Consider the following 230,686-nt stretch of genomic DNA (forward strand, 5'->3'; position numbering starts at 1 on the left):
CGGAGGCCGTGTTCGACCGGTTCTGTCCGGATGAGACCATCCTGGTCGGCTCCTCCATGGGAGGCTGGCTTGCTTTGCTGCTGGCGTTGAGCCGCAGGGCGACCGGCAGGATAAAGGGACTTGTGCTGATCGCTCCGGCGGTGGACTTCACGGAGGAACTGATGTGGAGACAACGCTTCACGGACGACATCCGCCGGACGATCCTGTCCGAAGGGCGCTGGGCGCAGCCTTCGGCTTATGGCGATGAGCCTTATGTCATCACGCGCAAGCTGATCGAAGATGGCCGCCGGCACCTGTTGCTGGGCGATCTGCTGCACGTTGGTGCGCCGGTCACGATCCTGCAAGGGGCGCAGGACCCGGATGTGCCCGCGAGCCACGCCCGGCGTCTGGTTGAGGCCCTGCCGCTCGACGATGTCACGTTTACTCTCGTTCCGGATGGCGATCATCGCCTGTCGCGGCCGCAGGACATCGAGCTGCTTCTGCGGGCTGTGGCGGAGATGTCGGGGACCTAGACCGGCATCGTGTCCCGCCCCTGCTTCTGCACCCGGTACCAGGACCAGAAGAGGCGCGCGGCGACGGCCCGGTGCGGTGACCATGGGGCCGCGATCTCATCCAGGGTCGCCGGGGCCGGTTTTTCGTTCAACTGCAGGGCATCGCGGACGGCGATCTGCAGCGCGAGATCGCCGCTCGGAAAGACGTCGGGATGACCGGCGCAAAACAACAGGAAGATATCAGCCGTCCAGCGGCCAATGCCCTTGATGGCGCACAGGCGTGCATGGGCCTCTTCTGCCGGGGCTTCGGCCAGATGCGCCAGATCGAGGCCGTCGCGGCATGTGGTTGCGATTGCGCGCAAAGTCCGGATCTTGGGGCGGGAGAGACCCGCGCCGGCAAGATCGTCGTCGGTGAAGTCCTCAAGCCGGTCAGCGGTGAGAGGCGTTACCAGCATCTGCAGCCGCTGAAAAATGGCAGAGGCGCTGGCCACCGACACCTGCTGTCCGGTGACGATCTGGGCAAGTCCTTCAAAATCCGCAGTCCTGCGCCGCAAAGGGATGGGTCCGGCAATCCGGGCGACGGAAGCAAGACGCGGATCCGATCTGATCAATTCGGACAGTCCGGCGTGAATGTCAGCTTCCGTGTCAATCGGTTTCATGCGGAACGATCTCGTTGTTTGCACCCGGCATCGGGGATGTTAGGACTTGAATTCAGGCCCACCGTCCCGTCAACCCCGTTGCCCTGGTTTCGATGACCGAACCCGTCTTCCGTTTCGCGCCCTCTCCAAACGGGCATCTGCATCTCGGTCATGCGCTGTCGGCGCTGCTCAATGCCCGCGCGGCCGCGGCGCTTCGCGGCCGGCTTCTTGTGCGGGTGGAAGATATCGACCAGACCCGCTGCACGCCGGAACTGGAACGGGACATGTTCGAGGACCTGGCCTGGCTGGGGCTTCAATGGGAGAAGCCGGTCGTCCGTCAGTCGGACTGCTTTGCGTTCTACCGGGAAGCTCTGGAGAGGCTGCAGGATACGGGACTGGTTTATCCGGCCTATCTGACGCGGGCGGAAATCAAGGCTTTCGTCAACCGGCAGGAGGCGAGCGGTAAATCTTGGCCGCGCGATCCGGACGGGGCGCCGCTCTATCCCGGCGACGAAGCGGTGTTGTCCGAAGCGGAACTGCGTCAGCGCGCGGCCAGCGATGCTTCTTTTGCCCTGCGGCTCGACATGAAAGGGGCGCTTGAACGGATCGGCGCATCGCCAGGCTGGCAGGAGGCCGGAGCCGAGGGTGCGCGTCTGTTCGAGCCGGCGGTCACGGTCGCGGCCGATGCGGCGGCATGGGGAGACGTGGTGCTGGCGCGCAAGGACACGCCGACCAGCTATCACCTGTCGGTGGTGGTGGATGATGCGCGACAGGGCATCACCGATGTGCTGCGCGGACAGGATCTTTATCATGCCACCAGTGTTCATCGGGTGCTTCAGGAATTGCTCGGCTTGCCGCAGCCGGTTTACCGGCATCACCGGCTGGTCATGGGTGAAGACGGCCGAAAATTGTCGAAATCGAACAGCGACACCAGCCTCAGGGCCCTGCGCGATGCCGGCATGACCCATACGCAGTTGCGCAAGCGGATCGGTCTTTGAGGCTGGCGCCGCTTAGCGCAGAGCCGCTCCGAACCACATGTCCAGAAACCAGATCCACAGGCTTGTGGTGATGATGGCGCTCAAGGTCGTCACGGTGATCGCATTGGCGGACATGGCGTGGCCGGTGCCGTAGCGATTGGCGAAGATATAGGCGTTGGCTCCGGTCGGGCAACTGGCCGTCAGGGTCGCCACGGCGGTCCAGAGCGGCGGCAGCTGGAAGACGAAAGCCCCGGCGACAAAGACGACGACGGGCATGACCAGGATCTTCACCGTTGCGAGCAGCAAACCAGGCAGCACGTTGCCGCGCATTCCGTATTGCACCAGGCTCATGCCGAGCGACAGCAGCGCCAGGGGCAGGGCCGTCGCGGCGATGCGGTTCAAGACGTCCATGCCGATCTCGGGAATTTCGAGGCTGGTCTGGCGCCATATGAAGGCGATGACGATGGCAAGGATGAGCGGATTTTTGGCAAGGTTCCGGGCGACGCCCTTCAGAAGATCCGCAAGCGGGGGCGTGGCTTCGCCGCTGTCGAGCGCGGCGGCGCGTTCCATGGCCACCGCCATAAGGACTGTCATCACGGACAGATGGATGGAGATGATCAGGAGCAGAGGAATCAACCCCTCTTCGCCGTAGACGGCGGAGATCAACGGCAAGCCGACCATGATGCCGTTGGCGAAAGCCGCCGAGATGCCGCCGATGGCTCCGGCACGGGCATCGCGCGCGAATCCTTTCCGGATGATCAGGGCACCGAGCGCCCAGGCGACGCCTACCCCGAGGAAATAACTGGCCCACAGGGCAAGCGGCACACCGGAGCTGAGATCTGCGCCGATCAGCGTGCGGAAAAGTAGCACGGGAATGGCGACGACGAAGACGAATTGTCCGAGGGCATCACTGGCGTTCTGCTTGAGCACCCGAAACTTCGCCAGCGCATAGCCGATGCCGATCAGAATGAAGACCGGGGCAACAATGGAAAGGGTTTGTCCAAGCATTGGAAGCGACGGCCTCTGGCTGAATCTGATCCGGTGGATCGAATTTTACACTTGATACCCGCTTGCGGCCGGTTCGCATTCAAATGCCAAATTCAAAAAGACCTACTGGAAACAGATATTTATCGAGTGGATTTCAATATTTCAACATTTGCAACCAGGGCAGCGGCGCGGAGATGCACATGTTGAGATCGGACGACTGGCAGGTTCGGGACATGGGACTGGCGGTTCGGGCCACGGGAAAGCGTCCGGATGGACAGAGGCCAGTCATCAGGGTAAGCACGGTATTGGTTAACTTGGCTTTTTGGCATCCGTCTGGCAAGCCCCGTTGATGTCCATCCCACGCGAAGGAGCCTGGGCCGTATGGCAGGTCAGGATGACGACAGCATCAAGATTGCGCTGCTTGCTCACGACCTGAGGACGCCGCTGGCTGCGATGCGGCTGACCGCAGAACTCATCGGCAATCGTCCGCTTGACGATACGCAATCAGAGCACTTGTCCATTCTCATTCGCTCCATCGATGCGCTGACCCAGCTCACCGGCGATCTCATTCCTGCCACCGGTTCTGGAGCCGGCAGTGCGGCGATCCGGGTTGCCGATGTGGTTTCCGATGTCGCCGGCCTTTTCCGGATCGCCGCCGAGCAAAAAGGCCTGTCTTTCAAGGTTTCGCTCGAGGAACCGGTGCAACGGATCGTCACCCGTCATGGCGGCGCGCTGCGCCGGGTGTTGACGACGCTCCTCGACAATGCGGTCAAATATACGCCGGAGGGGGGTGTCGCGCTGACCGTGCGTTTGATCCCCGCCGAGGCGCCCACGGAGAACGAATTGGTGGCTCTGAGCGTTGACGACAGCGGTCCGGGCATCGATTCGGAGGAACAGGCGCGGCTTTTCCGGCCGTTTGTCCGCGGCCGTCATGGCCGCGAGACCGGACCGGGGACGGGTCTGGGGTTGTGGGGAACGCAGCAGTTGCTGCAGGACATGGGCGGCCAGTTGAAGCTGAGCCGCTCGGAGGCCGGCGGCAGCTGCTTCGAAGTGCGCATCCCCGCCGAAGGGGGAATGGGCGGAGACAGGGACGCGGGCGAATCCTCTCCCTCGGCAACTGTTCGCGAACAAGCTCCACCCGCGAGCGGACTTTCCGCACATGTGCTCATTGTCGACGACAACGATACGAATTGCCGCTTGCTGGAGGCCTTGCTGGAATCCTTCGGTATTTCCTCGGAAATCGCCAGGTCGGGCGAGCAGGCCATCGGCCTGGTTGGCAAGAGCACCTTCGATGCCGTGCTTCTGGACCTGCATATGCCGGGAATGAGCGGCGTGGAAACCGCCGAGGAGCTGAGACATCTGCGGCCGGAGTTCGAGCTGCCGCTGATCGCCGTGACCGCGGCGCTGGAATCGGCTGATGACGACCGGCTGCAGCAGGCGGGTTTTCAGGAAACGCTCACCAAGCCCCTGTCTCCCCTGGCACTGTATGAGGCCATGGTGCGTGCACTGCGCAGCAGGACCGGCTCACAGGCCAAGTGAACGGATTTCCACTTGTGCCATATGGCTTCCAAGGAGCTTCCATCTGCAGGCCGGACAACTTTTCTGCTTTCATATGGTTCCATATGAGGGCGGGGTGATCTAGATCATGTGCCCATGAAACATGTCGGTTCCAGCGAAAACAAAATGACGTCATTACCGCGCAAGGTGGCCGCGTGGTGCATTCAGCATCCGATGGTCGCCGTGAGCCTTTACGTAGCCGTGGTGTCGTTGTTCTTCCTGATTTTTCCAGGGGTCGATTTTCTGGCAAGCGGTCTGTTCTATTCCGCGAGTGCCGGGTTTTCCGCCCAGGATGTGCCGTTTCTGCGGGATGTGAGGCATCTGGGCCCGTTTCTCGTCCGTCTGATCGCAATCGTCTGCGTCGCGGTGCTCCTCATCAAGCTGCTGGCGCCCGGACGGCCGCCGCTGATGCCGCTGCGCATGCCGGTTTTTCTGCTCAGCACCCTCATTCTGGGTCCTGGCGTGCTGGTGAACCTGATCCTGAAGAACAACTGGGGGCGCCCGCGTCCGCGGTCGGTCGAGGAATTCGGAGGCGATCTGCCGTTTCAGCCGGTCTGGAAAATCACCGACAGCTGCGACAGCAACTGTTCCTTCGTTTCCGGCGAGGCCTCGGCGGGCATGTGGCTGGTCTCGATAGCCTTTCTTGTGCCGGCAACCTGGCGCAAGCCCGTGCTGGCGTTCATCCTGCCGCTCTGCCTGATCCTCTCAGTCAACAGGGTTGCGTTCGGAGGGCATTTTCTCTCCGACACGCTGATTTCCTGGGGCGTGACCCTGTTGCTCATCCTGGTCATCCACCACCTGCTTTATGTCAAACAGCCGCCGCTCGTAAGCGACATCCGGCTGGATGAATGGTTCACGGTGAACGGCCGCAGGCTGCAAAGAACAGGGCGGAGATCCCTGACGAAGGTCAGGAGAGCCGTGCGGAGCGCGCTCGGCAAATTTTCGGAAAACTGACCGGTCCTATTTCTTGCGCGGCCGGGTGCGCTTGAGTATGCGGGCAAAGGGCAAGGGGGACCTGTCCTCCACCCAGGTTATGGCGTGATTGAGCTGTGGCGCGGTGCGCCGGTGGCTGCGCAGCTGCCGTGCCGCGCTTCTGCTTGTGGCGATGATGACGATCAGGCCAAGGGCAAGCAGCGGCACTCCGGTCGGGATGGGCATCCACACGGTCGCCAGGCCGAGCAGAATGAGGACCGCAGCAATACACCACCACAGAAGTTTCATGATCGGACCCGGGACTGTCTCAGGGAGTAAAATCCATACAACGGCCCGCAAGACGTATTTATGAACCCTGATCGCCGAGGGCGTAGTAACAGGGGCAATCTCTCGCGTGCCGGCCCGATCCGGCTTCAGACGTATCAGGGCCGGTCAAACGTCTCCAGAAATCGCTCACAGCCTGAGCGCACGAGGCGGCAGACATGTTCGAACCCGTCCGGTCCGCCGAAATAGGGATCGGGAACGTCCTTGGGCGGATCGTCGAGCAGCAGGCGGATACGGGCCGTGCCGGCGTTTTTTCCGGATCCGAGCGCCGCGAGGTTGGCGGCATCCATTGCAACGATTGTATCGAACCGGGTGAAGTCTTCGGGGACGACCTGCCGGGCGCGCTGCGCGGACAGATCTATCCCGTATTTCGCAGCGACATCGATCGAGCGCGGATCCGGTGGATTGCCGATATGCCAGGCGCCGGTTCCGGCGGAATCGATTGTGAACAGGTCGCCGTCGCCTCTCTCTTCGACAAGGGAGCGGAAAACGCCTTCGGCGAGCGGGGACCGGCAGATGTTGCCAAGACAAACGAAGAGGACAGAACGAGGCACGGCAATCTCCGGAGTGGCGGCCATGATCACAAGGTCAGCCGGCGCGTCCGGCAGGGCAACGCAAACCTTTGTCGTCACGGGATACCGCATCGCCTTCACCTTGTCATCGGGTTAGGGTGGGGACCCAAAATCGGGAGTTTCCGATGCGAAGGAGGATCAAATGGCAGAGCGGCTGAAACCGGAAGACCGTGCGGCGGGGCTGAAAGCACTGACGGGCTGGCGCCTGTGCGACGGACGAGAAGCCATTTCGAAATCCTTCAAGTTCAAGGATTTCCGGCAGGCCTTCGGGTTCATGACGGAGGTGGCGCTGGTGGCGGAAAAGATGAACCATCATCCGGAATGGTTCAATGTCTACCGCAGCGTCGATATCACTCTGGCGACCCATGATGTCGGCGGATTGAGCGCGCTGGACCTGGACCTGGCTTCGGAAATCGACGGGATCGCGAACCGCTCCTGAGGCGGTGAAGCACGTCGTCCCGGATCAACCGAATGCGGATGCTTCACGCGCCCTTGGCGAGCAGGAAACTGTGTCCAGTCGCGGTTTTTTCCGCCGCCAGCAGGGTGTGACCGTCCTCCCGGCAAAGGTGCGGGATGTCGATTTCAGCCATCGGATCCGTGGTCAGAACCGTCAACCGGTCGCCGGAGGCAAGACGACGCAAGGCCTTGCGAGTCTTGAGAACCGGCAGCGGGCATTTCAGGCCTTTCAAGTCCAGTGTCGTTTCACTCAATGAATGCGGTTCCTGAAACTGCTCGATTTAACGATGGTTCGTCGCTTCGAGATATGGGGAGTTCTCACAAGTCTTTACGCAAGATTAGCAGTTCGAATTTAGGCTCAATATACGATCGCTGTGCTTCGGGAAACGTCAAGACATTCAGATAACGGAAAAAGCGTGAAAATCTCCCGGATTTTTGCGGTTCCTGCAAGATGGACCGGTCAGATGTATCATCAACGCTCTTCGGTACTAGGCCCTTGAAACCTGGATTGTGTATCTTCGCATGTGCCTTGATTTCAGCCTGCTTGTGGCACAACCCGCAGGTCGAGGCCGCGTCCGGGCAGATCCGCATCGTGACGCAGGACTTTGCGCCGCTGCAGTGGGATAATGACGGACAGCCGGACGGCTATGTCGCCGACTTCATGCTTGCCGTCATTGACCGGGTCCGCGACCGTCTGCCGGTCCCGGTCGGACCGTTTGAATTTCTGCCCTGGAAAAGGGCGATGCTGATGGCGCGGCTGGAACCAAATGTCCTGCTTTTTTCGCTTTCCCGAACGCCGGAACGCGAAGACTGGTTCGAGTGGCTGGGCGAAGTGTCCCCCTATGGGCAGTATTTCTATCAGCTCGATACCCGGCCGAAGATCGCCGTCGACCGGATTGAAGATCTCAAGACGCTCAAACTGCGGATCGGCGTTCAGGATGGCGGCAATCTTTACAGCTATCTGAAACAGCTCGGCTTTGATGAAACTGGTAACATGGTGCCGATCACCGATTACCATCAGGGTATCGAGATGCTCTATCTCGGCCGACTCGATCTCGTTCCGCTGACGGGATTTCTGGCCGAAGCCTCCGCCTGTCGGCAAGGTTTTGACGGCGCGCGACTGAAGCCGGTGGTTTTTGTGGAGGCGCTGGCACAGCCCCTGTGGGCTGTCTTCAGCAAGGGAAGCGACCCCCAGCTGGTCGAGGCCTTCCGGGAGGAAATGGCCCGGTTGAGGGAAAACGGCTTTTTCGAAGAGACCTACGCCGATCACATCGAAAGCTGGCAGAAACTTGCCTGCGGCCAATAGCTGTTTGCTATAATGGGCCGATGGATAGCCGCTTTGAGCGGCCGGTTTCAACGCAATCGTGAAAGACTATCAATGACCGATCAGCAGATCACATCGCTGGATGTGCTCGATTTCTGGTGGCAGGCCGGCGCCGGAAAATGGTTTGCAAGCGACGAGAAGTTCGACCGTGACTGCCGGGAGCGATTCCTGCCGGCGATCGAGGAAGCGTTTTCCGATGATCTGGATCCGTGGATGGAGACGGCGGACGGATCGCTCGCGCTTCTTCTGCTGCTGGACCAGATGCCCAGAAACGTGTTCCGGGGAACGGCCGATGCCTTCCAGGGAGATTCGAAGGCGCTGAGGGTGGCCGAGCATGCGCTTTCCCGCGGGTTCGATCGGGCCTTTCCAAAAGCAGCGCGTGGATTTTTCTATCTGCCTTTCGAGCATTCGGAGGATATGGCGGATCAGGAACGGTCGGTGGATCTGTTTCGGGCCCTCGGCGACACGGAGCTTTATCACTACGCGTTGATCCACATGGATGTCATCCGGCGGTTCGGCCGCTTTCCCCACCGCAACATTCTGTTCGGGCGGGACACGACGCCGAAAGAGCAGGCCTATCTGGATGACGGCGGGTTTTCCGCCTGAGACTGAACCTGCAGAATCAGTTGGTTTGATGGTTCGCACATTCGGCCTGCCGCTTTTTTATGCGGTAGGCCGAATTTGATTTTTATGCCTATTTTTTAAACTCGATCACTTTAGTTGATTACTTATTGTGCAAATATTCTGCCTTAAAAGTGGCCATTTGAATTTTCTCTCTTTCCTGTCTTCAATCCTTAACGCTCGTTAACGCGCGGGTTTCTGCGAAAAAATACCCATCATTCGCAAGTTGGCACGGTCCTTGATTAGCAATGGCCGACACCGTTCCGGAGCCACGCAACGTGGCGCAGCCAAAGACCTGAGACGATCCTTCCAGAGGGGGATGTGAAACAGGCGCGATTTCCGGACCGGTCGGCGGAGCTTCTTCGATGGGAAGGGGCGCTAAGCAAGGGGAATGGAACGAGCAATGAAAATAGTGATGGCCATCATCAAGCCGTTCAAGCTCGACGAAGTGCGTGATGCCCTGACGAGCATCGGCATCCAGGGGCTGACGGTGACTGAAGTCAAAGGCTATGGCCGCCAGAAAGGCCACACCGAAATTTACCGCGGCACCGAATACGCCGTCAGCTTTCTGCCGAAGCTGAAGATCGAGGTCGCTGTCGACAGTGCGTCTGTCGACAAGGTTGTCGAGGTGATTTCAGGCGCTGCGAAAACCGGTCAGATCGGCGACGGAAAAATCTTCGTCCACTCCATCGACCAGGTCGTCCGCATCCGTACCGGCGAAACCGACGCCGAAGCTCTTTGATTTTAGGTAAGGAAACGTATCATGAATAAACTTGTCGCTAAGGGCGCGACGTCGCTGGCCTTGCTGAGCCTCTCGGCAGTGCCGGCCCTCGCCCAGGACACCGCGGCTATTCCGGCCGTGTCCCCTGAGGTCGCCTACATCCTGAACACGCTGCTGTTTCTGATCGGTGGTTTCCTCGTGATGTGGATGGCTGCCGGCTTTGCGATGCTGGAAGCCGGCCTTGTCCGCTCCAAAAACGTCTCGATGCAGTGCCTGAAGAACATCACGCTCTACTCCATTGCGGGCCTGATGTACTGGATCACCGGTTACAACCTCATGTACACCGGTGTTGACGGCGGGTTCATGGGATCCTTCGGTCCGTACGCCTTCGATGCTGTCGGTGGCGATGCACTCGACACCGGTTATTCCACTGCGTCCGACTGGTTCTTCCAGATGGTGTTCTGCGCCACGACCGCGTCGATCGTCTCCGGCACCCTGGCCGAGCGCATCAAGCTGTGGCCGTTCCTGCTGTTCACCGTCGTTCTGACCGGTTTCATCTACCCGATCGCCGGTTCCTGGCAGTGGGGCGCGGGCTGGCTCTCTGAAATGGGCTTCTCCGACTTCGCCGGTTCGACACTGGTTCACTCCGTCGGTGGCTGGGCCGCTCTTGCCGGTGCGATCATCCTGGGTGCCCGTAAAGGCAAATACGGTGCGGACGGTTCGGTCCATCCGTTCCCGGGTTCCTCCATGCCGCTGGCAACCCTGGGTACCTTCATCCTGTGGCTCGGCTGGTTCGGCTTCAACGGCGCGTCGCAGCTCGCAATGGGCACCATCAGCGACGTCTCCGACGTCTCCCGCATCTTCGCCAACACCAACATGGCGGCTGCCGCCGGTGTCGTCATGGCGGTCATCCTCACCCAGATCCTCTACAAGAAGGTCGACGTGACGATGGCTCTGAACGGCGCTCTTGCCGGTCTCGTTTCCATCACCGCCGAGCCGCTGGCTCCGAGTGTCTGGCAGACCGTGTTCATCGGTGCTGTCGGTGGTGCGATCGTCGTATTCGCCGTGCCGATGCTCGACAAGCTGAAGATCGACGACGTGGTCGGCGCCATCCCGGTTCACCTGCTGGCAGGTATCTGGGGCACGCTGATTGTGCCGCTCTCCAACACCGATGCCTCCTGGGGCGTTCAGATCACCGGTATCGTTGCCTACGGCGTGTTCACGCTGGTCGCTTCGGCAATCGTCTGGTTCATCCTGAAAGCCACCATGGGCATCCGGGTCTCGGAAGAAGAAGAAGCGCTCGGGCTCGACAAGGTCGAAGTCGGCGTGGAAGCCTATCCGGAATTCGGAATGGGATCCCAGCGCCTCTAACAGGATGCGCTGACCAACATCTCCCAGGCGGTCTTTTGGCTCAGACCGCAAACTTGGAAGCCCGGAGTTCGCTCCGGGCTTTTTTTATTTGCCTGTACTGCAGGGGATGGCGCCGGAGCGTCTCGCGTCTGGTGGAATGCCCTGGATGTTCGGCGGGCCCCGAAAAGATCGCGTCCTCCATTGGATGTTGCTTGAAGGTCAGCAGGTTGATCCAAAAAATAGGCAAGTGATCATCAAATAAGCAGAATTCAAGGTCGCGAGTCGCTGTGTAAATCCGGATGTGCTCAATAGATCGGCTGAATTCTGCGTATTTTATAGACTTCTGCCCGATTGGCATGCGGATTGTATGGTTTGCGGTTCCAAAAGCATAAACAAACGGCAATTTGCCTAATCGGGGGTCGGAAATGAGTGCAACAGGGGTTGGGGGGGACGTCTTTTTCGTTCTGGTCGGGGCTATCCTCGTTTTTGCCATGCATGGAGGCTTCGCGTTTCTCGAAGTGGGAACCGTGCGGCAAAAGAACCAGGTCAATGCCCTGGTGAAAATTCTCGTCGACTTCGCGTTGTCGACCGTGACCTATTTCTTCGTCGGCTATGCCGTTGCCTATGGCACGACCTTCCTGGTGAATGCCGCGACCCTGTCCGGCGGCGGGGAGGGTTTCGAGCTGCAGGGCCTGACGCTGGTCAAGTTCTTCTTTCTCACCACTTTCGCCGCCGCCATTCCGGCGATCATCTCCGGCGGTATCGCCGAGCGGATGAAGTTCTGGCCGCAATGCCTTGCGACTGTCGCGCTTGTCGGCATTGTCTATCCTCTCTTCGAAGGCGTTGTCTGGAACGGCAATTTCGGCATCCAGGGCTGGATCGAAGCGTCCTTCGGCGCGCCCTTCCACGATTTCGCCGGATCCGTGGTGGTCCATGCCGTCGGTGGCTGGATCGCGTTGGCGGCCGTGCTGCTGCTTGGCCCGCGCATCGGCCGCTACGACCGCAACGGCCGCCCGGTCGGCATTCCGCCGTCCTCGCTTCCCTGGCTCGCCATGGGGTCCTGGATGCTGTGCGTGGGCTGGTTCGGCTTCAACGTGATGACGGCCGGGTCGCTGGAAGGGGCTTCCGGCCTTGTTGCGATCAACTCGCTGATGGCCATGGCAGGCGGCATCCTGGCCGCGCTCGTGGTCGGAAAGAACGACCCGGGGTTTGTCCATAACGGCGCGCTCGCCGGACTTGTCGCCGTCTGTGCCGGCTCCGACATAATGCATCCCGCGGGCTGTCTGGTTGTCGGCGCCATCGCGGGCGGGATCTTCGTGATCGGTTTCGAGATCTGCCAGAACAAGCTGAAAATCGACGATGTTCTCGGTGTCTGGCCGCTGCACGGCATCTGCGGCGCCTGGGGCGGCATTGCTGCCGGTTTCTTCGGACTGGAGGCGATGGGTGGTCTCGGCGGCGTGTCGCCGCTGGCTCAGATCGCGGGGACTCTCCTTGGCGCGGTGTATGCGCTTGGCGCAGGCCTTGTCGTCTACGGCATTCTGAAAGTTGCAATGGGGCTGCGCCTGACGGCGGAAGAGGAGCACCTTGGGGCCGATCTTTCCATCCACAAGATCAGCGCCAACCCGGAAAGCGATCTGGGCAGGTAAAGGTCCGAAAGCAGGCTCTGGCCTTGCGCCGGGATCTGTTTCCGTCTCTGAAGGTCCCGGCTCAAGGCCGGGACGGAGGGCTTGGGGAGGCAGCCGTGTACTTCAAGCCACTGGGCTGGTGTCCGACAGCATGGCTGCCAGGTCGTCATGACTGTCGACGACCCTGTGAGCCCCTGCGGCCGACAACTGTTCTGCATGGCCGTCATGGCTGTGACCGCCGCCGACAAATCCCCAGACGGTCATGCCCGCGGCCAGCCCGGCCTTGACCCCGTTGGCGCTGTCTTCGATGACAAGCGTCGACGCCGGCTGCACACCCAGCTTGCCGGCAGCGAAGAGAAAGAGATCCGGCGCCGGTTTGCCGTTCTCAACCTGTTCGCCTGAATAGATGTGCGGCTCGAAATAGGCGTGAAGGCCGGTGTGGCGCAGCTTGTGGTGCAGCCGCTGCAGGCGGGACGAGGACGCGACCGCCCGTGCTCCCCTGTGTGCCTCCAGCAGTTCCTTGATGCCGGCTATGTCGGTGAGTTCGGCGTCGATCCGCGCCAAAGTGGCTGCGTCAAGGTCCGGACCAAAGGTCTCCGGCAGGGGACCCTTGCCGAGTGCCTGATGATCACTTTGCAAAGCGGCACAGAAGTCCGCGCCACCGAGGCCCTGGAAGCGGTCCATATAGACATTCAGGTCGTAATGAAGACCGATCCTGGCCAGATGCTCGCGTTCCACTTCCACATAGATCTTTTCGGAATCGACCAGAACGCCGTCGCAATCGAAAAGGATCGCCTCAAATGCCATGTCATCCTCATTGTATGGGTCGGTACCTAGTGTGAGCCGTCGAACAGACCTTTAACAACCTGTCTTTGAAACAAGATGACAAGCAGTGCCGGCGGGAGCACCGCCAGAACCGCGAGCATCAATCCGTGCGGGCTGGCGCGGCCGAAGAACTGCATGCCCCGGACCAGCGTGTAGGCGCTCTCCTCGGATGTCACGATGACGGGCCAGAGATACTGGTTCCAGCCGGTGACGAACAACACCAGGAACAGCGCTCCGGCCGTCGGCAGCGAAATCGGCAGGAGAATGTCCCTGAAGAACCGGAAGGGGCCGGCGCCGTCGAGGCGTGCGGATTCCATCAGCGTGTCCGGCACCGTCAACAGAAACTGGCGAAAGAACAGCGTTCCAAGTCCGGAGGCGACAAGCGGGAAAATGAGCCCGGCACGCGTGTTCACCATGCCAAGCTCCGCAACGACCTCATAAGTGGGCAGAAAGCGGGATTCCAGCGGCAGCAAAAGCGTGAGTAGAAGAATGGCGAAGACGAGGCTTGCAAACCTGATGCGGAAGTAGATCAGCGCATAGGCGGTGATGAGCGAAAGGACCAGCTTCAGGGAGGCAAAACCCGCGCCGAGCAGGAGGGAATTCCACAGCATCGTGAGCGCAGTCACTTCTCCGGAAAAGCCATAGTCCGATGTCAGGAAACGGCCGTAATTTTCGAGCGCGTTTCCTCCCATGTCGAGTCTCGGCATCATGGGGACGCCAGCCCCGTGGGTTGTCGCCGCGAACAGGGTATAGATCGGGACCGCCATGAAGAGCGATCCGGCGATCAGAATGATGTGGTCGGCAAGCTGGGCGTGAAACCGCCGCCAGGAAGGCATTTTGGGATCATCCTGTTTCAAGAATTCGGTCTTGCGGGGCAGATGTGGTTTCCAATGAGGGTGTTCATTGGGAATCGCTCCTAGAGAACGACAATACCGGAATGTTTCGCCTTGTGTTCGGGCTCCACATGAATGGTGACCTTTGCGCCTGGAACGTCTGCCGCGATGGCGACCTCGATCCTGTCGCAGATATCGTGCGCAGCTTCAACCGACATTTCTCCCGGAACGACCAGATGAAAATCGACGAAGGTCGTCTTGCCGGCAATGCGGGAGCGAAGGTCATGTGCTTCGATGGCACCCTCGCCCTGTTCGGAAATCTGCAGGCGGATCTTGTCGAGAACGTCGGCGGAAGCAGCCTCGTCCATGAGGCCGCCGACGGATTCCTTTACCAACCTCCAGCCGGACCACAGCACGGCGAAGCCGACGAGAGCTGCGAGCGCGGGATCAAGAATCTTCCAACCCGTCATCAGCACAAGCACGACGCCGGTCAGCACACCGGCCGAGGTTATGACGTCCGCCATCAGGTGTCTGCCGTCGGCCAAGAGCGCCGGTGACCGTGTCTTGCTGCCGTAATGGATCAGGTAGCGCGCCCAGAGCGCGTTGATGATCGCGGCGCTCAGGTTCATGGCGATCCCCACCGGGGAATAATGCGGGCTGCGGCCGCTGGTGAAGCCGATCCAGGACGCATAGAAAATGGATATCGCCGCCAGGACGATCATCACTCCGACCAGAACGGCCGCGAAGTATTCAGCCTTGTCGTGACCGTAGGGATGATTGCTGTCGGCGGGTTTGGCTGCGAACCACACGGCCGCCAGAGCTGCGATCGAGGCCGCGATATTGACGGTCGTTTCCAGGGCGTCGGAAAACAGGGCGACAGACCCGGTCAGCCAATAGGCTGCGAATTTGAGACCGAGCACAAGGATGCCAATCAAGATGCTTGAAAAGGCAATCCGTAGCCTGCGCTTCAGGTCCATGTCATACCCCCGGATCAATCCGCCCGAACAAGATGCGTGAGAGCGGAAATGCCGGTTGAATTCCGGCTGCTCCAGCATGTCCTGCGTTCAATGCAACGCTGACAGATGCCCTAACACTTTACAACCAATCAACTTTCAGACCTGCTTCTGTTCCGACAAGAGGTCTGTCGATCTGATGAGCCGATCGAACCGGCGCAAGGGGTAGCAGCTTTTGCGCGGGTTACAAGGCACATGGCGCCATTATTCCCGCGAAATCAGCTGAATGCCTGGAATTTGCCCGGCGATCACAGGGCAGGGGATTGGCAACCTTAAGTGTGTGTGCTGGCGATCCCGAGGTGCAACAGGCTTCGAGATCAGCCTTTCCAGTCCAGAACCGTGGCGCCGATGATGGTTCCCGGGCCGTCCTGGTCTTCCACCTGGATCAAGATCGCGCAGCGGGCGTCGCCTTTCAGCATAAGCTTGGATTTCGGCATGCGGAAGGTCTCCGCGCCGCCGGACCACATACCGATGGGCTGGAGATTGCGGACGACATTCACATACCGGATCTTCCGTCCGGCATTTTCCCCGCGGCCGATATCAACCGCCGTCTCGTCTTCGATCCGGACGAAATAGACCGTCGCCATCGCCGCGTTGCCGGGCAGGGTTCCGTCCACCTTGGCCTGAACGACCATGTTGGAGATTTTCAGATCGACGGTGGCGGTGAAAGGATCTGTGCGGGCAAGGGCCGCGCGGACATCCCTTTCGCGGCTGCCGACGACGTGTTCATTGCCGTTGATGACCATCTGCGGGGTATAGACCGAGCGGTCACCCCGACGGGCCGCGTAAGCGCGCTGGCGCTGGGAATTGGCCGGGCTTGCGAGCGTGTCCTTCCAGCCGAGATAGTCCCAGTAATCCACCGGCATGACGAGCGTCAGCAGATCGCTTTCCTCTCCGACCAGCCGCTCCGCGAGCTGGTCGGCCGGCGGACAGGACGAGCAGCCCTGGCTTGTGAACAGTTCAACGACCTTTTGAGGCTCGGCCCCGGCGTGGCTCAAGGAAGCCGTCAGCGTGACTATTCCGGCCAGGACGATAAAAATCTTCCGGAAAGCATTCGCGGCTCTCCGGCGCTGTGCACCCACCATCTGGTTCAATTCCTCTTCTGGATGGCGTCAAAATATGCAATCGCGCTGTCAATCGCGAGTCACGAGGCAGTGACCATGGCGGGTTTTGCCGGATATCGCGCAAATGTGACGAAGGATGCCATACCCCGGTGGGTCAGCCGCCTTGCTGGATTTTCCGGAGTTCAGGCAGAAAAACGTCCCGGTAGGACTGGGGGCTGAGCGGACCGATGAATTTGTACCGGATCATGCCGCGGGTATCGACGATGAAGGTTTCCGGAACGCCGTAGACACCCCATTCGATGGCTGTACGGCCAGCGTCATCCGCGCCGATACGCGTGTAGGGGTTGCCGAGGCTTCCGAGGAAGCGGCGCGCGTTTTCCGGTTTGTCCTTGTAGTTGATGCCCAGAAGCTGGATGCCCTCCACCGTTGCCAGGTCCTCCAGCAGCGGATGTTCCTGACGGCAGGGCACGCACCAGGAGGCAAAGATGTTGACGACGGACACCTTGCCCAGAAGATCGTCACGCGAAAAGCCGGGTACGGGGTCGTCGTCCCTGAGGAGGTCGGGTACGGGTGCGAGCGTGAAGTCCGGAGCCGGTTTGTTGAGGAGCGCGGAGGGGATTTTCTGCGGATCGTTGCCAAGCGTAAGCTGGAACAGAAACAGGCCGGCGAGCGCGGCGAACAGCACCAGGGGCAGCAGGACAAGCACCGGGAAGCCGCGCTTCGGCGTTTTCGAGCCAGGGTCCTTGCCGGAGCCGGCATTTGTGTCTTGAGCACTCATTCGGGTTAGCGACCGCCTTCTTCAGGCCGCCGGCGGGAGACGCCCTGCTCCGCAAGCTCCTTCAGCGCCCTTTCCAGGTTTGCCTTGTCGATCCTTATCCATGCGATCAGAACGAGCACGGTGAGGAGACAAAGGCCGTAGGAGGCAAGGATAAAGCCGGCGTGGGAGCCAAGGTCCATGATCTTACTCCGCAGGCTGCGCGGTTGCGACCGCGGAACGGGGGTGGGCGGCGCTGGCGGCCCGCAGGCGCAGCGTGCGCACGCGGCGGCGCAGGATCTCGTTGCGCATCGCCATCAGGTGCAGCACGAAAAACAGCAGCGTGAAGGCAACCGCCATGACGAGCAGAGGCCAGAGGATATCCAGGTGAATGGTCGGACCGTCCATGCGCATGACGCTGGCCGGCTGATGCAGCGTGTTCCACCAGTCGACCGAAAACTTGATCACCGGCAGATTGAGAGCGCCGACGAGGGTCAGAACGGCAGCCGCCTTGCCGGCCTTGATCGGATCGTCCATCGTGCGCCACAGGGTCATCAGACCGAGATACATGATCAGCAGAACGAGTACGGATGTCAGCCTGGCGTCCCACACCCAGTAGGTGCCCCACATGGGTTTGCCCCAGAGCGACCCGGTGACCAGCGCCATGAAGGTGAAGGCCGCGCCGATCGGCGCGGCGGCCTTGGCGGACACGTCGGCGAGAGGGTGTTTCCAGACCAGTGTGCCAAGCGACGAGACGGCCATGATGGAATAGCACATCATCGACAGCCACGCGGCGGGCACGTGGATATACATGATGCGGACCGTCTGACCCTGCTGGTAGTCCTCCGGAGCGACGAAGAAACTCATGTAGAGCCCGGCCCCGAAGGCCAGCACGCACAGGCCGGTGAGCCAGGGGAGAACCACCTGGACCAGCTTCAGAAACCGCGTCGGATTTGCATAATCCCAAAATGCCATGCTTGCTTTTACTGCAGTCTTGCGATGCCATCAATGAACCGAACGTCGCAGAGGCGCATTGCGCTCGCTCAAGCCATCAAATGACTCAATATAATCGGAAAGTGATCTAGTCGGTTGCGAAGCGGAGGGCGGCGGCCGAGGCGATCGGGCCGATGACCGCGGCAATCAGCGAGAGGGCGCACAGGATCAGAAACGGCGTGAGAAACGGCACCGGATCGTGAATGGCGGCATCGGCGGAGCTGACGCCGAAAATCAGCACCGGTATCGCCAGCGGCACCACGAGAACGGCCAGCAGAAGTCCGCCCCGGCGCAGGGACACGGTCAGCGCCGCACCAATGGCTCCGATCAGAGTAAGGGCCGGAGTTCCGACCAGAAGCGTCAGGGTGACGGCGCCCATCGCCAGCGGATCGATATTCAGAAACACCGCCAGCAGGGGCGCGGCGGCGACGAGGGGCAGGCCGGTTGCCACCCAGTGAGCGAGACACTTGATCAGAACCACCAGTTCCAGCGGCCGACCGGCCATCAGCATCAGGTCGAGCGTGCCGTCGTCCCGATCCGCCTGGAACAGCCGGTCGAGCCCCAGCAGCGTAGCAAGCAGGGCACCGATCCAAAGGATCGCCGGCCCGATGCGCGACAGAAGGTTGAGATCCGGGCCGACGCCGAAGGGAATGACGGTGACGACGGCCAGGAAAAACAGCACTCCCACGAGCGCGCTTCCGCCCACCCGGACGGACAGGCGCAGGTCACGCTGGAAAAGAGCGATTGCCCAGGGGCTCATTGCATCGCTTCCTCGAGAGGCAGATCGGCCGTATCCCCGGTCTGCAGGTGCAGGATCAGCGTTTTTTCAAGCGCCAGATCGGCATGGGTCGCCGTCACGATCAGGCCTCCGGCCGCAAGATGGGTGTTCATCAGGTTCAGAAGCTGCGTTTCCGACACCCTGTCGAGCGCCGCGGTCGGTTCGTCCATCAGCCAGATCGGTCTTGGCGTCACCAGAAGCCGGCAAAGCGACAGTCTGCGTTTTTGTCCGGCCGAAAGGAAAGCCGCAGGCAGTTGGGCCGTGTGTCCGATGCCCAGGATATCGAGTGCTTCCAGAGGCTTCACCGGACCGTCGGAAAATCCGGAAACGTGAGCCGCAGCGGAAAAACTCTGCCAGAACCGCAGGTTCTCCAGTGCCGACAGGGCCGGCTTGACCGCATCCTGGTGGCCGAAATAATGGATGTGCTCTTCAGGGGGCGTGTCCGGGACACCGCCCTCCAGCCGGATCGATCCATGCGCAAGCGGGACCAGCCCCGCCAGCGTGCGCAGAAGCGACGACTTGCCGATGCCGTTGGCGCCGGTCACCACCAGGGCGCACCCGCCTTCCAGCGAGAACGACAGGTCCTCGAACACCCGGCGTCCGCCGCGGTCGATGGTCAGGTTTTCGGCGATGAGTTTCAGGGTCGACTCCGGCGCGGATTTATTGAGCCTCCTTTGTTAGAGGGCCGCAAGGGGCGGTGGCAAGTGCGCAAATACGCCCAGGGGTCGGGAGACAGGTTGCCAAACCCGGCCGGTGAACCCGGCAAGGAAGCAGCCGCGCCGGCCGGGTCCGCGGATGTGGCCACCGCAGACCCTCATCTTAGCCGGATGGTATCAGTCGAATACGGACGCGATCTGGTCGACGCTGATGCCTTCCTTGATCTCGCGCAGCCGGGCGTAGATCAGGGCCACCAGGATACTGATGTAGCCCACTCCGATGGCGGAAAGCGCCGAGAACAGGATGGTGGCAAGGATGGTGCCGCCGATGTACGCGACAAGTCCGATGATCAGGCCCACCACGAAGTTTATGACGATGATGAGGATCAGAGCCAGGACAAGCGCGCCGGCGATCGGCCAGCGGTATTGTTTGGTGAGCCGGGCACTGCGGCCGAGGCCGCCAAAACCGACGCGTTCGATGACGATTGCCGGGACCATTACCGAGAACACCGCATAGACCCAGAGTCCCGGAATGATAAACAGGAGAGTTGCGAAGCCGGCCAGTATGCCGGCGACCAGGCTCAGGATCGCAACGGGCAGCAAGGCGCTCAGCGCGGGCCCGATATACCGTCCCGGCTGCACCGGCCGCTTCAGTTTTGCGTCATAGGCAAGTTGCACCAGAAGAGCGGTCGTCAGGGAGTAGATCACCATTTCCACGATGAACGCCAAACCGAAAGCGGCGGTGCCGCCGGCATCGTTGAATGTGGGCTCTGCCACGCCGAGTGCGACATCGAAGCCAATCAGTCCGCCTGACAACACGAGACCCACCAGAACGGGCACGAAGGCGACGAGGATCACTTTGAGGAAATTTCCGAAAAGGATCGAAAAACTGTCGCCGATCAGGGCGCCGACGCCGAGTGGGACCTTGGGCTGATCGAGGGGGGTGTCAGTCATTCCGGAACTCCAATTTTTTCAAAGTAATTTTAAAACGGATCTATTGAATTACAAAACAGGCACATGTCTCCATGCTGCGAAGTCTCATGGCGATTTTTACAGTATGTCCAAATCTGACTGTCTTCAAGCCGTGAGGCGGTAGCACGGTAAAGCCCTCAGATGTCCTTGTCGGTTTGGGCATAATGCTTGTTATCGCGCCGGTCGCCGAACAGCCGGCGCTGTTCAAGGTGCTCGCGCTGGGCGTTGTAAAACGCCTGCAGGAAGCGGAGCCTGTCCTGCGGCGGCACCGGCGCGGCGTAACCGATTTTCTTGCGTATCTTTTCGACGATTGTCGCAATGGCTGCGTCTGTCTGCGGGTTGGCGGCGGTCGCCGCAGGTGTGTTGCGGGCGCGAAGCAGTGACTCGAGGGTCTGCAGTTCGAATGCGCCGTAGTGATCGAGCTGATGGGATAGAAAGACAAAGGACTTGCGGTCGGTTTCGACCTCCGGTTTTTCCACCGCCATGTCCTTCAGCAATATCGGCACCGGCAGATGGATCACGTGGGTTCCGGCCATCATGTCGCCGAGGCGGCGACGGTAGCGGTCGCACAAGGGTACCAGCAGTGCGATTGCGATCCAGACCAGCGAAGCCGTGGCCTCCAGGGGAGACGCCGTGCCCAGGGTCAGCAGAAGCATGCCCGGCAGAAAGATCTCCGCTTCCTTCATCAGATTGCGCAGCACGATTGAATGCGCGCTCAGCGACCCGCCGTCGTGGGCCACGACCTTGATCTTCATGATCCGCTTGCCCAGGGTCTGGCCGTTCCAGGCGAGCTCGGCCAGTACGTAATAGGGAACACCGATTGAGAAGAAGACCAGGACTGCGATGGCGGCCATCGATTGCGGGCTGGCCAGGTCAAGGGTGGAAAGCAGGATGAGCAGGCTGATCGCGGCGATGGAAGTCAGGACAATGTCGGTGAACTGCGCGGCGGTGCGCACGCCGACACCGGCAATCGGCAGTGTCAGGGGGACCCCTTCCGGTGGCATGAGGATATCGGGTGAAGGTCGTTTGTCCTTTCTGCCTTTGCGAAAGCGGTCGATCATCGAAGCCTCCTTCCGCCGAACGCAAACCAGGCCAACCAGAGAGCGCCGACGCCCCAGCCGATGACGAAGCGCGAGGTCATGTCCTGAACGAGCTGGCGGGCGAAACTTTCCAGCAGCGCAGCGGCGACAAGCATGAGCGCGGCAACGAGTGCCAGCTTCACCGCATCGCGGCCGGCATGGCGAAGGGCATCGGCGCGGGTTCTGTTGCCGGGAAACAGAACCGCCGAACCGAGTTTCAGCCCGCCGCCACAGGCGATACATACGGCTGACAGTTCGGTGACCCCGTGGACGGAGAGCCAGCCGGCGAGATCCACTCCCAGGCCACGGTCGACATGAAGCGCGAAAAAGGCTCCGAGTATGAGGCCGTTGTAGAATGTCAGCAGGATTGCCGGTGCGCAGGCGAAAACGCCGAGACCGAAGACAAAGATGGCGATCCGGGTGTTATGCGAAAACAGATAGGCCGCAAAGCTGCCAAGTCCCGACGTTCCGCTGTCATGACCGTAGATGGAGGCTCGCAGTGAATCGGTGGTGGCATTCGGGCTGCGGCCACTGGCCATCTCGGACGGCATGAAGACGTAGAACCAGTCGTTGTTCTCGAAATAGAGCAGATAGCCCGCGAGCGCGCCGAGCGTCATGAAGAGAAAGCCAAGAAGGATGAACTTCCAGGACCGGCGCATGGCTTCAGGTGCGCCGCGTTTCAGGAACCGGCCGAACAATCCGCCGAGCCGCTCCTGCGGTGCGTAAACGCACAGATAAGCTCGGGCTGTCAGGGCCTCCAGATATGTGAGCAGGGCCTTGTCGAGCGAGATCTCCCGGGCAATGGCAAGCGATGTCGTGGACTGCCGGTAGAGTTCGGCGAGATCGCGCGCATCGGCGAATGCCATACGCTGCAGCCCCTTGCTCTCCGCTGCCCGCACCAGCGTCTCAAGACGCTGCCAGTCGGCCTCGCGCTCCTTTCGGAACCGTGCGGAGCGGATGAGGTCCTGGCTGTCCATCAGATGAGCTCCCGTGCCTTGATCTCGAGATAGGTCGAAATCAACCGCGCGGTAATCGCTTCCGGTCTGGCGTCGACAATGGTCACGCCCAGGCGGGTGAGCCGTTCGAGGACCAGGCGGCGTTCCTGGATGGACTGGTTGGCCGCCACCAGCGCGGCGGCGCCGTTAAGGTCTTCAGGCGGGGTGTCGACAAGTGCCTCCAGCTCCGGGTCGCGGATGGTCACAAAGATCAGCAGGTGCCGTCTGGCGAGAATGGCGATGTTCTCGATCAGCAGTTCGGCCGAGGTGGTGTCGATGAAATCGGTGAAAACGACGATCAGGCTGCGTTTGGGCGTGCGGGCGTTCAGCTCGCTCAAGGCCAGGGTGTGGTTCGTTTCGCGGCTGACATAGGACAGTTCCGCCGTCCAGTGGCGTAGCCTTGCAAAGGCCGCGCGGCCCGGAGCCGGGGCTGCAAATGTGCGGGGTTTCACATCGTAGGAGTAATACCCGACGAGGTCCCCGCCGATCGCCGCGGCCCATGCGGTTGCAAGCGCCGCCGTGACGGCGTGGTCGATCTTCGGCAGGCCCCCGATCTCCTCGCGCATCAGGTAGCCGTTGTCGAGGGCGACGATCACATGGTGGTTGCGTTCGGCGCGCAGTTCCTTGGCGACAAGCGACCTGCGGCGGGCGGAGCGTTTCCAGTCGATGGTCTTGATGTCCATGCCGGGGACGAAGTCGCGCAGCTGCTGAAATTCCGATCCTTCACCGATGGCCCGGTTTTCCTTCGCGCCGAAGAGCGTGGACAGGACCGTGGTGGTTATCTGTCCGGACTGGACGAGCCGGATGTTCGGGACCACGCGGATTTCCACGCCCGCGTCCAGACGCGGCACGAATTCGAGCAGTTTCAGACGCGATGTCCAGCGGAGCCAGACATGTTCGAGGCGCCAGATACCCCGCCGTATCGCACGGCAGCGAACGTCACAGGTGGCGCGGCCGTCTGAGGCGGGAAGGAAAGTGACTTCGCCGCTTTCCTCCAGCCCGGCCGGCCAGTCGAACCTGGCCCGGAGACCCTTGGGTGCCTTGTCGATTGCAAGGTGCAATGTGGCGGTTTCGCCGACAAAGATCTCGGCCGGCGTTTCGAAGGTCAGCGCTTTCGGACGCCGGAAGGACAGCGCCAGATCGCAGGCCACCGCCACGGCCAGAAGAATCCATGGTGCTCCAGCAGCTTCGCGCACCGTGCCACCTGCCAGCACCGCGATCATCGAAAGGATGAGCGTTGCCAGGGCCAGGACAAGCAGTCTTTTGGAGGGACGGATCAGCGGGGAGCCTCGATCTGGCTGAGGATGTTTTCCAGAACCTGCGCGGGGCTGCGCCCCTCGATTTCCGCTGCGGGACCGAGGACGATCCGGTGACGCAGGGTGGGGACGAAGAGCCGTTTGACGTCGTCGGGGATGGCGTAATCGCGGCCGTTGATCGCCGCGGTGGCTCTGGCGGCGCTGGCAAGGGCGTCCGCCGCCCGGGTCGAGGCGCCATAGGCGATTTCGGAGCTCTCCCGCGTCGCGCGGATGAGACGGAGGATATAGGCGAGGATGTCGTCCTTGAGAATGATCGCATCGACCAGGGCCCGGGTTTCCGCCAGTGCCGCCGCGTCCAGTACCTTGGCCAGGCCCGCCGTTTCCAGCCCTGCTTCCAGGGGCTCGGCGGCATGCTGGCGCAGGATGGCCATTTCAATGTCCTCGGGCGGAAAGTCGATCACCAGCTTGAACAGGAAGCGGTCGAGTTGTGCCTCGGGAAGCGGGTAGGTGCCCTGTTGCTCGATGGGGTTCTGCGTGGCCATCACGATGAATTCCCGTCCGAGCGAATGATCGCTGCCGTCGATGCTGACGGTTCGCTCGCTCATCGCCTGCAGGAGCGCAGCCTGGGTTTTGGGAGGCGCGCGGTTGATCTCGTCGGCCAGCAGAACCTGGGAAAAGATCGGTCCCTTGGTGAGAACGAAAGCATTGGTGCGGAAATCGAAGATCGAGGTTCCCAGAACGTCGCCGGGCATCAGATCGGGCGTGAACTGAATGCGGCCGAAGTCAAGCGCCAGAACCGCGGCAAAGCTCCGCGCCAGCAGGGTCTTCGCCGTGCCGGGAGGGCCTTCGAGCAGCACATGGCCGCGCGCGAACAGCGCGACCAGCAGCAGATCGACAATATCCTCCTGACCGAGGACGGTGCGTCCGATTTCCGCCCTCAAGGCGTCCGTGTGTTGCCGCAGGGCGTCAAGCGTCATGGTGTATTTGCTCCAGAACCTGTTCGAATTCGTCGATGAGCCGGATGGCTTCACTGGTCGGCAGATGGGGGGGAAGCTGGCGGATGTCCGCCAGAACCGTGCGCAGGCGGGCGGCTTCGGCCGGATGCCGGTGCTGGGCCGATTGGAGGAAAGCCTCTTCGCCGCCATAGCGGCGTGCATGGGCGGACCCGAAAAGCGCTGCGGCCGTTGCCGACATCCGCGCCGCGGCGTATTCGCGGATCAGGGCGCCGTCCTGACCGGACAGCCGCATCAGCCGCGCCCTTGCGCGCACCGCAAGCAGCTTGCCGGCCCCCGGCGTCGCAGCTTCAGGACGGATCGGCCCGGTACGCAGCGCTCCGCGCCAGAAAAACAGCAGGAAGGCCAGCGCGGCGCCAATCCACAGTGTCAGGAAGGGAGGACCGAAAAAGCGGGCGAGATCCGCCCATGTCCGTTCGCGCTCGGGTTCGCTGAAGGGATCGCGCAGCCAGGAATTGCGGCTGTAATCGATCACGACATTGCGGCCGTCTGCCCATGATCCAATGAAGTCGCTGGCTATACGCGCATTGTCGCCCAGCCGCAGACCGTGATTGTTGAGCAGATCCGGATCCGAGAGCACAAGAAGACTGCCGCTCTGGTTATCAGCGGTTTCCCCGATGGGGCAGTCGGCCAGAAGCATTGCCTCTTCAGTACCGAGGATCGGAGTGCAGCCGCGCCCCTTGAACATCTGCGCGGCATAAATCCGGGCGGTCAGGTCTTTTCCATCCTCCGACCGGTACGGGAAATCCGTGAAGGGAGACTTCGCATCGATCAGTTCGGGATCGGTTTCGTCGATTATCTTGCCGAGTGTTGACGCCAGACGTTCGCGCTCGGTCTTCAGCACGGGATGGGCAAGCCCGGTCAGGCGCATTCCGCTGCGCCATTTCGGCAGGACAACAAGTGTCGGTACGGTTTGCGCCTTGAGCCCGATGACACTTGCGTCGAGGTCGTATTCGTCCTGCTGACGCAACAGTTCCTGCTGGGTCGTGGCGGGTGCGCGGTCGGCGTCGAGCGCCGTGTCATAGACCGGGACCACCAGAAGTCCGACCGATGTCTGATCGATCGGCCAGCCGCCGGTGAAACTCTGCGCGCTGACATCCTCTGAGGTCAGCCAGATCTGCAGTCCGTCCAAGCCGGCGGGAGAACTGCGCAGCGCCTGCTGTCGCTGCGAAAGAAGGTACCAGAGCCCGGCGATCCCTATGACGCACACAAGAACGATGACCACCATTTCGATACGCGGCGTGCCAGGCGTCCGGGCGGTCTCTGTTTCACTCATGAGATGCCCTGTCCCAGCAATTGCCTGCAGCCGGCGACATGCTGGCGAAATTCGTCTTCGCTCACATCGCGTCCGCCGAACTGCACGCGCTCACTGGCCATGACCAGAGCACGCAGCGCGTCGACCTGTGCCTGCCTGTCGGGGATATGGCGCAGCGCGTCGCGCGCGGTCCAGCTGCGCTGCATCAGGACCCCATTGGCCGCCACGGTTGCGGCGAGGGCCTTTCGTGCCAGCAGCACCAGCGCCCGCCGCCGGTCGTCGATGCGCAGGATCTCATCCAGCGTGCCAAGCTTTTCGGCCCATGCGGGAGCTTCCGGCTGGGCCTTGCAGCGTCCGCTGCCGGGATTGCGGGCTTCGCTCTTCAGGGAGACGGTCATGCGGCCCCCAACGCGCAGGACGAGGTAAAGGATCGCAGCAAGTACGATGCCGCTCACCAGCAGGGTGGGCCAGTTGATCTCACCGCTTGGCCGCTCTCCCGGCGACTGTGGCGATGTCTGTTTCGGTGACTTCGGCTGAAGCCCGGTCTTCAGTTCCGGTGGCGGCGCGGACGGATCGTAATAGGCAACGTCCGTGTCGATGCGGCGCAGCCGGATCGATCTGAGGTAGTCGCGTCCGGACTCGCCGATCTCGACAGTTTCACGAACCGCGTCCTGCGCCAGCGATTGGTTCAGGGGAAAAAAGACGGTCAAAAGAACAAAAGGAATAAAAACACGGCGCATGGCTGTTTTTAACGTGCTTGCCCGACCGGGCGCAATAGAGCGTTTTGCCCTGTCGGGTGCACGGCTCAACTGCCGCCGACGGTCATCTGTCCGTCGGCGGCAGTCGTCAATCGATGCGGCTGGCGGTGCTTAAAAATGCACCGATCTGGCAGCCGCCGGTTTTTGCAGCGGCGGAGCGAACTTGGTGAGATCGATCCCTTCCACGGCAGCCTTGTATTCCTCGATGCTCGGCGTTCTGCCAAGGACAGCGGACAGCACGACAACCGGCGTCGAGGCGAGCAGGGATTCGCCTTTCTTCTCCGAGGAGTCTTCAACGACACGGCCTTTGAACAGGCGCGTGGATGTTGCGAGCACCGTGTCGCCTTTTGCGGCTTTCTCCTGGTTCCCCATGCACAGGTTACAGCCTGGCCGCTCGAGGTAGAGGATATTTTCGTAGTCGGTCCGGGCGGTGCTCTTCGGCGCGGCGTCGTCGAACTCGAAGCCGGAGTACTTCTGGAGAATGCTCCAGTCACCTTCCTCTTTCAGTTCGTCGATGATGTTGTAGGTCGGGGCGGCGACCACAAGAGGCGCCTTGAACTCGACCTTGTCATTGGCTTTCTCGAGGTTCTTGAGCATCTGGGCAACAATCTTCATGTCGCCCTTGTGAACCATGCAGGAGCCGACAAATCCGAGATCTACCTTCTTCTCGCCCTTGTAGTAGGACACGGGCCGGATCGTGTCGTGGGTGTATCTCTTGGAGATATCCGCATTGTTCACATCCGGGTCCGCAATCATCGGTTCGTCGATGACATCGAGATCCACGACGACTTCAGCAAAATAGCTGGCGTTGTCGTCCGGAGTCAGTGCCGGCTTCTCACCGGACCTGATCTGGGCAATCCGCTTGTCGGCAATGTCGATCAGTCCCTGAAGAACGCCGTTGCTGTTGTCCATTCCCTTGTCGATCATGATCTGAATGCGGCTCTTGGCGATCTCGAGCGAGCCGATCAGGGTGTCGTCGTTGGAAATGCAGATGGACGCCTTGGCCTTCATTTCGGCTGTCCAGTCGGTGAAGGTGAACGCCTGGTCGGCGAGCAGCGTACCGATGTGGACCTCGATAATGCGTCCCTGGAAGACGTTGTCGCCGAATTGCTTCAGCATCTGGGCCTGCGTCGCATGGACCACGTCACGGAAATCCATGTAGTCCTTCATCTGGCCCTTGAAGGTCACTTTCACCGATTCGGGGATCGGCATCGTTGCCTCCCCAGTCGCCAGTGCCAGCGCCACGGTTCCCGAATCGGCTCCGAAGGCGACGCCCTTGGACATTCTGGTGTGGGAATCGCCGCCGATGATGATGGCCCAGTCGTCGACGGTGATGTCGTTCAGGACCTTGTGGATCACATCCGTCATCGGATGGTAGACGTCCTTGGGGTCCCGCGCCGTGATCAGACCGAACTGGTTCATGAATTTCATCAGCTTGGGGATGTTGGCCTGCGCCTTCAAATCCCAGACCGACGCGGTGTGGCAGCCGGACTGGTAGGCGCCGTCGACGGTGGGGGAAATCACCATCGCGGCCATGGATTCCAGCTCCTGGGCCGTCATCAGGCCGGTGGTGTCCTGCGAGCCGACGATATTCACCTTCACGCGGACATCCGATCCCGCGTGCAGAACCTTTCCTTCGGTCACACCGACGGCATTGGCGTTGAAGATCTTTTCCACGGCGGTCAGGCCCTGGCCCTCGTGAGACACTTCCTTCGACGGCGCGAACACCGGTGGCACATCGATGCCGAGGGTTTCGGCCGCGAGAGTCTGCAGTTTCTTTCCGAAGACGATCGCATAGGAGCCACCGGCCTTCATGAACTCGACCTTTTGGGGGTTCAGGGCCGAGGAGATATCGACAAGCTCTTCATCGCCGGCTTCGTTGTAGAGCTTCTTGGTCTTCGTGTTGATCTTGAGAACGGTGCCCGTCTCGACAGAGTATTTCTGCTCAAGAACCGGGTTGTCATCATTGTTCAGAATCGGGTTGCCGTCGTCATCGAGTTTCTTGACCCAGTTCTTCAGGTCGATACCGATGCCGCCGGTCACACCAACGGTCGTCAGGAAGATAGGGGAAATGCCGTTCGTGCCGGCGACAACCGGGGCAATGTTGACGAAGGGAACATAGGGGCTTGCCTGCTTGCCGGTCCACAGGGCGACGTTGTTGACGCCGGACATCCGGGAGGAGCCCACGCCCATGGTGCCTTTTTCGGCGATCAGCATCACACGCTTGTCCGGGTGCTGCAGCTTCAGCGCCTCGATTTCCTTTTGTGCGGCTTCAGAGATCATGCACTTGCCGTGCAGCTCCCTGTCGGAGCGGGAGTGCGCCTGGTTTCCGGGAGACAGCAGATCGGTGGAGATATCGCCTTCGCCGGCGACGTAGGTGACGACCTTTATCTCCTCGTCGATATCGGGGAGCTTGGTGAAGAACTCGGCCTGGGCATAGCTTTCGAGGATGTCCCTGGCGATCTCATTGCCTGCCTCGTAGGCAGCCTTCAGCCTGTCCGTATCCGCCTCATAGAGGAAGACCTGCGTCTTGAGGACTTCGGCGGCCTCCCTGGCGACGGACTTGTCATCCCCCAGGGCCAGATCGAGCAGAACCTCGACCGAGGGACCGCCCTTCATGTGAGACAGGAGCTCAAAGGCAAAGGATTTGCTGATTTCTTCAACGGCAACCGTGCCGAGAATGATCTCTTTCAGGAATCTCGCCTTTTCGCCGGCGGCGCTCGTCGTTCCGGGCAGGGTATTGTAGATGAAGAACTTGAGGGACTGCTCCCGGTGTTCATGCCGGGGATCCCTGATCTGGTCGACGATCTCTTTCAGGAGGGCGCCATCTTCAATGGGCTTGGGATGCAGGCCCTGGTCTTTGCGCGTGTCGATCTCACTCAGGTAGTCTGTGTACAAGCTCATGATAATCCCGGCGTCCTGATGGTTTGAATCCAACATTTGCATCTTTGTACTTCACTTCGATTGCAAATGTCTGAATCTCTGAATGAAGCTCGTCTACCGGGCCGCTGTCAGTCTGGCGAGCCGGGACAAGCTAGCTGAGCGCGGTCTTAGTTCAGTATACAATGGTATGCAATATGTTTATATATATCCGGAAGCGGGATGCGGCTCGATTGCCGTATCAGCGGCCGGTGTGACGCCGGAGGCCGGAACACCCCTTTTCAAACAGCCGCGGCAACCAATTTATGGGTAAGGTGCGGCGAGGTGATGTCTGGTGAAGGCAGCCAAAGATTGCTATACGGGCGGCGCATCGACATGCGGCGGCGAATGAGGGAGAGGCTCTCTATCGCATCCCCGCGGAACTGCTTCGGATGGCAGAGCGTTTTGGCTATGCGTCCGGAGCGATGAGAGACTACGCAAGGTGCCGGATCGGACGTGGCCCGGGCCTGCGGACACATTAGGAGATCGCGCGCAGTGACCCAGTCCATCGATAGCTTCAAGTGTAAGAAAACACTGACCGCCGGCGGCAAGACCTACACCTATTTCTCCATTCCGGAAGCAGAGAAGAACGGCCTGGAAGGCGTTTCCAGACTGCCGTTTTCGCTGAAAGTGGTTCTGGAAAACCTGCTGCGCTTCGAAGACGGGCGCACGGTCACCAGGGAAGACATTCTTGCCTGCGCCGAATGGCTGAAGACCCGCAAGTCCTCTCACGAGATCTCCTATCGCCCGGCCCGCGTCCTGATGCAGGACTTCACAGGGGTTCCGGCCGTTGTCGACCTTGCCGCCATGCGCGACGCGGCCGTGAAGCTCGGCGGTGATCCGGAAAAGGTCAATCCGCTGGTGCCGGTCGATCTCGTCATCGACCACTCGGTGATGATCGACTATTTCGGTACCCAGGACGCCTTCAGGAAGAACGTCGAACTTGAATACGAGCGCAACCAGGAACGCTACGAGTTCCTGCGCTGGGGCCAGTCCGCATTCAACAACTTCCGCGCCGTGCCGCCGGGAACCGGCATCTGCCACCAGGTGAATCTGGAATACCTCGCCCAGACCGTCTGGACGAAGGAAGAGGACGGCGAAACCGTCGCCTATCCGGACACGCTGGTCGGCACGGACAGTCACACCACCATGGTCAACGGCCTGGCGGTTCTTGGCTGGGGCGTCGGCGGCATCGAGGCGGAAGCGGCCATGCTCGGCCAACCGATCTCCATGCTGATTCCGGAAGTCGTCGGCTTCAGGCTGACGGGCAAGCTGAATGAAGGCATCACGGCCACCGACCTTGTGCTGCGCGTCGTCGAAATGCTGCGCAAGAAGGGCGTCGTCGGCAAGTTCGTCGAGTTCTACGGACCGGGCCTCGACAATCTCAGCCTGGAGGATTCCGCCACCATCGCCAACATGGCGCCGGAATACGGCGCGACCTGCGGCTTTTTCCCGGTCGATGCGGATACGCTGAAATATCTGGAAGCCACCGGCCGCGACAAGGATCGCGTCGCGCTGGTCGAGGAATATGCCAAGGTTCAGGGCATGTACCGTTCGGGCAGCGAGGAGCCGGTCTTCACAGACACGCTGGAACTCGACATCTCTACCGTCGTTCCGGCCATCTCCGGACCGAAGCGTCCGCAGGACCGCATCAACCTTGCCGACGCCGCGGCCGGCTTCGCAACAACGATGGCTGAAGAGTTCAAGAAAGCGGACGAGCTGTCCAAGCGCGTTGCCGTGGAAGGCAAGGACTTCGATCTCGGCCATGGCGATGTGGTCATCGCTGCGATCACGTCCTGCACCAACACGTCCAACCCGTCTGTGCTCATCGGTGCGGGCCTTGTCGCCCGCAATGCCTTGAGGAAGGGCCTCAAGGTCAAGCCGTGGGTGAAAACTTCGCTGGCGCCGGGCTCCCAGGTGGTAACAGACTATCTGGAAAAGGCAGGCGTCCAGGACGATCTCGACGGTCTCGGTTTCACGCTGGCCGGTTACGGCTGCACCACCTGTATCGGCAACTCCGGACCGCTGGATCCGGCGATTTCCAAGGCTATCAACGACAACGACCTGATCGCCTGCTCGGTGCTTTCCGGCAACCGCAACTTCGAAGGCCGGGTGAACCCGGATGTGCGCGCCAACTATCTGGCCTCACCGCCGCTCGTCGTCGCCTATGCCATCGCCGGGAACCTGAACATCGACATCACGCAGGATTCCCTCGGTGACGATCAGGACGGCAACCCGGTTTACCTGAAGGACATCTGGCCGACCACGGCGGAGATCACCGATCTGATCCGGTCCTCCATCAACGAGGAAATGTTCCGCGAGCGCTACGGCGACGTCTTCAAGGGCGACGAGCACTGGCAGGCCATCAAAGTGGAAGGCGGCATGACCTATGGCTGGCCGGCTGCCTCGACCTACGTGCAGAACCCGCCCTATTTCGAGGGCATGACCATGGAGCCGAAACCGCTTCAGGACATCAAGGGTGCGGCAATCATGGGCCTTTTCCTGGATTCGATCACCACCGACCACATTTCTCCGGCCGGCAACATCAAGGCGGACAGCCCCGCCGGTACTTATCTGGCGGAACACCAGGTCGCCCAGAAGGACTTCAACTCCTATGGCGCCCGCCGCGGCAACCACCAGGTGATGATGCGCGGCACCTTCGCCAACATCCGCATCAAGAACCAGATGGTTCCGGGTGTCGAAGGCGGCGTGACCATGAAGGACGGCGAGAAGAAGTGGATCTACGACGCCTGCATGGAATATCAGGAAGCCGGAATTCCGCTGGTCGTCTTCGCCGGCAAGGAATACGGCACAGGGTCTTCCCGGGACTGGGCCGCGAAAGGCACCACGCTGCTCGGCGTCAGGGCCGTGATCGCCCAGTCGTTCGAACGTATTCACCGTTCGAACCTGGTCGGCATGGGCGTCATCCCGCTCACCTTCAAGGAAGGCGAGAGCTGGCAGTCGCATAACATCACCGGCAAGGAACGCGTGACCATCCTGGGCATCGCCGACATCAAGCCGCGCCAGATGATGGATGTGGAAGTCACCTATGAGGACGGCACCACCAAGACCATCGAGTGCCTGTGCCGCGTCGATACGCTGGACGAGCTGGAATACATCAAGGCGGGCGGCATCCTGCACTACGTGCTGCGGAACCTCGTGACGAGCTGATTGGTTTGAAAACCAAATAGCGGAAGAATTGAGCGGGCCCTTCGGGGCCCGTTTTTGCTGATAAACCCTCAGCCTCGTCATTCCGGACAAGTGAGACGCAAGTCGAGCGCCGATCCGGAAACCAGACATATTTTGCGCCGAAGGCGCGCCTTAAATTAATATTTTCAGGCGCTTGTCTGGATTTGGTGCTCGCTCCCGCTTGCCCATATGCGCTGGGTTCCGGGTCTGCGCGCAGCTTTGCTGCACTTGCCCGGAATGACGAGGCTGAGGGTTTGTCAGCAAACTGGCAGGGCCTTCGAGACCCGTTTTTTGCTGAGGTATTTCCGTCTGCCAGCAAGCCTGTTTGATACGATGCCGACTCAAGGGTTTGAAGCCCAACGATCCGGTTTGGGCCTTCCCTGGACGAGATGACATCGGTGAGGGCTGGCATCAGCTTTGCGGGTTTTTCTGACCTTGTATTCACACCGATCAGCCGGAAATACCCGCAAGTATTGCCAGCGGCGCGGAAACATTGTTCCATATCTCCGGTCATTTTAAGTTTGTTATTTTTTGGAGATCTTCATGAAACCGATTTTTACGGCAATGCTTTTTCTGGGTGTTTGCGGACAGGCTGCGCTCGCGGACCCTTGTCAGGACAGGTTCACAGACCTTTACCTTCAACTCGACCAGGGCATGCCGACCAAAACGATCGCCACGACCGCTTTCAAGGGGTCGACGCCGTCGACCAACGAATTCCACTATGTCAGCCAGGACCATTACATGACCGTGCCGACCGAACCGGCCGGTCCCTGGGCGCTCGGTTATCAGAATGTGCTTTACCAGTCCGGGGACGAGGGCAAGACCTGGCAGAAGGTGCGCGAGATGGAAACGGCCCAGAACGCGGACAAGGCGCGGGCCGACAAGCTGGTCAATGCCGAAACGATCCGGAACCCTGCCTGCGGTGAAGAGACGATGAACGGCGAGACCGTGGAGGTCGTGGCGGCGGATATCACCGTGAGCCAGGGCATGGTCACGGAAAACCGCTACACCTACTGGGTCCGGCCTGGCGACGGGTTCATCGTCAAGGCGGTCTATGACACCAAGGCACCTGGGTTCGAAATGGTGACGACACAGGTTATCGAGAAGGCACCCGGACTGACCTTGCCCGCACCGCAGTGACCAGTGTGGGTCATTGGCTACGGAGCAAAGCCTGTGGTTAATTCATGGCTCCGGGCAATCCAGACGGGAGTGGGGACATGGTCAATCTTGTGGTGTGTTGCGATGGAACCTGGGCGACGCCGGACAATCTGGACGAAGGTATTCCGGCCCCGACCAATGTGGTGAAAATTCATGCCGCGATCAGCGCGGTCGATGTTTCCGGCGGCAAGCAGGAGAAGTACTATCACGCGGGCGTCGGGACAGAAGGCGGCTGGTGGAAAAGGCTACTCGGCGGCGGGATCGGTGACGGCCTGGATCGCAATATCAAGAGCGCGTACAGATGGCTCGCGGGGGTCTATCAGCCGGGAGACGCCGTCTTTCTGTTCGGATTCAGCAGGGGCGCCTACACCGTCAGAAGCCTGGCGGGGATGATTTCCGCCTGCGGACTGCTCGACCTGACCGAAGAGGGATTGCCGGATGAAATCGTCTGGGCGCGGGTGGATGAAGTCTTCGCCAACTACCGCAGGACGGAGCAGAACCGGAGAAGCCTGAGGCATCTGGCGTTTCACAACACCGGGCCGGGACTGGACGGCGCGGGGAAGACGCCGGTTCACTTTCTCGGCGTGTGGGATACGGTCGGGTCTCTCGGCATTCCAGACGAACTCGCGCTGCTGAACCTTTTCGACGATCCCGCGAAGCATTCCTTTCACGATGCGGAGCTGAGCGACACCGTTGCCTTTGCGCGGCACGCCATTGCCATGGACGAGCCCCGTTCGACATTTTCTCCGACCTTGTGGACGAAGACCGCGGCGCGGACGGATGTACGGCAGATCTGGTTTCCCGGTGCGCATTCCGATGTGGGAGGAGGTTACGCCCGCAAGGGGCTTCCCGATGGGGCTCTCAAGTGGATGATCGAGGAAGCGGCGGACTGCGGTCTTGTCTTCCGGCCGGAGGCCGTGGCCCAGATTGCCCCCGATCCGCGGGATGTGCTGCACGACTCTGTTACCGGATTCTACAAGAAGCTGAGGTCGCGGCCGCGAAGCGTGCCTTGTCTTGCCGATCCGGATTCGGGTCCGGCGTTTCATTCGTCCGCTCTGGAACGGCATGGAAATCCGCCTCTGACCCAATCCGTCTACTGGCCGACACAGCGGCTGGACGTGGGACAGAAACTCACGATGAATATCTTCGCTCGCGACAAATGGAATGCGACCGGGCTGTTTTTGAAGGCCGGCGAAGACTATCGCTTCTCGGCGTCGGGCCAGTGGGTTGATGCCACCATCAAGTGCGGTCCTGAAGGCACGAAGGACGGAGACTTTCAGGCGGGCGAGGTCATTCACCTGGCCGCTTCCGCCTGGGGGCAGGTGGAGAAGGTGTTCAAGGCCTTGTCCGGCAACCCGCAAACCGATTTCTGGCTGACCCGCCGGGAAGGAGACTTGCCCTGGTTTTCGCTCGTCGGTGTCGTTGCGAACGGGATCAGCACGGATGAAACGGGAAATGCCGTCCCGCATGAAAGCTTCCTGATCGGCAGGGGCGCGCAGATCTCTCCGAAGGGAGACGGATATCTTTATGCTTTTGCCAACGATGCCTGGCAGGCTTACGGCAACAACCGGGGCAGCGTAAAACTGACGGTCGAGCGGACCAGGTAGCCTCTATCCTCCTGCAGGCGGCCGGATTCCCGACCGCCCCTGGAGGTTGGTGTAACGGCTTTCCTACAGCTTCAAATTCAGGTCGATCACCGCCCGTTTGCCGATCCGGTTCGAGCCCCAGGAGGCGTCGATTTTCTTCTTCGGGTCGGCGGGGTCGGGTGCCTGGACCTTGATCACATACGGGCCGCCAACCGGCACGGAATAGCCGCCGCTTGGCGGAAAGCGGGATTTGTTCCGGAAAAACAGCGACTTCAAAGGGCTCATCTTGCCGTCTCCGGCTATCGTGCCGATGACCGCGGCCTCGCCCTCCTTGCCGAACAGCACATCCACGGGTCCTGCCGCGTTCTCGCGGGTCAGCGTAACCGATATCCAGGCCTCTTCCTCGTTCTTGGGACCCTTGATTTCCGCCGGCGGTTCGATGGGCCTGAAGCCGAGTGCCCTGAGGATACGGTTCACGCCGGCGCTGCCACCGGCAATGATCATCGCGGTCAGAATATAGCCGGGCGGTGTGTTTTGCTCGGGGTTTGCCGGCTGAGTGTAGATGTTGAAGAGGTTGGTCACGACGTCGAGATTGAACATCAGGACAAGGGTCAGCGAAAAGGCAAAGGCGATGACGGCATTGGCCGAAGACGTATCGAACTGGCGCAGGTAGGGCCGCCAACGGAAAATGAGCTGAAGACCGCTTTCCACCAGGACAGCGATAATGAACAGGACAAATACGGCCTTGAAGGACTCGTTGTAGATCTCGTCGCTGCCGAAAGCGCCGGGTCCGTCGCGCAGGTCGACCGTTACGGTGACGGTCTCATCCGGTTTGCCGGCGAGCTTGTAGGTGACGGTGTCGGTTGAGACTTCACCTTGCTTGGGTGGGAAGTATATCAGCGCATTTTCGTTGCCGTCCGCCTCTGCCACCACGTGAACGGTGCCATATCTGGCTTCGGGTGCGACGAACGTTTCCGTAGACCGGGTGATTTGCAGGGCTCCTTTCGGAGCAGCCTTGAGGACCTCCTGGGCGAGAGCATTGGCGCTTGTCAGCAACGGCAGCAAAAGCAGTGCCGTCAGGATCAGCAGGATCCCTTTGCCGACCCCGGCGGACTGAATAAGATTCCGATCCATGTCTCCCCCACTTTCTGAAATTCCGGCGCTTCGATTTACAGGCTCAAGAGCCAGTATTTCCGGCCACTGCAACTCAAAAAAATGTTTGCGCGGACAATACCGCTGAACGCGTTTGATAAAATTCCCGGAGTTTCAAATGTAGTGTTGCAATTTTGAGGCGAAAAATGAAGGCGGAATTTGTGCCGAGGTCATGACCGGCCGCGCGAAGAGGGTTTGTCGAGCGACGAGACCGACGTGGCGGCATGCGGATTTCAGATCAGCGTTGGCAATCGCGCGACATCACGATGGCAGAGCCGGGATTCGTCCATAGCCCGGGGCGTCACGCCCAGATCGCCATCCTCAGTCCGCGCTCGTCCCGGCGATAGTCTTTCGGAAACGGTTCCGCCTGCCCGAGGAAAATCCGCTCTGCGATCAGGCTGTTGGCGGCCGCGTCCAGGATGTCGTCGCGGCCGCAGCCGCGCGGCGGCTTCTGATCCAGGAGAGCCCGGTCAAGACCTTTCGAAACCAGAAGATCCCGCCTCTGATCGAGACCTTCCGGATTGGGGCGGCTCTTGATCTTTTTCGGCAGGCTCATTTCCCGCTTCTCGTTCAGCCGCCAGAAGGCCAGCTCCGGGTGAACCTCATGGACGCGGGCCTCAAGCTCCGGCGTCATCAGGATGTCGATCTCCCGGATCTTTGGAAAAAGATGAAAGCACTGTTTGGAGACTTTTTTCGGCGGTTGCGATGTTTTCTGTGCCGTTTCGCAGGCGGCCGGATAATCATCCTCGTAGACGGCGGGGCGCGACGGGACGGCGAAGACGGAGGACTGCCGCAGTCCCAGATGTTTTCGCGCCGCCTTCTCCGGACCGCGGCCCCCGGGGCCGATGTTGTCCGGCAGGCCGACGGGCATGTCGACCGCGATGATCCGGGCAAAAGGCTCGCAAGTGAGCAGATCGGCGAATGCGGGAAAAAGCCGGAGCTCAAGGTCTTTCGGATTGTTCAGATTGCGCAGAACGGCGACCCAGCCGGTCTTGCAGCCGTCGACGCCGGCGACCCACAGACCGGCGCTGTCAGGCACGGGCTCTGGATTCCAGAACCCGGCGCGAGGTTACCAGCGCCATAGCCCGGACGACCGATTGCTGTTCTTCTGCGAACAGCAGCTCGTCTGAGCCTTTTCTGACGCTTCTGGCCACCAGTTCGAAAACGGAAGCCGAAGCGTGCTTGAGGGCTTCCTCGTCGTCCTGTCCGGCGAGCAGATTGGCAAGAAACAGCCCGGCAATCAGATCGCCGGTGCCCTTGGGCGGATCGTTGATGACGGCATGTTCCGCGGCAACGGCGCCGCGCGGCCCGGCAAGCAGGTTGGCGATGGCGTTGCGGCGGAGCGCCGGGGACGAGGTGACCATGACGCGTTCGTTGCCGAGATGGCGGGCGGCGGCCAGGGCCTGCAGTTCGCTCTCGATCTCCCGTCCGGTCAGCCAGCCGAGCTCGAAACAATTGGGCGTGACGATATCCGCAAGCGGGATCAAGCGGTCCCGGATGGCCTCGGCAGTCTCCTCGGGCACATAAAGCCCGTTGCCCCCGGCTGGAGAATGATCGCCGATGATCGGATCGCAGAGATAGACTGCCTGCGGGTTGGCCTTTCGGACCGCCTTCACGATGCCTTCAATGGCCTCGGCCTGTTCGGCGTTGCCGAGATAACCGGAGATCACCGCACCGAGTTCGCCCAGTCCGGGCGCGCCGGCAAGATCCTGCGCAATCGCGGCAAAAGCTTCGGTGGGAGGGACGATCCGCGTGCCCTTGCCCTGGCCCGGATGCCAGGGCAGCAGAATGGTCTGCAGGAACCAGACGTCGTGGCCGACCCGCTCAAGCGCGAATGTCAGCCCGCGGCCACTGATGCCGCCGCGCACGACTTGCGAGGTGATGACAAGGATCGGCTTTTTCTGCGGCACGGGGGCGCCCGGCGGTTGAGTCATCGTCAACTACTTTCTGGAGGGTCAGGCGGCGTCGGAAGAGGATTTGCTGCCGGTGCCGTAGCGCTTTTCGATGTAGTCCAGCACCATCTTCTTGAACTCGCCGGCAATGCCCGGTCCGCGCAGCGTGGTGACCTTCTCTCCATCGACGAAAACCGGAGCTGACGGGGTCTCGCCGGTGCCGGGCAGGGAAATGCCGATATCGGCATGTTTGGATTCGCCCGGTCCGTTGACGATGCAGCCCATCACCGCGACATTGAGGCTTTCGACGCCGGGATAGTCTTCGCGCCATTTCGGCATGGACACGCGGATATGGTCCTCGATGTCGGACGCCAGTTCCTGGAACACCGTCGAGGTGGTGCGCCCGCAACCGGGGCAGGCGGCGACGACCGGCACAAAGGCGCGGAAACCCATCACCTGCAGCAGTTCCTGGGCAACCTGCACCTCGCGGGTGCGGTCGCCGCCCGGTTCCGGCGTCAGCGACACGCGGATCGTGTCTCCGATGCCCTGCTGCAGCAGAATGCCCATGGAGGCGGCGGAGGAGACGATGCCCTTGCTGCCCATTCCGGCTTCCGTCAGGCCGAGGTGAAGCGCGTAGTCGCAGCGGCGGGCAAGGTCGGCATAAACGGCGATCAGGTCCTGGACCTGGCTGACCTTGGCGGACAGGATGATCCTGTCGCGGCCCATGCCGAGAGCCTCGGCGCGTTCAGCAGAGAGAATGCCGGACTGGATGATCGCCTCGCGCATCACGGCCGCAGCCGAAACCGGGCTGGCGCTTTCCGCGTTCTCGTCCATCAGCTTCGTCAGCAGTTCCTGGTCGAGCGACCCCCAGTTTACGCCGATGCGCACCGGCTTGTCGTATTTCAGGGCAATCTCGATGATCTGGGAGAACTGCGTGTCGCGCTTGGCCTTGAAGCCGACATTGCCCGGGTTGATCCGGTATTTGGCCAGCGCACTGGCGCAGTCCGGATAGTCGGCCAGAAGCTTGTGGCCGATATAGTGGAAATCTCCGACCAGCGGCACATCGACACCGAGGCGGTCCAACCGCTCGCGGATGCGCGGCACCTGGGCCGCGGCTTCGGGCCGATCGACCGTAATGCGCACGATTTCAGAGCCGGCCCTGGCGAGCGCCGAAACCTGGGCAACGGTCGCGTCGGCGTCTGCCGTGTCGGTGTTGGTCATCGACTGCACGACAACGGGCGCGTCGCCGCCGACCATCACATTGCCGACCATCACGCCAACCGATTTGCGCCGGGGCAGGGGTTTTGCAAAATCATCAATCATCACGGGAACCACGGGGTCATTGGGATTGAGCTCATGCACACATACATGAGGGAACTCGGTCCGCTTTTCCAGCGCATGATTAGGCGGTGAGGCGAAAAAGGGCAATGGGGGCTGTTCCTGCCGGTCGAATGCGGTCGTTTTTCGCCCGGAGCGGCGGAGTGTCACGCCGGATGCTCATGGGCGGCGGTTGTCCGGCATCCTGCTGGCGCAGTCCGGCAAAACCGGTATCCTGCGGCAACCCAAGTCAAACTTCTGAGGGCAGCACATGTTCATCACGGTTCTGGAACGGTCCCTTTCCCTGGCGCAGCACAATATCGGCACGCTGCTCAGGACAGGGTGGGCCTATATCCTGCTGCTCGTCGCCCTCAACTTCGCCATCGGCGGGGGACTGATGCCGGAAAGCGGGTTCAAGACGGTGTCCTACATGACGGAACCGGTTGCCGCCGTTGACGAGGGCGCCCTGCGTCTGCTGGCGGCGGTCGCCAATCTGCTGGTCGGCTTTTCGATCGCCATTGCCTATATCCGCAAGATCCTGATCGACGCACGGGACTTTCCGGTCACGTTCGGCGGGCGCACCCTGCGGGTGATCCTCAACCAGATCGTTCTTGCCCTGATCGGTCTTCTGTCGCTCATACCCCTGGCGATTGTCGCGCTGCTGCTTGCCGCGGTGACGGCGGGCGCGGGCCTGCTGCTTTTCTTTCTGGCGCCGTTTATTGCATTGATGGTGGTACAGCGGTTTTCGGTTATCCTGCCGGCCGCGGCACTCGACGACCCGCTCACCTTGAAGGAAAGCTGGCGGGCGACGTCCGGGCTCGGCTGGGCCATGGCATTTTCCGCCCTGGTCATGAGCCTGCTCGCCGGCTTTCTGGTGTTTGCCTGGGCGTTGCTGCTCGGTATCAGCGACGGGCTCCTGCCGGCAAGCGTGCTTTGGCAGCAGATTCGCTCGGCAGTGTTTCCCATGGGCACGATGCTGATCCTTGTCTGGGCGTTCGCCAGCCTTCACGCCACATTTTACGGACTGATCCGGGAACGGTTCGCCGAACGGCTCGGCCTGAAGCCTGCCGACTACATCAGGGCGGACGAGAAGAGGGCCGCTGCGAGCGCCCGCGCCCGCAAGGCGCTCGAGCGGGTCCATCGTCTGCGCCGGCGGTAGAAAAAAGACCCTACCGGGACGCAACGGCCTGGAATGGCCTGGAACGTTTCGGCAATCACTTTTGTCATTGCAATGTTGCGGTGCAGTGCCAACTGGTAGAATGATGTATCGACAAAATTTCAGTTCTCGGGAGTTCCCTCATGCTTTCCAATAAAACCGCCGTTGTAACCGGATCCACATCGGGGATCGGCCTTGGCTGCGCCCGCGCTTTTGCGGAAAAAGGGGCCAATGTGGTCATCAACGGCCTTGGTGATGCGGATGAAATCGAGAAGACACGCGCTGCCATCGAGGCCGATTTCGGCGTCCGCTGCGTGTACTCCCCCGCCAACATGCTGAAGGGTGACGAGATCGCCGCCATGATTGCCGACGCGCAAAAGGAATTCGGGTCGGTCGATATTCTCGTCAACAATGCTGGCATTCAGTTTGTTTCGCCGGTAGACGAGTTTCCGGTCGACAAGTGGGACGCGATCATCGCGATCAACCTGACGTCGGCCTTTCACGGTATCCGGGCAGCGCTGCCGGGCATGAAAAAGGCGGGCTGGGGCCGGATCATCAACACCGCGTCCGCGCATGCTCTTGTCGCTTCGCCGTTCAAGTCCGCCTATGTTGCCGCCAAACACGGCATCGCCGGCCTGACGAAAACGGTTGCTCTGGAAGTGGCCCAGCAGGGCATTACCGTGAATGCCATCTGCCCCGGCTACGTCTGGACTCCGCTGGTGGAAGCGCAGATCCCCGACACGATGAAGGCGCGCAACATGACCGAGGAAGAGGTCAAGAAGGACGTGATGCTGGCTGCCCAGCCGACCAAACAGTTCGTGACCATCGAACAGGTTGCTGGATACGCGGTGTTCCTGTGCTCCGATACCGCCTCTTCGATCACCGGCTCCATCCTGCCGATGGATGGCGGATGGACGGCGCAATAAGGGGTCCTGGGGGTTCCAGGCCCTTGTGAAAAGGCCGAAGGAGGGCCGCTGTGGCTGCACCGAAAAAGATAAATCTCGCCCTGCAGGGCGGCGGTGCGCATGGCGCGTTTACCTGGGGTGTTCTGGACTGGTTTCTGGAAGACAACCGCTTTGTCATAGACGCGATAACCGGAACGTCCGCAGGCGCGATGAATGCGGTTGTTCTGGTCAGCGGCATGGAGGCGGGCGGCGAGGCAGGCGCGCGGGAAAGCCTGGAAAATTTCTGGCGCGAGGTCAGCAACCATGCTCACTTCAGCCCGATCCAGCGCTCTCCCCTGGATGTTCTCCTGGGCCAGTGGAGCCTCGATTTTTCGCCGAGCTATCTCTATTTCGACGTGATGTCGCGGTTTGCCTCTCCCTATGAACTCAATCCGTTCAACGTCAATCCTCTGCGCGACGTGGTGGCGAAGGTTGTCGACTTCGACAAGGTGCATGCCTGCGATGCGGTGAAGCTGTTCATTTCAGCGACCAACGTCTTCACCGGCAAGATCAGGATCTTCACCCACAAGGAAGTCACACTGGATGCGGTGATGGCGTCGGCCTGCCTGCCGCATCTCTATCAGGCGGTGGAGATTGACGGGGAACCGTACTGGGATGGCGGCTACATGGGCAATCCGCCGCTTTATCCGCTGTTTTACGAGACCAGAACGCCTGATGTGGTGCTCATCCAGATCAATCCCCTGGAGCGGCGCGAAGTGCCGAAGAGCGCGCGGGAAATTCTCAACCGCGTCAACGAGATCAGCTTCAATTCCACCCTGTTGCGCGAACTCAGGGCCATCGACTTTGTCTCCCGGCTGATCGAAGAGGGGAAACTGTCGCATGAGGACTACATGAAGGTGAATATGCACCGGATTACCGGTGAGGAGCTGAAACCGCTGCAGGCCTCGTCGAAACTGAATGCCGAATGGGCGTTTCTGACCGAATTGCGGGACATCGGCCGCAAGACCGCCCGGGACTGGCTTGACCGACATTACGACGATATCGGCAAACGCTCGACGATCGATCTGCGAAGCGAGTTCTCGTGATGCGGACCGGGCGTCGAGACGGTTCGGCGTTAACCTTCTGTTAGCCGTGTTCGCAAGTGGCATTGCAGATTGCAATGCAGCAGTGGTGAAGACTTCCTGAACGAAATCAGCATCTTGTGTTTTGCATCCCGGCCGCGGGCAGATCTGGGTATCTGGCCGGGAAAACAAATTGGCAAGGCTTTTGCGATTGAATAGGCACGCTGATTGTCAGGTAGTGCGTCGTCAGCGAAAAGTGGACGGAAGAAGCGGGCAAATGCGACCCCGCCTGCTTCTTCCTTCCCACCAGGATCCGGCAGGTGCCGTTCTCCGGCATTCAGCATGTTCCGCACCTTCTGCCGCAGAGCTCTTGTCTTTTTCATATAAATTCAATTTTCGGGATGGTAACTGTTCTTAAATTGCCGTCTTGGCGACCTATTTCTAGAGCAGTCTGTGTTCATTCGAATGCGGACAGGACGCTCTGACAGTTTAGGACCGGTCGATATTTTGCTTTCGGCGCCCGGCCGAGCGACGGCAGACCGATCTTTTTGGCTTACGGGAAAAGGGATTTGCGATGAGCGACAGGATGACCCGGTTTCTGACAGGTTGCCTCGGTGCGCTGACGGTGATGGCCGGTTCGGGAGGCGCTGTTGCGCTCGAGGCAATGGCGGCGAGCGACGTGGCACGGATTGCGGAGATCACCGATAACGGCGGTTGTCCGCGCTGCGACCTGGAACTGACCGAACTCCGGGCACTGACCGTGAAGAACGCAAATTTCTACGGAGCGAACTTGCGCGAGGTCGACCTGAAGGAGGCTGTGCTTCCGGATGCGGACTTCCGCGAAACGGATTTTCGCCGTACGGAAGCAGAGCGAGCCGATTTTTCCGGAGCCAATTTCTCCAGCGCCAGCATGCGGTCCGTCGATCTTGAAAAGGCCAATCTGACAAACGCCAATTTTCAGAATGTGGACCTGAGAGACGCGGACATGAATTCCAGCATTGCCAGCGGTGCGAATTTTGACGAAGCAGACCTCAGGAACGTCACACTGATCCGTTCCGTTGCGGATGGGGCGACATTCAGGGAAGCGAAAATGGACGGGGTCAATCTCGAGCGGGTGAAACTCACCGGTGCGAATTTTCATAACGCTCGTCTTCGTCATGCAAAACTCGACCGCATCAACGCACAGGGCGCGGATTTTTCCGGTGCGGATCTGTCCAATGTGCGGCTGGTCAGTTCCGATCTGAGCGGCGCCAATCTGACCAACGTGAATTTCGACGGTGCGCTGCTGCGCCGGACGCGCCTGCCGGGCGCCGATCTGACGGGCGCCACGAACCTGGACCCAAGCCGGATTCTGGGTGCCTGTGGTGATGCGGCCACCAAACTTCCAAGCGGCATAACACTGATTGATTGCACTTATTGACAGCTGCGGCACCGGGTCTGATTCAAGGCGCGGTTCCGCTGCCAGAAATGCAGTGCGGGGCTGGGCTCTGCCAAACGTTCCACTCGCCCTCGCTGAAGGGGCTGGAAGTCCGGGACGCCATTCAGGTTTGAGACGTTGTCACGCGTTTTCGCTGACCGGTTCCAATTGAAACCTTATCCGGCGGTTCTCAAGGCATTTGCTGAACAGCGCTGTTTTCCAGAAACATGTCGCGTTAAATTGAATTCAGAAATTCGCCCGAACGCATTTGCAATGCAAACGCTGCCTCGGGCGTCTTCCTTGAACCATCAATCCGCTTGACCGCGATATGCTCTAGAACAGGTCGAATGCGAAGCGGTAGCTGACACCGACGCCGACGCTGAACTGGTTCTCGCTCCCGCCTTCGGCAATCGGGCTGTCGGCGGCATCACCAATCAGACGGTCGTAGCCGCCCTGAAGGTGGAGACGGACATCGTCGTTCCAGTCGTAACTGGCACGGGCCGCAACACCAAGGCTCTTGAAGCCGGCGCTGGGGCTGTAGGCGGTCAGGCGTCCGCCGCTGTTGGCGGCTTCAGAGGCGGTGACCCCGAAATAGGTGTCCATGTATTCGCCGGAAGCAAAATCGGCACGCGGGCCGAAGCTGACTTCCCATTTTTCATGCGGATAGATGATCCCGTCGAGGCCGAGCTGCCCGACCTGGCCGGTATGACCGTTGATGCCCTGACGCAGTTCCGCGAAAGCACGGAAGTGTTCGGTGCGATATCCGCCGCCAAGCCCGAGCTCAAGCGCCCAGTCCACTGTTTTGGTTCCGCGAAGATCCGCGCTGTCGCTGGCCTTGCGTTCGCCGATGAAATTGAAGGCCGGATAGAGGAACGGTCCGGTCCTGCGCTTGCCGTCGTTTACCTGGCCGAAACCCGGAACATAGAAACGGCCGACTGAGATGATCGGAAAAGGATAGACCAGATAGCTGTCCGAAGCTTCGTAACGCGGTTTGACCATCGCGCCGATGCCGAGATCGATCACAAACTGCTTGTTTGCGTCCTCGGTGGAGAGCTGGCCACTTTCCGCCAAGGCGGCTCCAGACATGGCGCTCAAGGAAAGGGCCAGTGCGGCGCGCGACAACAGCTTCATCATTATGATCACATCCATTGGAATCCGTTGATCGGACAATAGCACGAGTAGGGGTTATAGAAAGCCTAAGGAATCAAGGTTGTGTAGAACTGTTGCATTTGCGCATCTGGACGCTTTTTCAGGGAGATCGGATGGCAAACAAACCGGCGTTAAAAGATGCCGCGCCTTGCAGCTTTTCCGTCTTGCGGCTACATGAGGATCAGGACAGATCCTGAACGGCAACGGAAGAGACCATGACAGCCCTTTTCAACGTCATTCTTATCGCACTTGAACTCTACACATACGTGATCATTGCCTCTGCGATCTTCTCGTGGCTCTTTGCCTTCAATATCGTCAATTCGAACAATCAGGTCATCAACGCGATCGGCCGAGTTCTCTACAATCTGACGGAGCCGGCTCTTCGGCCGATCCGCCGGTTTTTGCCGGATCTGGGAGGGGTCGATATCTCCCCGGTGATCCTGCTGCTGCTGATCATTTTCCTCCGCCAGATCATCATCATCAATCTGATGCCGCTGTTCGCCGGATATTGATCCCCTGAAAGTCAGTTAATGAACAAAGCCCGGGCCATCTGGTCCGGGCTTTACGTTTGTTTACAATTCTTTATTCGTCATGCCATGGCTCGACCATGGCATCCATGCTGCTGCGTTCTCCCGCATTCCAGCCTGGCTTGATCAGAGGTCGCGGCATGGATAGCAGGGTCAAGCCCTGCAACGACGGAGTGAATTCAGGGAATTTTCGACTTTGCAGTGAGCATGGGGCTCAGCAGAGCTGGTGACGACATGAGGCAGACCTTTGCCGGAAGGCTGGGCCCGAGGATTTCTTGTTGCTGGTCTAGTCTTCCAGCTTGCGGGCCTCGTCCGGCAGCATGATGGGGATGCCGTTGCGGATCGGGTAGGCAAGCCTCGCCGAGCGGGAAACCAGTTCCTGCTTCTGCGCGTCATATTCCAGTGTCGACTTAGTCAGCGGGCAGACGAGGAGTTCAAGAAGCTTCCTGTCTACAGGGCGTTCCGCGGGTTCGGTCATGGGATCGGTCTTTCTGTCGTACGTGCCTGCTTCACCCTGCCCGCCTGCGGGATCGCATCCCGGCAAAGCCGGGGGTGCTACTGCAATGTGGATCCGCCGTCGTTCTGGGATTTGGCGAGGTCCATCTCGGTAATGGCGATAAGGGTTTCGGCGCGGGTCTTCAGGTCGCGGGCTTCCAGAAGGGCCTGTTTTTCCTGGGGGCCATAAGGGCACATCATGCAAAGCGCGTTCACCAGGACTTCCGTTTCGGCTTCCGAAACGCTGCGCCAGTCGGCTTCCAGATTGTTGGCGTCGAGATAGTCGCGCAGGGTCTTCAACAGGCCATGCCGGTCGACGTCTTCCTCGCCTTCGCCGCATTTGAGATCATGGGCGAAGGGCGCGAAGTCGCATTCCACCTGACGGAAGCCGGAATATGAGCTCTTCTCCTTGCCGAGGGCGAAGCGGGTGACGCCCTGAAGGGTGATGAGATATCGCCCGTCGCCGGTCTCCTGAAAGCTGGTCAGGCGGCCGACGCAGCCGACGCTCGCCAGCACCGGGTTGTCTTGGTCGTCGGCATTGCTGTCCGGAGACGGCTGGACCACACCGATCAGCCTGTTTCCTCCCAGGGCTGCATCGACCATGTCGATATAGCGCTGTTCGAAGATGTTCAGCGGCAACTGGGTTCTGGGGAGAAGCAGGGCACCGGGCAAGGGAAATACGGGGAGGATCGGCGGCAGATCCGCGATCGTTTCGTAAATGGCATTTCCCGCCTGCATTTCCCTGCCTTTCCTGTCGTCTTCATGAGGATCCGGTGTCTGCGCACCTTCTGATGCGCCAGACTGTCCATGACCTAATGTGTGGCTTGATCGGTAATCGTCAAGAAAACAGCACCGCCGAGAGCTTGCGTCGGCCATAGGCGCTGGCCGGGTCCTTGAAGCCCCAGGCTTCAAAGAACTGCAGCAGCTGCGTGCGGGCACCGTCCTCTTTCCATTCCCGGTCGCGGCGGACAATCTCGATAAGCTGATCCACAGCGCCGTTCTTGTCGCCCTTGCCGTTCAGCCCGAGAGCCAGGTCGAACCGGGCCTGAAGATCGAGCGGATCTTTTTCGATCCGGTCCTGAAGGTCGGCCAGATCGCCAAGAGAAGCCGCCTGTTCGGCCAGATCGAGCGCCGTCTTCGCGGCGATATAGGCCTCTTCGGAACGCTTTTCCTCAGGCACAAGCTCGAGGGCCTGTTTGGCGCGCTCCGGTTCGCCGGCGGCCAGATAACACTGGGCGAGGCCCGCAATGGCCCTGGTGTTGTCCGGTTCCATCTGCATGACGGCCCCGAAGTGCTGGGCTGCCTGGGCGAAGTCTCCGGCGGCGAGCAGTTCTTCCGCCTGTTCAAGATGCAGCTCAGCCTGGTTCACGGGGGCCGGGCCGGCGACCTTCTCGATGAAGGCCTTGACCTGGCTTTCCTGCTGCGCGCCCATGAAACCGTCGACCGGCTGGCCGTCCTTGAAGGCGACAACCGCCGGAATCGACTGGATGCCCATCTGGCCGGGGACCTCGGGGTTTTCGTCGATATTCATCTTGGCAAGCTTGACCCTGCCGCCGGCGGCCTTCACCTCGGCTTCGATGATCGGTGTCAACTGCTTGCAGGGGCCGCACCAGGGCGCCCAGAAATCCACCAGCACGACCTGATGACGGGAGGCTTCCATGACGTCCGCCATGAAGGTCTCGGTGGTGACGTCGAAAACCAGATCGCCGCCCGCGGGAGCGCCGCCGCCTCCGGACGCGCCCTGTCCGCCCGTCGGTCCGCCGTAGCCGCCACCCATGCTGCCACCGAAACCGCCGCCGATCTGGCCGCCCATGGTGTAATTGCCGTTGCTCATCTGTCCGCCTCGTTTCTGTGGTCCGTGTCTGCCGCGCCCGGACCGAAAGTGGTAACCGTCAAAGGGTCGATTTGGCTCATAACATGGAGCCGATGCACCCGAATTACAAACGCCCGGTGCACGGCCTTCACAAGCCGGCCGCCACCGCCTCTTCGCTGACCGCGAGGACGCGGGCGGAATGACCGCAGGCACCGGCGAATTTCATCAGGTCGTCCGCCTGAATGGATGTGGTCGCATCATTCTTGAGCGGATGAAAGTTGAGAACATTGTGCTGCATCATTGCCGCGTCGAATACCGGGGTGACCCGCTGTGCGTCCCGGTCGTTGATCAGCGAGAAGGGTGTCACCGATCCCGGTTCCACACCCAGCACCTCCATGAGAAGATCCGCATTGCCGAAAGACACGCGCCCCTGGGCGCCAATGATCTGGTGGATCTTCTTCAGGTCTATCTGCGCATCGTGCAGGGCCACGATCAGGAACAGGCGGCCCTTCTTGTCCTTCACGAACAGGTTCTTGGTATGCCCGCCGGGAATGCGTTCATGCAGATCGCCGGATTCCGCCACGGTGAAGACAGGCTCGTGATCGACCGTGGTCACTTCGATATCGAGATCCCCGAAAAAGCTCATCAGGTCTTCGCGGCTTGCCGGCATGCTGTTTTCCCAGGTCCTGGTAAGGGCGGAAGCTTGCTCCGTTCGGCTCCCGGCCCCGGGCAAGCTCCAGTCCTTTAAAATCGAACAGGTTTTGCGTTTTTCATGGCATTGCATGAAAACAGCCTGATCTAGCGCGTTTCCGCATTGCGCCACAAGGGCGAATTGGCAGACTATAGTGCTGAATTCCGTGGTTTTTCCGAGGAGTGGAGCACAGGAAATCCACAAAAAGACAGGACTGAAAAATTCTGCAGATTCGGTGTTGCAATCCGTCCCGGCTTGGTTCATATACAGCGCCACCGACGCCGGGGCCTTACTTCCCAGGCGGTCAGGTCGCTGTGCGGGCGTAGCTCAGGGGTAGAGCACAACCTTGCCAAGGTTGGGGTCGTGGGTTCGAATCCCATCGCCCGCTCCAGATTTCAAAAGGGCCTGGGAGAAATCCCGGGTCCTTTTTTGTTGCCGCAAAACCTCTCCTCTTAACACTGCTTTTCACTGCATCCGACGGGCAAGGTGCTCAGAGTTCTGCTCTGGCAAGTGTGCCCTGCTGCCCAATCGTATCCCGGTACAAAAGTGCTTGGGTGCAAAAAGCAGTCCATGCAGCTCTTGTGATGCATCATTTGTGTTTTTATTAGCTTTAATGAAACAAATGTTGCAAGAAGCGGAAAAGGCGTTAGGATTTGATCCATGGAGACGCCGCCGCTTGCAGATGTGATAATCAATTCCTTTGACGGTTATTCCGCCGAAGTTAGAAAAGCCGCGCGGTTCGTGCTCGATAATCCGCGCGATGTGGCGCTTCTGTCCATGCGGGAGCAGGCCCGCCGGGCCGGGGTCCAGCCCTCCACCATGATGCGGCTGGCGAAGCAGCTCGGGTTTGAAGGTTTCGATCCGGTGCGGGACGCCTATGCGGACGCCATGCGAAATCCGGCAACCAGTTTCGAGGGCAAGGCGCGCGATCAGCAGCGTCTGCAGGATCTCGGCGGCGACCAGGCGCTCGCGGCGAAGATCGTCGCTTCGGTCACCCGACAACTTCAATCCTTGTCTGCTGCAGAGCAGCTTGTCCGCCTGAGCGACGCCGCGACGCTTCTTGCCGGTGCCCGGCGTGTTTATTGTCTTGGCCTGCGCGCCAGCCACCCGATCGCCTGGCAGCTCAACTACATCCTGTCGCTTGTCGGCGACAAGTCGGTCCTGCTGGACGACATCGCCAACACCGGGTCGGACCGGATCAGGTTCGCGGGCAAGGAGGACGTGCTCTTTGCCGTCACCGTCACGCCCTATACCCAGCTGACACTGGATATCGTCGATTACGCACACAAGCAGGGCGTGCCGGTCGTCGCCCTGACGGACAGTCCTGTCTCGCCGCTGGCCAAGCGGGCCACCATAACGATCGCCACGACAACGGAGAGCCCCTCCTTCTACCATTCGATGACACCTGCCTTTTTGCTTGCAGAAATCCTGGCCGTTCTGGTCGCCGGTCAGGGAGAAAAAGAGACACTGGAAGCACTCAGGCAGGTGGATTCCTATCATGCGAGCCTCGGCACGCATGCAACGACACGGCCCCATCCCACCGCGACCCCATCAAAAGAAATCCAATGACGCATCTCCTTCACCGATCCATCCAGTCCGACCTTCCGGTCGCCGCCCGCGGTAAGGGCGTTTACATCTATGACCGGGACGGGAACGCCTATCTCGATGCTTCGGGGGGCGCAGCGGTCTCCAGTCTCGGTCACGGTCACCCGGATGTCCTGAAGGCGCTTCACGCGCAACTGGACGCCATGGCCTATGCCCATACGGGTTTCTTCACGACGGAGGTGGCCGAGGCGCTGGCCGACCGGCTGATCGAGGAAGCCCCCGAGGGCCTGGAAAAGGCCTATCTGGTCAGCGGCGGGTCGGAGGCCATGGAGGCGGCCCTGAAGATGGCGCGCCAGTATTTCGTGGAAACCGGCCAGCCGGGGCGCCGGCATGTGATTGCCCGCCGCCAGAGCTATCACGGCAACACGCTGGGAGCGCTCGCGGCGGGCGGCAACGCCCTGCGGCGGACGCAGTTCAGCCCGCTGCTCATCGAAACCCACCACATTGCGCCCTGTTATGCCTACCGTCATCAGCATGAAGGCGAGAGCCCTGAGAATTATGGCGCCCGCGCGGCCGGGGAACTGGAAGACCAGATCCTGGAGCTGGGCGCAGACCAGGTGATGGCGTTCGTGGCCGAGCCGGTCGTCGGCGCCACCAGCGGCGCGGTGCCTCCGGCGCCGGGGTATTTCCGCAAGATCCGCGAGATCTGCGACCGCTACGGTGTCCTGCTGATCCTGGACGAGGTCATGTGCGGCATGGGCCGCACGGGCACGCTGCATGCCTGCGAGCAGGAAGGCGTCAGTCCGGATCTCCTGGTCATCGCCAAGGGCCTCGGCGGCGGCTATCAGCCGATCGGGGCGGTGCTGCTCAGCGGAAAGATCTTCCAGGCTTTCGAACAGGGCAGCGGGTTCTTTCAGCACGGGCACACCTATATGGGCCACCCGATGGCGGCGGCAGCCGGGCTTGCGGTGCAGGACATCATTCGGCGCGACAACCTCCTTGCGAATGTCAGGGCCATGGGAGCGCATCTGACGGATTGTCTGGGACAGCGTTTCGGGCGGGATCCACGCGTTGGAGACATTCGCGGCCGGGGGCTGTTCCAGGCGATCGAGCTTGTCGAGAACAAGGAAACAAAGGCGCCGTTTGATCCGGCGCTCAAGATCCACGCACGCATCAAGCGCGAGGCCATGCAGCGGGGTTTGATGGTCTATCCGATGGGAGGCACGATCGACGGCCGGAACGGGGATCACGTGCTGATCGCGCCGCCTTTCATCGCGACGAGGACAGATATCGAAACAATCGTTGACCGCCTCGGCGCTGCAGTCGATGCGGCGCTGCAGCCGATCTAGAGGGTGTCCTTGCGTAAATTTTCGCATAGAGTGGTTGCAGCAAAGTCTTTCACAGCCTGCGAGGGCTGTGCTCAGGGGGCGAGGAGGAACCGCGCCCGAAACCATAAGAACAGGGGAAACCTATGAAACTCATGTACTCCGTAATCGCCGGGGCTTTCGCTCTGGGTATGAGCGCGTCGGCAGCGACCGCGGAAGAATATATTTCCATCGGAACCGGCGGTGTCACCGGCGTCTACTATCCGACCGGCGGGGCAATCTGCCGCCTGGTGAACAAGGACCGCAAGGATCACGGCATCCGTTGCTCGGCGGAATCGACAGGCGGGTCGGTCTATAACATCAACACCGTGCGTGCCGGCGAACTTGAATTCGGCGTTGCCCAGTCCGACTGGCAGTATCATGCCTATCACGGCACCTCCAAGTTCGAGGACCAGGGGCCCTTCGAGAAGGAACGCTCGGTGTTCTCCGTTCATCCCGAGCCCTTCACCCTGATCGCCCGCAAAGGCTCCGGTATCACCGGCTTCGCGGACATCAAGGGCAAGAAAGTCAATGTCGGCAACGCCGGGTCCGGCCAGCGCGCCACGATGGAAGTCGTCATGGATGCCTTCGGCATGACCATGGATGACCTTGCCCTGGCGGCGGAGCTCAAAGGCTCCGAAATGGCCCAGGCGATCTGCGACGGCAAGATCGATGCGATGATCTACACCGTCGGGCATCCGGCAGCAGCCATCACGGAAGCTGCGACCACCTGCGATGTCGAGATCGTTTCGGTGTCGGGCGAGCCGATCGAGAAACTCGTCTCGGACAACCCCTACTACCGCGTGGCCACCATTCCGGGCGGCATGTACAGGGGCACCGACAATGATGTGACCACCTTCGGCGTCGGCGCCACCTTCATCTCCTCCTCCGATGTGTCCGACGAGGTCGTCTACACCGTCGTCAAGGCGGTCTTTGACAATTTCGATGCCTTCAAGAAGCTGCATCCGGCTTTCGCCAACCTGAAGGAAGAAGAAATGATCAAGGACGGCCTGTCCGCTCCGCTTCATCCGGGTGCCGTGAAATACTACACGGAACGCGGCTGGATGTGATCTTCCGCTCATACGCCGGGCAGGTTCCTCCTGCCCGGCTTTTGTCTTTTAAAACATAAGATTACGGTCTCTCGAGACCACTTCCGGCGGGGGCCGGATGCCGGGTGGGCTACCCGGCTTTGCGGGGAAGCGCGTTCCGGTCGCCGGAACGCAAGCGGAGGGACTTGGAATGTCAGCTGAAGACAATACCCGGCGCGATAAAGACGTCGATGTAGATATGATGGTCGCCGAGGTCGAGACCGGTGCCCGGTCAGCGGCTGGAGCGGCAGGCAAGTTCATACTGGCGCTGGCGTTCGTCTGGTCCACCTTCCAGATCTATATCGCCTCGAATGTTCCTTACGTCCTGACCGAGTTGACCGGGGTCAACGTCGTATTCAACAACCAGGAAGCGCGGCAGTTCCACCTGGCGTTCGCCCTTGCGCTGGCGATGCTGGCCTATCCGCTTTTCAAGTCGTCGCCGCGTGACCGTGTCCCTCTTTACGACTGGGTGCTGGCCATTCTCGGCGCCTCGTCCTGTATCTATCTTTTTGTCTTCAAGGAAGAAATCGCCAACCGCGCCGGCCTGCCGACCACTGCCGATCTCGTCTTTTCGATCATGGGCATGATCAGCCTCGGCATCGCCGTCTACCGCTCTCTCGGCCTGCCGCTGGTGATTGTCGCCTCCGTTTTCGTCTTCTACGTCTTCTTCGGCCATGCCTCGTTCATGCCGGATGCGATCCAGTGGAAAGGGGCTTCCCTGGGCAAGGCCATGTGGCACTACTGGATGCAGTCGGAGGGCGTCTTCGGTGTGGCCCTCGGTGTTTCCGCCTCGATGATCTTTCTGTTCGTGCTTTTCGGCTCGCTGTTGGAAAAAGCCGGCGCGGGCAACTATTTCATCAAGCTTGCCTTTTCCCTGCTCGGCCATCTGCGCGGCGGTCCGGCCAAGGCAGCCGTGGTTGCCTCGGCCCTGTCCGGTCTCTACTCCGGGTCTTCCATCGCCAATGTGGTGACCACCGGCACCTTCACCATTCCGCTGATGAAGCGCACCGGGTTTTCGCCCGAGAAGGCGGGCGCGGTCGAAGTCGCTTCTTCCACCAACGGCCAGCTTACTCCGCCGGTGATGGGTGCCGCGGCGTTCCTGATTTCCGAATTCACCGGAATTTCCTATCCCGAACTCATCAAGCATGCCTTCCTGCCGGCGGTGATTTCCTACATAGCGCTCGTCTATATCGTGCATCTGGAAGCCCTGAAGCTGGGCCTGGAAGGCATGAAGCGCCCGACGATTACCGCAACACTGGCGCGGCGGCTTTCCGGCGTTCTCTTCGGCTTCATCGCCATGTGCGTGCTTGCCGCCGTGGTCTATTACGGCCTCGGCTGGATCAAGGTGGTGTTCCCGAACCTGACATTCACCGCTGCAGCTCTCATCTGCCTTGCCGCCTATATCTTCCTGGCCGTGGTTGCTTCCCGGCATCCGGATCTGGAGATGGACGACCCGAATGCTCCGATCGAGGAATTGCCGAGGGCATGGGACGTGGCCGTCACCGGGTTCTACTTCCTGCTGCCCATCGTCATCCTGATCTGGTGCATCCTGATCGAGCGCCTGTCGCCGACCACATCCGCCTATTGGGCGACCATCGCCATGCTCACCATCGTGCTCACCCAGCGGCCGCTGAAAGCCGCCTTGCGGGCAAGCGGCGAAATGAGTGCTGCCTGGAAGCAGGGGTTCAGGGATTTCGTCGACGGGATGATCTCCGGTGCCCGCAGCATGATCGGCATCGGTGTGGCTACGGGTGCCGCCGGCATCATCGTCGGGACGGTCTCGCTGACCGGTGCACACCAGGTGGTCGGCGAATTCGTCGAGTTCCTCTCCGGCGGCAACCTGATGCTGATGCTCTTCCTCGTGGCGATCATGAGCCTGATCCTCGGGATGGGGCTGCCGACAACGGCGAACTACATCGTGGTCTCGTCGCTGATGGCGCCCGTGATCGTCACTGTCGGTGCGCAGAGCGGGCTGATCGTTCCTCTGGTCGCGGTGCATCTGTTCGTGTTCTATTTCGGCATCCTGGCCGACGACACGCCTCCGGTGGGTCTTGCGGCTTTTGCCGCGGCGGCCATATCCGGAGGCGATCCGATCCGCACCGGTATCCAGGGCTTCAGCTACGATATCCGTACGGCGCTTCTGCCGTTCCTCTTCATCTTCAACACGGAACTGCTGCTGATCGACGTCGGACCGGTGAAAGCGGTCTTCATCTTCGTCATCGGGGTGACGGCGATGATGCTCTTTGCGGCGGCGACGCAAGGATATTTCCTTGCCAGAAGCCGGATATGGGAGACCCTCGCCCTGCTTCTGGTCGCCTTCACGCTGTTCCGCCCGGGGTTCTGGCTCGACTATGTCCAGCCTCCTTACGTGGACCGGCCGGGTTCGGACCTGGTCCAGCTTGCCGGCCAGGTCGAGGACGGCGGCACGCTTCGAATGGTGGTCTCGGGACCGGATTTCGACGATGCCGACCAGATCGAGGACCTGACGCTGGTGCTCGAACTCGGGCCGAAAGCCGACGACGGCACCGACCGCCTCTTCAAGATTGGCCTGACGGTCATGGATGACGGGGACAAGACAATCCTCGAAGAGCCGCTGCCCGGCACACCGTATTTCACCCAATTGCAGGGATACGACTACTACGGCGACGAAAGCGTTGTGGTTTCCAAAGTGCAATTGCCCGCAGAACGGATGGCGAAGGAAGTCTTCTACATTCCTGCATTGCTGCTGCTGGGACTTGTCATCCTGATGCAGCGCCGCCGTCAGACCGTGCCGGCATTCTAGAATTGGGGGAAATTCAATGACTGGAAAAATTCTCGTATCGCTCGACCTTGGCGAAGCTGAAGACGCCAAGCAGCTTCTGAAGACGGCGGAGGAGCTTGCCGGTCTTCGCAAGGACGAGCTTCACATCGTCACCGTGGTGCCGACGTATTCCATGCCGATCGTGGGCTCTTATTTCGGTCCCGGAGAGGAAGAAAAGGTTCTTGAGCGGGCGCTCATGGCTCTCAAGAATTTCCTTTCCGAAAATTCCGCGTCTCCGGACAAGGTCAAAGGGCATATCGCCCATGGCTCTATCTATTCGGAGATCATGAGTGTCGCCGACAAGCTGAACTGCGACCTCATCGTGATCGGCGCCCACAGGCCCGGCCTCGGCGACTATCTGCTCGGCCCCAACGCGGCGCGCGTGGTGCGCCATGCCAACCAGTCCGTCTACGTCGTGAGGCATTAATTTGACGAGGCTTCAGAGCCCCTCCCGGCAGAATGACTGATCCTGCCGGGAAGGATGCTAAGTCGTGACGGTTTCAGTCTTGCGCCTGCGGAAGAGGCCCACCGCCTTCAGGACGGCGACATACAGGACGGGCACCAGCAGGATCCCAAGGATTGCCGAGAAGATGATCCCCCCGAGCATTCCCGTACCGATCGATTTCTGGGCCTGAGAGCCTGCTCCGGTCGCAAGCACCAGCGGCGTGATTCCCAGCCCGAAGGCGAAGGATGTCATGATGATCGGCCGCAAGCGCAGACGAGCCGCCGTGATGGTGGCCTCGTACAGTTCCGTGCCTTGCGCGCGCAGTGTTTGCGCAAACTCGACAATCAGAATGGCGTTTCGTGAGGCCAGTCCGATGATCGTCAGAAGCCCGACCTTGAAATAGACATCATTCGACTGGCCGAAATACCAGGTCGCCAGCATGGCGCCCAGAAGACCCACCGGGACACACAGCATGACCGAGAAGGGGACCGTCCAGCTTTCGTAGAGAGCGGCCAGGCAAAGGAACACGATCAGCGCGGACAGCGAAAAGAGGATTGTCTGCTGATCGCCGGCAAGGCGCTCCTGATAGGAAATTCCCGTCCACGCAAAGCCGTAGCCGCCCTCGAGCTTTCCGACCAGTTCTTCCATCGCGTCCATGGCCTGACCGGAACTTACCCCCGGTGCGGTGGCGCCCGAGATCTGCAGCGCCAGGCTGTCACCGTAGCGCTCAAGACCCGGGTAGGTTTCGGACCATTCCTTGGTCACGAAGGCAGAGAAGGGCACCATCTCGTTTTCGCTGTTGCGCGCCGACCAGGTATCGATATCCGTCGGCTGCATGCGCCATGGGGCGTCGCCCTGCACGATAACCTTGCGCTGATCGCTGCCGAGGCTGAAATCATTCACGTAGGCGCCTGCGAAGACCGTCGTCAGCATTGCGTTGATGTCCGCCAGGGCAAGCCCGTAGGATTCCGCCTTCTGCTGATCGATATTCAGTCGCAACGAGGTCTGTTTGGCGTTGTCGCTGCTGCGCACACCCAGGACACGGCTGTCCGTCTGGGCGGCGGCGACCAGCTTGTCGGCCGCTTCGCTCAAGGCTCCGATGCCGTTTCCGGCCTGGTCGGTCAGGTACATCGTGAAGCCGGAAGACGATCCCAGGCCCTGGATCGCCGGAGGCAGCAGGAAATAGACCTGGGCCATCCGGTTGCCGAGGAATGCCGCATTCGCGCGTGCGCTGATGGTGGCTGCGCTGACGCCGGGTCGTTCCTTGTATCCCTTGAGCTTGACGAACAGCAGCGCCTTGTTCTGGCTGACGCCGCTGAAACTGAACCCGAGCGCGGCGAACACCGAGGTCACCACATCGGCCTCCTTGTCGAGCAGATACTCCTCGACCGCTTTAACGGCCTGTTCGGTCTGTTCGGTCGTGGCCCCTTCGGGCAACTGCACCATCGCCATCATCACGCCCTGATCCTCGGTGGGAACGAAAGACGAGGGGAGGCGGTCGAAAATCCACATGGTGCCGTAGCCGATCGCGAAAACCAGGACGATCGCGCTGAACGGGCGGCGCGCCAGGCGGCCGACAATGCCGCAATATCCATCTGTCATCCGGTCGAAGCCGGTGTTGAACATCCGTATCGGCGCGGCCCGCGGTTTGCCGTGCCGCGGCTTCAACAGCTGCGCGCACATGGTTGGCGTCAGAACGAGAGCCACGAATAGGGACAGAACCATCGCCGTGATGATGGTGACCGAGAACTGGTAATAGATCACGCCGGTCGATCCGCCCATGAAGGCCATGGGAAGAAACACCGCAGACAGAACCAGGACAATTCCGACCAGAGCCCCGGATATGTCCTTCATGCTTTTTTCGGTGGCCTCGAGCGCGCTCAGGCCCTCTTCTTCCATGATCCGCTCGACGTTTTCGACGACGACGATCGCGTCGTCCACGAGAAGGCCGATGGCAAGAACCATGGCGAACATGGTCAAGGTGTTGATCGACATGCCGAGCATGGACAGCACGCCGAAGGTTCCTAGGAGCACGATCGGCACCGTGACCGCCGGGATCAGGGTTGCCCGCCAGCTTTGCAGAAACAAAAGGGTCACGAGCGACACAAGCACAATGGCTTCGCCCAGCGTCTCATAGACCTGATCTATGGATTCCTGAACAAAGGGCGAGATGTCGAAGGGATATTCGACAGTCACCCCTTCCGGCAGGGCGGAAGACAGTTCCCTGGTGGCGGCCCGGACACGTTTCGCCGTCTCCACCGCGTTCGCGCCGTCCGCAAGGCTGACGCCGAAGCCGGCCGCCGGTTTGCCGTTATAGCGGCTGGAGGTTCCGAAACTTTCGGCCGACAGTTCAACTCTGGCGACATCTGACAGGTAGACGCTTGAGCCGTCCTTGTTGGTCTTGAGAAGGATGCGCTCGAAATCCTGTACCGTTGAAAGCTGCGACTGCGCCGTGAGCGACATGGTGATCTGCTGGCCCCTGACGACCGGCTGGCTGCCAAGTGACCCGACCGTGACATTGGTGTTTTGCTCGGACACCGCGAGGCTCACGTCGGAGGGGCTGATCTGATAGCGGTAGAGCAGATACGGGTTGAGCCAGATCCGCATCGCGAACTGCGTGCCGAAGCTGTTGATGGATCCTACACCATCCACTCTCTGGACGGTGTTCTGGATCGTGGATGTCAGGATGTTGCCCAGCTGAACCGAGTTATAGGTGCCGTCTTCGGAGACGAGGGCACCCACAAGCAATATCGACGAGTTCGACCGGGAGACGGTGAGACCCGCGCTGATCACCTGCGCAGGCAGTCCCGCCTGGACCAGTTGCAGCTTGTTCTGCACCTGCACCTGTGCAAGTTCCGGATCGACACTGTCGTCGAAGGTCAGGGAGATGCTCGACGATCCTTCGGAGGAACTCGCGGTCATGTAGGTCATGCCGCTGAGCCCGGTCATGCCGTTCTGTATGACGGAGGTCACGGAGTTGTCGACAACTTCCGCGGATGCGCCCGCATAGTTTGCCGAGATCGTGACCGTTGTCGGCGCGATCTCGGGGTATTGCGAAATCGGCAAGGAATTCAAGCCGTAGAGGCCGAACAGCATGGTCACGATCGCAAGGACCCATGCAAAGACGGGCCGCCGGAGAAAAAAGGAAGCCATCGGACTATTTCTCCGTCTTGGTTTTCGAGGCGTCGTCCTGAACCAGTCCGTCGGCATTGATGGTCACGGGCACCGGGTTGACTTTCACGCCCGGCCTCATTGTCACGAGGCCGTCGACAATAACCTTGTCGCCCGGCTCAAATTCCGTTTCCACGACCCAGTTGTTCTCGTAGACACCCTTTTCGGTGAACTGGACTTGTTTCGAAGTGCCGTCCTTGTCGACGATAAATGCCGTCAGCAGCCCGGTGTTGCTGCGCTTGGCTGCTCTCTGGGGAACAAGAAAAGCGTCTACCGTACCGATCTGGATATCGCCGCGTAGGAACATGCCGGGCAGGATCTTGTTGCCGGGGTTCTCGAACCTGAACCTGAGGGACGAGGTTCCGGTCGTGGTGGTCACTGTCGTTCCCGCGGCCACGAAGCTCCCTTCGCTGGCAAAGGCTTCGCCGTTTTCCAGGGTCAGCTTCGCCTTCAGTCGCTCGGTGATCTTCAAGGTGCCGGCTTCCACTTCGGCGCGCAGCTTCAACATGACCGTGCTGGATTCCTGCATGACCACTTCGATGGGATCGAGCGTCGTGACGATGGTCATGGCATCGGACTGCGAGCCGACGACGAGATCGCCGACCGAAACACTCGCAACGTCGGCTCTGCCCTTGATGGGGCTCTTGACTGTCGTCCAGGAGAGCTGCGTGCGCGCGAAGTCAAGTGAGGCTTTCGCGGACTTGAGGGTGGCGGCGTCCGTGGCCATGGTCGCCTGGGCCTTCTCGACCTGAGCTTTGGAGGTCGCCGTCCCTTCCAGGGATTTCGATCTTTCATAAGACGCCTTGGAAGCCGTCGCGTTTGCCTGGGCCGTGGCGACTTGCGCTTCTGCCTCGGCGACCGAGGCCGCATAGCTGTCATCGTCCAGCTTGAACAGAGGGTCGCCGACGGCAATTTCCTTGGTCGGGTCGTAGAGGATTTTTTCGACCACCCCGCTGACACGCGGTCGGATGCTGACCTGCCGGTATGCAATTGCGCGACCGGGAAGGCTCAGGATGCGTGGCACCTCTTGCTTGGTCAGGGTCACGGTCCCGACGTCCATGGGAGGGGCGTCGGTCTGGGCGAAGACGGCGTCGTGGGCCATCAGTCCGAAGCTGACAACCGCGGCGACCCACAGTCTCACACAGCCGGTTTCCTTGCATACCGTTCCGAACATATCTGCACGACCCCTGTTTGCTGAATTACGAGACCTACGACCCTGGAAGGAATTGTGGTCCCCTTCCTAAGCAATTTTCGTGAAGGAATATTGAATCGATGGGATTTCGCGACAGCAATTCCTGGATATTTTTCTTTTCCCGGATGATCCGGCAAACAGGCATCTCTTTCTGCCTACCTTCGGAGTTGTTCCAAATCACCCGGTTATGTTTGAGCGTGAATTCAAATCCTTTCGGAAGACTTGATAGATCGATCCTGTACCGGAATTCCGGTCTCACTCGGGTTGTTGGAACGTCTAGCTAGAAATGCCAATAAAAAAGCCCGGCTACAGATGTTGGCAGCCGGGCTCGAAATCGAATTTTATTTTCAGTCCAGCGGATGTCCCGCCGTTACTTCATCAGGATGCTTTTGACGCCGCCGCGGAAGAAGAACGGGATTTCGTTGCGACCTCGTATTCCTTCTTGAAGAAACCGCGCATCTTCTCGGCGTCGAAAGTCAGAAGCGTGCCGCCGGACTCGAAATGCATCGTGAAGGTGCGCCCTACGGCATAGGTTGCAGCAGTGGCGAACAGCGGTGCACTTGCGATACCAAGAGCCGTACCAAGCACCGGAATGGCCTTCAGCAAGCTCGCCGCGGTGATGCCTGCTCCGACCGGAACGATCGTCGACAGGAGAGCGGTGATCGCTGCTTTGCCGGCATTGGAACTGAATTTGACATCGTAAACGTCGGAGATGTCCTTTACGAGCTTAAGTTGCAGCGCTGCGATGGCTGCAAGATCCAGGACAGGAACCGGAATGAACGCCGCACCGCCGGCAAAGGCAGCGTAACGTTTGGTCAATGCGAGTGCCTCGTCGGCACGATCAAGCTCTTCAGTTTCGGTGGCAGGCATATCTATATCTTCCTGTAGCGAACGCGTCGGCGGGTGACTGTGTCGTGTGCCGGTCGCACCGGCCATGTGGGAAGGCCAGCAATTCGGCTTCCGATACATGTGCTCCTTTAGAAAAGAGCAAAGCAGCGCAAACCTAGAAGAAAAACGTCCAAACGACAATAAAAATCCCGTTGAAATTGTAAAAAATGCCGATGAATTACACTCCGGAATGCAATTCCATTCCAACGCGTCTGCTTTATTTCCGGTCGCCATGCTGTTGTGAAAGCGGCTTCAGCGCCTCGAACACGCAGCTTGAAAATATCTGCAGATGCGAATGCAGAAAAAAGTGCCCGCCGTCAATGATTTGCAAGTGAAATGAACCGCTTGTCTCATTTTTCCAGGACTGCATGTCGCCCGGTCCGGCATAGGGATCGTGGCGTCCGGCTAAGGCGAGAATGGGAACATCCAACGGGGCGGAGGTTCGGGTCACGGCCTGCCGCGCAACGCTGAAATCGGCGCGCAAAGTCGGCTCCACCAGCGTTTTCAACTCATCATTGCAAAGCACTTCCTCGGGCGTACCTTCGTATCCCGCGATCAGATTCCAGAAGGTTTCCGAATCGAGCGTGTCTATCTGCGGGAGTCTGGAGGGCAGTGCCGGAGCTGCGTGGGCGGCGACGATGAGCTGAAGAGGAAGAGGCTGTCCTGCCGCGGCGAGCGCATGCACGAGTCCCAGGGAAATCCGGCTACCCATGGAATATCCCAAAATCGCATAGGGCCTGTCGAGATGGGGTGCAACCTCAGACTGCAGGATCTCGACAAGTTCGTCCAAACTTTCGACAGGTGGTTCAAACATGCGGTTCTCGCGGCCCGGCAGTTGAACCGGCTGAATGTCGAGCCACTCGGGTGCGGCCCGGCAAAACGCCTGGAACTGGGCAACGCCGCCTCCGGCAAAGGGCAGTACGAAGAGCCGCAACGGTGCCGCTCCCTGATTTTCGGCACGGGGAAGCCATGGGCTTTTCGTCGAGGCAATAGCGGTCACGGGCGGCAGCTTTCCGGGGCGGGTTAAGAAGTCATCTGAGAAGTCATGTTCGGCGTCAGAATATCTCCGGGCTTTCATAATCGTAAAGCCGCATCTCGAGGCGTTTGCCGAACGTTGCGACGTGAGCCATGCATCCGGTGGGGGCCGGGATGCGCGCGACGGAGATCCATCGGCCGGCAATTTTTCCGCTCACCGGCCTCGTGCCGGTGAGCGAGCCGAGCGATATCGAGCAAGGATCCGTCATGAAGCCGGCGCCAAGGAGTTTGAGCACAGCTTCTTTCGCGGTCCACAGGACAAGTAAGCCCTCCTCGGTTATTCCCGCGGCGCAAGCCTGTCGCCATTCGTCGGGCGCGGCGATCTGGCGATACAGGGTCGCCGGATCGTCCCGGGGTGAAGGTTCGAAGTCTATCCCGACCGGTCCAGCGGAGATGGCGAGCCAGATTTCCTCATTGGAATGGGTCACGTTGAAACCGATGGGGTCGCCCTGCAGTCCGGGTTTGCCGTGAGGACCGGCGGAGATGGCAAGGTCCGATGGGGAAACGCCAAGTGCGACTGAAATTTTCCGGCGTACCCAAGACCGGCCGGCGCGATAGCGCGCCGCATCTGTCCGTCGTACAAACCGCGATGCCCGTTCCATTTCCGCTTCGCTCAATGATCTGCAATCGTCGGGCAGGTCCTCAAATCGGGCTCTGAAGACCTCGACGTACCCGGTGCACCGGCGCAGATCTGATGATTGGATTTGCAAAGACCCGTTCCTCCAGCGTCGCTCCCGCATCCTGGAAAATACTGACCCTCAGAGGTAAAGCCGCGGCGCTGAAAGCAAACGCTCAATCCAGCCGGATCCCGGCTCATAATTCATGTCGGAGTTGTTGTGCAAGGGCTTGCCAAACCGCGGCGAGGTTCTCAATAATGCATTAGCGTGTGTATTTTTCTTTTTCCCTCCTTTTGCGGATCGCGAGCTTGTGACCATAATTTTACAACCATTGGTAGGTGTTTCGAAGTGTTCTCTGGATGGCCTTCAATCTTATATTGACACTTCTTACAATGTTTGCCTATTTCAGAGCAATAATGCAGTTTTAACTGGAATATTGTCTCTCATAGCTGCACGCTAGAAGCCTTTCCGCAACCCACGTCTTGATCGCCAGGGGCTCGAATTGCAGAAATCCGGACCAGTGCGGGTCTCTTATGACAAATCACCACAACCGGTGGGCGAGGCCAGTCAGCTCCAGTTCGCACCGGCGGACAAGGATTTACGTCATCTGCTGCTTCAGGCCAATCCGGATCGGGGCATTCACTACGGAATACAGGGCGACTCCTATCAGTCTTATGCCGAGCTTGGAGACGCAGCGGAACGGATCGCTCTTGGCCTGATGGCGGCGGGCGTTGCCGAGGGAGACGCCGTGATCGTGATGATCGGCGCACCGCGGCATTTCCTTGAATGTTTCTGGGGGTGCCTGCTCGCCGGAGCGCTGCCGGTCCCCCTGCAGTCAGGTGCCACCGATGAGGCGGCACTCAAGGTGTTGCGCGTGGCGGCGGTCCTCGGATCGCCATGGCTGATTTCGGACAAGGATATTTCGTCACAGTGCGGCAGTGTGTCGGCCGCACACGGCCTTGAAGATGTGCTGAGTGCGCTTGCCGCAAAGCAGTTGAGCCATGAAGTTCTGATCAACCCGCTGGAGGATGCGGTTCTGCGCATCCGTCTCAATGCGGTGGCCACAGGCCCCGACAGCACGGCCTTCATACAGTTTTCCTCCGGCTCGACGGGCGACCCGAAAGGCGTGGTTCTGACCCACCGCCGGATCCTCGCGCATCTTGCGGATCTCGGCGCCAGCTGCCAGGCATCCGCCGACGATGTCTTCCTGAGCTGGTTCCCGCTGACGCACGACATGGGGATGATGCTTATGCATCTCCTGCCGCTCGCGCTTGGGGCCGCACAGACGCAGATCGAGACGAAATCCTTCGTTCAGCGGCCCAGGCGCTGGCTGGCTCGTGCCGCGGAGCTGAAAGCGACCGTTCTTTGCACCAATAATTTCGGCCTCAAGCATTTCCTCAAGGTGACCGAGGGCGGCACTCCGGTTCGGGACGATCTCTCCGGCGTGCGGCTGATGTTCAACGCGGCGGAGCCTATCTCGGCCGAGCTATGGGAAACGTTCATGACCTTTGTGAGCGAGACCCGCCTTCCGCATTCGGCAATGTATCCCGGCTATGGTCTTGCCGAAGCGACGCTGGCCGTGTCGGTTCCGGTTCCCGGCGACGGACTGCGTACCCTCAGCGCAAGCCGCGCGGCGCTTGGTCCCGGAGATACGGTGCGCGCTCCAGACAAACCGCAGGACGAGGTTCTGCTGGTCGATGTCGGACGCGCGATCGAAAATACCAGGCTGCGCATTGCGGGAGAGGATGGTTCCGATCTCGGCGAAGGCCGTATAGGCGAGGTTCAGCTGCAAAGCCGCAGCTCTGCAGAGGGTTATCTCAATCTGCCCTACGACGCGCTTTACACGCCGGATGCCTGGCTTCGCACCGGCGATCTGGGTCTGTTGCGCGACGGGCGGCTGTTCATTACCGGCCGGATCAAGGAGATGATCACCCAGGGCGGCCAGAATTTCTATCCTCACGATATCGAACGGGTGGCCGAAACCGTTCCAGGGGTTGAACTCGGCAGGGTCGTCGCAACGTCGGTTTTCGACCCTGCCGAGCAGAGCGAGCAGCTCCTCGTCTTTCTGCATGCCCGACGGATCGACGCCGCGCTGGCCAGGCTGGCGCGCGACGTTCAAAGCGTGCTGGCCGCGCAGGGCGGATGGAATGTGGACCGGGTCGTTCCGATCACCGCGGTTCCAAAAACCTCAAGCGGAAAAATCCGCAGAAACTATCTGGGAAGTCAGTATCTTTCGGGAGCCTTAGACAGTGCGGCGGAGGAACTTGAGCGGCTGTCGCGGGTAAACGCGCGACGCCTCGCAGGCGACCAGCGGGTGCGCACGCGGCAGATCCTCGGCGTGCTCCAGGCAAGCGCGGCCCGGTTGCTCGCCCTGCCGGATATCGACATTCGCAGGCCGCTTGCCGATCAGGGGCTCAATTCGTCCCGGGCGATGGCTCTGCTGGTGGATGCCGGGCAGATACTGGGGCGGGACATCACCGTCGCGCAGCTCTATGACAATCCAACCTTGCTCTCGCTTGCCGAAGCCCTGAGCGCGGAGGCTGAGGTGCGAGATGACGAGGAAGCCGCTCCGCTTCAGCCGGGTGTCGCGATCACGGGTATCGGCTGCCGGTTTCCAGGGGGCGTTTCCTCGCCTGCAAGCCTGCTGGAGCTGCTCTCCGAAGGCCGGTCGGCGATCGGGCCGCTGCCGGATGATCGCGCGCCGCGAAACCTTCCCGCAAGCAAACGCCCGGTCGCAGGGTTTCTCGATGCCATCGACATGTTCGACCCTGCCGTTTTCGGCATTTCCTGGGCGGAAGCGTCGGCGATGGATCCGCAGCAACGGCTGCTTCTCGAAGTCTGCTGGGAAGCTCTGGAGCGTGCCGGGTTGAGCGGTGCTGAACGCAGCAGGCAGACCGTGGGCGTCTTTGTCGGCATCGGTCCGGGCGAATACGGCTTCGGGAGAACGACAAAGCCCGACCAGTTTTCCTATACGGGTACCGCGTCTGCAATCGCCGCGGGCCGTCTTGCTTTTTCTCTGGGCCTCAGGGGGCCGGCGATGGTGGTCGACACGGCCTGCTCGTCTGCGCTTGCTGCCGTGCATCTGGCGGTGCAAAGCCTGATCGCCGGCGAATGCGAGACTGCGATCGCCGCGGGCGTCAACCTGATCGTCGGGCCGGACGGTCACGCCAAGCTTGAGGCCGTTTCGGCGCTCTCGCCCACCGGCCAATGCCGGGCCTTCGACGATCGCGCGGACGGATACGTCCGGGGGGAAGGTTGCGGTGCCATCGTGCTGCGTCTGGCCGATCAGGTGGCGGAGGGCGATCCGGTCGTTGCACTCATTTCCGGCACCGCGCTCAATCAGGACGGGCGCAGCAGCGGCCTGACCGTCCCGAGCGGTCCCGCGCAATCGGCGCTTGTCAAACGGGCTCTGGCACGGGCCGGATTGCAGCCCGACGCGATCGATTATGTGGAAACGCACGGAACGGGCACACCGCTGGGCGATCCGATCGAGGCCGAAGCGCTGACCCGGGTTTTCGGAGATGGCCGATCGCCGGACAGGCCTCTGTTCATCGGATCGGCCAAGACCAATCTGGGGCATCTGGAATCCGCCGCCGGAATCCTGGGCCTGATCAAGACCGCATTGTGTGTCCGCGCCGGCATGATGCCGGCAAGCCTTAATTTCGAAACACCGAACCACAGGATCGCCTGGGGCTCGGGGGCGCTGCAGGTGGTGAGTGAAACGCGCAAGTGGCCGTCTGGTGAGGCGAAGCGCCGTGCCGGTGTTTCGGCCTTCGGCCTTTCGGGGACGAATGCCCATGTGATCGTCGAACAGGCCGCGGACCGTGCGTCTCCCGATGTTGTGGAAGCGGTGGAAGGCGGTCCGTTGCCCATTCTGACCTTTTCGGCCGCTACTGCGGAGGCCCTGCGCGCGCTGGCGGCAGAGCTCTGCGACTATCTTGACGCGCGGCCGCAGACCGATTTGCGCATGTTTTGCGCGGCGACCGCCGCGAGCCGTTCGGATTTCGGCTACATCGCCGCCGGAGCGGTGGAGGATATGGTTTCGGCGAAGGCGGCCCTCAAGGCTCTGGCGGAGGGCAGGGCCGGCCGTCTGCGGACCGGACGCAGGCGCAGTGACGTGTTGCATCAGCTGGCTTTCGTCTTTACCGGGCAGGGCAGCCAGTGGGCGGGCATGGGCGCCGATCTTCTCGACCGTTCAAAGGCCTTCGCCGCTGAAATCGACAGCATAGACGCCCTGCTCGTTCCCCATACGGGTTGGACCGTTCGGGAAACACTTAGCGATACAAAGGCGGAAGACCTGCTGCGCCGCACCGACCGGGCGCAGGCCGCAATTTTCGCCGTGCAGGTCGCGCTTGTGCGGCTGCTCGAAGGGCTGGGCCTGTCGCCTGACGCGGTGATCGGCCACAGTGTGGGCGAGATCGCAGCGCATCACGTGGCGGGAATCCTGTCTCTGGAGGATGCCGTGCGGCTGGTTGCACTGCGTGGCTCGCTCATGCAGGCGGCGACGCGGGGACGCATGCTCGCCGTGGCATTGAGCGCGGAAGACGTTGTTCCGCACCTTGACGCCGTAGAAGGGCTTGATCTCGCCGTTGTCAACGGGCCGGAACAGGTGGTGTTGTCCGGAAACGCAGAGGCTGTTGCTGCGATGGCCGCGCGGCTGGACGGGTCGGGTATCCGCACGACCGATCTCGGCGTGGACTATGCTTTCCACGGTCGTCATGTTGCGGCCGAGGCCGCCCTTCTGACCGAGAAGCTGGATGCGCTTGCGGCGGCTCCCGGCCTGGTTCCGCTCTATTCAACGGTCACCGGCGGCCTGCTTCAGCCTGGAGAGGCCACTCCGGATTATTGGGGCCGCAATGTTGGCGGCACGGTGCGGTTTGCGGACGCCATGGCTGCACTCCTTGCGGACGGATGCACGGATCTTGTCGAGATCGGCCCGCATCCGTCGCTTCTGCCCGTCATTGCCGCCTGCGCGGAAGCTGCCGGAACCGGGGTGAGTGCGGACGCCTGTATCGGAACCTTGAGAAAAGGCGAACCGGGCGCCGCGAGCCTTGCCGACGTGTTGGCGGAACTGACCTGCCGGGGACTTGCTCCGGATCGAACGCAACTTCTGCCCGTCGGTGCCATTTTGCCCGACCTGCCCACCTATCCCTGGCAGCGCGAGCGGTTCTGGCTGGAGGATTACAGGCCGTGGGACGTTCTGGCGGCGGAAGGCGCAACGCAGGTGGCGGGGATGTTCCTAACGGCGACCCGTCCCGTGACCATGCCCTTGACCGCGAAGGACTTGCCAGCACTCACAATCACCTACGGTGCTGACGACACAAGGGGACTGCAGGCTGCTGAAGACCTCAGGCAGCTTGTCGAAGTCGAGCGAACTTGCCGGATTGTGCCGGTCTCCGACGAAATGAGACTTGAGCAGGGAGACGGCGACTGGATCGTTCACATTGCCGGAACCTCCTCGCCGGAGCGGATGTCCAAGGCATTATGCGATGTCACCGCCGTGGTTCAGACAGCGCTCGCTCGCGAGGGTTCAAGGTTCTGGCTGGTCACCTTCGATGCGGCGGATGAGAACCCGGGACCGGATCCGCTGGAAGCGCTGTTCCGTGTCGTGGCGCGAGAACATCCCGAGCTTGCCGGTGCCCGCGTGCGGCTGGCACGGGATGCCGATCTGTCCGGATTTGCTGCCCTGTTGCGCAGCGATGTGTCGGAATTCCGCGAAGACGAATTGCGTCTCGACGGCCCCGACTTCCTCACGGAGCGTGTAATCCCGATCAATGAGGGGGCTACGGTCCGCTCCTGGCAGCTGCGCAGCGACGCGAGCTATCTCGTCACGGGCGGCACCGGCGGTCTCGGTCTGGCGCTCGCCGAGTGGCTGATCGCCCGGGGCGCCGGCCGAGTGGTCGTTAGCGGCCGCTCGAAACCGGGTCCGAAGGTTCAGGCTGCTATGGAGCGGCTGAACACGGATACGCTGCGGCTTGAGGCGGTGGCCGTGGATGCGACCGACCGGACCGAAATGGCTGCACTGATAGACCGCCTGTCAGGTGGAGACCTGCCCTTGCGTGGCGTCGTCCATGCAGCCGGTGTGCTCAGGGACAGCATCGTTCATTTGCTGACGCCGGAGCTGATCAGGGAGGTTGCAGATCCCAAGATTTCCGGCGGATGGATACTGCACGAGCTGACCCGTGACCTGCCGCTGGACCTTTTCGTGTGCGTTTCCTCCATCGCGGCCCTGCTGGGGCCGCCGGGGCAGGGAGCCTATGCTGCGGGCAATGGAGGGCTCGATGCGCTGGTGCGGATGCGCGCCGCGCAAGGTCTGCCCTCTCTCAGTCTCCAGGCAGGTATCATGGCCAATGTCGGGATGACGTCCAAGGGGGCCGTGGCGGAGCGTGACCTGCCTGCCCTCGGGATTGTTCCCTTGTCCCCGGAAGCGCTGTTCGATGGGCTTGAACGGGCGTGGATGACTGGCGAGCCGGTGGTCGCCCTTGCCGAATTCGACGCCGAAAAATGGACGAACTATCTGCCGGACTTCGCAAACCGCGCGCGGCTTTCAGAACTGATGATCGAGAGCGAACCGCAAGCCCTTCAGGATCTCCGCGGTCCGCCGCCTGAAGCTGTGGGGAAAACTCACACGGTGCTGCAGCGTATCGCAGCGCTTCCGGCGTCGGAGCGGACAGACGCGCTCATGTCCGAACTCGCGGAAATTATCGAGGCGGAGAACAAGACGCCGGCGGATCGGCTCGATCCCGACCTGAGCCTGCGGGAACTCGGGGTCAGTTCCCTTACGATCGTCGAATTGCGCAAGGCTGTCGAGGCCCGTTTCGATCATCCGATTTCAATCACGCGGTTTTTTGAGTTTCCCACGATCCGCAGTTTTGCCGCTCATCTTGCGGGAACACTCGATTTCGGTGAAGCGGTGACCGGTACGCCGCCACCGGAAAGGCAAAGCTCCACCCCGGAGACGGGAAAACGTCAGGCTGACAGTCGCTCTGCAGTCCGCGAGGCGTTGCGCCGCAAGCTGGAGAAGTATCAATGAGCTCCGGCGTCATTTCTTCCGATCATGATCGCGAGCTGGAAGAGCAGGCGCTTGACGTTATCACCCTGCTTGAAGAAAGGCTGGAAAAGGCACTTTCCGGCCAAAGCGAGCCTATCGCGATCATCGGCATGGGCTGCCGGTTTCCCGGTGGTGCCAACAATCCGGATGCATTGTGGGAGGTGCTCAACCGCGGAAGCGACACTTCCGGGGACGTCCCGGCAGACCGGTGGGAGCAGGGAGAAGAGGGAGATTCGATTTTAGCCTCCGCGCGCGGTCATTTTCTCGACGCACGCCCCGATGGGTTTGACGCCGGCCTTTTCGGTCTTGCGCCCGCGGAACTTACCGCAATGGACCCGCAGCAGCGGTTGCTGTTGGAAGTGGCATGGGAAGCCTTTGAGGACGCGGGCTTGCCAATCGATGCGGTGGCCGGTAGCCAGACGGCGGTTTTCATCGGGCTGGAAAAATCGGATTACACCCGCGCCAGCCTGTTTTCCGACGATCTGAGCCGGATCACACCGCACACCGGGACGGGTGTTGCGCATTCCTGCGCGGCCGGGCGTCTCGCCTACACGTTTGATCTGCGGGGGCCGGCAGGTGTTGTGGATGCCGCCTGCGCATCGTCCCTGCTGGCGCTCGATCAGGCTTGCCAGAAGCTCTGGCGCGGATCAGCGGATCTGGCGCTTGCCGGCGGAGTGAGCCTGATGTTCGGGCCCGAAGTCTTCGCGGCGTTGTCGAAGCTCGGCGCTTTGGCGCCGGACGGGCGATGCAAAACCTTCGATGCGTCAGGCAACGGCTATGGCCGGGGCGAAGGCTGCGGCGTGGTGGTGCTCAAGCGCCTTTCAGACGCACAGCGGGACGGTGACCGGATACAGGCGCTTGTCCACGGCGTGGCTGTCGGCCACGGCGGTCGCAGCAACGGCCTGACAGCGCCCAACGTCCGCTCGCAGGTGCAGGTGATCCGTGCGGCGCTGGTCGGTGCGGGAAAGCAACCGGCGGAAGTCGACTACGTCGAAGCGCATGGAACAGGCACGCCGATGGGTGATCCCATCGAAATTGCAGCGCTCGCGGAAGTCTTTAGTCCGGATCGGCCGGACGGCCGGCCATTGCTGGTCGGTTCTGCCAAATCGAATATCGGTCATCTGGAAGCAGCGGCCGGGATGGCCGGCATCCTCAAACTGGTGCTTGCGCATCAGCACGGTGCTATTCCGCCGAATTGCAATTTCGATACCCCAAATCCTTTCATCGACTGGGAGGCCGCGCCGATCGAAGTCGTCAGCCGGCTGCGGCCGTGGAACGGTCCGGTCGCGCAGGACGGGGCACCCGTGTCACGACTGGCGGGTATCAGCGCATTCGGTTTCAGTGGGACGGTTGCCCATGCCCTGATCGGTTCTCCACCTGAGGCGGCGCCTGTCCTGAAATCAACCTGCCGCCGGCCCACGCAGATCCTTACGCTTTCAGCCCGTTCGAGCGAAGCGCTTGAGGCTCAAGCCCGGCAAATGGCTCACTTGCTGGACGCGCCCGACATTGATTTTCAGACCGTCTGCGCCAACGCCAATACGACACGCAAGCATCACGAGTTTCGGGCTGCCGTGATCGGCGACTCGCCACGAGAGATGACGGATATCCTGAAAAGGCCGCTGGAGCCGGTTGCCGGGCGCGTCCTGATGGGGAGCGCGAACCCGAACAACGCGGTGCGAACGGCCTTCGTCTTCTCCGGCCAGGGAGGACTGCAGGGCGGCGTCGGCACGGACCTCTACGGAACCGTGCCGGCGTTCACGGAAACAATCGATTGCTGCGCGCTTACACTCGACCCGGTTCTCGGCCAATCGCTGCCCGGGCTTCTGTTCGACGCGAAGACCCCCGGCTCAGCGTTTGACGATCCCCGGATCGCGCAGCCGGCGCTTTTCGCGCTGCAGGCGGCTCTGGTTGCCATGTGGCGTGACTGGGGTGTTACGCCTTCCGCCGTATTCGGTCACAGTTTCGGGCATTTCGCGGCCGCGCATGCGGCCGGTGTGCTGTCGCTGGACGACGCGTTGGATCTGGTGATCGCCCGCGGAGAGCTTGCGCACAGTGACGGCGGGGATGGCCGTATGGCGGCCTGTTTCGCCTCGGCCGAGCAGATCCTGGAAACGGCGCGCAGCCAAGGTATCGACGTCACGATTGCCGCATTCAACGCACCTGAAAACACCACCGTTTCGGCGACGCCGGACGCGATGGAGAAACTGATCCATGCGCTTGCCGCGCTCGGCATCACGGTGAAACCCCTGCCGATCCACCGCGCCTTCCACAGCCGGTTGATGCAATCCGCCGCAGAGAAGTTTTGCGCCCGTGTCGCCAAGATCGAGCTGCATGCAGCGAAGATTCCCCTGATTCTGGATCTGACAGGGGACCAGGCGAGTGCCGAAGAGATTACCGACCCGGCAGTCTGGGCGCGGCAATTGCTCGAGCCGGTTCAATGCATGAAGGCATTGGAAACGCTCCGTGGCCGAAAATATACGGCGGCTCTGGAAATCGGTGCTTCCTCGGTGCTCTCGGGTCTCGGTCAGGAAAACGCCGGTGACGAAGACGCAATGGCCTGGCTGCCGAGCCTGCGCCGCTCAACCACGGGCTGGCAGCAAGTGCTGGCGACACTGGGCGAATTGCATGTGCGCGGCGTCAAGGTGGACTGGCGCGGCTTTCATTCGGACGACGGGGCAAGCCGGATCAAGCTGCCGACTTATCCCTTTCAGCGTAAAACCTACGCCATGCCGCTCACGCTGCCCGAACAGATGCGCACAGGCGGCTCTTCCGATCCCCGCTGGTCCGGGGTCAAGAATTGGCTGACGGCGGAAGGGCCCTTGGCGCAAAGCATAACCACCGGTCTTGAGGCCACTGCCCGTATCGGCCGGCGGCGTCTGGTCTCTTTTGCCCAGAGGATAGGCCTGTTCGATCTGGTCCGCTCGCAAACGAGTGCGCAGGTCCTGCTCGCGACCCTCAAGATTTCACCCAGCCACGAACGTCTGATGCGGTGGTATCTCGACATTCTTGTTGATGACGACTGGCTGGAGCGTAAGGGCGACGCCTTTCAGGCCGCGGATCGTGCAGCGCAGATGGATTTTGCCGAATGGGCGGCCGGGACCGAAACTGAAGAATCGCACCTGCGCGAAAGCCATCCGGATCTGAGGGCGGCATTCGATCTGCTGGCTGGCTGCTTCGAGGCCCTGCCGGACATTCTGCGTGGCATGCGCGATCCGATGGAAGTGCTCATGCCCGGCGGGTCAACCGCACTGCTCGACGGTCTTTACGGCGACGGACAACTGTCGCGGGCCTTCAATACCGTCATGGCGCAGGCCGTTCCTGCGGCGCTGACCGGCTTGGAGGCGCCCAGGGTGCTGGAAATCGGCGGCGGCACCGGAGGTGTCACGCGCGGTATTCTGGACAGTCTGGCAAGCGATCCGCGTCGGGTTCATTACACCTTCACCGATGTGAGCGACGGCTTTGTCATGCCGGCGCGGGCGCGCTTGACCGGCAACCGGCCTTCGATGGCGTTCGCCACTTTCGATGTGACAGAGCCGCCATCCGAACAGGGCTTCGAGCCGGGCAGTCAGGATGTGCTCGTTGCGTCCAACGTTCTGCATGCGACCCGCAACATCGTCGAGACGCTTCGGAACGCGGCGCAGCTGTTACGGCCGGGCGGGCGGCTGATCGTCAACGAAGTCACACGGCTGCATGATGTCGTCGGCATGATTTTCGGGCTGACACCGGGCTGGTGGCATTACGAGGATGAGTCTGCCCGTATCGCGCATTCGCCAGTCCTGAGCGTCCCCGGCTGGAAAAGTGCTCTGGCCGAAGCCGGATTCATGATTGAAGAGGTTTTCACCCTGGCCGGAGACGACAAGAAAACTCCCGTTCAGGCCGCTATCGTGGCGCGCCTTACCGGTGAATCTGCGATCAAGGCAATACCGGTCGCACCGGCCGTGCAAACCGAGGATCGGGGACCAGTGACAGCCTCCCGTGCGGAGCCATCCGCGCGGGCGGACTATCTGCAGGATGTGAGCGGCCTCATCCGCACGATCAGCGGCATCGAAGTCGCGGACCACGACCTGGACAGCAATCTCTTCGCGCTGGGCATGGATTCCCTGCTTCTCATGCAATTGCGCAATGCCGTGCAGAAACGTTTCGGCGTCGAGCTGAAGATGAGCCGCTTCCACGAAGAACTGTCCTCGGTGCGGCGGATCGCCGAATATCTTGCCGAGGTGGTTCCACCCGCACCTGTTGCCGCGTCCTCTCCGCAGCCGCAGCCGCAGCCGACGGTTTCGCAGGCTCATCCCGGTGCGGAGATGCTTTTGCCGGCCGTTCCCCTGCCGACGGCAGCCGCGGGCACGTCGCTCGAAGCGATCGTGCAGCAGCAGCTCAAGTTGATGTCCGACCAGATCGCGCTTCTGTCTGGGCAACGTGTGGATGCCGGCCCGCGGCCAGTGGCCGTTGTGCCACCGGTCTCCGCGATTAACCCGGCGAGGGAAGCATCCCGTCAGGCCCCGATGCCGGCCGCTGGCGCACCCCTGGCGGCAGCCGGAAGCGATCTGACGGACCGTCAGCGCGCTTTCGTCAGGGATCTGATCGCCCGCTACACGGAACGGACTGCCGCCTCCAAGGCCTACGCCGGCAAGGCGCGTCCGAAGCTTGCCGACTGGATCGCCACCATCGGTTACAATCCGGACCTGAAGGAACTGATCTATCCGATCGTCTCGGCCGGGTCGGAAGGCAGCCGCATTCGGGATATCGACGGCAACAGTTATGTCGATCTCTCCTGCGGCTTCGGGGTCGATCTGCTCGGTCATCAACCCGCCTTTGTCACCGAAGCCATCCGCAAGCAGCTTAGCGAAGGCATGGAACTTGCCACGCAAAGCGACCTGGCCGAGGAAACGGCGAGCCTGCTGTGCGATCTGACGGGCTGCGAGCGCGTTGCGTTCAGCAACACCGGGACCGAGGCGGTGATGACCGCGTATCGTCTGGCGCGTGCCGTGACCGGCAAATCCAGGATCGCGATTTTCCGGGGTTCCTTCCACGGGTCCTATGATGGAGCGATGGCCTTCGGCAGTCCTCTCGGGACCATGTCCGCCTCGCTCGGCATTCTGCAAAACCAGATCGAGGACGTGATCGTGCTCGATTACGGGTCGGAAGCTGCGCTGGAGACAATCGCGGCGGAGGCCGATCATCTGGCGGGCGTGCTGGTGGAGCCGGTCCAGAGCCGCAATCCGGAGCTGCAGCCACGGGACTTCCTCCATGCCCTGCGCAAGCTGACCGCCGAGCGGGACATCACGCTGATCTTTGATGAGCTGATCACCGGATTTCGCTGCCATCCCGGTGGCGCGCAGGCGTATTTCGGCGTCAAGGCGGATATCGTCACCTACGGCAAGGTCCTGGGCGGTGGCTTGCCGATCAGCGCAATTGCCGGCAAGGCGCGCTTCATCGATCCGATGGATGGCGGTGCGTGGACGTATGGCGACGACAGCGGGCCGACAACGACGCAGATCTTTTTCGGCGGGACATTCTGCCGTCACCCGCTGGCCCTGGCGAGCGCACGCGCCACGCTCGATCACCTGAAGCAGCAGGGACCGGGGCTTCAGCGTGACCTCAGCGCCCGCGCCCGAGACATGTGCGGGAGGCTGAACGACATGTTCGCCCGCCTCGGCATTCCGTTCCGCATCGCCTTCTTTGCATCGCAGTTCCAGTTGCGACAGGTGACGGCTCAGGGTGAGGTCTATCAGACCCTTGAGCTGTCACTCTTCTTCTTCTCGCTGGTGTTGCAGGGCGTCTACACCTGGGAACGGCGGACATGTTTCCTGTCCACCGCCCATAGCGATGCCGACATCGCGGCCATCGAAAAGGCAATGGAAACCGCCGCGCGCGACCTGCTGAACGGTGGCTTCTTCGGCGGTGGCAACGATGGTTCCGGCAAGAAGAAAACGTCGGAAAATGAAGCTCCGCCCGGGTCACTCGTGCTGACAGGCACCCAGCGGGAAATGCAGCTTCTGGCATTGAAGCACCGTGACGGCGAGCGGGCGGAAACCCTGGTTCTCGAGATCGCGGGACGGATCGATGCGGACCGGCTCAGCGACGCTCTTCACGCCGTGGTTTCGCGTCACGATATCCTGCGTACAAGCTGCGTTCGCGATGGCTTTCTGGTTGCTGGCGGGGACCTGCCCGGCGTCAATGCGTCGGTTCTCTCGCAGCTTCCGGCCGATCAGCGCGATAGGGATGGCTCGCGATGGGTGGCGGATCTGGCTGCGAGCCGGATGCACGCCTCGCGGGGCCCCCTGCTGGCCTGCGACCTGCTGGATCTTGAAAACGGAAACACGCTTGTTGCACTGCGCGCGCATCCACTTATCTGCGATGGGTGGTCCATGGGCGTGGTCATTTCGGAACTGGCAGCGTTCTATGAAGGCAAGGCGGGTGCGTCGTTGCTGCCGGCAACATCCTTTGCCGACTTCGTTCGCTGGTCCGAAAAGCCCGACCCGGCTGCAGTGGCGGCTGCGCGTGCCTATTGGGAAGAGCAGCTGGACGCCGGGAGTGAGTCGGTTCTGCTGCCGACCGACCGTCTTGCGCTACGGGGAGGTTCGCGGACGGGACGACGTCTGCGGCATGTGATCGACACCAAGGCAGTTGAAGCTATGGAGGCCTTCGGCGAAGCGCGAAATGTTTCGCTTTTCGCCGTGTTGCTCACAGCCTATGCAACACTTGTTGCAAGGCTTTCAGGCGCCACGCGTCCGGCGATCGGAATTCCCGTGCCGGGTCAGGCCGCCATGGACGCGCAAGGACTGGTCGGCCAGTGCGCAATGACCGTGCCGCTGATGCTCGAAGTTGACGGCGGCGAACCGGGCGAAGCACTTCTGGAGCGGGTCAAATGCGAGATCATGGGGCTGCTCGACCACCAGAGCGTCCGCCCGCAGGATGCTCTTCCGGACGCGGCAATGCCTGCTCTCACCGTCGGCTTCAATCTGGATCGCGACCCCGGACTGGACGAATTCGGTGGACATCCGGTGCGCGTCCGTCCCGTTCCTGTCGGTGATCCGAAATATGCGCTCTCGCTGAATGCGATTGTCCAAGACGGGGAGATTCTGCTGGACTTCGATTTCGACTTGGGCAGCTACGACCCGGCCACGATTTCGGCCTGGGCGGCGGAATACACTTCCATCCTGAGCGATCTCTGCAGGAAACCGGCGCAGGCAATCGGGAACCTCGGACGGCGGCAACCGGAGGACGTTGAACGGATCGAGGATCTGGCTGAAGCCGTGACGAAGGCTTTGGACGCTGACCCGGAACGTCTCCTGGCGATAGATGCGCGCGGACAGGAAGTTGCCGCTGCACACCTGGCCGGTGCTTCCGACCTCTCCGAAGCCGTAACGGCGCTGGCAGAACGCCTGGAATTGCCTGTTCCCGAAATCCTTCCGCTTTCTGCGCGCAGCATTGCCGCGTGGCGGAGCGCCTGCGGTCTGGAAGACGGTGCGGTGGTAACCCTGCCTGCCGGAAGCCTGTCGCCGGAGGCGCTTGCCGCGGCACTTCTGGGATCGCTGCGGCTGCGCATCGGCGAGGCTCCCGAGCCGGGTCAGGCGATTGTGCTTCCGCAGCCGATGGTGCGGAACTGGGCCGCCGGACGAGGGACGCGCAATCCGGTTCGCCTGATCGTTGATTGCTCCGGTTCGCCCCTTGACAATTATGCGCAGTCGATCGCTGCGACACTGGCGGAAGGCAGCAGCGTGCGGCTGGTCCTTCGGCCTCAGTCTTGCGGATTGGCTTTGGGCAGTCGTTGCCTTTCCGGCCCTGTCGAGGGCAGGCTTGCAAGGTTCGAGCCTCTGACGGGCCTCGACGTTTCGATTGTAGATACGGCCGGGCAGAAAACACCCGCAGGCTGCCCTGGAGAATTGCAGGTTGATGGCAAGGCGACCGGTCTGACGGCGGTACTGGCCGCAGACGACGGGCTCACCGTGGTTCAGCACCCAGTGGAGAGTGCGGTTGCACGTGCCTTGCTGCTGTCGAACCCGGAAGTGGCCCATGTCGAGGGGTCGCTCGATGACCTGATCATCACGCCCAGGAACGGTTCCCACGTCAAGCCGGCAGATCTGGCGGCCGATCTGGGGCGCGTGCTGCACGGTCCGGCGATGCCCCGCCGCATAAGTCTGCATGCGGAAGGCCAGTCGGAAGAATACTGGAACGTCCGGACGTCGGATCGGTCACTGCTTCGAGGTGAGCATCTCGATACCGTTCTGGAAGTGTTTCGCAGTTTTCTCGGTGAACCGAACGTATCGGCGCAGGACAGTTTCTTCGACCTGGGTGGCACGAGCCTGACAGCCTTGCGCATTGCGGCTGAAGTTGAGCGGCGGACAGGACGGCACCTGGAAGCGGCAGCTTTTTTCCGCGAACCGACGCCGGAGGGTATCGCCGCGCATCTGGCGCAGGACGAGAGGGCGGCGTCGGCCCCCATCCCGTCCACGGGGCTCACGCGTGCGCCTGCATCTCCCGCGCAACGTCGCATCTGGACGCTTTCGCAACTCGAAGGTCAGGAAGCGTTCTACGTTCTGTCGGGAGCCTTCGTCTTTGACGGGTTGCTGGATACGAAGGCGCTGCGGACCGCTCTCGACGGTCTCCTGCAGCGCCACAGCATCCTGCGGACCGGTTATGAACTGAGCGATGGTGTGCTGTGGCAGATTGTTCGCCAGAGTGTGCCTTGCGACCTTGCCGAAGAGACGGTGAAGGGTACGGGTACACCGGAGGACCTGCTGGCCGGGCCTGTCCGCCAGCTTGGTTCTGCTTCCTACGATCTGCAGGCCGGTCGGGTGTTCCGGGCGTCACTTGTGCGCCTTGAAACCGGAGAGTGCACCCGTCACGCCATGGTTTACGCGATGCATCACATCGCCTTCGACGGTTGGTCCGAAGAGGCGTTGATGGCGGATCTGACCGAGCTCTACGATGCCGCCCTTGAGGCGCGCGCCGCAGAATTGCCCGACCTGACAATACAGCATATCGATGCCTGTCTCTGGCAGGATGGAAGGCTGCACGAGACGGAAGGCCGTGAGGCCCTGGAGTGCTGGGCGGCACGCCTTGAGGACATGCCGCCACAGTCCGAGCTGCCAAAGGATCGTGCGCGGGGGAGGATACAGAGTTTCACCGCGGCGCGGCACGACATCCGGTTGTCTCGCGCAACAACATCCGCCCTGCAGGACCTTGCACGCCAGACCGGCACCACGCCCTATCTGGCGACAATCGCCGGGCTCAAGGCACTGGTGCACCGTTATACCGGGGCGACCGATATAACTTTCGGGTCCGCCATCACCCGGCGCGGGCATCCCGATCTTCTCGGTCAGATCGGCAATTTCGTGAATTCGCTGGCGTTGCGGGACCGCGTCAGCGGAACGGACAGTTTCACCACTCTTCTTGGGCGGGTGGCCGAGACAGCCACCGAGGCCTTTGCCGACGGCGATACGCCGTTCGATGCGATCCTGTCACGTCTCGGCAGGCCCCGGGACGTGGCGCGGGCCGCTCTTTTCGACATTCTGGTCAGCGCTGCAGACATCGCGCGTTCGCAGTTGACGCTGGGCGGCGTGACGGGGAAAGCCGTTGCCGATCTGACGCCGCCTGCATCGGGTTTCGATCTTTATTTCGAAATCGCTGCGGACGAGAGCGAAGCCCTTCTGCGTGTCACCTATAATTCCGATCTGTTCGACGCGGAGCGGATCGTGCGGATGGGCCGGCATCTGGAGACACTGCTGACGGCCTGCACAGCGCAACCTGCCATGCCGCTTGCGCTGCTGCCCATCGCAAGTGCCGCCGAGATGGAAGAGATCAGGGCAGATGCAGGTTCATCGAAGCCGGCGCGATTTGTGCTGGATGACCGGCTCGGCCTCTGCCCGCCGGGTATCGAAGGCGTTGTCTTCGAGAGCTGTCCAGTTGATACGCCGGACGCGATCCCCGGCGGGGAAATGCAGGAGGGTTGGCTCCGCGACACGGGATTGAGGGCGCAGTTCAAACCGGGCGAAGGTCTGGTTTTTGCGGTGGAGCAGGCTGCGGCCGAAGAAACTGCCTCCCGGCCAGTGCCCGGTGGCGATCTCACTGATCGGCTGCTGGAGATATGGCGCGCATTTCTGCCTGCAGGTGTCATGCCCGGCCCTGCGGACAGTTTTTTCGCCCTTGGTGGCAACTCCCTGGGGGCGGTTCAGATTGTCGCCCAGTTGAGAGACACATTCGGCGTGGATCTTGGCGTGCGGGACCTGTTCGAACGCCCGAGTGTTGCGGAGATGCAAGGCTTGCTCGGTGCTGCAGACGAGACACAGGTGGCCCAATCTTCGCCGGCGATCCGCACTGGCCCTGCACAGCTTTCCCCGGCCCAGGAACGGATGTGGCTTCTGGACAGAGTGGCGGCGGACCGCTCGGCCTATTGTATCTGCGGGGCTTTCTGGGTCGATCGGCCTTTGGATGAGGCCCGGTTGCGTGCGGCGCTTGGCGCTGTGGCGCAAAGGCATGAGGCGCTCCGCTGCGCCTTCGAGGATACGGGGTCGGACACTCCTCGATTGAACATTGCCGAACGGATCGAGCCGGTGCTGACGAGCCGGGCCGCGTCGAGCGAAGCCGAGGCGCTTGCGCACGCTTCGGATCTGGCCGCACAGGGTTTCGACCTGGCGAAAGCGCCGCTCTGGCGCGTGCACATCGAAAAGACCGGCGAACGCAGCCTGCTGGTCATCTGCCTGCATCATGCCATTGCCGACGGCTGGTCCGTCGCGGTGCTGATGCGGGATCTGTCCCGAGCCTATGAAGGCGGGGCACTGGCTGCTCCCACCGGTACCTACAGCGAGCATGCGTCCCAGAGGCGCCATTTGCTCGAAAGTCCGGCCGGATTGGAAAGCCGCTCCTATTGGGAAGACATGCTGGCGGATGCTCCGCGTCAGATCGAACTCTTAGCGGACCGCCCCAGACCGGCGGTCAAGAGCTATCGGGGCGGCACGGTCCACAGCAGGCTGGAGCCGGACGTGTCAACTGCGTTGCGTGCGCTGGCAGAGCGGCATCGTGGCACGCTCTACCATGTTCTGATGGCCCTCAGCGCGGCCCTTCTGCACCGGTACTCCGGGCAAAGTGACCTGGTCATCGGCAGCGTTGCGGCGGGACGGCGCAGCAAGGAGGAATTCGATCAGGTCGGCTGCTTCATCGAGAATTTCGTCCTGCGCCTGCAACTCGACCCGGAAACGACTTTCGCGGCGTTGCTCGATCAGACAAGGGAAAGGCTGAGCGAAGCGCAGGAGCACAGCCATTATCCGGTAGAACAGCTGGGCCAGGCGCGTGGCGGGACAGGCCGGGGCGGCCGGCTGGGGCTCTATAACGTCATCGTCACGGTGGAGGAATTCGCCGGAGAGAGCCTGTCCTTCGACAACCGGCCGGCGACGGCGGCGGAGCTGCCGAGTGCCGTTTCCCGTGCCGATCTGATTTTCTACCTTCGTCCCTCCTCCGGGGGCATCGATCTTGAACTCGAATTTGACGCCGACCTGTTCGATCCTGGAACTGTGCAGAGAATGGCGGATCATCTCGGTGAGCTTGCGGCGGCGGCCGTGTCGACACCGGAAAGCCTTCTGCCTGCGCTGCAATTCATTGGTGAGGAGGAACGGGACACGGTGGTCCGCCGCTTCAACCAGACCGATACCGCTTATCCGCGAGAGGCCAGTGTCGTCGACCTGTTCCGGCAGGTTGCCGGCAAAACGCCGGAAGCAACCGCGCTGCGGCACGACGCGAAAGGTGTCAGCTATGGCGAGCTCGACAGGTGGTCCGACCGAATTGCGGCGGGCCTTGTCGCAGGCCATGGCGTCATGCCGGGGGATCTGGTCGGTCTGATCGCGCACCGCAGGCCGGCGCTGATTGCGGCGATGCTCGGGGTTCTGAAAGCCGGGGCCACCTATGTGCCGATCGATCCGGACTATCCGGGGGACCGGATCGCCACCCTGCTTGATATTGCCAGGCCCAAACTGACGCTGAGCGACACGGATGTCGGGCAGGCGAAATTCGCGGTGACGCTGAAGTCGGTGGAGGCAGATCCGGAAGGCGTTGTGCTGCCGGAACTCGGCGCCGAGATGCCCGCCTATGTCATGTTTACCTCCGGCTCCACGGGTACTCCGAAGGGCGTGGTGGTGCCTCACCGGGCCATCGTCCGGCTGGTGCGTGACAGCGACGTTGTTCCGCTGGGACCGGACGACAGGTTGCTTCTCACCGGTGCGCTGTCCTTCGATGCGACAACTTACGAAATCTGGGGGCCGCTTCTGAATGGCGGGTGCCTGGTGCTCGCCGACCGGGAAGCCCTGCTCGACCCCTGGGCCGTTGCGGATATCGCCGCACGGGAAGGGGTTACCGTGATGTGGCTCACGGCAACTCTGTTCAACACATTTGCCGATCTCAATCCCGGTGTCTTTGCATCGCTGACCACTGTGCTGACAGGTGGCGAGCGGATCTCAGCAAGTCATGTCGCGGCCGCCATGACCGCAAATCCTTCGCTCACCGTGGTCAACGGGTACGGTCCGACCGAGAACACTACCTTCTCCGCGACCTACAGGATTGAAACGCCCCCCGAACCGGGCGCGGACATGCCCATCGGACGGCCGATCGCAAACAGCACGATCTTCATCCTGGATCCGGCCGGTGCGCCGGTGCCCATCGGCTTGCCGGGTGAAATCTGGGTTGGCGGCGACGGTCTCGCGATCGGCTATCTGGGACGGGAGGACCTGACGGAGGAGCGGTTTGTCTGCCACGCTGAATTCGGCCGGCTTTACCGGACCGGCGACCTGGGGCTGTGGCGGCCGGACGGCACCGTGCGGTATCTGGGGCGCAGTGACGATCAGCTCAAGATCCGCGGCCACCGGATCGAACCCGGTGAAATCGCAGCGGTTCTGGAAGCGCAGGAGGGCGTGCGCCAGGCGGCGGTGATTGCCCGGCCCGGACCGGCTGGACCGGAACTGGCGGCCTATATCGTGGTGGAGGGCGCCGTCGATCTGACAGTTCTCCGTACCAGGCTCGTGCAGCAGCTGCCGGCTCCGCTGGTGCCGGCGCATCTGATTTCTCTGGACAGCCTCCCGATAGACGGCAACGGCAAACTGGACCGGCGCGCGCTCCCTGAGCCTGCATCCGAACCGTCCACCGCCGCTGACGCAGCAGCCAGACCGGTCCGGGGTCCGGCCAACCGGATTGAAACCGAGATCTCGGAAGACTGGGCGGTGCTGCTCGGTGCGCCGGTCCGGGACATGGACGCGGATTTTTACATGCTTGGCGGGCACAGCCTGCTTGCTGTACGGCTCATCAACCGGATTCAGGGCCGTTACGGCCCGGTCGTGAGCCTGCGCGATCTCTTTGAGGAGCCGACCGTCGCGGGGCTGGCCGCACGGGTGATTGACGGATTGGCGGGCGGAGCTCCGCGAGTGACATCTCCGCTTTCCGCATTGCCCGCCGCCGAGAATTATCCTGCATCGGCGCAGCAACAGCGCCTGTGTTTCCTGCAGCAGCTCGACGGGCCGCGGCCGGACTACACAGTCATGGGCGGATACTGGATCGACGGCCCGCTCGACGTGGCAGCCCTGCAATCAGCCCTTCAGACCGTGGCACACCGGCACGAGGCTCTGCGGACACGATTTTTCACCCTGCGTGGAGAAGTGCGCCAGCGCATCGAGGCCGAAGGTCGTCTGACCCTGGAGCACCGCGATTTCAGAAAAGAGGATGATCCGGCGCTTGCCGTGGTTCAGGCGGCGCAGGTCCTGGCCGCCGAGGGATGGAACCTTCAACGCGGGCCGCTGGCGCGTGCCTGTCTGTTCCGGACGGGTGCGCAGCGCTCGCTCTTCCTGTTGTCGCTCCATCATGCGATCTGCGACGGATGGTCCATGGAGATCCTGACCCGGGAAATCACGGCAGCCTACAGCGCCGCTTGCACCGGACAATCCGCGGACTTGCCGGGCTTGCCCTGTCAGCCGAAGGAAATTGCCGCCTGGCAGTCCGACCGCCGGGATGGCCCAGATGGCCGCGCCGATCTCGCCTATTGGACGACCAGGCTGGACGGCCACCCCGCTCAACTCGATCTGTACCCGGGGGTATCGGAGGATCTGGATCCGGAGGCACTCTTCGCCCATCGCAGCATTGTCGCTCTCGACGGCCTTACAGAAAAACTGCAGACGCTGGGCGCTCGGCACGGCGCCAGTCTTTTCAGCACCCTTGCGGCCCTCACCGCAGCGACGCTGCACCGGCTGAGCGGTCAGACCGATTTGTGGATCGGAACTCCGGTTGCCGCCCGGAACCTGCCGGAATTCGAAGGTCAGGTGGGTTATCTGTCCGACATGGTGGTTCTGCGGGCGAATGTCGATCCGCAGGTGAGTATGTCCTCGCTGATCGAACAGACCGGCCTTCTGGTGACCGAAGCACTCAGTCATCAGGATGTGCCGTTCGACGAGATTGTCCGCGAACTCGGCCTGAAACGCGATCAACCACCTTTCGACACGATTGTCGCGCTGGAGGATATTCCCGCGCTGCCGGATCTGCCGGGACTGACCCTCAGTCCCTTCGATGCGGGCCCGGTCGGCCCGAAAACCGGGTTGAGTTTCACCTATCTTCGCGGCCCGGACAGGGTTCTGAGACTTCAGCTTGACGCGCATCCGGCACGGTTCACGGCTGAGCGGACCAGTCAGATCGCGTCGGCAGTTGAACATCTGATCCGCTCTGCCGCAGCAGCGCAGGCGGTCGCACGGCTCGGTGCGCTGCCGCTGCAGCATGCGGCGGAGCGAACACGGCTTGTGCAGGATTTTGGATGTGCCCCGTCGCCAGCCGTCAAGCCGACCGCAACCGTGCTGGAGCGTTTTGCAGAGCAGGTTGTGGGCAGGGGGGAGGCTTCGGCGGTCTCTGGATGCGACGGCACGTACAGCTACCGCGAGCTGGACCAGGCATCCAACGCAATCGCTCATAGTCTGCAGGATCGCCTTGGCGTCAAGACCGGCTCACTGGTGGGGCTGGCCCTGCCGCGAGACAGCCGGTTGATCGCGGCGATGCTCGGAATCCTCAAGGCAGGGGCTGCTTACGTTCCGGTCGACCCGACCGCGCCTGCGGAGCGTGTTGCGACAATTCTGACGGATGCAGACTGCGCCGCAGTCATTTGCGACAGGAGTGCACCGGACGATTGCTGGGGCTTTGCGGAAAGGATGCTTTCGACAGACGATCTTTGCGACCGGTCGGAAACGGCACCGGATGTCCAGGTTCGACCGGACGATCTTGCCTATGTGATCTTCACTTCAGGCTCAACCGGGCGGCCGAAAGGCGTGATGATCGAGCACGGCTCGGTGTCGGCCCTTGTCGAGGCGCTTGAGCGGGAAGTCTATGCCGGGCTGAAAGGCGTGCAGACCGTGGCGCTTGTTGCTCCGCCCATTTTCGACGCTTCGGTGCAGCAGATCTTTGCCGCCCTTTGCGGCGGGCATCGGCTCGTCGTCGTGGATGCGGAGACGCACCGCGACGGCCGTGACCTGATAGAGCTTTTTGCGAGCGAAGGGGTCAGCGTATCGGACGCAACCCCGAGCCTCCTGTCGCTGCTGCTGAACCTGGGTTTTGCCCAGAGTGAAGATCTGGCTCTCCGTCATATTCTCGTTGGCGGGGAGGCGCTGCCCGCCCGACTGGCGCAGGCGGTGCTGAATGCGCCTTCCTGTCCGCAGCTCAAGCTTACAAATGTCTATGGCCCGACCGAGTGCACCGTCGACTGCAGTGCCCATACGCTCACGTCTGCAGACATGAAGGAGGCCGGACTTGTCAGCATCGGGCGCCCTCTTGGCGCAGCGCGGCTGCTGGTGCTGGATTCTGCCGGAGAGCCCGCGCCCATCGGGTCGCCTGGTGAAATCCATGTGGGCGGTCCCGGTCTTGCCAGGGGCTATCTCGACCCTTCACTGACAGAAGAACGGTTTATCCGGCATGCCGAATTCGGGCGTCTTTACCGGACCGGAGATATGGGGGCCTGGGACTCGGACGGATCCCTGCATTTCCTCGGGCGGCATGACGATCAGATCAAGCTGCGGGGCTATCGCATCGAGCTGGCGGAGATCGATGCCGGTCTGAACCGGATACCGGGTGTCCGGCGGGCCGCTTCCATCTTGAGCGGGCAGGGAGAGACGGCGAAGATCATCGGTTTCGTCGAAAGCGTGCAAGAGGCCGGTTCGGATCTGCGCGCGGCCGCCGCCGGTATCCTGCCCGACTACATGGTCCCTTCTGAAATCGTCCGCATCGATAGCCTGCCTTCGACACCGAGCGGCAAGGTCGACCGGCGCGCGCTTGCGGCGCTTCATGTTCCCACACGGCGGACGGGGTCTGCGGTCAGGCATCCGAATACCCCGCGCGAACGCAGCATTCTTGAAATCTGGTCGCATGTGCTCGACAGGCCGGCCGACGACATGACTGCTGATTTTTTTGCATGCGGGGGCCACAGTCTTGCCGCAGCGAGGCTGATCGGCCTGGTGGAGGAGACCTTCGGCGTCACGGTATCGCTGAGGGCGTTTTTCGATCAACCGACCCCGGAAGGATTGTGCGCGCTGATCGACGTCGCACCCGACGCTGACGTCAATTCGGCAGATCCCCCTCCTGAACCTGAAAGCGGGGCCTTCAACCTGTCGCCGGCGCAATACCGCCTCTGGGCCATCGATCAGATGCATGAGGAAAGCCCGGGTTATGCCATGCCGGCCGCATGGCGGGTTTGCGGGCGGTTCGATCCCGAAGCGTTAAGACGCGCTGTCGAGACGGTTGCCGCGCGGCACGAAGCGCTGCGCACACGGTTTGAAATGCAGGAAGGTCAGCCGGTCCAGGTCATCGACGCGGTTGCGAACGTCGATTTCACCGCCGAAGCCGTCCTGTCTGACGGCGACCCGATGGACGAAGCGCTCGCGCGCTGCGCTCTGGAAGTCGCGCGGCCTTTCGACCTGGAGAATGGCCCGCTGCTGCGCGTCAGGCTCTGGACCATCGGCGAGAATGAGCACGTTCTCTTCGTGAACCTGCATCACATCATCGCGGACGGCCATTCGCTGGATATACTGGCTTCGGAACTTTGGCCGGTTTATGCCGCGATGGCGGACGGCCGCGTTCCGGACCCGGTGCCGCCTGCCCCGCAATATCGCGCCCATATGGCCAGAACGCAGGTACGGGCGAGCTCTCCGAAGGCGCAGTCGGACCTGCGGTATTGGCAGGAGGTCCTGACGCCTCTGCCGGAACCGCTCGACCTGCCTGCCGATCGTGCACGGCCAGCGGTGCGCAACCAGAGCGGCGCGTCTCTCGATCTGACCGCAGGGGAGAGCATGCGGAAAGCTCTCGCTGCCGCTGCCTACCTGCATGGCACGACACCGTTTTCAATCCTGACGGCACTCAGCGCATATGCCTTGCATGCCCTTTCGGGACAGAACGATCTGATCCTCGGAATACCCGTCGAGGGGCGTCCCGACCGCGGCGGCCGGATGGTAATCGGTCTGTGCGCGGAGACGGTTCCCCTGCGTGTCACGCTCGATCCCGAGGCGACTTTCGCTGCGCTTGTCAAACAGGTGCGGTCCGGTCTGGCAAATGCGCTCGACCGGCTGGACTGTCCCCTCGACCGGATCGTCGATGCCTTGAAACCGCCGAGCAGACCTGACCGCTCCATGCTTTTTGACGCGATGGTGAGTTACCGTGTGAGCGAGGCAATGGTCGTGCCCGGGGGGCTGGAGCTCGAGCCGCTGCCGCTGCCTGTACAGGGAAGTCAGCTCGACCTGGCTCTGTTGTTTGCCGAAACGTCCGGGTCCCTGACGCTTTCCCTGCAATATGACGATGCGCTGTTCGACACCGCAAGGGTGGAGGGGGTCGGGCAATATGTCCTGTCTTTGCTGGAAACCTGTACCGGTCTGACGGATCTGCCGCTTCAGGCGCTGCCAAAGCCCGATCCGCACCTACTTTCCCGCGCCGGTGAAAATACTCCGGGACAGGTGGGTACGCCGGCTGGGGAACCGGCGGGCGGATCGGACCGGATGCTCGATCTGTGGCGTGAGGTACTTGGTCATCCTGCGCTTGGACCCGACGATGATTTCTTTGCTGCCGGTGGTCACAGCCTCACGGCCGCAAGGCTTGTTCAAAGGGTTTATGGCGACTTCGGTGCCAAGCTGCGGCTGAACGATGTCATGCGCAATCCGACGGCTGCGGCCCTGGCCGGATATGTAGCCAACCAGGCACCGGAGACGACCGGCCGCGTCAAACGTTTGCCGAAAGCTGCGGACTACGCCCTGTCGCCCGCGCAACGTCGATTCTGGGTGCTTGAGCAACTTGAAGGGCAGCAGGGGTACGGTCTGCTGTCGGGCATGGCCGAGCTGGAAGGTCCGCTGGATGAAGCGGCATTCGCCATGGCTGTCAGGGCGCTCTGCAAACGCCATGAGGCGCTGCGTACGGTGATCACGACGGACCCGCAAGGTGAGCCGCGCCAGAAGATACTGGATACGGGCTCCCCTCTCGCCACGATGGACTTCAGCGGCAGCAAGTCTCCGGAGGCGGATGCCGAGGTCTGGTTCGCGCCGCTTCTGGCGCGGCCGTTCGATCTGGAAACTGAACCTCTTTTCCGCATCGGGCTTGCCCGGACCGGCCCTGAAAGCCACGTGCTCGGCTTCTGCCTGCATCATATCGTTGCCGACGGCTGGTCGATGGACGTGCTGATCCGGGATCTGTCGGCACTCTATGCGGCAGCAAAGAAGACCGGCCCGAGGCCGGCCACACTGCAACGGCAATTCCGCGATTGCGCGGCCCATCAGGCCGAGCGCGCGGACGCGCCAGAGGATCTGGACTACTGGCGCGACAAGCTTGCCGGTCCGCCGCCACGGCTGGACCTGCCAACTGACCGGCCGCGCCCGAAGCGCCAGGACATCCGAGGGGCAATGGCGTCGTTCAAACTGGATGCGGTTCGCACAGCAGGTTTGCAATCGCTGGCGGCGGACCGGCACCTCACGCTGTTTGCCGTGCTGACGGCGGTCTTCCAGACACTGCTTTACCGCTACAGCGGTCAGGAAGATCTTACGATAGGTACGCCGGTCGCCGGGCGGGAGCACCCCGACTACGGCGATCAGGTGGGATTGTTCCTGAACCAGCTTGCGCTGCGCGTGACGGTCGATCCGCAGGCCGGATTCGACGATCTTCTGCAGACGACCGGCGCCACGATCAGCGAAGCGCTCGACCACCAGAATACGCCTTTCGACAGGATTATGGAGGCGCTCGATCTGCCCCGTGACATCTCCCGCAGCATTCTTTTCGATGCGATGATCGTCATGCAGGATCCGGATCACTCCCGGTTGAGCCTTGGAGATGTGAGCGTGATCCGCCGGACGCAGGCAGCGGCTGTTGCCAAGACGGATCTGACGCTGATCATCGAACCTGAAGACGATGCAATCGCGGTGCACTTCGAATATGCCACTGCGCTGTTCGATCGCGACAGCATCGAAAGGATGATCGCAGCTTTCGGTCAGGTGATCGACGCCGTAACCGCCGATCCGGCCGGGCCGCTCGGTGCGCTGGAGATAACTTGTGAAGAGGAGCGGCAGACGCTTCTGGACTGGGGCGGGCTTCCCTCGAACCTGCATCCTGCAAAGGGCACGATCCTCGACGCGGTCGCGGAATGCGTCGATCGGACACCTGAGGCTCCGGCAACAAGCGACAGGATACGAACCCTCAGCTATGAAACCCTTGCCGGTCTGTCCGACCATCTGGCGGGTCAGCTCATTCAGCTTGGTATCGAACCCGGCGCGCGGGTCGGTGTGGAACTGCCGCGGGATGCGCGCCTGCCTGTCGCGCTGCTGGGTGTGCTGAAGGCCGGCGCTGCCTTCGTTCCGCTGGATCCGGCACTGCCGGAAGAACGGCGCGAGGTGCTGATCGAGGACGCCGGTTGCGCACTTGTTCTGACGGATGTTTCGCGGGGCAAGCTGCGTCAGAAGCTGACGGCATTGCTGGATGCACCGCGAAGCGACGTTACCCTGCCGAAGATCGACGCGCAGATGCTCGCCTATGTCCTGTTTACCTCCGGGTCGACAGGCAACCCGAAGGGGGTGATGATCGAGCACGGCGCTCTGGCGGAATTCTGCCGGTCGCTGCCTGACGTATTCGGTCTTGGCTCCGAGGACCGCGTCGCGGCGCTGACCAATATCAGTTTCGATATCTCGATCCTGGAACTGCTGGGCACTCTGACCTTCGGGGCTTGCGTGCTTGCGATCAACGCGGAAGATGCGCGCGAGCCGGACTGCACGTTGCAAGCGCTGGCCGAGCATAAAGTGACGGTGCTGCAGGCCACTCCGACCCGCCTTGCGCTCTTGCTGGATATGGACGCTTCCTGCGGAACACAGGTGTTTGCACCGGGTGCCGCGCTGCACACGGTACTCACCGGAGGGGAAGCGCTGCCGGCGCCTCTCCGCGAGCGGTTGGGAGCACTTGACCACCTGACCGTTTACGAGGTTTACGGCCCGACGGAAACGACGATCTGGAGTTGCGCGCGGCGCATCACCGAAACGTCGCGGGCCGATCTCGGCCGACCGCTTCCCGGCGAAGGGGTTGCCGTGCTTTCGCAGGAAGGGGCGCTGCAACCGATTGGTGCTCCGGGCGAGATTGTTCTTTTCGGTGCGGGGCTGGCACGCGGTTATCTCGATGATCGGGAGCGGACCGCTCAAGCCTTTCCGGAACGTCTCCGTCCGGTCGCAGGCAGGCTCTATCGTACCGGTGACCAGGCGCGTTGGCGCGCCGACGGGCGGCTGGAGTTCCTGGGCCGGACCGACGGTCAGATCAAGCTCCGGGGCAACCGGATCGAAATCGGCGAAGTGGAGGCCGCCTTGTCGGCGCAGCCGGGCATCCGCCACGCGGTGGTCGAATTGCGGGGCGTGGACGCTGAAGCGATGCTGGTCGCGCATGTCACCGGCGACACGGTGGAGCCGCAAGTGATCCTCTCGGCGCTGCGGACGAAACTGCCGGCCGCGGCGGTGCCGGGGCAGATTGTCGCCCATGAACAATTGCCGCTGCTGCCGTCCGGCAAGATCGACAGGCGCGCGCTGTCGCTGATCTGCCTGCCCGGGATCGCTGATACCGGTACAGCCTCCGCCGAGGTGTCCTTCAATCAGTTAGAAGCCGAGATCGCCGCTGTATTTGCCACTCTCCTGAAAACACCGGTGGTGGACCCCGACGCGAGCTTTTTCGATATGGGTGGCCAGAGCCTTCTGGCTGCTCGGGCGGTGCGGCAATTGCGTGACAGGCTGGGCTGCAAGGTAGATCTCGGTGATCTGTTTGCTCTGCCGTCGGTACGCGCGCTTGGTGAAGCCCTGCGCTTACGCGGGCTGGCTGACAGGCCTCCGCTCGTTGCATCCCCGAGCCCGGATGCCTGCCTTCTGACACATGCGCAGCGGAGGATCTGGACGGCGCAGCAGCTTTCGAAAGAGTCGGCGGCCTACGTCATTCACGCTGCGCTGCGTTTCAACGGGACCGTGCGGATCAGAGCACTCAAAAAGGCGTTTTCCGCCGTGGTTGCCCGGCACGGGGCTCTCAGAACGGCATTTCTGACCGGGATCGAAGGTCCGCGGCAGGTCATTCATGATGACGTCCCGTTCACGCTCGTCCGCAGCCGGGCGGACGATGAGGATATGCTGGCGAAACTGCTGAATGAAGACGCAGCGCAGCCTTTCGATCTGACGCAGGCGCCGCTGTTCCGTGCACGGCTGATCGATGTGAAGAAAAGCAGATCGGTGCTGTCGGTTTCGCTGCATCATGCTGTCGCCGACGGCCGCTCGCTCGAACTGTTGATGAGCGATCTGGAGGCTGCCTACAGCGCGGCAATCGACGGACGGGACTGCACTCTTCCGGTGCAGGACATCCAGTTCACGGATTACGCGCGCTGGGAGCGTCAGCTTCTGGAAGCGCCATCCATCGAGGCGGACCGCGATTATTGGCGCAAAACACTGTCGTCTCTATCTGCCCCGTTCGACCTGCCCTTCGCTTCCGTCCGGCCTCCGCGCCAGACCACCAGGGGCGAGACGTACCGGAAGGATTTCGATGCGGTGCAGGCAAAGGCGCTTCGCGAACTCGCGGCAAGACAGTCCGCCACCGTATTTGCGGTATTCCTTGCGGCGGTAAGCGCGTTGTTGCAGCGGCTGACCGGCCGCGAGGACATGGTGCTCGGAACGGTGTCGGAAAATCGTGAGCATGTGGCGCTCGAGGAGATGATCGGCTGTTTCGTCAATGTGCTGCCACTTCGGATGAAGCCCGCGGCCGACTTGCCGGTCAGTGCGTTGATCTCGCAGGCCAGAGAAGTGATCACCGGAAGCCTGCGGCACGGTCATGTTCCCTTCGAGGAGATCGTTCACGACATGCAGGCAGCCGTAACGCCCGGCCGTTCGCCGCTGTTTGACATCGCAGTTACCTGGAATGAACTCGACCACACGGGTCGGACCGAATTCGCAGGCATTCCCATTACCGATCTGAGCCCCGCATCGCCGTTTGCGAAATATGACCTGCTGTTCGTTTTTTCCCCGTCAGAGTCGGGTGGCATCGCCTGCGCCATCGAATATCGAAGTGACCTCTACAGCCAATCCGACATAGAATATCTTGCCAGTTTGCTGGATCGACTTCTGGAAGAGATGGCCGCCGCTCCGGAAAGCCCGATCATGGATCTGGGCATCGGTATCGAGGGAAATACGGTTGCCCATGGCGAAGCCGCTGACATCGTAAGCATACTGGATATCTGAGAATTTCATGACCTTGTCCCAAACCCGCACAACCGATGTCGCCGAAGCCGGTCAGTACACGGCCCGCAGCTATCAGGGACATCGCAGCTTCTGGCAGGGCTGCGCCGAAGAGGTTGAGACACCTTTCCATCTGTCCGGCCTCCAGGGTTTTGCGTCCCTTGGTGCTGGTGGCGGGTCTTACGAGGTTGGTCTGGGCCTGGAGGCGGGCGCCGTGCTTGCGCGGATCTCCAAGGGTGCTCCGCTTCCGGAGTTCGTCGTCATCACGGCTGCCTTGAGCCTCGCCCTTTGCACGCATCTGGAAGACGACCATATCGTTTTGTGGACGCCGGCGCTTGCATCGGCTGAGGCCCTTCCGGCCGGTCACGAAACCGTGCCTCTGGTGCTGCCTTCCCTGCGGACCGGCACGGTGCGTGAATTTCTGGGTTCGGTGAATACCCGTATTACCGAGGCCTATCGCCATCAGGACTGGCCAATCGAAACGTTTCTGCCCAATTTTGCGGGTCTGTCGAGCGACGTGCTTCTGGTTGACACCGTCAATCATGTGCCGCTGTTGAGGCGCAGCAAGGCAGCGCTTCTGGCCGAGATCGTCAGGGATGACGGGATAAGGCTGCGCCTGTCCAGTCCGGCCGGGACACTTCCCGATTTCTATCTGCGGGCGTTGGCAGATCTGACCGTGCATCTGCTTTGCCAGTTCGCGGATACTGGGGCTTCCCTTGCCTCTCTTGATCTTGTCTCGGATCATGAGAAGGCCAGAGCCATCGCTGACGGTCCAGAATCGGCCGGGTCGCCGATGGACACCATTGTGAGCCTGTTTACCGACGCTGTTGCCACGCACGGCCGGAACGCTGCTTTGATCACGGCTGGGGAAAGCGTCAGCTACGATGCCCTGGCGGCGCGCGCCGGCGGTGTCCGGGCACGTCTGCATGAACTTGGCGTACAGCCCGGTGATGTGGTTGGCCTGTTTGTCGATCGCACTCCGGACTGGATTGCGGGACTGATCGGCATCATGGCGCATGGAGCCGTCTATCTGCCGCTCGATCCGGAGCAACCGGAGACACGAACAGCCGCCATACTGGACCAGGCGCGGCCCATGCAGCTGTTGGCGGCAGGGACTGTACCGGAGGCGTTTTCCGACCGGGTGCTGCAGATAAGCGCTATCCCACCGGTGGTTTGTGATCTCAACGCAGATGGACCGGGGCCGGACGACTTAGCCTATCTGCTGTTCACTTCCGGCTCGACGGGCACACCCAAGGGCGTCAAGGTCGCCCATCACGGGTTTACCGTCATGATCCGGGACCAGATCCGGCGCCTCGAAAACAGTCCGGCGGATACGGTCGCACAGATCGCGGCGGCGACTTTCGATGCGTCGCTCTCCGAGATTTTCATGGCGCTGCTTGCCGGTGCGAAGCTCGCCCTGTTTCCGGCTGAGACATTGCGGATGCCCGACCGGTTGCGGGAGATCTTTGCGCGGCATGAGGTGACAGTGGCCACCTTCACGCCCCGCCTTCTGGAAACGCTGAACGGTGCCCCGCTGCCGACCCTGCGCGCCCTCTTGACGGCGGGAGATGCGGCTCCGCCCGCGCTGATCGGACGCTATGCCAGGGATTGCACGGTGTTCAATGCCTACGGTCCCACGGAGTGCTCGGTCTGCGCGACGATGTACAAGGTGCAGTCCGGAGATGAGGCGGGCGGTGTCCTTCCCATCGGACACCCCATTGCCGGAAACAAGGTGGAAGTGCGTGACGCGGCCGGGCGTCCCCTGCCTGCCGGACTGCCGGGCGAGATCGTGATGTCGGGTCCGGGTGTCGCCCGCGGGTATCTTGGCCGCGATACTGGTGAGCCACCCTTCGGACGGAATGAGGAGACGGGTGAACGGGCCTATGCCACCGGAGATTACGGTATCCATGATGCCGGTGGCGCTCTTGTCTATCTGGGCCGACGCGACGGGCAGATCAAATTGCGGGGCTATCGCGTCGAGCGGGGAGAAATCGAAGCGGCACTTTCGGCGCATCCTTCCGTAGCTCAGGCCCATGTGCCGGTTCCGAAAGAAGGCCAGCCGCTTCTGGCTTATGCCGTCCGTCGCGACCCGGTGGAGGTCTGGCCTTCCATTGCTGAATTCTTTGTCTATGACACCCTCGCCTATGGCGCCATGGCGGGCGATACGCGGCGCAACCTCAGTTATCGCGCCGCGATGGCACGTCAGGTCGCGGGCAAGGTCGTTCTGGAAATCGGTCCGGGTGCGGAAGCGGTTCTGACGCGCATGTGCGTGGAGGCCGGGGCACGCAAGGTCTATTCGGTCGAGATCGATCCTGTCACGGCGGACAAGGCGCGGGCGCGTATCCAGGCAGCGGGAATGCAGGACCGGGTCGAGATCATCACCGGTGACATCATGTCGGTGGCGCTGCCCGAGCTTGCCGATATCCTTGTGGCGGAGATCGTCGGCAGTATCGGCGGATCGGAGGCCGCAGCCTATCTGGTCAACCACGCCCATGGCCTGATGCGGACGCCGCAATGCCAGATCCCGTCACGCAGCGTGACACGGCTTGCTGGCGTCGATCTCTCCGGATTGATCGAGGGACCGGGATTTGCGCCGGCCGCTGCCGCGTATGTCGAGCGCATTTTCGAGCAGGTCGGACGCCCGTTCGACTTGCGTCTCTGCCTTAAAAACCTGCCGCATGACCGGCTTCTGACAAGCCATGACGTTCTGGAAGATCTCAACTTCCGCAGGCCCATGGATCTGGAAAACGAGCATCGGATACGGCTTGAGGTAAATGCTCCAGGGCGCATCGACGGCTTGCTCGCCTGGCTTCATCTGATCGTGGATGCGGACCATCCCGACGAGGCCGTGGACATTCTGGAAAACCCTTCCAGCTGGCTCCCTGTGATCCTGCCTCTCGACACTCCTCTGGAAGACCTTAAAGCCGGAGAGGTGCTTGAAGGGACAGTCACGCGCACCGTTTCGGCGAACGGCAGAAATCCGGATTTTGTGATTGAGGGGATCTGCCGTCGTATCGACGGGACGAGCGAGCATTTCAGCTGCGCCGCGCCGCATGCCGCTGACGGTTTCCGTCAGACGCCTTTGCACCGGAAGGTCTTCGGGTCCGGATCGGCGGTGCCTACCGCGCCGGCCTCGGGCCCGACCGAGTTGCGCGACTGGCTTGCCGCCTGTCTGCCGGACTACATGCTTCCGGCGGAAGTCATCCCGCTCGACCGTCTCCCGCTGACTCCCAGCGGCAAGGTCGATACGGTTGCCCTGCCGCGTCCCGCCGTTCAGGCATATGTCGCTCCCCGCAACGCGCTGGAAACCGCGATCCTTTCGGTTTGGCAGAGTGTACTTGGAGCCACGGAGATCGGCGTGACCTCCGATTTCTTCTCCGCCGGTGGCGACTCGATATCAGCCATCCAGATCGCATCGCGCCTGGGGAGTGAAGGCATCGTCACGACTGCCGCCGATATTCTGAGCGAAAGCACCGTCGAACGTCTGGCGCAGATCGTCACGCGCAGCAACGATGCCTCCGGGGTGGATCAGGGTCGCGTAACCGGCCGGATGCCCGCATTGCCTGCCCAGAAATGGTTCTTCTCGTCTTTCAAAGATCATCGCGGTCATTTCAATCAGGCAATGCGCCTGCGCCTGCAGGGGCGCGCGGACTGGGCGGCGGTCGAGGCCGCGCTGGCGGCGCTGGCCGAACATCACGACGCGCTGAGAAGCCGCTTCGATCCTGCCGAACCTTTGCCGCAGATCGAACTCGCCGATGTTGTAGGGCCCGTGCCGCTCGCGGAAATCACGCCGGATGATGCCGATGCCGAGACGGCACTGGCCGACTTGCAGGAAAGTCTGAACCCCGGAGCAGGGCAGGTAATGGCTGCCCTGCTGCTGCGCGGATCGACAGCGGACGACCTTGTCATCTGTGTGCATCACGTGGTCGTGGATTGGGTCTCCTGGGGAATCCTCATCGCGGATTTCGAACGCGCCTATCGTGCGGCGAACTCCGGCAATCCTATCGGATTCGATGCCAAAACCGAGCCGGTCAGCGCATGGGCGAACGATGTCGAAGAGGCAGTTCCCGGGCTTGCGAAGGAAACCGGCGCTTTCTGGCGCGACATGGTGGTGCGCCCGGCACGCGCGCTCTCTCCGGGCGAGCCCGGTCTTTATCGCGACAGCGAGAGCCTTGCATTCGCGTTGCCCGCCGATCTTGCGCTCGCCGTCACCGGTCCGGCGAACGAGGCCTATTCGACCCGCCCGCAGGAACTGGTCCTGACCGGGCTTGTCCAGGCTCTCGACCGGGTGTGGTCACCAGGCGGGACGATGTTGCTTCTGGAGGGCCATGGCCGCGAACCGGCACTCAGCCCGCGCAATGTTTCGCGCACGGTCGGGTGGTTCACGATGCTTTACCCGGTGGTTCTCCCCGAGGCTGAAGGAGAAGCCGATCAACGGATCAAGGCGGTCAAGGAAACCCTGCGCTCTGTGCCGGACAATGGCGCCAGCTATCTGCCGGTTGCGCTCGCAAGCGATGCGGATCCTGTGTTTTCCAGTCTCGCGCCACAGGTGAGTTTCAATTTCCTCGGCGGCGGATCAGGGGCGAACGAGGGAGCCTGGTCGGTCGTGGACGCACCCATCGGTCCGGTTGTGGCGGGGGAACATCGCCGTGTCTGTCCCATCGATATCGCCGTGGTTGCCCATGGCCCGGAAGTCGTGCTGACCCTGACGTGGAACGGCAAGGCAATCGAAGAGGCGAAGATCAGACGCCTCGCCGAAGAAATCGAGGCCGACCTTCGCCGCCTCTGCGACCACTGCCAGGCGCTGGGCCGGACCGAGCTCACGGCATCGGACGTTGCCATGTCGGGCCTGTCGCAGGACGAGCTCGAGGCGTTGCTGGACGAATGAGACCAGAGCCCAAACTGCTTTTTGCTTCTGCTTTCCGGGAGGAGGGCGCAGCATGATCCGCAAGGACCGCATACAGGATATCTACCCGCTTTCTCCCATGCAGGAGGCCATGGTGGTGACGGGCCTGCGGGCTCCGGAATCTACCGCCTATACTCAGCAGATCCGGATCGCGCTGAAAGGCCCGCTGGACAGAGCCGCCTTCGATGCGGCCTGGCAGCAACTGATTGACCGCCACACGATACTCAGAACCGCCTTCATCCTGCGCAATACGCCGCGGTTTCTCCAGGTTGTCCTGAAACAGGCGTCTGCAGATGTAACCGCGCATGATCTGAGCGCCCTGGATCCGCCGGACCGGGACGTGCGGATCGAGCGGCTTTGCCTGGCGGAACGGGTGCGCGGTTTCGATCTTGAGGCAGGACCGCCCTCGCGCATTCAGCTGGTGCGGCGATCACCGCAGGAACACCTGATGATCTGGACGCATCATCACGTGTTGCTCGATGGCTGGTGCCTCGGGCTTCTGGCCGAGGAATTCTTCTCGCTTTATGCCTCCAGGTGCACTGGTCAGCCCTCCGGCCTCCCACCGGCCCGCGCCTACTGCAATTTCATCAAATGGGTGCAGGACCGGCCGGTTGAAAAGTCACTGCCTTACTGGAAAACCTATCTGGACGGCCACGAGCCGATGCCTGCGCTTCCCGCGGGCGACGCGCCGCATTCAGATGCGGGAAAAGCAGATGTGGAGCATACCTTCGGCCCTGAGGTTTTGCGCGCGGTCGAAGAGCTCGCCGGCCGGCTGCGGTTGACGCCCGGTGCGCTGATCCACGCGGCTTGGGGTGTGTTCCTCGGCAGATATACTGACACAAGCGATGCGCTGTTCACCTCCGTGATCGCCAACCGTCCTCCTGACCTGCCGGGTGCGGACAGGATGATGGGTCTCCTGATCAACGCGGTGCCGGTTAGAGTGCGTTTTCGCGAGGCCGAGAGTTTTGCGGACATCGCCCGGCAGGTTCATGCTGATATGCTGGCGCGTGCAGACCATGAACATGTACCGCTTGCCGGTATTCAGGGCGCCGCCCCGCAGGCTTCCCGGGTCTTCGACACGCTGCTGATTGTCGAGAACTATCCTCTGGGCGGCGCGTCCGGTGTGGAGGCCGCGACCGGGCTGCATGCGATCCCGGAAGCGCTGACTGAAGAAACGCATGCGCCGATGACACTGCAGGTTTCCCTGGCAGGGTCGCTTCATCTGCATTTTTCCGCAAATCCTGAATGCCACGACCGGAAGATACTGGCGCAGTTCGCCCGCCATTTCGCGGACCTGTTCGAAAGACTGGTTGCACAGGCCGAGCGGCCGCTAGGCGAGCATTCCCTGTTGGGCCGGCAGGAGGCGCGCGTGCTCAGCCAACTCCCGGGAGACCTTCCATCTCCCGGCAGCATGGCTGGGCTGCTTGCAGCCCGGTCGGCAGAGATACCGGATGCCCCTGCCTTGAGAGCCGGCGGAGAATCCCTGACCTACGCGGAGCTATCCGGCAGGGCCGATCGGCTCGCGGCGCATCTTGGTTCCACGCTCGGCGTGCGCCTTGGGGACCGGGTCGGCCTGATGCTTCCGCGCAATTCGTGGCTGGTGACGGCCATGCTGGCGCTCATCCGCATCGGCGCCGCCTATGTGCCCCTGGGACCGCGCGATCCGGCGGCGCGCACCGGTTTCATCCTGGACGATGCAGGCGTGAGCGCGCTCATCGCCGCGAAGGAGACCTCTCTCCCGACTGGGTATGAAGGCCCCGTTCTTCGGCTCGATGCGGAAACGGTTCTGCCAGAGGCTGGCTTCGAAGGTCCTGCTCCCTCGCCGGACGATCTGATTTACGTGGCCTATACATCGGGTTCCACCGGGCAGCCCAAGGGTGTCGAGATCGCCCATCGCAGCGTTTCGGCTTTTACCGCAAGCCTGCCCGCCACGCTGGGGTTCAAATCCGGTCAACGTATCCTCGGGCTGACGACGCACACGTTCGATATTTCGGTTCTTGAACTGATTTCCAGTCTTGCACTCGGGCTGGAAATGGTTCTTGCCGACGACGATACCGCAGCCGATCCCCTGGCAATCTGTGATCTCATCCGGAAGTCCTCTATCGACGTGCTGCAGGTCACGCCCTCCCGCCTGCGCACACTGGTAGATGCCGGTGGCTGGGAAAGCCTCCGGGATGTGGAGACCGTTCTGGTCGGCGGGGAGGCATTGCCCACCGACCTCTTCAACGGCCTTCGCGCCCTGCAGAAAACGCGCGCGATCAACGTCTACGGACCGACGGAAACAACCATCTGGTCGACGGCGCAGGATCTCGGCGACGGACTTTTGTGTGTCGGCCGTCCCTTTCCCGGCGAAGGGGCATTCATCCGGGGGCGTAACGGGCAGATCATGCCTGTGGGCGCAATTGGGGAATTGTGCCTGACAGGCGCCGGGCTGGGCGTGGGCTATCACGACAGGCCGGACCTCACGGCGGAGCGCTATCCCGCGCACCCTTTTTCTGCATCCACAAGATACTACCGCACCGGAGATCTGGGGCGCCGGCGCGCCGATGGCCGGTTCGAAGTGCTGGGGCGTCTGGACGATCAGGTGAAACTGCGCGGTCACAGGATCGAACTGGGCGAGATCGAAACTGTCCTGCGGCAGCTTTCGAGCGTGGAGGAAGCGGTCGTTCTTGCTAATCCGGACCCGTCCGGCGCTGTCCGCTCTCTCACCGCATACGCTGTCCTTTGCAGTGGAGTTGCATCCGAAACGGTGCTCGAGCAGTTGGCAGGCAGACTGCCCGTCTACATGATACCCGCGGCGCTGGTACCCTTGCCGAAGCTGCCCCTCATGGCCAGCGGGAAAATCGATCGCTCCGCGCTGAGACTGATGCAGGGAACGGTACCGGCGGCAATAACCGAGAATGATCCGCCCCAGGACGAGACGGAATCCGGCATTGCCCGTATCTTCGCGGAGGTTCTGGAAAGGCCGGCGTTCGGGCGAACGGAGGATTTCTTTGCCGCAGGCGGCCACAGCCTGCTGACTGCCAGGGTGATCGGACGTATCCGGCGCGACTTCGGATGCTCCGTGTCGATCCGGGAGTTTTTCGACGAGCCGACCGTCGCCAGTCTTGCACGGCATGTGCGCGCGCGCGGCGGAGCACAGGGGACAAGGATCGAGCCCGCGCCGCAGGCTGCCGACGATCCGCTGACACCCGCGCAGCAGCAGCTCTTCGTGCTTGACCGGATCAGGCCGGGCCGGGCCGATTATGTCGTGTCCACCGCCTTCACGCTTCAAGGTTGCCTTGACGTTTCCGCCCTGCGCCGGGCGCTCGATGGGGTAATGCAGCGTCACGAAAGTCTGCGCACGGCTTTCGTGATCAAGGACGATGCGCCGCGGCAGGTTGTCCAGCCGCCAAGGGCTCACACCTTCGAGCAGGCAGATGCGCCGGATCTTGCCACCGCGGAGGACATCATTGCCGCTTTCATGGCATGCGGCTTCGATCTTTCGGAAGGCTACCTTTCGCGTGCGTTGCTCGTTCGGATAAACGGGAACGAACACGTTCTTGCGTTTGCGCTCCATCATATTGTGGGCGATGCCATTTCGCTGGGCGTGATCGCCCGGGATCTTTCGCGGCTTTACAATGCTGAAAAGGCGACGCGCTCCGACGCCTTGAAGCCGCTGGCACTGCAGCAGCGGGATATCGCCTGCTGGATCAGTGCCCGGTCGGACGGTCCGGAAATGAGCGAAGCGGCAGCCTATTGGGCGGAGACGATGAAGGGGCCTGTTCCCCGGCTCGACCTTCCGCTTGACCATCCCCGCCCTGCGAACCTTTCCGATGCGGGAGAAATCGTCAGCAACGGCATCGATCCGGACCTGTCTCTGGCGCTGCAGCAACGGGCCCAGGCAGCGGGTATCAGCCTGTTCACCCTTGTCGCCGCCATCACCGCCCTCACCCTGACGCGCTGGTCGGGGCAGGATGAGGTTGTTGTCGGCACCGCCGTCGCCGGACGCGATCTGGTTGAACTGGAGAGCCAGGTCGGCCTTTATGTCAACATGGTGCCGCTCCGTTTCAGCGTGGCGGACCAGGAAAACACGGATGCGTTTCTGGCTGCAGCGCACGCCGTCGTGCTGGGTGCGCTTGACCATCAGCACTATCCCTATGACCGGTTGATCGACAGCCTGCAGATCCAGCACGATCCGGCCCGTACGCCGCTTGTCGAGGTCATGATCGGACTGCAGCGCCTGACGCAAAGCCGGGCTGAATTCGACGGGCTAACCGTCAACGCACTGCCGCATGCCGGCCGATCGGTGCGTTTCGACCTCTCCTTCGATGTGGTGGAGCGTGACGAAGGCTGTTTCAGCCTTGAACTCAGCTATCGGAAGAGCGTTTTTCCCGCCGCGCGTGCCGAACGTCTGGCCCGGAGCTGGTGCCATGTCGCCCGACAGATGGTCGAGATGGCAGCGATGCCACTCAATCACCTGGCTATCCTGCCGCAAGTCTCGGCTGAAGAGCCTGAAGCAATCGCGCCTGATACGCTCACCGACATGTTTGCCAGGCAGGTGGCCCGAACCCCAAAAGAAACAGCGTTGGTTGAGGCGGGCAGGAGCCTGACCTATCGCAGCCTCGCCGACAAGGTTCAGACCCTGGCGCGGGCGCTGGTTTCAAGTCACGGTGCCGCACCGGGAGACCGGGTCGGCCTGTTTCTGTCCCGGTCGGCCGACGCGGTAATCGCCCTTCTTGCGATACAGCACGCGGGTGCGGCTTATGTGCCGCTTGATCCGAAGTTGCCGGATGCGCGGCTCCGGCAGATCGCGGAACAGGCCGGTATCGCTCTCGTGGTGACCGGTGACGAGGGGCTGAACCGCGCCAAAACGCTTTTCCCGGTTCGAGTGGCAACGGTTGCGGACAAGACGCACGAGACAGCCGCTCTGCCTTCTGTCGGACCGAATGACCTGGCCTATGTCCTTTTCACGTCCGGCACTACGGGCGTGCCCAAGGGGGTCATGATCGAACATGGCAGCGTGACAAATCTGGTCCGCTGGATGAACGGCACAATTCATGGTGGCAGAGACGCGGTTCCGGGCCATCACGCCGCCCTCGCGTCACTCGGTTTCGACGTTTCGGTACATGAGATTTATGCCGCGCTTCTGCTCGGCCATGCGCTGCATATCATCCCGGATGAGATCAAGACCGATCCGCGTCGCCTCTGCGCGCAAATTGCCAGAGAGGGGATTACCTCGCTCAGCCTGACCCCAAGCCTTCTTTCGATTCTCCTGGATGCCGGTCAGATCGATTCGGCCTGGCCGGTCCGTACGCTGCTGCTTGGTGCGGAGGAGCTGCCGATTCCGATGGTCGAAGCGGTTAGAAAGGCCGCACAGCAGCCGGATTTGCGCATTTTCAATCTTTACGGTCCCAGCGAGGTCTGCGTCGAGGCGACGTGGCACGAGTTCGAAGCCGATCTGTCGCAGCTTACCGCGGCACCGATCGGGGTGCCGATCGATGGGGCCGAGGTGCTGATTTGCGATGCGAATTTGCGTCCACTGCCGCCCGGGGTCGCCGGCCAGATCTGTATCGGCGGACTGGGATTGGCACGGGGCTATCTGAACGCGCCCGAACTCACGGACGCCGTTTTTGTGCCGCATCCGCAGCGGCCCGGCGCCCGGCTCTACCTGACGGGAGATTTCGGCTACCGCCGCGAGGATGGGGTTCTGATGTTTTGCGGCCGGCGGGACCATCAGATAAAAATCCGCGGCCACCGGATCGAGCTGCTGGAAATCGAACGGCAGCTCACCGCCCTTCCAGGCATTCGTTCGGCTGTCGTGACAGCTCCCGAAGGACCGGCAGGGCGCGATCTGGTCGCCTATGTGGCCGCCGCAACGCTGGACGCCGAGGCCGTGCGCCAGTCGCTGGCTGCTGTCCTTCCCGCATATATGGTGCCGGAACGCTACGTCCGGCTCGACAAGATCCCGCTGAACGCGTCGGGCAAACTGGACCGCAGCCTGCTTCCGGCACCCGGTGACCCGGTTGCCGCCGGGACGCCGCCCTGTCCTGGCCGGGAGACGGAAATCGCCGTCCTGTGGGCGCGCATTCTCGGTTTGGAAAAGGTCACCCGGGAGGACGATTTCTTCCGCTGCGGCGGGCACAGTCTGGCCGCGATCCGGCTGCTGACAGCGCTGGAACGCGAGACAGGTGTCACCGTGCCTCTGGCGGATTTCATGAGGTGGCCGACAGTGGCGGGACTTGCCGCGCTCAGCCAGGGAGCGGGCGCTGCAGATGAAATCCGGCCCGCGCCGCCGTCCGCCAATTATCCGTTGTCTCCGGCACAGCGCAGGCTCTGGGTTCTCAACGAGATCGACCCGAGGGCCTATCTCCTCAATGTTGCCGTCAGGATCGACGGACCGCTCGGTACCGACCGCCTTGCCGCTGCCTGCGCGCAGATCGGGGCGCGGCATTCGGCGCTCGGCACCCGGTTCGTTACAGCCGGCGGTGGACCAAGGCAGTTCCCGGCCGCCTGCCAAGTGGAGCTGATCCAACATGATGCGCGCGGCTGGAGCGAGAGCCGGATTCAGGATGCGCTGCAGCAGGCGGCGCAGATGCCGTTCGATCTGGAGGCCGGACCTCCCCTGAGGCTGCAGCTCTGGCGCAGTTCGGACGAGCGGGCGCTGTTTCTGCTCAGCCTGCATCACATCGTCGGCGACGCCGGGTCGCTGGATCTGGTGCTGAACGAGATCTGCGCCGTCTATGACGCCCTCGGGAAGGGCGAGACCTCGCCCCTTCAAGCTCTCGCACTCCAGGCGCACGACTTCGCGGTGCATGAGAACGAACTGCTTGCACGGCTCGAAGCTGGTGAGGAGAGCCCGCTCAAAGCGGCACGCGATTATTGGCATCAGCAGCTTGCGGGGGGACCGACCCGTCTCGATCTGCCTTCCGACCGTCCACGGCCCAAGGTCAAGACGAGCACCGGGCGAACGATCCCTTTCATGGTCGATCCGACCCTCGCCAAGGCCTTGACGGATCGGGCGGTGTTTGCGCATGGCGGCCTCTTTGCGCTTCTCACGGCTCTCGTGAAAACCCTGTTTCACCGCTACACCGGCGAGGAAGATATCTGGCTGGGGACTGCCATCACGGCGCGCCAAAGGGCAGAGCTGGAGGCGCAGGTCGGGTTCCATGTGCAGACCGTCGTGCTCAGGGACCAGGTGTCGGGGGATATGCCGTTCGACTCGCTTGTCGATGCTGTCGCGGAGACCATCGTGCAGGCCACGGCACACGCCGCCTATCCGCTCGACAGTCTCGTTGCCGACCTCAACGTGCCGCGCGACACGAGCCGGGCCGGCCTGTTCGACGCGATGATCGTCTATCACGTGACCGAAGCCCAGCCGGACGGGATGAAGGACCTGTCCTTTACGCCCGTGCCGCTTGCCGATGACATTGCCCGCTTCGATCTGACGATGCATTTCTCGCGGGATGGCGACGGCCTTTCCGGTGCGGTTGAATACAACACCGATCTGTTCGACGCAGACAGGATCACACGACTGATCGAGCATCTGCTGCAACTCGCCCGGAGCGTGGTGGAAGCAGGCGACCGTACGGTTTCTTCCCTCGATATGATCGCGCCATCGGAGAGGGCGCTGCTTTCGGCCTTTTCCACCGGACCTGCCGCTCCCATGCCGACGGGTACGATCCACGATGCGGTCTGGGCACAGGTGGCGCGGACGCCGGACCGGCTGGCCGTCGCCGGTTCCGAGCATCTTACCTATGCCCGGCTCAGGTCCGACGCGCAGGACCTTGCCGCCTGGCTGGCCGACACCGGCAAGCTGGTGGGAGGGGAGGCTGTCGGCGTGTGCATGGAACGTGGGTCCGACCTCGTCACCACCATTCTGGCGATAATGGAGGCGGGCGGTGTCTATCTGCCGCTCGATCCGGCCCATCCGGTAACGCGGATGGACAAGGCGCTTTCGGAAGCGGGATGCCGGCTCGTTCTTCACGACGCGGCCGGTCAGGGCGTGACTTCGGTGGCGCCGTCCATTGCCCGCTACAAGAACCTGACACTGGGCGGCCGCGCGGTGGGAACACCCGGTCTCCACCCTGACAGCGCCTATCTGATCTTTACGTCGGGCTCTACCGGTCTGCCCAAGGGCGTCAGGGTCGGACATGCGGCGTTCCTCAACATGGTCGCCGCGCAGGTCGAAACCTTCGGGATCGGGGCCGAGGACCGGGTCCTGCTTTTTGCCTCGCCTGCCTTCGATGCGTCCCTGGCGGAGATGTTCACCAGCCTGACCAGCGGAGCCGCACTTGTACCGGCAACGGCTGAACGCATCCGCGACGGCGCGGAATTTGCCGGCTGGATGACGGATGAGCGGATCAGTGTCGCAACCCTGCCTCCGGCCTTTCTGGCGGCTCTCGACCAGCCGGAACTACCATATTTGCGCGTCTTGATTACTGCAGGCGAAGCGCCGCTGATCAGGGATGTTGCGCACTATGCCAGGCGGCTTGCCTATTTCAATGCCTACGGCCCGACGGAAAACGCCGTCTGTTCGACGATCCAACGTGTGGAAACCGCCGTTCCCCCCATACCCATCGGCCGACCGATCGCCAATACCCAGGCTCATATTCTCGGCGCCGATCTGCACCCCGTCCCCATCGGTATTCCGGGGGAAATCTGCGTTGCCGGGGCCGGACTTGCGCAGGGCTATCTGGATCCCGTGCAAACGGCGGCGCGCTTCGTCACCGGGCCGGACGGCACCCGTCTTTATTTCACGGGTGATCGCGGGAGTTGGAGTACGGACGGCACGATCCTTTATGCGGGTCGTGACGATGCGCAGGTGAAGATCCGCGGGCAGCGCATCGAACCGGGCGAAGTCACGGCCATTCTGGAACAGCATCCGCAAGTGCAGCAGGCGCTCGTCCTGCTGCGCGGCGAAGCCCTGATTGCCTATGTCGTCGGCACCGTGCAGGAGCGTGAATTGCGCCGCCATGCCGCCGGAGAACTGCCGTCGGCGATGGTTCCCGCACGCATTGTCGTTCTGGATGCCTGGCCGTTGACGTCCAATGGAAAGATCGACAGGGCAGGACTGCCGGAACCTGCCTCTCAGAGCCCGCAGGAAGAGGCCGCTCCGCAGCCGGGTCTTGAGCGCGAGATCGCCGAGATCTGGATGCGGGTGCTCGGCACCGGCGAGATTGGCCGTCAGGACGATATTTTCGATGCGGGGGCGGACTCGCTGAAGATCGTTCTCCTGGTCAACGCGCTGAAGAAGCGAGGCTTCACCGTCGGCGTCGCGGATCTTTACCTTCATCGGACTGTCGAAATGCTGGCGCAGCATCTGCGGGCGCCGGCTCCTGTGATTGCGGGCCCGCGCGCAGCTCATGACGGGCCGGCGCCGGTGACGGCAATCCAAAGCTGGTTCTTTTCCCGGTTTGACGGCAACCTTAATCACTTCAACCAGTCGGTCACGCTCAGGCTGGACCGCGACCATACCTGCGACGAAATCCGCGAAGCACTTGTCCGCCTCGCCGAAAAGCACCCGGCGTTGCGGACCCGTTTTCAAAGAACCGCCGGGATCTGGATCCAGGAGTTTGGAGGCGACGCAAGCGATGCCGTCGGGCCGGTCGCACAGCATCGCGTGACGAGCGACGCCGAAGCAGACGATATTGCCGAAGATATCCAGCGTGCGCTGGACATCGACAAGGGCCGTCTGATCGGTGCCGCGCGTATCAGCCATGAAACCGAAGGCGAATTGCTGATTCTCGTGATCCATCATCTGGCAGTAGACGGCTACAGCTGGCGGCTGATCCTGCGGGATCTGACCGATCTGCTGGCGGGCCGGAAAACGGCTCCGCACGATGGCTGGACGATGGGCGACCTCGCCCGGGTCGAGCAGGATCTGCGCACGATGCCTTCGCTCCTGCGCGAGCGTGCCCAGTGGACGCAATTGCTCGGTTCGGTCCGCCCACCGCCCTGGGCTACCGTGTCGCCCTGCCGGTCGGACGAGATGTGTGAAGTTACCTCGACCCTGTCTGCCGGGACGTCAAAGCGCATGTTGCAGAGTGCGGGGCCCGGCGGAATGGAAAGCGTTCTTCTTGGAGCGCTGGCGGCAGTGCTGCGGACGCATCTGTCCGTTAGCGACCTTCTGTTCCTGCTTGAAGGCCATGGCCGCACACCTCTGATGCGCGCCGCCGATCTCTCCGATACGGTCGGCTGGTGCACGAGCATGTTTCCCCTGGCTCTTCCCGCGGGCACACTGGATACGCCTGTTGCGGTGGCTGCGGCGATCTTCGCTCTGCCTGCCGGTGGAGCCGGGTTCCTGAGGCTGTTGAGGGAGGATCCTGCGCTTGCGGAGCCGATACGCGGAGCAATCGTCTTCAACTACCTTGGAGAGTTTGACGGGCAAATTCCGGAAACCGGCCGGCAGGGGCCGGCGGTTATCGGCTCGCATGGGACCATGAGCGATCCCGAGGCGTCGTCCCTGGCTCCCGTGGATTGTCTTGCTGTGGTGCAGAGCGGGTGTCTTTCGGTCACGCTGCGCGCCAATCCGGAGGTGATCGCACCGCATCTGCTGCAAACGATCCTGGACGATATGTTGCAGAAGGCGGCGTCACAGGAACTGCAAACCGGCGGAAACGCTGTGCCGCCAAAACCGATGCGGCCCTATGATGTCCCGCCCGCCGATGCGCCGGTCCTGTTGAATGGGGCATCAGGCCCGGATCTTTTCGCCATGCCGCCGCTGCTCGGCTACGGTTCCGCATTCACGCAGTTGGCCGCAGCGCTCGGGCATACCCGGCTGCACGCCTTCGACTTCATCGAGGCGCCGGACAGGCTTGAGCGGTACGCAGACTCGATCACCGCCATCTCCGGTGACAAGCCGATCCGGCTCATCGGGCTTTCCGGAGGCGCATTGCTGGCCTTTGAAGTGGCGAAACATCTGGAGGCTGCCGGACACCGGGTCGCGGATCTGGTCATTCTGGATACACCGGCCAATCTCGAGCCGATCGTGCGCTCCAGGGAGGACGTCGAGGCGAAAATTTCCAACGACCTGGCTTATTTCCGCGATCGGATGGTCTCAGAAGACGGGAGCTATGGCCGGGCGATCCGGAACGCAGAGGCCTATGAGGCATTGGTCGCCAAAATGCGCGGCTTCATCTGCTACCTGGATCCCCTGGTCACTGCGGGCAGGATCGCGGCCGATATTCATCAGATCCGATCCGAACAGACCTGGCAGACGGATGCGGCGTTCGAGCGTTGGAGAGACCTTACGAGCGGCAGCTACAGGATCTGCCAGGGGGTCGGGAACCATGCGGACATGCTTGACCCGACCACTGGTCCGGCGAATGCTGAAATCGTCGAGAGAATTCTTGGCGGAGGCAAGGGAGGTGTCGCAGTTCTGGACACCACATTGTCAGCGGTTTCCCGGAAACCGGACTGATGCGGAACGCATTTGCACTGCAAACGCTGCCTCGGGCGTCGTCCTGGTCCCTTGTTCACCTGAATCCGCTTAAACGCGACATGCTCTAGTTCGCAGGAAGCACCTCGATGACCTCAAGGCGGGGAGGAAAGTCCGCCGGCTCTGTCGGCACCGCGGCGCAGCGCCGTTCCAGCAGATATTGGGCAACACCGGGATGAAAGTCCATGACTTGCCCGAAGTCGAACATTTTTTCCTCTCCGGGATTGGCAAGCTCGAGGTGCTGCAACAGGACGAGTTGAGGGTGCTCGAACAAGGCCTTTGCGATATGGCAGGTTACATAGTTCGGCAATTCTTCGTGGAACAGCAGAGCAACTTCTATATCGAGAAGGACTGAAGGTTCCTGGTCGACCTCCAGGATATCCGAGGTGTCACTGAATTCGGAATCGAGGGGTTCGAGGCCGGGATCGTCTGTTTCAGTGTCGACATCGAAGCTGACGACGCGTGCCCCGCATCGTGACCCTGTCTGGATCAAGGCCGGTGAAACGAGACCTACCAGGCTCAGGAAAACATCGATCTCGCCTTCGCAAAGCGCCCGCAGATCGTCGTCCGCAGTCGCGGTGATGACCTCTTGCATGTCGTCGGGAGACAGACCGTTGGCGTCCAGGAGCGCGTGCCACAGACGACGCGTTTCCGATCCTTCAATCCCCAGATTGATCCTCTTTCCCGGCAGGTCCGCGATGGAGTTGATGCCGGAGTTTCGCGCCACGATCATCACACCGGGATGACTGATCAGGGAGAGACCGTAGCGGGTGCGCGGCATCGGCGCCAATTCATGCATCAGCTCGAGATCCAGGCCCGCTTCCACCAGAATGGATTGTGCCTTGCCGCTGTTCATCAGGTGGACATTGTCGTCCGACCCTTCGGAGCGGAGCGGTGCGCAATGGATGCGGTGCTGCGGAAATGTCGCCCTCATGACCTCGCATATGCCGGCGGCGACGTAATAGTTGTTGCTGAGTGTCGAGCCGGAATAAATGCCGATGAACCACTCCGGCAGCCGCCGCGCATCGGACAGCCGATCTGCATATTGCGCACCGTTCTCGGTGATCACGGGAACGGTGTTGGGATTGTAGGGAGCGTTCAGGAGCCACTGTGTGTTCTGCGAACTGGCGGGCTGCGAAACAAGCAGGGGCGAACAGATGATCGCGCAGAGCAGGGCAAATCGGATCATGATGGTTTTCCCGGCATACTTGTCTCAACCTTTCAAATACATACCATCGCGTTGCGATAACAAGGCTGTTCGTGCCCCGTCATCTTACCTTCGACATGCGCCCGTCGGCCATGGCGTAAAGTGAATCGGCGACATCAAAATATTGTTCGTCATGCGAGATGCAGATGACAATCCGTCCTTCCGCCGCGAGAGACGGCAGGATGTCGCGATAGAACACCTTGCGGAAGTGTGGGTCCTGATCCGCCGCCCATTCGTCCAGCATGAGGATCGGCGGATCCTGCAGGAGCGCAACGATCAGCGCGAGGCGCTTGCGCTGACCGGACGACAGGTCGGTGGTCGTGAAGGCCCCTTCGGACAGTTCCACCTTGCCGGTCAGTTCGAACCGCGCGAGCAGCTCGGAGACGCGGGCAGGGTCAATGTCGTCAAGACCGAGCAGCGACCGGAACAGATAGTAATCCGAGAACACGACACCTATTCGGTCGCGGTAAGCCCCAAATCCATCGGGTGGGACCGGTTCCCCATCAAGCAGGATCCGGCCTTCTTGCGGGTGAACGAGACCCGTCATCAAGCGAAACAGGGTCGACTTTCCCGAACCGTTGCCGCCTGTGATGAATGCGATCTTGCCACGGTGAAAGGTGGCATCGACCGGTTCCAACGTGAAGGTCGGGTTGCCTTGACTGTCCCGGAAACTGTAACCGACTGCATCCAGTGTCAGCGTCTGCGGGTGTCTTTCCGCAGGCAGCGTCTCTTCATCGTCGGGCGCCTGCTCGCAGGAACGCAAGCGGTCGTTCAGAGCGTGGATGTTTCCAAGGGCACGTGCGGTGTCGTTCACGGCGGGGATTCCCTGGGCCACGTTCGACAGGGAACCGATCATGAATAGCGCCGCCATGGTCGCCTGGATGACCACGTCGTGATAGGTCTCGGTGAACATCGGCACGACAAAAACCATCACGCCCAAGAGGATGTAGAACAGCGTTTGCGTCAGCACGTACTGTTTTGCCCAGTGGCGCCGGATCCTGGAGGTGTTGGCTCGGGTTCTGCGCGACTGTGTCTGAATATGGGTGACGACGTCCTGTCCGCGCGCTTCGTTGAAGGCAATTTCCTTGCGTCCGGCAAGCATGCCGCTGAATGCCTCGAACAGTCTGTTCTGTGTGCGTTTCAAGGCTTCGGTTCGCTTCCTGAGACCGGTCAGCCCGGTTATGTGGAACCAGACCGCGAATATCCCGAAGAGACCGATCACTACGAAGGCAACGCCCGACAGGTACGCAATGTAGAACGACATGAAGATCAGGAGCACGCTTTGCTGCGCCCCCACGACGATCATCGGCAGCGTGTTGGAGATCGTCTGCGTTTCCTGCGTCACGGCCTTGTATATGGGGGCGCGGCCAATGCGCTGCAGCGAGATGTAGTCGGCTGCGCGGGTCGCCGCGAGAATACTGCGGCGCTGCTCCGCGATCATGCGCTCGGCGCCTCTGGCGACTTCCATCATCACGAAGCGCTGGGCGCTGCTGTAGAGGAAGATGCTCAGCAGGAAATAGACCGCGAACATGAATTCGCCTTCGCCGGCGTCGCGTCTGAGCGCCATGTTGACGACAGCGATCGTCATGGTGGTTCCAAGGGCCGAAAGGACAAGCATCAAAAGGAACTTGCCCTTGTCCATGTCCAGATCGCGCAGCAGCTGTCGCAGCATCTCCATGGCGGTCAGGCCTCCGCTGCCGGCGCGGGGCCGGTTTCGATCTGCATGCCCTCACTCAAATGAACCCGCCGGTCCGCGGCATCAAAATAGGCGTCATCGTGAGTCACGGCGATGATTGTCTTACCCTCCGCCTTCAGCCTCGGAAGCAGCTCGCGGTAAAATTTCTTGCGGAATTGAGGGTCCTGATCGGCTGCCCATTCGTCGAGTACCAGGATCGGGCGATCCTCGAGGAGAGCAACAGCGAGGGCAAGACGTTTTTTCTGCCCGGTGGACAGATCGAGGGTGACAAAACGGTTGTTCTCCATACCGACGACATCGTCGAGTTCGAAGTAGCGAAGCTGTTCCATGACAGCGTCCTTCGACACGTCCTGCAGGCCGAAGAGTTCCGGAAACAGATGATAGTTCGACAGAACCGACGCAATCAGTGCCCGGTAGTCGCGCCTGTTGAGGGGGCCGACGGTTCGCCCATCCACCGAGAGCTGTCCGGCGGAAGGGGCATAAAGACCTGTCAGGATACGGATCAACGTCGACTTGCCGGAGCCGTTGCCTCCGGAGATGAACAAGATCTCTCCCCGGTTCACATGAAGGGCGACAGGACCGAGATGGAAGGGGTCAACGCCCGATTCGGCAGGGTATTCGTACTCGGCAGCTTCCAGGGATATCCTGCTGAAACCGGCAAAAGCTTCGGGATTGACCGGTTTACGGCTGTCCATACCGGAAGCAAATTCCTCCAGGCGGTTTTCCAGGGTCAGGATACGCGCCGCCGATGCCTCTGCCGATCCAAGGACCGCAACCGCCTGAATGATGATCCCGATAGGGCCGATGATGAACAGCACCGCGGTGGCGGTCTTGGCGAGGTTGCCGGCGTTGATATCCGTATAGCTGGGGACCACGAAAACCACGACACCGAGCAGAATGAACAAGGCGAGCTGACCGAAAATATAGAGATCGAAACTTGCGTTCTGGACGGTGATCCTGCCTTCGGCGGCCTGATCCACGGACGTATTGAATGCGTCGGCCAACTCGATGCGGCGCGGCCGCAGCATGCGGACCTCCTTCCAGCCGTCAAGCTGATCGGTGATCCGGTCGAACATTCTCTTGTCGTCCTGAGCAACGCTCATATGGGACTGCAAGACCCGCTGTCCGCGGCGCATGTAGACGAAACCGGCGATCCCGATAGCGAACGTCAGCATGAAGAACGTCGTTTTCGACGTTACAAATATATAGGCAAGGATGGCGACGACCAGGATGGCTGACCGGAACGCAATGGCAATGTACTGGCTGCTCTGCGAAATCGTGTCGGACGCCTGTGTAACGACATCGTAAAGCTCCGCATCGCCGACCCGGTCGCGGTCGGCCAGGTTCAGATCGCGCAGAAGCTGTACGATATCGCACCTTGCCGCATGGATCGCGTCTTCGACCAGTACCGCAAACCGTGAGAGCAGGCGCAATTCGAAAATCAGATACAACGCAATGGCAGCGCAGAACAGGCCCGCCATGAGCCAGTTGACGTTATCGACCCCGTCCGCCGCAATATCCTGGGCCGCCCGGTTCACCAGTATCATGATGCCGACATTGAACAGGCTGGAACCGGCCGCGATGATGATCAGCGCCTTGAGGGGGAGTGCAGCTGTACGCGTGAGGAGTGCAAATAGCTGCATTGGCCCTATCGCGTGTCTGGTGGAATGACTGTCGAAGGCGTGCTGAATGCGCTGGAGCTGTCCGGCCGAGACTGGGGTTCCTCAATGTCCGGAGCCATCGCCGGCTCCTGGGCGATGGGCGCCGTTTCCGGTGCGACTGTGCTGCGTCCGGTGTCGATCTGCGTGGTGGACTGGCCGGGAGTGACAGGATTTGCGCTGTCGGTCGCCGGGACCGGGGCCACAACGGTGGGGGAAGGCTGGAAACGGAATGAATCCGGCTGAATCGCGTTGGTCGATTGCACTTCCGTCTTGGAGGCATTCGGCACGAGGGGGGAGGAAATCCGTTCCAGGGTCTCCTCGTCGTCATTCTGGTCAGCTCCGGCGTTGAATTCACCGGTATTCAGGATAACCGGAAGCCCGTCGGACCCGCCCATGACGATGATCTTGGAATTGTTGGAAGAGGCGATGGCCAATGTCGCGTCAATTCCCCGCAAGCGAAGATATTCGTCGGTGATTGTGCCGGAAACGATTTCCTGAAACTCGCGTATCCCGCGCGCCTCGATATTCTTACGCTGACGCTCCAGTTCTTCCCGCTCTATCCGGAAATCATATTCGAGCATCACATGATATTGCTGGGCCTTGCGCTCGATCGCTTCAACGACCGATGCGGGGAGCGTGACGGAACGGATCAGGGCATCTTCGATATAGACCAGCTGTCCGGAGGGGCTCTGCGAGATCAGCGAGGACCCCAGCTGCGTGACCATCCGCTCAAGTATCTGCGCCTGTATGAAAGACCGTGCGTCCGAATAAAGCTGTTCCGGCGTGTAGCGCGAAATCACTTCCCGGGCATTGGAGCCGATTTCAGGAATGAGCAGCACTTCGGGATAGTTCGGCCCGATCTGCTTGTGCAGCGCGCCAACCGACTCCCTGTTGATGCGATAGCGGGTGGCGATCTCGACCTTCATCGTCAGGCCGTTGGAGGAGATCGTGTCATAGTTGCGCACGATTGTCCGCAAACGGGCATCATAGATAAACGCCCTGTTCCACGGGAAGATCAGGTGAATGCCTTCGCCGAAGTGAAAATCGGTGACGGTTCCGCCCATGAACCGTTTCCACAGAACGCCGACGTGGCCGGCAGGAACATTCACGACGGTCAGCGGCACCGTAACGGCGATAATGAAAAGAAGGGTCAGTATCGTCAGACCCAGGGAAAAGGTATGCCGCCTTCGCCAGGACCTGAACCGGTTGCCAAACGTATTTTCGCCGGGCGCCGGGCCGATCACGCCACCGGCGTTCGAAGCGCCACTGCTCACAGCCATCTGTTTCGCCCTTGTCCCGTTGAAACGATCATAAAGTCTGACGATGGCTCTGGCGCAATTCTTCCTCCAGCCTTGCTTTCTCAAGCCTCAGCCGCTCGCGCTTGTTGGGGCGCAGCAGGAAGAGAAAAATCAGGGCAAGGAGCGGACTGACGATGATCGAAAGAAGGAACATCCCGATGAAGCCGGCAGCTGTATTCCGACCGATCAGACCGACGATGGCAGCCGCGAAAAGATAAAGCACCATGGCAAAATACATGAGCGGTTCCCCGGGCGATGCTAGTGAGAATACAAGCAGAAGACGTGATGATATCCCGAAAACAGCTCTTAGCAAAATCCAAGAACCGTTGCAAACGACTCGCTGTTCCTCCGGCCGCTGTTTCGCCCGGAAAAAGGCGCCGGATCCGGGGGTGATTTTGTTTCTTTTCGAGGTGAAACCCTGGTGTTTGCCCAGACGCGGCGGGATAAAACCCGGTTAGCCTAAAAATTGAGGCAAACCTGTACCCTGGGTTGAACGAAGTGTCAGGAGGAGCGGGGTAGACTCCGGAAGCATTCACGGAAGGGTCCCGAGTGATGGTCCCGCCCGTGGTTGCATTGCCTCAAGTACCACTTCTGCAGCGGGGTCCCAGAGCTCCGCTGCAGCTTCTATCGGCAACCGCACCCCGGCCGGTACGCAGTCATTCACCGATCTTGAGAAACAGACTTCCTTCCGCGTGCGACCGTTCGGCGGCATCCAGAGCTTTTTGGAGGTCCGCGCCGTGGTCGAAGCCTGGCTCTGCAGGCGTATCTTCCCGGATCGCCGATATGAAGCGGTCATAGACCGTGGGAACCGGTTCGGCGGTCACCTCGTACCAGTCGGCGGTTTCAAGGTCGGGGTTGCGGCAAATCCAAAGGCTTCCTATCCGTTTTTCGAACCGGACTTCCAGACCGCCGCCTTCACCGTATAGCCTGAGGCGCAGGTCGTTCAGGTGGCCGGAGGCGAAGCGGGTCGCGCTGATGGTGCCGAGCGCACCGTTCTCCAGTTCCGCCTGAAGCGTGAAACTGTCATTGGCGTCCAGAACATGGTCGCCGATCCTGCCGCCCTCCGCCTTGTCGAAGGTTTTCAGGCGGCAGGACAGTGCGTCGACGCGGCTGCCGGCGGCAAAAGTGGTGAAATCCAGAATGTGGATGCCGACGTCGCCGAGGACGCCCTTGGATCCGTGACGTGTCGAGAGCCGCCAGAGCCACTGGTCCTGCGTGCGCCAGTCTCCCCATGCGGGCTGGGTCAGCCAACTTTGCAGATAGGAGGCTTCGAAGTGGCGCAACGTGCCGATGGTGCCTTCCGCCACAAGAGACGCCGCCTTCTGCAGCACGGCGACATCGCGGTAGCTGAGATTGACCATGCCGATCAGCTTCTTCTGCCGCGCAAGATCCGCCATTTCCAGGGCGTCCCGCTCATTGGTCGCGAGCGGTTTTTCGCACAGGACGTGTTTTCCCGCATTCAGGAATGTCAGGGTCGTCGCGTGATGCGCAGCGTCGGGTGTGACGTTGGACACCGCATCAAATTCCCCCCAGGCGATGGCCTCTTCCAGGGTGGCGAACCTGTGCGGGATCGCGAAGCGGTCGCAAAAGTCCGAAAGGACCTCAGGCCGCCGGTCGACGCCGGCCACGACTTCAATCCCCGGGATTTTCTGATAGGCCGTGACATGATTGACGGCCATGTTTCCGGTGCCGAGGATCAATATCCGGACCGGGGTGGCAGCAGAGATCATAGGTGTTCTCCATCGCAACAGGAGCATGGGCCGGAGGTCGACTGCGTCCGGCGGGGGAACGAGAGATCAGCGAAAGCCTTCCTCGCCTTCCGCATGAAGCTTGGGTCCGCGCTCCTCGATTTTTTCCGGCGCGGCCTCCACAGGCACGTTCGGGGCCTCGGTCGGATCCTTCACGCGCGCCATCTGATTGAAGGCCCATTTGACGCCGTTCTTCAGAACGGTTTGCACGTTTGCGTCATGATAGGTCGGGTAGGTTTCGTGACCCGGCCGGAAATAGAAAACGTTTCCCGCACCGCGCTTGTAAGTCAGCCCCGAGCGGAAGACCTCGCCGCCCTGGAACCAGCTGATGAAGACCGTTTCCAGCGGCTCCGGCACGCCGAAGGGCTCGCCGTACATTTCTTCCATTTCCAGCTCGAAACTGTCCGGCAGGCCCTGGGTTATGGGATGGTTACGGCTGGTGACCCAGAGCCGCTCGCGTTCCCCGGCCTCGCGCCATGTCAGGTTGCAGGGGCTGCCCATCAGGCGCTTGAAGGGTTTGGAAAAATGTGCCGAATGCAGAAACATCATGCCCATGCCGGACCAGACGGCATTGCACACCCGTTCCACCACGTCGTCGGCGACATCGCCATGGGCGGCATGGCCCCACCAGACCAGAACGTCCGTCTCGGCAAGACGCTCCTGCGTCAAGCCGTGCTCTGGATCCTGGAGCGTCGCCGTCGTCGCGCTGATATCCGGGTCGGCGTTCAGAGCATCGGCGATGCATTGGTGCATGCCGTCCGGATAGAGGCCGGCGACAATCCTGTTGTGCTGTTCATGGACGTTTTCGCCCCAGACCACGGTTCTGATGGCCATGACGGTTCCTCCCGGTTGGCGGAAACTCTGATGAGATCTTGTGCTGCAATGAATGGTTCAAAGCGCTTTGGATAGCGCTAGCACCGGTCTCCGGGACTGTCAATCGAAGGGACCGGAAGTTGGCGGATCGCAGTCGGATGGCGACCGCTGCGAGGCGCGGGCAAATTCAATAGCCTGCGGTCAGGGCTCCGACGCGGCGCGGGTCCGAGGCCCCGGCAAGGAAGCCGTCGGCCTTCATGATCGACTGGGTCGACCCCATTGCATTGCGGACCTCAACCGTGTGACCCCGCTTCTGCAGAAGCTTTATCGTGTCCGGTGAGATACCTTCCTCGATGCGGATTTCGTCCGGGAGCCACTGGTGGTGAATGCGCGGCGCGGCCGTCGCCTCGGCGATGTTCATCTTGTGATCGATGACATTGAGGATGATCTGCAGCGTGGTGGTGATGATGCGGCTGCCGCCCGGAGAGCCGGTGGCAAGGAAGAACTCACCGTCCCTGAAGACCAGCGTCGGGCTCATGGAGGACAGCGGACGCTTGCCGGCCTCGATGGCGTTTGCCGTGCCGCCGATCAGCCCGTAAGCGTTGGGAACACCCGGTTTGGCGGAAAAATCATCCAGTTCGTTGTTGAGCAGAACCCCTGTTCCCTCCGCCATCATGCCGACGCCATAGGAGAAATTCAGCGTGTAGGTGTTCGACACCGCGTTGCCGTCCTTGTCCACAACGGAAAAATGCGTGGTCTCGTTGCTCTCGTAGGGAAGCGGATTGTCGGGACCGATCTCTTCGGATGGTGTCGCCGTCTCCATGCCGATAGTCTTCACCAGTTCCGCCGCATAGTCCGGCGAAGTCAGGCCGGTGACCGGCACGCTGACATAATCCGGGTCGCCGAGATATTTCGACCGGTCCGCATAGGCACGGCGCATGGCTTCGGCCATGACGTGAATGCTGTCCGCGGAATTCAGTCCGTATTCCGCGACCGGGAAACCTTGCAGCATGTTGAGGATCTGGACGATGTGAACGCCGCCCGAAGATGGCGGCGGCATGGAGGCGATTTCAAATCCGCGATAGGAGCCGGTGACGGGCTCACGCCAAACCGGCAGGTAAGATGCCAGATCCGCGGCCGTCATACCGCCGCCGGCTTCCTGAACCCTGGAAGCGATCCTCTCGGCAACATCGCCCTTATAAAACCCGTCGGCTCCCTTGTCCGCAATCACGCGCAGGGTTGAAGCGAGATCTTGCTGCTTCAGAATCTCGCCCGGAAGCGGCGGGATCAGGCCCATCTTGTAGAAGACGGCCGCGGTGGCAGGATCCTTGGTCAGGCGCGGCATGGCCGCCGTCAGGGCGGCCGACAGACCGGGCGTGACCACTATGCCGTTTTCCGCCAGTTCGATTGCCGGAGCAATCAGCTCCGCCCAGGACAGATTTCCGCTGCCGTGCCGTTGATGGGCTTCGGCGAAGCCTGCGACGGTTCCCGGAACGCCGACGGCCAGACCTGAGAAACGGGACTTGGTGTTGTCCGGTTCACCGTCGTCTCCCAGAAACATGTCCCTGAAGGCGGCGGCCGGCGCCTTTTCGCGGTAGTCGAGGGCTTCGGTTTGGCCGCTTTCGGACATATGAATGAGCATGAAGCCGCCGCCGCCGAGGTTGCCGGCGCGCGGCAGGGTGACCGCAAGGGCGAACCCGGTGGCGATGGCAGCGTCCACGGCGTTGCCACCCTTTTCAAGAATTTCCACGCCGACTTCGGTCGCGACGGCTTCCTGGCTCGCCACCATGCCGTTTTGCGCGACAACCGGCTGAAACCTGTCCTTGAGCGAATAAATAGGGGCTTCCTGAGCCGTGAGGGGCGCGGTCTGCCCGAAGGCGAGTGCGGCGGCCAGGGCGAGCGAGCAGACAACGGATTCAAGGCGGCGGCGCATGGTTCCCTCCGGTATTTGGGCTACACAGCAACTGTGCAGAAGGCTGTGACGCGAGGCAACAGGTTCATGGCGGCGGTCGTTGGCATGACGCAAACGTGAAGCTGCTTACCTGCCCGCGGTACGATTGATTCACCGCAAGGCACATCAGCCGGGGACGGGTAGAGTGTCCATGCTGACGCCGCATCGGCTGTAAAAACTCACGGATGCGGCGCGCCGTAAGGAGGCTTCATGGGACGCATGATTTTACGCAAGGCTTCTGCCGTTCTGCTGTGGGCGATATTTGTCGCAAGCGGTGCGGCGGTGTTCGGTTTGGCCCCTTCCGGCGGAGTAACCTCCGCGCAGGCGGCCGATGAGTTGGCCGGAAAAGCGCTGGCGCTACGCTGGTGTGCCGCCTGTCATCTGGTCGCCGAGGATCAGCCGAGTGTTTCCAGCACGTCGCTGCCGAGCTTTTACGACATCGCCGCGGACCCGGAGTGGACCGAAGACCGTCTGGCGACCTTCCTGGTGGATCCGCATCCGGCGATGCCCGACATGAACCTGGGAAATATCGAGATCGCCAATCTCGCTGCTTATATCACCTCTCTCAAGCAGTAATCGCGGACCTCACATGTTGAACTCCGCGCGCATTGCGGCGTGGAAAGAGCCTGCGATCTCCGGGTCGTCGGCATCGAAGATTTCATCGGGCAGATCATCGTTGAAGACCCGGACATCAATGGTCCTGTGGGTCATTGATGCGCTTGCAAGGATATGATCAAGCGCCTGGCCCTTGCCCTTGTGCAGGATGGTCCGGCGCCGGTCGAGTGGTAGCGAGGCATCAAGCTGGAAAAGCCGGCGCGGCGCGAGGTCCGGCGAGGAGGTGTCATCCGGGTCGGCGCGCAGCAGGCGCAAGGTTCCGGTCTCGCCGGTGGCGTTGAAGTCTCCGGCAAGGATCACCTGCGCTTCCTCATCCACATCGAGCAGCGCTTCGACTGCCAGGCGCAGCTCCAGGGCCTGCGCGATCTGTTTCAGAACAGAGAGCTGATAGCCTTCCGCCCAGGCCGAAATGCTTTTCCATGTCCGGCTGTCTGTCTTGCCTCCCCGGATATTTGCCGCAATCGGAGCGCGCAGGTGAACCGCGAAAAGATGCAGCGGTTTGCCGGTGCCGATATCGATTTCGGTTTTCAGGATAGGCCGGTCGAATTCGATCGCCTGCGGCGCATCATATACCGGGTCGGCTGTTCCCGGCTGCCACAGGAGCGGATGGGCATGAGTCTGAAAGAGGCTCTGGGCAGATATGATCGGGAAGCGCGACAGAACCACCAAATTGTGCCTGTCGCCGGGGCCCTTGCCGGGTGCCCGTTCGCTGGCGGCAAGGTGATAGCCTTCGTAAGGCGTGTCTGACAGAAGCAGGTCGAGGGCTGGAAACCGGCGCCTGGATGCCCCTTTCACCTTTTGCGCATTCACTTCCTGAAGGCAGAGGATATCGGCATCCAGTTCCACAATTCTCGGCCGCAGGGCGTGCAGTCGCGGCTGCAGAGCCTCTGCGTCAAAACGATCGGCGCCGAAGGATTCGATGTTGAAGGTTGCAAGTTTCATTGCGCCGGGCCAGACCGTATGGAACGTGGACCGACACCTTAGCGGTGGGACGGTTCTATGAACCAGTGGTAGAGAACAAAAAGTTTGATTTCAGGAGACCTGCATGGCCGATGACCTTTGTCCGTGTGGTGGCGGCGAACCGTTCGATCGCTGCTGCGGGCGTTTTCTCGGCGGCGAAGCGCCTCCCGAAACCGCGGAAGCGCTGATGCGCTCGCGATACACTGCCTATGTCCGGCAGAATATTGCCTACCTGAAGGAAACACTCTGGCCGAAACACCAGGATGGCTTTGACGAACTGGAAACCGCCAGATGGGCGGCTCAAAACCACTGGACCGGCTTGCGCATCCTGGCAACGGAAAAAGGTGGAAAAGGCGACCGCGAAGGCACGGTTCTTTTCGAAGCAAGATACCTTTCCGGTGGCACATTGCACACGCACCGGGAACTCAGCCGTTTCCGCAAAAAGGCCGGTCTCTGGTACTATGCGGAGGCCGTGCCGGAATAACAGAGCTGCGAGCGGCCCGGGCATTATTTCGGAGAAAAATGTCCGGCTCCTGCGGAAGGCGGCGGGGGCAGGAGCCGGACCAAACTGCGGATAGAAGGGGAGGCAACCCTCGACATCCGCAATGCTGGTGCATTTTTCAAACAGACAGGGCCGACAATGTGCAGAGGTCAGGTCGTTTGAATCAATGTTCACTATTTGTTCCATATTCCACTAAGGACGTCAAGCTGCGATTTCCGAGCGCATCTCGTGTGGTTGGGTCATGAACAGCGGGCGTCCTGTTCGCCGGCCCGGTACGTTCACGTTTCTGTGAATCGATACGGATGCCGGAATTTCAATCGCCATTGAATATTAAGGCCTTCATGTCACAAATACGGACAAGATTTCAAAAAGGATCCGTGTTTGCGATTTTCGGCTTTCTTGGCAAAACCTTTTCAAAGCGCCGTCTTGTCCCAGGCTCTGGGCAAGGCAACGAAGGCTGCCGGGGTGCTGCGGGGCGGTGGGACGGACCAGGGTACCGCGGGCCGCATGGCGGTTTCGACGTTCGCGATCCGTGTTGGCGGCGCGGCTCTTGCCTATCTTTCACAGATCGTTCTGGCGCGACTTCTGGGGGCGCATGATTACGGTATTTACTCCGTTGCGTGGACCTTTCTGATTGTCATCGGCGCGATGACCTGTGGCGGATTTTCAACGTCCGCCAGCCGGTTCATCCCGCAATATCTGCAGACCGGCGACATGGACGGCCTGCGCGGCTTTCTGCGTGTCAGCCGGCAAACGGCCTTCTTTGTCGGATCGTTGGCCGGCGTGCTCGGGATCGGCCTTGTTTTCATTTTCCGCACGGCAATCGACCCCGATTATGTTCTGCCGCTGATGACCGTGCTGTTCGCCTTGCCGTTCTTCACCTTCGCTCAGGTACAGGACGGTATCGCGCGCAGCTATGACTGGCCGGCGCTGGCGATGGTGCCCCCCTATATCTGGCGGCCTCTGACCATTCTGCTGCTGCTTGTCCTTGCCGCGCTCGTCGGGCTGCAAACCGATGCCCTCACCGCCACGGTCGCGGTCGTGTCGGCCACCGTTATGATCGCCCTTTATCAATATGCTCATCTGAAGCGACGGCTGGCGCCGAAGGTTCCGGCCGGGCCCCGCAGGGTCGACCTGAAATTCTGGCTGGCGGTCTCCGCGCCAATGCTTCTGGTGGACGGTTTCCTGCAGCTGATCACCAGCGCCGACGTCATCATGATCAGTTTCTTTGAAGACCCGGACGAGGTGGCGGTCTATTTCGCCGCTTCCAAGACGCTTGCCCTCGTCCATTTCGTCTATTTCGCAGTGAGATCGGCTTCCGCGCACCGGTTTTCCGGCTATCTCCACAATGACGACCAGGCGGGTCTTGCCGATTATGTCCGCCAGGCGACGCACTGGACCTTCTGGCCGTCTCTTGCCGCAGGTGCGGGGCTGTTGCTGATAGCGCCGCTGCTGCTGCGCTTGTTCGGCAGTGGATTTGAGAGCGGCTATCCGCTGATCGCGCTGCTGATGATCGGTGTGCTTGCCCGAGCGTCGGTCGGTCCGGCGGATGCGTTGTTGACCATGACCGGACACCAGAAGTCCTGTGCCGTGATCTATGCGGCAACCTTCCTGATGAACGTCGTCTTCAACCTCGCCCTGATCCCGCTGCTGGGTCTTGCAGGGGCGGCAATCGCCACGAGTTGCGCCATCTTCTTCGAGGCCGCAGCGCTTGCGCTGACGGCAAGACGCAAGCTCCGGATCACGACATTCATCGTGCCCCTTCTCTTTGCATCCAGGGAGCGGCCGGTTGACCAGTGATCCGACTGCCATCCCGGAACCGGAGTTCTGTTTCTTCGATCCTTTGAAGGAAGATCTGCCGTCCGAAGCCTGGCAGCAATTGTGCGATGACGCGCTGGATCCGAACCCGTTTTTCAGCCCGGCCTTTCTGTGCCCCTATCTGAGGCACATGGAACATCGGCCTGTCCGGCTTGCCGTTGTCCGTGACGGCAGAACAGGTGTGTGGCTGGTGGCTGCTCCCGTGGGCAGGCGCCGTCTCGGGCTCGCACTTCCGACGGCGACGGTCTGGGCAACGGATTATTCTCCGCTCGGGACGCCCCTCATGCACCCGCAGGCAGGGCCGGATGCCGTTGACGCCTTTCTCAAGGGCGCTGCCGGGTCCGGAGCGTTGCTGGCCATTCCCTATCTGCCGCTCGCCTCGCGAACAGCGTCTCGTCTGAGCGCGTCCGGCGCGGTGCGGATCACGGTCACAGCGCGGGAAAAGCGTTCGGCTCACGATGCGGGCCCAAAAGGTGAAGAGCAACTGCAGGCCGCCTTCAGCGGCAAGCGGCGCAAGGAAATGCGCCGGCTGCTGCGCCGTCTCGGAGATGAACATGAAACAAGCTTTGAAAGCGTGACCGGCGCGGGCGTGCCGGCTGCCTTCGACGCTTTTCTCCGCCTGGAAGCCTCCGGATGGAAGGGCCGGTCGGGAACGGCTCTCTCAAGCCGATCGCAGACAGAGGCCTTCGCAAAGTCCGCAATCGCCAACCTTGCGGGTGGGAACTGCGTCCGCATCGATCAGCTGAAGGTGGGTGAAGCGCTGGTGGCAGCTCTTGTGCTCATTCAAAACCGGGGGCATGTGTTTTCCTGGAAGATCGCCTTCGACGAAAGCCGGGCGCGTTTTTCTCCAGGCGCGCAGATCGCGCTGCATGCGCTGCGGGAAAATCTCGCGATGCCGGGGTTCAAGGGCGCCGATTCCCTGGCGGTTCCCGGCCATTCGATGATCGAGCCGCTCTGGAGGGGACGCGTGGAAACCGCAACGTTGCTGGGCTCGCAGGGCTTTGGAGGACGTTTGATGACATTCCTCGGTGAAGCGGACCTGACGGCAAAGCGCGGATTGCGGCGGGGCCTCCGCGCGGTCAAGAAACGGCTTGGAAGGACCTGAGTGTCCGACGGGTCTAAAGCTCCAGCCTCGCCTGCTCGCGGAGCTCCCGGCGGATGATCTTGCCGGTGGTGGTCATCGGCAAGGCCTCCACGAATGCGATCTCACGCGGATATTCATGGGCGGACAGATGCTCGCGGACGAATGCGCGGATGCTGTCTTCCAGCGTCTTGCCACCGGTTTCTCCCGGTTTGAGGACGACATAGGCCTTCACGATTTCCGTGCGCAGCGGGTCGGGTTTGCCGATGGCCGCGGCCAGCGCCACGGACGGGTGCTTGATCAGGCAATCCTCGATTTCACCCGGTCCGATCCGGTAACTTGCGGAGGTGATGATGTCGTCGTCGCGGCCAATGAAATGCACATAGCCATCCTCGTCGATCACGCCCTGATCTCCGGTGATCATCCAGTCGCCGATGAACTTTTCGGCGGTTGCCTCCGGCTTGTTCCAGTATTTCAGGAACATCACCGGATCGGGCCGCCTGACGGCAATCTGGCCTGGGGTTTCCGGCGGTAGGGGTGTTCCGGCGTCATCGACAATCGCCACCTGGTGACCGGGTGTCGCCTTGCCGATGGCCCCGGACCGGCTGACGCCGATCTCCGCCGCCGATCCAAGAACGGCGTTGCATTCGGTCTGGCCGTAAAATTCATTGACCGGAAAGCCGAATTCCTCGGCGAACCAGTCATAGGTTTCCCGGCCGAGAGTCTCGCCGGCCGAGCCGACGCTGCGCCAGTCGAGCTTGAACCGCTTGCGCGGGGTGGCGACACTGCGCAGCATCTTCAAGGCGGTTGGCGGAATGAACGCATTGCGGATGGCCTGTTGTTCGAGAAGACGAAAGGCGAACTCCGGATCGAATTTTCGCGAGGCATGGCAAACCACGGGCACGCCGAGCGCCAGGGCAGGGAAAAGGGCGTTCAAGAGACCGCCGGCCCAGGCCCAGTCGGCTGGGGTCCACAGGATGTCGCCGCTCCGGCCGAGAAAATTCTGGGACAGTTCGATGCCCGGCATGTGGCCGGCCAGCACGCGGTGACCATGCAGGACGCCCTTGGGCTGACCTGTCGTGCCCGAGGTATAGATCATCAATGCCGGATCGTCCGGCGTGGTCTGCAAGGTCTCGAAGCTGTCGGATGCGGCGGCCAGAAGCTCTTCGAAGGCGTGAACCCCGGAGTCCGGCCCATCCACCGAAACCACCAGTTCAAGGCTGGGAAGGTCGTCTTGGATTTCCACCAGCTTGGCCAGGCCCGCGCTGTCGGTCACCAGCGCCCGTGCGCCGGAGTCCGACAGGCGGTAACGCAGGGCCTCGTGCCCGAAAAGGGACGCCAGCGGTACGGCGATCGCCCCGAGCTTATAGGCGGCAAGATGGCCAATCGCGGTTTGCGGGATCTGCGGCAGCAGTAACGCCACCCTGTCGCCGCGCCCGATGCCCTGCGCCTGAAGCGCATTGGCAAATCGGTTTGCCGCCCGGTTCAAAGTCTGATGGCTCCAGTCCTGCAGCGAACCGTCCGAAAGCACGTGGCGGATGGCAAGACGCTGGGGATCGCTTGCCGCCCAGCGGTCGTTCACGGCGCCGGCCATGTTGTAGGTAGTCGGCAAGGCCCAGCGAAAACGGGCTTTCAGCGTGTCATAGTCGCCGGCGGGCTGCAGCATAGATCGGATTCCAGTGCTAAAAAATTAGGCAGCGGAGTTTAGTTCGGAGAATGCTGCAGCGCAATAGATCACCGGCTGTCACCTTTTGGCCAGCGGATGCGCGCTTTCCACGAGCTCCCGCAGGCGCTCATCAAGGACATGGGTGTAGATCTGCGTGGTGGAAATATCCGCATGTCCGAGAAGCTGTTGCACCACGCGCAGGTCCGCCCCGTTCTGCAGAAGATGCGAGGCGAAGGCGTGGCGCAGGACGTGGGGGGAGACCTTTGTCGTGTCGAGCCCGGCAGAGGCTGCAAGATCCTTCAGGTCGCGGGCAAAATGTTGCCGGGTCAGATGTCCGCTGCCGCCGTGTGACGGGAACAGCCAGGGGCTTTTTTCATGAGCGCCTTCGGCGGCGCGCAATCCGACATAATCCTTCATGGCCGCCTGGGCCGCCCGGGACAGTGGCAACAGTCGTTCCTTGCCGCCCTTGCCCCGGACCTCGATCAGGCGTGCGTCCCGCAAGGCGGCCGATACCGGCAGGGCAACCAGTTCGGACACTCTGAGGCCTGTTGCGTAGAGGGTTTCGATCAGCGTGTACATGCGCTGGACCCGCAAGCGGGCGGCAGCGCTTTTCTGGGGCCTTACCGTCTCGGCCCGGGCTGTCTCGATCAAGGTGTCGACCTCGTCCATCGAAAGCACCTTCGGCAGACTGCCGCGTTTCTTGGGCGCGGACAGGGTGCGGGTCGGGTCGTCCTCCCGGCTGCCTTCCGCATAAAGAAACTTGTAGAACTGTTTCAGGGCCGAAAGCCGGCGCGCCTGGGAGGTTTCGGCAAAGCCGCGCCGTACGAGGTCCCCCAGATAGGCGGAAATATCCTCGGAGCGGGCGGCCGCCAGGGTTCTGCCTCCGAGAAAGCCCGAGAAATCCTCCAGGTCCCGGCGGTATCCATCAAGGGTGTTCTCGGCCGCGCCGCGTTCGGCGGCCAGCATTTCAAGGAAGTTTTCCAGATCGAAGCCAGTAGCCATCAGCGGCCAAAACCGTCTTTCTTGACACGAACCGTGATTTCCCGTTCGCGCGGGTCGACAAAATTCGCCAGCGAGTAAATCGCCCCGTAACCGAGCGCGCCCAGCAGAAGCAGTGCAAACAGCAATCGTGTCAGGGTCGGCACGTCGGGTCTCCCGGATCGTAACATTCGGCGAATCGGATGCCGAATTGTTTCAGCAAGCGAGCGGCGGGCGCAAGGGATCAGATAACGACAACTTCCCGCGTTCCCCCCGTGTCTTTTCCGCGGAATATGTTACAACGCCGCAATGAAAGAAAACGACAGGATGCGGAGCCATGAAGAAGGCGACGCGGGAATGACAGCGCAATCCGTCGACCTCGCCCGGCTCGTTCAGACCATCGGGCGGCGGTCTATCGTTCTCGTCGGCATCATGGGCTGTGGAAAATCAACGGTCGGCAAGCGCCTCGCGCACCGGCTCGGACTGGAATTCGTCGATGCGGACAGCGAAATCGAACGCGCTGCCAACATGACGGTTGCCGAGATTTTCGCCGAGCACGGCGAAGATTATTTCCGCAGCGGCGAAGAGCGGGTGATCGCCCGGCTTTTGCGGGAAGGTCCCCAGGTTCTGGCGACCGGCGGCGGCGCCTTCATGAGCGAGGCGACACGTACGGCGATCAGGGAACAGGGCCTTTCCGTCTGGCTCAAGGTGGATCTGGCGACCGCTATGGCCAGGGTGCGCCGGCGGGCAACCCGGCCGTTGCTGCGCAATCCGGATCCGGAAGGAACGATGCGCAAGCTGCTGGCCGAGCGGGAGCCGGTCTATGCGCAGGCGGCGATGACCGTCCGGTCCAGGGACGTTCCGCACGAGGCGGTGGTCGACCAGATCGTCCTGACCCTCGCCGATCACCTGTTGCAGGGTGCGGGCAGTTCCCTTTCGAAGACTTCCATTTCCTGAATTTCAAAGCGTGACACCATGGCAGATACGGCACTAGCAGATGCAGAAAACGGTTCCGGGCAAGACGTGAATGTCGTGCGCGTCGATCTTGGCGAGCGCAGCTACGACATCAAGATCGGGCGCGGCATCCTGGCAACGGCGGGAGCGGATATCGCTTCGGTTCTTCCCGGTGCGCGTCTGGCGGTCGTTGCGGATGAAACCGTCGCTAGGCTTCACCTCAAGGATTTCACCAAAAGTCTGAATGCCGCTGGCCTGGAGCATTCGGTGATCACCGTTCCTCCCGGCGAGAGCACCAAGTGCTTTCGTGAGTTCGAGCGGTTGTGTGACGAACTTCTGGCCGCGAAGCTGGAGCGCGGCGATGCGGTTGTCGCGCTGGGCGGCGGTGTGGTCGGCGACCTGACCGGGTTCGCCGCTGCGGCCGTGCGGCGGGGCATGGCCTTCATTCAGGTGCCGACGACGCTTCTGTCCCAGGTTGACAGCTCCGTCGGCGGCAAGACCGGCATCAATTCCCGGCACGGCAAGAACCTGATCGGCGCCTTCCACCAGCCTGCGCTGGTGCTGGCCGACACGGCCATTCTCGACACGCTGTCCCCCCGCGAATTCCGGGCAGGATATGCGGAAGTGGCAAAATACGGCCTGCTTGGCGATGCGGATTTCTTTGCCTGGCTGGAAGCCAACTGGCAGGCGGTCTTCGCGGGAGGTCCCGAGCGGGAAGAGGCGGTTGCCCGCTCCTGTCAGGCCAAGGCCGACGTCGTTGCCGCCGACGAGCTGGAATCCGGCCGCCGGGCGCTGCTCAATCTGGGTCATACCTTCGGCCATGCGCTGGAATCGGCGGTTTCCTACGAATCCGTGCGGCTGGTTCATGGCGAGGGGGTTTCCATCGGCATGATGCTGGCGCATGAATTTTCCGAGCGGCTCGGGCTGCTCGATGAAGAGACGACCTTGCGGGTGCGCAAACACCTGACGGATGTCGGCCTGCCGGTGCGGACAGGCCAGATTCCGGGGCAATTGCCACCTGCGGAAACCCTCATGGATATCATTGCGCAGGACAAGAAGGTGAGCCGCGGCGCTTTGACCTTCGTTCTGACCCGCGGCATCGGCGAGGCCTTTGTCGAAAAGGGTGTGGACCCGGCGCAGGTTCTGGACTTTCTCAAGGAGAAACTCGCGGGATGATGGAAACGACTCTCTGGCTGGCGATTGCCGCCATTTTTGTGCTTCTTGGTCTTTCCGGTTTCTTTTCCGGCTCGGAAACGGCGCTGACTGCCGCGTCCCGTGCCCGGCTGCATCAGATTGAAAAGACCGGCGACTGGCGGGCTGGCGTTGCGAACCGGCTGATGGCGTCCCGGGAACGTCTGATCGGTGCGCTGCTTCTGGGAAACAACCTCGTCAACATTCTGGCTTCTGCCCTGGCGACAAGTGTGTTCCTGAGCCTGTTCGGCGAAGCGGGGGTGGCGCTTGCGACCCTGGTCATGACCGTTCTGGTGCTGGTTTTCTCGGAGGTTCTGCCAAAAACCTGGGCGATTTCCAACCCGGAACGCTTCGCCCTAGCTGTCTCTCCGATCGTGCGCCTGGTTGTCGCGGTCTTCGGGCCGGTGGTTATCGGCGTGGAGTGGATCGTTCGCCATCTCCTGAAGCTTCTCGGGGTCAATGTCGACGATGACAGGTCCATTCTCTCCGCGCTTGACGAGCTGCGCGGTGCTGTCGATCTGCAGCATATCGAAGGCGCGATCGAGAAGGGGGAACGCGACCGTCTCGGCGGCCTTCTTGACCTTGCCGAACTGGAAGTGTCCGACGTGATGGTGCACCGGACAAACATGGTGGCGCTCAACGCGGACGATGATGCCGCCAATCTGGTCAATGCCACGCTGGCGTCACCGCACACGCGCATTCCGTTATGGCAGGGCAAGAGCGACAATTTTGTCGGTGTCCTGCATGCCAAGGACCTGTTGCGGGCCCTGCACGCTGTCGGCGGAGATGCCGCGAAGATCGATTTCCTCGATATCGCGGCTCCCGCATGGTTCGTGCCGGACACGACCAGCCTGAAAGACCAGCTCAATGCCTTCCTGCGCAACAAGTCGCATTTCGCGCTCGTCGTGGACGAATATGGTGAGGTGATGGGTCTGGTGACGCTGGAAGATATCCTGGAGGAGATCGTCGGAGAGATCGCGGACGAACACGATGTCGAGCTGGAAGGCTTGCGTCCGCAGGCGGACGGTTCGGTGATTGTCGACGGGTCCGTTCCTATCCGGGATCTCAACCGCGCCGCGGACTGGAACCTGCCGGACGACGAGGCGACGACGATCGCCGGTCTCGTCATTCATGAAGCGCGGATGATACCGGAGGAACGACAGATCTTCACCTTCCACGGTTTCCGCTTCACGGTTCTCAGACGGGAAAAGAACCGGATCACCCGGCTGAGGATCATGCCGCTCGGGCAATCTCCGGTCATGAAGACGCCCATTGTCGGAACGGTGTCCCCGGCGACGGTGGCAAGTGCTCCGGCAGCAAAACCGGGAGGGTAGACGTGACCCGGAGCGTTCACGGCCTGCTTCTGCTGTGCACGCTCCTGTTTGCATCTGTCAGCCATGGCTGGGCAAAACCTTTGCCCGCATACATTCCCGGCGTTTATGTGTACGATCCGGAAGGTGTCATGCCGGAGGACCGGCGCCGCGCTCTTTCCGATGAACTGGCGGCGTATCGCGCGGCAGAAAAAACCACGGTCTTCGTGTTTCTGATCGAGCGTCCGGAAGCCTATGACGGTATCGACTCGATTCTGCCGCTTTACACGATAGCCTCGGAGATCTTTGCCAGCTGGGACCTCGTACATGGATACGAGGATATGAGTTTGTGGGACGTGGTGTTTTCCCCGGATTACAAAGGCAGGACAATTCTTGCAATCATCCAGACGGCCCAGCCGGTGGTGGGGCTCTGGTCGGATCGGATGTCCTACTCAAGCGACCTCGACGGTCTGTTGCTGCGGATCGAGTACCAGGGTTTCCGGCCGGCGCTCGAGAGAGGGGATGCTCCTGCCGCTGCGGAGAAGGGCACAGCGTTTCTGATCAAGTCGTTTTCGGAAAACTGGTTGGTGCGCTACTGGAAACAGACTCTGTTCGAGGGCTATTATTTCGCGATAGTGATCGCTCTCGTCATCGGGCTGCTTGCGGTTCTCATTGCGTTGTATCTATTTTCCAGCCGGATCTGGGGTCTTGTGACCGGAAAACGACCGGAGGATGATTGAAATCAGACGTCGGCGACACGCGTGGCACGGGGGTCCGGTTCGTTGTCGGCGCGAATCTCCAGTGCAAGGGCGTGGACACCGTTCGCGAGTTCCTCCGCCAGAACGTCGTTGACGGCCCGGTGGCGGGCCAGGCGGTTCAGGCCTTCAAATGCGGAAGCGGCGATCTGGACGCGAAAATGGGTCTCTCCACCCTCTTTCCAGCCGCCATGGCCGCGGTGCTTTTCGGATTCGTCAATGACGTTCAGGTAGGATGGCGAGAAGGCCGAGGTCAGCTTGCCTACAATAATCTCTTTTGTGCTCATGTTTTTAACGTGGAGCCCCTGTTTTGAAAGTTCAAGTCTTTGCTGGCCCAACTACGACTGATATTGTAGCGGGCTTTCCGACGTCCGGGAGTCGCGGCGCCATATTGGCTCCGGCTTCCGGTTCAACGTAATCGCCTGCGGCGTGTCCGCAGCCTGATGGATCTCAAGATCTTAGCGCATGAAACTGGAATCCAAACTCTTCGATAGCATTCGGGTCAAACCGGACAAGGAACGGGCAAAGCAGGACGGTCATCCGGCCTGCGAACATCCGGGATGCAAGAGGCCCGGAACGCACAAGGCACCGAAAGGGCGCGACCGGGAAGGCCAGTATTTCAATTTCTGCGTCGATCACGTTCGCGAGTACAACAAGTCCTACAATTATTTCAACGGAATGGGCGACGACGATGTGCGGTCCTATCACAAGGACAGCCTGACCGGCCATCGCCCGACGTGGAAGATGGGCGTCAACCGGGAGGCGGCCGAGGGCCCCGACGGGCATGACACCCGCGCCGACACACGCACAAATGCGCAGCGCAGGGCCGCGCAGGCGCACCGTCCGCGCCAACGAAAGCTGCTTGCGCTTGAAAAACGCTCGCTGGATGTGCTCAATCTGGCTTACACAGCCCGTGGCACCGAGATAAAAGCGCGTTATAAAGAGCTTGTGAAATTGAACCATCCGGACGCCAATGGCGGTGACAGGTCTTCCGAAGACCGCCTGCGGGAGATCATTCAGGCCTATAATGTCCTGAAAAAAGCCGGTTTCCTTTGAGCTTGCAGGATCCTGCAGGCTTTCTCCAATTGACCCTTCCCGAGAATTACGGGACTGCGGAGGACTGATGACAGAGACGACGACTGCGGCCATCGCCATGCCGGATACTGAAGTTTCCGTGGAAGAGGTTTTCGGTTTCAACTCCGGCCTCAAGGTACCGGCATTTTCCGCGCCGTCCGAGCATGTACCTGAGCGAGATGAAGATTACCTGTTCGACCGGCCGACAACATTGGCGATTCTCGCCGGCTTTGCGCACAATCGCCGCGTCATGGTGACCGGGTACCACGGCACGGGCAAATCGACGCATATCGAGCAGGTCGCCGCGCGTCTCAACTGGCCCTGTATCCGCGTCAACCTGGACAGCCACATCTCGCGAATCGATCTTGTCGGCAAGGATGCGATCGTCCTGAAGGACGGCCAGCAGGTGACGGAATTCAAGGACGGGATCCTGCCCTGGGCCTACCAGCACAATGTCGCGCTGGTCTTCGACGAATATGACGCCGGCCGTCCGGATGTGATGTTCGTGATCCAGCGTATCCTGGAATCCTCCGGCCGCCTGACGCTGCTCGACCAGAGCCGTGTCATCCGCCCGCACCCTGCGTTCCGACTTTTCGCCACCGCCAACACGGTGGGCCTGGGCGATACCTCCGGCCTTTACCACGGCACGCAGCAGATCAACCAGGCGCAGATGGACCGCTGGTCGATCGTCACCACGCTGAATTACCTGCCGCACGACAACGAGGTCGACATTGTTCTGGCCAAGGCCAAGCACTTCCGCACGGATGAAGGCCGCCAGACCGTTTCCAAGATGGTTCGTCTCGCCGACATGACCCGGAATGCTTTCGTCAACGGCGACCTTTCCACGGTCATGAGCCCGCGGACGGTGATCACCTGGGCGGAAAATGCCGAGATCTTCGGCGATATCGGCTTTTCCTTCCGCCTGACCTTCCTCAACAAATGCGATGACATGGAGCAGTCCCTCGTCGCCGAGTTCTATCAGCGCTGCTTCGGCGAAGAGCTGCCGGAATCGTCCGTCAACGTGGTGATGAGCTGAGAGGCCCAATGGCACCCAGTGCAAATGAGGGCTTAGGAAGTGCGTGATACACGGGCCAGGCCGGGCAACAATTCCCTTCCGGGCAACAAGCCCGCACCGTCCACCGAGCCGTTCAAGCAGTCGGTGACCGGGACCATGCGCGCGATTTCGGGCGAAGGGGAGCTGGAGGTGATTTTCTCCGGCGACCGTCCCGGCCTCAGTGGCCTGTCCGCCCGGTTGCCGGAGCCGTCGCGCAAGCTGAGCGCGCACGAAATCGCCGTGACGCGGGGTCTTTCCGATTCCATGGCGCTGCGCATCGCCTGTCACGACAAGGCGCTGCACGCCAAGAACATGCCGCAGGGCGCGGAAGGACGGGCGATCTTCGAAGCCCTCGAGCAGGCGCGCTGCGAGGCCGTCGGCGCACGGCGGATGCAGGGTGTTGCCGACAATCTGGCGGTGATGCTGGACGACAGGTTCCGCAAATCCGGCGCGCCGGACATTGCCAGCCGCGAGGATGCACCGCTTCAGGACGCGCTGTCGCTGATGGTGCGCGAGCGGCTTACCGGGGCCACGCCGCCGGAAAGCGCACGAAAGCTCGTCGATATGTGGCGCGGCTGGATCGAGGAAAAGGCCGGCGACGATCTCGACAGGCTCGAAGCGGAAGTGGAAGATCAGGACCTCTTTGCGGACCGCCTGCGCGATGTGCTCAGGTCCCTCGACATGGCCGACGAGATCGGCGACCGGGACGAGGACACGGATCCCGATCAGAACGAGGACCAGGGCGACAACGACGAGGCCGAAAGCGGCGACGACGGCGAAGAGGACAGCGGCGAACAGGAAGCCTCTCCCCAGGAAATGGAACTTTCCGGCGAGGAGCAGGACAGCGGCGACACCGAAGCCGCCGAAGCCGATATGGATGACTTCGCCGACCAGGACATGACTGAAGAGGCCGAGGAGCCGGGCGAAAGCGACCGGCCCAATTCGCCTTTCAGCAACCGGCCGGAAACCGATTACCGGGTTTTCACCCACCAGTTTGACGAGACCGTCACCGCGGAAGAGCTGTGCGACATGGCGGAGCTCGACCGGCTGCGCGGTTTTCTGGACAAGCAACTGACGCCGCTGCAGGGCGCCGTCGCCCGGCTTGCCAACCGGCTTCAGCGCAAGCTGATGGCACAGCAGAACCGGGCCTGGGATTTCGATCTGGAAGAAGGCTTGCTGGATACGGCGCGGCTGACGCGCGCGGTGACCGATCCCATGGCGCCTCTGGCGTTCAAGCAGGAGCGGGACACGAATTTCCGCGACACGGTCGTGACGCTGCTGCTCGACAATTCCGGCTCCATGCGCGGCCGTCCGATTACCGTCGCCGCGACCTGCGCCGATATTCTGGCGCGGACGCTGGAGCGCTGTGGCGTGAAGGTGGAGATCCTCGGCTTCACCACCAAGGCGTGGAAAGGCGGACAGTCGCGGGAAAGCTGGATCGGCGCCGGCAAACCGCCGACACCCGGACGGCTGAACGATCTGCGGCATATCATCTACAAATCCGCGGATGCTCCGTGGCGGCGGGCCAGGCGCAATCTCGGCCTGATGATGCGGGAAGGGCTGCTGAAGGAGAATATCGACGGCGAGGCGCTGATGTGGGCGCACGACCGGCTGATGGCGCGTCCCGAACAGCGCCGCATCCTGATGATGATCTCCGACGGGGCGCCGGTGGACGACACGACGCTGTCGGTGAACCCGGGTAACTACCTGGAGCGCCATCTGCGCTATGTGATCGAAGAAATCGAGACCAGGTCTCCGGTCGAACTGATCGCCATCGGCATCGGCCACGACGTCACGCGCTACTATCAGCGTGCGGTGACCATCGTCGATGCGGAGGAACTGGCCGGAGCGATGACCGACCAGTTGGCCAATCTGTTCGACGACAACGTCCAGCAGGACTTCCAGTCACGCGGGCGCCGCCGCGCCGGCCGCCGTTAATCGGCACGGCGCGACGCATGACGGGAAGACGATTCCGGCATTTTCAGAAATCCGCAGCTGTCCTGGCCGTTATGGCCGCCGTCCTTGCGTCACCGGTCGCCGGGTTTGCCGACGAACCGTTGAGCCAGGGAAAGCCCGTCAATGTCCGGACCAAGGCAATCGACATCTTCCAGATCGGCCGTGAAGAGCGGACTTTCGGCAAGCTGACATTTCTCGGCGGGTTGGAGCTGCTGGCGTCCGATCGGGAGATCGGGGGACTTTCCGGACTTATCAGTCTTGAAGGCGGGAACGCCTTCCTCGCGGTGACGGACCACGGTCATTGGGTGAGCGGCCGGATCGTGCAGACAGCGGAAGGGACGCCGCTGGATGTTTCCGGTGTCCGCATGGCGCCGCTGCTCGGCGCGGACGGCAAAGCCCTCAAGGCCCGTTGGGGCCATGACACGGAAGCCCTGGCGCTGGATGGCTCCGATCTTTACGTGACCGCCGAAACCCGAAACGCGATCTACCGTTACCCCTGGCCGCTGACAACGGGCAAGGAGCGCATGCTCGGCGAAGTGAAGCTTGCCGAGGATATCCGCGCGCTTCCCCGTAACACTGGGCTGGAAGCGCTGGCCGTCGCGCCCGGTGGCAGTTCCGTCGCGGGCAGTCTGATTGCTGTCGCCGAATCCCCGGCAGGCGAGGGGAGCGATCTCGAGGGCTACATCATCGGGCCGGACGGGACGGACAGGTTCGGGATCCGACGGCATGACGGGTTCGACGCCACGGACGCGGCTTTTCTGCCCGATGGCGACATGTTGCTTCTGGAGCGCCGGTTCACGTTGCTCGACCTGATCGGCCTGCGGCTGCGCCGCTTCCCGGGCGAGTCTATTCGGCCGGATGCCCTTCTGGAGGGCGAATTGCTGCTTGAGGCGGATTTCGGCTACCAGATCGACAATATGGAAGCGCTGGCGGTCCACCGGAACGAGGCCGGCGAAACAATCCTGACCCTGCTGTCCGACGACAACAGATCGTTTCTCCAACGAACGATCCTGCTGAGGTTCCGTCTGGACGATTAGGCGATAGGCAGCTTTATCAGCTGCCGTCAGGCGCGAGAGATGTTGCCGCGGTGTGCGGTGCCCGAAACAAGCGCCTGTGGGCGATTTTCAGGCCGATGACAAATCTGCTTCGTCTTTCCGGACAAGTGCAGCGTCGCTGCACGCTGATCCGGAAACCAGCACGTCAGCGCGAGCGCAAGCGAGCACTCAACCAGTCAAGTCTCTGAAATCATGGAACAAGACGCGCCTATGGCGCGAAATATGTCTGGATCCCGGATCTGGCCATGCAGCTATCGCTGCAGACCGTCCGGGATGACCGCCGAGGGTAGTATTTAGTCTCTCGGTTCACTCAACAGAGTTGATGACCGCAAGGGTTCGTCAGCACTCTGAAGCGCCCGGTGGGCGCTTTTTTCATGTGCTTGAAGTCGCGGGAAGCTTCAGGCCGCTGATCCGTTCGGGGCGGGCTGGAAGATGCCGAGGAGAACCCGATAGGGCGCCAGCAACGCGACCGCGACCAGCATCTTCACCAGGAAATCGCCGGCTGCGAGGGAAACCCACAACAGCGCCTGGGGCTCTTCGGAGATGCCGAGGAACGGGACAGGAAAGGCGAGTGAGCCGTCTTCCATGCCGAAGAAGAGATCGATGAAGGCGAAGCTTGCCGAGAAGGCAATGCCGAAGAACAGGATCGTATCGACCACCGAACCGATCAGGGAAGAAACGACCGGCGCCTTCCACCATGTCGAGCGGCGCAGGCGGTTGAAGATGGTGACGTCGAGGAGCTGGGCGACCAGGAACGCGGAGCCGGAGGCGATCGCAATGCGCGGGGTTGCCAGCCAGACGGACAGAACCACCGCGATCAGGAAGCCGGCGATCACCACCTTGCGGGCGGCGGCCGGTCCGAAGCGGCGGTTGGTCAGATCCGTAACCAGAAATGCGACGGGATAGGTGAAGGCACCCCACGTCAGCGTATCGGCCAGATTGACGCCGCCGACAATGTGCTCGACGGGGAACTGGACAAGATAGTTGGAGGCCACAACGACAATCGCCATCGCGAGGATCGCGATGGCGTGATGGCCCGCGGAAAAATTCCGGGTATCCGTCATGATTTTTACCCCAAGGGGTTGGAATTTAGGCGGCAGCGGAAGCTGCGGCTTCAGCCTGCTTGCGCTTGATGCTGACCTTGATCTTGCGGGCAGCGTCGGAGAGCTGCGCGTCGGAAGCCTTGCTCAGGTAAGCGTCGAGGCCGCCACGGTGCTCAACGGAGCGCAGGGCATGAGCCGAGACTTTCAGCTTGAAGGTTTCGCCAAGCGTGTCGCTCATGAGAGACACGTTGCACAGGTTCGGCAGGAACCGGCGGCGGGATCTGTTGTTCGCATGCGAGACGTTGTTGCCCGTCATCACATCTTTACCGGAAAGTTCGCAACGGCGTGCCATGATATCACCTTTTGTTTTCGTGGCCGGGCCGTTACATGGAACCCGGCAAGTCCAAACCGGAACCGGCGCGGACCTTAGGTCCGGCGACATCGTCTCCGGCAATTCTCGGAAAAAAGTTGCCCCGCTATACTGGCAGCGCGCGCCAGCGTCAAGACATCTCCGGCGATTTGGCAAGATTCTGTGATTTTTCTCCGCAGGAAGGTCCTCCGGGAGGCTCGGGAATGAATATTCATTGCGGCTATAGCGATTTTCAACAGTTCTCGACACCGGACGTTAACCAGTCAGTTACCATAATTTAGAATGATTGGTTGCGTTCATCGGGCGGAATTCGTGATATCCTTGCCGTTACGGAACACTTTTGGCGCGCGGGGGCGCAATTCGCTGCCGGATCTGGCAGTGCGGAGGTTTTGAGGTGTTTGGTTTTAGGTTTTCATCGGGTCTGATCCCGGAACGGCTGATTGCTCTGCCGATGCTTGCGGGCGCGTTGTTGATTTCACCGGCTCATGCGGAAAAGAGCAGTGTCGGCGGCCTTTATTCCATCTCCATCGCCGGTTTCAAGGTCGGCCGGGGATCGCTCTCGCTTGTCATGCAGGGCAACGCCTATTCCGCCAAGGTCAGCCTGGAGCCGGCTGGCATCGGAACGCTGTTTTCCACCGGCAAGGGCGGGGCGGAAGCTTCCGGCTGGCTGGTGGGCTCGCGGGTCGTGCCGTCCAAGTACCGTATGGCCTCCCATGCGGCGAACATCGATTTTCACGTCAAGCTGAGCCAGGGCTCCGGCAGCATCCGATCCATGGATGTGGCGCCGCAGTTCAAGCCGAATGCGGAACGCATCAAGGTCACCAACCGTCATACCAGCAATGCTATCGATCCGCTGAGCGCGGCGCTGATGCCGGTCGGCCGTGCCAAGGACAGCCTGGGTCCGAAGGCCTGCTCGCGCAAATTGCCGATTTTCGACGGCTGGACCCGGTTCGACATCAAGCTGAGCTATGAGGGAACCAAGGAGGTTTCCGGGCGCGGGTATGACGGACCGGTGGTCGTGTGCAAGGCGCGCTGGGTTCCGGTTGCCGGTCACCGCCCGTCCAAGGAGTCCGTCAAGCATATGGCCAAGGCCAACATGGAGGTCTGGGTTGCGCCGATGGGCCGCGAAAACGTCCTGATCCCCTACCGGATTTCGATCGACACGCAGACCGGCCGTCTGGTCGTTGAAGCCTCCAAGCTGAACATCGAGGGCGCAGGTAGCGATCAGGCCTCCCGCTGAAGTCGTCCGTTGAAGAGGAAAGCGCCCCGGCGCGTGGCCGGGTCGTCCCTTGTCGACCCGAGTTTGGAGGTAGGAGGGCAAAGCGAAGGCTTGCGCCTCCTTGCGTCTCTTGTTACAGCCCACCACATCATGCTGTCCGGGCCAAGAATGCCCATGTAACTGTTTTCCGGAGTGGCCGCTTTCTTGAGGCGGTGCCGGCTTGTCTCAGGTAACCGAGTAAATGCGCAGCTATTTGGAATTCGAAAAGCCCGTTGCAGACATAGAAGGCAAGATCCAGGAGTTGCGGGCGCTGGCCGCCGGTGGCGAAACGGTCAATGTCGAGGACGAAATCGCCCGGCTGAAGGCAAAATCCTCGCAAACGCTGAAGGAACTCTATTCCAAGCTGACGCCCTGGCAGAAAACGCTTGTCGCCCGTCATCCGGACAGGCCGCATGCCGTCGATTACATCGCCGGGCTGATCGAGGATTTCACTCCGCTCGCCGGTGACCGCAAATTTGCCGAAGATCACGCGATGATCGCCGGGATCGGCCGGTTCCGCGGCCAGTCCGTGGCGGTTCTGGCCCAGGAAAAGGGTCACAACACCGAGACGCGGCTGAAGCATAATTTCGGCATGGTCCGGCCGGAAGGCTATCGCAAGGCGGTCCGGATCATGGAAATGGCCGAGCGCTTCGGCCTGTCGCTGATCACCTTCGTCGACACGTCCGGCGCCTATCCGGGCCGTGGCGCGGAAGAACGCGGGCAGTCGGAGGCGATTGCACGCTCGACCGATGCCGGTCTCGGCCTTGCCACACCATCCGTATCCGTGGTGATCGGTGAAGGCGGTTCGGGCGGAGCCATTGCGATTGCGACCGCCAACAAGGTGCTGATGATGGAGCATGCCATCTATTCGGTGATCTCGCCGGAAGGCGCGGCTTCCATCCTGTGGCGGGACAGCACCAAGGCGCAGGACGCGGCGACCGCGTTGAAAATCACCGCTCAGGACCTCAAGCAACTGGGTGTGATCGACGGAATCATCGAGGAACCGGTCGGCGGCGCGCACCGTGCCCGCGAGATCGTGATCGACTCCGCGGGGAAGTCCATCGAGGCTGCGCTGAAAACACTGTCGGGTCTGAGCGCGGACGAACTGCGCAAGCAGCGGCGCGAGAAATTCATCTCCATAGGCCGCACACTCGGCTGAGAGCTGTAAGGGCTTTTGTTTGGCTGTTGAGGCGCCGGTTACGCCAATTTACTGAAATTTCAGCAGAATATTCGCAATTCCCGGCACAAAGCTGCCGGGTTTGCCATTGTCTGGCCAGAATTTTCCCGCACTCAGGTCACCATGGACAAGGGCTGAAACCGGTCTTTCTGCGAAAATGGTTGTCATCACCGGAATTTGGTTCGCAGGTGAGAACAAGATTCAGTAACTTATCGTCAACCATCGTACCCTAGCCTCGCGCAGGGGCGAAATGACTGGAAATACGAGCGGATCGTCTTGGCACACGGCTGAAGGCCGCCAGCGGTTTCCGGCAAGTTCGGGCGAGTTTGGGATAGTATCATGGTGTTTCGGCGCTTCATGAAGATGCGGGACGGCATCCGGCAAGGTCTGGAAAGTCTGCGCGGCAACTCGACCAGGCTAGCCTGTGCGCTGCTTGCCGCCGGTTTTCTTGCCTCCTGCCAGGCCGATGAATTCGGATACGGTCCCAAGGCGCAGCGTCCGGTCAGTGCGTCGATCAAGCGCAAGATGAGCGATCTCAACATGAGCGCCACTTCGCCGATCATGATCCGCATCTTCAAGGAAGAATCCGCGCTCGAGGTCTGGAAACAGACGCGCAGCGGAAAATACAAGCTTCTGGAAGAATTCGAGATCTGCAAGTGGTCCGGCGACCTTGGTCCGAAGTTCAAGGAAGGCGACCGTCAGGCGCCGGAAGGCTTCTACGAGATCACCCCGGCGCTGATGAACCCCAACTCCAGCTATCACCTGGCCTTCAATCTCGGCTACCCGAACGCCTATGACCGCTCGCACGGCCGTACAGGGTCGCACCTCATGGTGCATGGTGCCTGCTCGTCGCGCGGCTGTTACGCCATGACAGACGAACAGGTTCAGGATATCTACGCGCTGGCCCGTGACAGCTTCAAGGGCGGGCAGCGGTCCTTCCAGGTGCAGGCCTATCCCTTCCGCATGACCCCGGAAAACATGGCGCGCCACCGCAACAGCGAGCATCTGGAATTCTGGCAGATGCTGAAGACCGGTTACGACCATTTCGAAGTCACGCAGCAGCCGCCGGAGATCGCGGTCTGCGAACGGAAATACGTGTTCGACGCCACAACGCTGGTTCAGGGCGTGCCGTTCCGCGCCAGCGCGAAATGTCCGGACCTGAAGATCAGTCCGCGGATCGCCTCCGCCGTTTCGGCGAAGCAGCGCAAGGACAATGAGAAGTTCCAGATGCTTGCCGCGCGCTTCGATGCGCGCGAGGAACGCCAGAAACGCTGGGAAGAACGCTCCAACCGCATCGCCGAAGTTCTCGGCGGCGGGCAGGAGGACCAGGCAGCCGAAACCGCAGTTGCCGGGACCGATGCCGAAACGGGTGCGCAGCCTGTTGCCACCGATCAGCCGGTAGAGACCGCAGCTACGGAAGCCGTAAGTGCTCCGGAAGCGCAGAAGCGGCCGGGCGCCGCGGTTGAAACGGCCTTCGTGGCTGAGGAAAAACCGCGCGGCGGGTCTGTCGGCGGTTTCTTCAAGCGCTGGGTGCCGTTCGGTCCGAAGACCGCGGACGAAGGCGACGGCGTCGGGCCGATCGCCACGGAAGTGGTGCCTGCCGCGAAGCCTTAGAGCCCCTTTCTGACCGATCAGCTTTCGGACGTTCTTTGATCTGAATTGAACGTCCGCTGATCCGGATCGCGAAGGCTATTTCGGCATCAAGGCCCAATAATCGAAATCGAGAATGACGTTGTCCGCGTAGGCGCCATCCGGGTTCCTGCCGGGAAAGTCGTGGCACGGCCGGTTGCGGGTGGCGATCAGGCTCAGGCGCAGCGCGCCGACATCCGTGCGCCCGTCGATATCGGCCTTGTCGAGAACTTCGGACCAGGCATAGACGGTGTCGCCGGCTGCCAGCGGGGCGACGTGACGGCCGCCGTTGATGGCGGCGATGTGGAAGGCGTTCGCCAGTCCGTTGAAGGACAGCGCCCGGGCGATGGAAATGACGTGACCGCCATAGATCAGCCGGTGGCCGAAGCGGCTTGTCGCCTCCGTGTGCTGGTTGAAATGAACCTTGGCCGTGTTCTGGTACAGCCGGGTGGCCATCTGGTGCTCGGCTTCCTCCACGGTCATGCCGTCGACATGATCGATCTTCTCGCCGATTTCATAATCATCGAAGCGGTACTGCGAGCCGGACAGGTCGTTGTCCCACCTGGCGCTGTCCAGCAGGGGCACGGCCATGCCGAGGGACTGCGGGTCGAGGGCGGCCGGAAGGTCCGGCACCACCGGTTCGGGCGCGGGGTTGGACGCAACGCGCTTGTTGACCATCACCCAGCGCACGTAATCCAGCACCTCCGTGCCCTTGTCCGTGTAGCCGGTGGAGCGCACGTAGACGACGCCGGTCCTGCCGTTGGAATTTTCCTTCTTGCCGATCACTTCCGAGACGGTGGAGAGCGTGTCTCCGGGAAACACCGGCGCAAGGAAACGCCCGCCCGCATAACCGAGATTGGCGACCGCGTTCAGGGAGATATCCGGAACGGTCTTGCCGAAGACGATATGGAAGGTCAGCAGGTCGTCGATGGGGGCATGGGCATAGCCGAGCCCCTTGGCAAAGGCATCGGAGGACTGCACGGCGAAGCGGGAGCCGTAGAGCGCCGTATAAAGCGCCTGGTCGCCGCTGGTGACTGTGCGCGGCGTCGCGTGCCGGATCACCTGCCCGATCTTGAAATCCTCGAAAAAATTGCCCTGATCGGTCTTGCTCAACGCCACCTCCTGCCTGTGATCCCACCGGCGCGCATTAAGCCTGCTGCGGCGCACAAGGGCAAGTTGAACGTTTTGCTGATAGAGGTGATTAGTATAAGCTATTTATACTTCTGATTGCGGGGGTATCAGAGATATTTCGATGCAAAATGGATTTTTAGGATTTTTTGATTGTGCAAGTATTGGTTGGCATTGGGGCCATGGTGTCTGCACAGGCGTCGCCAATTTACCATTGCACGAACAAGTAGCATGGGTAGCAGGCCCTCCGCTTGTGTTGTTGGGCGGCATTTTTACAGTTTTAAAGCTTTTTCCAAAGTTAGTAGGAAGAGATCAGGAGGGGACACCCTCTCCCACGGTTGTCAACGTTAATGTGCCTGAGAAATCGTCACCGCTCTCCACTGACGGGCAGGTGCTCGACCATATGAAGGACTTGTCCTCAGAGGATTTCCGCCGGCTGTTCGCGGCGGCGCAGACGCTGCGCGGAGAAAGCGGTGATCAACAGGAAAAAGCGGCTGAGCGTGTGGAAGACGCAGTGGAGGCACTGGAGGAGGTCTCACCCGAGGATGCCACCGCGCAGACGATCACGGATGCAATAGCTGCCCTGAAACAGGGACAACCGGCGCTTGCCGAAGGCATCTTCCGCCAGATCCAGGATGACCGTGCGCAAGAAGGCAAACAGGCTTTTTTTGAAGCTTCGGAAGCCGCCCGGCACCGGGCTGCCTTATTGTATCTGAATGACAAGGCCAAGGCCCTTGAAGCCCTTCAGGACGCCGTTCGCCTCTGGCCCGAAAACGAGGCTGCCCAGATCGACCTCGGAGACGTCGCAGTGAGCGCGGGAAATCTGGTTATCGCCGGGGAGGCCTTTTCCCGTGCACATGATCTGGCGTCTGGCCGGCAGGATCACCGGGCGAAGATGGTTGCGGACAATTGTCTGGGCGATGTTCTAATTGCGCAAGGCAAGCTTGGAGAGGCGCTGACCCGTTTCGAGGCCGGTCTTGAGGTTGCCGAGCGACTTGCCGGGTCGGACGGCTCGAACAGCGAATGGCAGCGTGATCTATCTGTCAGCTATGACAGGATCGGCGATGTTCTGGTCGCGCAAGGCAAGCTTGGGGAGGCACTGATACGTTTCGAGGCCGGTCTTGAGGTTGCCGAGCGACTTGCCGGGTCGGACGGCTCGAACAGTGAATGGCAGCGGGACTTGGTTGTCTCCTACGTGAAGATTTCAGAAGCTGTGCCCGAAAAGGCGCGAGAGATGCTGACCAAAGCCTTAGCCATCGCGAAAGACCTCCAGGTGACGGACCGGCTCGCACCGCGCGATGCGTGGATGATCGAGGAGTTGAATTCCCGGCTGGCGGCGTTGGAGAACGGTTGAACCGGGTCTTTTGTGGAACGGGTTTTTTGAAGCAATGCCCCTCGTGCGTCATCCCGGCAAGCGAAGCACAAGCCGGGACCGGTGAGCCAAAGGATTTGGCTTGGGGAGAAGAATCAGACGAAAGTCTGTGGCTCACCGGTCCCGGATCTTCGCTGCGCTGCGTCCGGGACGACGAAAGAGAGGCGCTCTCATCTGGGGCCTGAGATTTTCTCGATGCCGGGGACTTTTTTCCTCTACTTCCCTGCCCCGTCCGGCAAGGCGCCGCAGAAGCCGCCGCTTGGTGCCGTGCCGGAGCCTAGAGCAAGGAGCGGCGGGGCCTTGTAGGGGTTGGGCGGGGTGGCGGAAGCGTCGAGGGCGATCAGGACGGCAATCCCCAGAACCGCGATGGTGGCGGTGACCAGACGGGTCATGGTTTCGGCTCCAGCTTGAGGAGCGGCCGCAGACGGACACCGTAGATCGATCCGGCGAAGGCGGCTGCGAACCAGACCCAGCCGTGCAGGCTTCCTGTCGAAATGCCGGAAAAGAACGCGCCGACATTGCAGCCGAAGGCAAGACGCGAGGAATAGCCGAGCAGGAAGCCGGCGACGATGGCGGCAATCCAGGCCAGGACCGGAAGCCTCGGGAGCTTCTGCGACAGGCCGCCGACGCGCCAGCTGGCAACGAGAAAGGCGCCGAGCACGATGCCGATATTCGTCAGTGAGGTGTAGTCCGTCAGGATGCTGTTTTTCAGGCGGTCGAGCGAGCCCGGCGCGCTCCAGAAGGCGGACCCGGAGAGATCCGCGCCGGCGGCGGAAGCCGCCTTGGCGGCCCAGAGGCCCAGCCCGTAGACGACGCCCCAGGGCTGTCCGGCGACGAGAAGATTGAGGATGGCGAACGCTGCGAGCAGAACGGCGGCGATGATCAGCCGTCGCGGCAGACGGCGGTGTTCGGGCGGGGCGAGCTTCCACAGGAGGCCGGCGATGGCCGCAAGACCGAGCAGCGTGAGGGCGACGCCCTGCCAGCCGGAAAACTTGATGATCGGCAGCGCGCCGAGATCCGTCCACCAGATCAGGTGATAGGCGCCGGCGAAGCTGCCGATGGCGAAGAAGGGCAGGGCGATCAGGGCAACCGCGTTGCCGGAGCCCGCGTTGACCAGGGTGCCGGAGCCACAGCCGAGCACCACCTGCATGGCGGCCCCGAAAATGAACGCCCCGGCGATCATGGCGAACCCGACGGGCGCTTCCGCGCCGACCAATTCACCGGAACCGGCGGAGATCATCGGCAGCGCCACCAGCGTGACCAGACCGATTGCCAGCAGCTGGGCCCAGATCCCGGCCGGATCGCGGCGCAGGATCATGGCGCGCCAGGGGCCGGCGAAACCGAAGCGCAGACCCTCCAGCACGATGCCGAAACCCAGCCCGATGGCGAGCATCAGGCCGAAGCGGCCACCGGCCAGAAGCGCCGCCGCGAAGACGACGGCGAAGCCGGCCAGAACGAGGACGCCACGGCGCAGGATTGGCGTCGTGGCGTTCAAGGAGCTGTCGGTCAGTGTGGTCACGTCAGTTGATAATCTGCTTTATTTGGATCAACAGGTTTTCGAAAAGGCCGGGCGTGTTGGCCATTTCAAATCCGGCGTTGGAATATTCTACCATCGAACCGGGGTAAAGCTTGGCGTTTTTCACGCCGGCCAGTTCCGAAACAGCAAACCAGTGGGTCGCGGCCCAGTGGCCGGTGTTGCAGAAGGAGACCGTGTCCTTACCGTCCTGAACGCCGAGGGTCGCCTTGAGGGCGGCCGGGTCGATGGCTGTCGACATGGCGGGAGAGCCCTTGTCGAAGAAGGTGGTATAGGCATGGTTGGTCGCGGTCGGAAGGGTGCCGGGGCGTTTCGCGGCGTCATGGGCCTTCTGACCATTGTAGAAATCGGCCGGACGGGCATCGACCAGAAGCGCGTCTTTCTCGCCGGCGGCGACAGCGGCGACGTCTGCGGTCGTTGCCAGCCAGGTGTCGTCGAAGGTCAGCTCAAGCTCGCTCGGCATGGCAGATTCAACCGTCTTGTTCACCGGCAGACCGGCTGCCTGCCAGGAGACGAGACCACCGTTGAGGATCGACAGGTCGGTGAAGCTGGTGGACTTCAAGGTCCAGTAAACCCGGGCCGCGGCGCCGAAATCGGTGTCGGTCTTGCCTTCGGAAAGGATCACGATCGGGGCGTCCTGCTCCAGGCCGAGCTCTTCGAGTTCGGCTTCGAGCTTTTCGACGTCGACGAGACCACCGGGGTTTTCCGCCGGTCCGCGGAACATGCGATAGGGCGCGAACAGGGCGCCGTCCGCATGACCTTCCTCATATCCGGCGTTGCGGATGTCGAGAAGGACCGGCTGGGCTGTCTCCAGCGAAGCGGACAGTTCGGCCGCTTCCACCAGCGGGCCGAATGTGGCGGCATGGGCAGAGGTTGCAAGGCCTGTGGCCATCGCCAATGCGAGCGCGAAGTGTTTCATGAAATCAGCTTTCCTGGTCAGCGGCCGTCCGGCTTTCGGCAGACCGCGTCTGTTTGATTGTCGCTGAATCTAGGGGATCTGTCGCAGGGGAAACAGGGATGGCATTTCAAATTTGTCCGGCCGGTTGATAATTTGAACCAAGGTGGGCGGTTTTGCGGGCAAAGCTTTGCGGAGGAGGTGAGACGGGTTCTGCGGTTGGCACCCGGTTTTGCCTTACAGGAGAGTGCGGTCGCAGTTTAGCGGGAGGTTGCGGCAAATACCTCTATCGAGGATGTGACCCTCCGAGTGTCGCCCCGGACAAGCGAAGCGCAGATCCGGGGTCTACTCGCCGTGCAACTTGTTGAAAAAGGGGACTTTCAGGGAGCAATGCTTGTGCAGTTCACGTGCTCCCTGGAAATGAGTAGGCCCCGGGTCTCGCTTCGCTCGCACGGGGTGACGCAGGAACTTGGCGAAACCTCCCGTTCAAATACCCCGGCCGTGTCCCACAACGGGAGACCTTAACAAGCGAAGGTCCCGGACATCATCCGGGACCTTCAATGCACGCGTGACGTGGCCCCGGCGCGAGGCCGGGGCAGAGGGTGTGTCGGGTTCGGCAGTCGCCTTACGCGGAGGCCTTGTTGGCTGAGCGCTCGGCGCGTTTGCGCTCATGCGGGTCGAGCATTGCCTTGCGCAGGCGGATCGACACCGGGGTGACCTCTACCAGCTCGTCGTCGGAGATGTAGGAGAGCGCCGCTTCCAGGGTCAGTTTCTTCGGCGTGGTCAGCTTGACCGCGTCGTCCTTGCCGGCGGAGCGGATGTTGGTGAGCTGCTTGCCCTTCAGGACGTTGACTTCCAGGTCGTTGCCACGGGTATGCTCGCCAATGATCATGCCCGGATAGACCTTGGTGCCCGGGTCGATCATCATCGGGCCGCGGTCTTCCAGGTTGAACAGGGCGTAAGCTACCGCCTCGCCCGTGCCGTTGGACAGGAGCACGCCGGTATGACGGCCCTGGATCTGGCCCTTGAAGGGCTCGTAGCCGTGGAACAGGCGGTTGAAGATGGCCGTGCCGCGGGTGTCGGACATGAGCTCGGCCTGGTAGCCGATCAGGCCCCGGGTCGGGGCGTGGAAGACGAGACGCGTGCGTCCGCCGCCGGAAGGCTTCATCTCCAGGAGATCGGCCTTGCGTTCCTGCAGCTTCTGCACGACGGCACCGGAGTGCTCCTCGTCGACGTCGATGATGACTTCCTCGATCGGCTCCAGCCGGTTTCCGGCATCGTCATACTGAAAGACGACGCGCGGACGGCCGACGCCGAGCTCGAAGCCTTCGCGGCGCATGTTCTCGATCAGGATCGCCAGCAGCAGTTCGCCGCGGCCGGAGACGACAAAGGCGTCCGGCTCGTCGGTTTCTTCCACCTTCAGGGCGACGTTGCCTTCGGCTTCCTTCATAAGGCGCTCGCGGATGACACGCGACTGCACCTTGGCGCCTTCGGTGCCGGCCAGCGGGCTGTCGTTGACGCGGAAGGTCATGGACAGGGTCGGCGGATCGATCGGCTGGGCCTGCAGCGGCTCGCTGATGGAGGGGGAGCAGAGCGTGTCGGCGACGGTGGCCTTGGTCAGGCCGGCAATGGAGACGATGTCCCCTGCTTCGCCCTGATCGATCGGCTGACGCTCCAGGCCGCGGAAGGCGAGAACCTTGGAGATGCGGCCGGTCTCGACGACGCTGCCGTCCCGTGCCAGGGCCTTGACGGCCATGTTCGGCACGGCGGTGCCCGAAACAATACGGCCGGTCAGGATGCGGCCGAGGAAAGGATCGGACTGGATGGTCGTCGCCAGCATACGGAATTCGCCCGGCTCGGCTTCCGGCTCGGCGATCCGGTCGAGAACCATGTCGAACAGCGGGTCCATGTTGTCCTGCGGTCCGTCCGGCTCGAGCGCCATCCATTCCTGCTTGGCGGAGCCGTAGAGAACCGGGAAATCGAGCTGGTCTTCATTGGCGTCGAGCGCGGCGAACAGGTCGAAGACCTCGTCGAGGACTTCCTCGGCGCGCTGCTCGGGCTTGTCGATCTTGTTGATCGCGACGATCGGCTTGAGGCCGAGCTTCAGCGCCTTGCCGAGCACGAATTTCGTCTGCGGCATCGGGCCTTCGGCGGCATCCACCAGCAGGATCACGCCGTCGACCATGTGCAGGATACGCTCGACCTCACCGCCGAAATCGGCGTGGCCGGGTGTGTCGACGATGTTGATGCGGGTGTCTTTCCAGACCAGCGACGTCACCTTCGCAAGGATGGTAATCCCGCGTTCGCGCTCTATGTCGTTGGAGTCCATCATTCGTTCTTCCGTGCGCTGGTTGTCGCGGAACGCGCCGGATTGCTTGAGAAGAACGTCGATCAGTGTTGTTTTGCCATGGTCAACGTGTGCGATGATGGCAATATTGCGCAAGTTCATGAGTGGCTCCAAAAGACAGAGCGGGCCCTTTGAGGACCCGCAGCATGTCTGGATGTGAGATATCTACAGATCGGCTGCTTCGCCGAATTTGGCGCCTTTATACGTGGCCGGGAAGGATTGTGCAATGCAATGTCACAAGTGCGCATTGACAGTATGTGGTGGAAGGCGTAATTCGTAAGGTAACCTTACTAAATTGGAGTGGCGATGTCTGTTCCTCCTCCGAGCGTTGGCGTCACCATGCTGGTCGTCGATCTGGCACGATTGATCCGCAGACGCTTTGAAACAGCCCTTATGGATGTCGACACGGGGCTGACGGTCGGCGAAGCGAGAACCCTGTTTTATGTCTGGCGCAGTCCCGGACAGCGGCAGGCTGTTCTGGCCGAGAACATGTATGTCGAGCCGATGACCCTGGTCGGATATCTGGATTCCCTGGAAGCGGCCGGTCTGATCAAGCGTTGCGCCGATCCGACGGACAAACGGGCGAAGCTCATCAAGCTGACGCCGCAGTCCGATCCGCTCCTTGAACGCATCGGCACGGCTCTTCAGTCGGTGCGCTCGCAGGCGCTGGAAGAGATTGCGCCGGACAAACAGCACGTTCTGGAAGATCTGTTGCAGACGATGAAGGACAGCATGCTGCAAGAGGTTTCCAGAGGGAAACAGAAATGATTTCCGACACCCCGATCATGAGCGCAAGGCGCACTGCGCTTCTCGGCGCTGGCCTTGTCGCCATCGGTCCCATCTCGATGGCGCTGTATACGCCGGCCATGCCCGCGCTTGTTGAGGCGTTCGGTACCAGCGATTCAGCGGTCAAGCTTACCCTGACAGCCTATTTTGCCGGCTTCGCCCTTGCCCAGCTGGTCTGCGGCCCGGTCACCGATGCCTTCGGACGCAAGCCCGTCACGCTGGCTTTCCTTACTCTTTATCTGATCTCCAGTGTGCTGGCGACGCTTGCGCCGACGGTGGAATTCATGGTCGCTGCGCGGGCGCTGCAAGGTGTCGGCGCGGCCATCGGCATTGCCGTCTCCCGTGCGATCGTCCGGGACCAGTTTTCCGGTCAGGCTTCGTCCAGGATCATGAACACCATCGCCATGATGCTGGCGCTCGGTCCGGCCATCTCACCGACAATCGGCGGCTTCGTGCTGGAGCTGTTCGGCTGGCAGGAAGTGTTCTGGTGCATGGTGATCTACGGAGCCATGCTGATGATTGCGGTTGTCCTCTTTCAGGTGGAGACCAATCCAAACCCCGGCAAACATCACCTGAAGCCGCGCCGGCTGTTTTCCAATTACATGACCCTGCTCAAGGATCCGCGTTTTCTGGGGCCCAGCCTTCTGATCGGCTTCGGTCTCGGCACACTCTATGCGCTGGCAACCGTCCTGCCCTTCGTGCTGATCTATGAGGTCGGCCTGAAGCCGTCCGAGTTCGGCCTGTCGATGATCATCCAATCCGGGGCCTTCATTTCGGGCACGATCCTGACCGGCCGCCTGCTCAGGGTCGTGGAGGCGCGCAAACTGGTGCCCTACGGCCTGGCGATCTGGGTTGTCGCGTCCGTGCTGATGTGCTGGCTGAACCTGACACAGCAACCGACAGTCACGACCGTCATGGGGCCTGTCGCCCTGTTCGCATTCGGCCTGGCTCTGGTCCTGCCGGCCAGCTTCACGGAGTCCATGGCACCGTTTCCGAATATCGCCGGCGCTGCCTCGTCCCTCGTCGGATTTCTGCAGTTCGGCGGCGGTATCGTGGCGAGCCTGATTGTCGCTGCCCTGCATGATCCGGTCCTTGGATTGGCCGTGATCCTGCCGGCGATGCCGATTGTCGGTATCGCCTGCAGCATGTATTTCAAAAGTCAGGTGCCGCAACAAGCCGCTGCGGAGTAAGGCGCATCCGGTGCGAAGCCGGAATAACAGGGGCGCGCGCGTGCGATGGCGCTTGACCCGTTCCGACGGAGCAGGCATCAGGAGCCGGATTAATCCTGGGTGCTGGCCCTGAGGAGCCGCGACATGGCGAAAGCCGCTGCATACCGTCTGCCGACAGACCGCCCGCATGTGATGGGCATCCTGAATGTGACACCCGACTCCTTCTCGGACGGCGGACAGCATGCCGTGCCCGGTGCGGCGCTGGCCCATGCAAGGGCGATGATCGACGAGGGTGCCGATATTCTCGATATCGGAGCGGAGAGCACGCGGCCGAATTCGGTGCCGGTCGCGCAGGAAGAGGAATGGGCACGGCTCGCGCCCGTCCTGGAAGATGTCGTCAGTCTCGGAACGCCGGTCTCCATCGATACATACAAGGCTGAAATCGCCCGGCGCGCCTGCGCGGCGGGAGCGGTCATCGTCAATGACGTCTGGGGCCTGCAGAAGGATCCGGCCATGGCGGATGCTGTGGCCGAGGCCGGGGCGCATGTGGTGATGATGCACAATCGTTCGGGTGCCGACGGCGATCTCGATATTCTCGGCGACATCGACAGGTTCTTCGAAACCTCGATGGAACTTGCAAGCCGGGCCGGTATCGCCCGGGAAAAGCAGATTCTCGATCCGGGCTTCGGATTCGGCAAGACCATCGACCAGAATTTTCTTGTTCTCAACCGCTTCGAGACCCTGAAGAAACACGGGCTGCCGCTTCTTGCCGGAGCATCGCGCAAGAGGATGATCGGCGCCGTGCTCGGTGCGGATATCGAAGACCGCCTTTATGGCTCACTCGCCGTCCACATGACCGCCCTTTTGAAAGGGGCGGCGATCGTGCGGGCGCATGATGTGGGTCCACATGCGGATTGCGTGCGTATGCTTGAGGCAACCTCGCTTGAACGGAACCCCAACTGAGATGACAACTTCCAAATGGACGCCGGGCACCGATGAAACCGGCGAGACTCCGATCCGCCGCGCCCCGACACGCTGCGCCCTGGGCCTCGGGTCCAACGTCGGCGATACGAAGGCCATCCTGGATAAGGCGATAGGAAAGCTGGAGCAGACGGAGGGCATCACGCTGGTGCTGCGGTCTTCCGACTACCGCACGCCGCCCTGGGGGCCTGTGCCGCAGGACGACTACCGCAATTGCTGTGTGGTCATCGACACGCTTCTCAGCCCGGTCGAGCTGTTGAAGCGCTGTCTTGAGGTGGAGGCCGAACTCGGGCGGGTGCGCGATGTCCGCTGGGGGCCGAGGTCGATCGATATCGATGTGTTGATCTATGGCCTTGAAAAGGTGGTGGAAAGCGACCTCGAAATACCGCATCCGCGTATGGGTGACCGGGCCTTCGTTCTGATCCCGCTGGCCGAAATCTGGCCCGATGCGCCGCTTGGCGACGGGCGCACGGCGGCGGACGCGCTGGAAATCTGCCCGGACCGGGACGGTGTCGTGAAGCTGCTCGACTGAAGACAGTCTCTAAACGGCGAAACTCTTCATGTGAAAACCGGCCGTCCCGGAGGCTTGCCGGTGCGGGGCTCCGAAAGGACAGGCGCGCCGGGCCAGACAGCCGGACCAGCAGTCGCTCGCCGGATTACCCGCCAGATACTCCCGGCATGCGGGCACGTCGTAACCGTTTTCAAGCGATATGGCGTCCACCGGGCAGGCGGAGAGGCAGGGTTTGTCCGCGCAGGTCGGGCAGGGACCGTCTTCAGCCACAGCCAAGGCCTCGGGAAGCTTCGCGGAGCTCAGAAACGCGGCCCTGAAGCCCGCCCAAAGCCCGAAGGCGCCATGCGCGAGCACGCCCAGGGGGCTCGGCGAGAAGCCGCCGCATTTCAACGCCCATTGCTGAAAGGGATGATACGGCGGGCCCTCGAAGGGAAACAGCGCCTTGAAGCCGTGCCTTGCGGCGCATTCGCCCAGGACACGTTTCGTATAGCGGTCGAGCGGGTCGGGCCGGCCGTCGGTATATTCCGGGCTGTTCTCGAAGACCGGCCACAAAGCCGGGCCGGTGCTGCCGATCAGCAGGAGGCTTTCTGCCTTCCGGCCACCGGAAAGCGCGGGTAGGGGATGGTCCGGGGCGGGATGAAACCCGCCCAGACGCAGGAACCCGGCGGCGGTGAGGTCATTCGTCAACTCTGCCGCCGGCCCCGTCATCGCTAGGGTCTCAGCCGAGCCTGTTGCGCTTGGCCAGAGTGCGCAGGCGCAGGGCGTTCAGCTTGATGAAGCCGGCGGCGTCCTTCTGGTCATAGGCGCCCTGGTCGTCCTCGAAGGTGACCAGTTCTTCGGAATAGAGCGAATAGGGCGAAGACCGGCCTGTGAGGATGACGTTGCCCTTGTAGAGCTTCAGCGTGACCGACCCGGTCACATGCTCCTGGCTCTTGTCGATCAGGGCCTGCAGCATGTCGCGCTCGGGCGAGAACCAGAAGCCGTTGTAGATCAGCTCCGCGTAGCGCGGCATCAACTCGTCCTTCAGATGCGCAGCGCCGCGATCCAGGGTGATGGATTCCATTCCCCGGTGCGCGGTCAGCAGGATCGTGCCGCCCGGCGTTTCATAGATGCCGCGGCTTTTCATGCCGACGAAGCGGTTCTCGACCAGGTCGAGTCGGCCGATGCCGTTGTCGCGGCCATAGTCGTTGAGTTTGGCAAAGAGGGTCGCCGGAGACAGCTTTTCACCGTTGAGCGAAACCGCGTCGCCCTTTTCGAAACCGATCTCGATCTCGGTGACGACATCGGGGGCTTCGGTCGGGTCAACCGTGCGCTGGTAGACATAGGCGGGCGCTTCCTCGGCCGGGTCTTCCAGCACTTTTCCTTCGGAGGAAGAGTGCAGCATGTTGGCATCGACGGAGAAAGGGGCTTCGCCGAGCTTGTCTTTCGGAACCGGGATCTGATGCTTTTCGGCGAAGTCGATCAAGTCTGTCCGGGACTTGAAGGTCCAGTCGCGCCAGGGGGCGATCACCTTGATGTCCGGATTGAGCGCATAGGCGGCGAGTTCGAAGCGGACCTGGTCGTTGCCCTTGCCGGTGGCGCCATGTGCGATGGCGTCGGCGCCGGTTTCCTCGGCAATTTCGATCAGCCGCTTGGAGATCAGCGGCCGGGCGATGGAGGTTCCGAGCAGGTAGACACCTTCATAAACGGCATTGGCGCGGAACATCGGGAAGACGAAATCGCGGATGAATTCCTCGCGCAGGTCGTCGACGTAGATTTCCTTGATGCCGAGCATCTCGGCCTTCCTGCGCGCCGGTTCCAGTTCCTCACCCTGGCCGAGGTCGGCGGTGAAAGTCACCACTTCGCAACCCAGTTCGGTCTGCAGCCATTTCAGGATGATGGACGTGTCCAGGCCACCGGAATAGGCCAGAACGACTTTCTTGATGTCACCATACGCCATTTAGGGAAGGTCCAGTTTTGCTGTTCCGGGGGCCGCCGGAGATCTGGAGTTGCCCCGAAACCGGGTCAAATTCCATATCCTGAGCAGTTCCCGGGCGGTTTGACCGCACGTTGAAAATTTGCGGCAATTTAGCCGGTTCTCTTCCCGGCGCAAGCCCTTGCGGTTCCACCTGCGTTCATTTGTCGACGGAGTGGCCGGTTACCCGAAACGCCGGCGTTCATGTTGCCGCCGAAAAAGGACGCAAGCCGCGCCGGGCACCGCGTCTTGCAATTGGGTGCGGGAGGGTTGATGCTTTTGACAATAATACAAATCGACAATCTGCTGACTAAATCGGCCGGAGGCAGAATGAATCTCATCGACTTTGAACTGGACACCTACGATTATCTGACTTTCCTGATCCTTGTGCTGATTGTCGTTGCATTCTTTTTTGCGATGATCACGTTGGGCGGGTTGCCAGGCAAGCTCGCGGAGAAGCGGAACCATCCGCATGCCGAGTCCGTGAAACTCGGCGGCTGGATCGGGCTTTTCACCGTGTTTCCGTGGATCCACGCACTCATCTGGGCTTATCACGACTCGCTCACGGTCGACATCCGCAAGCACCCCAGGAACGCGGAACCATTGCTGGAAGGTGACGATCCGCAGGCAGAGGACAGTGGGCCGGGTCCGGCTGTCGCGGTAAAGGCCGCTCCCGCACAGGTACTCTCTGGCGAGGCGCCGAAAGCTCCATCAGAGGATGGAGCCGGGGCATGACTATCGCCATTCTCATTCTGGTCGCCTACGCCATCTTCATGTGGCTGGTGTTCTACAAGTTCCGCTGGCTGAAGTTCAATATTGCCTGGGGTGTCGTCACCTTCTGGGTAGGCGTCCATGTCCTGTTCCTGCTGGTGGTTTTCCTGAGGTTCTACACTCCCTTTTCAATCGACGGCCATGTCATCCGGCAGACGATCCAGATCACCCCGCGCCTGCCTCATCCGACGCTTCTGGAGGAGGTGTATGTGGGGCAGAACGAAAGGGTGAAAAAAGGCGACAAGCTCTATCAGTTCGACACGACGCTTTACGTCGCGCAGCTTCAGGAGGCGATGGCGAGCCTGGTCAGCAATCAGCAGAATGCGCTGAGCCTGCAGGAAGATGTCGACCTGGCCCAGGATTCGCGCGACGAGGCGGTTGCCAGGCAGCAGTACACTGCGGAACAGGTCACGCGCTATGCGGATCTGGTTCCCAGGGGTGGGGCCAAACAGGAAACGCTGGACAGGTGGAATTCCGAGCTGGCTACGGCAACGGCGCAGGTCGCGCAGTCGGAAGCGAACCTGAACAAGGCGCAACTGGCGGTGGGGGCCCAGATCGACGGGGTGAACGCCCAGGTAGTCTCGGCCCAGGCGCAGGTCGATCAGGCGCAGTATTATCTCGATCAGACCACGATTTATGCACCGGAAGACGGGACAATCATCTCGCAGCAGGCCCGGCCGGGGCTTGTGGTGGGCGGTGTACGCATCGCCGCCGTCGCTGCTTTCATTGCCGACGCCGATCCTTATTTCCTGGCTACCTTCTACCAGGAACATCTGAAATTCGTGAAATCCGGTCAGCCGGTCGAAGTGGCCCTGGACATATATCCGGGACGTATCTTCAAGGGCAGGGTGAAGAACATCTGGGAAGGGACGGGTCAGGGACAGATCCTGCCAAGCGGATTTGTGCCGGAATTCCTATTCATGAAGCCGCAGGGCCGTTTCGCCGTGGAAATCGATCTGGACGACGATCCGGCCCTCGTTCGCTATCCGGCCGGCGCGCATGGCGCGGTGGCGATCTATACCGGCGGGGGCGGTGGATGGGTGGCCGACTTGCGGCGAATAAACCTGCGCCTCTACAGTTGGATGAATTTCATTATTCCGTTTGATTTGTAAGTAGGGGCGGCATGGGGCATTCAAGGCAAATCCGTCACGGTCTGGTTTTGAGCGGCATGTTGATGCTCGGCGGCTGCATGGTCGGACCGGATTTCGAACGGCCAGATGCGCCCGTACTCGACAGCTGGGGTGCCGGGGCAAACCTTCCGATAGACAGCCGCACCGGCTTTACCAGCCGCAGCGCAAATTCTGTGCCCTGGTGGCATGTTTTCAGGGACGATACGCTGAACAGCCTCATCGCAGAGGCCTATCGCCAGAATGTCGGCCTGCAGGCTGCGGGGGTGCGGGTTTATCAGGCGCGCGCTCAGCTCGGCATCGCCGGCGGAAACCTGTTCCCGCAGGTACAGCAGGCGAATGTGAGCTCCAGAACCACCCGCTTCAGCACCAAGGATCCCTTTATCAGCGACCTTGAACGCGTCGGGCTGGTCGACAATCAATTCACCGATGTCTCTGCCGGTTTCGATGCCGGCTGGGAGATCGATCTGTGGGGCAAGATCCGGCGGAATATCCAGTCGGCGGATGCCGATCTGAAAGCCAAGCTTGCTTCCTATGACGATGCGCTCGTTACGCTGACAGGCGATATTGCGGCCGTCTACATCACCATCCGGGAACTGCAGCAGCTGATCGCCACCGTGCGCAGAAATGCCGTGCTGCAGAAGGCGTCGCTGGATCTCACAAAATTGCGTCTCGAGAACGGAACAGCCACGAGGCTGGCCGTCAGCGAGGCGACGGTTCTCTACAATAACACTCTGGCAAGCATCCCGAATTACGAGGCGAAACTGGCGCGGGCCTATAATGCCCTGAGCCTTCTCCTGAGCGAGCCGCCGGGAGGGGTCAAGTCCCGCCTCGGGTCAAGGTCGCGATTTCCGCGCGTTCCGGCAGAAGTGGCCATCGGGGTTCCCGCCGACATGCTGCGCCGACGCCCGGATATCCGCAGCGCGGAATACAGGGCGGCGGCCCGCTCGGCGCAGATCGGCGTGGCCAGAGCCGACCTCTTCCCGGCATTCTCGATCTCCGGGGCGATCGGTGTCAGGGCGGACGATTTCGCCAATCTCTTCGGCAACGGTACGGCAGCGGGTTTCATCAATCCGGGATTTTCGTGGAATTTCCTCAACTACGGCCGGATTCAGAACAATGTCCGCGTTCAGGACGCCAAATTCCAGGAAGCCCTGCTGGACTACGAGCGAACCGTGCTGGCCGCCTATGCGGAAGTGGAAAACGGCCTGACGGGGTTCTTGAGGTCGAAACAGGAAGCGGTCTATCTGCGCCGCGCCGTCGCGGCCGCGCGCAGTGCGGTGAGCGAAGTCGATGCCCAGTTCGAGGACGGCACTGCGCCCTATAACCGGGTCGTTCAGTCACAACGGCACCAGCTTGTTACGGAAGAGCGGCTGATCGCGGCCCAGGCCAATGTGCTGACCAACCTTATTGCGGTCTACAAGGGTCTCGGCGGCGGCTGGATGCCGGAAAATGTCGATGGACTGATTTCAGAGAAGACCCGCCAGCGGATGACGGAGCGGACCGGCTGGGGACTGCTCCTGGAAAACCCGGTGGAAGGCCAGGGGAAAAGCTGACCTTGCCTTCGGTTCGATCAATGCCTGACGCTCACGTCTGTCGAGGCCGGCTCGCGTCCTTGCCGTATTTCGCCATGAACATATCCACGCTCTCGGCGATGATCTTGTCGATTTCCGCCCGGTCCGGGACACGGGCGGCGTAGAGGTTCGGGAAAAAGCCGCGTGACTTGATAAGACCGAGAAACTGCTTTGCCGCGACCGCCGGGTCGTCGACGGACAGCCGGCCTTCTTCGCTGGCGCGCCGCAGAACGGCTTCGAAATCGGACTGGAGGGTCATGCGTGCTTCCATGTCCGCTGCCAGCGCCGGGTCGCGGATCGTCTCGCTCATCACCATGCGGGCAAGGTTCATGAAGCACGGATTGATCAGCAGCGCGCCTTCCGCCCAGCCGAGCTCCATCAGCATTTCGCGGATCGGTTTCGTATTGTCGTAGGGAATTTCAAGCGCAGAATTCACTTGGTCGACGAGAAACTGGTTGATCTCGTGGAAGAGCACTTCCTTGCTTTCGAAGTGATTGTAGACCGTTCGCTTGGATACCTGAGCCCGCTCGGAAATCCGGTCCATGCTGGTGCCGGCATAGCCTTTTTCCTGAAATTCCGCGATCGCGGCTTCAATGATCTGCTTTTTCTTCCGGTCTGATACGGACATGCTTGATCCGAGTTCTCCCACGGCTGATTTTTTTCGCGCGTTGTCTCCTGATCCCTTACATCCCAAAAATTCCGCTCTATGTAAACTACGGCGTTTACAGACGCGCAGACAATCATTAAACTGCACAGTGTAGTTTACTTCCTTTAGCCAGATCAGGCCAGCCAAAGGAGATGTCTCCAGATGTCAGTGACATTGAAAATCAACGGGGAAACGCGCACGCTCGATGCCGATCCCGACAGCCCGCTCTTGTGGGCACTGCGCGACGAACTCAAATTGACCGGCACCAAATTTGGTTGCGGCATCGCGTCGTGCGGCGCCTGCACCGTCCATCTGGACGGCATGCCGATCAGATCCTGCCAGACCATGGTGGGAGACGTGGAAGACGCTGAAATCACCACAATCGAAGGGATCGACGGCAAGGCCGCCGAAGCCGTGCAGGCCGCCTGGCAGGAGCTGGACGTACCCCAATGCGGCTATTGTCAGTCCGGCCAGATCATGGCTGCGACCGCACTCCTGAGCGAGACGCGCAAGCCGACCGACGAAGACATAGACTTCGCCATGGACGGCAACGTCTGCCGCTGCGCCACCTACGCCCGTATCCGCAAGGCAATCCACCTTGCATCCGACAAGATGGAGGGCTGAGCCATGTTGCATCTCCTGCAAAAACCTCTTGAGGCTGCTCAACCGAGCCGCCGCACCTTTCTGAAAGTGTCCGCGGGCACCATTGGCGGTCTCGTTCTGGCAATGAACCTGCCGCGATCGGCAGCGTCGGCGGCCGAAGGCGATTTCCTCCAGCCTTTCGTGCATATCCGGCCGGACAACACGGTTGTGGTGCTGTCGAAGCATCTGGACAAGGGCCAGGGAACGGCGTCCGGTCTCGCGACGCTCGTTGCCGACGAACTTGATGCGGCGCACGATCAGGTCAGGGTCGAGTTCGCGCCATCGAATCCGCAGCTCTACGCCAACACGCTGTTCGGCGTTCAGGGTACGGGCGGCTCCACGGCCATGGCCAACTCCTTCATGCAGTACCGCCAGGCGGGCGCTGCGGCCAAGGCGATGATTGTCGCCGCAGCCGCGAAGGACTGGGGCGTGCCTGCTTCGGAAATCACCGTATCCGACGGTGTCGTCTCGCACGGGTCCGGCAAGTCCGCGACGCTGGGCGACCTGGCCGGCCTTGCCGCCGGTGAAGAGGTTCCGGCCGAGCCGGTGCTGAAGACACCGGACCAGTGGGTCTATATCGGCAAGTCCTTTCCGCGCCTCGACGTGAAGAACAAGACGGTCGGTGCGCCGAACACCTACACCATGGATTTCCAGCGGGACGGCCTTCTGGTGGCGACCGTCGCCAGGGCGCCGCGCTTTGGCGGCAAGGTGAAGTCGTTCGACGCGAGCGAAGCCAGGAAAGTGCCCGGCGTCGTCAATGTGCTGGAGCTTCCGAACGGCGTCGCCGTGGTCGCCGAAAGCACATGGCCGGCGATCAAGGGCCGGTCGCTGCTGGAAATCGAATGGGATGACAGCGGGGCGGAGACCCGGTCGAGCGACGCCATGATCGCCGAGCTCAAGGAGATGACGGCACAGCCGGGCGTAAAGGTGCGCGAAGACGGTGACGTCGATGCGGTCCTTGAAGCCTCGGCGAAGGTGATCGAGGCCGACTATGATTTCCCTTTCCTGGCACATGGAGCCATGGAGCCGCTCGACATCGCTATGATGTTCGACGGTGAGACCGCGGAACTCTGGTTCGGATCCCAGATCCAGACCATCGATCATAACGTTGCGGCCACGGTGCTTGGCATCCCGTTCCAGAACGTCAGGATCAACACGCTCTGGGCAGGCGGTTCCTTCGGCCGGCGGGCCCAGGCCGATGCCCATCCCGTCGTCGAGATCGCGATGCTGGCCAAGGCGATGCAGGCAGACGGAATGGAGCCCGCACCGGTGAAGATCGTCTGGACCCGAGAGGACGACATGGCGGGCGGCTATTACCGGCCAATGTCGGCTCACAGGATCAGGGTTGGCCTCGACGCCGACAACAACGTCACGGCGTTCAAGTACAACATCGCGGCGAAATCGATCGTCAAGGGCACCGCGTTCGAGGCGATGCTCATGAAGGATGGCGTCGACCACAACATGACCGAGGGTGCGCATGACACGTCCTATGCCCTTGGGCTGATGAACATGGACCAGACGTTTCAGGAAACGCAGGTCCCGGTTCTGTGGTGGCGGTCGGTCGGGCATACCCACACGGCCTACGTCATGGAAACCATGATCGACCGGCTGGCGAAGGAAGCCGGCAAGGATCCGGTCGCCTACCGGCTGGAGATGATCCGGGACGATCCGCGGAAGGCGAATGTCCTGAAGCTGGCTGCGGATAAGGCGGGCTGGGATCAGCCGCCGGGCGACGGCCGTTACCGGGGCGTCGCCGTGCACAAGTCCTTCGGCTCCTACGTGGCGGAAGTGGCGGAAATCTCGTTCCGCGACGACGGTACGGTGAAGGTCGAGAAGGTGACCGCCGCGGTGGATTGCGGCACGCCGATCAATCCGGACAACATCGTTGCCCAGGTGGAAGGTGGTATCGGCTACGGCCTCGGTGCGATCCTGCGCAATCAGGTCACGCTGGTGGACGGAGTGGTGGAGGAAACCAACTTCGATACCTACGAGCCGCTGCGGATGTCCGACATGCCGGAAGTCGAGGTGCATATCGTCGCCTCGAACGAGCCGCCGACCGGCATTGGCGAACCCGGAACGCCTCCAATCGGCCCGGCCGTCGCGAATGCCATCGCTGCGGCGAAAGGCGACTGGATCACGAGCTTGCCGTTGTCGAAGGCAGGACTTGTGTAAGTTGAAACGCGTTTGAAACGAAAAAAGCCGCCTTCGGGCGGCTTTTTTGCATGTTTGGCACCTGAAACATCGCGGTTCATGAAACGCGGCTGGAAAAAGCGATGCGGTTCGCCCGAAGGGAAACTCTGGCTCGACTGCCTACGCCTGGGCCGCCAGTGCGTCCCGGTCTTTCTTGCGCATGCGTTCGGATGCCGACTTGAGCTGGCCGCAAGCGGCGAAGATGTCGCGGCCGCGCGGGGTGCGGATGGGGGAGGCATAGCCGGCGCGGTTGACGATGTCGGCGAATTCCTCGATGCGATCCCAGTCGGAACATTCGTATTCGGAGCCCGGCCAAGGGTTGAACGGAATCAGGTTGATCTTGGCCGGAATGCCCTTCAGCAGTCGGACCAGATCCAGTGCGTCCTTGTTGCTGTCGTTGATGCCCTTCAGCATCACGTATTCGAAGGTGATGCGCTTGGCGTTGGACAGGCCCGGGTAGTTGCGGCAGGCGTCCAGCAGGGCTGCGATGTTCCATTTCTTGTTGATCGGCACCAGAACGTCACGCAGCTCGTCGCGGACCGCATGCAGGGAGATCGCCAGCATGCAGCCGATTTCGTCGCCCGTGCGGAAAATTTCCGGAACGACGCCGGAGGTCGACAGGGTAATGCGCCGCTTGGAGAGAGACAGGCCGTCGCCGTCGGAGGCGATCAGAAGCGCCTTTTTCACGTTCTCGAAATTGTAGAGCGGCTCGCCCATGCCCATCATCACGACATTGGTGACCAGCCGGCCCTCGGACGGAACAATCGCCCCCTGCGGCGTGTGGGCTTCCGGAAAATCGCCGAGGCGGTCGCGCGCCAGAAGGATCTGCGAGAGGACTTCCTCCGCGGTCAGATTACGGACCAGCTTCTGGGTGCCGGTGTGACAGAAGGTACAGGTCAGTGTGCAACCGACCTGGGAGGAAACACACAGCGTTCCCCGGCCTTCTTCGGGAATATAGACGGTTTCGACCTCGACCGGGCGGCCGGCGCCGCGCGGGGGAAAGCGGAACAGCCATTTGCGCGTGCCGTCGACGGAAATCTGCTCGGAAACGATCTCCGGACGGGCGATCGAGAAATTCTCGGCAAGCTTCTGGCGCAGGTCCTTGGCGATGTTGGTCATCTGCGCGAAATCGGAGACGCCACGCACATACAGCCAATGCCAGAGCTGGGAGGCTCGCATCCGCCATTGTTTCTGCGGTACGCCGATGGTGCCGAGCGCTTCGCCCAGTTCTTCGCGGCTGAGGCCGACAAGCACCGGCTTTTCCTCGCCCGGCAGCAGGGATGCTGCGGCTGGAACGGTCGGCGCGTTCGGATTGTCCCGCGCGATATCGAGCGTAATCGCCATGTCGTGATCCGTTTTCCTGTCCGGCGCTTTTCGTGGCGTATCCAGTTCGGTGGATGCGGCAGCCGGTCACCTGATCGTCAGACTTCCGACCAGCAGGAAACGGAAGTCAGAAAGTCGATCGATTTATAAAATGTCGGAGCATCCTGTCTGCGCTCAATCGAACGCGGCATGCTCAAGCCGTTTCCAAAACCACAAACGCCGGTAAAAATCAAGTTTTCCGGCTGCATTGGTGCCATGCGGCCAGCGGACCCATGCATGCCGAAAAGCCCGGCGAAGGCGCCAGAAGCGTCCTGCCGGGTCAATGTCGTGAACGTGGGATAGGCCTTGCCGGTTACTGGCAGGCCTGGCTGGCGGTATTGATCGCTGCCGTAACACCGGAAAGCGAGAACTTGTAGGTCGTCCGGGTGCCGCGACTGGATTCCCCATTCACGCTCATTTCCCGGCCTGCCTTCATGGCGGCGACAAGCTGAGCCTCTGTCGCGGCATTTTCCACCCAGGCACCGTCATTGTTGGTGAACAGCGTGAAGTTCGTGCCGTCGATATCGACCGACACCGAGGACTTGTCCTTGAAGGGGTAACCGACAAGCAGGCTCGGCTCCGAGCTGACACCTTCTGCCGGGCGGCTCGTCACGAAGAAAAAGACATCCCCGTGATTGCGATCCCCGGGAAGCAAGGTGGTCGGCTTGGTCAACGCGTAGCAGACCTTGCCGCTGCCGCTTGTCAGCGCATAGGCCGCCCAGTCGTTGTGCTGCTTCAGAAGCGTCGGGGTTTGCGCGAAAGCCACTGCACTCGAAACGGCCAGACCTGCAAGGGCTAGAACCAGCGATTTTGCTTTCATCATCTCCACACCGTTTGGCTTTGAGTTTCCGTCGAATTCAATTCAATTGCCGTCTGACATATAAACCTTGCTTTAATGATAACTTAAAGCGGGTTACGAAAGGGTTGAAGCCGTGGCAATTGGTTTTTTGAATTTTTCGTCGCTCTTTTTCTCATGTCAGGGCGCGGGCCGTCGGAACGGGTCCGGTTCCCGGATCGTCCCACAGCCTGTTGCGGTTAATCACGGCAACAGTGTGGCGGTGTGCCTCAACCCCCTTTCGAAAACCGGCGAACGTGTTAAAGATCGATCAGGACCGTTGGCTCGGCAGGGAGTTTGATAACCGTTGGCGAATGCGCAGTATTTTTCCGATCTCATCGTCAAGGTCGCGGCGGAGCGGGACAAGGCTGCCTTCGTTGAACTGTTCGATCATTTCGCTCCGCGCCTGAAGGGCTACCTGATGAAACAGGGCGCGGACAATGCCGTTGCAGAGGAAGTTGCGCAGGACGTGATGGTCACGCTCTGGCGCAAGGCGGATCTTTTCGATCCGGGTAAATCCTCCGCCAGCACCTGGCTTTTCCGTATTGCCCGAAACCGCCGTATTGACCGACTACGGCGGCAAAAGACTGCGGAACTCAATCCGGACGAACCAGCGCTTCAACCGGCGCCGTTGCCGGATGTCGCCGACGAAATGGATGCACGCCTGCGGGAAACCCGCGTCCGGGCCGCGCTGGAACAACTGCCCGAGGACCAGCGGCAGGTGGTCCGGCTGGCCTTTTTCATCGGGCAGTCGCACAGCGAAATCGCCGATCAGACAGGACTGCCGCTCGGAACGGTCAAATCCCGAATCCGCCTTGCCTTCGGCAGGTTGCGCCAGCTGCTGGAAACCGATGCGGCCGTCGATGTGGATTAGGCGGTTTGTCGTAGCCGGTCTGATTTTCTGCGCAGGGATCTCCAACGCAGCCTCGGATGCGTTGCCGCGCGGGTTCGTTTATCTGCGCGATGCCGTTCCCGATATCAGCCAGGACATGCGTTACGCGAGCCGTGACAATTTCATGCGCAAGCGCCTGCCCGGCTACGGGGCCCGGGAATGCGTTTTGACGCAAGACGCGGCAAAGGCGCTCGGCAAGGTTCAGAACGCCGCCGTGAGCGCGGGTTACTCGCTCGTCGTCTTCGATTGCTACCGGCCGCAACAGGCCGTTGACGCCATGGTGGCCTGGGTCAATTCCGGCAAGGGGACAGACCCCGCGTATTACCCGAACGTGTCGCGCGCGCACCTGATCCGGCAGGGTTATATCGGCGCGAAAAGCAGTCACGCCGGAGGGTCCACCGTCGATGTTTCCCTGGAACTGCTTTCCGGCTCGGGCCCAAAGCCCGATACCCCGTCTGCCTGTGCCCGCAAGGACAGGGAGACCGCAGATTTCGGCACTCCCTTCGACTGCTTCGACCCAGCCAGCCGGACGGGATCAAAGGCCGTGGCGGTCTCTGCCCAGAACATGCGCCGGACACTCGTCGCCCTGATGCAACGCGGCGGTTTCCGGAATTATCCGGGAGAGTGGTGGCATTTCACCCTTCAAGGGGAACCGTTTCCCGGCAAGGCTTTCGATTTCACGATCGAACGCAGGTAGCGGCGATCGTATCGTGGTTTCTGTCGTCGACAGTCAGCATCACTCGTCAAACAGAGGGATCACCTCGGAGATGGCCGTATCCTTGTATCTGGATCCGGGGAAAACCGTCCCGATTTCGAATTCCAGCCACGCGGCCTCCACGGGCGTGTCGAAGACATAACGCTCGGCGCCCATCGTGTCGCTCAGGCGGAGGATCCGTGTCGTGCCGTCGGAAAGTGTGACGTTGGCGGTTCTGACGCGGGCGTTCTTTTGAAAGATGTCCCGGTTCTTGGCGTAACCGTTGACGATTTCGAAGCCCTGGAGCCATCTCGGCCGGTCGAAGGCCACCAGAACCTTTTCTCCTGCCCCTTCCCCGGAAACGCCTTCGACCCAGGCGGTGGATGTCTTGCCGTCGAACAAATTGCCCGGGCCGTATCGGTTGCCGTATTGCGGGTCGAGAACGGAACTGGCGCAGACCTGCAAGGCACCGCCGCCGGAGCGCGCCGGGCTGCATCTTTTCGCGGCGTAATCCGGCAGGGGGTTGTGACGGGCCGCTGTAAAGCTCTCGGTCCCTTTCTCCGATCCCGCGTTCCCGGAAGTGGGCGCCGGTGTGTATACGGCAACAGACGGCTTGCCGCCCTCCGACTTTCCGCCGAAATAGAATTCACCGATGAGGGCCTCGTTCAGCCAGGGGAGCTGACGTTCGCCTGTCGATGTGTAGACGCTTTCGCGGACGCGGCCCATCAGATGGCGGACCTCCAGATCGGGTGTGCCGATCAGTCGGGCCAGCGCTTCGGTGAAGGGACTGTTGGAGCCGGCCCCGTCCAGCGCGACGTCGCCGGGGGCGGTGGCGAAGGCGATCATCATGCCTGCCGCGTTGGCTTCCAGCCGGGCGAGGCCGTTTGTGGTTCCCCGGGACAGGGACCGCGGCAGGGGATTGTTGCGGCAAGCATCCAGGAAGACCAGCTTCAACCGTGCCCCGGAAGCGTCCATGATCTCCAGAAGGTCGTCGGCCTTGACCGCCTGGCCCGGAAGGTCCGTCGAGGCCAGGATCTCTGCATCCACCGGTAACAGCCAGTTGCGACCGTTCACCTGAACGCCGTGTCCGGCGTAAAACACCAGTGCGACGTCCGCTCCCTGCGCCCTGCGTCCGAACCGGGTGAGGCCATCGCGGAACGCCCGCCGGTCACCGTCGATGATGCGGACAACGTCGAAACCGAGCCCGGTGAGTTTCGAGGCCATCAGCTCGGCGTCATTGGAGGGGTTCGGCAGCGCGGGCATCCTCTGATAGGCGCCATTGCCGATAACCAGCGCGACCTTGCCGGCCGCATGCGTGGTCGAAGGCAAGGAAAACAGCAATGCCGTCAACCAGCAGCCGGTCACAATTCGGAAAAGGAAATTCATTCGGGGTCTCCAGCAATGCGCCAAGAAAACCTTCTGGCGCCGGTTAAGGCAAGAGACATCTGCTTTGTGGTGGTCTCCAGGACTGAAATCATTCCGGAGATTTGGTCCAATTGAAGCCGGTTTCCGGCTGCTTTGATGCCAGTAAAGATTGCGTAGGACAGGAAACGCAAGTAAACTTCAGGGATTGCTGATTAAGACCTCCATTTCATTTCTTCTGGGAGGGAAAAATGACCGATTTTCATACTCCGACTTCGACACCGGCGACCCCTTCGGTTGACCATGCCGCTCATTCCAAGCTGATCTCCGAAAGGCAGATGATGGCGGGCGTCTTGGTCGGGCTTTTTCTCGTGGTACTCGGCACCGCGATCCTATTCATGGGCCGCAATCAGGTTGCCTCGTCCCTGACAATCTGTGTGGGCTTCGGCATCGTTCTGGCGATGTTCGGAACGCAGGTTTCCGGACGCTGGGCGGGCTGGTCGGCCACGGGAGCAGGCGCAACGGCAGTCCTGCTCTTTCTGGTTCTCCAGCAATTCTCCGACGCTCCGGTTCGCAACGATTTCATCAAGGGAAGCCTGGAAGGGGATTTCTCCAAGGTCGCGGACATTCGGATCATCGACGAGCATCCCATGTATGTCTACAGAGACCGCTCGACCTCCACGATCCGGTTCCTCAATCTCGGCAGGGATCTCAAGAGTCGTCAGGTCAGGATGCAGGTCGATACGATCGAAAACGATCCCGGAGCGGAATTTTTCCAGCTCTATGCGAATTCGGACCTGTTCGAAGAGCGCATGCTCAGTCACACTTCCTCCGGTGAAGAGTTCATGCAGCTGGCATTTGATTATACAAACCGTGTGGTTCTGGATGGAGACGTCGTGCTGTTCGAGGAACGGGAGTCGATTTTAGGAGAAACCGCTCCCGAGACACTGTTTGCGCGGGAAGGGTTGGATCTCTTCGGTATGTCCGCGCGGGCCGAATCGGGACCGGCAAACTCTGGCAAATCCGATTTGAGTTCCGCGGAAATCGCGACGCTGATAGAAGACTTGAAGAGTGAAGAGATTTACCGGCGGCGCAACGCGCGCGACCTGCTGGTCAACGTGGGTCCACCCGCGGTCAATCAGCTGGCCGATGCCTTCGCATCGGCGAACACCGGGAGCGCGGACGACTACCGCATTCGCGTCGGCACGACGTATATTCTCTCCGAGATGCTGCGGAGCGACGAGACGCTGAGAACGGATATCTCGGCGCAACTGACAGAGGACGAATTTCCCTATTTTGTCGAAGCAGCCGCCGACGAGGACAAGACCATACGTTATCAGGCCGCCGAGTTCCTGTATCTGCTGGAAGACCCCCGCTCGGTCTCCTCAAGCCTTGATGCCGTCAAGGATGACAGAAACGCCTCCGTCGAAAATCAGGTGTTGATCCTGAAAGAATCCGCCAGGGCGTTTGATGTCGAGGCGAAAGACGAGATCATTTCGGAGCTCAGCAAAAGCGGTCGCTATAATGAGCTCCAGTCTCCCAAACTCACTTTGAAGAACATCTTCAACTGGTGATGTGCCTTTTCACGTCCCGGGAACTTTCCTGCCCGAGCGCATGACCGGGCCGCCGGAGACATGCCTGGGGCGTTCGATCTTCGGCGCGCCGGCGGTCAGCGGGCGCTCCGCGTAGCGGCCGAGGGCCCTGTGGCGGTCATACATGACGATTGCGCCTGCCATGGCGACGTTGATGCAGAATTTGGTCGGGATTTTCACCACGTGAGCGCAACGCTCCAGCATCTGCGGCGACAGCGAGCCACGCTCGGGGCCAAGCACATAGGCCGCCTGCAGCGGATGGCCGAAGCTCGGCAGATCGATGGACTCCTCGGTGAGCTCGATACCGACGAGCTGGCAGCCGGCGGGCAGATCCATCGTCTCGACGCTGTCCCATGTGAACACCGGCAGATGACCGGGGCTCTTGGAGGTGTCGGACGGCGGGGCCTTGCGGAGTTTGCGGTCGGCATCCACGGTGAAAAAGAAGTTCGCACCGAAGGCGTGCGCGGAGCGCATCAGCGTGCCGAGGTTCATCCGTTTGGAGAGGCCTTCCGCCCCGACCGCAAAATATCCGCGCATTCTGTCTTTCCAATGTTTCTGCTTCTCTAGGGTACGGACCCATAGCGGAAAGTCGGCTGAGCTGAAAGGTTTACCGCCAAAACACTGGCCCGTGCGTGCCCTGCAGATTATCCGGAAAGCCTATATCTGCGGCGGATGTCCATTGCTAACCTGCCGTTTCCATTTGTGCTTCAAGAGGTCACCGTGAAAGCCTGTCTTTGCAAAACTCCGGGTCCGGCTTCGGATCTCGTCGTCGAGGAAATTCCGGCACCAACGGCCGGGCCGGGCGAAGCCGTCGTTCAGGTGAAGGCCTGCGCGCTGAATTTCTTCGATACGCTGATCATTCAGGGAAAGTACCAATACAAGCCGGAGCTGCCGTTTTCGCCGAGCGCGGAGTTCGCCGGGGTCGTTGAAGCCGTCGGCGACGGTGTGACGGAGCTGTCCTGCGGCGACCGGGTGATGGGCTACATGCGCTGGGGCGCGGCACGGGAAAAGGTCGCCGTGCGTGCGCAGGACCTCGTGCGGATGCCCGACGACGTTTCCTTCGAGACGGCTGCCGGTCTCACGGTGACCTACGGCACGACATTGCATGCCTACCGCGACAGGGGCGGACTTCGCGCCGGGGAGACCGTAGCAGTGCTCGGGGCATCGGGCGGTGTCGGCCAGGCGGCGGTCGAGATCGCCGCGATCATGGGGGCGAACGTGATCGCCTGTGCATCGTCGGAGGAAAAACTGGCCTTCGCGAAGTCGCTGGGGGCTCACCAGACGGTCGATTATTCCAGGCAGAATCTGAAAGAGACGTTGAAGGAGCTGACCGGCGGCAAGGGGGTCGATGTGGTCTACGATCCCGTCGGCGGCGACCTGTCGGAGCAGGCGCTGAGGGCAACGGCCTGGGAAGGCCGTTTCCTGGTGATCGGATTCGCGTCCGGCGACATCCCGAAAATTCCCCTGAACCTGCTGCTTCTCAAAGGCTGTGACATGCGCGGGATCTTCTGGGGCGAAGCGCTGAACCGGGATCCGGACGGCCACCGCAAAAACATGGCACAATTGCTGGATTGGGTGCGGGAGGGCAAGCTGAAGCCCCATATCCATGCGGTCTATCCGCTGGAGCAGGTTCCTGCAGCCCTTGAGGAAATCGCGGCCCGCCGGGTGCGCGGCAAGGTGATTGTCACACCCTGAGGCCGCTATGGGATGGTTGCAGGGTGGCGGGGTGCCTCAGATCGAGAATTCCGCGATCACCGGAGCGTGGTCCGACGGTTTTTCCCAGCCGCGGGCGTCGCGCAGGACGGTCGTGCTCCTGATATGCGGTGCCAGAGGCGGCGAGACCCAGACGTGGTCGAGACGTCGGCCCTTGTCGGCCAACGACCAGTCCTTCGCCCGGTAGCTCCACCAAGTGTAGAGCTTTTCGTCCAGCGGCGTGAACTGGCGCATGGCGTCCAGCCAGTCACCGGCCTTGCGGATTTCTTCCAGCAGCTCGGTCTCGACCGGCGTATGGGAGACCACTTTCAGAAGCTTTTTGTGAGACCAGACGTCGTGCTCGAAGGGGGCGACGTTGAGGTCGCCGACGAGAACGGCGGGCTTTTCCGTTTCCGCTCCGGTGAGCCAGCCCTGCATTTCTGCCATGAAATCGAGCTTGTGGCCGAATTTCGGATTGATCGTGCGGTCCGGTTCGTCACCGCCAGCGGGCACGTAGAAATTATGCACGCGCATGCTGGCACCGTTGAAGGGAACATCCACCGCGACATGGCGGCTGTCGCCCATGTCGCAGAAGCCGCGTTTTTCCACGTTGCTCAGCGGCAGCTTTGAAAGGGTTGCGACGCCGTGGTAGCCCTTCTGGCCGTTGATGGCCATATGCTCGAAGCCGGCTTTGCGGAAAGCGTTTTCCGGGAAATTGGCGTCCGGGCACTTGGTTTCCTGAAGGCAGATCACGTCCGGCGCGATTTCCTCGATCAGCTGTTCCACAATCGGCATGCGCAGACGCACGGAGTTGATGTTCCAGGTGACGAGCTTGAGACGGTCGGTCATGAGGTCCTTGCCGGAGAGAATTTAAGGTCCTCCAAGTCATAAGGATTCGGTCCGGGAGTGCAACGGATTTCAGTCTTCGGGTGTGTCGTCGGGAGCGCTGCCGCTTGTGCCCGCAAGAGGCGATGCCGGCCGGGAGAACGGTCAGGGCGAGCCCCAAGACCAGTTCCCCGGTTATGTCCTTCATCTGCCGCAATCAGGCCTTAATCAGTGCTCCTGGCACAAATGGGCGGATGCCTTTGCCGGAAAAACGCGATTTTGTCCACGCTCCGTTAGGAAATCACGGGCATTTTGAGCCGTTAAAACAAGTTTTTCTTAACCTTGTCGAGGACGCTGTGCTGCCCCTGATTAAGACCTTTTGTTCCATCGTCGGATTCATATTTCTAGGATCCTGTTCCGCTTACGACTTTCCAGATCCGACTCCGGAGGACTTTGCGGTCCACGGCATCGACATCTCGCGCTGGCAGGGGGACATCGACTGGGCGAGGGCGAAACAGTCGGGTGTTGCCTTCGCCTGGATCAAGGCGACGGAAGGTGGCGACCATGTGGATCCGCGCTTTGTCGAGAACTGGGTCGGTGCCCGCCAGGCCGGTGTACCGCGCGGCGCGTATCACTTCTATTATTTCTGCCGGCCGGTGGAGGAGCAGATTTCCTGGGTCAAGGAAATCGTTCCCCGCGACCCGGAAGCGCTTCCGCTGGTTCTGGACATGGAATGGAACGCCCATTCCAAGACATGCACGACGCGGCCCGGTCGGTCGCAGATCTTGCGCGACATGAAGATATTCCTGGACGAGATGGAAAAGTATTACGGCAAGCGGCCGGTGATCTACTCCTCGGTCGACTTCCATCGGGACAGGCTTGTCGGCGCGCTCAAGGGCGAGCAATTCTGGTTGCGCTCGGTCGCCACCTACCCGAACAACATCTACGAGCAGCGTGAGGACTGGGTGTTCTGGCAGTATACGGCGGAAGGGTCCGTGCCCGGTATTCGCGGCGATGTGGACCGGAATGCCTTCTTCGGCACAAAGTCCCAGTTTCGCGACTGGCTGAACGGCAAGCTGAAACGCTAGAGCGTTTCCGGCCTGAAGCAACGAAAAAGACGTGTGAGAAAACCCTCACACGTCCTGAATTGTTTGTCGTGTCGTCGAAATGGCGCTTGGCGGCCGGCAACAAGCGCGCGAGTTCTTCCGAAGCCACCGGTTCGGCCGAAAACTATTGTTTTGTCAGATCCTGCGCCAGCATGAGCGCATTACCGTCCGGATCGTAGAATGTGGCGGTGCTGACCATGCCCTCTATGGTTTCTGTCTCGCCGTCGAATTTCACGTCCTCCTTTTCAAGGGCCGCCCGGGCCGACGCAATATCCGCAACACCAAAAACCGGCACCATGTTGCCCGGAGACGGTTCCGTCTGCTCGCCCAGTCCAAGGGTGACGCCTTCCGTCTTGGTCTGCATTTCGCTCCAGCCGGCCTCATCGATATGCATGAGCAGCTGGAAGCCCAGGTTCTTTTCATACCACTCCGCACTGGCATGGCGGTCACGCACAGACAGGGCGAGGGTGATGGTGTTTTCCAGAGAAACAACTGGCATGACACTTTCCTATGTAGTAAAAATATAGTAGCTATAATTCATGGATATGCCGCTGCTTGTCAAGCTGACATCGAAAGCCTGGTCCTTGAAAATTCTGGGGTTGCTGCATTCCGGCGTTCCGGGCCGCCAGGCACCGTTGATCGCAGCGACCTCGGCGTCGCGCAGTGCCTTTGCCGCCAGCCTGGAGCACCTGGCCCAGCTGGGACTGTTGGAGAGGAACCCGGGCCATGGCCACCCGCTCCGGCCGGAGTTCCGGCTGACGGAGCAAGGCAAGGTGGTCGCCGCCATGGCCCACCGCATCCTGGAAGCAGCGCCGGGCGAGGATGGGTTTGATATTTTGAAACGAAGCTGGCCCGTGCCCATCCTGGCGCTGACGGAAGCTCCCAGCCGGTTTTCCACCATCAGGTCCGGTTTGGGTGCGATTACCGATCGCGCACTTTCCAAGTCACTGGGAATGCTTGAAGAACGGGAGTGGCTTCGGCGTGAGATCGATGTGTCACAGCGCACGCCATTTCCGACCTATCAGGCGGTGAATGCGGGGCAGACAATCAACCGGGCCATAGGACTGAGCCACTCTAATCTGTGAAACTTGAATGTCCACAGACTTTGGAGACGTCGACCCAGCTTAACGGATCGTGATCTGGTGAGCAATGTCCCTGCCATTGCTGACCGTGACCTGCGTGAAGCCGATCAGCTTGCAGAAGTCGAGGAAATTCAGTTCCTGCGGCTGGGTGGAGCGTGCGAAGATCTCCGTTGACCGGGCCATGGATGTCAGCGAAGCCAGCAGGGCGCGCAGCCGGTACAGCGTGTCGTACTGGCCATCGCCGGTTGCCACGATAATCAGCTTCTCAAGGTCGGCTCCCTTGGCGAAGAGATGGTAGCCGACGAGGGAGTTGCGCTCTTCATTCTTGCTTGCCAGGCCGATGACGAACGCGGCGCGCGATTTCTTGCTGGCGTCCGGCGCGGGTGCGAGTTCGGAAACATAGGCCTCCCGGGTTTGAGGCACCGGGTAATAATATCCCGCATGGGCATCAAGGGCGGCTGCCGGGAAGGTGAGGGCGGCCAGGCCCAGCACCGAAGTGGCAAGAATGGCCGCGATCATTCGAATTCTTTGCATGGTGATGTGCCCCGTAACTTTCCCCGTTTCAATTGAATGACAAGCGCTTCCTGCGTGGAAAACGCTTCGCATCCGGTCCCATCAAGCCGCGAACGCAAGCCGGACGCAAGCCAGGTGAGCAATCATCCGGGGGAAGACAGATAGGAGAAACGATGCAGCGCTATATTTTCGCCACGTTGTATACTCAATTGCTTGATGGTGTCGGGGCTTATACCAACCGCAGTTGATAGGGACCCATTTGATGGCGTTGTTGCGCTTCGCCGACGAGGCGCGCTGCGCGGAACGGTCTGGTTGACCGATCAAGCAGCGCAACGCTGCTCGGCGAGCCGGAACAAGCCACCGAAGGCCGCGTTTGGAGGTTGTTCTGCCGCGTCGCGCGTCTTGGCCGATGATCCACATCGCCCTGCGACGTGCTCCTTGCCGAACAACCTCCCAACGCGGTCAAATGGGTTCCTATCAACTGCGGTTGGTATTAGATTTTCGGAGTTTTGATATGTTGATCCGCTTGTCGCTGACGTTGATCGCGGTGGTCCTGACGGCGCTGCCGGCCGCCGCCCAATCCCGTCCGGCGATTGCCTATACGACCGCCAATCTCAACATGCGCGCCGGTCCGGGCACCAACTACCCGGTCATCACCACCGTACCGCGTGGCGGCGGTGTGACGATTTTCGGCTGTACCCCCGATTACAAATGGTGCGATGCCGCCTTCACCAATGCGAAGGGCTGGGTGTCGGGCAAATACCTCAACTATGGCGGTGACGGTGCCTACTACGGCCGGCCGATCCCGAATGCCGGGGTCTATATCGGCGTGCCGCGCTATCAACGCAACTACCCGGACTACCGCCCGCCGGTCGTGGTGCAGCCGGAGCGACCGGCTCCCTACAGGCCACGTTATCCGGGCTATCCGCCGCGCTATTTCGAACATCAGGTCTATTAGAGACTGTCGCGGTAAACTGAATTCACGGAAGCGCTTGAACGCGACACGCTGCGGAAAGGCCTGGTGGTCGACTTACTGTGCCGGTTTGGGCGCTGCCATCACCAGTGACCAGAACACCTTGTGCTTGGCATTGGGCGCATAGGCGGTCGCGATGCCCAGCCGCGTTGCGTCCTTCATCAGCAGCACTTCGTTGTGCTTGGGAGATTCCCGCCAACCGGAGAAAGCTTCCGCGAATGTGCGGTAGCCGCCGCTGACATTTTCGGAGGCCGCCGTTTTCGGCTCGCCGATGGAGATCATGCGCGTCGCCAGTTGCTGGCCGGAGGCGAGCGAGGCATTCACGTTGCCCGCGGCCGCCATGGCGTCGGCCTGTGTCGCGGCGATCGCGGAAAGCTGCGGATCGGGTGTCACCGGGCCGAGACCGCTGTTGATCCGGTATTGGGAAATCATCTGCGCGGCAGTGGCGGCATCCACCTGGCCGTCGACCCGCGCCAGATCCTGGTAAAAGGGCGGTGTCTGAATGCGGTCGCTCGTGCAGGCGGCTACCAAAAGTGCGAGCGCGCCGGCGGCCGCAAGGGTCAGGGATCGGTGCCCGATAGGATTTTCTGCCAAGATTTTGAATTTCCCGCGTTTGTCAGGGACATGATTCGCCCCGCCGGCAAGGTGATGGGACGACAAGTGAGCAGAATTGCGGCGATCCCGTGAAAGCGGTGAACAAGCCCCCGTGTATCGTCCCTGGAAAGACTTCCGGCGTTTCCTGATCGGTCAAACAGTCCCATATCCGGTGGATGTCTTCTGACATGTTGCCGGGGAGGCATTCTCGCGGCGCAGGTGTAAAAGATTCAAGCGGGAAGAAGCAGGAGATCCTCCATGACATCATTTTCGGACCCCGTCGCAGTGTCGGGATATGGGCAAAGGACAGCGCGGCTCGTGCCGGGCCTCGCGGACCTGCATCGCATGGGGGCGCTTTTGCTGGCCGAACGGTCTCCTGAGGCGGGGCGCATCCTGGTTCTAGGCGCCGGCGGCGGGCTTGAACTGAAAGCGTTCGCAGGAATGTACCCGGATTGGCGCTTCTGTGGTGTGGATCCTTCAGCGGAAATGCTGGATCAGGCGCGGGCCGAACTCGGGGCTCATGCGGAGCGGGTGCAGTTTTTGGAAGGATATATCGAAAACGCGCCGGAAGACCTTTTCGACGGTGCGGCCTGCCTTCTCACGCTTCATTTTCTCGAAGCGGAGGACCGTTTGAGGACCCTGCGCGAGATAAAACGCCGCCTCAAGCCCGGTGCGGCCTTCATTGCCGCGCATCACAGTTTCCCCAACGATACCAGGAGCAAGGACAGGTGGCTTGCCCGCTATGCCGCTTTCGCGGCGGCATCAGGCATGCCCGACGCACAGACCGAAAACGGCATCGCGGCCATGAAGGAGCGGTTGCCGGTTCTTCCGCCTGAAGAAGACGCCGCGCTGCTGCGGGAGGCGGGCTTTTGCGACGTCGAGTTGTTCTATTCTGCTTTCACGTTCAAGGGCTGGGTTGGCTACGCGAAGTAGCTGCAGATACCCTGCGTCACCGGTTCAGGAACGCCGGGGTTGAACCCTTCAAACAAATGGCCAGCCCGCCGGAGCGGGCTGGCCGGCTGCTGGACAGCCTTTCGGGAGCTTTTGAATACCCGGTATCCGAACGAGGGCGACCCCCCGTTCCGAAATCAGCGGTTGGAGGCCTCCAGAACATCCTCATAGGTGCGCAGTCCGGTGGTCGGGGCGCAGACGAGGACGGACATGTTGCCAGGGGCATGTTCGTTCTTCCACATCTTGGTGTGCGCCTTGGGGATCTGGTCCCAGGGGAAGACTTCCGACATATAGGGATCGATGCGTCGCTCGATCATCAGTTTGTTGGCGGCCGAAGCCTGCTTCAGGTGGGCGAAATGGGAGCCCTGCAGACGCTTCTGGTGCATCCACATGTAGCGGACGTCGAAGGTGCAGTTGAAGCCGGATGTGCCCGCGCAGATCACGACCATGCCACCCTTTTTGCAGATGAAGGTCGAGACCGGGAAGGTTGCCTCACCCGGGTGCTCGAAGACGATGTCGACATTGTTGCCTTTGCCGGTGATATCCCAGATCGCCTTGCCGAACTTGCGGACTTCCTTGAACCAGTCGGCATATTCGGCCGAATTGACCTTCGGTAGCTGGCCCCAGCAGTTGAAGTCCCTGCGGTTGATCACGCCCTTGGCGCCAAGGTCGAGGACGAACTGGCGTTTGTCCTCGTCGGAAATCACGCCGATGGCATTGGCGCCGGCTGCAGTGATGAGCTGGATGGCGTAGGAGCCGAGCCCGCCGGAAGCGCCCCAGACAAGGACGTTCTGGCCCGGCTTCAGCTCATGCGGGTGATGGCCGAACAGCATGCGGTAGGCAGTGGCGAGCGTCAGCGTGTAGCAGGCGCTTTCCTCCCAGGTCAGGTGCTTTGGCCGCGGCATGAGCTGCTGGGCCTGCACGCGGGTGAACTGCGAGAAGGAGCCGTCCGGCGTCTCGTAACCCCAGATGCGCTGCGAGGTGGAGAACATCGGGTCGCCGCCGTTGCATTCCTCGTCGTCGCCGTCATCCTGATTGCAATGTACGACGACCTCGTCGCCGACCTTCCAGCGCTTGACCCTGTCGCCAACCGCCCAGACGATCCCGGACGCGTCCGAGCCGGCGATATGATAGGGCGCGCCATGGCCATCGAACGGACTGATCGGTTCCCCGAGACCGGCCCAGATGCCGTTGTAATTGACACCGGCCGCCATCACCAGAACCAGAACCTCGTGGCTGTCCAGTTCCCAGGTCGGTACGACCTCAAGCTGCATGGCCTCTTCCGGTGGGCCGTGACGCTCGCGCCGGATGGCCCAGGCATACATGTTCTTGGGAACGTGGCCGAGAGGCGGGATCTCACCGATTTCATAAAGGTCTTTCACCGGAGCGTCCTCACGTGTTCGGTTGTCATTGGCTTCGGCTGCTGCTGTCATTCTGCTCCCCTCCCAGGGCTGTTGTCTGCGGCACCCCTTCGCAAGTGCACAAGGATTTACAGGGCCTGAACCCGATTTTGCGCAACTATTGTTCAAAAAGTCGCTGCACACTATACGACTATTGCTTAACTTGCGTTTTGACTCCAAGCATATTTTGCATTGCACATTAGGGGTTTCGCAGCTGTGCAAACTCCGGCACACTTTCGCCTTGGGATTGCAAACCGGGCCAAAGGGTGTGCTGAAATACAAAAAAACAGGCGGTAGAAGGCCTTAGGAGGATAAGCGGCATGAGTTCAGAAGGTGGCAGCGGCGCGGGACGCGACCGTCCCTGGATATTCAGGACCTATGCGGGTCATTCGACCGCCGCTGAATCGAACAAGCTCTACCGTGGTAATCTTGCCAAGGGTCAGACAGGCCTGTCGGTTGCCTTCGACCTGCCGACGCAGACCGGTTACGATCCGGACGACCTTCTGGCGCGCGGTGAAGTGGGCAAGGTCGGCGTACCGGTCGCCCATCTGGGCGACATGCGCGCCCTGTTTCACGAGATCCCCCTGGAGCGCATGAACACGTCCATGACGATCAATGCCACCGCACCCTGGCTGCTGTCGTTGTACATCGCTGCGGCGGACGAACAGGGCGCGGACCGCAAACTGTTGTCCGGGACCACCCAGAACGACATCATCAAGGAATACCTTTCCCGCGGCACCTATGTGTTCCCGCCGGCGCCGTCCCTGCGGCTGACGACGGACGTGATCGCCTGGACCTATTCCAACATGCCGAAATGGAACCCGATGAACGTCTGCTCCTATCATTTGCAGGAAGCAGGCGCGACACCGGTGCAGGAGCTGTCCTTCGCGCTGGCGACAGCCGTCGCCATCCTGGATTCCATGAAGGCGAGCGGGGCTATCCCGGAAGAGGAATTCCCGAAGGCGGTGGGGCGGATCTCGTTCTTCGTCAATGCGGGCATGCGCTTCATCACCGAACTGTGCAAGATGCGCGCCTTCACCGAATTATGGGACGAGATCTGCCTTGAGCGCTACGGCGTGGAGGACGAACGCTACCGTCGCTTCCGCTACGGGGTTCAGGTGAATTCGCTGGGGCTGACCGAACAGCAGCCGGAAAACAACGTCTACCGTATCCTGATCGAAATGCTTGCCGTGGTGCTTTCCAAGAACGCCCGCGCCCGCGCCGTGCAACTGCCGGCCTGGAACGAGGCGCTGGGCCTGCCCCGGCCGTTCGATCAGCAATGGTCTTTGCGCATGCAGCAGATCGTCGCTTTCGAGACCGACCTCCTTGAGTACGGCGATATTTTCGAAGGCTCTTCGGAGATCACCAGAAAGGTGGAAGCGCTCAAGGCGGAGGCGCGCGAGGAGCTTGCCCGTATCGACGCCATGGGCGGGGCCGTTGCCGCCGTCGATTCCAGCTACATGAAGCGTCAACTGGTGGAAGCCAATTCGGCGCGGCTGGCGGCAATCGAGGCCGGAGAACAGGTCGTTGTCGGCGTCAACAAGTGGACCGACAGCGAGCCGTCTCCCCTTGCCGGCGGAGAGGACGGGGGCATCCTGACCGTGGCCGAGCACGTGGAAGAAGAGGCTGTCGGCAAGGTGAAAGCCTGGCGGGACGCGCGCGATGCCGCAGCAGTCGCGTCGGCACTGACCGAACTGGAAAGCGCCGCGCGGGAAGGCCGCAACATCATGGAGCCGTCCATCGCGGCGGCGAAAGCCGGTGTCACCACCGGTGAATGGGGCCGCGTCCTGCGCGAGGTCTTCGGAGAATACCGGGCGCCCACGGGGGTCGGGCAGGCAGTGCGCAACGATGCCGGCGATCTGGCGGCGGTCCGCAGCGCGGTCGAAGCCGTAAGCGGCAGGCTGGGCCGCCGGCTGAAATTCCTGGTCGGGAAACCCGGTCTCGACGGGCATTCCAACGGCGCGGAGCAGATTGCCGTCAGGGCGCGCGATTGCGGCATGGAAGTCGTCTATGAAGGCATCCGCCTGACGCCTGCGCAGATCGTCAACGCAGCGGTGGAGGAGGACGTGCATGTCATCGGGCTCTCGATTCTGTCCGGCTCGCATCTGGCGCTTGTGGGCGACGTGATGGACCGCCTGCGGGCAGCCGATGCGGTGGATATCCCGGTCGTCGTCGGCGGTATCATTCCCGATGAGGACGCCAGCCGGCTGAAGGCCATGGGTGTTGCGGCGGTCTATACGCCGAAGGACTTCCAGCTCACCGATATCATGGCAGACGTGGTCAGGATCGTCGGCAGCAAAGCCGAGCAGGCGGCATAGGTCGGGGTTCCGACCTGACTTCGGATCAATTGTTCGGATCTGCGGAACAGCGTTGAGAGGGTGCCGCCGTCCAGATTTGCTTGCGCAACCTTGTGCATCTGCTGTTCCGGGCTCACCGGTTTGCTGGATCCATGCGGTTTTTTCTTACCTGAAACAACGGGTTAACCTTCTGTAAAGCTTTGTTAACCCTTTGTTGAGAGACTGGCAAGGTTCCGCCAGAAGGCGGTAATTCTCTGATGGCCAGGAGGCCGGAAATGGCGACGATCGAAAGGCCGCTCTCGGCCCAAGTCGTGGCGCATGCGACAGAGTATCCAGCGGATCGGGACGGTGACGGGACCGGCCACGAGCGCAGAAAAAAGAGTGAGTCCGCAGAGCGCCATGAACCCGATACCGGACTGTCCGATGATGGACCGGCTGTTCTTATCGACTCTCATCACACCGTGAACCACACGTTGGACGGCGTTGCCGCCTACCGGGCGACAGCCCTGCAGGTGCTTGAGCCCGGCATAGACCACGGACCTGTAAACCCGCTTCGCGGACCGGTCGACCGGTTGCCGGCAGGCAATATCCGCCATGCCTATGAAGATCACGGCGAAGATGAAGCCCCGCATGAAGTGAACGTGGCGACCTGACCAAAGGTATTAACCGTGGGCGAAACCTCCTGAAAAACCCTTGACGGGTTCGTCAGGCTTCCCATATCGCGCTGGATACGTATGAATGCGTATTGCGGCGCGGTAACGGATTGCGCCGCCATGTTTCGGGACACGGGGGACCTCACGGCCTTGGCAGAAACGATACTAGGCCTGGCGGCGCAGAACCTGCTGTCCCCGATCATCCTGTTTTTTGCATTGGGCCTCGGGGCGGCATTGGTCCGATCCGACCTGTCGGTGCCGGAAGCAGCGGCGAAAGCCCTGTCGATCTACCTGCTTTTCGCCATCGGGTTCAAGGGCGGGGTCAGCGTCAACGGCCACGGCATCGACGCCGGCCTGCTGATGTCGCTCCTGGCCGGATTGGTGCTCTCCTTCGCCATTCCTTTTGCGGCTTTTGGCCTCCTGCGGGTGATGACCTCGCTCAGTACCATCGATGCGGCTGCGGTCGCGGGCCACTATGGTTCCATTTCCATCGTCACCTTCGTGGCAGCCACTTCGGTGCTGCAGAGCCAGGGTATGGCAAGCGAAGGCTATCTTGTGGCGGTCGCCGCCGTGATGGAAGCGCCTGCCATCCTTTCGGCGCTCTGGCTCGCCTCACGGGCTTCCTCGGACGGAACGGGTCAGTCCGGCAGAAACTCGGGTCTCTGGCGGGAAATCATGCTCAACGGCTCGATCGTTCTTCTGGTCGGATCTTTCGTCATCGGCTTCCTGTCCGGGCCCAAGGGCCTTGCCGAAATCGAAAGCTTCATCGTCGCTCCCTTCAAGGGGGTGCTTTGCCTGTTCCTTCTGGATATGGGCCTGGTTGCAGGACGTGGGCTCAGGGCAAGCGCCAAAGAGCTGCGGCCGGGCCTGATCGGGTTCGGGATCCTGATGCCCATGATCGGATCGGTCGCGGGTCTTGCTGCGGCCAGCCTGATCGGTCTTTCGACAGGAGGCACCGTGCTGCTGATGACGCTCAGTGCGTCGGCATCCTATATCGCGGTGCCGGCAGCCATGCGCGTCGCCCTGCCCGAGGCCAATCCGTCCATCTACCTGACCATGTCGCTGGGGATTACCTTTCCGTTCAACCTGACGATAGGCATTCCCCTCTATCTCAGCATCGCCCAGGCAATCGGAGGATAAGCTCGTGGACATGAACGACGCCAAGCGGGTCGAAATCATCATCGAGGCGCCGATGGAAACCCGGCTCACCGACGCGCTCGACTGCGCCGGTGTCACCGGCTACACGATCCTGCCGGTCATGGGCGGGAGCGGCAGTTCCGGACGCTGGAGCCGCGAAGGCCAGGTCTCGCGCGCCGGCGGGATGGTCGCCATCATCTGTATCATTCGCCCGGACCGGCTCGACGCGCTTCTGGAAGCAGCCTTTACGGTGGTCGAACGGCATATCGGCGTCATTTCCGTCAGCGACTGCGCCGTGCTGCGGGCCGAGCGGTTCTGAGCCTGCCCGACGGCGCGCCGCTCAGCTGCACCGGTGCCGGGCCGTCCGCCGCGAGGCGGCAGGATGGCCTTTACCTCCTGTTTGCCGATAAACGGGTCAGCTCTCCGGCTGATTTGCATTCCGCATGTCAAATGATATGAACCTTGCCAACGTCAGGCAGGTTTCGGGCGGCAGGCACGGGTTTGGGAGACAGGCATCTTGAATTTTCCGGTACATCTCTTGGAAGGCTACGGCCGTTATCTGGGCAAAGGCTTCGTTCGGAACAGGGAAACCCATGAGCGCCTCGCGCTTTACGGCCAGACTCCCGAAGTCATGGTGATTTCCTGCTGCGACAGCCGGGTGACGCCGGAAGGCATATTTAATGTCGGTCCGGGAGAACTGTTCGTGGTTCGCAATGTCGCCAATCTGGTGCCGCCTTACGAGGACACGGAAGGCCAGCACGGCACCAGTGCGGCGATAGAATTCGCCGTCGAGGGGCTCAAGGTCAAACATATCGTTGTCATGGGTCATGGCCAGTGCGGCGGCGTGACGGCTTTTCGTGAAAACGCCAATGCACCGATGGAAACCGGAAAGTTCATCGGCCGCTGGATCAAGCTTCTTGAACCTGCAGCCATCGCCATGGCCTGCATGCCGATCGACAAGGCGGACGATCCGCAGCTTGCCATGGAATACGCGGGCATCCGCCAGTCACTGAAGAACCTGAGAACCTTCCCCTTCGTCGAACAGGCGCTCGAGCAGGGCACCCTTGAGCTGCATGGCGCCTGGTTCGATATCGGATCGGGTGAGCTCAGGGTCATGAGCCCGGAGAGCCAGCGGTTCGAAAAAGCCGAACCCGAGGTCATCACAGGCTGACAACAGAGCTCCCTCCGCAAGGCTGGGGGCCAGATATGTTACTTCAGCGGCCGTCGACGGCGCGGCCGGATAAAAAAAGAGCGCGGCAGCAGCCGCGCTCTTTTGTGTTGTTGTTCGGTCGAAGTGCGTTCAGGCCGCTGCGACGTTCTTCAGGAAGTTTTCGACTTCCTGCTTCAGTTCGTCCGTCCGGGAGGAGAGCAGGCCCGAAGCATCCAGAACCGCCCGTGAGGATTCCGATGTCTCGTTCACCGTGCTGGAGAGGTCCGACATGCGCGAGGAGACGAAGGTCGTGCCTTCCGCCGCCTTCTGGGCATTCTGGGAAATCTCGCCGGTAGCGGAACCCTGTTCGTTGACGGCAGCCGCGATGGTGCCGGTGTAGGAATTCACCTCTTCCATGATCGTGGTGATCTCGGCGATGGCGCTGACGGATTCCTTGGTGGCTTCCTGGATCGCCGTGATCTGGGCGCTGATCTCTTCGGTTGCCTTGGAGGTCTGGGTCGCCAGTTCCTTCACTTCCGCCGCGACGACGGCAAAGCCTTTGCCTGCTTCTCCGGCCCTTGCCGCCTCGATCGTGGCATTGAGCGCCAGGAGGTTGGTCTGCTCGGCGATGGCCTGAATGAGCGTGACCACTTCACCGATCTTCGAGGCGGAGGCCGCAAGGCCCTCGACCTTTTCGTTGGTCACCCGGGTGCCTTCAGTGGCGCGGCCGACGACTTCGGTGGTCTGGGACACCTGGCGGGAGATTTCACCGATGGATGCGGAGAGCTCTTCGGCGGCGCTTGCCACGGTCTGAACGCTGGATGTCGCATCGTCTGCGGAGTTCAGGGTTTCCGTCGCGCTTGTCGCGCTCTGGCCCGAGAGATCCGAGAGCCGGCCGGCGGTGCCTTCGAGGCCGTGGACGGTTTCGTCGACGGAATTCAGAACGTTGGAAATGTTGTTCCGGAAAGCACCGATGAGGTCCTGGACAGCGCTCTGCCGTCCCATGGCCGCCGCTTCGGAGTGTTTCTGCTGGTCCGCAAGTTCCAGCCGCTCCATGGCGCGTGATCTCAGCGTGTTGACCGCATTCGCGAGAACGCCGATCTGATCGGTGCGGCCTTCATAAGGCACCTCGATGTCCAGATTGTCCTGGGCAATCTCGCCGGTGATTTCTGCAAGCTTCGTGATCGGACGCATCTGCTGGCGGATCGCGTAGATCAGCAGCAACATGGACACCAGCATCACGGGAAGTGCCCACAGGATGTAGCGGCTCATGAGTTCGGTGACATTTGCCTCAACGGCTGCCTTTTCGACACCGGCATAGAGAATGCCGATGGTCTCGCCCTTGGTCGAGAAGATCGGCTGATAGACGGTGTAATAATCCTTGCCGAGAATGTTGGCCTGGCCGTGGAAGGTCTTGCCCTTCGTCACGATCGGATAAACGGCCCCGGTCTTGCCGAGCGGCGTACCGACTGCGCGGTTGCCGTCGCCCTTGATGATATTGGTCGACTTGCGCCAGAAGTCCTGGGTTTCCGGATCCCATGCAAACACGGTCGCCGTCTCGCCCGTCATGCGTCCGATCGAGTCAATCATGTCGTGGTTGTCGAAACCCGGGATTTCAGTGAGTTCGATCTTTGAAACGTTCCCGGTGGAGGTCCATGTTACCCGCGCACCCTCAATGCGTTCTTCCAGCAGGGTGGCCGCAACACGCAGGTTGACGTCCTGCTTTTTGAGAGCGGTGTCCTGCGCCTGGCCGGAGGCCACCTGGTACAGGATCACTCCTACAACGAACATCGAGGTTACAAGTAGTCCCGTTGCTATGATTGCAAGAGTCGCGGTAATGCTTAAGCGTGAATACAGACTTTTCATGTTGGCCCCTCTAAACGAATTTGAATATCTTATATCGAGAGTTCGTAAATATTGGGAAAACGAATTATACCCTAAGTTGTCCTCGCCTATATTTACCTCTTACTAGGGTTTCTCTAGGTAAAATTAGCGAGATATTTGTAATCTCCGGTCTTCAATGGACGGGAGTCTCAGGCCGCAGAAAGTCGTGTGCGAAAGAGCCGCCAATGCTTCCGGCAGATATATCGCTTTGCGGCCTGTTTCCCGCCTCGACGGGGTGGACGAGACGGTTGATCAAAAGAAAAACGGGCGCCCGATGGCGCCCGTTCAATCAGTCGGTGCTCATATGAATGAACACGGGATGTGTTCGAAGACTATCAGGCTGCAGCCTTCTTCGGCGTGATCAGGCCACGGTTGATCAGCACTTCGGCGATCTGAACAGTGTTGAGGGCTGCTCCCTTGCGCAGGTTGTCGGAGACGACCCACAGGTTCAGGCCGTTTTCGACCGTCGCGTCCTCGCGGATGCGGGAGATGTAGGTCGCGTCTTCACCGGCGCTTTCATAGGGCGTGATGTAGCCACCGTCTTCATGCTTGTCGATCACCAGGCAACCGGGCGCTTCGCGCAGGATGTTGCGTGCTTCGTCAGCCGAGATCTCGTTCTCGAATTCGATGTTGACGCTTTCCGAATGGCCAATGAAGACAGGAACGCGGACGGCGGTGCAGGTCACCTTGATGGCCGGGTCGAGCATCTTCTTGGTTTCGGCCAGCACCTTCCATTCTTCCTTGGTGTAGCCGTCTTCCATGAAGTCATCGATATGCGGAATGACGTTGAAGGCGATGCGCTTGGTGAACTTGCTCGGCTCGATCGGATCGTTGACGAAAATCGCGCGGGTCTGGTTGAACAGCTCTTCCATCGCTTCCTTGCCACCGCCTGAAACGGACTGGTAGGTGGAGACGACGATGCGCTTGATCTTCGCGTGATCATGCAGCGGCTTCAGTGCCACGACGAGCTGCGCGGTGGAGCAGTTGGGGTTGGCGATGATGTTCTTTTTGGAAAAACCGGTGATCGCGTCGGCGTTCACTTCCGGCACGATCAGCGGCACGTCCGAGTCGTAACGCCATGCGGAGGAGTTGTCGATGACGACACAGCCCTTGGCGGCGATCTTCGGCGACCATTCCTTGGACACGGTGCCACCTGCGGACATCAGGCAGATATCGGTGTCGGAGAAGTCGTAATTCTCCATCGCCTGAACCTTCAGCGTCCTGTCGCCGAAGGAAACTTCCGTTCCCTGGGAACGGCGGGAGGCGAGGGCGACGACTTCATCGGCCGGAAACCCGCGCTCGGCGATAATGTCCAGCATTTCGCGGCCGACATTGCCGGTGGCGCCTGCGATTGCGATCTTGAAACCCATTGGATAAGTCCTTGTCCGTCTCCCCGCATCACCAGCCGCCCGAGTTGAATGGGCGTGACCGGCTCCCGGTACCTCCCATCCCCGGGGAGGCGGGATGAGCGGCACCGTCAGGCGGTGGTTTTGGTTGTCTTGGTTGTCGTTTTAAAAGCGGTTACGGCAGCCGTCGGGGTCTCGCCGCGCAGGAAGGTCGCGCTGGCAAGGGCCTTGGACATCATATCCAGAATGTCGGCTTTCAGCCGGATCATTGGAAGCTCGCAATCGTCAAAACTTGAGACGGCGCTGTTTTTGCCCGGAATTCCACAAGAGTCAACCGGGAAAGCCGTATCGGCGACAATCCCCACTCAGACGTTGAATTGTCAGCAGTTGAAGAGCCGGCCGGGTCCTGCTCCTTTCACGGGAAGGACCGCGAGCGTCATCATGTGCCAGGCAAGGGCCTGATTTGAGCTTATCACCGGCTTGCCGAGACGCTGTTCGCAGCGTTCAAGTACCTTCAGGGTGCGAAGGTTGGTGCAGGAGGCAAAGACAGCCTCGACGCACGGGTCCTCGCCGACCGCGCATATGGCGTCTTCAACCGATTGCAGCGCGATCCGGGCAACGACGGCTTCTTCCGCCTGGCCGAAGGAGCCGACTTTGACCGGGGACAGCCGGTTTTGCGCCAGCAATGCGCAGATCGCGTCAGAGACTTCGGCGACATAGGGAGAGACCACCCCGATCGCCGACACATTCAGGCGATGCAGGGCGGCGATGACCGCACGTGCCGGATCCGTGACGGCGGCGCCGGGCTGAACGGAGTGAAGCGTTGCGGCGACCTGATCGGACCCGATGACCGTCGCGCCGGAAGTGCAGGCATAGCCGACAACATCGAGCGGCCGGGTTGTAGGCAGGAGACGTGCGGCGTCCGCAAGCCGGTCCTTCATCCCTGCAAGGGTTTCCGAGGTCACTTCGGGCGCACTTTCGATCCTGCTGTGATAGAGCGTCGCGTCGTCGCGGCTGAACAACGGCCGGAACTCATCCTCGATGGTTTCGTCCACGGACAAGACGATCAGGCCGAGAGATTTTTTGCGCTGCGTGTCGTCATCGAGCTTGAACGGCAGTTTCATGGAGGGACTCCGCTTCAATTGAGGATCACCGGGATGTCCGGCCCGGCGGGAAGGCTGAGGAACTCCGGCGCGCCGTCGCGGATCACGATGTTCTCCTCATGCACCATCATTTTTCCGTTGCCCAGATCGATGCCGGGTTCCAGTGTCAGGACCATGCGCTCCTGCAGGACCGTGTCGTCGAAACCGGTCAGGGACGGCGCTTCGGTGAGCTGCATTCCAAGGCCGTGGCCGAGACGCCCGACATCGCCCTCTCCCTGGCCGATCGTTTCAGCCATGGCGCGATAGAGGTCGGCGCAGGTCCTGCCGGGTCTGGCTACGGCCGTGGCGGCGCGGACCGCCGCCACCAGCGTTTCATGGGCACGCCTGACGACTTCCGTCGCATGACCGATGGCGAAATTACGGTCGAAATCGCAGAAATAGCCGTCCCGGGTCGCTCCGGTGTCGAGCATAAACACATCGCCTTCCTCCAGCGCCTGACCGGTCGGTGGAGAAATCACGTCGCCATAGCCATCCTTGCCGGCGCCGCCGACAAGATAGGGGACATCGTCGGCGCCCTGGGCAAGGAGTTCGATCCGGAACGCCCGAAACGCGTCCTTGAGTGTCTGGCCCTTCTGGAAGAGGTCCGGCGCCCTGGCGAAAGCCGCAGATCCGATTGCACAGATGCTGCGCAGCTTTTCGAGTTCGGCCTCCGATTTCACCATCCGGAGGCTCTGGATCAGGCCGGTGGCGTTGATGAACTCGGAGCCCGCAAGGCGGGTCTGCAGAGAGTGGAAGTCTTCAAGCGGCATGCGCAGGCTGCTTTCGCGGCCCATTGGCATCCCGATTGTCTCAAAGTCTTTCAGGACATCTGTCAGCAGTCCAATCCCCTCGTCCACCGGGTGCGGGGCGGAAAAGGTCCTGATGTCGTCCAGCCATGTGGTAGCCATGAGATGAGCACCGATCTGCGGGATTACGGCAATTGGCTTGCCTTTTGCCGGCAGCACCAGAAACCAGGGCCGGGTCGGGCTCTGCCAGAACAGTGTCCTGAACCCGGAAAAATAGCGGACCTCCGCCTCGGTTGTGAAGAAAAGCGCGTCCAGACCGGCTGCGTGCATGGCCTGCTGAGCGCGCTCGGTGCGCGCGGCGAATTCGGTCTCGGGAAAATCCGCGTCAGACATCCTCCGGGCCTTCCGAAAGATAGCAGAGGAAGCGTGAGCCCGGTCCCAGACCCAGGGCGGCGGCATGCGGGCCCGCATGATGCAGGGCGGCGATCCCGGCGGCGCCCGAAGGTGTGGTCGCCAGGTTGTGCGCAGCAAGCAAGGCGACGGTGTCCGCCACTTCCGCGTCTGAAATCGTCGTGAACCAGTCGGCTTCCCGGGCGAGGTATTTCAGCGCGAGATGTGAGGGCTCTTTGCAGTCGAGACGTCCCATGATGGACACCGGGCCGGGAGCGGTGACCGCTTTTCCCGCCTTGATGCCGGCCAGAAGGGCGGGGGCGGCGTCCGGCTCCACCACTACTATGGTCACCTCCGGCCCCCAGGTGGTGCGGGCGCTCAGGGCGCAGGCGGCCGCAAGACCGCCGACGCCGGCCTGCAGGAAGACATGGGTCGGCGGTTCCGGCATCTGCCGTGAAATTTCCTCCCCCATGATCAGGTAGCCTTCCATTACGTCACGGCCGGCTTCGGTCATGTCCGGCCAGGTGCTGTCGGGAAGGAGGGTCCAGCCGTTGGCCTCGGCCTGCCTGGCCGCTTCGGACATGCTGTCCTCATAAGTCGCGCCGCTTCTTACGACCTTGGCGCCCTTCTGCCGCAGTCTGACGGCAAAGGCCTCAGGGACCGTTTCGGAGACGAAGACAGCAGCCTTCGCTCCGTAGAGCGGGGCACCGGCGGCAAGAGAAAGACCGTGATTGCCCGCGCTTGCGCAAGCGAAGGTCATGCCTTCTAGAGCATTGCCAAGGTCTTCGGCACTGCCGTCACGGACTTTCCGGCCAGCCCGTTTGGCGATCGCATAGGCTGCGCCCAGCGCCTTGAAGCTGCCAAGTCCCATCCGGTTGCGTTCGTCCTTGATGGAAAGCGCACCGATACCGAAAATCCCGGCAAGATCCGCCGCATCCAGAAGCGGAGAGGGCTGTCCGTCGGGACTCCTTTCGAGAAAAGAGGATGCTTCCGAGGCTGTGTCGGAGATGTCGCCGACGGCGAGGTCTGCGTTTTCCGGCAGGCCCTTGCCCCGCCAGGGATTGTCGAGTGCGTGCATGCTCTTCCCCGATGCTGTTGTGCCTGCAGGTCATCAGCAGTGGCGCCTGAATTCAAGTCTTCCTTTTGCCAGGACAGGGCGATGCCGGGTTGCGGCTTCACAAAAGTGATTTCCGGGCTTGAAAAGAATCGAAATATCGAGATATCATGAATTATGGATATAGATGTGAATGACGCCTTGAGCGCCTTTGGGGCGCTCAGTCAGAAAACCCGGTTGGAAGTGTTTCGTCTGCTGGTCGGCGCAGGCCCCACAGGGATGGTGGCCGGGGACATTGGCGAAGCGCTGGGCGTTCGCCAAAACACGATGTCGGCCAATCTGTCAGTGCTGCTGCAGGCAGGTCTGGTTCGGAACGAGCGCGAGGGCCGTGCTGTCCGCTATTTCGCCGACATGGAGACAACGAAGGGTTTGCTGACGTTTTTGATGGCCGACTGCTGTGGTGGTCACCCGGAGCTTTGCGCGCAGGTCCTTGAAGCGGTGGCTTGCCGGAAACCGTCGTTCGTACAAGGAGATTGAAATGTCTGACGGTGTTTATAACGTGTTGTTTCTCTGCACCGGGAATTCCGCCCGGTCCATCATGGCCGAGGCCATTCTGAACCGTGACGGAGGGGGCCGGTTCAAGGCCTATTCCGCCGGATCCAATCCTGCCGGCGAGGTGCGTCCGGAAGCTCTGGCACTGCTGGAGAAGCTGAACTTCAAGACCGATGGCCTGCGTTCCAAGGACTGGAGCGAATTTGCCGAGCCGGGGGCTCCGGTCATGGATTTCGTTTTCACCGTCTGCGACAACGCCGCCAAGGAAAGCTGCCCCGTCTGGCCGGGCCAGCCGGTGTCGGCCCACTGGGGGCTGCCGGATCCGGCGGCGGTGGAAGGCACTGATGCGGAACGGCAGGTCGCCTTCAACGAGGCGTTCCGGATGCTCAACACCCGTATCTCGATCATGACAAGCCTGCCCATGGCCTCTCTCGACAAACTTTCCCTGCAGAGGAGGCTCGACGAGATCGGCAAGACCACCCGCGAACCGGCCTGAAGGCACTGCCTGAAGAACTGGCGGATGCCCTTTCGTCTTCATTTACGAGGCGATACCCCAAAACAGCAAACCCTGCGTTCAGACGAGCGCAGGGGTTTTGCTGTCAAGGACAGGTCAGTCAAGTGGGATGCCGGACGCCAGCGTCCGGTTCAGGCAATCAAGTGTCTTCATTCCGGTATGGACGGCGGTATCGCTGTGCGAGGTGTTTCCCGCTGACTTCAGAATGAGCAAAGGGCCTCGAAAAAGGGAGGGCACTGCAACTCCACCCGGCGATTGAACGCGATATCCTGCACGGTTTCATTGGATCCCGTCGATGCGGCGTGAGGGGCTGGCGCCGTGTGCTGAGCGGCATCCACGGCCGCACCGGCTGATGATGCGGTTGCGATAACAGAGAAAACTGCTGCTGAGATAAGTGTCGTCCGGAACATGTCCGTCTCCTTCAAGTCATTTGAACCAGGGCTTGCAGGAGTCAATTTAGGGTGGATTGCCGGATCGCGCCTGTGCCGCCCGTCACTCCGGTTCATGCTGCCCGGAGTGACGGCGAGATTTGCCGGTCAGGAGGGATGGGCACGAGGCGGCCCTGGCCTTGACTTGGGCGTCAGGCCGGGGCGTTGCCTTCGCGCGCCGGGCGCAGGGTCAGCAGGGCGATTACCAGGGCCGTCAGCGCGCAGACCGCGACCGCGCCGGTGAGCGGCAGCGGGGTGCGGTCGAAGAACGGGCTGCAGATCAGGATCATCACGCCGCCGGACACCATCTGGAAGGTGCCGCCGAGAGAAGACGCCATGCCCGCATGTTCGCCATGTTCCTCCAGCGCCATGACCATGGTCGGGGCGATGACCTGACCGAGGCAGCTGTTGCCGATGAACAGCAGGACCATAAGCACCGGCAGGTCATCAATGCCGTTCCAGACCAGCACGAAGAGCAGCGATGTTGCCGCGGCGAAGCCGCAGACGGCCACAAGGGCGACGCGCGCCATGCCGAAACGCTCCCCGAGCGTCGCGGCGAATTGCGAGGAGGCGAAGAAGCCGACCGCGTTGATCGCGAAGACCAGACTGAAGCCTGTCGGCGTCAGCCCGTAACGGGTCATGTAAACCAGGGGCGCGGCGGCGAGGAAAACGAAGAAGCTGGCGAGCGAGAAACCGGCGATCAGCGTCAGGCCCATGAACCGGGCATCCTTGAGGAGATAGATGGCGCTGCGGATCATCGCCGTCGGATCGATGCGACCGCGGCGTTCCGGCGGCAGTGTTTCAGGTAGCAGAAAGGCCATCTGCACCATCGCGGCGAGGGCGATAACCGCAAGGGCGCCAAAAATCAGCCGCCAACTGCCGAACTGGATGATGATACTGCCCGTCAGAGGGGCCAGCATCGGCGATATGCTGATGACCAGCATGACGAGCGCCATCAGCCGGGTCGCCTGGCCGCCGGTATGAAGGTCGCGCACGACGGCGCGCACGATCACCATCGGCGCGGCGGCGCCGAGCGCCTGAATGAAACGGCCAAGCGTCAGCGTGGTCACATCGGGCGCCGTCGCACAGAGGGCGGACCCGGCAATGAACACAACGAGGCCGATATAGACGGGCACCTTGCGGCCGAACCGGTCCGCCAGCGGCCCGTAGAAGAGCTGCGCGAGGCCGAAGGCGATGAAATAAACCGTGAAGGTCATGTGGACGGCTGCGTCGTCCGTGTTCAGATCCCGTACAATCTCAGGCATTGCGGGGAGGTAAAGGTCAATTGCAAACGGCCCGACAACAGCCAACAGCCCCAGCACGACGGCGGAGCGAACAAACCCGATCTGCATAACAATATCCGATAAAAACGCGCCAAAGCGCAAACGGCAGCGCCAAACCGCAAACAGGTGGGCGCAAGAAGTGAAGAGCGTGCAGACTGAAAGAACAAAAAGCGCGAGTCCAGTCTTTTTTGACCGTCAGCCTTGCGTAAATTGCATGTCAGGGTTGCGCAGAATGCTTGCCCCGGATGTGCCGTAGCGCGATCAGTCCGACAGATTTTGCTGCGGCGGGCAAATCCTCCGGACGTCACCAAACCTTCATGCAAATGTCACCTGTTCGGTAATATCGGCCACTAGCTTGCGGCCACCTCAACCCCAAAATACGGGAGCTAGTGCAATGGCGAATCTTCGCGGGCGTTTCCTGAAAGGTGCCAGTCTTGCGGTCTTGTTCGGTCTTGGTGCGGTCTCCGCCGCCCAGGCGGACTATTTCGAGCGGATCAATACCTATCCTGTCTACAAGACCCTTCCGGAAGGCGCCGATTTGGCCACCGAGACGGTCGCGGAAATCATCTACGCTTCGAAGGACGGGCGCACGCTGGTGTTCACCGACAGCCCGGGCGAGGACATCGTTTTCGTCAATGCTTCCAACCCGCTGAACCTTCAGCCGATGGGCCGCACGGCGCTCGGCGGCGAGCCGACGTCCGTCGCCGTAGGCACGAAGGCGGCCTATGCCGGCGTCAACACCAGCAAGGATTACATCAACGCCAGCGGTCACCTGGCTGTTATCTCCCTGGAAGGCCTCGGCATCACCGCCAAATGTGACACCAAGGGGCAGCCGGACAGCGTCGCCATTTCCGCTGACGGCAAGTTCGTCGCCATCGCCATCGAGAACGAACGTGACGAAGACCTGAATGACGGTGCCATGCCGCAGATGCCGGCCGGTCATCTGGCGATTTTCGATCTCGATGACAACGGCATGCCGACCAATTGCGACGCGGTGCGCATCGTCGACATGACCGGTCTGGCCGAAGTGGCTCCGAGCGATCCGGAACCGGAATTCGTTTCCATCAATTCGAAGAACCAGGCCGTCGTCACGCTGCAGGAAAACAATCACCTGGCCATCGTCGATCTGGCGAGCGGCGAGATCGTCAGGCATTTCTCGGCTGGCACGGCGTCTGCTGAAAACATTCCGGTCACCAAGGCCCTCATGAGCGATGCATCCGGTTCCACCGACAACGTCGCGCGTGAGCCCGATGCGGTTGCATGGATCGACGACGAACGCTTCGTCACCGCCAACGAAGGCGATTATCAGGGCGGTTCGCGCGGCTTCACCATCTGGAACGCAGATGGCGAGGTTCTGTTCGACAGTGGCAACCAGATGGAGCACCTGGGTATGGCGCACGGCCACTACCCGGCCAAGCGCGCCGCCAAGAAGGGCACCGAGCCGGAAGGCGTGGCGGTCGGCGAGTTCGGCGGCGAGACGCTGATCTTCGTCAATTCCGAGCGCGGCAACTTCGTTGCGGTCTACAAGGACACCGGCGCCGAGCCGGAATTCGTCCAGTTCCTGCCGACCCATGTCGGACCGGAAGGTCTGCTGGCGATCCCGGGCCGGGATCTCTTCGCTGTTGCCAACGAAGTCGATGAAGACGGCGTTCGGGCGCATGTCTCGCTCTACAAGTTCGGCGCCGCGGCTCCTGCTTATCCGTCCGTCGTCTCCGCCATGGACCCGGAAAAGCATGCTCCGATCGGCTGGGGCGCGCTCTCCGGTCTGGCTGCTGACCCGCAGGATGCAAACACCCTCTACGCGGTCAGCGACAGTTTCTATGACGATGCCCGCATCTTCACGCTGGACATCTCCTCCACACCGGCCCGGATCACCTCCTATGTTACCGTTCAGGGCGGCAAGCAGGCGAAACTCGACCTTGAAGGCATCTCGGTTGCGAAAGACGGCGGCTTCTGGCTGGCGTCCGAAGGTCATCCGGACAAGGAGTTGGGGCACCTGCTCCTGAAGGTCGGCACCGATGGCACTGTCGAAGAAGAAATCACCCTGCCGGAAGAGCTGGTCGCGCAGGCGCAGCGCTTCTCCTTCGAGGGTGTTGCCGAGTTCGAGATGAATGGCGAGACCCTGGTGGCTGTCGCCGTTCAGCGCGAATGGAAAGACGATCCGAAGGGCATGGTCAAACTGGCCATATACAATCCGGCGAAAAAATCCTGGGGCTTCGTCCATTATCCGCTCGACGCGCCGAAAAGCGCTGCCGGCGGCTGGGTCGGCCTGTCGGAAATCGTCTCCATGGGCAACGGCAGATTCGCCATCCTGGAACGGGACAACAAGGGCGGTGAGGATGCTGCCATCAAGCAGATCACCACGATCTCCCTGGACGGCGTGACGCCGGCCGCCTACGGCGAAGAGCTTCCGGTTCTGGAAAAGCATTTCGCGATGGACGTTCTTCCGGCAATGGCTGCCGGCAAGGGCTGGGTTCTGGACAAGCCGGAAGGCCTGACCATCACCGCTGGCGGCCGCCTGATCCTGATCACCGACAATGATGGCGTCGACGACGCGCCGGGCGAAACCCAGCTCATCGATCTGGGCCCGGCATCGCGGCTGCACTAAAGCGACAAGTCAAAGGTCCTCCCAAGACCTGACGAAAGACTCGGTGGCTGCGGCTGCCGGGTTTTTTGTTTGGCACTCGGGAAAGACGCGCTTGCCGGCGTCTCTTGTTTTCTCTGTCTTGCCATGTCTTGACCATGGCATCCATGCCGTTTCGCCGCCGCAAACCCGGCTGGCCCGAAGCGAGGTCATAGCGTGGATTGGAGGGTCAAGCCCTGCAATGACCGAGCAATTTCGATGGCTGCGTCGGTACAGCTCCGGAAGGAGGTGATGACGTCGCCGAGAACGAACCGTTGCCGGCATCGTTCAAGGCTGTATGGCAAGCTTCACGTTTTGTCGTATAGGAAAGCCATGATCTTCCTTTCGACTCTGCCAGTCTTTCGCATCTCATGAGCGCCAGTCTCATCGGACTCTTCGGTCTTTCGTTCCTGGCGGCAACCCTGCTGCCGGCCCAGTCCGAACTCGGGCTCTCCGGCCTGATCGCCGCCGGAACCGACCCTGTTGTCCTGCTGGTGGCCGCTGCAAGCCTCGGCAATACCCTGGGGTCCATGGTCAACTGGGGGCTTGGTCGCGGCGCGGCGGCGTTCTCCAACGCGCGCTGGTTTCCGGTCAAACCGGAGAAGCTGGAGCGGGCGACGGGCTGGTACCGCCGCTACGGCCGCTGGTCGCTGCTGATGAGCTGGGCCCCGGTGATCGGCGACCCGCTGACCCTGGCAGCCGGCGTGCTGCGGGAACCCTTCTGGAGCTTCACGCTGCTGGTGGCGATTGCCAAGACAGCGCGTTATCTGATCGTTGCGCTGGTGACCCTGCAGGTGTTTTGACCCCAAGCCCCGAGTCCTGCATCTGGCGGTTCGCGGTAAAGCGCTGACTGGCTCTTCACCGGACAGGGGGCGGTGTTGCTTCGTCTTGAAACTCTGCGACAGGTGTCGTATATTTAGCGTCAGTTGACGCAGAGGTGCATGTAATGGAAGCGGTGCAGGTGGAAAGCGATGTCGGGCGTGCTGTCGGGCTTCTCGGCGGTGAGAAGGCAATCCACGCCAGGGTCCGAAACGCGATGGATGCGCATGAGGTTCTGTTGAAGGGCTTGCCGGCCGATGCGCTTCTGCATCTCGTCTCGGCGGTGACATTTCTGGAACGGGGCGACGCCCTTAAAAAAGCAATCGGGCTCAGTCTGCGGACGCTGCAGCGGCACAAGGCCAAGAGCGCCCCGCAGCTCCTCAGCGTGGAGCAAAGCAACCGGGCCTGGCGTTTCGCGGAAATCTTCGCCCACGCCATCGATGTGATGGGAGGTGAGGAAGCCGCGGAAATCTGGATGAACAAGCCTGCAATCGGCCTCTCCAACCGGAAACCTGTCGATCTTCTTGCGACTTCGGCCGGGGTCGAGGCGGTCGAGGAATATCTGACCCGCCTGGAATACGGGGTCTATGCGTGATCCCGTTACCGCCTCCGCTTGGCTCGGGAGAGATCAGGCTGTGGCGTATCGACCAGGAACGCCATTCCAGGACGTGGCACACGGGAGAAGGGGCCTTCCGGGTCGGCGGGCGGTGGAACACGCCGGGTGTGCGGGCCGTCTATGCGTCGCTGGATCCGGCCACGGCCTGCCTCGAGGTGGCCGTTCACAAGGGTTTTGAGGTTCTGGACGTGGCTCCCCATTATCTGAGCTCCGCCCGGATCATCGATCCCTCGAAGCTCCATGTGGTCGGGCCTGATGCTATCGGCAATCCGAACTGGATCACGCCTGCCTCTCCGGGCAAGAACCAGCAGAAATTCGGCAATGATCTTCTTCGCAAACATGGCTGCATCCTGATCCCCTCTGCCGTTTCCCGGCATAGCTGGAATCTGATTTTTGACGCCGATCACGCGGACGGCCTTTATGACGATGTTGCCCGGGAGAGGTTTGCTCTCGACCCCCGGCTGCAGACCGCCTCCTGATTCCGCCCTTCCCAAAGCGCCAATCCATCGTCATGGTGCGCTCATGAGCGCATTGTTTGAAGAACTGGATTATTCACCCACGCCCATCGGCGCGATTTCGCTGCGCCGGCGGCATATCCTCGCCCTCAAGACCGATGTCTTTGAGATATTGCTCGGCGAAGAGCACTTGATGTCGAGCCTGTTCACCGCGTCCGAAGTGGCGCTGGCGGATATGGGGCTTGCCGCCCTGAGCGGCGGGGACCTGGATGTGCTGGTGGGCGGGCTGGGCCTTGGCTATACCGCCCAGGCTGCGCTGGCGCATAAAGCCGTTGCCGGGCTCACGGTCGTCGATCTTCTGGAGCCGGTGATCCGCTGGCACCGGGAAGGGCTTGTGCCGATGAAAACCGAGCTGGCCGATGACCCGCGCTGCCGGCTGGTGCAAGGAGATTTCTTTGCCCTGGCGGCTTCGGATGCCGGTTTCGATGCGGACCGGCCGGCCCGTCAATATGACGCCATCCTGATCGACATCGATCACACGCCGGACAGGCTGCTGCATGGCGGGTCACAAGGCTTCTATACACCCGATGGCCTGCGCGCCCTGAAGCGGTTCGTGAAGCCGGGCGGGGTTGTGGGGCTATGGTCGGACGAAGCGCCGGACGAGGCGATCACGGGTTTGCTCGGTGAGGCCTTCGAAGAGGCCTGGGCCGAGCCGGTGGTGTTTGCAAATCCCCTGCAGGACGGGCGCGAGGTCACGCAGGCCGTCTACCTGGGCCGCAAGGGCTGAGCTGAAATCCGCTTAAGCGCGACATGCTCTAATCGAGGATGCTGCCACGCCAGACCAGGCGTGACTGAAGTGTGACCGTACGCGGGGTGTCGTCCGCCGCTTCGGACAGATAGGTGACGGTCGCATCGGCGATATCTTCCACCGGCTGGCGAAACGTCGTCAGGTTGTAGCTTTCCCAGGACGCCTGTTCGATATCGTCGAAGCCGATCACGGAGACATCTTCCGGCACCCGCAGCTTGAAGCGGCGGCGGGCGGCGTCGACCACACCGCAGGCGACCAGGTCCGTGGCGCAAAAGACGCCGTCCGGTCTTTCCGGGCGGGTCAGAAGCCGTGTGCCCACGTCGAGACCCGTCTGGTAGGACGTCATTCCGCTTGCTTCTTCAATGACCTCGGTTCCCGCTTCGGCGGCGGCTGCGCGAAACCCCCGGCAACGGTCTTCCAGGCTGGGTGTGCCTGCCAGGGACGAAGCAAGCGCCGGGCGGGTGCACCCGGCGGCGGCCAGCGAGGCGAAAGCCTGACGTCCGGCGGCAAAGTCGTCCACCCTGACCCGCAAGGTGCCCGGCAGTTCCTCGTTGCGGTTGATCAGCACCAGGCGCATGCCGTTGCGAAGACAGGTCTCGGCCAGCGAGGCATCGGGCATGCCGGACAGAACGATGGCTGCGTCCGTGCGATAGGAAATGGCCTGCCGCAGGGCTTGCGCAACGCTTTCGTCCGAGCGGTCCGTATTGATCAGCAGCCCGACCTTGCCGGCGGCCTGCAATTTCTCTGACAGGGTGGCGAGCAGAAAGGACCGGTAGGGCGTCTGGATCTCGGCGGCAATCAGTGCAACGATGCCCGTCGTCGAGGTCAGAAGTCCGCGCGCAAGATTGTTGACGTGATAGCCAAGTGTTTCGGCTGCCGCGTGCACCTTGGCCCGGGTTTCGGAGGAGACGGATGCGCCGGGTGTAAACGCTCGCGAGACGGCCGTGCGCGATACGCCGGCCAGTTCCGCGACATCCTTCGCGCTTACCTTGTTCTTGATCATCTCACATTCCCGCAATGCTGTGCATTTGGCACTTTCGATCTAATTATAGCAAAGTTTTGACACTTTCTTGACAAGAGCCGAGGTTGATTGCAATTTAATGCACAGGTGTGCATAGCATCTATTCCCAGATTTTTGGGAAAATGGGAGGAAATCATGAAGTCATTGAAATATGCCCTTCTGGGCGGTCTTGCCTTGTTGCCTGCCAGTGCAATGGCGGACGAGCTGAACCTGATCTGTTCGGCTGACGTGGTGATCTGCGAGAAGCTGGTCAGCGAATTCGAGGCCAGCCATTCGGACATCGACGTGAACATGGTGCGCCTGTCGTCGGGCGAGGCTTATGCCAAGATCCGGGCAGAGGCGCGCAACCCGCAAACCGATCTCTGGTGGGGTGGCACCGGCGATCCGCATCTTCAGGCCGGCCAGGACGGGCTGAGCTCGAAGTATGAATCGCCGATGCTGAGTGAGCTTCAGGACTGGGCGCAAGGCCAGGCCAAGGTCTCCGACTATCACACGGTGGGGGTTTATTCCGGTGCGCTCGGTTGGGGCTACAACACCGAAATCCTCGAAGGAAAGGGCATCGCGCCGCCGAAGTGCTGGGCCGACCTGCTGGATCCCGCGCTGAAGGGCGAAATCCAGATCGCCGATCCGAATTCTTCGGGCACCGCCTACACGACACTGGCGACGCTGGTGCAATTGCTCGGTGAAGACGAGGCGTTCGACTTCCTCAAGAAAATGCACGCCAACGTCTCGCAATACACCAAGTCGGGCAGTGCGCCTGTGAAGGCCGCCGCGCGCGGTGAAACCGGCCTGGGGATCGTGTTCCAGCATGATGCCGTCGCGCAGGCTGTGGCCGGTTTCCCGATCGGCGTTGTCGCTCCCTGCGAGGGAACGGGCTACGAGATCGGTTCGATGTCCATGGTCGAGGGTGCTCAGAACCCCGAAGCTGCGAAGACATTTTACGATTGGGTGCTGACGGCGGAAGTCCAGAGCATGATGCCGGAGGCGGGTTCGTTCCAGATCCCCTCTAACGCAAGTGCAGAGGCGCCCAAGGAAGCTCCGGATCTGTCGACGATCAAGCTGATCGACTACGACTTCGCCGAATACGGCAGTGCGGATCGACGCAAGGCGCTTCTGGCGCGCTGGGATAAAGAGATCGGCTCGTTGCCGCTCCAGTAAATCCCTGACAGGGCGGGTGGCCTTCCGGTCACCCGCTGCCTTGCCTTCCAGACCCATCGGACTGATCCATGACATCCAGAGACAACCGCAGGCTCGATCTGATCCTTGCGGCCGGGGTCTTCGCGTTGATCGCGTTGCCCTGGTACCGCATTCGCTCGGGTTTCTTCAGCTTTGAATGGCTGGAAGATTTCATTTCTTCAGAAAAACTCTGGCCGGGCCTGGTGCAGGGACTGACGGGGCGCTGGCAGCTCTGGCCGGTTCTGGCGCTGCTCGCCGTTGCCGTCTTGCTGCGGTTCACACAGGCTCCCGGAAAACGTGGTGGTGCGCTGATTGCCGTCGGTGCGGCGGGTCTCGCCTGGATGCTGGCCGAGGGGTTGGCAATCGGCCTGCGCGGCTGGAACTGGGGACTGCTTGAAGCGACCTTTGGCGATGTCGCCGGGCAGCAGGCATTCGGTGCCGGCGCGGTTGTACTGGGTACGCTCTTTGCCCTGATGATCGCCTTCGGCGCCGCCGAGCGCGGCGCCCTCAAGGGCGATGCCTTCGTGCTTGGCGCGATCACGCTGCTGGTGCTGCTGGTCGCGACGTTTGTCTTTTATCCACTGGTGTCGATGTTCACCGGCGCGTTCCAGGAGTTCGACGGGTCTTTCACCAGCGAAGGCGTGCGCCGAAACATCGTCGATCCGAAAATCTGGTCACTGGCCTGCTTCTGGGGCGGAAACTGCGGCGTCGCATGGCGCACCTTCTTCCTTGCGATCTGCACCGCGACCGGGACGACACTGCTCGGCCTGGTGTTCGCGCTGGTGGCAACGCGGACGGGCTTCAGGTTCAAGAAATCGCTGCGCCTGCTGACAGTGCTGCCAATCATCACGCCGCCCTTCGTCGTCGGCCTCGCGCTGACCATGCTGCTGGGGCGTTCCGGATCGCTGACCCAGGTGATCGAGGCCGCCACGGGCTGGGAACTGGGGCGCTGGCTCTATGGCCTGACCGGCATCTGGATCGCCCAGATGCTGAGTTTCACCCCGATTTCCTTCCTCGTCCTGATCGGGGTCGTGGACGGGATCAGCCCTTCGATGGAAGAGGCCAGCCAGACCCTTCGCTCCGACCGCTGGCGGACCTTCCGCAAGGTCTCGCTGCCGCTGATGGCGCCGGGGCTGGCGAACGCGTTTCTGATCGGCTTCATCGAGTCGATGGCCGACTTCGGTAACCCGCTGGTGCTGGGCGGCTCCGGCGGCGTGCTGTCGACCGAGATCTTTTTCGCCGTGGTGGGGGCGCAGAACGATCCGTCCCGTGCGGCGGTACTGGCGATGGTCCTTTTGTTCTTCACCCTGTCGGCCTTCCTGGCGCAGCGGCTTTGGCTCTCCGGGCGCAACTATGCGACGGTGACCGGCAAGGGCGACGGCGGGCGGCACATCAGCCTGCCGCGCCGGGTCGGCTGGCCGGTGATCACCGTGGCTGTCGCCTGGGCCGCCTTCACCATCACGGTCTATGCGATGATCCTGTTCGGCGGTTTCGTGAAGATCTGGGGTCTCGACCATTCCCTTACACTCGACCACTACGCCAAGGCCTTCGGCGTTGGCTGGGACAACGGGATCCTTTGGACCGGTGTTGCCTGGGACAGTTTCTGGACGACGATGGAGATTGCACTGATCGCCGCTCCGCTGACCGCGGCGGTGGGGCTGCTGACCGCATGGCTGATCGTGCGCCAGAGGTTCCCGGGGCGCGGGGTGTTCGAATTCGCGCTGATGATGAGCTTTGCCATTCCCGGCACGGTGATCGGCATCAGCTACATCATGGCGTTCAACCTGCCGCCGCTGCAGATGACCGGAACCGCGGCGATCCTGATTGCCTGCTTCGTCTTCCGCAACATGCCCGTGGGCGTGCGCGGCGGGGTGGCGGCCATGGCGCAACTGGACGGCTCGCTTGACGAAGCATCCCTGACCCTGGGGGCCAGTTCCGGGCGGACCATGCGCAAGGTGATCCTGCCGTTGATGCGCCCGGCGATTCTCGCCGCGCTGGTCTACAGTTTCGTGCGGGCAATCACCTCGATCTCGGCGGTGATCTTTCTGGTCAGCGCGAAATACAACATGGCTACGGCCTATATCGTCGGGCTGGTCGAAAACGGCGAATACGGTATCGCGATTGCCTATTCCTCGGTCCTGATCCTGGTGATGATCACCGTTATCGGCGGCTTCCAGCTGCTGGTCGGGGAACGCCGTATCCGGCGGGGCGAGGAAAAGGCCGCCAATTCCAGTTTTTCTGCAAAGGAAGCACGAGCATGACGCAGACAAAAGGCGCTGTGGCGTTCCGCAACGTGCGGAAGACCTTCGGCAGTTTCACCGCCATTCCCGATCTGACGCTGGACATCGAGCCCGGCAAGCTGGTCACCCTGCTGGGGCCGTCCGGCTGTGGCAAGACAACGACGCTGCGGATGCTGGCGGGGCTGGAAAGCCCGACGGACGGGCAAATCCTGATCGGCGGCGACGATGTCACCCGCTTGCCTGCCGACCGGCGGGACGTGTCGATGGTGTTCCAGAGTTACGCGCTATTCCCGCATATGCGCGTCGGGCAGAATGTGGCCTATGGCCTGGAAGCGGGTGGCATGAAATCGGCCGAGGCGCGCAAGCGTGCGGAAGAGGCGCTGGAACTGGTCGGCTTGTCCGGCCTCGCGGGCCGCTTGCCGGCGGAACTCTCCGGCGGTCAGCAGCAACGGGTCGCCGTGGCGAGGGCGCTGGTGCTCGAGCCGCAGGTGCTGCTGCTGGACGAGCCGCTGTCGAACCTTGATGCACGGCTGCGCCGCAAGGTGCGCACGGACATTCGCGAATTGCAGCAGCGGATCGGCCTCACCGCCGTTTACGTCACCCACGATCAGGAGGAGGCGCTCGCCGTCTCCGACACCATCGTGGTGATGAAGGAGGGCAAGGTCGCGCAGATCGGCACGCCCCGCGAACTTTACGAATCCCCTGCCTCGGACTTCATTGCCGACTTCATCGGCGAGGCGAATGTGGTCGACGGCCGCGTGCTGTCGGTGGAAGGCGATGTCGCGCAGGTCGAGCTGGGTGGTGTGACGCTGCCCTTGCCCTCCAGGGGGCAGTCGCCCGGACCCGCTCAGATATCGCTGCGCTCGAACGCGCTGAAAGTGACAACTGATGGAACGGGCATAAAGGGCACCATCGCCTCTTCTGCCTATCTCGGCGATCACGTCGAATATGAAATCGACGGCCCGCTGGGGCGGATTTTCGTGGTCGACGATGAGAGCGACACACCTTTGCCATCGGGCACCGCGGTTGCCCTGGAAGTGCGCCCGCGCGGCGTTGCGCTGATCCCGGGGACTGCATGATGCTGAATGACCTGAATGCGGAGCGCTTGAGCGTGGCGGTCGATCTGGCCCGGCGGGCCGGTGACCTGGCGCTGGAGTATTTTCATCGGCGAGATGCGCTTGTCGTGGAGACGAAGCGCCATGTGACCGATCTGGTGTCCGAGGCGGACCGGGAAGTCGAAACCCTGATCCGCAGCGCCCTGGACAAGGCCTTTCCGGACGACGCGCAGCTGGGCGAGGAGCACGGGCTGAGCGAAGGCCGGTCCGGCTTCACCTGGGTGATCGATCCTATCGACGGAACCGCGCCGTTTCTGAACGGCCTGCCGGGCTGGTGCGTCTCCATCGGCGCCTGCGACGACGAGGGCCCGGCGCTGGGGGTGATCTATGCGCCGGTGCTGGACGAGCTTTTCGTGGCCTTCCGGGGCCAGGGCGCGACACTGAACGGCGCGCCGATCCGCGTGCTCGAGGGCGATCTGCGTGCCGGTCTGCTGGGCATCGGCGCGAACGACCGGGTGGCGAGCAAACGCGTCGGTCAGATGCTGACCGAGCTGATGGACGCCGGCGCCGGCTGGATGCGCTACGGCTCCGGCGCGCTGATGCTCGCCTGGGTCGCCGCCGGCCGCCTGACCGGCTACGCCGAACCCCGCATGAGCGCCTGGGACTGCATGGCGGGCTATGTCCTCATCCTCGAGGCCGGCGGCCGCGTTCTGCCGTTCCCCGGCGGCCCTGGCTTGACCTTCCCCGCACCGGTTCTGGGCGCCTCGTCAGGCGCGTTCGACGAACTCCGGGATATTTGTGACTTTGGGTCTGCGCCGGATTGGTAGGGGTTGGGCGGGGGGGCCTGCTTGCTTGGTGCAGTTTCCGGCGAGATAGTCGGATGTTGTCTCACAAAGGCCTTTTACCGGCACAAATGTTTCTCGGCGGCTTGATCCGTCCGTAGTCGGTGTCAACAAAATTTGCCGAAAGTCTGCTTCGCGCACCCATTTTAGACGTTTTCTTGTTCGAGCATATTTCCTGACAGCCGAAATTCGCTGATCAAGGCTCCATCGCTTCCAAGGCACGCTGGCGGTCGCGCGAAGATTGGACTTCGAGGTCTCTCCGATTCAGCCGACACTGGTTATCAGGACGCTTTCACACATCGAGCATCAATCAGCATCGCCGCGGTGGCTTTTGCGATTTTGGCAGCCTCCGGCATGCCGCGAACATGGGCGGTGGCGATGGCACCTTCCTTCAGAACAGCCAGTTTTTCCGCGAGATCATGAGGATCATCAGCACCGGCCTCCTCACACAGACCCTCAAGATAGTCGACGATGCGCTGTTTGTGCAAAGCGGCCAACTGGTGGGCCGGATGCTTGAGATCTCCGAACTCGCTTGCGGCGTTTATGAAGGCGCAACCGTAGAAGCCTAGCCGCTTGAAGGCCTTGCCGTTGAACCAGCATTCAAGCGCGTCGAACATGGCCAGCAGTTGTCCGCGGGCGTCAGCGCCGGACTTTTCCATTTCAGCCACCAGCCAGGCGCGGAACTGTTCGTCCCGGCGTTCCAGCACCGCCAGGATCAGGTCGTCCTTGGACGGAAAGTGCTTATAGAGGGTCATCTTGGCGACGCCTGCCTCAGCGAGGATCGTGTCGATGCCCGTGGCATTGAAGCCGCCCTTGTAGAACAGCCGGAGGGCCGTATCAATGAGATCGTCCCGACGTGACTTCAATTCTTCTACTCCATTGGTCAGACAGTTCTGTCTATTCGGATTCTGATTTAACAATAATTTCAGATACTTTCAAGTTCACGTTTTTCTGATCTGTGCGTATGGTTGACAATTAGACAGACCTGTCTGTATATAAATCTGGCAACGAGACAAACGCCAGACCACGTCTAACCCGATCCAACAGGAGACAAGAAATGCCCCGTATTCATCTGCCCGGTTCCATCGAAGCAGCGCCCACCGCCTCCCGTCCGCTGCTGGAAGGCGTCAAGAATTTGCTCGGTTCGGTTCCGAACCTGTTCCGCCTCACTGCCAACAGCCCGGCTGCGCTTGAAGGTTATCTCGGCCTGAATGGCGCCCTCGCGAAAGGCAGTCTCTCGCCGCAAACACGCGAGCGGATTGCCCTGGCGATCGCCCAGATCAACGGCTGCAACTACTGCCTGTCCGCCCATACCTATCTGGCGAAGAACCTGGCGAAACTCGACGAGGCCGAAATCGCCGCAAACCGGAACGGCTCCTCCTCCGATCCGAAGGCGGAGGCTGCCGTCAGCTTTGCCGTCAAGCTGGTCCGCGTGCGCGGCCAGGTGTCCGCGGCCGATGTCGCAGAGGTCAAGATGGCCGGCTACAGCGAGGCCGAGGTCGTCGAGATCGTCGCCCATGTAGCCCTCAACACGCTGACCAACTACCTCAACGAGGCGTTTGAAACGCCGATCGACTTCCCGGTTGTCAGCGCGAAAGCCGCCTGAGCCGGACAAGGCGCCGCGGAAGGCCGGTCCCCTTCGGACCTTCCGCGGACCGTATGACATCCAAAAAGGACATGCCCCATGACCCGCCCTCCCTTTCCTCCCTTTGACGCCGACACTGCTGCTGAGAAGGTTCGCAAGGCCGAAGATGCCTGGAACGGTCAAAACCCCGAACAGGTTTCCCTTGCCTATACGGCCGACAGCCGCTGGCGGAATCGCTCGGAATTCCTCACCGGACGTGCCGAGATCGTCTCTTTCCTCACCGCCAAGTGGACCCGCGAGCAGGACTACCGCCTGATCAAGGAACTCTGGGCGTTCCGCGACAACAGAATCGCCGTGCGCTTTGCCTATGAATGGCACGACGCCACGGGCGCCTGGTTCCGCTCCTATGGCAACGAGAACTGGGAATTTTCATCGGACGGACTGATGCGCCTGCGCATCGCCTCCATCAATGACCTGCCCATCGGCGAAGAGGATCGGCTGTTCCACTGGCCGTCCGGCCCCCGCCCACAGGACCACTCCGGCCTCTCGGACCTCGGTCTGTAAAGCCCCGCCGGCGTCGTCGTGCGGCCCGCGGTGACGTTACAAGAAAGGACCTCGACATGCATACAGATCAGATTACCCCTCAAGGCATCGGCCCGGCCGATATCACGGCCCTGCTTGCGATCGAACCGCACCTGGACGAATCGGTACGGGACCAGGCCGCAACGGATGCCTTCGGCAATGCCCTTTCGATAGTGGCGCATGACCTGAAGGGTCCGCTTGCCAATCTGGCACTCCTTGTCGAGGATATCTCGCGCAGCGCTGAGGACGGTGCAGTGCCGCGCATCGCGCGCAAGGCGGAAAGCGCCGACCGGATCATCGGCCAGATGTCGCTGATGCTCAGTGCCGTTCTGGAACGCGCCCGAAACGGACGCGATCCGCTGTCGGGCACCATGGCAATCGTCAATCTGGTCGAGGTCCTGCAACTCGCCTTTGCCGTCAACCAGCCCGCCGCGCGCCGAAAATCGATCACCTTCCGCTGCCTGGCCATCGATCCGCTGATTGTGCGCGGCGATCAGGAGCTCCTGTTCGAGGCTTTCGACAATCTGATAGGCAATGCCGTCAGGCACTCCCCCGAGGGCGGCACGATCACCTGCGAGACCGGCCCGGCGGACGAGGGTTGGCTTCAGGTGCGGATAAGCGATGCAGGCTCGGGGTTCAAGGCCGCGGACCTGTTGCGGGCCTTCCGCCCCTTCGTCAGCCTCTCAGGAATACCCGCCGGCGGCAAAGGCTCCAGCGGCCTGGGGCTCTGGATCACGCGCCTGATCGCCGAACGCCATGGCGGGCGGGTGTCGGCCCATAACCATCCGGATCGTGGCGGGGCCGTGATGACGGTTCGTCTTCCCGTTGTCCAGCCTGGTGCGGCGTCACACCCGTCCCCGTCCGAACACTGACTTTCGGCGCCGGTCCTGGCGCCGATCCCCAAGGAAAGCGGACGTAATTCCTCAACCAGCGCGGCGGCCTGCCTTCCGCGAACAGGAGAGCTGTATCTCCCGGCAAGAGTTTTGCGACCGCCGACCTGGCCAAGTGGACATAACCGCGCGGCCCAACACCTGAAAGGAGTAGCGACATGAATACCAGACATGACCATGACTGCACTTGTGGGATCACCCCGGAAACCGTTGATCTTGCCCGCCGCCGCCTGCTTGCCGGCGCGGCCGGTGCGGCAGCCGCCGGTGCTGCGGGGCTCGCCCCCGCTTCCGCTGCTACGGAAGAGGCCCGTGCTCTTTATGCCGATCCGGAAAAACCCGGCTTGCCGCAGATCGACATGGACATCGTTCCGGGGCGCACCGCGCTGGTCGTCACCGACCCGCAGATCGACTTTCTGTCAGAGGATGGCGTGACCTGGGGCGTTGTCGGTGAGAGCGTGACCGAACAGGGCACTGTCGACAACATCGAACGGCTGTTCATTGCCGCCAAGGCGGCGGGCATGCCGGTGTTCATCTCGCCGCACTACTACTATCCGCACGATCACGACTGGCAGTTCGAAGGCACGCTGGAAAAGACCATGCACTCGATCGGCATGTTCGACCGTCTCGGCCCGCTTTCGCTGGAGAATTTCGAAGGTTCCGGCGCCGACTGGATGCCGCAATACAAGAAATACATCGAGGACGGCGCAACCATCGTTTGCTCGCCGCACAAGGTCTACAGTCCGGCACAGAACGACCTCAATCTGCAGATGCGCAAGCGCGGCATCGACAAGGTCATCCTGGCCGGCATGTCCGCCAACCTGTGCACCCAGGCTCATCTCTACGACCTGCTCGAACTCGGTTACGAGGTCGCGGTAGTGCGCGATGCGACCGCCGGAGCGAAGGTACCGGAAGGTGACGGCTATCTCGCCGCCATCATCAATTTCCGCATGGTCGCCAACGGTGTTTGGTGGACCGATGATGCGGTCGAGCGCATCGCGCGCTCTGCCTGAATCCATCCACGCGAAACAACTGACAGCCTGAAATGAAAAGGACCACACCGATGAAAACGAAATTTGCCTTGACCACGATCGCGACCGCTGTCGCACTGACGCTCTCCACCGCCGCCTTTGCCGTCGATGAATTCAACGTCAACAACGGCCTGACGCTGACCGGCAACCCGCTCGGCATGCATGGCATCGATCCGGTCACCATGTTTGAAAGCGAAGTGCCCGGCGTCGGCAGTGCTGTCTTCACCTCCGCACATGAAGGCGTCGATTACTACTTCGCATCCGAGAAGGCTCAGAAGCAGTTCGAGGCCGACCCGGAAGCCTATCTGCCGCAGTTCGGTGGCTTCTGCGCCTTCGGCGTCTTTGTTGGCAAGAAGCTCGACGGCGATGTCCGTTTCGCCGACATCGTCGACGGCAAGCTCTACCTGTTCGTCAACCAGGTCATCTTCGACAAGTATCTGGAACAGAAGGACGAGGTCATCGCTGGCGCCGTTGCCAAATGGCCGGAAATTCGTACCACGGCAGTGAGTGAGCTTTGACCCACTGTCCGTCAAATTGGCGAGCCTCAAAGATTTGAGGCTCGTCGAACCTTATATCCTTTCCTGCAAAATACCGCGTTACGCGACCCGCGCATCCCAGGGAAGCCCCATCCCCCTCAGTTGACACCCCCGCACCGCAACGCTACTCCTTCCCCATGGGGTTCCTGCGAACGCCCCGTGAGGCTCAGGCTCAAGATTCGCGAGCGACATTTGTTTCGGCGCCGGTGGCGGCGGCAAGTGTGTTCGATTGAGGATCAAGGAGCCGAAAATGCCAGCCCCCAATGAAATCACCATCTCCAATCTGCAACGCCTGATCGGCACGCCGGACTGCCCGGTTATTGTCGATATTTCCATCGATCCGGACTTCGACGAAGACCCGTATTTCATCCCCGGCTCGTTCCGGCACCCGCATACGGACAAGCGCGGGCTTGTCGAGCGGTTGGACGGCCGGGCTTGCGTCATCACCTGCCAGCGCGGGATCAAGCTCAGCCAGGGGCTGGTCGCCTGGTTGCGCACGGAAGGGGTTGGGGCGGAATATCTGTCCGGCGGCATGTATGCCTGGCGGGATACGCCCGGAACCCTGCGGATCCCCGCCGGATCTATTCCGGAGCCGGTCGATGGCGCGACGCTGTGGGTCACACGGCACCGTCCGAAAATCGACCGCATCGCCTGCCCGTGGCTGATCCGACGGTTTGTCGACCCAAAGGCAAGGTTTCTGTTCGTGTCCCCCGTCGAGGTGGAAGGCGTGGCGAGCCGCTATGGCGCGACACCGTTCGACATCGAGAACGTTCATTTCTCGCACCACGGCGACCGCTGCACCTTCGATACGATGCTGGAGACGTTCGAACTCAAGAGTGCGGCCCTGGAGCGTCTGGCGGATGTCATTCGCGCGGCCGACACCAACCGGCATGATCTGTCGCCCCAGGCGGCGGGCCTGCTGGCCGTCTCGGTCGGTCTGTCGCGGCAATATTCGGACGATGTGAAACAGCTTGACGCCGGCATGACCGTCTATGACGCGCTCTATCGCTGGGCGCGGGACGGGTTCGAGGAAGGCCACGACTGGATACCTTCTTCCGGTTCAGCCTCCACCCCGGCCTCCTCATCTGCCACCAAAGCGGAGCCGTGGTCCTGATGACGGCGAATGAGACCGCGAACGGGGACGGCGTGCCGTCCCTTGCCGCTGCGACACGGGTGTGGGCGCGGATCGGGGTGCTGTCGTTCGGCGGGCCCGCGGCGCAGATCGCGCTCATGCACCGGGAGGTGGTCGAGGACCGCCGCTGGCTGTCAGAGCAGACCTTTTTGAACGCGCTGTCGTTCTGCATGCTTCTGCCCGGACCGGAAGCCATGCAGCTCGCGACCTATGCGGGCTGGCGGATGCACGGCACGGTCGGCGGGCTTGTGGCGGGGCTGCTGTTCGTGCTGCCGGGGGCGGCGCTGATGCTGCTGCTGGCCGCGCTTTACGTGACCTTCGGGGCACTGCCGCTGGTTCAGGCGCTGTTTCTGGGCGTCAAGGCGGCGGTTCTGGTGATCGTGCTCGAGGCGCTGCTGCGCATTTCCCGGCGGGCGCTCACCCGTCCTCTGCACCATTGGATCGCGGCGGGGGCCTTCGTGGCGCTGTTTGTCTTCGATGCACCCTATCCGCTGGTCATAGCGGCTGCCGCTGCGGTTGGGTTGGTTTCGGGTGGCGGGAGCGGGACGGGTGAGGTTGCGCAGGGCGGGGCGTCTGTCAGCCATTGGGGCACGGTACGGACAATCCTGGTCTGGCTGGCGCTGTGGTGGTGTCCGCTGCTCTTGCTGGAATTTGCCTTTCCCGGGCAGGTGCTGGGCGAAATCGGCCGGTTCTTCTCGGTTCTGGCGACGGTCACTTTCGGCGGGGCCTATGCCGTGCTGGCCTATATGGCGCAGGAGGCGGTCAGCGGCTTCGGCTGGCTGAGCGCGGCTGAAATGGCGGATGCGCTGGGCTTGGCCGAGACAACGCCGGGTCCGCTGATCCTGGTCACCGAATTCGTCGGCTTTCTGGCGGCAGCGCGCGACGGGGCAGGCGCACCGGACCTTGTCATGGGGGCGGCCGGGGCCGCAGTGACCCTGTGGGCGACCTTCGTTCCGTGCTTCCTGTGGGTCTTTGCCGGTGCGCCCTATATCGAGCGGCTTCATGCCATGCCGAAACTGAAAAGCGCGCTGGATGCGATCACGGCGGCGGTGGTTGGAGTTATCCTGAACCTGTCCATATGGTTCGCCCTGCAGGTCACGTTTTCCGACGTCTTCCGGCTGGACTTCGGACCGCTGCGGCCCCTGCTGCCGGACGTGACCTCGCTGGACTGGCGGGTGCCGGTGCTGACGCTGGTCGCGGGGCTGCTGGTGCTGCGCCTGCACAAGGGCATACCGCTGACGCTGACGGTCTGCGCGCTGCTGGGGCTCGGCCTGTCGCAGGTCTGACGGGCAGCGGCCTGTAATGCATCTACGTTGTTCTGGAACAACGTGGCGCGGTGGCCGACTTGCTAACTCTCCTTTCGACGGAATTTGAAATCGGAAGGAGAGACCGATGTTGACGCGTAGAGCTGCATTGATGGGTGCCGCAGGCATTGCCGCGAGCCCGCTTATCGTAAAGGTCGCACAGGGCGAGGAAATCATGGACACGTCCATGGCGCCGCCCGTCGACCTGTCCACCCTCAAGCGCATCAAGCACAAGCTGCTGGCGCCGCCTTTCGTGCATGCGCACGACCAGGTGGGTCCCGCCGAGCCGCGGATCGTCGAATTCGAAATGAAGATCGTCGAGAAGGAAATGCAGGTTGCCGATGACGCCTATCTGCAGGCCATGACCTTCAACGGCTCGGTTCCCGGTCCGCTGATGGTGGTGCATGAAGGCGATTATGTCGAACTGACGCTGTTCAACAGCGCCGACAACATGATGCAGCACAATATCGATTTTCATGCCGCCACCGGGGCGCTGGGCGGCGGGTCGCTGACGCTGGTCAATCCGGGCGAAAAGACCACGCTGCGCTTCAAGGCGACACGGCCGGGCACCTTTGTCTATCACTGCGCACCGGGCGGTCCGATGATCCCCTGGCACGTCGTCTCCGGCATGTCCGGCGCCATCATGGTGCTGCCGCGCAACGGGCTGAGCGATCACAACGGCAAGCCGGTCACTTACGACCGGGTCTACTACATCGGCGAGAACGACTTCTATATCCCGAAGGACGAGAACGGCGACTACAAGCGGTTCGAGGATGCCGGCGACAGCTATTCCGATACGCTTGAAGTGATGAACGGGCTGATCCCCAGCCATGTGGTGTTCAACGGCAAGGTCGGCGCCCTGACCGGCGACGGCGCGCTGAAGGCCGCCCAGGGCGAACGGGTGCTGTTCGTGCACAGCCAGGCCAACCGGGATTCCCGCCCGCACCTGATCGGCGGACACGGCGATCTGGTCTGGGAAATGGGCAAGTTCAACAACCCGCCCGACCGGGACCTGGAAACCTGGTTCATCCGTGGCGGTTCCGCCGGGGCGGCGCTTTACGAGTTCCTGCAGCCGGGCGTCTATGCCTATGTGAACCACAATCTGATCGAGGCGGTGAACCTCGGCGCCACGGCGCATGTGCTGGTGGAAGGCAACTGGGACAACGATCTGATGGAACAGGTGGTCGCTCCCACGGAATATGACAGCGCTTTCGAGGGCAAGACAGCGCTGCCGTGACACCGGCCGGGCGCGATCTCGGAACTTGGGGGCGGCCGTTTTTGCGGCGGCCCCTTTTTTCATGTGAAAGGGGACTGAAATGAAATCCCTCCTTCTGGCCGGCGCGGCCCTTTCGGTCATGGCAGCCGCCACATCGGTGACCATCTGGACGCTGACCCGGCCCGCCATCACGGACTTGCCGGAAACCGTCGTGATCGCACCGGGAGAGTTCAGCTACCGGCCTGCCGGGGCGTATCGCTTTTACGGAAAGCTGGTCGACGCGCCGCTGGAAACGCAGGTTGCGGACACGCCTCTGGAGATCATGAAGTTTCAGGTGAGCCGCGCCGAATATGCCGCCTGTGTGGCCGACGGCGCCTGTCAGGCGTCCATCGTCTCTCTGGGGGGCAGCGCCACGAGCGCGGAGCTGCCACAGACCGAGGTCAACTGGTATGACGCAACGGCCTATGCGGCCTGGTTCTCGCGCCAGACCCGTCAGCACTGGCGCCTGCCCGATGACCGGGAATGGCAACGCGCGGCGGCGGAACGATTTTTCGAGGACGAGATCGTCGCAGAAGACGAGGACGATCCGGCGCAGCGGTGGCTCGCCGCCTATGCCCGCAATGTCGCCGCGCGGGGCAACACCGAGCCGGAGCCGCAACCGCGCGGAACCTTCGGCGAGAACTCCCACGGGGTGGTCGACATGTCCGGCAACGTCTGGGAATGGACCACGACCTGCGTGGCCAACACGGATCTGACGGCCGATGGTGTTTCGCCCGTCAAGCAGCAGGAATATTGCGGCGCCCATATCGCGGAAGGCAAGCACCGGGCGATCATTATCGATCTCGTGCGCAACCCGAAGGTCGGCGGTTGTGCCGCCGGTCTTCCGGCGGACTACGTCGGCTTCCGGTTGGTGCGGGCCAGATAGGGGCCGATGCGCAGGGCGAAGAGCGAAAAGCCCGCGGCCCATAACAGCGCGGCGATCCAGAGCCCGCTCATGCCGGCGAAGGAGACATCCGGGAAACAGACCCGGATCAGCGCCGCCAGGAAAACCATCGATACGGCAGCCGTCAGAACCGGCCCGGCGACAAGCGCGTGGCCGGTGTGTCCGAGCGAGGCGCGCATCATCACCGCAAGGGTCATGCCGCCGATGGCGCCGATGCCGAGCAGATGGAGGCCGACGGCAGCGGGCAACAGCCCGAAGGACGTGGCCGCAGTCGCCGCAAGGCCGAGGGGCACGAAGCCGTAGGCGACATGCAGCATCAGCAGCAACGGCGAGGGGGCCGTGCGCATGCCCTGCCAGCGGCTCAGGCGCAGGGCGTGCAACGCGGCGGCGATGAGCAGCAATCCTCCCGCCACGCCGCCATCGGGATGAAACACCCATGTCAGCAGGGCAAGGGAGCCCGCAACCAGGCAGAGCGCATCGAAGCGGCTGGCGGGGGCGGGCAGATGTGCGGGGTCGCGTTTGACCAGCCAGTTGCGGGTGAAGCTGGGAATGATCCGGCCGCCGATCAGCGTAATCAGGAAGATGATAACCGCCAGGCCCAGCCGGCGGCCGGTATCGGCGCTGCCCTGGGTGAGCACCTCGACATGAAACAGCATGTTGGCTCCGAACAGGATGAGCACCGGCACCACGACCATCAGGTTGCGCCAGTTGCGTCCGGCGACGATCTCCACCACGATCATCGCGACGATCGCGGCCAGAAACCCGGTGTCGAGCACCATCACCGCCACGGCTCCGAGCTTGAAAACACCGGCGCAGGCGAACCGTCCGGCGATCCACAGCGACACCAGCAGGAACAGCGGCCAGCCCCGTTTCGGCATCCGGCCCGTCCAGTTGGGGATCGCGGTGAACAGAAATCCCGCGATGACGGCGGACGCATAGCCGAACAGCATTTCATGGACATGCCAGTCGGTGGGCGTGAACGGGCCGGCAATCGTGACGCTTCCGTCCAGGATCAGCATCCAGACGACAATCGCCGCGATGGCGAATACCGACGCGGCGAGGAAAAAGGGGCGGAAGCCGTAGCTGAACAGCGCCGGTCCGGCGAAGGATTTGGGGTTAGAACCTGTCATGGCAGTGCCTCCGGTCTTTTCGGCTTGCATTCCAACAGAAAGGGGCGATGCCCGTTTGCGGCACCGCCCCTGTTTTCGATCAACATCTCCGGCGGTTACTTGACCTTGGCGAAGATATCTTCAAACCGCTTTTTCGACTTGCCCTTCTGCTTGACGGCCTTCGCGGCCTCGAGGTTCGTGGCTTCGCCGACCTGGATCAGCGCGACCATGCCCATGCCGTAATGGGGCGTGCATTTGATGCCGTAGAGACCTTCGGCCTCGACAACGAGCGAGAAATCCTTGCTCATCTTGCTCTTGAAAGCGGGGACGCCCTCCGGAAGCATACCCTTGATGCCTTCGGCATTGTGTCCCTTGTCGACGGACACGAAGACGACCGTGTCGCCGGGCGCTGCCGCGATATAATCGGGTTCGAACACCATGGATCCGGCTTCGCCCTTGTTGAGCATCTTGACTTCATGGGTTTCCGCGAAGGCAGCCCCCGTTATCAGTGTGAGTGCGGCCACCAGCGTGAGTGTTTTGCGTAGCATCGGAAATCCCTTTCTTCGTTTCCGGTGTATGTTCTGTGGCCCTGTTATGCTTAAGTCAGCGCGAAAAGACTTTGTGCTGCAACAAACTCCGGGACGACGCGTGAATAAAATCGACGAAAGTCTGCTGGCAGGCGTCCCGCCCTTCCGGCGTCTGGAGCGGAGACAGATCCGGGAGATACTCGATCTGGCCGTTTCGAAACGGTTCGACGAGGGCGTGGCGGTGTTTTCCGAGGGCATGCCCGCAGAGCGGTTCTATTTGCTGCTCGACGGCTATATCCGGGCGGTGAAGACAACGCCGGGCGGCGAGCACATCATTGCCATGCATATCGCTCCCGGACAGCTGTTCGGCATAGCGGCGGCGCTCGGGCGCGATACCTATCCCGCAACGGCCATGACGGCCGCGGAAACGCTGGCCCTGTCGTGGCCGATGCGGCTCTGGGACGAGTTCACGTCGAAGTACGACGGGTTTGCGTCCGAGACCTACAAGGTCGTCGGTGACCGGATGCAGGATATCCAGTCGCAGCTGTCCGAACTGGCGACGCAGGCCGTGGAACAACGGCTCGCCTCGGCGCTGCTCAGGATGGTCAACCAGTCCGGCAGGAAAGTCGACAACGGCATCGAAATCGCCTTTCCGGTGACGCGGCAGAACATTTCGGAAATGACCGGCACGACATTGCACACGGTCAGCCGGGTGCTGAGCGCCTGGCAGAAACAGGGCATCGTGGAGAGCACGCGGCGGCACATCGTGGTGACCGAGCCGCATCAGCTGGTCCTGTTAAGCGGGGTTGCCGGGTAAGACCCGTCACTCACAGCCCCGCGGCGGCGCGAAGCTCGGCGCGAAACGCCTGTTCATCCAGCTCATATTCCCGGCAGGAATCGATGACTGTATGGAACGGTGCGATCGGGCATCCGTAGCAAAGCATCCTGTGCCGGATGAAGACGGCAGCAGTCTGCGGCCAGTCCTTGAACAACACAGTCAGCGGCAGATCCGGATCGTCGATCTTCGCTCGTTTCATGACACGATACCCCGTGCATGCTGCAGTGCCCCAAAGCGTGCGGTTGATGACAGTCAGGAACCCCGACTCCCGACGGCGAGTGGTTCTCTTTTTTGCACGCAAATTCTTCGCCTTCTTTGTTCTGCAACAACATCGGCTGTTTAGGATCGCGGTAATCCGATTGAATCCGCAACAACGATCGGGTTTGGCACGATGTCAGAGATCCTTACTAAGTCGCGGGCCAGGAACGTTTTTTATGGGGGATCGCTGTTCTTCATAGTCGTTTTTGTGGCCATGACCATTCACAGCCACCGCTATGTGGTGAAGACGTCGACCGCAGGCATGCCACTGAGCGAAGAGGTCAAGCTCGGCAAGGAAGTCTGGGAGCGACACAGCTGCATCAACTGTCACACGCTGCATGGTGAAGGCGCGTATTTCGCGCCCGAGCTGGGCAACGTGATGACCCGCTGGGGCGTTCTGGAAGATCCCGAGTCGGCCTATGAAATCCTCGACGGCTGGATGCAGGCACAGCCCTCCGGAGTGGAAGGCCGCCGCCAGATGCCGCATTTCGTCATCAACGAGGAAGAGATGCGCGGACTGTCGGAATTCCTGCGCTGGGCCGACCAGACCGACACCCAGAACTGGCCGCCGAACGACGCGGGCTGAGGGAGAGAACTCATGAAATATCAATCGCAAAAAGTGGCGTATGCCTACTTTCTGGCGGCCATGGGGCTGTTCGGAATCCAGGTCATCGGCGGTCTGTTGGCCGGCTGGATCTACATTTCCCCCAACACGTTGTCCGAGCTTCTGCCGTTCAACATCATCCGCATGATCCATACCAACGCGTTGATCGTCTGGCTTCTGCTGGGGTTCTTCGGGGCGGCTTATTATCTCGTGCCGGAGGAAAGCGAACGGGAGCTCTATTCGGTCAAGCTGGCCTATCTGCAGCTGATCATCCTTGTCGTCGGCACGCTGGGCGCCGTGGCGAGTTATCTCGTCGGCATTCACGGCGGGCGCGAATTCCTGGAGCAGCCGCTGTGGGTCAAGTTCGGCATCCTGGTGGCGGCGGTGATCTTCCTGGTCAACATCTCGCTGACCGTGCTCGCCGGACGCAAGACCGCGATCACCAACGTGTTGCTGACCGGTCTGTGGATGCTGTCGCTGCTGTGGATCTTCGCCTTCATCAATCCGTCGAACCTCAGTCTCGACAAGATGTACTGGTGGTTCATCGTTCACCTTTGGGTGGAAGGCACCTGGGAACTGGTGATGGCCTCGATCCTCGCCTTCCTGATGTTGAAGCTCACCGGCGTCGACCGCGAAGTGATCGAGAAATGGCTCTATGTCATCGTCGCGACGGCGCTGTTCTCGGGCATCCTGGGGACTGGTCACCACTTTTACTGGATCGGCCTGCCCGGTTACTGGCAGTGGGTGGGCTCGATCTTCTCGACCTTCGAGGTGGTGCCGTTCTTCGCCATGATGAGCTTCGCCTTCCTGATGGTCTGGAAAGGCCGGCGCAATCATCCCAACAAGGCCGCACTGTTGTGGTCGCTGGGATCTGCCACCGTCGCCTTCTTCGGGGCGGGTGTCTGGGGCTTCCTGCACACGCTGCACGGTGTGAATTATTACACCCACGGCACGCAGGTGACGGCGGCGCACGGGCATCTGTCCTTCTATGGCGCCTATGTCGCCCTGAACCTGGCGATGTTCACCTACGCAATGCCGATGCTGCGGGGCCGCGAGCCCTACAACCAGGTGCTCAACATGGCCAGCTTCTGGCTGATGACCGGCGGCATGGCCTTCATGACCTTCGTGCTGACCTTCGCCGGGACCATCCAGACCCACATGCAGCGGGTTGTCGGTGACTACTACATGGACGTGCAGGACCAGCTCGAAATCTTCTACATCATGCGCTTCGGTGCCGGTGTGGCGGTTGTGCTCGGAGCCCTGCTGTTCATCTACAGCCAGCTGGTTATCCGGCGCGAGATTGTCGAGCCTGGCAAGGTCGATGCTCTTCCTGAGGGAGAGCGGGCATGAATGCGCACATGACGGAAATCGCAGGACAGCAGGATGTCCCGTTTTATCGCCCTGTCGGCAATGAATGCACGGTCTTCGAGACGGCCCACGCCAATGGTCTGCCCCTTCTTCTGAAGGGGCCGACCGGCTGTGGCAAGACGCGGTTCGTGGAGCATATGGCGGCCAGGCTCGGCCGCCCGCTCTATACGGTCGCCTGCCACGACGATCTTTCGGCGGCCGACCTGATCGGCCGCTACCTGCTGCGCGGCGGCGAGACGGATTGGGTCGACGGGCCCCTGACCCGGGCGGTCCGGGAAGGGGCGATCTGCTATCTCGACGAGGTTGTCGAGGCGCGCAAGGATGTCACCGTGGTGCTGCATCCGCTGACCGACAACCGCCGCAGGCTGCTGATCGACCGCACCGGCGAGGAGCTGACGGCACCGCCGGGCTTCATGTTGGTGGCGAGCTACAACCCCGGCTACCAGAATATTCTCAAGCGTCTGAAACCTTCCACCCGGCAACGGTTCCTGTCGATCGGCTTCGGCTTCCCGGATGCGGCCACGGAAATCGCCGTCGTCACGCGGGAGAGTGGCCTGGAGGAAAGCCGTGTTGCACCGCTGGTGCGGCTTGCCGGCCATGTGCGGGGTCTGTCAGGCATGGATCTCGAGGAGGGGATCTCGACCCGCCTGCTGATTTACGCGGCAACGCTGATCGCCGGCGGCATGCCGCTCGAGCGGGCGCTGGAAGCGGCTGTGATCGAGCCGCTGACGGACGAAGCGGATGTGCAGCAGGCCCTGCGCGACCTGATCGCCGTGATCTACGGGTAGAAGGGGAGGCTGTCATGATCAGACCGCTGGACCTGATGGAGCCGGAAGAAACCGTCGGCAACCTCTGGCACGACTGGGCAAGCCGGATGGCTTCCACCGAGGGGTACCGCGACTGTGCGGTTCCTCTGGAGGCGGTCCGCGTCAGTCTGGCGGTGCTGTTTCGAGCGCTTGGGGGAGCAGGCGGTGTTGAAATCGGCGCAGCGCCGGCCACGGCCTCGCGCCATCGGCGCGGCACGTTGCGCACCATCGGCGATACGCGGCAACTGGAGCATCTGGCCAGCTTCGATGGCGAACGACTGAGGCTGCCGCCGGTGATGGATGTGTTTCCCGCGGCCGATCTCAACCGTGCCGCCTATCTGTGGCTCGCCGCGATGGCGGCCTGCGGCGAGACCCTGCCGGCAACCGATCCTTCAAGCGATCCGCTTGTGGAGGATCTGCAGCATCTGGTGGCAATGCAGGCGGTGACGGCGCGAGTGCTTGAAGCCTGTCCGGGGCTGGTGAGCCTTCATGAAGCGTTGCGCGCCCATCTTCTGGAAACGCGCATATCTCACGCCACCGGCAGCACCGAGGCCCTGGTCGAGGACCTGACCCGCTGGCATCTGGGTGACCCGACGCTGCCCGGCGCGCCCGCCGGTGACCTTATGCGCCGGTTCCAGGCCGGTACACTGCAAGCGCCGCGTGGCTATGCACCGCCCGCACCGGTGCCGATCTGGTTGCGGCTGGAGCGTTCGGAGCCCGGCAAGGCGGCCGCCGATCCGGAGGCCGGAACGGCCCCGCCGGGGCTGGCGACGACGACGCGGAAAGTTGGCATCCGCGAGGACCGCGAGGAAGCCAATCGCAAGGACAGCTTCATCATCCACCGTTTCGAGGCGATCCTGAGCTGGGTGGAGAGCATGAACCTCAACCGCTCGGTGGACGATGACGATCAGGACAATGCCCAAAAAGCCGCCGAGGATCAGGACCACATCACCCTGTCGCAGAACAACAGGCGCGCCGCGACCCGTTTGCGGCTGCATCTGGACCTTGCGCCGCAGGACGCCGATCACGAGCGTCTGTCGGATCACAGCACCTACTCGGAATGGAACCACCGGGCCCGCGCCTACCTGCCCGACCACTGCCGGGTGCTGGAAGCCGAAGCCAGTGCGGACGCGGAGCAGGGTATCGTTGCCGATCCGCGTCTGGTCGCACGTGTCCGCCGGCAGTTCGAGACCCTGCATCCGCGCCGCATCCTGCGCCCACGTCAGATCGAGGGCGCGGAACTGGATCTCGATGCGTTGATTGCCGCCCAGGTTTCCCTGCGTGCCACGGGCAGCGGAAGCGACAGGATTTATCAGAGCCTGCGGGTCACTGAACGCGATCTCAGCGTTGCTGTGCTTATGGATTGTTCGCGGTCCACGGAGGCGGTCATCGGCGAGCGCTCGGTGATCGACACGGCGCGCGAGGCGCTTGTGGCGCTGGCTGGAGGCATCGACGCGGCGGGGGATCGTTTCGGCATCTGGGGTTTCTCGTCGCTGCGCCGCGATCGGGTGTTCCTGACGCGTTGCAAGCAATTCGACGCGCCCATGTCGACAACAGTCACGGCCCGCATCGGCAATCTGCGCCCCGGCCATTACACCCGGCTGGGCGCGGCGGTTCGTCATGTCTCGGCACAACTGGCGAAGGAAACCGCGACCCGCAAGCTGTTGCTGGTGCTGACCGACGGCAAGCCCAACGATCTCGATCATTATGAAGGCGTCTACGGGATCGAGGACAGCCGCATGGCGGTGCGCGAAGCGCGCATGCAGGGCCAGGCGGTGCATGCCATCATCATCGACGCCGACGGTCAGGACTGGTTCGCGCGGATCTTCAACCGGGCCGGTTTCACCCTATTGCCCGATCCCGCCCGCCTGACCCGCGCGCTTCCCGACATCTATCGTTCGCTGATACAGGAGACCTGATATGCGCACTTTTTCCGTTTTTGCCGCCCTCTGGACATTGCTGGCGGTTCCGGTCCAGGCCCTTGCCGCCGGCGTTCAGAGGCCGATTCCCAATCCGCAATCGGCGACCGCCGAATTCTGGTTCTTTTCCGCCTCGGTCGGACTTCTGCTGGCGCTCGCCGCAGTGCATTGGCTGGTCGCCCGGCGATGAGCCGGCATCCCGGCGGAAAGCCGCGTCCAGGCTGGAGACTGCTTGTCGCGCTCTACCCTTTCGGTGCGGGCGCCGCAGCCGTCAACCTGTTCTTCGCCTCACTGATTTTCAGCTGGATCGGCTGGCGGGTGATGACGCCCCATGAAGCCGTCGCCGGCGGGCTGGTGCTTGGGCTGCCGGCAACCTGGGCCTTCGCGCGGCACATTAGGGGCCTGATGGACAAGGCCGAACCGCGCGAGTGAGCGAGCAGGCTGAGTTTTCTGAATTCGTCCGCGAGAAATGTCACATCTCGGCAGCGTCAAATATGCGGCCGATCCAATCCAGAAATACCCTGACACGGGGAGAGAGCTGCCGGTTCTGCGGATAAAATGCCGCCAGGGGCAACGGTGGGGGTAGAGCCCTGGGCAATACTTCCACCAACCGGCCGCTGGCAAGATCTTCCAGAAAGCGATACCGGGGCGCTTGAACCAGACCGAAGCCCTGCCGGGCCAGATGGTGAACGGTGTCGGCATCGTTGGCGGTCACCGTTGCGGGCAGGGCAACTTCTTCGTAGCCGTCACCACGCCGGAATTCCAGCGGAAGGGCCGCGCCGGTGCGCGAAGACAAGAAGCCGACCATGCGATGACCGTCGAGATCCTCCAGCGATGAAGGGGTTCCATACCGCTCGAGGTAATCCGGGCTGGCGCAGGTGATTTCAGGGATGCTCGTCAGTTTGCGCATGATCATGCCGCTGTCGTCGGGATCTCCAGCCCGGATGACACAATCGATGCCTTCCCGGACCAGATCCACCAGCCGCTCGGTCTGGCCAAGCTGCAGGGTGATCCTCGGATATTTTTCGAAAAACCCGGACAGATGCGGCAGCAGAAAAACGCGCGTCAGCGTGCCGGGTGCATCCACCCGCAACACGCCGGAGGGTTCGTGTCCCCTGAGAGCACCCTCGGCCTCCTCCAGATCGGCGAGGATCGCCACACAGCGCCGGTAATAGGCATTGCCATCGGGTGTGGGGGCGACGTGCCGGGTCGTTCTTTCCAGCAGCCTGCTGCCGAGATTTTTTTCCAGACGCTGGACAGCTTCGGTCGCTGTCGATCTGGGGATATTCAGATCGGCTGCGGCCTTGGAGAAGCTGCCGCGTTCCACCACCCGCACGAACAGGCGCATTGTTTCGAGGCGATCGATCATTTGTTCGTAATAGCCGAATTAAGTTTCCAGAAACAGACTGATTATTCGAAGAGTGTTCGTCACTAGGTTCTCTTTCAGCAAGAAGGAGACCGGAATGACTCAGGAACTCAAGACAGCCATTGTTACAGGTGGCAGCAAAGGCATTGGCGCGGCTATCGCGCAGCGCCTCGCGCGGGACGGCCACGCGGTGGTGGTGAATTATGCGCGTGATGAGATCAGCGCAAATCAGGTTGCCGCCGAAATTGAAGATGGAGGCGGCAAGGCGCTGGCCGTCAAGGGGGATGTCGCGGAGCCGCAGTGCCTGACGGACCTGTTCGATGCGGCGGAGAAGGCTTTCGGCCCGGTGTCAGTCCTTGTGAACAACGCCGGCATCATGCGCGGCGGGCCGATCGGCGCTGTTTCCGATGCCGATTTCGAGGCCCAGTGTGCGGTGAATATCGGCGGAACGTTTCGCGGTTTGCGCGAGGCCTCCAACCGACTGGCAGACAATGGAACAATCGTCAGTCTGTCGTCGAGCGTCGTCGGCCTTTATCAACCGGCATATGGCGTCTACGCCGCGACGAAGGCCGCCGTGGAAGCCATGACCCACGTGCTGGCAAAGGAACTCGGCGCGCGCGGTATCACCGTCAATTGCGTCGCGCCGGGGCCTGTTGAAACCGAATTCTTCATGACCGGCAAACCGGATGCTGTTGTCAAGGCAATCCGGCAGATGAACCCGTTCAATCGGCTCGGGACACCCGAAGATATCGCCTCGGCGGTCGCCTTCCTGACCGGCTCCGACGGACGCTGGATCAGCGGCCAGATCCTGCGCGCCAACGGCGGCGTGATCTGACACCCCGCCCTGAAAGGAAAAACCATGCCTTTTGCGAATTACAAACTCCCGCAGGATTCCCTCACGAACGCCCAGAAGGAAGACCTGATCCACAAGACAACCGAGTTGATGGTCGGCTTGTTCGGTGAGGCCGTGCGGCCCACGACGATGGTTCTGGTCGAAGAAATCAAGGACGGCGGATATGGCCGCGCGGACGAGGTGTTCGTGATGCCGGATGACTATCGCGTCAGGGAATAATGCCCTCGGTTCAACGGGCGTTCACTTTGCCGATTGCGCATTGCCACCGTTCGCGTCGGCCATTTGAACCTGGTGCTCCATCAAGACGGAACGGAACCGAGCATCCTTATGAGGAAGGTTCGGCAGTTACGGCTGCCGCGTCCTTTTGGTCCCGGGCCGGGTCGGCTGAAGATCTGCCAGTTCAGGAAACCCTGCCGTGATCCGCAAGGAAATCAAGCAGGGCCCGGACACGGGAGGGTAATGGGCCGCCCTGGCCGAGGTGGATGGCATGAAAAGCTTCCCGGTCTCCGGGATTGAGATGATTGAGGACGGGGATGAGCCGGCCGGTGGCAATGTCGTTACGGACCGTAAAGGCGGCCAGCCTGGCGAGCCCGTTTCCGGTCAGGGCCAGCCGGCGGAGGGCTTCGCCGTCACTTGCCTTCACCCGGCCGGAAACCGGCAGGACAATGGTCCCGCTCTTTCCCTTGAGTGGCCAGCCATCCACCGTTCGGACATAACCGAACCCCAACCGAGAATGCTTATCGAGATCCTCAACGCTGACAGGTGTTCCAAATCGCTCAAGATAGGCGGGGGAGCCGACGATGACCATGGCGGTCTCACCGAGTTTGCGGGCGACGAGGCTTGAGCTCTTCATCGGTCCGGCACGCACCGCAACATCCGTCCGCTCCGTCAAAAGGTCGACGACCCTGTCCGTCTGGACGAGATCGAGGGTGATGCCGGGATGGAGTTCCAGGAACATCGGCAGGACCGGTGTCAGGATATGGGCTGCATAGGAGGCGCTGGTGTTGATGCGGATGCGCCCGACAGGCTCTTCTCCGGCGCGCGCGCTGCGTTCCGCATCCTCGATATCCGCGAGGATGCCTGTGGAGCGTTCATAAAACGCACAGCCTTCCGGAGTGAGCTGAAGAGCGCGTGTCGAACGGTTGACCAGCCGTACACCCAACCGGGTCTCCAGGCGCGAAACAAGCTTGCTGACCGCGGAAGGTGTCATGAGGCAGACGCGGGCTGCGGCTGAAAAGCCCCCTTGTTCGACCACTTGCACGAAGACTTCCATTTCTCCGGACCGATTGACTTCGGAGCGCGCCATGTTTCCGTCAATTCACAGATGATGTTCTTGGCGGCACTCTAAATCAACGAACGGTCTGCGTCTATCTTTCCATCAACGCGACAACCGAAAGGAACATTCGATGGAATACCGCACGCTCGGCCGATCCGGTCTGAAAGTCCCTGTCCTCAGTTTCGGTACCGGCACCTTTGGCGGATCAGGACCCCTGTTCGGCGCCTGGGGGAATACAAGCATCAAGGAAGCCCGCCGCCTCGTCGACATCTGTCTCGAAGTTGGGGTCAATCTCTTCGACACCGCGGACGTCTATTCGGGTGGTGCGTCGGAAGAAGTCCTGGGTGCGGCTATAAAGGAGCGTCGGGACAAGGTGCTTATCTCGACAAAGGCAGGCCTGCCGATGGGGGACGGACCCAACGACGCCGGATCGTCGCGGCTGCGGTTGATCCGGTCGGTGGAAAACGCGCTGAAGCGGCTCGGCACCGATCATATCGACATCTTCCAGCTCCATGCTTTCGACGCTTTCACGCCGGTGGAGGAGGTCCTTGCCACGCTGGACACACTCGTGCGGGACGGCAAGATCCGGTATGTCGGTGTCTCCAACTTTTCCGGCTGGCAGATCATGAAGTCGCTGGCGGTCGCGGAGAAAAACGCCTGGCCGCGATACGTCGCCAACCAGATCTATTACTCGCTGGTCGGCCGTGACTACGAATGGGACCTGATGCCGCTCGGTGCCGACCAGGGGATCGGTGCGCTCGTCTGGAGCCCGCTCGGCTGGGGACGGCTGACCGGCAAGATCAGGCGGGGCGAACCATTGCCCGAGGGAAGCCGTCTGCACGAGACGGCCGGCTTCGGACCGCCCGTGGACGACGACCATCTTTTCCAGGTGGTGGATGTGCTGGAAGAGGTGAGCCGTGAGGCCGGGAAAACCGTGCCACAGGTCGCGCTCAACTGGCTTCTGCAACGTCCGACAGTCTCCTCCGTCATCATAGGTGCGCGCAACGAAGACCAGCTTCGCCAGAATCTTGGTGCTGTAGGCTGGTCCCTTTCGGGAGAGCAGATCGGCAGGCTGGACGCTGCCAGCGCGGTAACGGCGCCTTATCCGCATTTCCCTTATCGGCGGCAGGAAGGCTTTGCCCGGCTGAATCCGCCTTTGACGGGGGAGGTACGCACCTAGAAGCTTCAGCTGGGTCGGGCGGTGGCCCCCTCCGCTACCATTGGCTCTGACCGGGTTCCGATGATGTAGCGTGTGCCGTTTTCGTCGGAGGAAACTTCCACCTGGGCGCCGAGCTGGGAGGCAAGGGTGGAGATGAGCTTGACGCCGAGGGACCCGCGCTCCGTGAGCCCGGTGAAACCGACGCCGTCGTCGGAGACTTCCAGCATCCAGGCCTTGTTGGTCCCCTGCATACTGACCTGGATAACGCCGCTCGGCCTGCCGGTGAAGGCGTGCTTGTAGGCATTGGTCACCAGTTCGTTTATCAGGAGGCCGACAACAATGGTGCTGTCCCGTTCCCAGGTGAAGTCGGCGATTTCCGTTCGGATGGACACTCCCTTGTCGACCGGGGCCGATTTCTCGAGGTTGCCGCACAGTTCCGCCAGATAGGCAGGCAGGTGGACCGTTCCCGTGTATCGGTCGCCCCGGTACAGGAAGGAATTTACGGTCGCGTAGCTTTCCACCCGGCCGAGCGCGGCCTGGAGCGCATACATGATCGTCTCGTCCTCGGCATGCTCGCGCATCTGGAAGCGGAGCAGGCTGGCGACGGAGGCAAAGTTGTTCTGGACGCGGTGCTCGATTTCCCGCAACAGCATTTCCCGGTCGGCAAGGGCCTGCCACATGGTGCGCCGGAAGAGTTCGGCCAGAGCCACGACGAAGAAGGCGGCCAGGATATTCACGATGACACGCGGGCCGTCGCTCGGATCCTCGAATGCCAGGCTGCCGTTGAGCGGGAGAACATAGTACCAGGCGTAGAGCGAGGAGAGTACGGCCGTCAGCAATCCGGACTGCCATTTGCCGAACAGGGTCGCCAGCAGGACAAAGGGAACCATCAGGGCAAAGGGGCCGGCGCCGCTCCAGAGAAAATCGAGAACCCACCGCAAGCTTATGCCCGAGACGGTACATAGAAGCGCGAATGCCACCTGGACCAGCACAGGTGAAAACGATGGAAACGCGGCTTCGATGTTGTAGGTTGCGAGGGAGCGGCCACTCCCGAAAAACTGGCTGAATGGCTTGCGCACGCCTGCCTGTAGATTGCGCAAAGACGCGACTATCATCTGGTCACTCCAAGCGGGCTCCACACGTGAAGTCCCATTCCCAAGCCAATTAGCAGACTGCAAAGGGGCCGCAATAACAAAAGATACGAAGAGGCCAGAAATATGAGAATAAACGCGTTGAACCGGCTTTTTGTTCCGCCGCGCACGCGGTAGTTGCGGGGCGGCGGCTGCCTGGCCCTGCTGTTCTTTTGTTCTCGCGGTGTTTTCAGCGATTTCGTGCGGCCACACCATGGTTCTCGTCGAGGAAATCAAGGATGGCGGTTATGGCCGCGCGGACGAGGTGTTGGTGATGCCGGATCACTGGCGCGTCAGCAAATAATATCCACCGCCCAAAAGCAGAACCGCAAGGCCCGCGCCCGCATCAGGTGTTGGAGCATCGAGCGGTCGGTTGAACGCGCGATGCTCATTTATGGGTCCACACCCTAGGGTGTGGACCCATAAAATTATGCTTTCAGGTCGTTCAGAAAATGATTGGCGCCAAGGCGCAAGATCGCAGGAAACCTCTCTGGTTTTCAAGATTTTGCAACGCTGGAGACAGTCGCTTTCTGAACGATCCGAAGGACATCAATCCGGCTGCGAAGAGCCGCGTCAAAGCCTTTGCCCCATGCACCAGCATGGCTCTTCAGGCTTTTCCTTGCTCTTCTTTGCCGGCTTGATGCCTGAAAGTACAATTTTATGGGTCCGTACCCTAGGACTTTGAGAAGAAGCCTGTGACGGCGTCGATGATCATCTCGTGTTTGGCGGCGCGCGGCGCGCCGCCGTTCTCGCAGATCATTTCATCCCCCGGTTCCTCTTCCGCCAGGAGTTCGAACCCTCCGGGTTTGCAGACCCCGAGGAAATCGAAGTGCGACAGGGTTTCGGGCTCGATGTACCGGGTCTTGCCGGACGGCAGGGATGCGACCAGGGAACGGGATTCGATGTCGAGGGTCAGGCCGGAATTCATGATCGGTGCTCCGAAGATCAGCATTGGCCGCTCGATCCGGGCCAGGCTGGCGTCGGAAAAGCTCTGCGTTCCGCCGAGATCGAAAACCGCGAACGCCCTGATGCGGGGATCGGACAGGTCCGCTTCAATTTGGGCGCGGTCTTCATCCGTCTGCGCGATTTTCCAGCCGCGAAGAATACCGCAGGCCAGTTCGTCCGGCATTGTGCTGCAGAACCGTTCCAGCCGTGCCGTGTCGTAGAGGCCGCCTGCCAGTGCGACGGCGGTGAAGCCGCCCAGAGAATGGCCGGCCATGAAAATCCTGTCCGGATCAACGAGACGCGCAAGGTCAGGGGAGGTGAACATGTGGTCGATGACCCGGGAGATGTCCTTCGGCCGTTCCCACAACTGGCGCGTCAGGTCCGGATCACGCGACCAGGTGGAGGTGCCGGGGTGGCTGATCGCGGCCACGACATATCCGCGTCGGGCCAGAGCACCGGCAAGCCAAGCCTGATTGTAGGCATTGCCGAACATCCCGTGCGACAGGACGACAAGCGGGAACGGGCCTTTTGCGGGAACCGCGTCTTTCACCACCTGCGTTCCGGTCCAGACCTTGCTGTCGAAGTCGTAGGTCAGCGGTTCGACCGTATTCGTGGGATACCAGAGAAAACCGTCGAGATCGCGGCCGCCCTCAGGGTCGGGATCTGGGTCTGCGATTTCCAGGACGCTCATGGCTGCTTGATAGGACTGTGCCTGGGCCGAAGCTGCAAAGGCCGTCAAGAACGCGGCAAGAAGGCCGGCAAGAAGGAATGAAATGAGTTTCATAGTAAGCACCGATACTGGTTTCAGGTGATATCGAAGCTGGGCGGCAAGCCAATTTGAATCAACGTCTTGGGCCGTCTATACCTGTCCTTCATCCTGATCGAGGACAGGCCCCGACAGAAAGAGGACAGATGGACGACCCCGCGCTGGTCAGTTTTCCACTGCCGATGCTCACCGCACTGTTGTGCAGCGTGCTGGCCATCCTGGTCTGGCGACTGGAGCTGGGTCCTGTCCGGGCCAATGCCTTGTTCTCGGCCTTCTTCGGACTGGGCGCCGTTTCCTCCTATTTCGTTGCCCTGCGGTTCGGCTACGGGTTCGACGCGCTGATCCCGCTGCAACGCACCTTGCCCTTGTTTATGGCGCCCTTGCTGTATCTGGGCTTTGCCTCAATGACGGTCGAGAAACGCGAGCTCGCCGGATCCCTCCTGTTTCACCTCGGTGCACCTTTCATTGCGATGGGTCTGTTCTGGCTGCTTGCCGAAGACCTGAAGGCTCTCGACTGGCTGATCAGCGCCAGCTATGCGGTCTACGCTCTCGCCCTTTACCTGTTGTGGCGAAAAGGTCCGGACGCGCTGATCTTCGCGCGTGTCGACATGACCCGCAGCCTGTCGAACTGGATCTTGCGCGGTGTCGGTTTTTTGATTTTCTTGCTGTTTCTGGACACGGCGATCGCGGTTGATTTCGCGGTCAACCGGGGCAGCAACGTCGTCAGGCTGATCTCCTATGGCACCGTTCCCCTGATCCTGTTGCTGCTTGCGGCCCTAGTCACCCTGCCGCTGGTGTTCTCCCGGTCGCGCGTGACCGCGCAGGCATTGCCGGCACCCGACGCCGAGGACACGCAGGTCGAGGCGAGATTGCGGACACTGATGGATGAGCAGCAGTTGTTCCTTGACCCTGACCTGACCGTTCAACGGCTTGCCAGGCGTCTTCACCTGCCGGCGCGCAGCCTGTCCGCGGCGATCAACAGGACGCAGGGTTCGAACGTGTCGCAATATGTGAATACGTTCCGGCTGGCGCATGCGGCCCGGCTGCTGGTTGAGTCCGATGACAGCGTCACGAAGATCGCGGCGCAATCGGGGTTCATGACGCGATCGAACTTCTATCGCGAGTTCCAGCGGGTCCATGGCCAATCGCCCACCGAATACCGGCTGTCCACGAGGCCGGAAAGGGAAACGGGTCGCGCCGGGTCGCAGCAGGCGTGATGTCCGGTTCCAGATCGCTTCAGTGCAGTCGCGGGGACGTCTTGCCGGAATGCCGTATGGCGGCAAAATCAACTTTAATTTCATATTTGCCGTGCCATCAATTCCTGCGAGTCCCGGACCGCAGGATGACCGGCGTGTCCGGATTCACATTTTTCTGGCATGGCAGTTCCCCGGAAGCTACCGTGAAGAAACCGCAACTGTGGGGTGCGGACGGGACTTTATCAAGCAGGATATTTCCATGAAATTCAAAGCCTTAATCTTTGCCATCGCGACCGCTGCGACGCCCGCCGCTGCCGCCGCCGAGGACGCACTGCTTTCGGAGGCGCTGGAGTTCACTGCCCAGATCTTCTATCTCGACACGGCTGTGCCGGGCTTGGTCATTGCCGGCGTCCGTAACGGAGAGACTGCGGTTTTCGGTTTCGGCGAAACCAGCAAGGGCAGTGGTGTTACGCCTGACGGGGACACGGCGATCGGCGTCGGCTCCATCACCAAGTCGTTCACGGGCCTCACCCTTGCAAATCTTGCTGCCGAGGGAACTGTCGCGCTGACCGACCCGGCCGGGCCGCTGGTCGATCTCGTCGACAAGCTGCCGGAGCGCGAAGGTCACCAGATCCGCCTCGTCGACCTTGCCACCCATGCCAGCGGCCTGCCCCGCGAACTGGAGGAGGTCCCGAATGTCGAGAAATACAGCGATGCCTCGTTCAAGGCCAACCTGAAGGATGCCGGCCTGCTGTTCACGCCCGGCACCGGGCTGCTTTATTCCAACATCGGTTTCGACGTGCTGGCGATGGCCCTGTCGGGGGCGGCCGGCAAGCCTTATGAGGCGCTTCTGAAAGAGAAGGTGCTTGATCCGATCGGACTGACCGCAACAGGCTATGCCAAGCCAACCGGCGGCACCGTCCTGACCGGCTATGACTGGAATGGCAACGAGATGGACCCGGGCGAACCGATCCCCAACAGATCGGGCGCGTCCCAGCTCTACACCACCGCCAATGACATGCTGCGTTACCTGGAATGGAACCTCGACCGCTTCGGCAGCGAAGGCATGGAAGCGCGGGCGATAAGCCATGCGGCCTGGACGATGCGCGACGGGATGGACCCGGTCTACGGCCTGGACGAATCCGGTCATATGAATGCCATGGGTCTTGGCTGGGTCATCATGATGCCGGAAGGAGACCGCCCGCTGATCATCCAGAAGGCCGGCGGCAGCCACGGAGTGTTCAGCTACCTGGCGTTCGCCCCGAGCCGGGGCGTCGGCATCTTCATTTCGATCAACCAGTTCAATT

At 61.6% G+C, this 230,686-nt stretch carries 181 protein-coding genes, 1 tRNA gene and 1 pseudogene (2 of these 183 running past the window's edge); 99 read left to right on the forward strand and 84 right to left on the reverse strand.

The features are described 5' to 3' along the window. A protein-coding gene (locus Q1B40_RS19775; protein WP_299818273.1) for an alpha/beta hydrolase crosses the window boundary here: on the forward strand, nt 1–512 show its 3' portion. Its footprint begins 262 nt before the window's first position; 512 of the gene's 774 nt are visible here — the last part of the coding sequence; its start codon lies beyond the left edge, outside the window; the stop codon is at nt 510–512. Here the strand turns inward: Q1B40_RS19775 and Q1B40_RS19780 are convergent. Continuing rightward, the gene (locus tag Q1B40_RS19780) at nt 509–1,150 is read right to left on the reverse strand and encodes a DNA-3-methyladenine glycosylase 2 family protein (protein ID WP_299818276.1); all 642 of its coding nucleotides are present in this window, start codon (nt 1,148–1,150) and stop codon (nt 509–511) included. The two genes, Q1B40_RS19775 and Q1B40_RS19780, sit on opposite strands and share 4 nt — an antisense overlap. Nucleotides 1,151–1,242: 92 nt before the next feature. Here Q1B40_RS19780 and gluQRS point away from each other — a divergent pair, with 92 nt between their 5' ends. Then, on the forward strand, nt 1,243–2,127 hold the full coding sequence (gene gluQRS, locus Q1B40_RS19785; RefSeq protein WP_299818278.1) for a tRNA glutamyl-Q(34) synthetase GluQRS: 885 nt from the start codon (nt 1,243–1,245) through the stop codon (nt 2,125–2,127). A gap of 12 nt (nt 2,128–2,139) precedes the next feature. Here the strand turns inward: gluQRS and Q1B40_RS19790 are convergent, their stop codons facing one another. Further along, a complete protein-coding gene (locus Q1B40_RS19790; protein WP_299818282.1) occupies nt 2,140–3,114 on the reverse strand; it encodes an AEC family transporter in 975 nt (324 codons plus the stop codon). A 360-nt stretch (nt 3,115–3,474) separates the two neighbouring features. Between Q1B40_RS19790 and Q1B40_RS19795 the strand changes: the two genes are divergently transcribed. Continuing rightward, entirely contained in the window at nt 3,475–4,632 is a 1,158-nt protein-coding gene (locus tag Q1B40_RS19795; RefSeq protein WP_299818284.1) for an ATP-binding protein, read from the forward strand. A gap of 144 nt (nt 4,633–4,776) precedes the next feature. Then, a complete protein-coding gene (locus Q1B40_RS19800) occupies nt 4,777–5,604 on the forward strand; it encodes a phosphatase PAP2 family protein (protein WP_299818287.1) in 828 nt (275 codons plus the stop codon). A 6-nt stretch (nt 5,605–5,610) separates the two neighbouring features. Here Q1B40_RS19800 and Q1B40_RS19805 read toward each other — a convergent pair whose 3' ends face one another. Beyond that, entirely contained in the window at nt 5,611–5,871 is a 261-nt protein-coding gene (locus tag Q1B40_RS19805) for a hypothetical protein (RefSeq protein WP_299818290.1), read from the reverse strand. A gap of 134 nt (nt 5,872–6,005) precedes the next feature. Then, complete coding sequence (locus Q1B40_RS19810; protein ID WP_299819115.1) at nt 6,006–6,461, reverse strand: low molecular weight protein-tyrosine-phosphatase; 456 nt, start codon at nt 6,459–6,461, stop codon at nt 6,006–6,008. 160 nt (nt 6,462–6,621) lie between these two features. Here Q1B40_RS19810 and Q1B40_RS19815 point away from each other — a divergent pair, with 160 nt between their 5' ends. After that, on the forward strand, nt 6,622–6,918 hold the full coding sequence (locus Q1B40_RS19815) for a 4a-hydroxytetrahydrobiopterin dehydratase (RefSeq protein WP_299818292.1): 297 nt from the start codon (nt 6,622–6,624) through the stop codon (nt 6,916–6,918). Nucleotides 6,919–6,961: 43 nt separating this feature from the next. Here the strand turns inward: Q1B40_RS19815 and Q1B40_RS19820 are convergent, their stop codons facing one another. Continuing rightward, entirely contained in the window at nt 6,962–7,189 is a 228-nt protein-coding gene (locus Q1B40_RS19820; RefSeq protein WP_299818295.1) for a sulfurtransferase TusA family protein, read from the reverse strand. 275 nt (nt 7,190–7,464) lie between these two features. Here Q1B40_RS19820 and Q1B40_RS19825 point away from each other — a divergent pair, with 275 nt between their 5' ends. From Q1B40_RS19825 to Q1B40_RS19845, 5 genes are all read left to right on the forward strand, one after another. After that, nucleotides 7,465–8,241 carry an ABC transporter substrate-binding protein gene (locus Q1B40_RS19825; RefSeq protein WP_299818297.1) on the forward strand — a complete coding sequence of 259 codons (777 nt, stop codon included), beginning with the start codon at nt 7,465–7,467 and terminating at the stop codon, nt 8,239–8,241. A gap of 72 nt (nt 8,242–8,313) precedes the next feature. Next, nucleotides 8,314–8,865: a DUF924 family protein gene (locus Q1B40_RS19830; RefSeq protein WP_299818301.1), complete on the forward strand. Its 552-nt coding sequence runs from the start codon at nt 8,314–8,316 to the stop codon at nt 8,863–8,865. A 418-nt stretch (nt 8,866–9,283) separates the two neighbouring features. Next, nucleotides 9,284–9,622, forward strand: coding sequence for a P-II family nitrogen regulator (locus Q1B40_RS19835; RefSeq protein ID WP_082836849.1), 339 nt, complete (start codon nt 9,284–9,286; stop codon nt 9,620–9,622). 21 nt (nt 9,623–9,643) lie between these two features. Further along, complete coding sequence (locus Q1B40_RS19840; protein ID WP_299818310.1) at nt 9,644–10,972, forward strand: ammonium transporter; 1,329 nt, start codon at nt 9,644–9,646, stop codon at nt 10,970–10,972. 404 nt (nt 10,973–11,376) lie between these two features. Further along, nucleotides 11,377–12,597 (forward strand): ammonium transporter, encoded by a 1,221-nt coding sequence (locus tag Q1B40_RS19845; protein ID WP_299818313.1) that lies wholly within the window; start codon nt 11,377–11,379, stop codon nt 12,595–12,597. Nucleotides 12,598–12,699: 102 nt separating this feature from the next. Here Q1B40_RS19845 and Q1B40_RS19850 read toward each other — a convergent pair whose 3' ends face one another. The 17 genes from Q1B40_RS19850 to Q1B40_RS19930 form a co-directional block, all read right to left on the reverse strand. Then, nucleotides 12,700–13,383 carry an HAD family phosphatase gene (locus Q1B40_RS19850; protein ID WP_299818315.1) on the reverse strand — a complete coding sequence of 228 codons (684 nt, stop codon included), beginning with the start codon at nt 13,381–13,383 and terminating at the stop codon, nt 12,700–12,702. A gap of 26 nt (nt 13,384–13,409) precedes the next feature. Then, nucleotides 13,410–14,237, reverse strand: a complete 828-nt coding sequence (locus Q1B40_RS19855; RefSeq protein ID WP_299818318.1) for an ABC transporter permease subunit — start codon at nt 14,235–14,237, stop codon at nt 13,410–13,412. 80 nt (nt 14,238–14,317) lie between these two features. Continuing rightward, the gene (locus tag Q1B40_RS19860; protein ID WP_299818321.1) at nt 14,318–15,211 is read right to left on the reverse strand and encodes a cation diffusion facilitator family transporter; all 894 of its coding nucleotides are present in this window, start codon (nt 15,209–15,211) and stop codon (nt 14,318–14,320) included. Nucleotides 15,212–15,564: 353 nt separating this feature from the next. Further along, a complete protein-coding gene (locus Q1B40_RS19865; RefSeq protein WP_299818326.1) occupies nt 15,565–16,332 on the reverse strand; it encodes a thioredoxin family protein in 768 nt (255 codons plus the stop codon). Nucleotides 16,333–16,465: 133 nt separating this feature from the next. Beyond that, a complete protein-coding gene (locus Q1B40_RS19870) occupies nt 16,466–17,089 on the reverse strand; it encodes a DsbE family thiol:disulfide interchange protein (RefSeq protein ID WP_299818329.1) in 624 nt (207 codons plus the stop codon). Nucleotides 17,090–17,094: 5 nt separating this feature from the next. Continuing rightward, nucleotides 17,095–17,268: a heme exporter protein CcmD gene (ccmD, locus tag Q1B40_RS19875; protein WP_299818332.1), complete on the reverse strand. Its 174-nt coding sequence runs from the start codon at nt 17,266–17,268 to the stop codon at nt 17,095–17,097. A gap of 4 nt (nt 17,269–17,272) precedes the next feature. Further along, nucleotides 17,273–18,040, reverse strand: a complete 768-nt coding sequence (locus Q1B40_RS19880) for a heme ABC transporter permease (RefSeq protein WP_299818335.1) — start codon at nt 18,038–18,040, stop codon at nt 17,273–17,275. Between the two features lie 106 nt (nt 18,041–18,146). Further along, entirely contained in the window at nt 18,147–18,818 is a 672-nt protein-coding gene (gene ccmB / locus Q1B40_RS19885; RefSeq protein ID WP_299818338.1) for a heme exporter protein CcmB, read from the reverse strand. Beyond that, entirely contained in the window at nt 18,815–19,477 is a 663-nt protein-coding gene (ccmA, locus tag Q1B40_RS19890; RefSeq protein ID WP_299819118.1) for a heme ABC exporter ATP-binding protein CcmA, read from the reverse strand. Before ccmA ends, ccmB begins: the two co-directional genes overlap by 4 nt. A 192-nt stretch (nt 19,478–19,669) precedes the next feature. Further along, nucleotides 19,670–20,446 carry a hypothetical protein gene (locus tag Q1B40_RS19895; RefSeq protein ID WP_299818340.1) on the reverse strand — a complete coding sequence of 259 codons (777 nt, stop codon included), beginning with the start codon at nt 20,444–20,446 and terminating at the stop codon, nt 19,670–19,672. Nucleotides 20,447–20,601: 155 nt separating this feature from the next. Beyond that, a complete protein-coding gene (locus Q1B40_RS19900; protein WP_299818343.1) occupies nt 20,602–21,525 on the reverse strand; it encodes an RDD family protein in 924 nt (307 codons plus the stop codon). Next, a complete protein-coding gene (locus Q1B40_RS19905; RefSeq protein ID WP_299818346.1) occupies nt 21,522–22,520 on the reverse strand; it encodes a stage II sporulation protein M in 999 nt (332 codons plus the stop codon). Before Q1B40_RS19905 ends, Q1B40_RS19900 begins: the two co-directional genes overlap by 4 nt. Beyond that, complete coding sequence (locus Q1B40_RS19910) at nt 22,520–23,761, reverse strand: DUF58 domain-containing protein (protein ID WP_299818350.1); 1,242 nt, start codon at nt 23,759–23,761, stop codon at nt 22,520–22,522. The genes Q1B40_RS19905 and Q1B40_RS19910 overlap by 1 nt, the downstream gene beginning before the upstream one ends. 53 nt (nt 23,762–23,814) lie before the next feature. Next, nucleotides 23,815–24,771 carry a MoxR family ATPase gene (locus Q1B40_RS19915; protein WP_299818353.1) on the reverse strand — a complete coding sequence of 319 codons (957 nt, stop codon included), beginning with the start codon at nt 24,769–24,771 and terminating at the stop codon, nt 23,815–23,817. Beyond that, entirely contained in the window at nt 24,761–26,083 is a 1,323-nt protein-coding gene (locus tag Q1B40_RS19920; protein WP_299818356.1) for a hypothetical protein, read from the reverse strand. The genes Q1B40_RS19915 and Q1B40_RS19920 overlap by 11 nt, the downstream gene beginning before the upstream one ends. Continuing rightward, entirely contained in the window at nt 26,080–26,802 is a 723-nt protein-coding gene (locus tag Q1B40_RS19925; protein ID WP_299818359.1) for a DUF4129 domain-containing protein, read from the reverse strand. Before Q1B40_RS19925 ends, Q1B40_RS19920 begins: the two co-directional genes overlap by 4 nt. A 129-nt stretch (nt 26,803–26,931) precedes the next feature. Next, entirely contained in the window at nt 26,932–29,724 is a 2,793-nt protein-coding gene (locus Q1B40_RS19930; protein WP_299818362.1) for a bifunctional aconitate hydratase 2/2-methylisocitrate dehydratase, read from the reverse strand. A gap of 510 nt (nt 29,725–30,234) precedes the next feature. Between Q1B40_RS19930 and acnA the strand changes: the two genes are divergently transcribed. The 3 genes from acnA (at nt 30,235) to Q1B40_RS19945 (ending at nt 35,693) form a co-directional block, all read left to right on the forward strand. After that, nucleotides 30,235–32,910: an aconitate hydratase AcnA gene (acnA, locus tag Q1B40_RS19935; protein ID WP_299818365.1), complete on the forward strand. Its 2,676-nt coding sequence runs from the start codon at nt 30,235–30,237 to the stop codon at nt 32,908–32,910. Between the two features lie 561 nt (nt 32,911–33,471). Then, the gene (locus tag Q1B40_RS19940; protein ID WP_299818368.1) at nt 33,472–34,068 is read left to right on the forward strand and encodes a hypothetical protein; all 597 of its coding nucleotides are present in this window, start codon (nt 33,472–33,474) and stop codon (nt 34,066–34,068) included. A gap of 77 nt (nt 34,069–34,145) precedes the next feature. Next, nucleotides 34,146–35,693 (forward strand): DUF2235 domain-containing protein, encoded by a 1,548-nt coding sequence (locus Q1B40_RS19945; protein ID WP_299818371.1) that lies wholly within the window; start codon nt 34,146–34,148, stop codon nt 35,691–35,693. A 63-nt stretch (nt 35,694–35,756) separates the two neighbouring features. On the opposite strand, the gene Q1B40_RS19950 is transcribed toward Q1B40_RS19945, so the two are convergent. From Q1B40_RS19950 to ispG, 4 genes are all read right to left on the reverse strand, one after another. Further along, the gene (locus tag Q1B40_RS19950; RefSeq protein WP_299818374.1) at nt 35,757–36,806 is read right to left on the reverse strand and encodes a hypothetical protein; all 1,050 of its coding nucleotides are present in this window, start codon (nt 36,804–36,806) and stop codon (nt 35,757–35,759) included. 319 nt (nt 36,807–37,125) lie between these two features. Next, nucleotides 37,126–37,863, reverse strand: a complete 738-nt coding sequence (locus Q1B40_RS19955) for a DUF429 domain-containing protein (RefSeq protein WP_299818377.1) — start codon at nt 37,861–37,863, stop codon at nt 37,126–37,128. After that, nucleotides 37,856–38,758 (reverse strand): pyridoxal kinase, encoded by a 903-nt coding sequence (gene pdxY / locus Q1B40_RS19960; protein WP_299818380.1) that lies wholly within the window; start codon nt 38,756–38,758, stop codon nt 37,856–37,858. Before pdxY ends, Q1B40_RS19955 begins: the two co-directional genes overlap by 8 nt. 21 nt (nt 38,759–38,779) lie before the next feature. Further along, entirely contained in the window at nt 38,780–40,039 is a 1,260-nt protein-coding gene (gene ispG / locus Q1B40_RS19965) for a flavodoxin-dependent (E)-4-hydroxy-3-methylbut-2-enyl-diphosphate synthase (protein ID WP_299818383.1), read from the reverse strand. Nucleotides 40,040–40,304: 265 nt separating this feature from the next. Here ispG and Q1B40_RS19970 point away from each other — a divergent pair, with 265 nt between their 5' ends. From Q1B40_RS19970 to Q1B40_RS19985, 4 genes are all read left to right on the forward strand, one after another. Next, nucleotides 40,305–41,192, forward strand: a complete 888-nt coding sequence (locus Q1B40_RS19970; RefSeq protein WP_299818386.1) for a 4-hydroxy-3-methylbut-2-en-1-yl diphosphate synthase — start codon at nt 40,305–40,307, stop codon at nt 41,190–41,192. A gap of 140 nt (nt 41,193–41,332) precedes the next feature. Continuing rightward, nucleotides 41,333–42,115 (forward strand): 3-hydroxybutyrate dehydrogenase, encoded by a 783-nt coding sequence (locus tag Q1B40_RS19975; RefSeq protein WP_299818389.1) that lies wholly within the window; start codon nt 41,333–41,335, stop codon nt 42,113–42,115. 50 nt (nt 42,116–42,165) lie between these two features. Then, nucleotides 42,166–43,179, forward strand: a complete 1,014-nt coding sequence (locus Q1B40_RS19980; protein WP_299818392.1) for a patatin-like phospholipase family protein — start codon at nt 42,166–42,168, stop codon at nt 43,177–43,179. A 550-nt stretch (nt 43,180–43,729) separates the two neighbouring features. Further along, nucleotides 43,730–44,575, forward strand: coding sequence for a pentapeptide repeat-containing protein (locus Q1B40_RS19985; protein WP_299818397.1), 846 nt, complete (start codon nt 43,730–43,732; stop codon nt 44,573–44,575). 330 nt (nt 44,576–44,905) lie between these two features. Here the strand turns inward: Q1B40_RS19985 and Q1B40_RS19990 are convergent, their stop codons facing one another. Then, nucleotides 44,906–45,721, reverse strand: coding sequence for a MipA/OmpV family protein (locus Q1B40_RS19990; protein ID WP_299818400.1), 816 nt, complete (start codon nt 45,719–45,721; stop codon nt 44,906–44,908). Nucleotides 45,722–45,936: 215 nt separating this feature from the next. Between Q1B40_RS19990 and Q1B40_RS19995 the strand changes: the two genes are divergently transcribed. Continuing rightward, nucleotides 45,937–46,233, forward strand: coding sequence for a YggT family protein (locus Q1B40_RS19995; RefSeq protein WP_299818405.1), 297 nt, complete (start codon nt 45,937–45,939; stop codon nt 46,231–46,233). 301 nt (nt 46,234–46,534) lie between these two features. Here Q1B40_RS19995 and Q1B40_RS20000 read toward each other — a convergent pair whose 3' ends face one another. From Q1B40_RS20000 to Q1B40_RS20015, 4 genes are all read right to left on the reverse strand, one after another. Next, the gene (locus Q1B40_RS20000; protein WP_068408002.1) at nt 46,535–46,726 is read right to left on the reverse strand and encodes a Trm112 family protein; all 192 of its coding nucleotides are present in this window, start codon (nt 46,724–46,726) and stop codon (nt 46,535–46,537) included. A 77-nt stretch (nt 46,727–46,803) separates the two neighbouring features. Further along, nucleotides 46,804–47,481: an LON peptidase substrate-binding domain-containing protein gene (locus tag Q1B40_RS20005; protein WP_299818408.1), complete on the reverse strand. Its 678-nt coding sequence runs from the start codon at nt 47,479–47,481 to the stop codon at nt 46,804–46,806. A gap of 100 nt (nt 47,482–47,581) precedes the next feature. After that, nucleotides 47,582–48,577, reverse strand: a complete 996-nt coding sequence (gene trxA / locus Q1B40_RS20010) for a thioredoxin (protein ID WP_299818411.1) — start codon at nt 48,575–48,577, stop codon at nt 47,582–47,584. Nucleotides 48,578–48,704: 127 nt separating this feature from the next. Further along, nucleotides 48,705–49,226, reverse strand: coding sequence for a prolyl-tRNA synthetase associated domain-containing protein (locus Q1B40_RS20015; protein ID WP_299818414.1), 522 nt, complete (start codon nt 49,224–49,226; stop codon nt 48,705–48,707). Between the two features lie 337 nt (nt 49,227–49,563). On the opposite strand from Q1B40_RS20015, the gene Q1B40_RS20020 reads away from it, so the two are divergent. The 6 genes from Q1B40_RS20020 to Q1B40_RS20045 all read left to right on the forward strand — a co-directional run bounded on the left by Q1B40_RS20020 (nt 49,564) and on the right by Q1B40_RS20045 (nt 56,471). Continuing rightward, nucleotides 49,564–49,638: transfer RNA gene (locus Q1B40_RS20020), tRNA-Gly, on the forward strand. Between the two features lie 269 nt (nt 49,639–49,907). Then, complete coding sequence (locus Q1B40_RS20025; RefSeq protein ID WP_299818417.1) at nt 49,908–50,816, forward strand: MurR/RpiR family transcriptional regulator; 909 nt, start codon at nt 49,908–49,910, stop codon at nt 50,814–50,816. Further along, on the forward strand, nt 50,813–52,141 hold the full coding sequence (locus tag Q1B40_RS20030; protein ID WP_299818420.1) for an aspartate aminotransferase family protein: 1,329 nt from the start codon (nt 50,813–50,815) through the stop codon (nt 52,139–52,141). The genes Q1B40_RS20025 and Q1B40_RS20030 overlap by 4 nt, the downstream gene beginning before the upstream one ends. A gap of 131 nt (nt 52,142–52,272) precedes the next feature. Then, on the forward strand, nt 52,273–53,226 hold the full coding sequence (locus tag Q1B40_RS20035; RefSeq protein WP_299819121.1) for a TAXI family TRAP transporter solute-binding subunit: 954 nt from the start codon (nt 52,273–52,275) through the stop codon (nt 53,224–53,226). Between the two features lie 169 nt (nt 53,227–53,395). Continuing rightward, complete coding sequence (locus Q1B40_RS20040; RefSeq protein ID WP_299818423.1) at nt 53,396–56,026, forward strand: TRAP transporter permease; 2,631 nt, start codon at nt 53,396–53,398, stop codon at nt 56,024–56,026. A gap of 16 nt (nt 56,027–56,042) precedes the next feature. Then, a complete protein-coding gene (locus Q1B40_RS20045) occupies nt 56,043–56,471 on the forward strand; it encodes a universal stress protein (protein WP_299818426.1) in 429 nt (142 codons plus the stop codon). 57 nt (nt 56,472–56,528) lie between these two features. On the opposite strand, the gene Q1B40_RS20050 is transcribed toward Q1B40_RS20045, so the two are convergent. The 5 genes from Q1B40_RS20050 to Q1B40_RS20070 all read right to left on the reverse strand — a co-directional run bounded on the left by Q1B40_RS20050 (nt 56,529) and on the right by Q1B40_RS20070 (nt 63,392). After that, entirely contained in the window at nt 56,529–59,642 is a 3,114-nt protein-coding gene (locus tag Q1B40_RS20050) for a multidrug efflux RND transporter permease subunit (RefSeq protein WP_299818429.1), read from the reverse strand. Nucleotides 59,643–59,646: 4 nt separating this feature from the next. Beyond that, nucleotides 59,647–60,834, reverse strand: a complete 1,188-nt coding sequence (locus tag Q1B40_RS20055) for an efflux RND transporter periplasmic adaptor subunit (protein ID WP_299818432.1) — start codon at nt 60,832–60,834, stop codon at nt 59,647–59,649. A 396-nt stretch (nt 60,835–61,230) separates the two neighbouring features. Next, entirely contained in the window at nt 61,231–61,974 is a 744-nt protein-coding gene (locus Q1B40_RS20060; RefSeq protein WP_299818435.1) for a YcjF family protein, read from the reverse strand. Beyond that, the gene (locus Q1B40_RS20065) at nt 61,958–62,818 is read right to left on the reverse strand and encodes a thioesterase II family protein (protein ID WP_299818438.1); all 861 of its coding nucleotides are present in this window, start codon (nt 62,816–62,818) and stop codon (nt 61,958–61,960) included. The genes Q1B40_RS20060 and Q1B40_RS20065 overlap by 17 nt, the downstream gene beginning before the upstream one ends. Continuing rightward, a complete protein-coding gene (locus tag Q1B40_RS20070) occupies nt 62,796–63,392 on the reverse strand; it encodes a 4'-phosphopantetheinyl transferase superfamily protein (protein WP_299818441.1) in 597 nt (198 codons plus the stop codon). Before Q1B40_RS20070 ends, Q1B40_RS20065 begins: the two co-directional genes overlap by 23 nt. A gap of 553 nt (nt 63,393–63,945) precedes the next feature. Here Q1B40_RS20070 and Q1B40_RS20075 point away from each other — a divergent pair. Genes Q1B40_RS20075 through Q1B40_RS20090 form a run of 4 tightly spaced genes read left to right on the forward strand, consistent with a single transcriptional unit; the run spans nt 63,946 to nt 109,474 of the window. Next, nucleotides 63,946–70,425 (forward strand): type I polyketide synthase, encoded by a 6,480-nt coding sequence (locus Q1B40_RS20075; RefSeq protein WP_299818444.1) that lies wholly within the window; start codon nt 63,946–63,948, stop codon nt 70,423–70,425. After that, nucleotides 70,422–93,170, forward strand: coding sequence for a non-ribosomal peptide synthetase/type I polyketide synthase (locus tag Q1B40_RS20080; protein WP_299818447.1), 22,749 nt, complete (start codon nt 70,422–70,424; stop codon nt 93,168–93,170). The genes Q1B40_RS20075 and Q1B40_RS20080 overlap by 4 nt, the downstream gene beginning before the upstream one ends. 7 nt (nt 93,171–93,177) lie before the next feature. After that, nucleotides 93,178–98,055, forward strand: a complete 4,878-nt coding sequence (locus Q1B40_RS20085) for a non-ribosomal peptide synthetase (protein WP_299818450.1) — start codon at nt 93,178–93,180, stop codon at nt 98,053–98,055. A 52-nt stretch (nt 98,056–98,107) separates the two neighbouring features. Further along, complete coding sequence (locus tag Q1B40_RS20090; RefSeq protein WP_299818453.1) at nt 98,108–109,474, forward strand: non-ribosomal peptide synthetase; 11,367 nt, start codon at nt 98,108–98,110, stop codon at nt 109,472–109,474. An 85-nt stretch (nt 109,475–109,559) separates the two neighbouring features. Here Q1B40_RS20090 and Q1B40_RS20095 read toward each other — a convergent pair whose 3' ends face one another. The 8 genes from Q1B40_RS20095 to ggt all read right to left on the reverse strand — a co-directional run bounded on the left by Q1B40_RS20095 (nt 109,560) and on the right by ggt (nt 119,848). Continuing rightward, on the reverse strand, nt 109,560–110,681 hold the full coding sequence (locus tag Q1B40_RS20095; protein ID WP_299818456.1) for a TAXI family TRAP transporter solute-binding subunit: 1,122 nt from the start codon (nt 110,679–110,681) through the stop codon (nt 109,560–109,562). Between the two features lie 79 nt (nt 110,682–110,760). Then, complete coding sequence (locus tag Q1B40_RS20100) at nt 110,761–112,377, reverse strand: cyclic peptide export ABC transporter (protein ID WP_299818459.1); 1,617 nt, start codon at nt 112,375–112,377, stop codon at nt 110,761–110,763. Between the two features lie 5 nt (nt 112,378–112,382). Beyond that, nucleotides 112,383–114,038 (reverse strand): cyclic peptide export ABC transporter, encoded by a 1,656-nt coding sequence (locus Q1B40_RS20105; RefSeq protein ID WP_299818462.1) that lies wholly within the window; start codon nt 114,036–114,038, stop codon nt 112,383–112,385. A 5-nt stretch (nt 114,039–114,043) separates the two neighbouring features. Beyond that, entirely contained in the window at nt 114,044–115,336 is a 1,293-nt protein-coding gene (locus Q1B40_RS20110; protein WP_299818465.1) for an SPFH domain-containing protein, read from the reverse strand. Nucleotides 115,337–115,364: 28 nt separating this feature from the next. Further along, nucleotides 115,365–115,592 (reverse strand): hypothetical protein, encoded by a 228-nt coding sequence (locus Q1B40_RS20115; protein ID WP_299818468.1) that lies wholly within the window; start codon nt 115,590–115,592, stop codon nt 115,365–115,367. A gap of 418 nt (nt 115,593–116,010) precedes the next feature. Further along, nucleotides 116,011–117,084 (reverse strand): Gfo/Idh/MocA family oxidoreductase, encoded by a 1,074-nt coding sequence (locus tag Q1B40_RS20120; protein ID WP_299818471.1) that lies wholly within the window; start codon nt 117,082–117,084, stop codon nt 116,011–116,013. Between the two features lie 66 nt (nt 117,085–117,150). Continuing rightward, nucleotides 117,151–117,936 carry a ThuA domain-containing protein gene (locus Q1B40_RS20125; protein ID WP_299818474.1) on the reverse strand — a complete coding sequence of 262 codons (786 nt, stop codon included), beginning with the start codon at nt 117,934–117,936 and terminating at the stop codon, nt 117,151–117,153. Nucleotides 117,937–118,102: 166 nt separating this feature from the next. Next, entirely contained in the window at nt 118,103–119,848 is a 1,746-nt protein-coding gene (gene ggt, locus Q1B40_RS20130; RefSeq protein ID WP_299818477.1) for a gamma-glutamyltransferase, read from the reverse strand. A 228-nt stretch (nt 119,849–120,076) separates the two neighbouring features. Here ggt and Q1B40_RS20135 point away from each other — a divergent pair, with 228 nt between their 5' ends. Continuing rightward, on the forward strand, nt 120,077–120,442 hold the full coding sequence (locus Q1B40_RS20135; RefSeq protein ID WP_299818480.1) for a c-type cytochrome: 366 nt from the start codon (nt 120,077–120,079) through the stop codon (nt 120,440–120,442). Between the two features lie 9 nt (nt 120,443–120,451). On the opposite strand, the gene Q1B40_RS20140 is transcribed toward Q1B40_RS20135, so the two are convergent. Next, on the reverse strand, nt 120,452–121,423 hold the full coding sequence (locus Q1B40_RS20140; RefSeq protein ID WP_299818483.1) for an endonuclease/exonuclease/phosphatase family protein: 972 nt from the start codon (nt 121,421–121,423) through the stop codon (nt 120,452–120,454). A 103-nt stretch (nt 121,424–121,526) separates the two neighbouring features. On the opposite strand from Q1B40_RS20140, the gene Q1B40_RS20145 reads away from it, so the two are divergent. The 3 genes from Q1B40_RS20145 (at nt 121,527) to Q1B40_RS20155 (ending at nt 124,866) form a co-directional block, all read left to right on the forward strand. Then, the gene (locus Q1B40_RS20145) at nt 121,527–121,925 is read left to right on the forward strand and encodes a YchJ family metal-binding protein (protein WP_299818486.1); all 399 of its coding nucleotides are present in this window, start codon (nt 121,527–121,529) and stop codon (nt 121,923–121,925) included. A gap of 444 nt (nt 121,926–122,369) precedes the next feature. After that, nucleotides 122,370–123,743 (forward strand): lipopolysaccharide biosynthesis protein, encoded by a 1,374-nt coding sequence (locus Q1B40_RS20150; protein ID WP_299818489.1) that lies wholly within the window; start codon nt 122,370–122,372, stop codon nt 123,741–123,743. After that, entirely contained in the window at nt 123,733–124,866 is a 1,134-nt protein-coding gene (locus tag Q1B40_RS20155) for a GNAT family N-acetyltransferase (RefSeq protein WP_299818492.1), read from the forward strand. Before Q1B40_RS20150 ends, Q1B40_RS20155 begins: the two co-directional genes overlap by 11 nt. 13 nt (nt 124,867–124,879) lie before the next feature. Here Q1B40_RS20155 and Q1B40_RS20160 read toward each other — a convergent pair whose 3' ends face one another. The 3 genes from Q1B40_RS20160 to Q1B40_RS20170 all read right to left on the reverse strand — a co-directional run bounded on the left by Q1B40_RS20160 (nt 124,880) and on the right by Q1B40_RS20170 (nt 127,653). Beyond that, nucleotides 124,880–126,508, reverse strand: a complete 1,629-nt coding sequence (locus Q1B40_RS20160; RefSeq protein WP_299818494.1) for an AMP-binding protein — start codon at nt 126,506–126,508, stop codon at nt 124,880–124,882. Nucleotides 126,509–126,586: 78 nt separating this feature from the next. Continuing rightward, on the reverse strand, nt 126,587–127,510 hold the full coding sequence (xerD, locus tag Q1B40_RS20165; protein ID WP_299818496.1) for a site-specific tyrosine recombinase XerD: 924 nt from the start codon (nt 127,508–127,510) through the stop codon (nt 126,587–126,589). Next, nucleotides 127,510–127,653, reverse strand: a complete 144-nt coding sequence (locus Q1B40_RS20170; RefSeq protein ID WP_170107213.1) for a hypothetical protein — start codon at nt 127,651–127,653, stop codon at nt 127,510–127,512. The genes xerD and Q1B40_RS20170 overlap by 1 nt, the downstream gene beginning before the upstream one ends. 190 nt (nt 127,654–127,843) lie before the next feature. On the opposite strand from Q1B40_RS20170, the gene Q1B40_RS20175 reads away from it, so the two are divergent. Genes Q1B40_RS20175 through Q1B40_RS20190 form a run of 4 tightly spaced genes read left to right on the forward strand, consistent with a single transcriptional unit; the run spans nt 127,844 to nt 131,681 of the window. Beyond that, entirely contained in the window at nt 127,844–128,443 is a 600-nt protein-coding gene (locus Q1B40_RS20175; RefSeq protein ID WP_299818502.1) for a shikimate kinase, read from the forward strand. An 18-nt stretch (nt 128,444–128,461) separates the two neighbouring features. Continuing rightward, on the forward strand, nt 128,462–129,616 hold the full coding sequence (gene aroB, locus Q1B40_RS20180) for a 3-dehydroquinate synthase (protein ID WP_299818505.1): 1,155 nt from the start codon (nt 128,462–128,464) through the stop codon (nt 129,614–129,616). Beyond that, a complete protein-coding gene (locus tag Q1B40_RS20185; RefSeq protein ID WP_299818508.1) occupies nt 129,613–130,965 on the forward strand; it encodes an HlyC/CorC family transporter in 1,353 nt (450 codons plus the stop codon). Before aroB ends, Q1B40_RS20185 begins: the two co-directional genes overlap by 4 nt. Before the next feature lie 2 nt (nt 130,966–130,967). Further along, nucleotides 130,968–131,681: a hypothetical protein gene (locus Q1B40_RS20190; RefSeq protein ID WP_299818511.1), complete on the forward strand. Its 714-nt coding sequence runs from the start codon at nt 130,968–130,970 to the stop codon at nt 131,679–131,681. Between the two features lie 2 nt (nt 131,682–131,683). Here Q1B40_RS20190 and Q1B40_RS20195 read toward each other — a convergent pair whose 3' ends face one another. Further along, complete coding sequence (locus tag Q1B40_RS20195) at nt 131,684–131,983, reverse strand: BolA family transcriptional regulator (RefSeq protein WP_299818515.1); 300 nt, start codon at nt 131,981–131,983, stop codon at nt 131,684–131,686. Nucleotides 131,984–132,161: 178 nt separating this feature from the next. On the opposite strand from Q1B40_RS20195, the gene Q1B40_RS20200 reads away from it, so the two are divergent. From Q1B40_RS20200 to Q1B40_RS20215, 4 genes are all read left to right on the forward strand, one after another. Next, a complete protein-coding gene (locus Q1B40_RS20200; RefSeq protein ID WP_299818519.1) occupies nt 132,162–132,752 on the forward strand; it encodes a DnaJ domain-containing protein in 591 nt (196 codons plus the stop codon). Nucleotides 132,753–132,819: 67 nt separating this feature from the next. Beyond that, complete coding sequence (gene cobS, locus Q1B40_RS20205) at nt 132,820–133,806, forward strand: cobaltochelatase subunit CobS (RefSeq protein ID WP_299818522.1); 987 nt, start codon at nt 132,820–132,822, stop codon at nt 133,804–133,806. 39 nt (nt 133,807–133,845) lie between these two features. After that, entirely contained in the window at nt 133,846–135,762 is a 1,917-nt protein-coding gene (gene cobT / locus Q1B40_RS20210) for a cobaltochelatase subunit CobT (protein WP_299818525.1), read from the forward strand. A 17-nt stretch (nt 135,763–135,779) separates the two neighbouring features. After that, nucleotides 135,780–136,817, forward strand: coding sequence for an esterase-like activity of phytase family protein (locus Q1B40_RS20215; RefSeq protein ID WP_299818528.1), 1,038 nt, complete (start codon nt 135,780–135,782; stop codon nt 136,815–136,817). A gap of 416 nt (nt 136,818–137,233) precedes the next feature. Here the strand turns inward: Q1B40_RS20215 and Q1B40_RS20220 are convergent, their stop codons facing one another. After that, a complete protein-coding gene (locus Q1B40_RS20220) occupies nt 137,234–137,899 on the reverse strand; it encodes a VUT family protein (protein WP_299818532.1) in 666 nt (221 codons plus the stop codon). A gap of 25 nt (nt 137,900–137,924) precedes the next feature. After that, a complete protein-coding gene (rpmB, locus tag Q1B40_RS20225) occupies nt 137,925–138,230 on the reverse strand; it encodes a 50S ribosomal protein L28 (RefSeq protein WP_103223310.1) in 306 nt (101 codons plus the stop codon). 412 nt (nt 138,231–138,642) lie between these two features. Here rpmB and Q1B40_RS20230 point away from each other — a divergent pair, with 412 nt between their 5' ends. From Q1B40_RS20230 to Q1B40_RS20240, 3 genes are all read left to right on the forward strand, one after another. After that, entirely contained in the window at nt 138,643–139,488 is an 846-nt protein-coding gene (locus tag Q1B40_RS20230; protein ID WP_299818547.1) for a DUF3108 domain-containing protein, read from the forward strand. Between the two features lie 220 nt (nt 139,489–139,708). After that, nucleotides 139,709–140,665, forward strand: a complete 957-nt coding sequence (locus tag Q1B40_RS20235; RefSeq protein WP_299818550.1) for an acetyl-CoA carboxylase carboxyltransferase subunit alpha — start codon at nt 139,709–139,711, stop codon at nt 140,663–140,665. A 357-nt stretch (nt 140,666–141,022) separates the two neighbouring features. Continuing rightward, complete coding sequence (locus Q1B40_RS20240) at nt 141,023–142,297, forward strand: murein L,D-transpeptidase family protein (protein WP_299818553.1); 1,275 nt, start codon at nt 141,023–141,025, stop codon at nt 142,295–142,297. 75 nt (nt 142,298–142,372) lie between these two features. Here Q1B40_RS20240 and Q1B40_RS20245 read toward each other — a convergent pair whose 3' ends face one another. After that, complete coding sequence (locus Q1B40_RS20245; RefSeq protein WP_299818556.1) at nt 142,373–143,425, reverse strand: MaoC family dehydratase; 1,053 nt, start codon at nt 143,423–143,425, stop codon at nt 142,373–142,375. A 139-nt stretch (nt 143,426–143,564) separates the two neighbouring features. Between Q1B40_RS20245 and Q1B40_RS20250 the strand changes: the two genes are divergently transcribed. Further along, nucleotides 143,565–144,794: a tetratricopeptide repeat protein gene (locus Q1B40_RS20250; RefSeq protein ID WP_299818559.1), complete on the forward strand. Its 1,230-nt coding sequence runs from the start codon at nt 143,565–143,567 to the stop codon at nt 144,792–144,794. 233 nt (nt 144,795–145,027) lie between these two features. Here the strand turns inward: Q1B40_RS20250 and Q1B40_RS20255 are convergent, their stop codons facing one another. The 4 genes from Q1B40_RS20255 to typA all read right to left on the reverse strand — a co-directional run bounded on the left by Q1B40_RS20255 (nt 145,028) and on the right by typA (nt 149,690). Then, nucleotides 145,028–145,204 carry a hypothetical protein gene (locus tag Q1B40_RS20255; RefSeq protein ID WP_299818566.1) on the reverse strand — a complete coding sequence of 59 codons (177 nt, stop codon included), beginning with the start codon at nt 145,202–145,204 and terminating at the stop codon, nt 145,028–145,030. Beyond that, nucleotides 145,201–146,331, reverse strand: coding sequence for a YeeE/YedE family protein (locus Q1B40_RS20260; protein WP_299818569.1), 1,131 nt, complete (start codon nt 146,329–146,331; stop codon nt 145,201–145,203). The genes Q1B40_RS20255 and Q1B40_RS20260 overlap by 4 nt, the downstream gene beginning before the upstream one ends. A gap of 1 nt (nt 146,332) precedes the next feature. Next, nucleotides 146,333–147,265 carry a sulfurtransferase gene (locus tag Q1B40_RS20265; RefSeq protein WP_299818572.1) on the reverse strand — a complete coding sequence of 311 codons (933 nt, stop codon included), beginning with the start codon at nt 147,263–147,265 and terminating at the stop codon, nt 146,333–146,335. A 601-nt stretch (nt 147,266–147,866) separates the two neighbouring features. Then, nucleotides 147,867–149,690 carry a translational GTPase TypA gene (typA, locus tag Q1B40_RS20270; protein ID WP_299818574.1) on the reverse strand — a complete coding sequence of 608 codons (1,824 nt, stop codon included), beginning with the start codon at nt 149,688–149,690 and terminating at the stop codon, nt 147,867–147,869. Between the two features lie 204 nt (nt 149,691–149,894). On the opposite strand from typA, the gene Q1B40_RS20275 reads away from it, so the two are divergent. From Q1B40_RS20275 to folK, 4 genes are all read left to right on the forward strand, one after another. Continuing rightward, entirely contained in the window at nt 149,895–150,356 is a 462-nt protein-coding gene (locus Q1B40_RS20275) for a MarR family winged helix-turn-helix transcriptional regulator (RefSeq protein ID WP_299818577.1), read from the forward strand. Next, complete coding sequence (locus Q1B40_RS20280) at nt 150,353–151,564, forward strand: multidrug effflux MFS transporter (protein WP_299818579.1); 1,212 nt, start codon at nt 150,353–150,355, stop codon at nt 151,562–151,564. The genes Q1B40_RS20275 and Q1B40_RS20280 overlap by 4 nt, the downstream gene beginning before the upstream one ends. Before the next feature lie 123 nt (nt 151,565–151,687). Beyond that, nucleotides 151,688–152,506, forward strand: a complete 819-nt coding sequence (folP, locus tag Q1B40_RS20285; RefSeq protein WP_299818581.1) for a dihydropteroate synthase — start codon at nt 151,688–151,690, stop codon at nt 152,504–152,506. A gap of 1 nt (nt 152,507) precedes the next feature. Next, nucleotides 152,508–153,056, forward strand: a complete 549-nt coding sequence (folK, locus tag Q1B40_RS20290; RefSeq protein WP_299818583.1) for a 2-amino-4-hydroxy-6-hydroxymethyldihydropteridine diphosphokinase — start codon at nt 152,508–152,510, stop codon at nt 153,054–153,056. Between the two features lie 9 nt (nt 153,057–153,065). Here the strand turns inward: folK and Q1B40_RS20295 are convergent, their stop codons facing one another. Then, the gene (locus Q1B40_RS20295) at nt 153,066–153,722 is read right to left on the reverse strand and encodes a hypothetical protein (RefSeq protein WP_299818586.1); all 657 of its coding nucleotides are present in this window, start codon (nt 153,720–153,722) and stop codon (nt 153,066–153,068) included. Between the two features lie 31 nt (nt 153,723–153,753). Then, complete coding sequence (locus tag Q1B40_RS20300; protein ID WP_299818590.1) at nt 153,754–154,974, reverse strand: argininosuccinate synthase; 1,221 nt, start codon at nt 154,972–154,974, stop codon at nt 153,754–153,756. 219 nt (nt 154,975–155,193) lie between these two features. Between Q1B40_RS20300 and Q1B40_RS20305 the strand changes: the two genes are divergently transcribed. The 3 genes from Q1B40_RS20305 to Q1B40_RS20315 are packed head-to-tail and all read left to right on the forward strand — an operon-like array spanning nt 155,194 to nt 158,443. Continuing rightward, entirely contained in the window at nt 155,194–155,724 is a 531-nt protein-coding gene (locus Q1B40_RS20305; protein WP_299818593.1) for a DUF3302 domain-containing protein, read from the forward strand. After that, nucleotides 155,721–156,872 (forward strand): efflux RND transporter periplasmic adaptor subunit, encoded by a 1,152-nt coding sequence (locus tag Q1B40_RS20310; protein ID WP_299818596.1) that lies wholly within the window; start codon nt 155,721–155,723, stop codon nt 156,870–156,872. Before Q1B40_RS20305 ends, Q1B40_RS20310 begins: the two co-directional genes overlap by 4 nt. Before the next feature lie 11 nt (nt 156,873–156,883). After that, on the forward strand, nt 156,884–158,443 hold the full coding sequence (locus Q1B40_RS20315) for an efflux transporter outer membrane subunit (RefSeq protein ID WP_299818599.1): 1,560 nt from the start codon (nt 156,884–156,886) through the stop codon (nt 158,441–158,443). A gap of 31 nt (nt 158,444–158,474) precedes the next feature. Here Q1B40_RS20315 and Q1B40_RS20320 read toward each other — a convergent pair whose 3' ends face one another. Next, complete coding sequence (locus Q1B40_RS20320) at nt 158,475–159,089, reverse strand: TetR/AcrR family transcriptional regulator (RefSeq protein ID WP_299818602.1); 615 nt, start codon at nt 159,087–159,089, stop codon at nt 158,475–158,477. 180 nt (nt 159,090–159,269) lie between these two features. Here Q1B40_RS20320 and Q1B40_RS20325 point away from each other — a divergent pair, with 180 nt between their 5' ends. Together Q1B40_RS20325 and Q1B40_RS20330 are read left to right on the forward strand one after the other, a co-directional pair. Then, nucleotides 159,270–159,731: a (2Fe-2S)-binding protein gene (locus Q1B40_RS20325; protein ID WP_299818605.1), complete on the forward strand. Its 462-nt coding sequence runs from the start codon at nt 159,270–159,272 to the stop codon at nt 159,729–159,731. Nucleotides 159,732–159,734: 3 nt separating this feature from the next. Next, a complete protein-coding gene (locus tag Q1B40_RS20330) occupies nt 159,735–161,921 on the forward strand; it encodes a xanthine dehydrogenase family protein molybdopterin-binding subunit (RefSeq protein ID WP_299818608.1) in 2,187 nt (728 codons plus the stop codon). Nucleotides 161,922–162,059: 138 nt separating this feature from the next. Here the strand turns inward: Q1B40_RS20330 and rlmN are convergent, their stop codons facing one another. Both rlmN and Q1B40_RS20340 read right to left on the reverse strand, forming a co-directional pair. After that, nucleotides 162,060–163,283, reverse strand: a complete 1,224-nt coding sequence (rlmN, locus tag Q1B40_RS20335; protein WP_299818611.1) for a 23S rRNA (adenine(2503)-C(2))-methyltransferase RlmN — start codon at nt 163,281–163,283, stop codon at nt 162,060–162,062. A gap of 331 nt (nt 163,284–163,614) precedes the next feature. Continuing rightward, complete coding sequence (locus Q1B40_RS20340; protein ID WP_299818614.1) at nt 163,615–164,124, reverse strand: invasion associated locus B family protein; 510 nt, start codon at nt 164,122–164,124, stop codon at nt 163,615–163,617. Between the two features lie 319 nt (nt 164,125–164,443). Here Q1B40_RS20340 and Q1B40_RS20345 point away from each other — a divergent pair, with 319 nt between their 5' ends. Both Q1B40_RS20345 and Q1B40_RS20350 read left to right on the forward strand, forming a co-directional pair. Next, nucleotides 164,444–165,010: a sigma-70 family RNA polymerase sigma factor gene (locus tag Q1B40_RS20345; protein ID WP_299818617.1), complete on the forward strand. Its 567-nt coding sequence runs from the start codon at nt 164,444–164,446 to the stop codon at nt 165,008–165,010. Then, nucleotides 164,988–165,725, forward strand: a complete 738-nt coding sequence (locus Q1B40_RS20350; RefSeq protein WP_299818620.1) for a M15 family metallopeptidase — start codon at nt 164,988–164,990, stop codon at nt 165,723–165,725. Before Q1B40_RS20345 ends, Q1B40_RS20350 begins: the two co-directional genes overlap by 23 nt. 39 nt (nt 165,726–165,764) lie before the next feature. On the opposite strand, the gene Q1B40_RS20355 is transcribed toward Q1B40_RS20350, so the two are convergent. Next, entirely contained in the window at nt 165,765–167,108 is a 1,344-nt protein-coding gene (locus Q1B40_RS20355) for a caspase family protein (RefSeq protein ID WP_299818623.1), read from the reverse strand. 227 nt (nt 167,109–167,335) lie between these two features. Between Q1B40_RS20355 and Q1B40_RS20360 the strand changes: the two genes are divergently transcribed. Next, nucleotides 167,336–168,658 (forward strand): hypothetical protein, encoded by a 1,323-nt coding sequence (locus tag Q1B40_RS20360; RefSeq protein ID WP_299818626.1) that lies wholly within the window; start codon nt 167,336–167,338, stop codon nt 168,656–168,658. 9 nt (nt 168,659–168,667) lie between these two features. Here Q1B40_RS20360 and Q1B40_RS20365 read toward each other — a convergent pair whose 3' ends face one another. After that, a complete protein-coding gene (locus Q1B40_RS20365) occupies nt 168,668–169,213 on the reverse strand; it encodes an RNA methyltransferase (protein WP_068418990.1) in 546 nt (181 codons plus the stop codon). A gap of 183 nt (nt 169,214–169,396) precedes the next feature. Here Q1B40_RS20365 and Q1B40_RS20370 point away from each other — a divergent pair, with 183 nt between their 5' ends. Continuing rightward, complete coding sequence (locus Q1B40_RS20370) at nt 169,397–170,371, forward strand: NADPH:quinone oxidoreductase family protein (protein ID WP_299818632.1); 975 nt, start codon at nt 169,397–169,399, stop codon at nt 170,369–170,371. A gap of 36 nt (nt 170,372–170,407) precedes the next feature. On the opposite strand, the gene xth is transcribed toward Q1B40_RS20370, so the two are convergent. Beyond that, nucleotides 170,408–171,217, reverse strand: a complete 810-nt coding sequence (gene xth, locus Q1B40_RS20375) for an exodeoxyribonuclease III (protein WP_299818635.1) — start codon at nt 171,215–171,217, stop codon at nt 170,408–170,410. Nucleotides 171,218–171,549: 332 nt separating this feature from the next. On the opposite strand from xth, the gene Q1B40_RS20380 reads away from it, so the two are divergent. Next, complete coding sequence (locus Q1B40_RS20380) at nt 171,550–172,281, forward strand: GH25 family lysozyme (RefSeq protein ID WP_299818638.1); 732 nt, start codon at nt 171,550–171,552, stop codon at nt 172,279–172,281. A 142-nt stretch (nt 172,282–172,423) separates the two neighbouring features. On the opposite strand, the gene Q1B40_RS20385 is transcribed toward Q1B40_RS20380, so the two are convergent. Next, nucleotides 172,424–172,798 carry a VOC family protein gene (locus Q1B40_RS20385; RefSeq protein ID WP_299818641.1) on the reverse strand — a complete coding sequence of 125 codons (375 nt, stop codon included), beginning with the start codon at nt 172,796–172,798 and terminating at the stop codon, nt 172,424–172,426. Nucleotides 172,799–172,838: 40 nt separating this feature from the next. Here Q1B40_RS20385 and Q1B40_RS20390 point away from each other — a divergent pair, with 40 nt between their 5' ends. Further along, entirely contained in the window at nt 172,839–173,384 is a 546-nt protein-coding gene (locus Q1B40_RS20390) for a winged helix-turn-helix transcriptional regulator (RefSeq protein WP_299818644.1), read from the forward strand. 39 nt (nt 173,385–173,423) lie between these two features. Here Q1B40_RS20390 and Q1B40_RS20395 read toward each other — a convergent pair whose 3' ends face one another. After that, complete coding sequence (locus Q1B40_RS20395) at nt 173,424–173,915, reverse strand: hypothetical protein (protein ID WP_299818647.1); 492 nt, start codon at nt 173,913–173,915, stop codon at nt 173,424–173,426. Nucleotides 173,916–174,408: 493 nt separating this feature from the next. Between Q1B40_RS20395 and Q1B40_RS20400 the strand changes: the two genes are divergently transcribed. Next, on the forward strand, nt 174,409–174,852 hold the full coding sequence (locus Q1B40_RS20400) for an SH3 domain-containing protein (protein WP_299818650.1): 444 nt from the start codon (nt 174,409–174,411) through the stop codon (nt 174,850–174,852). Between the two features lie 72 nt (nt 174,853–174,924). On the opposite strand, the gene Q1B40_RS20405 is transcribed toward Q1B40_RS20400, so the two are convergent. Next, the gene (locus Q1B40_RS20405; protein WP_299818653.1) at nt 174,925–175,461 is read right to left on the reverse strand and encodes a CAP domain-containing protein; all 537 of its coding nucleotides are present in this window, start codon (nt 175,459–175,461) and stop codon (nt 174,925–174,927) included. A gap of 258 nt (nt 175,462–175,719) precedes the next feature. Here Q1B40_RS20405 and Q1B40_RS20410 point away from each other — a divergent pair, with 258 nt between their 5' ends. After that, nucleotides 175,720–176,394, forward strand: coding sequence for a class I SAM-dependent methyltransferase (locus tag Q1B40_RS20410; RefSeq protein WP_299818656.1), 675 nt, complete (start codon nt 175,720–175,722; stop codon nt 176,392–176,394). A 155-nt stretch (nt 176,395–176,549) separates the two neighbouring features. Here Q1B40_RS20410 and ccrA read toward each other — a convergent pair whose 3' ends face one another. Then, on the reverse strand, nt 176,550–177,845 hold the full coding sequence (gene ccrA / locus Q1B40_RS20415) for a crotonyl-CoA carboxylase/reductase (protein ID WP_299818659.1): 1,296 nt from the start codon (nt 177,843–177,845) through the stop codon (nt 176,550–176,552). Between the two features lie 287 nt (nt 177,846–178,132). Here ccrA and Q1B40_RS20420 point away from each other — a divergent pair, with 287 nt between their 5' ends. From Q1B40_RS20420 to Q1B40_RS20440, 5 genes are all read left to right on the forward strand, one after another. Then, nucleotides 178,133–180,130: a protein meaA gene (locus tag Q1B40_RS20420; RefSeq protein ID WP_299818662.1), complete on the forward strand. Its 1,998-nt coding sequence runs from the start codon at nt 178,133–178,135 to the stop codon at nt 180,128–180,130. A gap of 254 nt (nt 180,131–180,384) precedes the next feature. After that, nucleotides 180,385–180,762: a hypothetical protein gene (locus tag Q1B40_RS20425; RefSeq protein WP_299818665.1), complete on the forward strand. Its 378-nt coding sequence runs from the start codon at nt 180,385–180,387 to the stop codon at nt 180,760–180,762. Nucleotides 180,763–180,912: 150 nt separating this feature from the next. Beyond that, on the forward strand, nt 180,913–181,902 hold the full coding sequence (locus tag Q1B40_RS20430; RefSeq protein ID WP_299818668.1) for a sodium-dependent bicarbonate transport family permease: 990 nt from the start codon (nt 180,913–180,915) through the stop codon (nt 181,900–181,902). A gap of 10 nt (nt 181,903–181,912) precedes the next feature. Further along, complete coding sequence (locus Q1B40_RS20435) at nt 181,913–182,218, forward strand: transcriptional regulator (protein WP_299819124.1); 306 nt, start codon at nt 181,913–181,915, stop codon at nt 182,216–182,218. A 195-nt stretch (nt 182,219–182,413) separates the two neighbouring features. Continuing rightward, nucleotides 182,414–183,070, forward strand: a complete 657-nt coding sequence (locus tag Q1B40_RS20440; RefSeq protein WP_299819127.1) for a carbonic anhydrase — start codon at nt 182,414–182,416, stop codon at nt 183,068–183,070. 129 nt (nt 183,071–183,199) lie between these two features. On the opposite strand, the gene Q1B40_RS20445 is transcribed toward Q1B40_RS20440, so the two are convergent. The 6 genes from Q1B40_RS20445 to Q1B40_RS20470 all read right to left on the reverse strand — a co-directional run bounded on the left by Q1B40_RS20445 (nt 183,200) and on the right by Q1B40_RS20470 (nt 189,635). Continuing rightward, nucleotides 183,200–184,840, reverse strand: a complete 1,641-nt coding sequence (locus tag Q1B40_RS20445; protein WP_367279167.1) for a methyl-accepting chemotaxis protein — start codon at nt 184,838–184,840, stop codon at nt 183,200–183,202. 428 nt (nt 184,841–185,268) lie between these two features. After that, a complete protein-coding gene (locus Q1B40_RS20450) occupies nt 185,269–186,303 on the reverse strand; it encodes an aspartate-semialdehyde dehydrogenase (protein ID WP_299818675.1) in 1,035 nt (344 codons plus the stop codon). A 107-nt stretch (nt 186,304–186,410) separates the two neighbouring features. Continuing rightward, a complete protein-coding gene (locus tag Q1B40_RS20455) occupies nt 186,411–186,548 on the reverse strand; it encodes a hypothetical protein (RefSeq protein ID WP_299818678.1) in 138 nt (45 codons plus the stop codon). A 111-nt stretch (nt 186,549–186,659) separates the two neighbouring features. Further along, entirely contained in the window at nt 186,660–187,403 is a 744-nt protein-coding gene (locus tag Q1B40_RS20460; RefSeq protein ID WP_299818681.1) for an Asp/Glu racemase, read from the reverse strand. A 14-nt stretch (nt 187,404–187,417) separates the two neighbouring features. After that, nucleotides 187,418–188,560, reverse strand: a complete 1,143-nt coding sequence (locus Q1B40_RS20465) for a Xaa-Pro peptidase family protein (RefSeq protein ID WP_299818684.1) — start codon at nt 188,558–188,560, stop codon at nt 187,418–187,420. Next, nucleotides 188,553–189,635 (reverse strand): pyridoxal-phosphate dependent enzyme, encoded by a 1,083-nt coding sequence (locus Q1B40_RS20470; RefSeq protein WP_299818687.1) that lies wholly within the window; start codon nt 189,633–189,635, stop codon nt 188,553–188,555. Before Q1B40_RS20470 ends, Q1B40_RS20465 begins: the two co-directional genes overlap by 8 nt. 159 nt (nt 189,636–189,794) lie before the next feature. Between Q1B40_RS20470 and Q1B40_RS20475 the strand changes: the two genes are divergently transcribed. After that, nucleotides 189,795–190,148, forward strand: a complete 354-nt coding sequence (locus Q1B40_RS20475; RefSeq protein WP_299819130.1) for a helix-turn-helix transcriptional regulator — start codon at nt 189,795–189,797, stop codon at nt 190,146–190,148. A 1-nt stretch (nt 190,149) separates the two neighbouring features. Continuing rightward, on the forward strand, nt 190,150–190,659 hold the full coding sequence (locus Q1B40_RS20480; protein WP_299818690.1) for an arsenate reductase ArsC: 510 nt from the start codon (nt 190,150–190,152) through the stop codon (nt 190,657–190,659). Nucleotides 190,660–191,257: 598 nt separating this feature from the next. Here Q1B40_RS20480 and Q1B40_RS20485 read toward each other — a convergent pair. Then, entirely contained in the window at nt 191,258–192,457 is a 1,200-nt protein-coding gene (locus Q1B40_RS20485; RefSeq protein WP_299818694.1) for a multidrug effflux MFS transporter, read from the reverse strand. 325 nt (nt 192,458–192,782) lie between these two features. Here Q1B40_RS20485 and Q1B40_RS20490 point away from each other — a divergent pair, with 325 nt between their 5' ends. The 5 genes from Q1B40_RS20490 to Q1B40_RS20510 all read left to right on the forward strand — a co-directional run bounded on the left by Q1B40_RS20490 (nt 192,783) and on the right by Q1B40_RS20510 (nt 197,688). Further along, the gene (locus tag Q1B40_RS20490) at nt 192,783–194,996 is read left to right on the forward strand and encodes an esterase-like activity of phytase family protein (RefSeq protein ID WP_299818697.1); all 2,214 of its coding nucleotides are present in this window, start codon (nt 192,783–192,785) and stop codon (nt 194,994–194,996) included. Nucleotides 194,997–195,382: 386 nt separating this feature from the next. Beyond that, nucleotides 195,383–195,814, forward strand: coding sequence for a YqaA family protein (locus Q1B40_RS20495; protein ID WP_299818700.1), 432 nt, complete (start codon nt 195,383–195,385; stop codon nt 195,812–195,814). A 143-nt stretch (nt 195,815–195,957) separates the two neighbouring features. Then, nucleotides 195,958–196,425: an antitoxin Xre/MbcA/ParS toxin-binding domain-containing protein gene (locus Q1B40_RS20500; RefSeq protein ID WP_299818703.1), complete on the forward strand. Its 468-nt coding sequence runs from the start codon at nt 195,958–195,960 to the stop codon at nt 196,423–196,425. Continuing rightward, nucleotides 196,422–196,925, forward strand: a complete 504-nt coding sequence (locus Q1B40_RS20505) for an RES domain-containing protein (RefSeq protein WP_299818706.1) — start codon at nt 196,422–196,424, stop codon at nt 196,923–196,925. Before Q1B40_RS20500 ends, Q1B40_RS20505 begins: the two co-directional genes overlap by 4 nt. Before the next feature lie 43 nt (nt 196,926–196,968). Further along, on the forward strand, nt 196,969–197,688 hold the full coding sequence (locus tag Q1B40_RS20510; protein ID WP_299818709.1) for a spermidine synthase: 720 nt from the start codon (nt 196,969–196,971) through the stop codon (nt 197,686–197,688). Nucleotides 197,689–197,716: 28 nt separating this feature from the next. Here Q1B40_RS20510 and Q1B40_RS20515 read toward each other — a convergent pair whose 3' ends face one another. Beyond that, the gene (locus Q1B40_RS20515) at nt 197,717–198,712 is read right to left on the reverse strand and encodes a LacI family DNA-binding transcriptional regulator (protein ID WP_299818712.1); all 996 of its coding nucleotides are present in this window, start codon (nt 198,710–198,712) and stop codon (nt 197,717–197,719) included. 153 nt (nt 198,713–198,865) lie between these two features. Here Q1B40_RS20515 and Q1B40_RS20520 point away from each other — a divergent pair, with 153 nt between their 5' ends. The 4 genes from Q1B40_RS20520 (at nt 198,866) to Q1B40_RS20535 (ending at nt 204,028) form a co-directional block, all read left to right on the forward strand. Then, nucleotides 198,866–199,888, forward strand: a complete 1,023-nt coding sequence (locus tag Q1B40_RS20520; protein ID WP_299818715.1) for an ABC transporter substrate-binding protein — start codon at nt 198,866–198,868, stop codon at nt 199,886–199,888. Nucleotides 199,889–199,956: 68 nt separating this feature from the next. Continuing rightward, nucleotides 199,957–202,167 carry an iron ABC transporter permease gene (locus Q1B40_RS20525; RefSeq protein WP_299818718.1) on the forward strand — a complete coding sequence of 737 codons (2,211 nt, stop codon included), beginning with the start codon at nt 199,957–199,959 and terminating at the stop codon, nt 202,165–202,167. Then, a complete protein-coding gene (locus Q1B40_RS20530; RefSeq protein WP_299818721.1) occupies nt 202,164–203,225 on the forward strand; it encodes an ABC transporter ATP-binding protein in 1,062 nt (353 codons plus the stop codon). The genes Q1B40_RS20525 and Q1B40_RS20530 overlap by 4 nt, the downstream gene beginning before the upstream one ends. Next, on the forward strand, nt 203,222–204,028 hold the full coding sequence (locus Q1B40_RS20535) for an inositol monophosphatase (protein ID WP_299818724.1): 807 nt from the start codon (nt 203,222–203,224) through the stop codon (nt 204,026–204,028). The genes Q1B40_RS20530 and Q1B40_RS20535 overlap by 4 nt, the downstream gene beginning before the upstream one ends. Before the next feature lie 296 nt (nt 204,029–204,324). On the opposite strand, the gene Q1B40_RS20540 is transcribed toward Q1B40_RS20535, so the two are convergent. After that, complete coding sequence (locus Q1B40_RS20540; RefSeq protein WP_299818727.1) at nt 204,325–204,909, reverse strand: TetR/AcrR family transcriptional regulator; 585 nt, start codon at nt 204,907–204,909, stop codon at nt 204,325–204,327. Nucleotides 204,910–205,100: 191 nt separating this feature from the next. Here Q1B40_RS20540 and Q1B40_RS20545 point away from each other — a divergent pair, with 191 nt between their 5' ends. The 9 genes from Q1B40_RS20545 to Q1B40_RS20585 all read left to right on the forward strand — a co-directional run bounded on the left by Q1B40_RS20545 (nt 205,101) and on the right by Q1B40_RS20585 (nt 213,241). Then, nucleotides 205,101–205,649 carry a carboxymuconolactone decarboxylase family protein gene (locus Q1B40_RS20545; protein ID WP_299818730.1) on the forward strand — a complete coding sequence of 183 codons (549 nt, stop codon included), beginning with the start codon at nt 205,101–205,103 and terminating at the stop codon, nt 205,647–205,649. A gap of 78 nt (nt 205,650–205,727) precedes the next feature. After that, nucleotides 205,728–206,192 carry a nuclear transport factor 2 family protein gene (locus Q1B40_RS20550; protein ID WP_299818733.1) on the forward strand — a complete coding sequence of 155 codons (465 nt, stop codon included), beginning with the start codon at nt 205,728–205,730 and terminating at the stop codon, nt 206,190–206,192. Between the two features lie 56 nt (nt 206,193–206,248). After that, nucleotides 206,249–207,082 carry a sensor histidine kinase KdpD gene (locus Q1B40_RS20555; RefSeq protein ID WP_299818735.1) on the forward strand — a complete coding sequence of 278 codons (834 nt, stop codon included), beginning with the start codon at nt 206,249–206,251 and terminating at the stop codon, nt 207,080–207,082. Between the two features lie 176 nt (nt 207,083–207,258). Then, nucleotides 207,259–208,110 (forward strand): cysteine hydrolase, encoded by an 852-nt coding sequence (locus Q1B40_RS20560; protein WP_299818737.1) that lies wholly within the window; start codon nt 207,259–207,261, stop codon nt 208,108–208,110. A 50-nt stretch (nt 208,111–208,160) separates the two neighbouring features. Continuing rightward, nucleotides 208,161–208,646: a YHS domain-containing (seleno)protein gene (locus Q1B40_RS20565; protein WP_299818740.1), complete on the forward strand. Its 486-nt coding sequence runs from the start codon at nt 208,161–208,163 to the stop codon at nt 208,644–208,646. Nucleotides 208,647–208,914: 268 nt separating this feature from the next. Further along, nucleotides 208,915–209,778: a sulfurtransferase/chromate resistance protein gene (locus Q1B40_RS20570; protein ID WP_299818744.1), complete on the forward strand. Its 864-nt coding sequence runs from the start codon at nt 208,915–208,917 to the stop codon at nt 209,776–209,778. Beyond that, on the forward strand, nt 209,778–211,082 hold the full coding sequence (chrA, locus tag Q1B40_RS20575) for a chromate efflux transporter (protein WP_299818747.1): 1,305 nt from the start codon (nt 209,778–209,780) through the stop codon (nt 211,080–211,082). The genes Q1B40_RS20570 and chrA overlap by 1 nt, the downstream gene beginning before the upstream one ends. A 106-nt stretch (nt 211,083–211,188) precedes the next feature. Beyond that, entirely contained in the window at nt 211,189–212,337 is a 1,149-nt protein-coding gene (nirK, locus tag Q1B40_RS20580) for a copper-containing nitrite reductase (protein WP_299818750.1), read from the forward strand. 79 nt (nt 212,338–212,416) lie between these two features. Continuing rightward, on the forward strand, nt 212,417–213,241 hold the full coding sequence (locus tag Q1B40_RS20585; protein WP_299818753.1) for an SUMF1/EgtB/PvdO family nonheme iron enzyme: 825 nt from the start codon (nt 212,417–212,419) through the stop codon (nt 213,239–213,241). Here the strand turns inward: Q1B40_RS20585 and Q1B40_RS20590 are convergent. Both Q1B40_RS20590 and Q1B40_RS20595 read right to left on the reverse strand, forming a co-directional pair. After that, complete coding sequence (locus Q1B40_RS20590; protein ID WP_299818756.1) at nt 213,208–214,389, reverse strand: NnrS family protein; 1,182 nt, start codon at nt 214,387–214,389, stop codon at nt 213,208–213,210. The genes Q1B40_RS20585 and Q1B40_RS20590 overlap by 34 nt on opposite strands. Before the next feature lie 95 nt (nt 214,390–214,484). After that, on the reverse strand, nt 214,485–214,916 hold the full coding sequence (locus Q1B40_RS20595; RefSeq protein ID WP_299818759.1) for a pseudoazurin: 432 nt from the start codon (nt 214,914–214,916) through the stop codon (nt 214,485–214,487). 100 nt (nt 214,917–215,016) lie between these two features. Here Q1B40_RS20595 and Q1B40_RS20600 point away from each other — a divergent pair, with 100 nt between their 5' ends. Beyond that, nucleotides 215,017–215,712, forward strand: a complete 696-nt coding sequence (locus tag Q1B40_RS20600) for a Crp/Fnr family transcriptional regulator (RefSeq protein WP_299818762.1) — start codon at nt 215,017–215,019, stop codon at nt 215,710–215,712. Nucleotides 215,713–215,722: 10 nt separating this feature from the next. On the opposite strand, the gene Q1B40_RS20605 is transcribed toward Q1B40_RS20600, so the two are convergent. Further along, nucleotides 215,723–215,932, reverse strand: a complete 210-nt coding sequence (locus Q1B40_RS20605; protein ID WP_299818765.1) for a DUF1858 domain-containing protein — start codon at nt 215,930–215,932, stop codon at nt 215,723–215,725. A 192-nt stretch (nt 215,933–216,124) separates the two neighbouring features. On the opposite strand from Q1B40_RS20605, the gene Q1B40_RS20610 reads away from it, so the two are divergent. Genes Q1B40_RS20610 through Q1B40_RS20635 form a run of 6 tightly spaced genes read left to right on the forward strand, consistent with a single transcriptional unit; the run spans nt 216,125 to nt 221,120 of the window. Continuing rightward, a complete protein-coding gene (locus Q1B40_RS20610; RefSeq protein ID WP_299818768.1) occupies nt 216,125–216,577 on the forward strand; it encodes a cytochrome c in 453 nt (150 codons plus the stop codon). A 12-nt stretch (nt 216,578–216,589) separates the two neighbouring features. After that, the gene (locus Q1B40_RS20615; protein WP_299818771.1) at nt 216,590–217,945 is read left to right on the forward strand and encodes a cbb3-type cytochrome c oxidase subunit I; all 1,356 of its coding nucleotides are present in this window, start codon (nt 216,590–216,592) and stop codon (nt 217,943–217,945) included. Next, nucleotides 217,942–218,751: a CbbQ/NirQ/NorQ/GpvN family protein gene (locus Q1B40_RS20620; RefSeq protein ID WP_299818774.1), complete on the forward strand. Its 810-nt coding sequence runs from the start codon at nt 217,942–217,944 to the stop codon at nt 218,749–218,751. The genes Q1B40_RS20615 and Q1B40_RS20620 overlap by 4 nt, the downstream gene beginning before the upstream one ends. 14 nt (nt 218,752–218,765) lie before the next feature. After that, the gene (locus Q1B40_RS20625; RefSeq protein WP_299818777.1) at nt 218,766–220,688 is read left to right on the forward strand and encodes a VWA domain-containing protein; all 1,923 of its coding nucleotides are present in this window, start codon (nt 218,766–218,768) and stop codon (nt 220,686–220,688) included. A gap of 1 nt (nt 220,689) precedes the next feature. Continuing rightward, a complete protein-coding gene (locus Q1B40_RS20630; RefSeq protein WP_299818780.1) occupies nt 220,690–220,878 on the forward strand; it encodes a hypothetical protein in 189 nt (62 codons plus the stop codon). Continuing rightward, entirely contained in the window at nt 220,875–221,120 is a 246-nt protein-coding gene (locus Q1B40_RS20635) for an NnrT protein (RefSeq protein ID WP_299818783.1), read from the forward strand. Before Q1B40_RS20630 ends, Q1B40_RS20635 begins: the two co-directional genes overlap by 4 nt. A 40-nt stretch (nt 221,121–221,160) precedes the next feature. Here Q1B40_RS20635 and Q1B40_RS20640 read toward each other — a convergent pair whose 3' ends face one another. Continuing rightward, entirely contained in the window at nt 221,161–222,054 is an 894-nt protein-coding gene (locus tag Q1B40_RS20640) for a LysR family transcriptional regulator (protein ID WP_299819133.1), read from the reverse strand. Nucleotides 222,055–222,151: 97 nt separating this feature from the next. Between Q1B40_RS20640 and Q1B40_RS20645 the strand changes: the two genes are divergently transcribed. Together Q1B40_RS20645 and Q1B40_RS20650 are read left to right on the forward strand one after the other, a co-directional pair. Further along, complete coding sequence (locus Q1B40_RS20645) at nt 222,152–222,889, forward strand: SDR family oxidoreductase (protein WP_299818786.1); 738 nt, start codon at nt 222,152–222,154, stop codon at nt 222,887–222,889. Between the two features lie 24 nt (nt 222,890–222,913). Beyond that, nucleotides 222,914–223,126, forward strand: coding sequence for a 4-oxalocrotonate tautomerase family protein (locus Q1B40_RS20650; protein WP_299818789.1), 213 nt, complete (start codon nt 222,914–222,916; stop codon nt 223,124–223,126). A gap of 181 nt (nt 223,127–223,307) precedes the next feature. Here Q1B40_RS20650 and Q1B40_RS20655 read toward each other — a convergent pair whose 3' ends face one another. Beyond that, entirely contained in the window at nt 223,308–224,213 is a 906-nt protein-coding gene (locus tag Q1B40_RS20655) for a LysR substrate-binding domain-containing protein (protein ID WP_299818792.1), read from the reverse strand. A 100-nt stretch (nt 224,214–224,313) separates the two neighbouring features. On the opposite strand from Q1B40_RS20655, the gene Q1B40_RS20660 reads away from it, so the two are divergent. Next, nucleotides 224,314–225,363, forward strand: a complete 1,050-nt coding sequence (locus tag Q1B40_RS20660; RefSeq protein ID WP_299818796.1) for an aldo/keto reductase — start codon at nt 224,314–224,316, stop codon at nt 225,361–225,363. A 5-nt stretch (nt 225,364–225,368) separates the two neighbouring features. Here Q1B40_RS20660 and Q1B40_RS20665 read toward each other — a convergent pair whose 3' ends face one another. Next, nucleotides 225,369–226,457, reverse strand: coding sequence for a histidine kinase dimerization/phosphoacceptor domain -containing protein (locus Q1B40_RS20665; RefSeq protein WP_299818799.1), 1,089 nt, complete (start codon nt 226,455–226,457; stop codon nt 225,369–225,371). Between the two features lie 223 nt (nt 226,458–226,680). Between Q1B40_RS20665 and Q1B40_RS20670 the strand changes: the two are divergent. Beyond that, a pseudogene (locus Q1B40_RS20670) lies at nt 226,681–226,776 on the forward strand (4-oxalocrotonate tautomerase); the annotation flags it as partial. A 369-nt stretch (nt 226,777–227,145) separates the two neighbouring features. Here the strand turns inward: Q1B40_RS20670 and Q1B40_RS20675 are convergent. Then, on the reverse strand, nt 227,146–228,201 hold the full coding sequence (locus tag Q1B40_RS20675; protein WP_299818803.1) for an alpha/beta fold hydrolase: 1,056 nt from the start codon (nt 228,199–228,201) through the stop codon (nt 227,146–227,148). A 128-nt stretch (nt 228,202–228,329) separates the two neighbouring features. On the opposite strand from Q1B40_RS20675, the gene Q1B40_RS20680 reads away from it, so the two are divergent. Both Q1B40_RS20680 and ampH read left to right on the forward strand, forming a co-directional pair. Next, on the forward strand, nt 228,330–229,400 hold the full coding sequence (locus Q1B40_RS20680) for an AraC family transcriptional regulator (protein ID WP_299818806.1): 1,071 nt from the start codon (nt 228,330–228,332) through the stop codon (nt 229,398–229,400). A 238-nt stretch (nt 229,401–229,638) separates the two neighbouring features. Then, nucleotides 229,639–230,686 carry the 5' portion of a D-alanyl-D-alanine-carboxypeptidase/endopeptidase AmpH gene (gene ampH, locus Q1B40_RS20685; RefSeq protein WP_299818809.1) on the forward strand. 65 nt of this gene lie beyond the right edge of the window, so 1,048 of the gene's 1,113 nt are visible here — the first part of the coding sequence; the start codon lies at nt 229,639–229,641; its stop codon lies beyond the right edge, outside the window.

The sequence above is a fragment of the uncultured Roseibium sp. genome (genome assembly GCF_947496995.1).
In the GTDB taxonomy this organism is placed as follows: Bacteria; Pseudomonadota; Alphaproteobacteria; order Rhizobiales; family Stappiaceae; genus Roseibium.

What these genes read in the sequence shown, in the direction of transcription:
- Q1B40_RS19780 (WP_299818276.1), bottom strand. Translation starts at nt 1,150, where the DNA reads ATGAAACCGATTGACACGGAAGCTGACATTCACGCCGGACTGTCCGAA.
- gluQRS (WP_299818278.1), top strand. Translation starts at nt 1,243, where the DNA reads ATGACCGAACCCGTCTTCCGTTTCGCGCCCTCTCCAAACGGGCATCTG.
- Q1B40_RS19790 (WP_299818282.1), bottom strand. Translation starts at nt 3,114, where the DNA reads ATGCTTGGACAAACCCTTTCCATTGTTGCCCCGGTCTTCATTCTGATC.
- Q1B40_RS19795 (WP_299818284.1), top strand. Translation starts at nt 3,475, where the DNA reads ATGGCAGGTCAGGATGACGACAGCATCAAGATTGCGCTGCTTGCTCAC.
- Q1B40_RS19800 (WP_299818287.1), top strand. Translation starts at nt 4,777, where the DNA reads ATGACGTCATTACCGCGCAAGGTGGCCGCGTGGTGCATTCAGCATCCG.
- Q1B40_RS19805 (WP_299818290.1), bottom strand. Translation starts at nt 5,871, where the DNA reads ATGAAACTTCTGTGGTGGTGTATTGCTGCGGTCCTCATTCTGCTCGGC.
- Q1B40_RS19815 (WP_299818292.1), top strand. Translation starts at nt 6,622, where the DNA reads ATGGCAGAGCGGCTGAAACCGGAAGACCGTGCGGCGGGGCTGAAAGCA.
- Q1B40_RS19830 (WP_299818301.1), top strand. Translation starts at nt 8,314, where the DNA reads ATGACCGATCAGCAGATCACATCGCTGGATGTGCTCGATTTCTGGTGG.
- Q1B40_RS19835 (WP_082836849.1), top strand. Translation starts at nt 9,284, where the DNA reads ATGAAAATAGTGATGGCCATCATCAAGCCGTTCAAGCTCGACGAAGTG.
- Q1B40_RS19840 (WP_299818310.1), top strand. Translation starts at nt 9,644, where the DNA reads ATGAATAAACTTGTCGCTAAGGGCGCGACGTCGCTGGCCTTGCTGAGC.
- Q1B40_RS19845 (WP_299818313.1), top strand. Translation starts at nt 11,377, where the DNA reads ATGAGTGCAACAGGGGTTGGGGGGGACGTCTTTTTCGTTCTGGTCGGG.
- Q1B40_RS19850 (WP_299818315.1), bottom strand. Translation starts at nt 13,383, where the DNA reads ATGGCATTTGAGGCGATCCTTTTCGATTGCGACGGCGTTCTGGTCGAT.
- Q1B40_RS19855 (WP_299818318.1), bottom strand. Translation starts at nt 14,237, where the DNA reads ATGCCTTCCTGGCGGCGGTTTCACGCCCAGCTTGCCGACCACATCATT.
- Q1B40_RS19860 (WP_299818321.1), bottom strand. Translation starts at nt 15,211, where the DNA reads ATGGACCTGAAGCGCAGGCTACGGATTGCCTTTTCAAGCATCTTGATT.
- Q1B40_RS19865 (WP_299818326.1), bottom strand. Translation starts at nt 16,332, where the DNA reads ATGGTGGGTGCACAGCGCCGGAGAGCCGCGAATGCTTTCCGGAAGATT.
- Q1B40_RS19870 (WP_299818329.1), bottom strand. Translation starts at nt 17,089, where the DNA reads ATGAGTGCTCAAGACACAAATGCCGGCTCCGGCAAGGACCCTGGCTCG.
- ccmD (WP_299818332.1), bottom strand. Translation starts at nt 17,268, where the DNA reads ATGGACCTTGGCTCCCACGCCGGCTTTATCCTTGCCTCCTACGGCCTT.
- Q1B40_RS19880 (WP_299818335.1), bottom strand. Translation starts at nt 18,040, where the DNA reads ATGGCATTTTGGGATTATGCAAATCCGACGCGGTTTCTGAAGCTGGTC.
- ccmB (WP_299818338.1), bottom strand. Translation starts at nt 18,818, where the DNA reads ATGAGCCCCTGGGCAATCGCTCTTTTCCAGCGTGACCTGCGCCTGTCC.
- Q1B40_RS19895 (WP_299818340.1), bottom strand. Translation starts at nt 20,446, where the DNA reads ATGACTGACACCCCCCTCGATCAGCCCAAGGTCCCACTCGGCGTCGGC.
- Q1B40_RS19900 (WP_299818343.1), bottom strand. Translation starts at nt 21,525, where the DNA reads ATGATCGACCGCTTTCGCAAAGGCAGAAAGGACAAACGACCTTCACCC.
- Q1B40_RS19905 (WP_299818346.1), bottom strand. Translation starts at nt 22,520, where the DNA reads ATGGACAGCCAGGACCTCATCCGCTCCGCACGGTTCCGAAAGGAGCGC.
- Q1B40_RS19910 (WP_299818350.1), bottom strand. Translation starts at nt 23,761, where the DNA reads ATGATCGCGGTGCTGGCAGGTGGCACGGTGCGCGAAGCTGCTGGAGCA.
- Q1B40_RS19915 (WP_299818353.1), bottom strand. Translation starts at nt 24,771, where the DNA reads ATGACGCTTGACGCCCTGCGGCAACACACGGACGCCTTGAGGGCGGAA.
- Q1B40_RS19920 (WP_299818356.1), bottom strand. Translation starts at nt 26,083, where the DNA reads ATGAGTGAAACAGAGACCGCCCGGACGCCTGGCACGCCGCGTATCGAA.
- Q1B40_RS19925 (WP_299818359.1), bottom strand. Translation starts at nt 26,802, where the DNA reads ATGCGCCGTGTTTTTATTCCTTTTGTTCTTTTGACCGTCTTTTTTCCC.
- Q1B40_RS19930 (WP_299818362.1), bottom strand. Translation starts at nt 29,724, where the DNA reads ATGAGCTTGTACACAGACTACCTGAGTGAGATCGACACGCGCAAAGAC.
- Q1B40_RS19940 (WP_299818368.1), top strand. Translation starts at nt 33,472, where the DNA reads ATGAAACCGATTTTTACGGCAATGCTTTTTCTGGGTGTTTGCGGACAG.
- Q1B40_RS19945 (WP_299818371.1), top strand. Translation starts at nt 34,146, where the DNA reads ATGGTCAATCTTGTGGTGTGTTGCGATGGAACCTGGGCGACGCCGGAC.
- Q1B40_RS19950 (WP_299818374.1), bottom strand. Translation starts at nt 36,806, where the DNA reads ATGGATCGGAATCTTATTCAGTCCGCCGGGGTCGGCAAAGGGATCCTG.
- pdxY (WP_299818380.1), bottom strand. Translation starts at nt 38,758, where the DNA reads ATGACTCAACCGCCGGGCGCCCCCGTGCCGCAGAAAAAGCCGATCCTT.
- ispG (WP_299818383.1), bottom strand. Translation starts at nt 40,039, where the DNA reads ATGATTGATGATTTTGCAAAACCCCTGCCCCGGCGCAAATCGGTTGGC.
- Q1B40_RS19970 (WP_299818386.1), top strand. Translation starts at nt 40,305, where the DNA reads ATGTTCATCACGGTTCTGGAACGGTCCCTTTCCCTGGCGCAGCACAAT.
- Q1B40_RS19975 (WP_299818389.1), top strand. Translation starts at nt 41,333, where the DNA reads ATGCTTTCCAATAAAACCGCCGTTGTAACCGGATCCACATCGGGGATC.
- Q1B40_RS19985 (WP_299818397.1), top strand. Translation starts at nt 43,730, where the DNA reads ATGAGCGACAGGATGACCCGGTTTCTGACAGGTTGCCTCGGTGCGCTG.
- Q1B40_RS19990 (WP_299818400.1), bottom strand. Translation starts at nt 45,721, where the DNA reads ATGGATGTGATCATAATGATGAAGCTGTTGTCGCGCGCCGCACTGGCC.
- Q1B40_RS19995 (WP_299818405.1), top strand. Translation starts at nt 45,937, where the DNA reads ATGACAGCCCTTTTCAACGTCATTCTTATCGCACTTGAACTCTACACA.
- Q1B40_RS20000 (WP_068408002.1), bottom strand. Translation starts at nt 46,726, where the DNA reads ATGACCGAACCCGCGGAACGCCCTGTAGACAGGAAGCTTCTTGAACTC.
- Q1B40_RS20005 (WP_299818408.1), bottom strand. Translation starts at nt 47,481, where the DNA reads ATGCAGGCGGGAAATGCCATTTACGAAACGATCGCGGATCTGCCGCCG.
- trxA (WP_299818411.1), bottom strand. Translation starts at nt 48,577, where the DNA reads ATGAGCAACGGCAATTACACCATGGGCGGCCAGATCGGCGGCGGTTTC.
- Q1B40_RS20015 (WP_299818414.1), bottom strand. Translation starts at nt 49,226, where the DNA reads ATGCCGGCAAGCCGCGAAGACCTGATGAGCTTTTTCGGGGATCTCGAT.
- Q1B40_RS20025 (WP_299818417.1), top strand. Translation starts at nt 49,908, where the DNA reads ATGGAGACGCCGCCGCTTGCAGATGTGATAATCAATTCCTTTGACGGT.
- Q1B40_RS20030 (WP_299818420.1), top strand. Translation starts at nt 50,813, where the DNA reads ATGACGCATCTCCTTCACCGATCCATCCAGTCCGACCTTCCGGTCGCC.
- Q1B40_RS20035 (WP_299819121.1), top strand. Translation starts at nt 52,273, where the DNA reads ATGTACTCCGTAATCGCCGGGGCTTTCGCTCTGGGTATGAGCGCGTCG.
- Q1B40_RS20040 (WP_299818423.1), top strand. Translation starts at nt 53,396, where the DNA reads ATGTCAGCTGAAGACAATACCCGGCGCGATAAAGACGTCGATGTAGAT.
- Q1B40_RS20045 (WP_299818426.1), top strand. Translation starts at nt 56,043, where the DNA reads ATGACTGGAAAAATTCTCGTATCGCTCGACCTTGGCGAAGCTGAAGAC.
- Q1B40_RS20050 (WP_299818429.1), bottom strand. Translation starts at nt 59,642, where the DNA reads ATGGCTTCCTTTTTTCTCCGGCGGCCCGTCTTTGCATGGGTCCTTGCG.
- Q1B40_RS20055 (WP_299818432.1), bottom strand. Translation starts at nt 60,834, where the DNA reads ATGTTCGGAACGGTATGCAAGGAAACCGGCTGTGTGAGACTGTGGGTC.
- Q1B40_RS20060 (WP_299818435.1), bottom strand. Translation starts at nt 61,974, where the DNA reads ATGGCGACCGGAAATAAAGCAGACGCGTTGGAATGGAATTGCATTCCG.
- Q1B40_RS20065 (WP_299818438.1), bottom strand. Translation starts at nt 62,818, where the DNA reads ATGAAAGCCCGGAGATATTCTGACGCCGAACATGACTTCTCAGATGAC.
- Q1B40_RS20080 (WP_299818447.1), top strand. Translation starts at nt 70,422, where the DNA reads ATGAGCTCCGGCGTCATTTCTTCCGATCATGATCGCGAGCTGGAAGAG.
- Q1B40_RS20085 (WP_299818450.1), top strand. Translation starts at nt 93,178, where the DNA reads ATGACCTTGTCCCAAACCCGCACAACCGATGTCGCCGAAGCCGGTCAG.
- Q1B40_RS20090 (WP_299818453.1), top strand. Translation starts at nt 98,108, where the DNA reads ATGATCCGCAAGGACCGCATACAGGATATCTACCCGCTTTCTCCCATG.
- Q1B40_RS20095 (WP_299818456.1), bottom strand. Translation starts at nt 110,681, where the DNA reads ATGATCCGATTTGCCCTGCTCTGCGCGATCATCTGTTCGCCCCTGCTT.
- Q1B40_RS20100 (WP_299818459.1), bottom strand. Translation starts at nt 112,377, where the DNA reads ATGGAGATGCTGCGACAGCTGCTGCGCGATCTGGACATGGACAAGGGC.
- Q1B40_RS20105 (WP_299818462.1), bottom strand. Translation starts at nt 114,038, where the DNA reads ATGCAGCTATTTGCACTCCTCACGCGTACAGCTGCACTCCCCCTCAAG.
- Q1B40_RS20110 (WP_299818465.1), bottom strand. Translation starts at nt 115,336, where the DNA reads ATGGCTGTGAGCAGTGGCGCTTCGAACGCCGGTGGCGTGATCGGCCCG.
- Q1B40_RS20115 (WP_299818468.1), bottom strand. Translation starts at nt 115,592, where the DNA reads ATGTATTTTGCCATGGTGCTTTATCTTTTCGCGGCTGCCATCGTCGGT.
- Q1B40_RS20120 (WP_299818471.1), bottom strand. Translation starts at nt 117,084, where the DNA reads ATGATCTCTGCTGCCACCCCGGTCCGGATATTGATCCTCGGCACCGGA.
- Q1B40_RS20125 (WP_299818474.1), bottom strand. Translation starts at nt 117,936, where the DNA reads ATGGCCATCAGAACCGTGGTCTGGGGCGAAAACGTCCATGAACAGCAC.
- ggt (WP_299818477.1), bottom strand. Translation starts at nt 119,848, where the DNA reads ATGCGCCGCCGCCTTGAATCCGTTGTCTGCTCGCTCGCCCTGGCCGCC.
- Q1B40_RS20135 (WP_299818480.1), top strand. Translation starts at nt 120,077, where the DNA reads ATGGGACGCATGATTTTACGCAAGGCTTCTGCCGTTCTGCTGTGGGCG.
- Q1B40_RS20140 (WP_299818483.1), bottom strand. Translation starts at nt 121,423, where the DNA reads ATGAAACTTGCAACCTTCAACATCGAATCCTTCGGCGCCGATCGTTTT.
- Q1B40_RS20145 (WP_299818486.1), top strand. Translation starts at nt 121,527, where the DNA reads ATGGCCGATGACCTTTGTCCGTGTGGTGGCGGCGAACCGTTCGATCGC.
- Q1B40_RS20160 (WP_299818494.1), bottom strand. Translation starts at nt 126,508, where the DNA reads ATGCTGCAGCCCGCCGGCGACTATGACACGCTGAAAGCCCGTTTTCGC.
- xerD (WP_299818496.1), bottom strand. Translation starts at nt 127,510, where the DNA reads ATGGCTACTGGCTTCGATCTGGAAAACTTCCTTGAAATGCTGGCCGCC.
- Q1B40_RS20175 (WP_299818502.1), top strand. Translation starts at nt 127,844, where the DNA reads ATGACAGCGCAATCCGTCGACCTCGCCCGGCTCGTTCAGACCATCGGG.
- aroB (WP_299818505.1), top strand. Translation starts at nt 128,462, where the DNA reads ATGGCAGATACGGCACTAGCAGATGCAGAAAACGGTTCCGGGCAAGAC.
- Q1B40_RS20185 (WP_299818508.1), top strand. Translation starts at nt 129,613, where the DNA reads ATGATGGAAACGACTCTCTGGCTGGCGATTGCCGCCATTTTTGTGCTT.
- Q1B40_RS20195 (WP_299818515.1), bottom strand. Translation starts at nt 131,983, where the DNA reads ATGAGCACAAAAGAGATTATTGTAGGCAAGCTGACCTCGGCCTTCTCG.
- Q1B40_RS20200 (WP_299818519.1), top strand. Translation starts at nt 132,162, where the DNA reads ATGAAACTGGAATCCAAACTCTTCGATAGCATTCGGGTCAAACCGGAC.
- cobS (WP_299818522.1), top strand. Translation starts at nt 132,820, where the DNA reads ATGACAGAGACGACGACTGCGGCCATCGCCATGCCGGATACTGAAGTT.
- Q1B40_RS20215 (WP_299818528.1), top strand. Translation starts at nt 135,780, where the DNA reads ATGACGGGAAGACGATTCCGGCATTTTCAGAAATCCGCAGCTGTCCTG.
- Q1B40_RS20220 (WP_299818532.1), bottom strand. Translation starts at nt 137,899, where the DNA reads ATGACGGATACCCGGAATTTTTCCGCGGGCCATCACGCCATCGCGATC.
- rpmB (WP_103223310.1), bottom strand. Translation starts at nt 138,230, where the DNA reads ATGGCACGCCGTTGCGAACTTTCCGGTAAAGATGTGATGACGGGCAAC.
- Q1B40_RS20235 (WP_299818550.1), top strand. Translation starts at nt 139,709, where the DNA reads ATGCGCAGCTATTTGGAATTCGAAAAGCCCGTTGCAGACATAGAAGGC.
- Q1B40_RS20240 (WP_299818553.1), top strand. Translation starts at nt 141,023, where the DNA reads ATGGTGTTTCGGCGCTTCATGAAGATGCGGGACGGCATCCGGCAAGGT.
- Q1B40_RS20250 (WP_299818559.1), top strand. Translation starts at nt 143,565, where the DNA reads ATGCAAAATGGATTTTTAGGATTTTTTGATTGTGCAAGTATTGGTTGG.
- Q1B40_RS20255 (WP_299818566.1), bottom strand. Translation starts at nt 145,204, where the DNA reads ATGACCCGTCTGGTCACCGCCACCATCGCGGTTCTGGGGATTGCCGTC.
- Q1B40_RS20265 (WP_299818572.1), bottom strand. Translation starts at nt 147,265, where the DNA reads ATGAAACACTTCGCGCTCGCATTGGCGATGGCCACAGGCCTTGCAACC.
- typA (WP_299818574.1), bottom strand. Translation starts at nt 149,690, where the DNA reads ATGAACTTGCGCAATATTGCCATCATCGCACACGTTGACCATGGCAAA.
- Q1B40_RS20275 (WP_299818577.1), top strand. Translation starts at nt 149,895, where the DNA reads ATGTCTGTTCCTCCTCCGAGCGTTGGCGTCACCATGCTGGTCGTCGAT.
- Q1B40_RS20280 (WP_299818579.1), top strand. Translation starts at nt 150,353, where the DNA reads ATGATTTCCGACACCCCGATCATGAGCGCAAGGCGCACTGCGCTTCTC.
- folP (WP_299818581.1), top strand. Translation starts at nt 151,688, where the DNA reads ATGGCGAAAGCCGCTGCATACCGTCTGCCGACAGACCGCCCGCATGTG.
- folK (WP_299818583.1), top strand. Translation starts at nt 152,508, where the DNA reads ATGACAACTTCCAAATGGACGCCGGGCACCGATGAAACCGGCGAGACT.
- Q1B40_RS20300 (WP_299818590.1), bottom strand. Translation starts at nt 154,974, where the DNA reads ATGGCGTATGGTGACATCAAGAAAGTCGTTCTGGCCTATTCCGGTGGC.
- Q1B40_RS20305 (WP_299818593.1), top strand. Translation starts at nt 155,194, where the DNA reads ATGTTGCCGCCGAAAAAGGACGCAAGCCGCGCCGGGCACCGCGTCTTG.
- Q1B40_RS20310 (WP_299818596.1), top strand. Translation starts at nt 155,721, where the DNA reads ATGACTATCGCCATTCTCATTCTGGTCGCCTACGCCATCTTCATGTGG.
- Q1B40_RS20315 (WP_299818599.1), top strand. Translation starts at nt 156,884, where the DNA reads ATGGGGCATTCAAGGCAAATCCGTCACGGTCTGGTTTTGAGCGGCATG.
- Q1B40_RS20320 (WP_299818602.1), bottom strand. Translation starts at nt 159,089, where the DNA reads ATGTCCGTATCAGACCGGAAGAAAAAGCAGATCATTGAAGCCGCGATC.
- Q1B40_RS20325 (WP_299818605.1), top strand. Translation starts at nt 159,270, where the DNA reads ATGTCAGTGACATTGAAAATCAACGGGGAAACGCGCACGCTCGATGCC.
- Q1B40_RS20330 (WP_299818608.1), top strand. Translation starts at nt 159,735, where the DNA reads ATGTTGCATCTCCTGCAAAAACCTCTTGAGGCTGCTCAACCGAGCCGC.
- rlmN (WP_299818611.1), bottom strand. Translation starts at nt 163,283, where the DNA reads ATGGCGATTACGCTCGATATCGCGCGGGACAATCCGAACGCGCCGACC.
- Q1B40_RS20340 (WP_299818614.1), bottom strand. Translation starts at nt 164,124, where the DNA reads ATGATGAAAGCAAAATCGCTGGTTCTAGCCCTTGCAGGTCTGGCCGTT.
- Q1B40_RS20350 (WP_299818620.1), top strand. Translation starts at nt 164,988, where the DNA reads ATGCGGCCGTCGATGTGGATTAGGCGGTTTGTCGTAGCCGGTCTGATT.
- Q1B40_RS20355 (WP_299818623.1), bottom strand. Translation starts at nt 167,108, where the DNA reads ATGAATTTCCTTTTCCGAATTGTGACCGGCTGCTGGTTGACGGCATTG.
- Q1B40_RS20360 (WP_299818626.1), top strand. Translation starts at nt 167,336, where the DNA reads ATGACCGATTTTCATACTCCGACTTCGACACCGGCGACCCCTTCGGTT.
- Q1B40_RS20365 (WP_068418990.1), bottom strand. Translation starts at nt 169,213, where the DNA reads ATGCGCGGATATTTTGCGGTCGGGGCGGAAGGCCTCTCCAAACGGATG.
- xth (WP_299818635.1), bottom strand. Translation starts at nt 171,217, where the DNA reads ATGACCGACCGTCTCAAGCTCGTCACCTGGAACATCAACTCCGTGCGT.
- Q1B40_RS20385 (WP_299818641.1), bottom strand. Translation starts at nt 172,798, where the DNA reads ATGCCAGTTGTTTCTCTGGAAAACACCATCACCCTCGCCCTGTCTGTG.
- Q1B40_RS20390 (WP_299818644.1), top strand. Translation starts at nt 172,839, where the DNA reads ATGGATATGCCGCTGCTTGTCAAGCTGACATCGAAAGCCTGGTCCTTG.
- Q1B40_RS20395 (WP_299818647.1), bottom strand. Translation starts at nt 173,915, where the DNA reads ATGCAAAGAATTCGAATGATCGCGGCCATTCTTGCCACTTCGGTGCTG.
- Q1B40_RS20400 (WP_299818650.1), top strand. Translation starts at nt 174,409, where the DNA reads ATGTTGATCCGCTTGTCGCTGACGTTGATCGCGGTGGTCCTGACGGCG.
- Q1B40_RS20410 (WP_299818656.1), top strand. Translation starts at nt 175,720, where the DNA reads ATGACATCATTTTCGGACCCCGTCGCAGTGTCGGGATATGGGCAAAGG.
- ccrA (WP_299818659.1), bottom strand. Translation starts at nt 177,845, where the DNA reads ATGACAGCAGCAGCCGAAGCCAATGACAACCGAACACGTGAGGACGCT.
- Q1B40_RS20420 (WP_299818662.1), top strand. Translation starts at nt 178,133, where the DNA reads ATGAGTTCAGAAGGTGGCAGCGGCGCGGGACGCGACCGTCCCTGGATA.
- Q1B40_RS20425 (WP_299818665.1), top strand. Translation starts at nt 180,385, where the DNA reads ATGGCGACGATCGAAAGGCCGCTCTCGGCCCAAGTCGTGGCGCATGCG.
- Q1B40_RS20435 (WP_299819124.1), top strand. Translation starts at nt 181,913, where the DNA reads ATGAACGACGCCAAGCGGGTCGAAATCATCATCGAGGCGCCGATGGAA.
- Q1B40_RS20445 (WP_367279167.1), bottom strand. Translation starts at nt 184,840, where the DNA reads ATGTTCGTTGTAGGAGTGATCCTGTACCAGGTGGCCTCCGGCCAGGCG.
- Q1B40_RS20450 (WP_299818675.1), bottom strand. Translation starts at nt 186,303, where the DNA reads ATGGGTTTCAAGATCGCAATCGCAGGCGCCACCGGCAATGTCGGCCGC.
- Q1B40_RS20455 (WP_299818678.1), bottom strand. Translation starts at nt 186,548, where the DNA reads ATGATCCGGCTGAAAGCCGACATTCTGGATATGATGTCCAAGGCCCTT.
- Q1B40_RS20460 (WP_299818681.1), bottom strand. Translation starts at nt 187,403, where the DNA reads ATGAAACTGCCGTTCAAGCTCGATGACGACACGCAGCGCAAAAAATCT.
- Q1B40_RS20465 (WP_299818684.1), bottom strand. Translation starts at nt 188,560, where the DNA reads ATGTCTGACGCGGATTTTCCCGAGACCGAATTCGCCGCGCGCACCGAG.
- Q1B40_RS20470 (WP_299818687.1), bottom strand. Translation starts at nt 189,635, where the DNA reads ATGCACGCACTCGACAATCCCTGGCGGGGCAAGGGCCTGCCGGAAAAC.
- Q1B40_RS20480 (WP_299818690.1), top strand. Translation starts at nt 190,150, where the DNA reads ATGTCTGACGGTGTTTATAACGTGTTGTTTCTCTGCACCGGGAATTCC.
- Q1B40_RS20485 (WP_299818694.1), bottom strand. Translation starts at nt 192,457, where the DNA reads ATGCAGATCGGGTTTGTTCGCTCCGCCGTCGTGCTGGGGCTGTTGGCT.
- Q1B40_RS20490 (WP_299818697.1), top strand. Translation starts at nt 192,783, where the DNA reads ATGGCGAATCTTCGCGGGCGTTTCCTGAAAGGTGCCAGTCTTGCGGTC.
- Q1B40_RS20495 (WP_299818700.1), top strand. Translation starts at nt 195,383, where the DNA reads ATGAGCGCCAGTCTCATCGGACTCTTCGGTCTTTCGTTCCTGGCGGCA.
- Q1B40_RS20500 (WP_299818703.1), top strand. Translation starts at nt 195,958, where the DNA reads ATGGAAGCGGTGCAGGTGGAAAGCGATGTCGGGCGTGCTGTCGGGCTT.
- Q1B40_RS20510 (WP_299818709.1), top strand. Translation starts at nt 196,969, where the DNA reads ATGAGCGCATTGTTTGAAGAACTGGATTATTCACCCACGCCCATCGGC.
- Q1B40_RS20515 (WP_299818712.1), bottom strand. Translation starts at nt 198,712, where the DNA reads ATGATCAAGAACAAGGTAAGCGCGAAGGATGTCGCGGAACTGGCCGGC.
- Q1B40_RS20520 (WP_299818715.1), top strand. Translation starts at nt 198,866, where the DNA reads ATGAAGTCATTGAAATATGCCCTTCTGGGCGGTCTTGCCTTGTTGCCT.
- Q1B40_RS20525 (WP_299818718.1), top strand. Translation starts at nt 199,957, where the DNA reads ATGACATCCAGAGACAACCGCAGGCTCGATCTGATCCTTGCGGCCGGG.
- Q1B40_RS20530 (WP_299818721.1), top strand. Translation starts at nt 202,164, where the DNA reads ATGACGCAGACAAAAGGCGCTGTGGCGTTCCGCAACGTGCGGAAGACC.
- Q1B40_RS20535 (WP_299818724.1), top strand. Translation starts at nt 203,222, where the DNA reads ATGATGCTGAATGACCTGAATGCGGAGCGCTTGAGCGTGGCGGTCGAT.
- Q1B40_RS20545 (WP_299818730.1), top strand. Translation starts at nt 205,101, where the DNA reads ATGCCCCGTATTCATCTGCCCGGTTCCATCGAAGCAGCGCCCACCGCC.
- Q1B40_RS20550 (WP_299818733.1), top strand. Translation starts at nt 205,728, where the DNA reads ATGACCCGCCCTCCCTTTCCTCCCTTTGACGCCGACACTGCTGCTGAG.
- Q1B40_RS20555 (WP_299818735.1), top strand. Translation starts at nt 206,249, where the DNA reads ATGCATACAGATCAGATTACCCCTCAAGGCATCGGCCCGGCCGATATC.
- Q1B40_RS20560 (WP_299818737.1), top strand. Translation starts at nt 207,259, where the DNA reads ATGAATACCAGACATGACCATGACTGCACTTGTGGGATCACCCCGGAA.
- Q1B40_RS20565 (WP_299818740.1), top strand. Translation starts at nt 208,161, where the DNA reads ATGAAAACGAAATTTGCCTTGACCACGATCGCGACCGCTGTCGCACTG.
- Q1B40_RS20570 (WP_299818744.1), top strand. Translation starts at nt 208,915, where the DNA reads ATGCCAGCCCCCAATGAAATCACCATCTCCAATCTGCAACGCCTGATC.
- chrA (WP_299818747.1), top strand. Translation starts at nt 209,778, where the DNA reads ATGACGGCGAATGAGACCGCGAACGGGGACGGCGTGCCGTCCCTTGCC.
- nirK (WP_299818750.1), top strand. Translation starts at nt 211,189, where the DNA reads ATGTTGACGCGTAGAGCTGCATTGATGGGTGCCGCAGGCATTGCCGCG.
- Q1B40_RS20585 (WP_299818753.1), top strand. Translation starts at nt 212,417, where the DNA reads ATGAAATCCCTCCTTCTGGCCGGCGCGGCCCTTTCGGTCATGGCAGCC.
- Q1B40_RS20590 (WP_299818756.1), bottom strand. Translation starts at nt 214,389, where the DNA reads ATGACAGGTTCTAACCCCAAATCCTTCGCCGGACCGGCGCTGTTCAGC.
- Q1B40_RS20595 (WP_299818759.1), bottom strand. Translation starts at nt 214,916, where the DNA reads ATGCTACGCAAAACACTCACGCTGGTGGCCGCACTCACACTGATAACG.
- Q1B40_RS20605 (WP_299818765.1), bottom strand. Translation starts at nt 215,932, where the DNA reads ATGAAACGAGCGAAGATCGACGATCCGGATCTGCCGCTGACTGTGTTG.
- Q1B40_RS20610 (WP_299818768.1), top strand. Translation starts at nt 216,125, where the DNA reads ATGTCAGAGATCCTTACTAAGTCGCGGGCCAGGAACGTTTTTTATGGG.
- Q1B40_RS20615 (WP_299818771.1), top strand. Translation starts at nt 216,590, where the DNA reads ATGAAATATCAATCGCAAAAAGTGGCGTATGCCTACTTTCTGGCGGCC.
- Q1B40_RS20620 (WP_299818774.1), top strand. Translation starts at nt 217,942, where the DNA reads ATGAATGCGCACATGACGGAAATCGCAGGACAGCAGGATGTCCCGTTT.
- Q1B40_RS20625 (WP_299818777.1), top strand. Translation starts at nt 218,766, where the DNA reads ATGATCAGACCGCTGGACCTGATGGAGCCGGAAGAAACCGTCGGCAAC.
- Q1B40_RS20630 (WP_299818780.1), top strand. Translation starts at nt 220,690, where the DNA reads ATGCGCACTTTTTCCGTTTTTGCCGCCCTCTGGACATTGCTGGCGGTT.
- Q1B40_RS20635 (WP_299818783.1), top strand. Translation starts at nt 220,875, where the DNA reads ATGAGCCGGCATCCCGGCGGAAAGCCGCGTCCAGGCTGGAGACTGCTT.
- Q1B40_RS20645 (WP_299818786.1), top strand. Translation starts at nt 222,152, where the DNA reads ATGACTCAGGAACTCAAGACAGCCATTGTTACAGGTGGCAGCAAAGGC.
- Q1B40_RS20650 (WP_299818789.1), top strand. Translation starts at nt 222,914, where the DNA reads ATGCCTTTTGCGAATTACAAACTCCCGCAGGATTCCCTCACGAACGCC.
- Q1B40_RS20655 (WP_299818792.1), bottom strand. Translation starts at nt 224,213, where the DNA reads ATGGCGCGCTCCGAAGTCAATCGGTCCGGAGAAATGGAAGTCTTCGTG.
- Q1B40_RS20660 (WP_299818796.1), top strand. Translation starts at nt 224,314, where the DNA reads ATGGAATACCGCACGCTCGGCCGATCCGGTCTGAAAGTCCCTGTCCTC.
- Q1B40_RS20665 (WP_299818799.1), bottom strand. Translation starts at nt 226,457, where the DNA reads ATGATAGTCGCGTCTTTGCGCAATCTACAGGCAGGCGTGCGCAAGCCA.
- Q1B40_RS20675 (WP_299818803.1), bottom strand. Translation starts at nt 228,201, where the DNA reads ATGAAACTCATTTCATTCCTTCTTGCCGGCCTTCTTGCCGCGTTCTTG.
- Q1B40_RS20680 (WP_299818806.1), top strand. Translation starts at nt 228,330, where the DNA reads ATGGACGACCCCGCGCTGGTCAGTTTTCCACTGCCGATGCTCACCGCA.